Annotated in this window: 170 protein-coding genes, 4 tRNA genes and 1 pseudogene (1 of these 175 cut by a window edge); 73 read left to right on the forward strand and 102 right to left on the reverse strand. The window is 52.0% G+C overall.

Features of this window, described 5'->3' with window-relative positions; translation table 11 throughout:
- Positions 1-219: 219 nt before the first annotated feature.
- Positions 220-2,655: an ABC transporter permease gene (locus CRP01_RS07375; RefSeq protein ID WP_170110269.1), complete on the reverse strand. Its 2,436-nt coding sequence runs from the start codon at positions 2,653-2,655 to the stop codon at positions 220-222.
- 360 nt (positions 2,656-3,015) lie between these two features.
- Here CRP01_RS07375 and CRP01_RS07380 point away from each other — a divergent pair, with 360 nt between their 5' ends.
- Positions 3,016-3,492 (forward strand): Dps family protein, encoded by a 477-nt coding sequence (locus tag CRP01_RS07380; RefSeq protein ID WP_099149385.1) that lies wholly within the window; start codon positions 3,016-3,018, stop codon positions 3,490-3,492.
- 170 nt (positions 3,493-3,662) lie between these two features.
- On the opposite strand, the gene CRP01_RS07385 is transcribed toward CRP01_RS07380, so the two are convergent.
- Complete coding sequence (locus CRP01_RS07385) at positions 3,663-6,134, reverse strand: TonB-dependent receptor domain-containing protein (protein WP_099149386.1); 2,472 nt, start codon at positions 6,132-6,134, stop codon at positions 3,663-3,665.
- 516 nt (positions 6,135-6,650) lie between these two features.
- Here CRP01_RS07385 and CRP01_RS07390 point away from each other — a divergent pair.
- The gene (locus tag CRP01_RS07390) at positions 6,651-7,865 is read left to right on the forward strand and encodes a serine hydrolase domain-containing protein (RefSeq protein ID WP_099149387.1); all 1,215 of its coding nucleotides are present in this window, start codon (positions 6,651-6,653) and stop codon (positions 7,863-7,865) included.
- Between the two features lie 84 nt (positions 7,866-7,949).
- Here the strand turns inward: CRP01_RS07390 and CRP01_RS07395 are convergent, their stop codons facing one another.
- The 3 genes from CRP01_RS07395 to CRP01_RS07405 form a co-directional block, all read right to left on the reverse strand.
- The gene (locus CRP01_RS07395) at positions 7,950-9,326 is read right to left on the reverse strand and encodes an energy transducer TonB (RefSeq protein WP_099149388.1); all 1,377 of its coding nucleotides are present in this window, start codon (positions 9,324-9,326) and stop codon (positions 7,950-7,952) included.
- Positions 9,319-9,909, reverse strand: a complete 591-nt coding sequence (locus CRP01_RS07400; RefSeq protein WP_099149389.1) for an RNA polymerase sigma factor — start codon at positions 9,907-9,909, stop codon at positions 9,319-9,321. The genes CRP01_RS07395 and CRP01_RS07400 overlap by 8 nt, the downstream gene beginning before the upstream one ends.
- A gap of 987 nt (positions 9,910-10,896) precedes the next feature.
- Positions 10,897-11,976 (reverse strand): mannose-1-phosphate guanylyltransferase, encoded by a 1,080-nt coding sequence (locus CRP01_RS07405; protein ID WP_099149390.1) that lies wholly within the window; start codon positions 11,974-11,976, stop codon positions 10,897-10,899.
- 501 nt (positions 11,977-12,477) lie between these two features.
- Here CRP01_RS07405 and CRP01_RS07410 point away from each other — a divergent pair.
- Entirely contained in the window at positions 12,478-14,910 is a 2,433-nt protein-coding gene (locus tag CRP01_RS07410; protein ID WP_099149391.1) for a TonB-dependent receptor, read from the forward strand.
- A 100-nt stretch (positions 14,911-15,010) separates the two neighbouring features.
- Positions 15,011-16,201: an NAD(P)/FAD-dependent oxidoreductase gene (locus tag CRP01_RS07415; RefSeq protein ID WP_099149392.1), complete on the forward strand. Its 1,191-nt coding sequence runs from the start codon at positions 15,011-15,013 to the stop codon at positions 16,199-16,201.
- Between the two features lie 208 nt (positions 16,202-16,409).
- On the opposite strand, the gene CRP01_RS07420 is transcribed toward CRP01_RS07415, so the two are convergent.
- On the reverse strand, positions 16,410-16,985 hold the full coding sequence (locus tag CRP01_RS07420) for a hypothetical protein (protein ID WP_099149393.1): 576 nt from the start codon (positions 16,983-16,985) through the stop codon (positions 16,410-16,412).
- 84 nt (positions 16,986-17,069) lie between these two features.
- Positions 17,070-20,522 (reverse strand): cohesin domain-containing protein, encoded by a 3,453-nt coding sequence (locus CRP01_RS07425; RefSeq protein ID WP_099149394.1) that lies wholly within the window; start codon positions 20,520-20,522, stop codon positions 17,070-17,072.
- A gap of 508 nt (positions 20,523-21,030) precedes the next feature.
- Between CRP01_RS07425 and CRP01_RS07430 the strand changes: the two genes are divergently transcribed.
- Both CRP01_RS07430 and CRP01_RS07435 read left to right on the forward strand, forming a co-directional pair.
- The gene (locus CRP01_RS07430) at positions 21,031-22,461 is read left to right on the forward strand and encodes a hypothetical protein (protein ID WP_143473305.1); all 1,431 of its coding nucleotides are present in this window, start codon (positions 21,031-21,033) and stop codon (positions 22,459-22,461) included.
- A 63-nt stretch (positions 22,462-22,524) separates the two neighbouring features.
- Positions 22,525-23,370, forward strand: a complete 846-nt coding sequence (locus CRP01_RS07435; protein ID WP_099149396.1) for a hypothetical protein — start codon at positions 22,525-22,527, stop codon at positions 23,368-23,370.
- Between the two features lie 166 nt (positions 23,371-23,536).
- Here the strand turns inward: CRP01_RS07435 and CRP01_RS07440 are convergent, their stop codons facing one another.
- Both CRP01_RS07440 and CRP01_RS07445 read right to left on the reverse strand, forming a co-directional pair.
- Positions 23,537-24,112 (reverse strand): hypothetical protein, encoded by a 576-nt coding sequence (locus CRP01_RS07440; RefSeq protein WP_099149397.1) that lies wholly within the window; start codon positions 24,110-24,112, stop codon positions 23,537-23,539.
- 102 nt (positions 24,113-24,214) lie between these two features.
- Positions 24,215-24,796, reverse strand: a complete 582-nt coding sequence (locus CRP01_RS07445) for an RNA polymerase sigma factor (protein WP_099149398.1) — start codon at positions 24,794-24,796, stop codon at positions 24,215-24,217.
- A 233-nt stretch (positions 24,797-25,029) separates the two neighbouring features.
- Here CRP01_RS07445 and CRP01_RS07450 point away from each other — a divergent pair, with 233 nt between their 5' ends.
- The 4 genes from CRP01_RS07450 to CRP01_RS07465 all read left to right on the forward strand — a co-directional run bounded on the left by CRP01_RS07450 (position 25,030) and on the right by CRP01_RS07465 (position 33,113).
- A complete protein-coding gene (locus CRP01_RS07450) occupies positions 25,030-26,019 on the forward strand; it encodes a FecR family protein (RefSeq protein ID WP_170110270.1) in 990 nt (329 codons plus the stop codon).
- A 142-nt stretch (positions 26,020-26,161) separates the two neighbouring features.
- The gene (locus tag CRP01_RS07455) at positions 26,162-29,635 is read left to right on the forward strand and encodes a SusC/RagA family TonB-linked outer membrane protein (protein ID WP_099149400.1); all 3,474 of its coding nucleotides are present in this window, start codon (positions 26,162-26,164) and stop codon (positions 29,633-29,635) included.
- Positions 29,636-29,739: 104 nt separating this feature from the next.
- A complete protein-coding gene (locus CRP01_RS07460) occupies positions 29,740-31,404 on the forward strand; it encodes a RagB/SusD family nutrient uptake outer membrane protein (RefSeq protein WP_099149401.1) in 1,665 nt (554 codons plus the stop codon).
- A gap of 74 nt (positions 31,405-31,478) precedes the next feature.
- The gene (locus CRP01_RS07465; RefSeq protein WP_099149402.1) at positions 31,479-33,113 is read left to right on the forward strand and encodes a metallophosphoesterase family protein; all 1,635 of its coding nucleotides are present in this window, start codon (positions 31,479-31,481) and stop codon (positions 33,111-33,113) included.
- A 91-nt stretch (positions 33,114-33,204) separates the two neighbouring features.
- Here the strand turns inward: CRP01_RS07465 and CRP01_RS07470 are convergent, their stop codons facing one another.
- Together CRP01_RS07470 and CRP01_RS07475 are read right to left on the reverse strand one after the other, a co-directional pair.
- On the reverse strand, positions 33,205-33,951 hold the full coding sequence (locus CRP01_RS07470) for a LytR/AlgR family response regulator transcription factor (protein ID WP_099149403.1): 747 nt from the start codon (positions 33,949-33,951) through the stop codon (positions 33,205-33,207).
- On the reverse strand, positions 33,948-37,172 hold the full coding sequence (locus CRP01_RS07475; RefSeq protein ID WP_099149404.1) for a sensor histidine kinase: 3,225 nt from the start codon (positions 37,170-37,172) through the stop codon (positions 33,948-33,950). The genes CRP01_RS07470 and CRP01_RS07475 overlap by 4 nt, the downstream gene beginning before the upstream one ends.
- 225 nt (positions 37,173-37,397) lie before the next feature.
- Between CRP01_RS07475 and CRP01_RS07480 the strand changes: the two genes are divergently transcribed.
- The 3 genes from CRP01_RS07480 to CRP01_RS07490 all read left to right on the forward strand — a co-directional run bounded on the left by CRP01_RS07480 (position 37,398) and on the right by CRP01_RS07490 (position 39,772).
- The gene (locus CRP01_RS07480) at positions 37,398-37,916 is read left to right on the forward strand and encodes a hypothetical protein (RefSeq protein WP_099149405.1); all 519 of its coding nucleotides are present in this window, start codon (positions 37,398-37,400) and stop codon (positions 37,914-37,916) included.
- Positions 37,917-37,953: 37 nt separating this feature from the next.
- Positions 37,954-38,646, forward strand: coding sequence for a DUF5995 family protein (locus CRP01_RS07485; RefSeq protein WP_099149406.1), 693 nt, complete (start codon positions 37,954-37,956; stop codon positions 38,644-38,646).
- 103 nt (positions 38,647-38,749) lie between these two features.
- Positions 38,750-39,772 carry an alpha/beta hydrolase gene (locus CRP01_RS07490; protein ID WP_099149407.1) on the forward strand — a complete coding sequence of 341 codons (1,023 nt, stop codon included), beginning with the start codon at positions 38,750-38,752 and terminating at the stop codon, positions 39,770-39,772.
- 30 nt (positions 39,773-39,802) lie between these two features.
- Here the strand turns inward: CRP01_RS07490 and CRP01_RS07495 are convergent, their stop codons facing one another.
- Positions 39,803-40,297, reverse strand: a complete 495-nt coding sequence (locus tag CRP01_RS07495; RefSeq protein ID WP_099149408.1) for a DUF427 domain-containing protein — start codon at positions 40,295-40,297, stop codon at positions 39,803-39,805.
- A 247-nt stretch (positions 40,298-40,544) separates the two neighbouring features.
- Here CRP01_RS07495 and msrA point away from each other — a divergent pair, with 247 nt between their 5' ends.
- Positions 40,545-41,240 carry a peptide-methionine (S)-S-oxide reductase MsrA gene (gene msrA / locus CRP01_RS07500; protein ID WP_099149409.1) on the forward strand — a complete coding sequence of 232 codons (696 nt, stop codon included), beginning with the start codon at positions 40,545-40,547 and terminating at the stop codon, positions 41,238-41,240.
- A gap of 193 nt (positions 41,241-41,433) precedes the next feature.
- On the opposite strand, the gene CRP01_RS07505 is transcribed toward msrA, so the two are convergent.
- From CRP01_RS07505 to CRP01_RS07520, 4 genes are all read right to left on the reverse strand, one after another.
- Positions 41,434-43,569, reverse strand: a complete 2,136-nt coding sequence (locus CRP01_RS07505) for an outer membrane protein assembly factor BamB family protein (protein ID WP_099149410.1) — start codon at positions 43,567-43,569, stop codon at positions 41,434-41,436.
- A gap of 105 nt (positions 43,570-43,674) precedes the next feature.
- Positions 43,675-46,842 carry a M36 family metallopeptidase gene (locus tag CRP01_RS07510; RefSeq protein ID WP_143473306.1) on the reverse strand — a complete coding sequence of 1,056 codons (3,168 nt, stop codon included), beginning with the start codon at positions 46,840-46,842 and terminating at the stop codon, positions 43,675-43,677.
- A gap of 307 nt (positions 46,843-47,149) precedes the next feature.
- Complete coding sequence (locus CRP01_RS07515; RefSeq protein ID WP_099149412.1) at positions 47,150-48,022, reverse strand: T9SS type A sorting domain-containing protein; 873 nt, start codon at positions 48,020-48,022, stop codon at positions 47,150-47,152.
- 109 nt (positions 48,023-48,131) lie between these two features.
- Positions 48,132-49,667: a hypothetical protein gene (locus CRP01_RS07520; protein ID WP_099149413.1), complete on the reverse strand. Its 1,536-nt coding sequence runs from the start codon at positions 49,665-49,667 to the stop codon at positions 48,132-48,134.
- Between the two features lie 389 nt (positions 49,668-50,056).
- On the opposite strand from CRP01_RS07520, the gene CRP01_RS07525 reads away from it, so the two are divergent.
- Positions 50,057-53,671, forward strand: a complete 3,615-nt coding sequence (locus CRP01_RS07525) for a M4 family metallopeptidase (RefSeq protein WP_099149414.1) — start codon at positions 50,057-50,059, stop codon at positions 53,669-53,671.
- A 658-nt stretch (positions 53,672-54,329) separates the two neighbouring features.
- Positions 54,330-57,968, forward strand: a complete 3,639-nt coding sequence (locus CRP01_RS07530; RefSeq protein WP_170110271.1) for a M36 family metallopeptidase — start codon at positions 54,330-54,332, stop codon at positions 57,966-57,968.
- Between the two features lie 397 nt (positions 57,969-58,365).
- On the opposite strand, the gene CRP01_RS07535 is transcribed toward CRP01_RS07530, so the two are convergent.
- From CRP01_RS07535 to porU, 15 genes are all read right to left on the reverse strand, one after another.
- The gene (locus CRP01_RS07535) at positions 58,366-59,004 is read right to left on the reverse strand and encodes a bifunctional 4-hydroxy-2-oxoglutarate aldolase/2-dehydro-3-deoxy-phosphogluconate aldolase (RefSeq protein WP_099149416.1); all 639 of its coding nucleotides are present in this window, start codon (positions 59,002-59,004) and stop codon (positions 58,366-58,368) included.
- Between the two features lie 76 nt (positions 59,005-59,080).
- On the reverse strand, positions 59,081-60,034 hold the full coding sequence (locus tag CRP01_RS07540; protein ID WP_099149417.1) for a 2-dehydro-3-deoxygalactonokinase: 954 nt from the start codon (positions 60,032-60,034) through the stop codon (positions 59,081-59,083).
- Complete coding sequence (locus CRP01_RS07545) at positions 60,031-61,449, reverse strand: sugar transferase (protein ID WP_099149418.1); 1,419 nt, start codon at positions 61,447-61,449, stop codon at positions 60,031-60,033. The genes CRP01_RS07540 and CRP01_RS07545 overlap by 4 nt, the downstream gene beginning before the upstream one ends.
- Positions 61,450-61,472: 23 nt before the next feature.
- Positions 61,473-62,315 (reverse strand): hypothetical protein, encoded by an 843-nt coding sequence (locus CRP01_RS07550; RefSeq protein ID WP_143473307.1) that lies wholly within the window; start codon positions 62,313-62,315, stop codon positions 61,473-61,475.
- Positions 62,316-62,414: 99 nt separating this feature from the next.
- Positions 62,415-63,401, reverse strand: a complete 987-nt coding sequence (locus CRP01_RS07555) for a Gfo/Idh/MocA family oxidoreductase (protein ID WP_185154552.1) — start codon at positions 63,399-63,401, stop codon at positions 62,415-62,417.
- Positions 63,402-63,489: 88 nt separating this feature from the next.
- Complete coding sequence (locus CRP01_RS07560; RefSeq protein ID WP_099149421.1) at positions 63,490-63,789, reverse strand: hypothetical protein; 300 nt, start codon at positions 63,787-63,789, stop codon at positions 63,490-63,492.
- A gap of 3 nt (positions 63,790-63,792) precedes the next feature.
- Positions 63,793-64,266, reverse strand: a complete 474-nt coding sequence (locus tag CRP01_RS07565; RefSeq protein WP_099149422.1) for a biotin/lipoyl-containing protein — start codon at positions 64,264-64,266, stop codon at positions 63,793-63,795.
- On the reverse strand, positions 64,263-64,646 hold the full coding sequence (locus CRP01_RS07570) for a hypothetical protein (protein ID WP_099149423.1): 384 nt from the start codon (positions 64,644-64,646) through the stop codon (positions 64,263-64,265). Before CRP01_RS07570 ends, CRP01_RS07565 begins: the two co-directional genes overlap by 4 nt.
- Before the next feature lie 134 nt (positions 64,647-64,780).
- Positions 64,781-65,014: an AtpZ/AtpI family protein gene (locus CRP01_RS07575; protein WP_233752643.1), complete on the reverse strand. Its 234-nt coding sequence runs from the start codon at positions 65,012-65,014 to the stop codon at positions 64,781-64,783.
- An 8-nt stretch (positions 65,015-65,022) separates the two neighbouring features.
- Positions 65,023-65,499 (reverse strand): bactofilin family protein, encoded by a 477-nt coding sequence (locus tag CRP01_RS07580; protein WP_233752644.1) that lies wholly within the window; start codon positions 65,497-65,499, stop codon positions 65,023-65,025.
- A gap of 228 nt (positions 65,500-65,727) precedes the next feature.
- Positions 65,728-66,780 (reverse strand): PorP/SprF family type IX secretion system membrane protein, encoded by a 1,053-nt coding sequence (locus CRP01_RS07585; RefSeq protein ID WP_099149424.1) that lies wholly within the window; start codon positions 66,778-66,780, stop codon positions 65,728-65,730.
- Positions 66,781-67,307: 527 nt separating this feature from the next.
- Positions 67,308-69,710: a TonB-dependent receptor gene (locus CRP01_RS07595; protein ID WP_233752645.1), complete on the reverse strand. Its 2,403-nt coding sequence runs from the start codon at positions 69,708-69,710 to the stop codon at positions 67,308-67,310.
- 70 nt (positions 69,711-69,780) lie between these two features.
- The gene (locus tag CRP01_RS07605; RefSeq protein WP_099149428.1) at positions 69,781-70,215 is read right to left on the reverse strand and encodes a hypothetical protein; all 435 of its coding nucleotides are present in this window, start codon (positions 70,213-70,215) and stop codon (positions 69,781-69,783) included.
- Positions 70,216-70,342: 127 nt separating this feature from the next.
- Positions 70,343-71,281 (reverse strand): sugar phosphate isomerase/epimerase family protein, encoded by a 939-nt coding sequence (locus tag CRP01_RS07610; RefSeq protein ID WP_099149429.1) that lies wholly within the window; start codon positions 71,279-71,281, stop codon positions 70,343-70,345.
- 189 nt (positions 71,282-71,470) lie between these two features.
- A complete protein-coding gene (porU, locus tag CRP01_RS07615; RefSeq protein WP_099149430.1) occupies positions 71,471-75,361 on the reverse strand; it encodes a type IX secretion system sortase PorU in 3,891 nt (1,296 codons plus the stop codon).
- A 365-nt stretch (positions 75,362-75,726) separates the two neighbouring features.
- Between porU and CRP01_RS07620 the strand changes: the two genes are divergently transcribed.
- The 4 genes from CRP01_RS07620 to CRP01_RS07635 all read left to right on the forward strand — a co-directional run bounded on the left by CRP01_RS07620 (position 75,727) and on the right by CRP01_RS07635 (position 81,967).
- On the forward strand, positions 75,727-76,773 hold the full coding sequence (locus CRP01_RS07620) for a PorP/SprF family type IX secretion system membrane protein (protein ID WP_099149431.1): 1,047 nt from the start codon (positions 75,727-75,729) through the stop codon (positions 76,771-76,773).
- 60 nt (positions 76,774-76,833) lie between these two features.
- Positions 76,834-78,339 (forward strand): SUMF1/EgtB/PvdO family nonheme iron enzyme, encoded by a 1,506-nt coding sequence (locus CRP01_RS07625; RefSeq protein WP_099149432.1) that lies wholly within the window; start codon positions 76,834-76,836, stop codon positions 78,337-78,339.
- 776 nt (positions 78,340-79,115) lie between these two features.
- The gene (locus CRP01_RS07630; RefSeq protein WP_143473308.1) at positions 79,116-81,365 is read left to right on the forward strand and encodes a PAS domain-containing sensor histidine kinase; all 2,250 of its coding nucleotides are present in this window, start codon (positions 79,116-79,118) and stop codon (positions 81,363-81,365) included.
- Positions 81,366-81,604: 239 nt separating this feature from the next.
- On the forward strand, positions 81,605-81,967 hold the full coding sequence (locus tag CRP01_RS07635) for a response regulator (RefSeq protein WP_099149434.1): 363 nt from the start codon (positions 81,605-81,607) through the stop codon (positions 81,965-81,967).
- Between the two features lie 21 nt (positions 81,968-81,988).
- On the opposite strand, the gene ade is transcribed toward CRP01_RS07635, so the two are convergent.
- From ade to CRP01_RS07650, 3 genes are all read right to left on the reverse strand, one after another.
- Positions 81,989-83,641 carry an adenine deaminase gene (ade, locus tag CRP01_RS07640; RefSeq protein WP_233752647.1) on the reverse strand — a complete coding sequence of 551 codons (1,653 nt, stop codon included), beginning with the start codon at positions 83,639-83,641 and terminating at the stop codon, positions 81,989-81,991.
- Positions 83,642-84,799: an acyltransferase family protein gene (locus CRP01_RS07645; protein ID WP_099149436.1), complete on the reverse strand. Its 1,158-nt coding sequence runs from the start codon at positions 84,797-84,799 to the stop codon at positions 83,642-83,644.
- A 92-nt stretch (positions 84,800-84,891) separates the two neighbouring features.
- Positions 84,892-86,022, reverse strand: coding sequence for an amidohydrolase family protein (locus CRP01_RS07650; protein ID WP_233752648.1), 1,131 nt, complete (start codon positions 86,020-86,022; stop codon positions 84,892-84,894).
- 410 nt (positions 86,023-86,432) lie between these two features.
- Here CRP01_RS07650 and CRP01_RS07655 point away from each other — a divergent pair, with 410 nt between their 5' ends.
- Positions 86,433-86,690: a DUF4212 domain-containing protein gene (locus CRP01_RS07655; RefSeq protein WP_099149568.1), complete on the forward strand. Its 258-nt coding sequence runs from the start codon at positions 86,433-86,435 to the stop codon at positions 86,688-86,690.
- A gap of 78 nt (positions 86,691-86,768) precedes the next feature.
- On the forward strand, positions 86,769-88,463 hold the full coding sequence (locus CRP01_RS07660) for a sodium:solute symporter family protein (protein ID WP_099149437.1): 1,695 nt from the start codon (positions 86,769-86,771) through the stop codon (positions 88,461-88,463).
- Between the two features lie 83 nt (positions 88,464-88,546).
- Here CRP01_RS07660 and CRP01_RS07665 read toward each other — a convergent pair whose 3' ends face one another.
- Positions 88,547-88,945 (reverse strand): VOC family protein, encoded by a 399-nt coding sequence (locus CRP01_RS07665; protein WP_233752649.1) that lies wholly within the window; start codon positions 88,943-88,945, stop codon positions 88,547-88,549.
- Positions 88,946-89,188: 243 nt separating this feature from the next.
- On the opposite strand from CRP01_RS07665, the gene CRP01_RS07670 reads away from it, so the two are divergent.
- The 6 genes from CRP01_RS07670 (at position 89,189) to CRP01_RS07695 (ending at position 94,857) form a co-directional block, all read left to right on the forward strand.
- Positions 89,189-90,022: a phosphodiester glycosidase family protein gene (locus CRP01_RS07670; protein WP_099149438.1), complete on the forward strand. Its 834-nt coding sequence runs from the start codon at positions 89,189-89,191 to the stop codon at positions 90,020-90,022.
- Positions 90,023-90,455: 433 nt separating this feature from the next.
- Positions 90,456-90,674, forward strand: coding sequence for a hypothetical protein (locus CRP01_RS07675; RefSeq protein ID WP_099149439.1), 219 nt, complete (start codon positions 90,456-90,458; stop codon positions 90,672-90,674).
- 271 nt (positions 90,675-90,945) lie between these two features.
- On the forward strand, positions 90,946-91,752 hold the full coding sequence (locus CRP01_RS07680; protein WP_099149440.1) for a 3-keto-disaccharide hydrolase: 807 nt from the start codon (positions 90,946-90,948) through the stop codon (positions 91,750-91,752).
- A gap of 241 nt (positions 91,753-91,993) precedes the next feature.
- Positions 91,994-92,317, forward strand: coding sequence for a 2Fe-2S iron-sulfur cluster-binding protein (locus tag CRP01_RS07685; protein ID WP_099149441.1), 324 nt, complete (start codon positions 91,994-91,996; stop codon positions 92,315-92,317).
- A 628-nt stretch (positions 92,318-92,945) separates the two neighbouring features.
- Positions 92,946-93,794 carry a KPN_02809 family neutral zinc metallopeptidase gene (gene ypfJ, locus CRP01_RS07690; protein WP_099149442.1) on the forward strand — a complete coding sequence of 283 codons (849 nt, stop codon included), beginning with the start codon at positions 92,946-92,948 and terminating at the stop codon, positions 93,792-93,794.
- A 178-nt stretch (positions 93,795-93,972) separates the two neighbouring features.
- Entirely contained in the window at positions 93,973-94,857 is an 885-nt protein-coding gene (locus CRP01_RS07695; protein ID WP_143473309.1) for a hypothetical protein, read from the forward strand.
- A gap of 270 nt (positions 94,858-95,127) precedes the next feature.
- Here CRP01_RS07695 and CRP01_RS07700 read toward each other — a convergent pair whose 3' ends face one another.
- A complete protein-coding gene (locus CRP01_RS07700) occupies positions 95,128-95,706 on the reverse strand; it encodes a hypothetical protein (protein WP_099149444.1) in 579 nt (192 codons plus the stop codon).
- Positions 95,707-95,724: 18 nt separating this feature from the next.
- Positions 95,725-97,080: a T9SS type A sorting domain-containing protein gene (locus CRP01_RS07705; RefSeq protein WP_099149445.1), complete on the reverse strand. Its 1,356-nt coding sequence runs from the start codon at positions 97,078-97,080 to the stop codon at positions 95,725-95,727.
- Positions 97,081-97,559: 479 nt separating this feature from the next.
- Here CRP01_RS07705 and CRP01_RS42195 point away from each other — a divergent pair, with 479 nt between their 5' ends.
- On the forward strand, positions 97,560-97,736 hold the full coding sequence (locus tag CRP01_RS42195) for a hypothetical protein (protein WP_170110272.1): 177 nt from the start codon (positions 97,560-97,562) through the stop codon (positions 97,734-97,736).
- Between the two features lie 445 nt (positions 97,737-98,181).
- On the opposite strand, the gene CRP01_RS07710 is transcribed toward CRP01_RS42195, so the two are convergent.
- From CRP01_RS07710 to CRP01_RS07730, 5 genes are read right to left on the reverse strand one after another with little or no spacing between them, the layout of a single operon-like run.
- Complete coding sequence (locus tag CRP01_RS07710; protein ID WP_099149446.1) at positions 98,182-99,072, reverse strand: homogentisate phytyltransferase; 891 nt, start codon at positions 99,070-99,072, stop codon at positions 98,182-98,184.
- Between the two features lie 21 nt (positions 99,073-99,093).
- A complete protein-coding gene (locus tag CRP01_RS07715; protein WP_099149447.1) occupies positions 99,094-99,936 on the reverse strand; it encodes a methyltransferase domain-containing protein in 843 nt (280 codons plus the stop codon).
- Between the two features lie 20 nt (positions 99,937-99,956).
- Entirely contained in the window at positions 99,957-100,856 is a 900-nt protein-coding gene (locus CRP01_RS07720; RefSeq protein ID WP_099149448.1) for a methyltransferase domain-containing protein, read from the reverse strand.
- Positions 100,837-101,070 (reverse strand): 4Fe-4S dicluster domain-containing protein, encoded by a 234-nt coding sequence (locus tag CRP01_RS42200; protein ID WP_170110273.1) that lies wholly within the window; start codon positions 101,068-101,070, stop codon positions 100,837-100,839. Before CRP01_RS42200 ends, CRP01_RS07720 begins: the two co-directional genes overlap by 20 nt.
- A gap of 49 nt (positions 101,071-101,119) precedes the next feature.
- On the reverse strand, positions 101,120-102,292 hold the full coding sequence (locus tag CRP01_RS07730; RefSeq protein WP_099149450.1) for a geranylgeranyl reductase family protein: 1,173 nt from the start codon (positions 102,290-102,292) through the stop codon (positions 101,120-101,122).
- A gap of 149 nt (positions 102,293-102,441) precedes the next feature.
- Between CRP01_RS07730 and CRP01_RS07735 the strand changes: the two genes are divergently transcribed.
- Positions 102,442-103,482 carry a TauD/TfdA family dioxygenase gene (locus tag CRP01_RS07735; protein WP_099149451.1) on the forward strand — a complete coding sequence of 347 codons (1,041 nt, stop codon included), beginning with the start codon at positions 102,442-102,444 and terminating at the stop codon, positions 103,480-103,482.
- Between the two features lie 116 nt (positions 103,483-103,598).
- Here CRP01_RS07735 and CRP01_RS07740 read toward each other — a convergent pair whose 3' ends face one another.
- The 7 genes and pseudogenes from CRP01_RS07740 to CRP01_RS07770 all read right to left on the reverse strand — a co-directional run bounded on the left by CRP01_RS07740 (position 103,599) and on the right by CRP01_RS07770 (position 112,217).
- Complete coding sequence (locus CRP01_RS07740; protein WP_099149570.1) at positions 103,599-104,756, reverse strand: alpha/beta hydrolase family protein; 1,158 nt, start codon at positions 104,754-104,756, stop codon at positions 103,599-103,601.
- A gap of 1,714 nt (positions 104,757-106,470) precedes the next feature.
- The gene (locus CRP01_RS07745; protein ID WP_099149452.1) at positions 106,471-106,926 is read right to left on the reverse strand and encodes a hypothetical protein; all 456 of its coding nucleotides are present in this window, start codon (positions 106,924-106,926) and stop codon (positions 106,471-106,473) included.
- Positions 106,927-107,009: 83 nt separating this feature from the next.
- Positions 107,010-108,446 (reverse strand): annotated as a pseudogene (locus tag CRP01_RS07750) (aldehyde dehydrogenase family protein); the annotation flags it as partial.
- Between the two features lie 162 nt (positions 108,447-108,608).
- Positions 108,609-109,175 carry a hypothetical protein gene (locus CRP01_RS07755; protein ID WP_099149454.1) on the reverse strand — a complete coding sequence of 189 codons (567 nt, stop codon included), beginning with the start codon at positions 109,173-109,175 and terminating at the stop codon, positions 108,609-108,611.
- A 347-nt stretch (positions 109,176-109,522) separates the two neighbouring features.
- Positions 109,523-111,070 carry a glycosyltransferase family 39 protein gene (locus CRP01_RS07760; RefSeq protein WP_099149455.1) on the reverse strand — a complete coding sequence of 516 codons (1,548 nt, stop codon included), beginning with the start codon at positions 111,068-111,070 and terminating at the stop codon, positions 109,523-109,525.
- Positions 111,071-111,166: 96 nt separating this feature from the next.
- Positions 111,167-111,688 carry a hypothetical protein gene (locus CRP01_RS07765; RefSeq protein WP_099149456.1) on the reverse strand — a complete coding sequence of 174 codons (522 nt, stop codon included), beginning with the start codon at positions 111,686-111,688 and terminating at the stop codon, positions 111,167-111,169.
- Positions 111,689-111,710: 22 nt separating this feature from the next.
- A complete protein-coding gene (locus tag CRP01_RS07770; protein ID WP_099149457.1) occupies positions 111,711-112,217 on the reverse strand; it encodes a GNAT family N-acetyltransferase in 507 nt (168 codons plus the stop codon).
- Between the two features lie 181 nt (positions 112,218-112,398).
- On the opposite strand from CRP01_RS07770, the gene CRP01_RS07775 reads away from it, so the two are divergent.
- From CRP01_RS07775 to CRP01_RS07795, 5 genes are all read left to right on the forward strand, one after another.
- Positions 112,399-112,866, forward strand: coding sequence for a hypothetical protein (locus tag CRP01_RS07775; protein ID WP_099149458.1), 468 nt, complete (start codon positions 112,399-112,401; stop codon positions 112,864-112,866).
- A 149-nt stretch (positions 112,867-113,015) separates the two neighbouring features.
- Positions 113,016-113,555 (forward strand): peroxiredoxin-like family protein, encoded by a 540-nt coding sequence (locus CRP01_RS07780; protein WP_099149459.1) that lies wholly within the window; start codon positions 113,016-113,018, stop codon positions 113,553-113,555.
- A gap of 123 nt (positions 113,556-113,678) precedes the next feature.
- The gene (locus CRP01_RS07785; RefSeq protein WP_099149460.1) at positions 113,679-114,776 is read left to right on the forward strand and encodes a vWA domain-containing protein; all 1,098 of its coding nucleotides are present in this window, start codon (positions 113,679-113,681) and stop codon (positions 114,774-114,776) included.
- A gap of 78 nt (positions 114,777-114,854) precedes the next feature.
- Positions 114,855-115,796 carry a hypothetical protein gene (locus CRP01_RS07790; RefSeq protein WP_099149461.1) on the forward strand — a complete coding sequence of 314 codons (942 nt, stop codon included), beginning with the start codon at positions 114,855-114,857 and terminating at the stop codon, positions 115,794-115,796.
- 131 nt (positions 115,797-115,927) lie between these two features.
- Positions 115,928-117,511: an ArnT family glycosyltransferase gene (locus CRP01_RS07795; protein ID WP_099149462.1), complete on the forward strand. Its 1,584-nt coding sequence runs from the start codon at positions 115,928-115,930 to the stop codon at positions 117,509-117,511.
- Positions 117,512-117,534: 23 nt separating this feature from the next.
- Here CRP01_RS07795 and CRP01_RS43135 read toward each other — a convergent pair whose 3' ends face one another.
- A complete protein-coding gene (locus tag CRP01_RS43135) occupies positions 117,535-117,669 on the reverse strand; it encodes a hypothetical protein (protein WP_262510313.1) in 135 nt (44 codons plus the stop codon).
- Positions 117,670-117,876: 207 nt separating this feature from the next.
- Positions 117,877-118,851: a D-2-hydroxyacid dehydrogenase gene (locus CRP01_RS07800; RefSeq protein WP_099149463.1), complete on the reverse strand. Its 975-nt coding sequence runs from the start codon at positions 118,849-118,851 to the stop codon at positions 117,877-117,879.
- A 58-nt stretch (positions 118,852-118,909) separates the two neighbouring features.
- On the opposite strand from CRP01_RS07800, the gene CRP01_RS07805 reads away from it, so the two are divergent.
- Complete coding sequence (locus CRP01_RS07805) at positions 118,910-119,143, forward strand: hypothetical protein (protein WP_099149464.1); 234 nt, start codon at positions 118,910-118,912, stop codon at positions 119,141-119,143.
- A gap of 5 nt (positions 119,144-119,148) precedes the next feature.
- Complete coding sequence (locus tag CRP01_RS07810) at positions 119,149-120,474, forward strand: sulfite oxidase (protein ID WP_099149465.1); 1,326 nt, start codon at positions 119,149-119,151, stop codon at positions 120,472-120,474.
- Positions 120,475-120,533: 59 nt separating this feature from the next.
- Here CRP01_RS07810 and CRP01_RS07815 read toward each other — a convergent pair whose 3' ends face one another.
- Complete coding sequence (locus tag CRP01_RS07815; protein WP_099149466.1) at positions 120,534-122,306, reverse strand: hypothetical protein; 1,773 nt, start codon at positions 122,304-122,306, stop codon at positions 120,534-120,536.
- Between the two features lie 117 nt (positions 122,307-122,423).
- Between CRP01_RS07815 and CRP01_RS07820 the strand changes: the two genes are divergently transcribed.
- The 3 genes from CRP01_RS07820 (at position 122,424) to CRP01_RS07830 (ending at position 128,549) form a co-directional block, all read left to right on the forward strand.
- Entirely contained in the window at positions 122,424-124,955 is a 2,532-nt protein-coding gene (locus tag CRP01_RS07820; protein ID WP_099149467.1) for a PSD1 and planctomycete cytochrome C domain-containing protein, read from the forward strand.
- Positions 124,952-126,400 carry a DUF1501 domain-containing protein gene (locus CRP01_RS07825; protein WP_099149468.1) on the forward strand — a complete coding sequence of 483 codons (1,449 nt, stop codon included), beginning with the start codon at positions 124,952-124,954 and terminating at the stop codon, positions 126,398-126,400. Before CRP01_RS07820 ends, CRP01_RS07825 begins: the two co-directional genes overlap by 4 nt.
- 256 nt (positions 126,401-126,656) lie before the next feature.
- Positions 126,657-128,549, forward strand: coding sequence for a PAS domain-containing sensor histidine kinase (locus CRP01_RS07830; protein ID WP_099149469.1), 1,893 nt, complete (start codon positions 126,657-126,659; stop codon positions 128,547-128,549).
- Positions 128,550-128,616: 67 nt separating this feature from the next.
- Here the strand turns inward: CRP01_RS07830 and CRP01_RS07835 are convergent, their stop codons facing one another.
- Positions 128,617-130,005, reverse strand: a complete 1,389-nt coding sequence (locus CRP01_RS07835; protein ID WP_185154553.1) for an MATE family efflux transporter — start codon at positions 130,003-130,005, stop codon at positions 128,617-128,619.
- A gap of 338 nt (positions 130,006-130,343) precedes the next feature.
- Between CRP01_RS07835 and CRP01_RS07840 the strand changes: the two genes are divergently transcribed.
- The 3 genes from CRP01_RS07840 (at position 130,344) to CRP01_RS07850 (ending at position 135,062) form a co-directional block, all read left to right on the forward strand.
- A complete protein-coding gene (locus tag CRP01_RS07840) occupies positions 130,344-133,130 on the forward strand; it encodes a S9 family peptidase (RefSeq protein WP_099149470.1) in 2,787 nt (928 codons plus the stop codon).
- 68 nt (positions 133,131-133,198) lie between these two features.
- Positions 133,199-133,846: a hypothetical protein gene (locus CRP01_RS07845; protein WP_099149471.1), complete on the forward strand. Its 648-nt coding sequence runs from the start codon at positions 133,199-133,201 to the stop codon at positions 133,844-133,846.
- A 403-nt stretch (positions 133,847-134,249) separates the two neighbouring features.
- A complete protein-coding gene (locus CRP01_RS07850) occupies positions 134,250-135,062 on the forward strand; it encodes a DUF4382 domain-containing protein (RefSeq protein ID WP_170110274.1) in 813 nt (270 codons plus the stop codon).
- Positions 135,063-135,581: 519 nt separating this feature from the next.
- On the opposite strand, the gene CRP01_RS07855 is transcribed toward CRP01_RS07850, so the two are convergent.
- From CRP01_RS07855 to CRP01_RS07880, 6 genes are all read right to left on the reverse strand, one after another.
- Entirely contained in the window at positions 135,582-137,900 is a 2,319-nt protein-coding gene (locus CRP01_RS07855; RefSeq protein ID WP_143473310.1) for a glycoside hydrolase family 113, read from the reverse strand.
- Positions 137,901-138,164: 264 nt separating this feature from the next.
- A complete protein-coding gene (locus CRP01_RS07860; protein WP_143473311.1) occupies positions 138,165-138,839 on the reverse strand; it encodes a hypothetical protein in 675 nt (224 codons plus the stop codon).
- 60 nt (positions 138,840-138,899) lie between these two features.
- On the reverse strand, positions 138,900-139,424 hold the full coding sequence (locus CRP01_RS42815) for a helix-turn-helix domain-containing protein (protein ID WP_222845673.1): 525 nt from the start codon (positions 139,422-139,424) through the stop codon (positions 138,900-138,902).
- Positions 139,425-139,427: 3 nt separating this feature from the next.
- Positions 139,428-139,661 (reverse strand): DUF4160 domain-containing protein, encoded by a 234-nt coding sequence (locus CRP01_RS07870; RefSeq protein ID WP_099149475.1) that lies wholly within the window; start codon positions 139,659-139,661, stop codon positions 139,428-139,430.
- 89 nt (positions 139,662-139,750) lie between these two features.
- Positions 139,751-140,140 (reverse strand): hypothetical protein, encoded by a 390-nt coding sequence (locus CRP01_RS07875; RefSeq protein WP_099149476.1) that lies wholly within the window; start codon positions 140,138-140,140, stop codon positions 139,751-139,753.
- A 140-nt stretch (positions 140,141-140,280) separates the two neighbouring features.
- On the reverse strand, positions 140,281-140,784 hold the full coding sequence (locus CRP01_RS07880; protein ID WP_170110275.1) for a hypothetical protein: 504 nt from the start codon (positions 140,782-140,784) through the stop codon (positions 140,281-140,283).
- A 421-nt stretch (positions 140,785-141,205) separates the two neighbouring features.
- On the opposite strand from CRP01_RS07880, the gene CRP01_RS07885 reads away from it, so the two are divergent.
- Positions 141,206-141,871 carry an NAD-dependent epimerase/dehydratase family protein gene (locus CRP01_RS07885; protein WP_099149478.1) on the forward strand — a complete coding sequence of 222 codons (666 nt, stop codon included), beginning with the start codon at positions 141,206-141,208 and terminating at the stop codon, positions 141,869-141,871.
- A gap of 284 nt (positions 141,872-142,155) precedes the next feature.
- Here the strand turns inward: CRP01_RS07885 and CRP01_RS07890 are convergent, their stop codons facing one another.
- A complete protein-coding gene (locus CRP01_RS07890; protein WP_099149479.1) occupies positions 142,156-142,971 on the reverse strand; it encodes an SPFH domain-containing protein in 816 nt (271 codons plus the stop codon).
- A gap of 785 nt (positions 142,972-143,756) precedes the next feature.
- Here CRP01_RS07890 and CRP01_RS07895 point away from each other — a divergent pair.
- A complete protein-coding gene (locus CRP01_RS07895) occupies positions 143,757-144,671 on the forward strand; it encodes a sugar phosphate isomerase/epimerase family protein (RefSeq protein WP_099149573.1) in 915 nt (304 codons plus the stop codon).
- Between the two features lie 286 nt (positions 144,672-144,957).
- Here the strand turns inward: CRP01_RS07895 and CRP01_RS07900 are convergent, their stop codons facing one another.
- Complete coding sequence (locus tag CRP01_RS07900; RefSeq protein WP_099149480.1) at positions 144,958-146,007, reverse strand: MlaD family protein; 1,050 nt, start codon at positions 146,005-146,007, stop codon at positions 144,958-144,960.
- A 271-nt stretch (positions 146,008-146,278) separates the two neighbouring features.
- Positions 146,279-147,820 (reverse strand): N-acetylmuramoyl-L-alanine amidase, encoded by a 1,542-nt coding sequence (locus tag CRP01_RS07905; RefSeq protein WP_099149481.1) that lies wholly within the window; start codon positions 147,818-147,820, stop codon positions 146,279-146,281.
- Positions 147,821-147,888: 68 nt separating this feature from the next.
- Here CRP01_RS07905 and CRP01_RS07910 point away from each other — a divergent pair, with 68 nt between their 5' ends.
- The 8 genes from CRP01_RS07910 (at position 147,889) to CRP01_RS07945 (ending at position 160,764) form a co-directional block, all read left to right on the forward strand.
- Positions 147,889-150,648 (forward strand): putative LPS assembly protein LptD, encoded by a 2,760-nt coding sequence (locus tag CRP01_RS07910; RefSeq protein WP_143473312.1) that lies wholly within the window; start codon positions 147,889-147,891, stop codon positions 150,646-150,648.
- A 362-nt stretch (positions 150,649-151,010) separates the two neighbouring features.
- Positions 151,011-152,543: a WG repeat-containing protein gene (locus CRP01_RS07915; protein ID WP_099149483.1), complete on the forward strand. Its 1,533-nt coding sequence runs from the start codon at positions 151,011-151,013 to the stop codon at positions 152,541-152,543.
- Between the two features lie 299 nt (positions 152,544-152,842).
- Positions 152,843-152,915 (forward strand) — tRNA-Thr (locus CRP01_RS07920).
- 579 nt (positions 152,916-153,494) lie between these two features.
- Positions 153,495-155,768, forward strand: a complete 2,274-nt coding sequence (locus CRP01_RS07925) for a DUF6851 domain-containing protein (protein WP_099149484.1) — start codon at positions 153,495-153,497, stop codon at positions 155,766-155,768.
- A gap of 113 nt (positions 155,769-155,881) precedes the next feature.
- Positions 155,882-157,366, forward strand: coding sequence for an SDR family oxidoreductase (locus CRP01_RS07930; protein WP_099149485.1), 1,485 nt, complete (start codon positions 155,882-155,884; stop codon positions 157,364-157,366).
- A gap of 173 nt (positions 157,367-157,539) precedes the next feature.
- Positions 157,540-158,316, forward strand: coding sequence for an enoyl-CoA hydratase/isomerase family protein (locus CRP01_RS07935; RefSeq protein WP_099149486.1), 777 nt, complete (start codon positions 157,540-157,542; stop codon positions 158,314-158,316).
- A gap of 11 nt (positions 158,317-158,327) precedes the next feature.
- Positions 158,328-158,579, forward strand: a complete 252-nt coding sequence (locus CRP01_RS07940) for a hypothetical protein (protein ID WP_099149487.1) — start codon at positions 158,328-158,330, stop codon at positions 158,577-158,579.
- 112 nt (positions 158,580-158,691) lie between these two features.
- On the forward strand, positions 158,692-160,764 hold the full coding sequence (locus CRP01_RS07945) for an alpha-ketoacid dehydrogenase subunit alpha/beta (protein WP_099149488.1): 2,073 nt from the start codon (positions 158,692-158,694) through the stop codon (positions 160,762-160,764).
- 101 nt (positions 160,765-160,865) lie between these two features.
- On the opposite strand, the gene CRP01_RS07950 is transcribed toward CRP01_RS07945, so the two are convergent.
- Positions 160,866-161,270: a hypothetical protein gene (locus CRP01_RS07950; protein ID WP_233752651.1), complete on the reverse strand. Its 405-nt coding sequence runs from the start codon at positions 161,268-161,270 to the stop codon at positions 160,866-160,868.
- Between the two features lie 281 nt (positions 161,271-161,551).
- Here CRP01_RS07950 and CRP01_RS07955 point away from each other — a divergent pair, with 281 nt between their 5' ends.
- The 5 genes from CRP01_RS07955 (at position 161,552) to CRP01_RS07975 (ending at position 167,177) form a co-directional block, all read left to right on the forward strand.
- Positions 161,552-162,316 (forward strand): prolipoprotein diacylglyceryl transferase, encoded by a 765-nt coding sequence (locus CRP01_RS07955; RefSeq protein WP_099149489.1) that lies wholly within the window; start codon positions 161,552-161,554, stop codon positions 162,314-162,316.
- 42 nt (positions 162,317-162,358) lie between these two features.
- Complete coding sequence (locus CRP01_RS07960) at positions 162,359-163,771, forward strand: radical SAM protein (protein WP_099149490.1); 1,413 nt, start codon at positions 162,359-162,361, stop codon at positions 163,769-163,771.
- 32 nt (positions 163,772-163,803) lie between these two features.
- Positions 163,804-164,109, forward strand: a complete 306-nt coding sequence (locus tag CRP01_RS07965) for a hypothetical protein (RefSeq protein WP_099149491.1) — start codon at positions 163,804-163,806, stop codon at positions 164,107-164,109.
- A gap of 164 nt (positions 164,110-164,273) precedes the next feature.
- Positions 164,274-166,730: an FtsK/SpoIIIE family DNA translocase gene (locus CRP01_RS07970; protein WP_099149492.1), complete on the forward strand. Its 2,457-nt coding sequence runs from the start codon at positions 164,274-164,276 to the stop codon at positions 166,728-166,730.
- A 99-nt stretch (positions 166,731-166,829) separates the two neighbouring features.
- A complete protein-coding gene (locus CRP01_RS07975) occupies positions 166,830-167,177 on the forward strand; it encodes a hypothetical protein (RefSeq protein WP_099149493.1) in 348 nt (115 codons plus the stop codon).
- Between the two features lie 206 nt (positions 167,178-167,383).
- Here CRP01_RS07975 and CRP01_RS07980 read toward each other — a convergent pair whose 3' ends face one another.
- The 3 genes from CRP01_RS07980 to CRP01_RS07990 form a co-directional block, all read right to left on the reverse strand.
- Complete coding sequence (locus CRP01_RS07980) at positions 167,384-168,907, reverse strand: serine hydrolase domain-containing protein (RefSeq protein WP_099149494.1); 1,524 nt, start codon at positions 168,905-168,907, stop codon at positions 167,384-167,386.
- A gap of 349 nt (positions 168,908-169,256) precedes the next feature.
- A complete protein-coding gene (locus CRP01_RS07985; RefSeq protein ID WP_099149495.1) occupies positions 169,257-170,621 on the reverse strand; it encodes a PDZ domain-containing protein in 1,365 nt (454 codons plus the stop codon).
- Between the two features lie 115 nt (positions 170,622-170,736).
- Positions 170,737-171,534: a helix-turn-helix domain-containing protein gene (locus CRP01_RS07990; protein WP_099149496.1), complete on the reverse strand. Its 798-nt coding sequence runs from the start codon at positions 171,532-171,534 to the stop codon at positions 170,737-170,739.
- A gap of 159 nt (positions 171,535-171,693) precedes the next feature.
- On the opposite strand from CRP01_RS07990, the gene CRP01_RS07995 reads away from it, so the two are divergent.
- Positions 171,694-172,065, forward strand: coding sequence for a hypothetical protein (locus tag CRP01_RS07995; RefSeq protein WP_099149497.1), 372 nt, complete (start codon positions 171,694-171,696; stop codon positions 172,063-172,065).
- 15 nt (positions 172,066-172,080) lie between these two features.
- Here the strand turns inward: CRP01_RS07995 and CRP01_RS08000 are convergent, their stop codons facing one another.
- The 6 genes from CRP01_RS08000 to CRP01_RS08025 form a co-directional block, all read right to left on the reverse strand.
- Entirely contained in the window at positions 172,081-173,394 is a 1,314-nt protein-coding gene (locus tag CRP01_RS08000) for an ABC transporter permease (RefSeq protein ID WP_099149498.1), read from the reverse strand.
- Between the two features lie 15 nt (positions 173,395-173,409).
- On the reverse strand, positions 173,410-174,837 hold the full coding sequence (locus CRP01_RS08005) for an ABC transporter permease (RefSeq protein ID WP_099149499.1): 1,428 nt from the start codon (positions 174,835-174,837) through the stop codon (positions 173,410-173,412).
- Between the two features lie 16 nt (positions 174,838-174,853).
- Complete coding sequence (locus tag CRP01_RS08010; RefSeq protein WP_099149500.1) at positions 174,854-176,605, reverse strand: ABC transporter substrate-binding protein; 1,752 nt, start codon at positions 176,603-176,605, stop codon at positions 174,854-174,856.
- 54 nt (positions 176,606-176,659) lie between these two features.
- Entirely contained in the window at positions 176,660-178,441 is a 1,782-nt protein-coding gene (locus tag CRP01_RS08015) for an ABC transporter substrate-binding protein (protein ID WP_099149501.1), read from the reverse strand.
- 89 nt (positions 178,442-178,530) lie between these two features.
- Entirely contained in the window at positions 178,531-178,815 is a 285-nt protein-coding gene (locus CRP01_RS08020; RefSeq protein WP_099149502.1) for a hypothetical protein, read from the reverse strand.
- Between the two features lie 393 nt (positions 178,816-179,208).
- Positions 179,209-179,766 (reverse strand): hypothetical protein, encoded by a 558-nt coding sequence (locus tag CRP01_RS08025; protein ID WP_099149503.1) that lies wholly within the window; start codon positions 179,764-179,766, stop codon positions 179,209-179,211.
- A 164-nt stretch (positions 179,767-179,930) separates the two neighbouring features.
- Here CRP01_RS08025 and CRP01_RS08030 point away from each other — a divergent pair, with 164 nt between their 5' ends.
- Entirely contained in the window at positions 179,931-180,377 is a 447-nt protein-coding gene (locus CRP01_RS08030) for an energy transducer TonB (RefSeq protein WP_099149504.1), read from the forward strand.
- Positions 180,378-180,799: 422 nt separating this feature from the next.
- Positions 180,800-181,369, forward strand: coding sequence for a hypothetical protein (locus CRP01_RS08035; protein ID WP_143473313.1), 570 nt, complete (start codon positions 180,800-180,802; stop codon positions 181,367-181,369).
- A gap of 9 nt (positions 181,370-181,378) precedes the next feature.
- On the opposite strand, the gene CRP01_RS08040 is transcribed toward CRP01_RS08035, so the two are convergent.
- Positions 181,379-182,521, reverse strand: coding sequence for an alkaline phosphatase (locus CRP01_RS08040; RefSeq protein WP_233752652.1), 1,143 nt, complete (start codon positions 182,519-182,521; stop codon positions 181,379-181,381).
- Positions 182,522-182,531: 10 nt separating this feature from the next.
- The gene (gene dprA / locus CRP01_RS08045; protein ID WP_099149506.1) at positions 182,532-183,626 is read right to left on the reverse strand and encodes a DNA-processing protein DprA; all 1,095 of its coding nucleotides are present in this window, start codon (positions 183,624-183,626) and stop codon (positions 182,532-182,534) included.
- 218 nt (positions 183,627-183,844) lie between these two features.
- Between dprA and CRP01_RS08050 the strand changes: the two genes are divergently transcribed.
- Complete coding sequence (locus tag CRP01_RS08050) at positions 183,845-184,372, forward strand: SH3 domain-containing protein (protein WP_099149507.1); 528 nt, start codon at positions 183,845-183,847, stop codon at positions 184,370-184,372.
- An 85-nt stretch (positions 184,373-184,457) separates the two neighbouring features.
- On the opposite strand, the gene CRP01_RS08055 is transcribed toward CRP01_RS08050, so the two are convergent.
- From CRP01_RS08055 to mgrA, 6 genes are all read right to left on the reverse strand, one after another.
- Positions 184,458-185,216, reverse strand: coding sequence for a glucosaminidase domain-containing protein (locus tag CRP01_RS08055; protein ID WP_099149508.1), 759 nt, complete (start codon positions 185,214-185,216; stop codon positions 184,458-184,460).
- 226 nt (positions 185,217-185,442) lie between these two features.
- Positions 185,443-186,000, reverse strand: a complete 558-nt coding sequence (gene def / locus CRP01_RS08060) for a peptide deformylase (protein ID WP_099149509.1) — start codon at positions 185,998-186,000, stop codon at positions 185,443-185,445.
- Positions 186,000-186,419: a Holliday junction resolvase RuvX gene (gene ruvX, locus CRP01_RS08065; protein WP_233752653.1), complete on the reverse strand. Its 420-nt coding sequence runs from the start codon at positions 186,417-186,419 to the stop codon at positions 186,000-186,002. The genes def and ruvX overlap by 1 nt, the downstream gene beginning before the upstream one ends.
- Before the next feature lie 332 nt (positions 186,420-186,751).
- On the reverse strand, positions 186,752-189,733 hold the full coding sequence (locus tag CRP01_RS08070; RefSeq protein WP_099149511.1) for a CHAT domain-containing protein: 2,982 nt from the start codon (positions 189,731-189,733) through the stop codon (positions 186,752-186,754).
- A gap of 60 nt (positions 189,734-189,793) precedes the next feature.
- Positions 189,794-190,750, reverse strand: coding sequence for a hypothetical protein (locus CRP01_RS08075; protein WP_099149512.1), 957 nt, complete (start codon positions 190,748-190,750; stop codon positions 189,794-189,796).
- A gap of 104 nt (positions 190,751-190,854) precedes the next feature.
- Complete coding sequence (mgrA, locus tag CRP01_RS08080; protein WP_099149513.1) at positions 190,855-191,868, reverse strand: L-glyceraldehyde 3-phosphate reductase; 1,014 nt, start codon at positions 191,866-191,868, stop codon at positions 190,855-190,857.
- A 110-nt stretch (positions 191,869-191,978) separates the two neighbouring features.
- Here mgrA and CRP01_RS08085 point away from each other — a divergent pair, with 110 nt between their 5' ends.
- Positions 191,979-193,103 (forward strand): flavin-containing monooxygenase, encoded by a 1,125-nt coding sequence (locus CRP01_RS08085; protein ID WP_099149514.1) that lies wholly within the window; start codon positions 191,979-191,981, stop codon positions 193,101-193,103.
- Between the two features lie 155 nt (positions 193,104-193,258).
- Positions 193,259-194,449, forward strand: coding sequence for a low temperature requirement protein A (locus CRP01_RS08090; RefSeq protein WP_099149515.1), 1,191 nt, complete (start codon positions 193,259-193,261; stop codon positions 194,447-194,449).
- A 112-nt stretch (positions 194,450-194,561) separates the two neighbouring features.
- On the opposite strand, the gene CRP01_RS08095 is transcribed toward CRP01_RS08090, so the two are convergent.
- The 4 genes from CRP01_RS08095 to CRP01_RS08110 all read right to left on the reverse strand — a co-directional run bounded on the left by CRP01_RS08095 (position 194,562) and on the right by CRP01_RS08110 (position 199,095).
- Positions 194,562-195,164 carry a PRC-barrel domain-containing protein gene (locus tag CRP01_RS08095; protein ID WP_099149516.1) on the reverse strand — a complete coding sequence of 201 codons (603 nt, stop codon included), beginning with the start codon at positions 195,162-195,164 and terminating at the stop codon, positions 194,562-194,564.
- Positions 195,165-195,215: 51 nt separating this feature from the next.
- Positions 195,216-195,452, reverse strand: a complete 237-nt coding sequence (locus CRP01_RS08100) for a hypothetical protein (RefSeq protein ID WP_099149517.1) — start codon at positions 195,450-195,452, stop codon at positions 195,216-195,218.
- A gap of 362 nt (positions 195,453-195,814) precedes the next feature.
- Complete coding sequence (locus CRP01_RS08105) at positions 195,815-197,419, reverse strand: TlpA family protein disulfide reductase (RefSeq protein WP_099149518.1); 1,605 nt, start codon at positions 197,417-197,419, stop codon at positions 195,815-195,817.
- A 272-nt stretch (positions 197,420-197,691) separates the two neighbouring features.
- Positions 197,692-199,095 (reverse strand): sulfatase-like hydrolase/transferase, encoded by a 1,404-nt coding sequence (locus CRP01_RS08110; RefSeq protein WP_099149519.1) that lies wholly within the window; start codon positions 199,093-199,095, stop codon positions 197,692-197,694.
- 138 nt (positions 199,096-199,233) lie between these two features.
- On the opposite strand from CRP01_RS08110, the gene CRP01_RS08115 reads away from it, so the two are divergent.
- A complete protein-coding gene (locus tag CRP01_RS08115; protein ID WP_099149520.1) occupies positions 199,234-201,132 on the forward strand; it encodes a heparinase II/III domain-containing protein in 1,899 nt (632 codons plus the stop codon).
- Between the two features lie 118 nt (positions 201,133-201,250).
- Here CRP01_RS08115 and CRP01_RS42205 read toward each other — a convergent pair whose 3' ends face one another.
- The 7 genes from CRP01_RS42205 to CRP01_RS08145 all read right to left on the reverse strand — a co-directional run bounded on the left by CRP01_RS42205 (position 201,251) and on the right by CRP01_RS08145 (position 209,084).
- Complete coding sequence (locus CRP01_RS42205) at positions 201,251-201,418, reverse strand: hypothetical protein (RefSeq protein WP_170110276.1); 168 nt, start codon at positions 201,416-201,418, stop codon at positions 201,251-201,253.
- 161 nt (positions 201,419-201,579) lie between these two features.
- Positions 201,580-203,745 (reverse strand): flotillin family protein, encoded by a 2,166-nt coding sequence (locus tag CRP01_RS08120; protein ID WP_099149521.1) that lies wholly within the window; start codon positions 203,743-203,745, stop codon positions 201,580-201,582.
- A gap of 194 nt (positions 203,746-203,939) precedes the next feature.
- Positions 203,940-204,596, reverse strand: a complete 657-nt coding sequence (locus CRP01_RS08125; RefSeq protein WP_099149522.1) for an OB-fold-containig protein — start codon at positions 204,594-204,596, stop codon at positions 203,940-203,942.
- 237 nt (positions 204,597-204,833) lie between these two features.
- On the reverse strand, positions 204,834-205,295 hold the full coding sequence (locus CRP01_RS08130; RefSeq protein ID WP_099149523.1) for a HEAT repeat domain-containing protein: 462 nt from the start codon (positions 205,293-205,295) through the stop codon (positions 204,834-204,836).
- A gap of 85 nt (positions 205,296-205,380) precedes the next feature.
- Complete coding sequence (locus CRP01_RS08135) at positions 205,381-205,599, reverse strand: PLDc N-terminal domain-containing protein (protein WP_222845674.1); 219 nt, start codon at positions 205,597-205,599, stop codon at positions 205,381-205,383.
- 174 nt (positions 205,600-205,773) lie between these two features.
- Positions 205,774-206,925 (reverse strand): ComEA family DNA-binding protein, encoded by a 1,152-nt coding sequence (locus tag CRP01_RS08140; RefSeq protein ID WP_099149524.1) that lies wholly within the window; start codon positions 206,923-206,925, stop codon positions 205,774-205,776.
- A 56-nt stretch (positions 206,926-206,981) separates the two neighbouring features.
- The gene (locus CRP01_RS08145) at positions 206,982-209,084 is read right to left on the reverse strand and encodes a ComEC/Rec2 family competence protein (RefSeq protein WP_099149525.1); all 2,103 of its coding nucleotides are present in this window, start codon (positions 209,082-209,084) and stop codon (positions 206,982-206,984) included.
- Between the two features lie 197 nt (positions 209,085-209,281).
- Between CRP01_RS08145 and CRP01_RS08150 the strand changes: the two genes are divergently transcribed.
- Positions 209,282-210,007 (forward strand): NUDIX hydrolase, encoded by a 726-nt coding sequence (locus CRP01_RS08150; protein WP_099149526.1) that lies wholly within the window; start codon positions 209,282-209,284, stop codon positions 210,005-210,007.
- A 39-nt stretch (positions 210,008-210,046) separates the two neighbouring features.
- Here CRP01_RS08150 and aroQ read toward each other — a convergent pair whose 3' ends face one another.
- Both aroQ and recQ read right to left on the reverse strand, forming a co-directional pair.
- Positions 210,047-210,460 carry a type II 3-dehydroquinate dehydratase gene (aroQ, locus tag CRP01_RS08155; protein ID WP_099149527.1) on the reverse strand — a complete coding sequence of 138 codons (414 nt, stop codon included), beginning with the start codon at positions 210,458-210,460 and terminating at the stop codon, positions 210,047-210,049.
- Positions 210,461-210,548: 88 nt separating this feature from the next.
- Positions 210,549-212,747, reverse strand: a complete 2,199-nt coding sequence (gene recQ, locus CRP01_RS08160) for a DNA helicase RecQ (RefSeq protein ID WP_099149528.1) — start codon at positions 212,745-212,747, stop codon at positions 210,549-210,551.
- Between the two features lie 291 nt (positions 212,748-213,038).
- Between recQ and CRP01_RS08165 the strand changes: the two genes are divergently transcribed.
- Positions 213,039-214,007 carry a KpsF/GutQ family sugar-phosphate isomerase gene (locus tag CRP01_RS08165; protein WP_099149529.1) on the forward strand — a complete coding sequence of 323 codons (969 nt, stop codon included), beginning with the start codon at positions 213,039-213,041 and terminating at the stop codon, positions 214,005-214,007.
- A gap of 84 nt (positions 214,008-214,091) precedes the next feature.
- Complete coding sequence (locus CRP01_RS08170) at positions 214,092-214,781, forward strand: hypothetical protein (protein ID WP_099149530.1); 690 nt, start codon at positions 214,092-214,094, stop codon at positions 214,779-214,781.
- Between the two features lie 36 nt (positions 214,782-214,817).
- Here the strand turns inward: CRP01_RS08170 and CRP01_RS08175 are convergent.
- The 3 genes from CRP01_RS08175 to CRP01_RS08185 form a co-directional block, all read right to left on the reverse strand.
- A tRNA-Arg gene (locus tag CRP01_RS08175) sits at positions 214,818-214,889 on the reverse strand.
- 72 nt (positions 214,890-214,961) lie between these two features.
- Positions 214,962-215,033, reverse strand: a tRNA-Ile gene (locus CRP01_RS08180).
- 257 nt (positions 215,034-215,290) lie between these two features.
- Positions 215,291-215,365: transfer RNA gene (locus CRP01_RS08185), tRNA-Gly, on the reverse strand.
- Between the two features lie 136 nt (positions 215,366-215,501).
- On the opposite strand from CRP01_RS08185, the gene CRP01_RS08190 reads away from it, so the two are divergent.
- Entirely contained in the window at positions 215,502-216,206 is a 705-nt protein-coding gene (locus CRP01_RS08190) for a hypothetical protein (protein WP_099149531.1), read from the forward strand.
- Positions 216,207-216,217: 11 nt separating this feature from the next.
- Here the strand turns inward: CRP01_RS08190 and CRP01_RS08195 are convergent, their stop codons facing one another.
- The 3 genes from CRP01_RS08195 to CRP01_RS08205 form a co-directional block, all read right to left on the reverse strand.
- A complete protein-coding gene (locus tag CRP01_RS08195) occupies positions 216,218-217,195 on the reverse strand; it encodes a GSCFA domain-containing protein (RefSeq protein ID WP_170110277.1) in 978 nt (325 codons plus the stop codon).
- A gap of 75 nt (positions 217,196-217,270) precedes the next feature.
- On the reverse strand, positions 217,271-218,494 hold the full coding sequence (locus tag CRP01_RS08200; protein ID WP_099149533.1) for an OmpA family protein: 1,224 nt from the start codon (positions 218,492-218,494) through the stop codon (positions 217,271-217,273).
- Between the two features lie 299 nt (positions 218,495-218,793).
- The gene (locus CRP01_RS08205) at positions 218,794-220,014 is read right to left on the reverse strand and encodes an acyl-CoA dehydrogenase family protein (RefSeq protein WP_099149534.1); all 1,221 of its coding nucleotides are present in this window, start codon (positions 220,012-220,014) and stop codon (positions 218,794-218,796) included.
- A 128-nt stretch (positions 220,015-220,142) separates the two neighbouring features.
- On the opposite strand from CRP01_RS08205, the gene folB reads away from it, so the two are divergent.
- From folB to CRP01_RS08220, 3 genes are all read left to right on the forward strand, one after another.
- Positions 220,143-220,544 carry a dihydroneopterin aldolase gene (gene folB / locus CRP01_RS08210; protein WP_099149535.1) on the forward strand — a complete coding sequence of 134 codons (402 nt, stop codon included), beginning with the start codon at positions 220,143-220,145 and terminating at the stop codon, positions 220,542-220,544.
- 219 nt (positions 220,545-220,763) lie between these two features.
- Positions 220,764-221,474 carry a DUF4197 domain-containing protein gene (locus CRP01_RS08215; RefSeq protein WP_099149536.1) on the forward strand — a complete coding sequence of 237 codons (711 nt, stop codon included), beginning with the start codon at positions 220,764-220,766 and terminating at the stop codon, positions 221,472-221,474.
- A gap of 132 nt (positions 221,475-221,606) precedes the next feature.
- Positions 221,607-222,761, forward strand: coding sequence for a 3-hydroxyacyl-CoA dehydrogenase NAD-binding domain-containing protein (locus CRP01_RS08220; RefSeq protein WP_099149537.1), 1,155 nt, complete (start codon positions 221,607-221,609; stop codon positions 222,759-222,761).
- Positions 222,762-222,815: 54 nt separating this feature from the next.
- Here CRP01_RS08220 and CRP01_RS08225 read toward each other — a convergent pair whose 3' ends face one another.
- Positions 222,816-226,400, reverse strand: coding sequence for a M36 family metallopeptidase (locus tag CRP01_RS08225; RefSeq protein WP_099149538.1), 3,585 nt, complete (start codon positions 226,398-226,400; stop codon positions 222,816-222,818).
- A 447-nt stretch (positions 226,401-226,847) separates the two neighbouring features.
- Between CRP01_RS08225 and rlmB the strand changes: the two genes are divergently transcribed.
- Positions 226,848-227,597: a 23S rRNA (guanosine(2251)-2'-O)-methyltransferase RlmB gene (rlmB, locus tag CRP01_RS08230; RefSeq protein ID WP_233752654.1), complete on the forward strand. Its 750-nt coding sequence runs from the start codon at positions 226,848-226,850 to the stop codon at positions 227,595-227,597.
- Between the two features lie 333 nt (positions 227,598-227,930).
- On the opposite strand, the gene CRP01_RS08235 is transcribed toward rlmB, so the two are convergent.
- Together CRP01_RS08235 and CRP01_RS08245 are read right to left on the reverse strand one after the other, a co-directional pair.
- A complete protein-coding gene (locus CRP01_RS08235) occupies positions 227,931-228,665 on the reverse strand; it encodes a S24 family peptidase (protein WP_099149539.1) in 735 nt (244 codons plus the stop codon).
- A gap of 573 nt (positions 228,666-229,238) precedes the next feature.
- Positions 229,239-230,686 carry the 3' portion of a GMC oxidoreductase gene (locus CRP01_RS08245; protein WP_099149541.1) on the reverse strand. The gene runs 253 nt beyond the window's last position, so the window shows 1,448 of its 1,701 coding nt (coding positions 254-1,701); its start codon lies beyond the right edge, outside the window; its stop codon occupies positions 229,239-229,241.

Here is a 230,686-nt window from a genome sequence, read left to right on the forward strand (position 1 = left end):
ACCAGACGTATCCATTCTGGTATAGGGGGTATTTCTCCGAAAGAAATGTATTATCGATTAACTCAACTAAAACAGACAACCTAGCCCAATTCACTGTCCACTATTCTGAGGAGTTCCACCCCACCCCCTGATCACCCCATCTCCCGATCACCCCATCCCCTGGTCTCCCCGTCTTTCCCATCCCGCTTCGGTCAGCTTACCTACATCACCTAACCGGCACTACAAATTTCGCGTCGGATTCTGCCGTACCGCGCGAAGGGTTCCAAAGCCGATGATGGACCCGGTGATCAGGATCGGAATAAGGCCGGAAAGTATGAAGTGCCAGACTTGCAGATCAATCCCGTAGGCAAATTCCTGCAACCACTGGTACATCAGCCACCAGGCAATAGGCGCGACCAGCATAAAGGAAAGCAGGATGATCTTTACATAGTCCCGGGAAAACAGCAACAACATATGACGCCACCTTGCCCCGACGATCCGCCGGATGGCAATCTCTTTTTTCCGGTGGTTGAGCGTATAGGATACCACCGCAAATAGGCCCATGCAGGTTAGGAAAATACTCAAACCGGAAAATAGCGTAAAAATGATGTGGGTACGTCTTTCGGCTTCGTATCTGGCAGCCAGGGTCTCATCCAGAAAACGGTAATTGAAGGGGCGACCCGGTACCAGTGCCTCCCATTTTCGCTCTAAGGTGTTGAGGGTTTCCGATAGGTCGGTACCATCCAATTTGATCAATAGATATTTTATCCGCCCATAGTTATTCTCGTTGCTTTGGATCACCAACGGACGGACCGACTGATGAAGCGATCGAAAATTAAAATCCTTTACTACACCTTTTATGACAAACTCAATTTCCGGGTCATCCGGCTGGGCCTTGTCTACTTTCACCAGTCGCTGCCCAACCGGGTCATTTAGGCCCAACATCTTTACCGCCGACTCATTAAGCAAGATCTGACTGGAATCCTGGCTATTCTCAGAAAAGAAATTTCCGGCGATCAATTCAAAACCAGCCGTTTCTGCAAATTGATCACCAATAATGACGCGATCCATCGGGTAAATCTGCGGATCGGTTTTCTTTCGATATTGATCGCTCCAGGTATCCTGGAATCCATGGACCCAGAGGCTGCCGGCTACCCGTTCTACCTGGGGCAATCGTTCAATCTCTCTCATAAAGGGATGAATAAACGTGGCATCCCGGTGGAAGGCCCCTTCCATAACAATTATCTTTTCCTGATCAAAGCCCAGGTTTTTTTCCGATAGGTAACGTATCTGATCGTAGATCACTAGGGTGCAAATGATCAAACCGATCGAGATCCAGAACTGAAAGCCGATCAGGCCGTTCTGCATCCATCTGCGTTTTAGCGGATTGACCGAAAATCGCCTGAAAAGAGCGTCCAGCTTCAAAGAGCCCAAATGATGGGCCGGATAAGTGCCGGCAATCAGTGTGATGATTATCCACACCGTTAGTATAATCCAAAAGAGCGGACTGTCAAAAGCCAGGCTTAGCTCCTTTCCCGTTAGCCGGTTAAAGGAGGGTAACGATAAGGAGGTGATGAGCATAGCCACAGCGGCAGCCATGCAGACAAGCAATAATGATTCGGTTAAAAACTGCCGGGTTAATTGTCGGGGTAAGGCACCCAGCACCTTGCGCATACTGATCTCCTGGGTTCTTTCCGCAGATTGTGTCGTACTGAGATTAGTAAAATTTATCGCCGCGATCACCAAAATTAGGATGCCCATGACGATCAGCATACGAACCACCAATTTATTTCCGCTCGGTTTCATGCCACCGAAATCCGCCGGGTCCAGATGAATATCCGTGAGTGCACGAAGAAAATACTGATGGCCGTTGCCGGCGGCCTGGTAGTCCTGCCAACTCACCTGTTGCGCCTTTTCGATAGCACCGGCCAGATATTTTTCAATTAACTCCGGTAATCTGGCTTCAAGTTGGCCCGGATCGGTTTCGGAATGTAATTTGACATAGCAGAACGCACGTGCGAGATTAAAGCTGTCCTGGCTGAACCAGGCTACGGAATTGGACGATACCAGCGACTGAAAAGCAAGATGAGAATGCTCCGGTGGATCAGCGCAAACGCCCGTCACTACCGAAGGCCGGCCATTCCCTCCATTGGAAATAGATTTGCCGACGGGATTCTCATCGCCGAAATAACGCCGGGCGGTGCTTTCGGTCAAAACAACGCTGTTCGGGCTGGTCAGGGCTGTTTTCGGATCTCCGTGCAGCATTTCGAAATCAAAAACTGAAAAGAAGGAACTGTCCGCCAGTAAGACACCGTGCTGCAAAAAGCTTTTCTCTTCCCCTTCCTGCTTTTTGACATTCACCAGCTGACTGTTGTAGGGGCCGGAAATGGCCGTAGCCTCGATCACTTCCGGATAATCCCGGACCAGAATACGGGCAAAGGCATAAGGTACTGCTGCGTGCCATTCCTCCTTCGCTGGATTTCGTTCCTGCTCCACCAGTTTGTAGATCCGATCGGCATCGCTGAAAAAAGTATCATAGCTGAATTCATTCCGAACGAACAGGAAGATCAATAGTGCGGCCGAAAGTCCAACGGCCAATCCGAATATATTGATAAGCGCGTGTAGACTTCGCTTTTTTAGGTTGCGTAAGGCTACCAACAGATAATTTCCGATCATGTATCTTGATTTGTACAACATTAATACCTCCGACAAAGATACATCTAAATTGGAGGTATTAAATTTTTTCGCGGAAAATTATCCGGGATCAATCCGAATAATGATTTTCGGGCCGATTTATACCGCACGCGAAGTGGTTTAGTCGGTATAGGTTTTACTCCGATGGATCTGGATTTTTCAAACCAATTTTACGTCAGGATAAAGGCCGGTTTCGGGCAACTATGCCCCTCTCTATTTGTTCTTATTTATGAACTTTTTAAAGAAGCCTTTTGCCTTTAAATTTTGCATTCCGGTATCCGATAGAGCAAGAGTACCGATCAAATTTGCAGGCAGACGGTTTCCAAACCAGAACCAATTAATATGAAACAACTCACTGCTATTGGACTCGATGTAAAGAAATCCAAAAAACTGGCTGAAAAGCTGAATGACCTATTAGCTAATTATTCCATTTTCTACCAAAATACCCGTGGCTACCACTGGAATATCCGGGGTGATAAATTCTTTGAACTGCACCTCAAGTTTGAGGAATTGTACAACGATCTCAAATTGAAGATCGACGAAGTGGCCGAACGGATCCTTACGCTGGGCCAAAATCCGGCTCACAATTTTTCGGATTATCGCAAGTCGGCCCAGGTGAAAGAAAGTGATCAGGTATCGGATGGGAAGAAAGCGGTAAAAAATATCCTGGATTCTTTTTCCATTATTATCGGACTACAGCGGGAACTACTCGAGCTGTCGGCTGATGCCAACGATGAGGGCACGAATGCATTGATGAGTGATTACATCCGCGAGCAGGAAAAACTAGTCTGGATGTATTCGGCTTTCCTGAATAAGTAAAAAAACCTTTTTAGGGCGCCTGCGGGCGATCAGGGAAGAATTTCCGATCAAACTGCAAGTGATCGTTCTTCATAATAGCAACAGGTTGCGGGAAACATCTCCCGCAACCTGTTTGCATTTATGGATTATTAAAACTGCCGGATACCGTTCCGGCCAAAGTGTTTGCTGATTTAGAAATTGTTGTCCTCTCCACCTTTCAGGTCATCGTTGTCGATGGCGCTGCCGCGGCGTCTTTGCTGGTTGAAATTCAGCTTGCCGAAGTTATAGCTGACCGTCAGGCCGAAGGAGCGGAAGGGAATGGTAAATTCACTCTGCTGGTAGAAATTCGGCCCACGCAATTCGGATGGAAATGCTTTCATATCAGAAAATGGCTGGGTGATCTGCACGCCCAGGCTGAAGCGTTTATTAAACTCCTTCCGCGCACCGATGCTGAACAGGGAAAAGGACGGATTGAAGCCCTGCAGGGTCTGGCGCGGTGAGCGGAAAAAGCCGAACATTTCGATCCGGAAGCCTTTTTTCAGCGCAATATTGGAGTTGAGGTTCCCGCTCCAGAGCAGCGCTTCGTTACTCAGTCTTTCGCCGTCGATCACCCCTTCACTGTTGTAGGTATAGACATTCAGGCCCCCGCGGAGCTGCCAGATCTTGAACAGGGTCACGGAAGAAAAGAAATTGGCGCCGATGGAGCGGTTCCGGCCAACGTTCAGGAAAGTGGTGGTCGAAACCTGATCGTCCTGACTGATATCGAGGAATTGCTCGATGATGTCGGAAGTCTGGCGGTAATAGGTGGACAAATTGATGGAAATGCCCTTCACGAAAGTATTGTAGGTCAGTTCCAACTGGTCCACGATCTCCGGAGCCAGTTTGGGATTACCGACCGTAATATTATTGGGATCGCTGTTCTGCGTGTAGGGATTGATATAGAACAGGCTCGGCCGCTGGATCCGCTGGGTATAGCCGAGTTTGATGCTGGAAAAGTTCTTCAGCGTGCGGCTCACGATCAGTGTGGGCAGGATATTGCCGTACTGATTATCGAACCCGGGGAGGTCCTGTCGGTACTCGCCGTTGATCACGGTGCGTTCGTAGCGGGCACCACCGAGCAGGCCGTATTTTTCTCCGATCTTCAGGTTGAACTGCAGGTAACCGGCCAGTACGTCCTGATCGTAGAAGAAATTATTGGTCAGGTCGTTGAGGGATACATATTCGTTCAGGTCCGGATCGTAGCGCTCGAACGTATAATCACTATCGATATCCCGGAGTACCGCCTTGGCCCCGGTTTCCATCTTCAGCGCACTGCTAATGGGCAGTACATAGTCCATTTGCAGGGTATATTCCAGATTAAGTCCGTCGTTATTATTGATCTCGTTGCGCGGATTGTCTCCGTTCTGGACGATGGTGTTTTCCGTGGTACTGTTCGTGCCGCTCACCTGGAAGGCAAAGGTGAATTCCTTTTCGGGTTGTTTGTAGGTGCGTTTGAAGTCGGTGGTCCAGTCGAAACCACTCCGCAGGTTATCGGAATAATTGTCCCGTGTGAACATTTGGTTGATGCCCAGTCGCGGATCGGTAAGACTGCCCGTAATGGTACCGTCGCCCGCCCGGCCGAAGCCATTGAAGCGGAGAGAGGACGTCAGGCTGTTGTACGCATTGAAATCGTAAAACGCGCCGACCTGCCCGTTGTACATCCGGAAAGTGCTGGTATTGGTACCGGATTGTTCCAGTATCCGCAGGGCATCGGCGGTACCGTCCTCCCGGTAGAAGTAAGTGGTGCCGACCCGCGGCCAGCTCCAGCGGGTACCCGCATTGGAATTGAATCCGAACCGGCCTTTGACGATATTGAGACTCAGGTTGCCGCTACTGTTCCGGTTCCCGATGTTTCCCCGGACCGATCCGGTGATCCCCTGGGCGCTTTTTTTCTTGGTGATGATATTGATGATCCCGGCACTGCCTTCACCGTCGTATTTGGCGGAGGGCGTAGTGATCACCTCCACGTTCTTGATCTGATCGGCATTAATGGTTTTGAGTGCATCGCCGATATTGGCGGAGAAGAGGGTAGAGGGGCGGCCGTTGATCAGGATCTGCACGTTGGAAGAGCCCCGCAGACTGACGTTGCCTTCCAGGTCCACCGTTAGCAGCGGCACCCGGCGCAATACGTCCGAAGCATCCCCGCCGGAAGTGGCAATATCTTTTTCCGCATTGTAGACCAGTTTGTCGATCTTGGTTTCCACCAGAGCGGCTTCCCCGGTCACGGTGATCTCATCCAGATCGATACCGGAAGGCAGGAGGAAAATATTACCCAGGTCCAGATCGGGTTTTTCCAGGGTAGTGGTCACCTCCCGGATGGATCGGGTCTCGTAGCCCAGAAACGAGACCTGCAAGGTATAGGTACCGTTTTTAACGTCCTGTAGTTTGAAGCTGCCGTCGCTTTCGCTCAGCGTACCGTTTATTTCCTTTTCGGTTTTGGAATCCACCAGCACGATGGTGGCAAATTCGACCGGGGCTTCGGAAACGGTATCGATCAGGGTACCGGTGATCTTTCCGAGGATAGTGGGCCCCTGGGACCGGCCGCCGGCATTGGGCGGGCGCTGCGCGTGCAGACTGAGTGAGAGCGAGATCATTAAAAGGATAAAGAGTAACGACTTTTGCATGAGATGCGGGTGTTTGAGATTCACGATTTAAATACTAATCCCGGAGGGTCCTGGTGATCCTCCTGCTATATTGCGTACGATAAATTGTATTGGATCCGGAGCTCAATTTCTCTACCGGAAGAAGATGGTTGACAGGTTGAAATGCTGTCCGTAGCCGATTGTTGGGACAATGGAAACTGGCCATAAATAATGCGGCAAACAAATCGGAAATCACAATTTTTAGCAAAATTGATCTGTTACTTATTCCCGGTTTTGCATTATATCCATGTGGCGGTTCCGATGATCGTCACTGATTAAGGGGCAGATAAAGACTTTCGGCGTGTTGTTTACAGAACGGGCGATCCATTTCGGACAAAAAATTGTCGTAGGATCTCATGTCAACAACATTGTTTTTTTCATAAGGTTCTCAAAATTCTTGTAAAGAAAGACGAATTGTCTTTTTTTTATCGTTAAACACTACCTAATCCCCCAGGCAGTATACGAAACCCCAAATAATATTGATAACACGTTTATATCATGCGTATTTCGAGAAGTATTGGCTTCTTCACAGTATTTAGTGTAGTCATTTTATTTGCGTACGATTGGATTGGAAGCGGTAGTATCCTGGCCAAGGACAGTACCAGAATGCCCGTATCTTCTTTTCCCGTTCCCACCACCGAGCCGGCTTTGCAACGCACGCTGGACGGTTTCATTTCGGAATTAAGGCAGGCCATGGCCGTCGAAAGTATCCCCGGCATTTCCCTGGCGGTGGTGTACAACGGCCAGGAAGTGCTGCATACGGGATACGGCATCACCGATCTCGATAATCCGTTCCTGGTAAACGATCAGACGGTTTTCCGGCTGGCCTCCCTTTCCAAGGGATTTGCACCGGTACTGGTCGGCATGCTGGTGGATGAAGGTATCTTGGACTGGGATGATCCCATCGTCAAATACCTACCGGATTTTCGGCTGAAAAGCAGAACGGCTACGAATGCCCTGACCATTCGCAACGTTTTGAGCCACGCCACCGGCCTTCCCCGCCACGCTTATTCCAATTTGCTGAATATGTCAGTGCCGTACCGCGAGATCGTTCCGCGACTGGCGAAAGTGAATCTGCCGCACCGGCCCGGAGAGATCTACAACTATCAGAACGTAGCCTACAGCCTGATCGGCGATGTGGTGGAAAAGGCTACGGGCATTTCCTACGACAGTCTGCTGACCAGCCGTATTTTTCAGCCGCTTGAGATGCAGCATGCTTCGGTCGGATTTGCAAAAATGAGCGCTACCCCGCGGGCCGCCCAACCGCACGCCCGGAAATCTTCCGGTTATTACCGCCTCGATTTTCGGGATAAGTGGTACGATGTGGAGCCGGCCGCCGGCGTTAACGCCTCGTCCAGCGATCTGTCCAAATGGCTGCAGTTAATGATGGGCGAACATCCGGACCTCCTGTCTCCCCAGAGCCTGGAAGAGATCACGAAAAAACAGATCGGCGTTTCTCCCCGGGAAGGCGTGATGCGTTCCTGGAGCCCGATGGAAGATAGCGGTTATGGTCTGGGCTGGCGAAACCTGGTGAAAGACGGACACCGGATCGTTTTCCACGGAGGATTTGTCAACGGTTACCGGGCCGAGATCGGGTTCTGTCCCGAATCGAGGATCGGCATTGTGCTCCTGAGCAATGGTAGCAACCAGTTCCTGCGCGATGCGCTGCCGCGCTTCTTCGAACGCTTCTTCAACCAGCGGATCGCTTCTTAAAGCAAATAAACTGCCCCGAAGCAGATGAGGCCTGTGGATCGTAAATCGATCCACAGGCCTCATGTATTTTTTACGGCTTTGGTCTTACAGGGAAAAATCCAAGCGATAAGTAAAGGTGATACTCTTGTCACCACCGTTGGTGATATCCCATTTCGGGCCTTCCCGGATCAGGCGTATTGCCTCTTCGTACAGTTCGCCGGGGCCGGAAATCGCTTTGATATCCAATACCCGTCCGTCCGGTAGAATGATGAACCGGAGGGTCACCGATCCACTGATCTCCTGGTCGATCGCGGCCTGCGGGTATTGCAGGTTGCGACGTAGGTAACGCTCAAAACGCCGTAAACTAATGGCCGGCTCGGCGATGTTCAGGTTGAGTGAGGAAGGGTTTACGGCCGGTTCGAGTTTGTCCTTTTTACTCTTTTTGGCCTCTTCCTTAGCCGCGATCATTTGATCTACGGTGGTCGCATTTTCGTCCATGGTCACCCGGACAAAATTTTGGGAATCGGGAATGTCAATGCGCTGGGAAGAATAGCCGGTGCGTTGGAATTCCAGTTTCTGTACGTTGGAATCCAGCAGTATTTCGTACTGTCCGTTGAGGTTGGTGATGGTTCCGGTGCGGTCGCCGGGGGTGACTACCAGCACGCCGTTGAGGGGGCTACCCGAACGATCGAGTACCTGACCGGTCACCAGACGGGTACCCTGGGGCGCTTCCAGTTTTACTCCACCGATCGCAAAATCGTTAGCGGGCGGCGGTGCGGGTGGTACGACAATGGGACTCAGTTGCTGGTCTTCATTGACCCGTGACCGCGTTTGGGCCTGCTCTTCGACCGTGCTGCGGCGCAGCGCCAGGGCGCTGTCCTGCGGTTTGGTTAAGACTTCGTTCCGTGCCGGGTTGGCGGTGACGGATTCAAGCAGTTGGGATTCGTCCGCTTCCATTTCCGCCTCCTCCAATATTTCCTGGCTATCGGCGAATGCCTGTACGGCCGGTGCAGGTATGTTTGCCGCGTCGTCTACCGGTCCATTGCCGGCGGCATTCCGGATCTCCGGCACTGTAACTGTATTTTCGGGATTTCGCGGGCTCATTTCGCGGGCAGCGCTTTCACTTTCCGTTTGTTCCGTCGGGGCGGCTTCGGCCAGATCTGCTGACTGGGTGGGATTCAGCCACCAGAATAAGCCAACGGCCAGTACTACTGCGGCGGCCGCTGCAATGCGGTAGGGCAGAGCGATCAGAACGCCTCCGCGTTTTTTTCGTTTTTGGGTATTGGTCTGCAATTGTTCCCGCATGCGCTCCAGGCGTTCCTGGTGCTTGCTGCCGGGAAATTGGCGATAACCCTCGAGCGCTTCCCCCAAAAAGGCATCCTCCCGGGCCTGGCGATCCAGTCGGTTCTCTTCCTTTTGGTCTATATCGCCCTGTATCCAGCGGCGAAGGGAATTGACGATATGTTCATCGCGATTATTCAAGATGCTTGGCTTTGGCTTGTTTTTTCTCCAGACAGATGCGCAGGTTGCGGCGCCCGTTCTGGATGTAAGAACGGATCTTACCGACTTCGTGGCATTTCATGTCTGCGATCTCTTTATAAGTTTTCTCTTCGTAATAGAACAACTTAATACAACTCTTTTGTTGGGGAGACAGCCGGCTGAGGCAATCTTCCAGATGTTTAAGTTGTCCGTTTTCCGAATGTTCATCCATTAGATGCCAGGAATCCTCAAATTGCATAAATTCCGGTTCTAAAGATATTGTTAAATGTGGCTTTTCGCGCCGCAACTGCATCAGGCAGTGGTTGCGCACAAAGGTGTATAACCAGTTTCGGAAATTCTGTATATCGTGTTCGGGAACTTTGACGAGCAGGGATTCAAATACCGTCATCACCGCGTCTTCCGCCAGCCCTTCATCACCGAGGTATTTCAGGCAGAGACCGTAGACGAGTTCCATATAGCGTTCGTAGGCGTGACCCAGCCACTCACTTTCTCCGGTCCGCCGGAAGCGCTCCAGCAGTTCCCGATCGGTAAGTTCGGAAGGTTGGGGACGAAAAAAACGAAGCATATACTGTTGTTAATTCGCGTTGCGGATCGTGAGTTGCGGAACATCTGGGGAGCAGGATCTTTTACAAGTTGTACAGTCGGACCGGAAACTATTTATCCGGCGGTTTTCAGACAGTTCTGTTTGGGTAAGCGCGCAACTCTTTTTAATCGCAACTTATTTTATCAGGCTAGTAATCAAAGTTAGAATTTTTATGCTAATTGATAAAATTTCTTTCTGGGCGGTTTATTTTTATCATTTAAAATGAGCCAAATCCTCCGATTATTGTACCGTTTGTCCGATATTTTCCCCGTTAACTAACCCATCCGCACCACTTACAACAAGCGATACACCACTTCCTAAAACCAGAAAAAACTTAGGCATGCTTAGGCTTATATTTGTGTATAAGTTTTCTCATAGTATGTTTAATTCTTCCTACACCTCTTTTCCCTTCGGGGTGTAGGATTTTTTTTTGCCCCTAAGTGACCTGTCTTTTCTTCTCCCTGTAATCTCTTGTCATTGAGGAAGTTTGTCCGCCGATCCGCCGAAAGTTTTTCGGACGGCTCCATTCTTTTCGTTCTTTTAGGACCCGTTTACCGTGCCGACCGGCTCGAATGCTTCGCCAAACCGATCTTCTGCATAAAATTTCTAATACGTTTCCTAAGTCATATGCACCACAAATGGCCCCGCTTGCACCACTGCATAAAAGAGCCTTTCAGCAGCCGTTTAATTCCCTACTTTTGAAGTGTGTAGTTTTCTCATAGTATGTAATACGCTCCTATACCCGAGAGCCTCCCCTGGTATAGGAGTTTTTTTTTGCCGGCATAGGAGCAAAGATATCCGGCAATAGCGTTCATGCTTTCCCGGGAAGGATACACAACTCCTTAAACACCTAAAGTTCATTTTTTTGAAAAGGGCCCGCTTTCGGTGGGCCGGACTTGATCAAATCATGGGATCATCCCGGTTGTTGGTATTCCCAATACCGGGATGAATTCCTATACTTCTTTTTCACTACAGATATTCCGGTCCGTAATTTTCCCGCACCTTCGCCGTGAGTGCTTTGATCTCCTGTTCCCGGTTCTTGGGATAGATCAGCAATACGTCGCCTTCGTCCACTACGATAAAATCATCGAGCCCGCCGATGACCGCCAGTTTATCCGGTCGGATCCGGATCAGGCTGTTGTGCGTGTCATGGGTAATGATCTTGGCGCCACTGATCCGGTTGCCCTGCTCGTCTTTCTCCGTTTCGCTGTGCAGCGAGGCCCAGGTGCCCAGGTCGCTCCAGCCGAAGGAAGAGGGGATGGTGTAAATGTTATCCGCTTTTTCCATAATAGCGTAATCCACGGAGATGCTGGGTGTGCGGGGATAATTGGTATCGATGAAGTCCTGCTCCTCGTTCGTATTGTATTTCGACTGCCCGGCAGAGAGGATATCGTAGATCTCCCGGGCATTTTTCTGAAAGGCATCCAGCAGGGTCTTTACGCGCCAGACGAAAATGCCGGCGTTCCAGAGGTAGTCGCCCTGGGCCAGAAATTCCCGGGCGCGTTCCAGCACCGGTTTTTCGGTGAACTGCCGGACCTTCTTAACCTCGCTGTCCCCGTTTTGCTCGTACCGGATGTAGCCGTAGCCGGTGTCCGGCCGGGTCGGGCGGATACCCAGGGTGAGCAGGGCGTCGTTTTCGGCGGTGAATTTCAGCCCCTGCTTCAGTGTATCGATAAACTGGATCTCGCTCAGGATCACGTGATCGGAAGGCGCCACGATCAGGTTGGCCTCCGGGTCGAGGGCGTACAGTTTAAGGGCTGTATAGGCAATACAGGGAGCGGTGTTGTTGCGGGAAGGTTCGCAGAGGATCTGGTTATCCGTGAGTTCCGGCAGGTGCTCCCGCACCTGATCGCGGTAGATCTTATTGGTGACGATAAAGATATTTTCCGGTGGGCAAAGGGCCAGAAATCGTTCAAAGGTCAGGCGGATGAGGGATTTCCCGGTATTCATTACATCCAGGAATTGCTTGGGTCGGGCTTCCCGGCTGGCGGGCCAAAAACGGGAGCCGACTCCGCCGGCCATAATGGCCACATAGGTGTGATTGTTCATGAACAGATTATTTTCAATTTTTTTGATCAGCGGACCCCGGGTTTCGGGTTCTTCCTAAGAACAGCCGGAATCGGACTGATGTTTTGGTCAGGATTAATTCGACAAAGATAAAATTTATTGGGTGCTCCCGACCGGTCGTGTTTTGCACCGTGCGGGTAACAAATTGCACTAATAGACCATCGGATTGGAAAGATCTGACAGGACGTGCCAAAACCAAACGATTTCTTCAATCAGTTCGGTTCTTAAAGGCCCATCGCTCTACTGTATGATATATACCCTTGCACCATGCCTGCTTTTGTTTGTCCGGTGAAACTGGGAGTTGGTTGCCGTTTTTATCCGATTGGTATCCTTATTCCGGGTCTGTGTATAATTATTTGTTTCTTTTGGTGAATGTTAAACCATTTTGGTTTAATTTTGCTGCCTGCAACTTTTCGTTGGATGGGAAGTCCTGTTATCGTAAACGGAAGTTTGTAGCCAATAGACTGTATAAATCACCTGACAATGAAACAAACTGTACTCGCGCTGCTGTTTGCAGCCCTTGCCCTGGGTATATCCGCCCAAACCGCCGGTATTTCCGGCAAACTCACCGAAAATTCCGGTTCCGCAGTTCCCTTTGCCAATGTCGTACTCTACCGCCTGGCGGATAGTGCGCTGGTGAAAGTGGAAACAACCGACGAATCCGGGGTATTCCGCTTTCGGCAACTACCGGCCGATCGCTATCGGCTGGAGGCTACCTATGTCGGTTTCGCCAATCTGAACCGCTCGGATATAGAACTGAAAGCCGGACAGGACCTGGAGCTGGGTACACTCACCTTCGCTTCCCAGGCTGTGGAACTGGAAACGGCCACGGTCAGGGCCCAGCGGGTACTGGTGGAGGTGAAACCGGATCGCACCGTTTTCAACGTAGAAGGTACGATCAACAGCGCGGGTGGCGATGGGATGTCTCTGTTGCGCAAAGCACCGGGAGTAACCGTAGACAATAACGATAACATCAATGTGCTGGGACGCTCCGGGGTACTGCTGTACGTCGATGGAAAACGACTGCCGCTCACCGGTCAGGACCTGACCAATTACCTGCAAAACCTGTCGGCCGAACAGATCGACCGGATCGATATCATTACCAATCCCGGTGCTCGCTACGAAGCCGAGGGCAATGCCGGGATCATCGATATCCGGCTGAAGCGGGACAAAAGTATGGGTTCCAACGGTTCGCTAAGCTTGTCTTCCAGCCAGGGCCGTTACCACCGTTCCAGCCTGAACGCGAGCGGTAATTACCGGAATAAAGGGCTGAGTTTGTTCGCTACGGCGGGAGCCACTACCGGAGAGGTATTCAACAATATGAATTTCCGCAGCTTCCAGAATGGCCTGGTGATCGATGAGTCGAACCGTATTGTCAATTCCTGGCAGAACTTCAACGTCAGAATGGGAGCGGACCTCTTCCTGGGTAAGCACCACACCATCGGTGCTTTGTTTACGGCCCAGAACCTGGACGGAGAACGCCGGCTCAACAACCGGATGGGCATTGCGTCCCAGACGAGCCCGGAGGTTACCGACAGTGTGCTGATCGCCAATAATTTTGCGGACAATCGTATGCGGCAGAGTGCCTATAACCTGAATTACCGCTTTGACAACGGCAAGGGGCAAACCTTGAATATCGATGCGGATTACGGCCGCTATCGTACCGAATCGGAAAGGTTGCAGCCCAACCTGTACTACGACGCCAACGAACAGGTGGTACTGACCGAGATCATCAATTTCTTCGATACCCCCACCGAGATCGATATCTCTACTTTGAAACTGGATTACAATACCGGTATCCTGGGCGGAAAGCTGGGACTGGGCGGAAAACTGAGTCAGGTCGTAACCGACAACAATTTCGGATTCTACGATGTCCTGAACAATGTGAACCAGTTCAATGATTTTCGCTCCAACCGCTTCAAATACGACGAGCGGGTCTACGCCGGGTATTTCAGCTTTGACCGCGCACTCGGAAAGAAATGGAACTTTACGCTCGGACTGCGGGCCGAACAAACCGACGCGACGGGTGACCTGCAGGCCTACCGGCCCGAGCTTCAGGAGCCACCGGTAGAACTGAATTATCTCAACTGGTTCCCCAATGCCGGACTTACCTGGAAAGTTGCCGAACAGCACACTCTGGCCCTGGCCTACGGCCGCCGGATCAATCGCCCGGATTACAACGTACTTAATCCGTTCAATAATCAGTTGAGTCAGTTGTCCTACGAAAAAGGGAACCCCTTCCTGCGGCCCGAGATCGTCAATAACCTGGAATTGGGTTATACGCTGGCCTATCGCTATAATTTCAAACTGGCCTACAGCCGTACGACCGATCAGATCACCCGTCTGATCGCTCCGGACGATGTAGACCCCCGGGCAAGTTTCATCACCTGGGAGAACCTGTCCGAACAAAAGATCTACAGCCTGAACATCAGCGCTCCGGTACAGATGACCAAGGGTTGGAACGCTTATTTCAATCTCAGCGGTTCCCACCTGGACAACCAGGCGGATTACGGCAACGGTGCGGTTGTGGACGTACAGGCCTGGACCTATAATATCTTCCAACAGCACACGCTGGACCTGCCGGCGGGTTTCAAAGGAGAAGTTTCCGGATGGTACAGCGGACCCGGTGTCTGGGGCGGCGTTTTCCGCTACGAATCCAGTTGGAGCCTCAACCTGGGTCTACAGAAAAAATTCCTGGGCGACCGGCTCAACGCCAAGCTGTCCGTCAATGACCTGTTCTACGAATCGGGCTGGGACGGCTACAGTGAATTCAATGGCCTGTACTCCGTCGGTTTCGGTCGATTTGACAGCCGCCGGGTTGCCCTGAGCCTAAGCTACAATTTCGGTAACGAAAACGTCAAAAGCCGTCGGCGTCAGACCGGACTGGAAGAAGAGTCCAACCGTCTGGGAGAATAATTTTTCGACTTGCAAATTTTGCCCGAAACCGGGCAAAATTTGCAAGTACTCCGTTTTCGGGTTTCCAACCTGCTGCCCACTTTTCCCTATCTTGCGCCCGATGGAGCGCGAACCCAAATACCTGCAGACAAAAGTGTGTATCGTCGGTGCCGGACCGGCCGGAGCGACCACTTCCCTCTATCTGAGTCGTTTCGGAATTCCACACCTGGTGGTGGATCGGGCCGAATTCCCCCGGGATAAAGTCTGCGGAGAAAGTTTTGACGGTCGGGTCTATCGCATCCTCCGGGACCTTTCTCCGGAATTCCTGAGCCGCCTGCACCGGGATCAATTACTGCTGGAAACCTGGAACTATCGTTTCTGGAGTGATCAGATCGATCTCTCGGTGGCTTATCCGAAATCTAATCTGCCGCGGCTGTCCGCCAACCGGGCCGAGTTGGACGCTTTTTTGTTCCGCCAGGTGCAGGATGCTACATCCGCCCGGGTGATCACTCCCGCAAAAATTGAAGACATCCATAAAAAAGACGGCGGATGGAGACTGACGGCGAAGGACCTGATCATCGATGCCGACCTGGTCGTTATGGCTGCCGGAGCTCAGCCCACACCCACCGAGAATCCTCACCTTTTTGTCTTCAGTCGCCAGTACTACGAAGGGATTGCACCGGCTGGAGAAAAAGGACTGGAAGTCTATTATTTCGAGCAACCGGTGCGGGGATGCCTGTTTATGTGCCCCCTCTCCGGCGGGCGCTACAATGTGGAAGTGGGCGTGCAGCAGTCGCGCTATCGGTCAGCCCCGTTCAACATGCCGGCGTTGCTGACGGCTTACCTGGGATCGGTTCCGGGACTGAAAGGACGTTTTGCCGATGCCCGTGTGCTGGGCAAAAGCAGAGGTACCACCATGGAATTGGCCACGCGGGTTCGGTGGTCGGACTCTAATCTCATCTATGTCGGTGCCGGGGCATTTTGTGTCAACCCGATCACCGGTATGGGCGTCGGCAACGCGATGAGCATGGGGAAGCTGGCGGCGGAACTGATCCGCGATGCTTACGAGGAGGAAGATTTCTCCCAACGAGTGACGAAGAAATACCGGCGAGCCGCCCGGCGTAAATACCGCAACGTACTGCTCATGAACCGGGCCGTCAATCTGATCCAGCGGCATTTCCGTTTCGTGGAACCGATCCTGTCCCTGCTTTTAAACACGGCGCTGGTGAAACGACTTTTGCTACGCAATGACCTCCTCCGGGGATTCACTCCCCGCCGGCTCTACCGGAAACTGATCAATGAAAAATCCTGAGTCCTGCTCTTGTTTTGGAATATTCAAACCAGTTCCATAAAAAAAACTTCCCCGCTACTGAACGAGGAAGCTCTCCTATGTTGAATTTGCGTAATAGTTTTTTGGGATGGTTGATGGTTGATGGTTGATGGTGGAAGGTTGACGGTGGAAAACAAACAAATTACTTCTACCCTTCAGGTCTCAACTTTCGAACCTCCCAACTGCTATCTTAATCAAAGGATGCCGTCCTATTCATATCCCCGATCTTCAAGATCACAAAGTTTTTAAAGACCGTACTGCCGCTGAGGTTAAAGGTGAACGTATTGATCTGGGCCGGATCCGATGGGGTTTGGTCTTCGGCGAGAAACAGCCAGTTGCGTTGCCCCGGAAATTCGTTGATGATCCCGAGGATCATTTCCCGTAAATAGAGCAGGTCCGCGACGGAAATGGAATTGGAACCATCGATATCGGCCGCCAGGAGCAGGTTTTCGGTTGGCAGGGGATTGACGGCGAGCAGGTGCTGGGCAATCATTACAAAATCAAAGGTGGACAAACCGTTCAGCGGATGACCGCTTTTGTCGAGGCGAATGGTATAGTCGTAGCCGGAAGCCAGATTAGTAAAGGTGTACTTACCGTTGACGGTGAGGGTAGTGGTGATCAACTGCCCCTGGTCGTCAAACAGTTTTACTTCCACATCATTCACGAAAGAACCGCTTTCGGTGGATACAAAACCGCTGAGATTGGTATTCTGAGCCGTCAGAGCTACCGGAAAAAGCAAAAGGAGATATAGAGCGATGCGATACATGCTGATAATATTTTTGGTGTAAAAAGGAATGTTGATCATGGGGAGCCGGGCCGCTCCGGTGGAACGTACCCGGCTCCCGATAGACTAATGCAACAATACGACCCGGCGTACCGCTACGCCCTGCGCGGTGATCAAACGGAGCGCATAGGTGCCCTGCGGCAGATCGGTAAGCGGCAAGCGATCCGGCGAGCCGGTCCAGCGCTGCAAACGACGACCCTCGAGATCGTACAGTTCAATGGACTCGATGTGAATTTGGGGCGTCTTCAGAAAGAGCACGTCCCGGGCCGGTACCGGATATACCCGGATCTGCTGATCGAGGGCCGGATCGATCGTACCCGTCGTGGAAACGGTGATCACGGAACTGCGCTCCGCTACGGGTACGGCCTCTTCGGCAGCCGTGATCAGGCGGGCGTTTTCGATGGAGATCGGGATATCGTAGTTATCGGACCGGAAGATCACATCTTCAATGGTCACCAGGAGTTGGGCGATCGCGCCTTTACCGGTAATGTCCACCCCGTCCGTACGGGTCATGGCCACGTGGATACGGTGGGCCTGGGTATCGACCCGGTAAAAGGTCAGCATATCCTGCTCTTCCTGACCGATCCAGGAATTGTCAAACGATAATTGCAGGCTGCCGGGCACGATGGCCAGGGGATCGTAATTGATGCTGAAGGCCAGACCGTATACGGTGCTTTCGCTGCTGGCTTCATCGCCCAGGAGAATGTTGAATACCGGCATATCGCCCTCCTGTACGGCGTAGGTATCGACAAAGATCGGCGTACCGGTAGTACGGGCGGATTCCGGCAGGGTTTCCCGCTGGGTGTAGCCGTCCTCACCGTCCCAGTTCTCGTTGAACAGCCGGTAATTCAGCGCCAGCGCCAGGGTGTCGATGGCGTTGATGGTACCGTTCCCGTCCGTATCGATGTGGCGGTAGTCCGTTTGGGTATTAGGTGTTTGCTGGTTCCAGGGTACTCCGAACTGGGCTTCCCAGTTCAGGTTGCCGTCGGGCCGGGGGTAGCCGTTCTCACCAAAAGCCAGACCAATGTTCAACAGATCGAAATGATCCACCAGGCCGTTGTTATCCGTATCGCCGGGCCAGACATTTTTGGAGATACCGTTTTGTATGCTGATGGTGCCCCCGCTGGTAACGACGGGGATGACCTGCGAGGTGATGGTAGAGGCCTCAATGATCGTGGGGTGGTTACTGAGGATGACTTCCGTCTGGGGGGCGTCACCGATACTGGTGAAACAAACCTCCAACATGGGGCTGTTGTCCGGCAGATCAACGCCCTGGGTATTGACGTCGATCCAGCTGAAGGTGGCCGTACCGGGATAGTTTCCACTGGCGTAATTGCCGAGATTGTAATTGTGGGTACCGAAATTGGGCAGCAGATCGGACGTGATATCATCGATAACCAGTTGGGACGGATCCCAGCTAATGGTGAACTGCAGCCCGGCAATGCCCGTAAAATTCTCTACGGTGATCGGGACACAGACCGATTCACCCGGAGCGTCGACCGTGGCATCGCCAATGTCCATGTGCAGGGGCGTGCCGTCGATCTGACAGACCGGGATGATCTTTTTCGAAATGTGGGTCTGGCCGAACTGATCGGTCACCGTCACGGTGTAGGACTGGATGGCGTCGGCCGGTGCGATGATGGTACTTTGCTGGTCAGCGGTCTCGGTCAATCCGTTACTCCAGGCGAAAGTGTATGGCGGAGTACCTCCGTTCCAAACCCGGTAAGTGATCTCGGCCTGGGATTGCTGGCCGTTCTCATCTTCGATACAGTTGTAAGAAGAGGCGGTGGAAAATGAGGATTCACTGCCGCCGGTGCAATCGGGCGTGACCGGTTCGGCAACCGTTACACAGCCCTTCGAATCGGTAATGGTCACAATTACGGTACCGGGCAGGGAGATGGTGGTGAAGCCGATGAGTTCATCGGTCATACTGTCTCCGTTGCTCCAGTTGAAAGTATAAGGTGGAGTACCACCTCCCCAAACGACCGTATAGACCTTGGCAAAGACCGTTTGTTCGTCAACAACGGTACATTCCCAGTTGCTGCCGGTAAGGAACGCTTCGTCTTTGATGTAGAAATGACGGTAGCCGGTACATCCGCTGGCGGTGTTGGTCACCGTCACCCGGTAAGCTCCGAAGGAAAGTCCACTAAGGTTCTGGGTCTGCTCACCGGTACTCCAGGCGTAGGTAAAGTCCGACGGATCACCCGGCATATTCAGGTTGATGAAGCCGGAACTTTGCTCACAGTCGGTATAGCCGACCTCGCCGGTAAATTCCACCTCATCCGAAACTTCTACTTTCCCGGACCATTCAAAGGTACAGCCGCCGCTATTGGTGACGGTGGCACTGTAATTGCCGGTAGCCAGACCGGTGATCTCCGGGCCGGTTGCTCCAGTATTCCAGCTTACGGTGGTGCCTTCGAATTCTCCGCCAATTACCAGCCGGATCGCTCCGGTATTAGTCGTACCGCAGGATACATCCGTGATGTCGGCGAACTGGAACAACTGGTCATCGTTCTCCGGCACCAGCGTGAAACTGCGGACCACCGAACAGCCCAGCAGCATATCCGTAGCGGTAACGGTATAGATGCCGCCACCCAGACCGCTGCGGTCCCGGGATTCGGAGCCGTCGTTCCAGCTATAGCTGTAGGAGCCGCTGCCATTACGCATGGTAAAGGAAATAGAACCGTCGCTGTTCTCCTGGCAGTCGTTTGGGTGATTCACGAGGACGTCGGAAAAAACCAGTTTGGTGTGGCTCTGATCATTTACATGAAACAGCACGCTGCTGGTGGCCAGGTTGGCGTCCTGTACTTGCAGCAGATAATTGCCGGGGACCAATTCGGAGATCTCGAGCTCACTGGAGGAGAATAAATTAGGTCCGGTCCAGGCGTAGTTGTAGGGTGGGGTACCCATGCTGACGATGGGAGAAAGGCCGGGAGGGGGGACTTCCGAGCAAACATCCGCAACGGGGCACGACTCAATATCGATCTGGGGTACAACCGGAGCGGGGAAGCCCACCGAGACGCTTCCGCTATGCAGTCTGGCGGCTTTGGTGTCAATTTCCCCTCCGATCCTGGCGGCAAATTCAATGTCGGTGGGGGTATCGTCAAACAGAATGGGACTGGAAGTGCCAACTTCCCCGACTACATCAAAACAGACGCTAAAGATGACCGTGTTATCCGGCACATCTACCGAATTGGTAGACTGGTCGAACCAAACCACCCGGAGCCGGTCGGGGTACTGGGGTGCGGTTGCGGGAAAACTGAAATTGGTTTGGCTAAGGTCGGAAAGGTTCATATTGTTAACGCCCGTAACGGAAAGTACCTGGGGATCCCAGCGCATGGAAAATTGCATGCCCAGCATGCTGGTGAAGTTTTCGACCATTACATCGGCACAAACAGTTTCACCGGCGGTAGCGGTCGTGTGCTCAACTTTGAGCGCCAGGCAATCCGATTGGGCCTGGAGCGAAGTGAATCCACTGAGGGTTAGGAGAAAGCATAGGGTAAAATACAGTCTTTTCATTTTTTTCGGTTTATGACCAGGAATTATAATTTGTGATTTGAGAGCAGTTGCTATACCGCACTTTTGCGGGTATGTCGGGTGCCCGTATGGGGTGGGAGTCGTTGGTTTTTCACGTCTGACCTTACACCTTTTTAGAGCTGACCTGCGATTATGGATACAAATTTATCAGGTCAAACGTCCCGGAGAAAGTACATTTAAACGGAATTATAGCTGATAATATGACTTTTTAATTATATATAAAATTGATAATCAAATATTTGTGTTTTGCTGGTATAGCTGTTTTTGTTAGGCGTTTTACTAGGTATATAGCAGTTTTTCAATAACTTTAAGCAGAAAAAAAAGCTCCGCATTTAAAGAAGGCCCGAAAAATGGGGAATATCGATGCCAAAAAGAGATTTATCGGTCTCTGTATGAGCCGGTTGTGTTTTCTCCATTGCTACAGAAGTATTGATCACTCCAATCCGATCAAGCTGGAAGAACTTATGCCTAACCGATTTACGAAGAACTCATGACGGACACCCTACTATTGGAATTACTACGCAAAATGGAAACCCGGGAACGTACCCGTTTCCGGGAACTGGTTGATTCGCCTTTTTTTAATAAGAATACCAAATTGCGAAAGCTTTGCCACCACGTATTACAGTTCGCTCCGGACTTTCAACATCCGGATCTGGAAAAGGCGGTCGTTCACCGGCAGGTTTTCGGCAAACAGCCTTTCCGGGAACTGGCTTTTAACAATCTGGTTTCGGATCTTTTACAACTGGCGTACCAGTACCTGAGTGTAAGTCAGTTCCAGGCCCAGCCCGAGCAGCATCTCGAATACCTTTGTCTGGATCTGCTCGATCGCGATCTTCCCAAACAGGTCAACCGCCAGATCCGCCGCTGGAAGCTCTGGCGCAGCAAACGGGATGATCGCAGCTACGACTATTTCCATCAGGCCTACCAGCTCTACGAAAAAATGGATCAGCTCAGTCTCACTGGCGGCCAGCGGAGAAAAGGGGAGGACCTGCAACGGGAAAACGACGCGCTGGATCGTTACTACTTCATCAATAAGCTCCGGATCGCCTGCGATATGACCAGCCGCAACGCTGTGGTCAATGCCGGATATACCTGCCACTTCCTGGAAGAGATCCGAAGCTATAAGGCCCGTCAGCCGGAACTGGAGGAGATCCCGCTCATTCAGGTTTATTCGCAGGCACTGCGGATGCTGGAATCACCGCGGGAAACGGAGCATTATTTCCAGTTGAAAGAATTGCTGGCGACCTATCGCCCCATCATCCCCCAGCGGGAACTTCGCATTTTGTACAACTACGCCCTCAACGTATGTGTCCGCCAGATCAATATCGGCAAAAGCGCCTTCTACCAGGAGATCTGGGAATTATATAAGCTATTACTCGCCGAAGGCATCCTGCTGAAGAACGGGCAATTGTCCCAGTGGTCCTACAGCAATATCATCACGAGTGCCATGCGACTGCGGGCGTACGATTGGACGGAAGAATTCATCCATACCTACCGGGATTACCTGCCGGAGGAAGTCCGGGAAAACGCCTACAGCTATAACCTGGCATCGCTCTACTTTGAGCAGGGAGATTACACGCGGGCGCTCCATCTGCTGTTTGAAGTGGAATTTACCGACGCTTTTTACCATCTTTCGGCCAAGATCATCCAGCTGAAAGTGTATTTTCACCTGCGGGAAACGGAAGCTTTCTTTTCGCTAATCGAGGCCACGCGGCACTATATCGCCCGCAACCGCCAACTGTCGGAATATCAGAAGAAATCCAATGCGAATTTCCTCAAACTGGCCAGCCGTCTGTTCCAGCATCTCATCCGCACGGAATGGCGGCCGATCAAAGGAAAAGAGCGGGAACGTTTTGTCCAGTCCATCGAACAGACCCAGCCGCTGGCCAATAAAAGCTGGCTGCTGGAACGGATCGGTTGATGGTAACCTTTGGCATCCGGCCGGTATAGTATACCTCAACCTACCATTTAAATCTGCGCTACCATGAAAAGGGATCTATTACTCCATATAATCGTCCTGCTGATCGGCTACCAGAGCGCCCAGGCCCAGTTCGATACGCCACACCGACCCTACGGAACTTTCGAACCGGGTGAGACCGTTCTGCTTTTCGGCGACCGGGTCAATCTGCGCGATGCACCCCATACACAGGGGAAGGTCGTGGCGCAGTTGCCACTGGCCCAATTGCTCCGGGTGCAAAGCATTGGTGCGTCGGCGATGATCAACGGGCTGAACTTCCCCTGGCTGGAAATAGAAACCGAATGGGAAGGCCGTACGCAGCGCGGTTGGTTGTGGAGCGGACTGGTCAGCCACCTGAGCCGGAAGGGAAACCAGGGCGAATGGTTTCTGCTGGGCGCAAGTTCGGCGGAAGGCGATGAGATCACGACTGAACTCCGCGTCGTCAAAGATGGCGCATTGCTTGCACAGCTCGCTTTCCCGGCTATCGGTGAGTTAGGCCATTACCTGGAATTAAAAGTTTCGGGCGGCCATAGTGTTCCCGGGGTGCTTCATCTCATCCAGCCGTCCTTTGCCTACGAGGCCTGTGGTTACACCAACGGAGAAGCCAACATCTTTTGGGATGGCCGCAAACTCCACGATCTGGGCCATACCCGCAACTGGGCGGATGCCGGTTTCGGGTACATGTTTGAGGAGTATCGGATGCCGGATCACGGAGAGGGATTGCCGGACCGAATACTCTGGATAAAGGAAGAAAGCAAAAACGATGAAATGGGCAACGGGGTAATGACCCGCACGACCAAAGCGCTACACTGGAACGGTACCCGGCTGGTGGATTTTACCCACGAAGATCTCCTCAATTCCCGAAAGGACTAGCTGATAGCTGAAATGACATTTTAACTTATACCAAGTGGAGGCCTCAATCTCAATAACAATTGCAAATTAAATTTCAATACCACTCAGCCATTGCAATTGCTATTGAAATTGACGTTGCTATTTTTTTTGCACCCAAGTTCATTTGTCATTACAGATAATGCCCGCCTTACTCATCGGTATAATCGATGCTTTGTACCTGAACGCTGAACCGGCCGTCGGAAAGCCTCACCCAGCCCTCAGCACCCTCGCGTGGCTGAAAGTAGCCCGAAAAACTACCGCTGATCCAGCCGTCTTCCGTCCATTCATCGATCTGAAAGCGGGAAGATCCCTGACTGATCCATTCCAGTACCCGGCCTGGTTCGGGATGATAGGTGTAGGTCATAAACAGGCCCCGGCCTGTACCCTGATGCAATTCCAGGGGGAAATCGGCTTTCCACAGCTCCCGGTCCTGGACAAAGATCCCGAGTTTCAGCGTTCCGTCGGCTGAAGCGGCCGGGATGAACAACACATCCGAATGGGGGCTGGCAGCGTCCGGGTGGCGGTAGGTTTTGTAGAGGATGATATTGTCCTGATCTTCCGTCTCGCAATCGAAGGTATTGGGAAAAGATTCGGTTTCTCCCGCAAGACCGGCCGTTACGTACCATTCGGATTCCAAGGGTAAGTCAACGGTGGCTTCTTTTTCACAGGCAGAAAATAAGCTGGTAAACAGTAATAGCAGGGAAAGAAAATGGTAATGCTTCATTGAGTTTTTCCAGTCCAGACAACGATTAGCTGGCAATGGGTTGCCTGCCGGAACGATTTTTTCGAAATAAGGTAAAAATAGGCGGTCGGGCTACGCAGTTCCCTACCACATCTGGATCAGCAGAATGGAAAAAACGAGATCGGAATGCTCCTGCAGGTAGCCCCGTACAATGCGGGTACCTTTTTGCAGGTGGTTCTGTACGGTATTGGTGGAAATGTGCAATTCTTCGGCGATCTGGCTCAGCGAAAGTCCGTCCAGATAGCGCAGGCGGAAAACCTGCCGGCATTTGGGAGGCAGGGTGTCGATGGCGCGTTTGGCGATGGCCATGCCTTCTTTCAGGTAGATCTGCTCTTCTACCGGATTATTCAGTGCATTGAAGTAACTTTCGATAAAGGCTTTTTTCAGATCCGCGTTTCTGGCCACCTGACGCAGGTAGCTGAGGGCATAATCCCGGGTGATCTTAAAGAGCAATCCGCTGACGGTGATATCATCACGCAGTTCCTCCCGCTTTTGCCAAAGTTTCACAAAAACGTCGGAAGTGATCTCCTCGGCTACCTCCCGGTTGCCGACGAACTTCAGGCAATAGTAATAGACTTTTGACTGGTACCTCTCGTGGAGGTAAACGAAGCTTTTTTTATCGCCCTTAGCAAATTGTTGAAGGTGAAATTGTTCCTTTAAGTCCATCCCAAATTGGTTTCGATGCAAGGAATCTAATAACCACGCGAATAGTTATGAGCACCTTTTTTGTCTACGGTGTAATCGCAGCTTTTCGATGAATTAGAACATATTATTTCGAAATCCCTGTCCAAACTTAGATTTTTTTTTAAAAAAAAACGCAATCCGAATAGTATATTTTATGAATTCTTACGGACTTACTTATGAAACAAAGCGAAAAACGAACGAAACCAAACCACCGCATGACTAGTAAGGAACAGTTATTGGCTAAGTATTACCGAGGGGAATGTACCCGGGAAGAGATGGAATTACTCCTGGACCAACTTCGGGATGCTAAAGACGAAGACTATTCCGACATCATGGCCCGGTTGTGGAGGCAGCTCAATGATTTTCCGGATCTGGAAGACGGAGCTGCCTCCCGGATCATGGAAAAAACCCTCACTAAGATCGGGAACATGGAAGACGAACTGGGTAAAGCCGGTAGCAAACCATCCCGGCACTCCGGTAGTGGGCGCTTTTTTCGACGACTGAGTGCGGCGGCCGCCATTCTGGCTCTGATCGCGGCGGGTACCTGGTGGATCCGCTCCGCTGATTCGGTGGAACTACACACAGCTTACGGCGAACAACGCACGATAAGTCTGCCGGATCAGTCGACCGTGATCCTCAACGCCAATTCTAACATCAGTTTTCACCAGGACTGGTCTGAAGACGAAGTGCGGAAGGTATGGCTCGAAGGTGAGGCTTATTTCAAAGTTCGCAAAGACACGACCGACGGCCGGAAGTTTCAGGTAGTGACGCGTGATCTGACGGTTGAAGTACTGGGTACGGTGTTCAACGTGCATACGCGCGAAGAGGCTACCCAGGTATTTCTGGAGGAAGGAAAGATCAACGTCGACCTGGAAGACCAGGAAGAAGATATCCTGATGGACCCCGGAGAACTGGTCACCTATTCCGTAAAAACGCACATTCCCCAAAAAAGAAAAATAGTCGAGGAAGCACCTTCCTCCTGGAAGGACGGGACCATCATCCTGCAGGAGGTGACATTGAGAGCCATTATTCAAAAAATGGAAGAGATCTACGGGGTTTCCTCCCGGGTGGAAAGCCAGACCTTGCTGGATCGGACCTTTAACTTCCCGATGCCGGTCAATAACCTGGATACAGCCGTACTGCTGTTGATGGAATCCACCGGACTGATCATTGAGCAAGAAGATGATGAGTTGATCGTCAAATGACGGGGCTCCGGCCGGAAGCATCACTCCCGACTCCGCAGGGAAGTTCCGGCGATCCGCCTTCGATCATGCTAAGATAAAAAGACCGGAAAAACCTAAATAGCGGTAATTCCGGTGGTATTAATTTTTGCTAAAACACAAAAATATGAAATTTTGCCAACTATCCGCACGCCCCTGGGCGCTGCTCCTGCTTTGCTTTGCGCTGGGACAACCCCTGTTTGCCGGCGGAGCAGAGTACGAACTTCAACCCCGACTCCTGGTTGAAGTGCTCGAAGAAATGAGCGAACATTATCAGGTCTTTTTCTCCTACGACACCGAACTGGTAAAAAATATTGAAGTGGAATTCCATTTCAAGACCGGAGAAAGTCTGAATACGGCTATTGACCGGCTGCTGGGAAAAGTAGGCCTCATGTATAAAAGCATCGGGAACAAGTACTATGTAATACATCCCGAAACGAAAAAGGGCAAAAAGGGCGCCCGAAAACTGGAGCGCAAGATCCAGCAGATCCGGAAGTTGGAAAATCGTGAAAATCTGAGTCTGCAATCCAGAAAACAGGATAAATTCGACCAGCTGCGGTCCGTTGCCGAAAGCGCTATCCGCATGAAGGCGCTCTATCCGGTGAGCGGTACCGTCACCAGCGACGAAGGCGAACCCCTGATCGGGGTGAACATCCAGGTGAAAGGTACCGCCCGGGGTACGATCACCGATCTGGACGGAAAATATACGATCGAACTGTCCGGCTCCGAAGACGTGCTGGTCTTTTCCTACACCGGTTACCAGCGTCAGGAAGTAGTAGTGGCCAATCGCACGACGATCGACGTGACTATGGCTCCCGACAATACGCTGCTCGACGAAGTAGTGGTTGTCGGCTATGGTTCCCAGAAAAAATCAACGCTCGTAGGGTCGGTGGCCCAGGTGACGGCCGAAGAGATCAACGAACGTCCCGTTACGCAATTGCGGCAGGCCCTCACCGGGCAGATGCCGGGGGTAACTGTGATACAGCGTTCCGGCCAGCCCGGTAACCAGGGTGGTTCCATCCAGGTACGGGGGCTCAACTCGGTGCAGTCCGACAACTCACCGCTGATCCTGGTGGACGGTATTCCCACCCCTAACTTCAACGATATCGATCCGAATGCGATCGAAAGTATTTCCGTACTGAAAGACGCTTCTACCGCGGCGATCTACGGTTCTCGGGCGGCCAACGGGGTTATCCTGATCACCACCAAAACCGCCAAAGCGGATGATATTCAGGTGAGCTATAGCGGCTATTACGGTTTCCAGACGGCTACCGGTTATCCGCAATATGTAGATTCCTGGGAGTACGCCGATTTGCTGAACGAAGCGAATACCAATGACGGACTGTCTCCGGCTTATACCCAGGAAGAAGTCGAACTGTTCCGCAACGGCAGTGATCCGGACAATTATCCGAATAGCAAATTTGCCGATGAAGTGCTCAAAGATCGCTCCAATCAAACCGGTCATAATATCACCGTTGCCAACCGGAGCGGGAAGTCCAGCTACCTGCTTTCTCTGGGTTATATGTACCAGGACGGTATCATCGCCAACAACAACTACGATCGTTACAATGCGCGTTTGAATGTGGTATCGGACATTTCCGATCGCCTGAAACTGACCACCCGCCTGTCGGGCAAAGTCATCAACGACGACCAGCCGTCCGGCCCCGCCACACTGGGTAATGCCGGTAACATGCTCGGGATCATCGGACAGGCCGTACGGTATCCTGCCATTTACCCGATCCGTTTGTCGAACGGAGACTGGGGCGGTGGTTTCGAACAGAGCGGTACGCCGGTATCTTTCCTCGCCAGCGAATCTTTCTACCAGGGAAATAGTACGGACCTGGGCGCGAACTTCCAGTTGGACTGGACGGTGGTGCCCCACCTGAAATTCTCCCTGATCGGAGGTTATACCTATCTGGACGGCCGCAACGAACGCTTCTCGGCTACCCAGTCGATCACGCCGACCAACATCCTCGGCCCGGCTTCTCTGAACGTGACCAATTACAACGAGAAGTACCAAACCCTCCAGCAACTGCTGGAATACAATAAGATCTTCGGAGACCACGAGCTTACGGCTCTGGTGGGACACACCTTTGAAAATTCTTACTACGAAGCAGTTTCGGCTTCCCGCATCGGTTTCCCGGATAACAATATTACGCAGTTAAACGCCGGTTCGGCGGACGGACAGGCCAACTCGGGTACCGCCCGCGAATGGGCCATCGATTCCTATCTCGGTCGTCTGCGGTACAGCTTCAAGAATAAATACCTGCTGGAAGGGGTGGTGCGTTACGATGGTTCCTCCCGTTTCCCGGCAGCGAACAAGTATGCCCTGTTCCCCTCTTTTGCCGCCGGCTGGCGGATCTCGGAAGAACCCTTCCTGCGGGACGCCACCTGGCTGAATGAATTCAAATTAAAGGCATCCTGGGGACAGGTGGGTGCGCAGGCGCTTTCCGGCGCTGCCGGCTACTATCCTTACCAGGATCTGATCTACACCGGTTACAATTATCCGTTTGGCAACAACATTCAGACCGGAGTGGCGGCGACTACGCTCAACGATCCGAACCTCTCCTGGGAAACCACCGAGATCTTCGACCTGGGCTTTGAGGCCAGCCTGTTCAATAATGCTGTGACCGTCAATGCCACTTATTTCAATAAAGAGACTTTCAATCTGTTGCTGTCTCCGGGTAGCAGTATCTCTTCCGTCCTTGGTTTTGGTGTCGGTCCGCAGAACACTGGTACTTCCAGCAACAAAGGTCTGGAACTGGTGGTCGGCTACCGCAAAGGCGGCGAGAACTTCCGCTTCGGCATCACGACCAACGTGACCTTCCTGCAGAACGAAATGCTGGATCTCGGGGTCGCTAATATCCAACAACCCAACGGACTGATCGGTGACGGTAATCGCTTCATCGGTTACCCCATCAACATTTATTACGGGCTGGTAGCCGACGGACTTTTTGTGGACGAAGCGGATATCGAAGCTTCGGTGGATCAATCGGCCGTCAACCCGAGACCCGTTCCCGGTGACATTCGTTACGCGGACATCAGCGGACCGGACGGCGTGCCCGACGGTAAAGTGGACCTGACCTACGATCGGACGATCCTGGGCAGTACGATCCCCGAACTGAGCTACGGTATCAATCTGAGTGTCGGTTACCGGGGGCTGAACCTGAGTGCTCTGCTCCAGGGAGTAGGTGGTGCCAGCGGTCGTCTGGACAATGCTGCCGGTCTGGCATTTGTGAACCAGGGCGGTATCCAGCGCTGGCAGGCCGATGAACGCTGGTCGCCGGCCAATCCCAATCCGAACGCCGAATATCCCCGCCTGGAGATCATCCCCAACGGCGGTACGCCGAATTCCCAACTGTCCTCTTTCTGGGTGCTCGATGCCTCGTACCTCAAATTGCGTAACGTACGCCTGAGCTACGAACTGCCGAAAACCGTGGTGGAAAGTCTGGGACTGGGTCGGGTACAGTTGATGCTCAGCGGAGAGAACCTGCTGGCTTTCCATGGCTACCGCGAAGGCTGGGATCCGGAGATCAATGCCAGTTTGAACTACTATCCCATTCTGGCCAATTATACGTTCGGTGTAAATGTTAATTTTTAACGAAGCGTTCGACCGGTCGATCCTCGTACCAGTGGATCGATCGCGCTGCCGGGGATCGGATACTCCGGCCCGTAAATATCGAACCACCTGAAAATTAAAAAATCATGATCAATAAATTTCAAAACTATATAAAACCGGTACTTTTCGCGGTCTTCGCGATGAGTATCCCCATCTCCTGCTCCGACCGCCTGGATCTGGCTCCTTTGGATTCTTTTTCCAGTGAAGGTTTCTGGGTAAGCGAATCCAATGCGCTGCTGGCACTCGGAGGGGTTTACAAAGGGAATATCGGCACAAGCGTGCGGGGAGCGAACGGAGTAGACTGGTGGAGTTATTCTGCCCTGGTATTCCTGGAATTTGCGACGGATAATGCCTACGACCGGCGCGGGGATAATGCCGGCTGGAACCGCCTGAGTAACGGTACGATGAATTCCAGTAATGTAGCTTCCGTCCGCCTGGCCTGGCAATGGTCTTACGAAAGGATCGCCCGTGCCAATTACTTCATCGAAAATGTAGACCGGGTACCGGGAGATGCGGCCACCATCGCCCGTATGAAAGCGGAAGCCCGCTTTATCCGGGCTACCCAGTACTACTATCTGTCGCAATCCTTCGGATCGGTACCCCTGATCACGAATACCCTGGGATTGGACGAGGCCAATACCGTAGAAAAAGCTCCGGTTGAAACCATCATCCAGTACGTGATCGATGAACTGAGCGACGTGGTCAGCGATCTGCCGCAGGACGGCGACATTCCGGATAGTGAATACGGCCGAGCCAGTAAGCAGGCCGCGCTGGCCTTCCTGGGTAGAATGCAACTGGCCGACCAGCGTTTTGCCGCAGCGGCCACGACCTACAAGCAGATCATCGATTATGGTGACCACGATATCCATCCGGATTACGCCGGCCTTTTCAATGGCATGGCGGAAAATACGGCGGAAAACATCTTCACCAATGTGCACATCGCGGATGTGGCCGGTGGCGCTACCAACGGTATTTTGCAACATACTCTGCCGGCGATCAAAGGGGGCTGGCACATCGTCAACCCGCTGGGCGATCTGGTGGAAAGCTACGATTTTGCCGACGGTACGCCGTTCAGTTTTGATGATCCCCGTTTTGATCCGAGGGATTTTGCGGCCAACCGCGATCCCCGGCTGGATTACAACGTCTACGGGGATAATTCTTCCTTTGCCGGATTGACCATCATTACCCACCCGGACAGCACAAACTCTATCGACCGTCTGACTACCAACCGTCAGGCTACCCGGACAGGTTTTGGAATGCGTAAGTTCATGGATGAGACTTTCTCCGGCGACGTGCGCAATTCCGGTGGCGATATTCCCCTCATTCGCTACGCCGAAGTACTTTTGAGCTACCTGGAAGCCAAACTGGAAGCCGGAGATGCTATTGATCAGCAGTTACTGGACGAAACCATCAATAAGGTACGCGGCCGCGCTTCGGTCAATATGCCGCCGATCACGGAAACCAATCCGGATGCGCTGCGGCCCATCCTGCGCAAGGAAAGACGGATCGAGCTGGCTTTCGAAGGCATTCGCTACTGGGATCTCAAGCGCTGGGGGATCATGGCGGAAGTGCTGAACGGTCGTTTCTTTGGCCATTCTTTCCCGGATGCCGTAAATTTACGCCAGGACGGAAACTACGAAGATCCGTACAGCCGCTGGTTTGTGACCAAAAAGAATTTCCGGGAGGGCGTGGATGAGAATTGGTTCATTCCCCAACAGGAGATCGATATTAATCCTAGATTAGCGGAGTAAGAAATGTTGCGGTGGGCTGCCGGTACCGATCATCGGTAGCCCCCGCTCCTGCAAACCTGGGAAAAACTGAAAATATGTACAAAAACATTTTATTCCTCCTCTTCTTAAGTCTATTCGCAGCCTGTAAATCGGCACCGGAAACTGCTCCCGAAGATATGGAGCCCCTGGTGATCGCGCCTTTTGAGGATGTAGATACCCTGGCCATCAACGACTGGTGGAACCGGGGCGAGAACCCCATTATCAATATGAAAGTCCCGCGGAACGAGGTGGTCGCTTTCGGCATTTACACGCTGTCGAACGATATCCTCAAACTTTCCGCTCAATTGTTCCCCTTATATCCCAACGAGACCAGGGACGTTCGCCTGGAGGTGAAGGAAGGAGACGAATGGAAAGAGATCCAGACCCAACGGGTGAACGACCTGGGTTGGTCGGCATTGTTCCGGGTAGCGAACTGGGACAGTACCAAAGACACGCCCTACCGCCTGCGGCACGGGGAAGAGGCCACTTTCGAAGGGCTGATCCGCAAGGATCCCAAGGATAAGGATGAGATCGTGATCGCAGCCTTTTCCTGCAACAGTAATAAAGATCGCGGTGGACGGCCTAATTACGTGCGAAACGTAAATCACCAGGATCCGGATATCCTCTTCTTTGCCGGAGATCAATCTTATGACCACAAAGAACACACCGCTGCCTGGCTGAAATTCGGTATGCAGTTCCGCGAAACCTTTCGCAGCCGGCCCTGTATTACCATTCCCGACGACCACGATATCGGGCAGGGGAACCTCTGGGGCGAGTACGGAAAAAAGGCGTCTACTCCCGCCGGTTCGGACGGTGGATATTTCTACCATCCCGAATACGTAAAAATGGTGGAGCGCTGCCAGACGGCACACCTGCCCGATCCCTACGACCCCACACCGGTCAATCAGGGGATCGGCGTCTACTACACCAACCTGATCGTGGGTGGCGTCGATTTTGCCGTGATCGAGGACCGGAAATTCAAGTCCGGCCCGGAAGGAAAGATCCCCCAGCAGGGACCGCGTCCGGATCACGTTCGGGATCCGAGTTACGATCCCGCTACGGTTGATGTAGCCGGACTGGAATTGCTGGGGCAGCGCCAGTTGGATTTTCTCGACGCCTGGGGCCAACAGACCGAGGGCGTGGAAATGAAAGCAGTGCTTTCGCAGACCGGTTTTTGCGGTGGCGCTCACCTGCACGGCAAGAAAGACAACCGCCTGCACGCGGATATGGATTCCAACGGCTGGCCGCAAACGGGCCGCAACAAGGCGTTGAAAGCGATCCAGAAAGCAAATGCGGTGCATATCGCCGGAGACCAGCACCTGGCCACGATCATCAAGCACGGTACGGATGAATACGACGATGGCCCCTGGGCTTTCGTAGTTCCCGCATTGGTCAACAATTACTATAGCCGCTGGTGGTGGCCGGCCGATGAAAAGCCGGGGAAGAACAACAACGATCGCCTGCCGTGGACGGGGCAATACCTGGATGGTTTCAACAATAAGATCACCATGCACGCCTACGTGAACCCGGAGGCTCCCTCCAGTGGTGGTGGTTACGGTCTGGTCCGTTTCAATAAACCCGCAAAGGAAGTAACTTTTGAATGCTGGCCGCGGGATGTGGATGTGACCAAGGAAGACGCGGAGCAATTCCAGGGCTGGCCGATGACAGTAACGCCGACCTCCGGTCGGTGATCAACCAAGTAAGAACCGATCTGCCAGATTTCCAAATCTGGCAGATCGGTTCTTACTTAATAATCGGATAAGAATTCATTCCGTAATCGAATCACTTGATCAATGCAGCCAGTACTTTGTCTTTCCGGTGCCGTGACACATTCACCCTGGAATCGTCATTCATCAGCAGATAGCCACCATCAGATTTTACAAAGGAACGCACCTCCGCCATATTGACCAAATGCGACTGGTGACAACGCAGGAAGCTGTATTCGCCGAGCAGGTCCTCGAACTCCCGGAGTGTACGGGAAACCAGAATATGCCGTCCGTCCCGCAGGTAAAAGCCGGTGTAGTTATTTTCTCCCTGACAGCGGATGATCTCCGAAACTTTTACCAGAATGATCTCTTCCTGCGTGGGGAGGGCGATCCGCTTTTCCCGGGGATCCTGCTGACTGATATTGTTCAGCAACTGCCGGAGCAGCCGGTTTTCCTGCTGCTGCCCCTTTTGGCGGATGACCTTTTGTACTGCGGCCTTGAGGTGTTCCACCTTCAGTGGTTTCAGCAAATAATCAATGGCACAAAAGCGGATCGCGTCCAGGGCATAATGGTCGTAGGCAGTGACGAAAATGATCGAAAAGTCTTCGGCGGGCAATTGTTGGAGCAGATCGAATCCGGTACCATCCGGCATCTCCACGTCCAGAAAAAGGAGGTCCGGCTGGTGGGCTTCAATGGCCTTCAATCCGCTGCCAACATCCCGGGCCGCAGCCAGTAGCTGAATATCCGGGCAGTAGCGTTCCAGGAGTTTACCCAGATACTCCCGGTTGTGTTGTTCATCTTCAACGATCACTGCATTGATCATACCTGAGGGATTTGCAATTCTACGATGGTGCCCCGTTCGTTCCGGTTGTGGCCGCCCCGGTCGATCAGATGCACTTTGGCCCGCCCGCCAAAGAGCAGTTTCAGTCGCTCGGCGTTGGTGCTCAAACCGATTTGATTCCCGTTGGAGCCTTTGAGGGCGGCCTCCTGCAGGCCGATACCGTTATCGACGATCCGGATCACTATGCTCCGGCCGTTCGCTTCGATCACGATGTCTATTTTGGCTTCTCCGTTAATGGGCGCCAGCCCGTGTAAGATAGCGTTTTCCACATAAGGCTGCAGAATGAGGGCCGGCAGATCGACGTCGTTGGCGGCATGACCAAGCTCGTTGTAGATATTCAGTTCAAAAGGTTTGCGGAGGTATTCCAGGGCACAGTACTGACGGATCAGGTCCAGTTCTTCGGCCAGGGAAACCATACCGCGCTGGGTATAGCGGAGCACCTTACGCATCAGAGAGGCCAGATCGGCCAGATAATCGTTCGCCAGTTCCGGTCGTTCGGAAGCGATCAGATTCTGAATGGAACTCATCGTATTAAAGATGAAGTGGGGATTTAGCTGAGCCCGCAGGGAGCGGATCTCCAGTTCGATCATTTTGCGACGGCGTTTTTCGCGTTGGGTTTGCCAGTTTTTGAACAGCCACACCAGGAACCCGCCCAGCCCCAGACTGCCGATGATCAGGAGAAATGCCTGAGGGTTCAAACTGGACGGTGGCCGGTAGGCCATGAACTGATCGATCTTACTTTTCAATTCGACGAAGTTGATGCCGGGCGTGCCGTTTGCGGTCAGGTAGTTGTCGAATATTTCACCCTTATCGTCCACGAGATAGGCGCGGTTAAAACTGCCCCGGGGAAAGTTGAAGTTGTACAGGTGGAAATGATCGTGGACCCGGCGACGTTCGGCTTCATCCGGAATGAAATAGATCAGATCGGCGGGCATCTCCTGCTGGTAATTCGGTAACTCCTGCAACTCTGAGGGAGAAAGGAAACTGAGCAGCATTATGCGAAGGTCCGGATGCCACCGGCGCAGCGAGTCGAAGTTGATGCCGGTCAGGTAAATATCTTTTGGTCCAAAGGGGATCAGCAGCGTTTTATCTCGTAGGAAACTAGTTACACTTCCGGATTGGCCGGCGCTGTTTTGCAGCGTAAATTCCGGTAAGTGCCCGCCGGGTTCCAATTTCAGCAAATGGGCATAAGCCCGGTCCAGTTGCCGGTTGACAGTACTATCCGGATTATACTTCCGGAATTCTTCCAGGAATGGATAGGCGATACCGGGAGACACCATATCGTAGTAAAGCTGTTCCGTCAGGATCACGGATAAAGCCTCAAACAGAGGTTCTCCGGTGTAGATGTATTTGGACAGGGCGTATTCTTCGGCCAGACTCCGCGCGGCAGTTCCGCCCCGGAAGAAATTCCGGATGTTATCGGTCTTATAATCAAGATAAGCGTATTCCAGGAAATGGCGGTATTCCGCCAGCCCAACCGCCTGGTCATTGTTGACGGGTAGGTTTTTAAGGATCTCCAGCAGATCGGGCGGTGTTTCCCGTGAGAGACGGAGTACATTCCGGTACCGTGATTTCCAGTAAGCGAGTAAAGAATTGGCCGCTTGGTAACGAATATCTAACTGCGCTTTTTGTTGAAAAGTCGGGTCGGTCAGAAAGGCATTTTGGGCGAGATACAGCGAATCGGGCTGATAGTTACTTTGCACGGCGTATTTAAACTCCGGTAGGCTCAGGGAGTGAACTTTATCATAAACCTTTCGGCTATCCAGCTTGCGGGCCTGTTGTACGGTTATGCTTTGTTCCAGCGCTGCGTCACCGGAAATATCCATCAGATAAAGGTCCCGCTTATAATCCCGCACCAGATGCAGGCTGTCTCCGGGGCGCAAAAATAAAGGCGCGATCTGATTTTCCGGACTATACAGTACCTGGTCCGGGGTACAGCTGAGGCGGAAGTTTCCGTTTTCATCGATCTGAAAATCCACCGGCAGATGGTGCCAGAATTCCAGATAACGTTGGACGTAGTGCTCCATTTCTTCGGTGGATGCCGGTGCATTGATGATGCGGCCGGTGATCACAGCCGGGCGGTATTGTTCACTCCAGCCGGATAGGGTGATCTCCAGTTGGTGGTCGGGGGATTCGGATCGGATCCTCCCGTATTTGATCCAGCCGTTGCGATCGTCCAGTGCTAAGAGCGACTGATCGGGAAATAGGTAGCGGGAAATCCTGCCCCGTTTTTCGGTGTAGGCGTTTTCCTGCCTGGAGAGAAAATTGAAAAATCCGACCTTGTATTTTTCAGAGTCTACAAAGACCGAACCGGACCTGCTACCCTTAACGGAATTATAAAACGCCCGGGGCGAAAGCGTAGACCACAAATAGGCCGGTTGATCCGAAATATTTTCCAACTGGCCTCGGTTGGCGGCATCGTATCGATAGGAAAAGATCATGGGCGTCGCACTGACGCTGGGAGGCAGCCAGGCTCCGGAGGGAGCTTGTTTGCGATAATCCAGGATCTGTCCCTGCCGGTTGATGGTGATCCGGAAGCGCTGGTCCGAAGCCCAGTTCTCGGCTGAGCTGCTTGCCGTCTGATCATCCGGCAACTGGTACTCGCTATCCTTATAGTTGACGAAGCCGCTTTGGAAACGGGTAATGTTCAGCGTGCGTCTGACCTTCATTTCCAGCAAGTAGGTACTGGCGGTGGGCTGACTGAGCACCCGGTACTCATACCAGCATCTTTCAATTAATTCCCGGAGCCGGTTGGAACCCCATTTGCTTTCGTTTTCCGGATCGAGAATGGTTTCCGCCGCTCTGACGTCGAGATAGTAGGTTTCGCCGACCCGTAAATTCAGCGCAAAGGCAGTTGTCGTACGTTGGACTTCCTGGTCCCGGGTAAAAATGCGGGGTGTGTTGGGCAGTAAGGCGATCGCTAACCGCTGCGCGTCAATCCTTACGAAACTCAGGCGAATGCGCTGATTGCGCTCGTTCAGGGTCTCGACTTCGTAGTGATCACCCTGCGGTTCGACGGCCTGGATAGTGAGCAATCCTTCCGGTAGGAAGATCATGGGGGAATCCCCGAGCACTTCCAGACTGGAAAGCGGGTTTTCGGCGTCATACCATTTGCCGCTAAAGTCTTCCGGTAGGGACTGGGCGAACGACAGGCCAGGCAGTAAAAATAGAAAGAGCGCAAATTTTAGGGGCCAACTTTTCATGTTGATGGTAATTGGTACTTTTCAAAAATCCGTAAAATGAGTAGAAATAACAAGGTGGAATGAAGGCCTGGGGGATTTGGATGAGGAATTGGCAACGCTTGCCACCTATTAGGCCATGATCAGTGGTACCCGTGTTGCCAAAAATCATTTCGGAAAGTGCCGAATTTCATTTTTCATCTGATCGGAGCGATGCTTATTGTGACTGAATATTCAAAGCTCACAATTATGAAACGACTCTCGTTATTTGGATTACCTGTCTTTTTCCTGGCGCTTTTTGGAGGCACAGCCTTCGGTCAGAAATTACCGGCAGAAAAAACGTATAAAGCCTGGGTTACCAGTGGGATTGAAATGGAGATTCATCAGGGCTATCTTTACGAACTACAGGAAAATGCTATTCGCCTTTACGCGGAGCGAGGTGGGATGCATCCGGAAAATCCATTTATCGATGTTCCTTTTGAGGACGTAGAGTTGCTCCAGGTGCAGGGAAAAGGAGGTCGATTGATCGGTACTTTGCTGGGAGCCGCCGCCGGATTTGTTGTTGGGGTGGCCGCAAATGCTGCTCTTTGGAAGGGATACGATAGTAAAGGTAGAGCGATAAAAGACCCCGCAGGGAATGTCCGTATCGGTCTGATACTGGCCATTCCCGGTACATTTATTGGCCGGGCGATCGGGGGTAAAAAAACTACGATCCCTCTCAATAGCAATAAGCGGGAAGCGCTGGAGCGATACATCCTTACCCATTAATTGGAACTTTTTTCTTCAATTTCGTATATTCCATTCTATGGTTCAGAGCTCCGACATTATACAACAGATGAAACAACAGACCCGCACCTGGGAAGACGCTCAGGACCGGCGGGCCATTTTTTTGGAATGCTATACGCTCATGACGGGCAATATGCTGCGGGCCATCGACGACCGTCGGTTCAGGGACTGTACCTGGGCGAAGCAGCTGTTGCTGAGATTTGCCGATTACTACTTTGTGGCGCTGGATGCCTACGGTTGTACAGATAAGGAATGTGTGACGGTCTGGACTTTTGCTCACGACTGTAGCTGCGGAAAAGATCTGCATGTGCTGCAGCATCTGCTGCTGGGTATCAATGCCCACATCAACTACGACCTCGTCCTTTCCCTGGTCGACCTCCTCGACCCGGAATGGAACAACCTTTCCGATGCGGAACGGCAGGATCGTTACCACGACCATTGCCTGGTAAATGAGATCATTGCCGCTACCATCGATACCGTTCAGGATGATGTCGTGGAGCGCTACGATCCCCGAATGGATATCATCGATCGCCTCTTCGGTCGGCTGGACGAGCGACTGCTTTCTTCCCTGATCACCCACTGGCGGCAGCAAGTATGGGATAAAGCGATGCGTTTCCTGGAAACCAATTCGGAGCAACGGGAACCCCTGCGTCGGGAGCTGGAAGAGAGCGTCATGAAAAAGGCGCGGTGGATCTTGTTGACACGCAGTTGAAAATGGGGGAGGGGAGATCAGACGGCTGATTTTCAGTAAGTTTTCCGTGCATTTGATTGACGAATATCGTATCTTTTACGGGCCTTAACCAAAGACCGTAAAAATGATATTGCCAACTGTTTACCGGCAGGCCAGACCCATCGGCCTGCTGCTGACCCTGGCGGGTACAACAGTATTGGAACCCGCTGCCTTCGGTCCGCTTACCCTTCAAGTCCTACAGGCCACTCTCGGGATCGGCTTATTTTTACTAGCTATCAGTTGCTTGCGCAGCGGCCATAGACCTAAACTTTCCGGACTACTATTTGGCTCCTTACTACTTTGTTCCTTTACTGTGTTCAGAGGGAATGCTCAATCGGGTGGAGTAGAATCTTCCGCAACCGTCACTCCGGTGCCGGCTTATGCCCAAAAAATGGTGCGGTCACCCCAACCGGGTGCGCTGGCGGAGTTTTTCTCCTACGAAACGATCACCTTTAGATCGAAGGACGGGTTGTCGGTGACCGGTAACCTGTACGAGGTCGGTCCGGCCAATCCGATTATCCTGCTTTGCCATCAGGCGAATTACAACAAGTACGAATACGCCGATATTGCGCCCCGGCTAAACGGATTGGGATACAACGTGCTGGCTATCGATCAGCGTTCGGGAGGGACTTTTGCCGGAAACTCAAACGAAACGCTGCAAACTGCCCGGGCGGCGGGAATACAACACCCCGATTTTCTGGATGCGGAACAGGATATCGTGGCGGCTGTGGAATTTCTGGCCGCGCGTTACCAACGGCAGGTCATCGTCTGGGGGAGCTCCTATTCCTCCGCGCTGGCATTGTTTGTGGCGGTTCATCCCGATGTGAAAGCAGCGCTGGCCTTCAGTCCGGGCAATTATTTCCGCGACCAGAAGCCGGATCTGAAAATTTTTATGCACAAACTTAAAAAGCCGGTCTTCATTACCTCCTCCCGCGAAGAAGCAGAAGAGTTGGAACATACCGTTGGCAGGTCGCTCGACGGGCAGGTGCAGATCCAGTTCATTCCGGAAAGCGGGGGCTACCATGGCTCCAAGGCACTCTGGGAAGGCCAGGAAGGTGCGGAGGAATATTGGGGCGCGGTGTTGAATTTCCTGCTAATGATCCAATAACCCTGGGATCGCAGCATCAGATCATCAACCTCACCAACCCGAGGTTCCTTTGCCGCCCTTAAAAGGGCCCACAATATCCGAGGTGATCCAGCCGCCGTAAAAGTCGCCTTCCTGGGCCTGTACTTTTTCGTCATTGACATAGCAGGCCGTAACCCGACTGGGATAGAAGGCAAAATAATCCCGGATAGGAGCAAAACGGGCGTTGGGTGCCGGATAACTCCAGGCGGCCCGGGGGCTTTCTCCATGGCTGGAGACAACATTCCAGTACACGGCCATGCCTTTCCATTCACAAAAAGTCTGGTGCTTGGGTTCCTGTTCCAGAAATTCCATTTTTACCGCAATAGGCGGTAAATAGAAAACCGGCGGATGGCTGGTTTCAAGCACCCGGTACGCGGCATTGGTCTCGGCGATCAGATCCTCTCCCCAGTATATTTTGATGTGTTTTTTAGAAGGTTCCAGTTTTGGCGGGCGCGGATAATCCCATACACTTTCCTGGCCCGGTCCCGGTTTAATCTTGTCTTTCATGATTTTGTAACAGTGTGTCGGGTAAAGGGTTCTCCTTCCAAAAAGAAATAATGTTAAGTTTTTGTGATACTTGAGGAGATATATTCCGGTACTTTTGCTTACCGTCAAAGGGATAATGGAATGGAAAGATCTCTAAAAACCGGGGTATTTCTTTTCAACATACCGGACGATTTTCGGTTATAAAGGTGAGATCTTACCACTGACCATCAAAGGATCTCTTATTCATTTTAACGAATTAAAACCAATCATGAAAAAGATCATATTTTCTCTGTTCATCGTCTCTCTGTTTTCCATATCGGCCTGCAGCCAGCAGAAATCGATGTCGGGCAGCAAGGAGATGAAAGTAAGTGAAGAAGTCGTACCCGTTTCGGAATACATTGCCGCCAACAACCTGGGTGAGTATCCCGTGGCCACCTTTGCCGGTGGGTGCTTCTGGTGTACGGAGGCCTCTTTCGAACGGATCCAGGGCGTGGTGGACGTTATCTCCGGCTATTCCGGAGGAGAAAAAGCCTATCCCACCTATTACGAAGTAGGCGACGGCAAGACCGGGCACGCGGAAGCCATCGACATCTTTTACGATCCGGAAGTGATCGATTACCAGAAATTGCTCGAGATCTTCTTCGTGGCGCACGATCCGACTACCCTCAACCGCCAGGGCCCGGATGTGGGAGAAGAATACCGTTCGGCGATCTACTACCATAATCAGGAGCAGCAACAACTCACCGAGGCCTACATTAAAAAACTGAACGATTCGGGTAAATTTGCGAATCCCATCGTGACGGAAGTAGCGCCTTACAAGGAATTTTGGGTAGCGGAAGGTTACCACCAGAATTACTACGAGATCCATCCGGACAACAGCTACGTTCGCAGCGTGAGCCGCCCTAAGGTGGAAAAAGTAATGAAAACGTTTAAGGATCTGCTGAAACCAGAGTATCAGCAGTAAGACCCAAAAATGGGCAGCTAGGCCTTGTTCCTGGACAAAATGAGAAAGAGGGAGTGATGGAGTGTCCAGGAGATTCGGAGAAGGGGAGAGGACATTGCTTTTCTCCCCTTTTTCGCGTCTTTTAGTCTCACCCTCTGTCCATTTTGAAAAAAATGTCCAGTAGTGTAGAGGGAGGCCTACCTGCCCATTTTCTTTAGGGTAACGCAAACGCGACGTACTTATCGCCCGAATCCGTTCCCAGCTTTCCTCCACCGCAGGCGATCACCACGTACTGTTTGCCATCCACGGCATAAGTAGCCGGAGTGGCATAGCCCGCTGCCGGCAGATCCGTTTCCCAGAGCAATTTCCCGTCTCTTTTATCGAATACCCGGAATTTTTCATCAGCCGTAGCGGCAATGAAGATCACGTTACCGGCAGTAACCACCGGCCCTCCGTAATTTTCCGCTCCCGTCGGAGGATCATCCGCGGCCCGCGCCTCGGGAAAATCTCCCAGCGTTACCTGCCATTTGATGGAACCTTCGTTCAGGTCTACGGCTGTTAGCTGTCCCCAGGGAGGCGTGATGGCCGGGAACCCATCGGGTGCATAAAAACGGTTGTAGCCGTTAAAGCGGTACGGATACGGCCACAGCCGGATCTTTTTACCCGATTCATCCACCTCATCGGATTCCAGAAGAAATGCCGTTAAAGCGGAGAGTTCCGCATCGCTCAGACTGGCGAAGGAGGGCATAATCCCCCGACCTTCCCGGATCACTTTTACCACGGCATCCCGGTCCAGCCGTTCCTTAAGTCCCACCAGAGAGGGGGCATTTCCGTAAATGGCTCCTCCTTTAAGGTCGGGCCCGTGGCAGGCAATACAGGCTACATCGTACACCTGTTTTCCTTTGGAGGCCAGCAATTGGTTTTCCGGTGCCTCGTAGGGCAGCATTTTCACTACCCAGGGCATTTCACTCGAATTGACGTACAGAATGCCGTCCGGATCAACCGCCGCTCCGCCCCATTCGCCGCCACCGTCGAAACCGGGGAAGAGAAAGGTGCTGGTGGTCGCCGGCGGAGTATAGGCATCTACCGGCTGGAGCTGGGCCTCATCCCAGACGGATTTGGCATAATCGTAGACTTCCTGACTGCGATTGGCGAGATCCGCTTCTGTGATGGTCTGGCGGGAAAAGGGTGGGGGAGCCGTGATGTAGGGCTGGGTAGGGGAGGCCTTCTCTCCCTGAAGCGTGGAGGCGGGTACGGGCCGTTCCTCAATGGGGAAAAGCGGCTCGCCGGTCTCGCGATCGAGCAGGATCACGAAGCCGGCCTTGGTGATCTGAGCTACAGCGTCGATCTTTTTTCCCTCGTGGGTCACGGTCACCAGATTGGGGGGAGCGGGATGGTCCCGGTCCCAGAGATCGTGGTGAACGGACTGAAAATGCCAGATCCGTTCCCCGGTATCGGCATTCAGCGCCAGCACGCAATTGGCGAAAAGATTGTCTCCTTCCCGGTCACCGCCGTAAAAGTCAAAAGAGGCCGAGCCGGTAGGTGCGAATACGATGCCGCGCTCTTCATCAACGGTGAACCCGCTCCAGGCATTGGCCCCTCCGCTGCTCAACCAGGCATTCTCGGGCCAGGTATCGTAACCGTATTCTCCGGGGTGGGGAATAGTATGGAAGATCCATTCGATCTCACCGGTACGTACGTTGAACGCCCGGATATGGCCGGGCACCGGACCGGTATTTTCCGAAACCCGGGAGCCCATGATGAGTTTGTCCTTATAAACGCGACCGGGACTGTTGCTATTGATGAACAGGTTTTCCACCGGGCGTTCCAGGCCGTCGTGCAGATCTACGTAGCCACCCTTACCGAAGGCCGTATCGGGTTTGCCGGTGACGGCATCCAGGGCGTAAAGCAATGGTCCGGATGAATAGAAGACGCGTTTTGCTTCGCCTTCGCTCCAGTAAGCCAGTCCCCGGTTGACTCCCATGCCGGAAGTGGCGCCCTCCGCGGAAGAAGGATCGAACGTCCAGAGCTCTTCCCCGCTGGCGGCGTTCAGGGCGAAGACCTGCAGCCTCGGACTGGTACCGTAGAGAATACCGTCGATCACCAGCGGATTACACTGGATCTGCGTCCGGCCGGAAGTATCGGCTCCGGTAGAGGCGTATTCCCAGACCCGGGTGAGTTGGGCGGCATTGTCGGTATTGATCTCGTTGAGGGTGGAGAATTGGTTGGCGTCAGGTCCTCCCTGGTATCCGGGCCAGTCTACAGTGGGGCCGGAGGGCAGTTCGCCGGATTCCGGCCGGCAGGCAACGAGCAGCAGCCCCAGCAGGAATAAAAGTGGTAAGGATCGCATAGGATTTTCCGTTTTGTCCGGAAAAGATAGGGAATTTTTTCAACGGGTTGGTGCAGGAGGGTAGATGGTCTGCGATCGGTGGTCATCTACCCTCCGCACGATCTTTTACTGGAAAGCGATGCGGTGTACGCTGCGTTGCTCTTTACCCTGAATACTCAGGATGTAAAGTCCGCGCGGCAACTGGCTACCGTCAATTTCCAAACTGTTCTCCCCGTCGGGGATCCGGAAGCTGTCCACAACCTGGCCCTGTCCATTGAGCAGGTCGATCTGCTCGGGTACGTCCTGCGCCCAGACGGGGAGCTGAACGGTCATTTGATTTCTGGCCGGATTGGGAAAGATCAGCGTCTCCTGTTCAGCGCGGGCTACTTCGTAGGCCTGCAGCTGCAGCCGGTTATTCCCGGAGGCCGGATAGAATACCGTTCCGATCGGTCCGATATCGCCGCAGGCGTAGAATACGGATTTTGCACTGCTCGCACAGGCCGTATTCGGCACGTTCTGGAGATCCAGTAACTGTACATCGTCGATGAACCAGCCGTCACAACCCGGAGTGCTGCCGTCGCAAGTGGACGGGTCCGTTTGCAGATTAGATGCAAACCGGAACCGCAGCACGGTTAATCCTTCATAATTACTCAGGTCGATGATGGTCTGGCGGTATCCCTGACTGGAACCGCTGAAAACCCGACGTCGGCTCAAACTGGAAAACTTAACGGGTACGCCGATCGGAGTGGGCAGTTCGTCCAGTACGATGCTGGTATAGCCGTTCTGGATCATGTTCCGGCCCAGGTCCTGCCATTCGCCGCCAACCAGTACTTCCACTACACCGGCGTCGGCTCCCGGCTCGAGGTCATAAGCGTGCCAGAAGGACAGGTGATTGTTTTTCGAACCGTCCAGATTAAGCGTTAGCACCAGAGAACCTTCCAGCGCGGTGGGAGGATCCAGGTGGAACCAGGACATGGTCGAGTTGGAATTCGGATTGGGAAAATCGGAAGAAGCCAACCAGGCGCCGGCCGGCACAAAGCTCAGAATATCAGTAGGCTCAACCGGATATTCGCTGATCACCGTCGTTGGACTGGCGTTGCTGCTCAGGTGTCCGGTGATCGTCCGGGTGATGGTCCGTTTTTTGGGAATGGTCGTCTGCGGCCACTCCACGAGCCCGTCACTATTCTGGCTACCGTTGTCTGAAATGTATGTGACTACAAAATTTTCGGGTAACTGATCACTGATCAAAGTCTGGCGGAGCGGTTCATCCAGGTGATTGGTAATACTGAGTGTATAGGTAACCGGCTCGCCGATCTCCGCTTCGGTCTTATCCACGGTTTTGATCAACTGCATGTAGGGATCGTCAAAGGCAGCCTGGCCGTTGGGGGCAGCGCTGTATCCCAACCCGCGACGGGCGAAAGCCGCCCAGAGGATATCGTCGCCTTCACCGGCATAAATGGCATTGTTGGCCGCGAAAATAGCGTCGCGCATATCGATAAAACTGGGGCTACAGGCCGTCATTTTCAGCGCTTCGATGACGATCTTCAGCGCCCGGATGTTCCCGGCTGTACTGGACGTATTATACAGGTCATCCTCGAAGCCATACTCATCGATCAATCCCCAGGTCATATCCCAGAGCATGGTACACCACAGAAAGCCTACACCGTGGGGCGGAGCGAGCAGTTCGAGGTCCTGGTAAGTAAATTCATTACAGAGCCCATCGGCGCAGTCCATATTGGTGGTATAGTGCCGGGGGCGCAGTCCGGTTTCCGTTTCCTCCTGCGTCAGTACGAAGTGGCCGACGGCGCGTACGCCTTCACCCAGTACGTTTTCACTGATGCGGTTGTCCCCGTTGCGATCGGTCAGGGTCATCATCAAGCCGATAAAATCACTCCAGCCTTCACCGCCCTGTTCAAAATTGCTCAGGCAGGTGGTATTATTGGCTCCTCCCACCAGACGGAAAGAAAGTCCGTGTGCATATTCGTGGGAAATAATCAGGTTGTCGAAAGAACCGTCGCGGGTGGAGTTCGGCAAATCGGTATTCCAGAGGAACATCCGCATCCGGCCACTTTCTCCGTCCGCTGGAGTGAAGAAACTGGCCTGGTTAATACCCAATCCATCCTGAGCCTGGGCGAGCACATGGTCGTTACCCAGGCCCGCGCCACTCTGGTTGGTAGTTTGGAAATTACCGGCAGCTTCGTCAAAACCGTAATTAAAAAGGAGATCGTGCAGGAAGTTGTTCCTGACGAACAGATTGGTGACCGCATCTTCGATGAAGTTGTTGGCCGCCAATTGATCCAGATTACGTCGGTAATTGAAATTCAGGTTGCCTGGACTGGGTACGTTGCCAAACAGGTATGTTCCAGTGAAAGGAGCCCGGGTGATCGGAATAGGCGTTGGATTTTCCGTGCTCAACGGGGCGTAGTAGGCGTAAACGTTGTTGCCCTGCGTATGGGCAAACTCTACTCCATCCCCGGTCCCGTGCCAGCCGTAAGGCGAAGCGACCGGATCGATAATATCGCTGCCGGCCAGCAACTGCCGGTTCCCCTGGAGTGGAGATTCCACCGAAAGCGGGAAAGCGTAATAAGCCGGCGAGCCGGAAACAGTAGTGTTTTGGGTAGAAGTTTCAGAGATTTCCAGAACGTTTTCAGGGGCGGAAGCGGATAGAGGATGATCATCTGGCGCAAAGTGGCAGTACAGGGTGCGGTTGTATCGGCGGATCTCCCGGCCGTTCTCCGCATCTACCCAAAGTACCAGGCGATCATCACTCTCCGGATCAGCGGGAACCTCTACCTGGTAGGAAAGTACCAGTGTTCCCGATTCGTCCTCCACGTAGCGCAGTGCCGGTGGAGGCGTTTGGTGGATATGGTCATGTTTTTCGAACGAGGATTTTCCTTTACGCTCCGCAGCACCGCCGGTATTTCGCAAAGCGATGGCGCGGGCCCGTTCCGAATCAATGGCCGGACGTGTCGTTTTAATTTTCTGGTTTAATGCATCGTAAAATTGGAAATTCCGGTGCCGGATGTTTCCGGACGGATCTAAGTGTATACTGCCGATAGCGTTGTGGATGGGAATACCCTGGTAAGACTGTTGAAAATAAAAATGGGTGATGCCACTTATCTTACTGGTATGCTCACTGCTTAATTTGAGCTCTTCCAGGTCCTGGACCGTTTTCCCGGCAGCTACCCATTCCTGGGTGATCTGCTTACGGGCGAGCTCCGTGGAACTTTGGGCTAAACTGACTCCGGGCGTTCCAATGACCAGAGCCAGGACTATGAGTTTAATTCTTGTCATGGCGAAAAAATAACTGTAAGGAAATACCAAATCCAAAAGTCTTCTGAGACCGACTCTAAGCCTATATACGGTGAGGACCTCCGCTTTGGATTGGAGATTTCAAAAAAAAAATCAGGCGTCTGGAATTGGATGAGAGGTGAAAAAGTGGAAGAAGTGAGTTTACCCCAACTTCTTCCACGTGTCTTCGCTTTTCCGAAAAAATTTTCTGAACCGTTTTATTCTAAATCTGACACTAAATTACAGTGATCAGAGGGGAATATCCGGCTCAACTGATATTCGTCGGAATATGGGAAAAAAAATGAGCTTGCTAATTTTTGACGATCTTTTGCACCTTCGCCGCCGGGCCTTCTCCGACCCGCAGGAAGTAATTTCCGGCGCTCAGATCGCTGAGGTTCAGTTCCAGATAATCCTGGTCCTGAGCCAGCTGCGTGCGCTGGATCAAGCGACCGGCAGCATCGAACAGCGCTACCGGTAAGGTGCTTTGAACCAGCTCAGTGGTAGCCCGCTGCAAGCGTAGATAATTCGTTGCAGGGTTCGGGAATGCACTGATATTAATCTGATTGTCAGATAGTTGTTCGTTATTTGATCCACTTGCCTGGTATCCGAATAATCCACCGACTATGGCTCCGATAACACCACCTTCAAAAGTCTGGTTGGTATTCACGTCACCCGGGGTGAAGGTCAATGGCAGGGACCAGAGGAAGTCCAGTAATTCAACACCGGAACCGGTCATCTGCAGGGATTGATTTGGCAACAACTGGGTACCGGCGTGTTCGGAGGTCATACCGGCCGCAGGTCCTTCCGTAGCGGTAATTCCCGTAAGGGTACCGAGGCCTACACCGATAAATTGGACCACGTCTCCACTTGGGTTGACCAGGGCGATACCCTGTCCACCGGACAATTGTTCCATTTCGTACCATACGGTACCGTATCCGTTCTGTTGACTTGGGATTAATTTATACTCCAGGTCTTCTACCGTAGCCACGGCGCCGTCCAGTTCGTAGAGAACGACGGACCAACCCTGTAGGTTTTCACCTGATTCACCGGCGACTTCCAAACCTCTACCGGTCGGATCACTGGCCATATAGTTAACCTCGTTGATAAACGAAGATTGAGCGCTAAGGGTGCTCAGAGAAAATAAAACTGAGAAAATGAGAAGGAGTGGGTAACTCTTTTTCATGGCGATAACTCTTTTAAGTAGTAATTAATTATTTATTCTAAATACATGGATTTAGAAAAGAGTCGGTCACCAGAAATTTTTGATTTGGAAAAACGTATAAGCAAAAGTATCAAATGTTCTTCATATTTGCAAGAGGAACTGGAATTTTATAATACTCAACGATATCCAAAAGGTTTTTTCTGGTGCGCTCGAGGTTGTGTTTTTCATAAGTTTGTTCGATAATGTCGCGCAATTTCTTGATGTACTGGTTGCGACCGTTCTCCCGCCATTTTGCGGCGTAGTAATAGGCGTGAATGGTGAGGTCGTTTTCCGGATTGACAGTTTTACCTTTTGTGGATTTTTTGTAACGCCGGTAACTTTTTTCCAGTTGTTCATAATCTTCCAGGCAGAAATTGGCCATGATCAGGTTCGTATAGATCGGGTCAATACTGGCGTGGAATGCTACCTGTTGATATACGGAAAGAATACCTTCCTGAACGCGAACGCATTCTTTAATATCTTTTTTGTCGCCAAGCAGCAGCAACCCCCCGTAAATGGTGGAGAGGTTGATGTAGCGAACGACGAATTTTTCTTCCAGCAGGCGATTATCGAGAATGATGCGGCAGCGCCGACGCAGCTGTTCCAGCCGGGTCAGTACTTCCTCCGGGATCAGTTCCAGATGATCCGGACGGTAGCTGGTGAAATAGGTGCTGACAAAGTGGCTCGTCTGGATCGCAATAGAACTCAATTCCGGTAGGTTGATAAAGCTGTTCCAGAACAGGTCGCCTTCACTGTCCTCCATCATGCGGGCGGCCTCGGCCAAAACCTCCTCAAAGCTCAGCTGCTGAATGGAGTAATTGAGCTTCAGGAAAGCCAGTCGCGGGCGCAGGTTGTGCAGAAAAGGAAAAATAATGTAATCGTATTTCTGCAGTTGCTCTTCGATATCCAACAGTTTTTCGTAGGTATTCGGAGCGTAAAAAGCCGGATCCCGGTAGAGGTAGAGCAGATTGTAGGTGTTCAGCAACGCGATCATCCGGATACTGAAGCTCGGGCTGTTGACAAACTGCTCCAGATAAGCCAGTTTTTCCTTCTTATCTTCCTCGGTGGCTTCTTTGCCTTTATTTTTCAGGTCCTTGACCAGAAAGTGGTTCAGGTTGTTCATATCCGACTGGAGCTGGGCCAGATGCTGGATACGGTCAAAATATTGCAGGGATTCCTTGGAAGCCTGTAACAGAAGTTCTTTTTGCGCCAGGATGTTGGATACATTGATCTCCGTACTGATGTCCTCCACTTTTTCGCATACATCCTGCAGGATCTCCGCCAGATGGGTCCCCTTTTCCAATTGGCCTTCGTTGATGTATTGCTGTACCCGGCTGATATTGTTCTGGAGATAATCCGGATAGTTACGGGCCAGTACATTGGTCAGTTTGAAAGTGTAGTGGGCGAGTTGGAAAAACTTCTTCAGATCCTTTTCCCCGTCGGCTTCCTCCCCGTAGACCTTGCGGAAAAGCTCTTCGGAAGACTGCTCCACCAGCACATCCCGGTCGATCACGTCGATCAGGGCCAACGGATAATAGGACCGCAGGCTGATGTTCTTGACATGCTCACGGAAAATCCCGAAATGGAAATCATCTAATAATTTGACTACTTTCTCGATTAACAACATAGCGATACACTTTGGAAAGTGTGCATTTTTCTCCAGTATGATTTAATCCAAAGGGGGAAGAACAAGATCAATCGACCTGTGTTCGAGAGCCAATTATAGTTGACTACCGGTTTTAGACGGGACAGCATAACCGATGATAGCCGCAGGGTATAGTAAAATACAGATGCAAATTTAAGCTGTCAGGCAATCCGGCCGGAACCGGATAGTTCAATAGTTTACGGATTTTAGAGTGGTAAGGATTCAAAATACAATATAAGGTTTTCTGCAAAACTTGCACTTTATTCTTTTGAATTTTCCTCATAATCACGCCAAAATCAGACACCACCGTTTTTTAGACTGAGAGTTTGCAGTTTTGTCACATCAATTTTTAATTACCAAATAGGACTAGTGTGAATTCAAACTCAAAACTCAACTACTTTTTAGGCCTCTGCTTTTTCAGCCTGGCCTTTCTTTCGGCAAACGGACAAACACCGGAAAGACAACAGCTACAACAATTGCAGGAATTGCGGAAAGATCAGCAGATCCGCTTATTCGAACTGGATGAAGATCGGCAGACTCCTGCTTCCATTCAATTCGAGACGACCGCTAAGGCAACCTACACCCAGGCCGACATTCCGGCACTACTGGGACGGGTACTGGCCCTGCGACCGGGGGTGGATGAACTCAAGCTCATCAAAAGGGACCGGCATCTGGAAGACATCCGGATCAACCGCTTCCAGCAGTACTTCCAGCAGGTGAAAGTGGAGCACGGCCAGTACGTCGCTTTGGCTAAGGGCGATCGCCCGGCCAGCCTGAGCGGTGCTTTTTACAGTCTCGACCAGCAACTAAAGACCCAACCTACCCTCGACGAAAAGGCTGCGCTGCGCCTGGCGCTGCAGAGCATCGGTGCCCGTCAGTACATGTGGGAGGCGGTCGATCAGTATCGCAACGGGATCAACGCTCCGCGCATTGCCGCCGAGCTGAACCGGGCCTACAACAGTTATTTTCCGCAGGGCGAACTGGTGATCGTCGATGATTACGATACGCCGGAGCTGGACCTCGACCTGGCTTATAAATTCAACATCTACGCCAGCGAACCGCTCAGCCGCGATTACGTCTACGTCAATGCCCACACCGGAAAGATCATGTTGAAGGACGCTATCATCAAACACGCTCAGGCTGATGTGCAGACCCGCTACAACGGCACCCAGATGATCGGAACCTCCCTGGTTACGGAGCTGAGTCTGGATCCCTTCTCCCTCGGTTCCACCGAACACTACGTACTCTGGGACCAGGAGCGTGGCAGCGGCATTCGCACCTACGATATGAACGCAGTGGGCGGCCTGCCGCTTTCCATTCCGCTTCTTTACGAAGCAGCGGTGGATTTTGTGGATGATGATAACAACTGGACCCTGGCCGAACACCAGCGCGATCCGGCGCCCACCCTGGAAGAAGCCATCAACGACGATATTGCCTGGGATGCTCACTGGGGCGCAGCTATGGTTTACGATTACTGGAAAGAACGGCACAATCGCCTGAGTTACGACGGTGATGATGCCGCTATCGACAGCTACGTACACTACGGTGAAGGTTATGACAACGCCTTCTGGAACGGTAGTGCCATGACCTACGGGGACGGCAGTTACAAAAATACAGGACTGGTGGAAGTACCCGGTTTCAGCCCGCTGACTTCTATGGACGTCTGTGCCCACGAGATCGGCCACGGTGTCTGCGAATTCACGTCCAACCTGGTCTACCAGAGAGAATCGGGTGCCATGAATGAAGGTTTCAGCGATATCTGGGCGGCAGCGGTAGAAGCCTACATCCAGGAGCGCTTCAGCAGCCAGAGCTTTGACTACAACGTCTGGGGCATCGGCGAGCAGATCGACCAGCGGGACGGATTCAATAACCTGGACCAGGCCCTGCGCTGGATGGATGATCCCAAAAGAGAAGGCGATCCGGATACCTACGGCGGTGCCGGCTGGACCAACCCGGAATGTGGAGAACCCACCCTGGCCAACGATTACTGCGGCGTACACACCAACAGCGGAGTGCTGAACAAATGGTTCTACCTGCTGACGGCCGGCTCGGGAACGGCTCCGGATGACGGTGTCAACGACCTGGGCGATGCGTATAGTGTAAACGGTCTGGGCTTCGGAAAATCAGAACTGATCGCGTTCGGTACGGAAGTACAGCTCACGCCCAATGCGACTTTCGCGGAGGCACGGGCGGCTTCCATTGCCTACACGCGCGCCGTATATGGGCCTTGCTCCGACGAAGAAGAGTCGGTTACCAATGCTTGGTATGCAGTTGGAGTGGGGCCCGCTTTTGGCTGCTCCAATGAGGCATCATCCGGCTTCCTGGTCACGCAGGCCAGTGTCAACGAAGCGGTGATGGATGCCGCCGGTTGTGGCGCCGAAAAAACCGTGACGGTTAGCCTGTTCGTCAGTGGTACCGACGGTTTTGATCTGGCCCTGTCCGGTACGGCCACCGAAGGTGCGGATTATTTTGTGGATAATACCACGATCGCCAGCAGCGGCAACGGCTTCAGCACGCAGGTCATCACCATTACGGTGCTCGATGATGCTACCGAAGAGGGAGATGAAACGATCATCCTGAGTATTCCGGCGGGTAGCGGCAGTGCGCCCGGTGCGGATACTTACACCCTCACCATCCGGGATGACGATGTAGCACCGATCATTGGTATCGGCCCGAAAAGCCTGCTGTTCGAGCGTTTCCTGACTACGGAAATGCCGGATTCCTGGGCGGTAGTGGAAAACATCGCCAGTTCCAACCAATGGTACTTCGGAAGTTACCAGGGAAGCGCGTACATCAGTTTGACCGGCGAGTTGCCCAACTACGAAGGCAATACGGCAGCCTGCGATATTATCCTGAGAACACCGCTGATCGATGCCCGCGGACTGACCTCCGTTGACCTGTCATTTGACTGGACTGCCGGTGGAGAAACGGATGTGGCACTGCAGGAAGCGGCCCTCTTTGATTACGCCAACCTGGTCTATTCATTCGACGGAGAACGTTTCTTCGATCTGGAAGATGTTTTTGTAGGGGATAACTTCGGCCTGACGCCGGCTTCCGGCGCTTATAGTGTTGACCTTTCGGAAACACTGGCCAATCAGCAATTCTATATCGGCTGGCGCTGGCGTAATGATGCCCTGCTTTCTTCGGCCTACAGCTTTACCGTGGATAACGTCCGGGTGAATGGCGATACCCGCCAGGTAGAATCCGAATTGCTGCATAGCTCGGAAGCTCCGCTCGGACCTTTTGAAACGGCCTATTTCTACAGCCTCGAAGACAAACAGCTGATCGCCGCGGTGACCAACAATACCGGACACGATTTCGGTTGCACCAGTCTGTCGATTGAACGCAGCGGTTCCGGAGCGGCCTCCTGGATGAACGGCGGCAGCGCTACCGAAAAGGCCATTCGCTTTAACGCAGAAAATACGACCCGGAAAGCGGATCTGGATATCAGCCTGTACTATACGGAGGCAGAAATGAGCGGTTGGGAGCAAGCCAGCGGCCTGAGCCGCGATGCCCTGGTGATGAACAATACCAAGGCGGGAGCGATCGGAGATGCGACCAAGGGGAATACGAGCTCCGGCGCAACGACTTATACGCCGATCTACAAATCAGGTAATACCCTGATCGCGGGAAGCTTTAGTGCATCGATCCAGGGGAGTATCGGCAGCCTGGTACTGGCCGCCGAAGATAGCGGCAGCAGCCTGATCCGCCCGGATGCCTTCACTACTGCACATGGAAATAATGAATTTAAGGTGTATCCGAATCCAAGTCGCGGACAGTCAACGGTAGAACTGCCCGAATGGACGGGCACGGAAACCGCCGAACTGAAACTGATGGATCTGCAGGGACGTATTCTGCAACGGCAGGCCATTCCGGCGGGAACCTATTCGATCCAGCTTAATGCTAACAATGTGCCTGCGGGCATGTATTGGATTAGTTTGCAAACCGGTGATGAGACCTACACCCGCAAATGGATCAAAGAATAAAACTATTGCATTGAAGAAAAACCGATAGGTACTTAAACCCGGTTGCAGGTATGCCGCCGGTGGGTGCTGTAGAAGATCAATACCGGAGATCAGGATAAAATATTTGCGTTTGGACTACTCATCCTGATCCCGGTTTATTTCAGCATTTTATTACCGGCAACATCGAACCCGCAAGCTGGGTTTTCAGGAAGGAGGCGACTTTCACGTTCTGTGGAAGCCGCCTTTTTTTTACCAATGATCGGCCCATATCATATGGCGAAAGTATAAGTTTAATGAATTGTAGATCAGTAAATTGAATGGATGAGGCAGGGGCAAAAAAAAAGAGGTAGAAGCCACTTTCTTGGAAAGCAACTCTACCTCATCGCCATGTTGTATTTAGAATAATTCTTTACTGACGCATGGCTATAAATGGGCGACAGAAAAAGCTTGTTGTGTTTATTTATTGGAAACGTCTGCAAGATAGTTGAGAATGGCCCGTTAGAGACGCTTATCTGATATCATTCGAAACATGCGGAAATTTACCCATTCGAATCATCATATCAGACTAGCCGCTATTCGCCATAGATAGTTCTCACCTTTGTATGGTCAGAAGAATTTTTTTTCAAGCAGCTTCTAAATGTCAAATAAACCAATAACTAGTATGAAGAATTTCGCCACTATGAGATCATCACTCGGACTGGAGAGGGTGAGCCTTTTTTTAATCCTTGTTTTTCTTTTTTCAGCAAACCTGAATGCACAGGAGAAAGTCAGCCCGGAAAAGGCACGTACCCTGTTGGAGGAGCAACGTGCGGACCTGGAGTTGACGCCCGATGATTTCGCAGATTTTGTGATAACCGATCAGTATACTGACGCTCACAATAACATTACCCACATTTATTTACAGCAACGCTACCGCGGCATCGATATCGAAGGAGCCGTGATCAGCATGCACCTGAAAAACGGAACGGACGTCGTGCATGTAGCCGACCGTTTCGAAAAGCGGATCGTCGGCCGGATCGGCGGCAGCCGCAGCCAGCTATCGGCCGTAGACGCCGTGCAGGCAGCTTCCCGTGACCTGGGACTGAAACCCGGTAAACCACTGAGCGTGCTTCAGGAAGCAAATTCCGCTGCCCGCGAAAGCGTGATCCGCAAAGATGGTATCGCGCAACGGGATATTCCGGCCAAACTGGTCTACCAGCGGCACCGCAGCGGACAACTGCGCCTGGTGTGGCAGGTAGAGATCTATACCAACGACGGAGAACACTACTGGCAGATGAAAGTCGATGCAGCCAGCGGTGAGATCCTGGAAAAACGCGATCTGGTCCTGCACTGTAGCTTTGGGCATCCCACGCTGGGCCCCGGCGTTTGCAGTGACGGTCACGGAGCCGTTAGCCCGGGGAAGGAGGGAACCGCCATTGAAGTCCCTTTTACGACAGCCGCCGAAAGCTCATCCGCAGCAAACTTCGTCGGCAACGCGTACCGAATTTATGATGCTCCTTTTGAGACGCCCAACCACGGTAATCGTAGCCTGGTATATACCAACGGTGACCCCGTTGCCTCTCCTTTCGGATGGCACAATGACGGTCTGGTTGGCTATACCATTACCAAGGGGAATAATGTATATGCCTACGAAGATCAGCTGGGAGCCAACGCGGGGCTGCCGGCAGTGGGTGGACTGCTACCTACCCAGCCGCTCAACTTTGATTTCCCGCTGGATCTGAATCAGGAGCCGGGTACCTATAAAGATGCCGCCGTCACGAACCTGTTTTACTGGAACAACCTGGTACACGACGTATTCTACCACTACGGTTTTACCGAAGCATCCGGTAACTTCCAGAATAACAACCTGGGCAAAGGCGGTCTGGGCAACGATGCCGTAATGGCGGAAGCACAGGACGGTGGCGGAACAAATAATGCCAACTTCCTGACCTTGCCCGACGGTATCCCGGGACGGATGCAGATGTATCTGTGGTCCAGCAACCAACCGGCAGAGCTGGTACATATTGACGGTTCCACGACTTATCCAAGCGGTGGCCCGAGCTTTACGGCGATCCAGGCGGCCTTCGGCGCGTCGGTTGATCAGACCGGAATTGCTGGCGAGCTGGTACTTATCGAAGCGAATGCCAATTCTTCCTCTACCTGCAACAGCTGCGGCTGTGGAACCGGCCAGGGTGTCGGCCTGCCGCCGAATAATGATGTAACCGGAAAAGTAGTACTGATCGATCGGGGTGATTGCTCCTTCATCGAGAAGATCATGGGCGCCCAACTCGGTGGCGCGGCCGGTGCTATCGTCGTAAACAACATTCCGGGCGACGGTCCGATTGCCATGGGTGGCGATGAAACGGGCGCTACCATTCTGATCCCTTCCGTTATGGTCAGCTACGCTGATGGACTGGAACTGAAAGACGAGATCGCACTGGGAAGCGTGCAGATCGGATTGCGCCGTCTGACGCCGGCTCCTCCGATGAAAGATGGTGACCTGGATAACGGCATCATTACCCACGAATACGGACACGGCATCTCTACCCGTCTGACGGGCGGCCCGAGCCAGACCTGCCTGAGCGGTGACGAACAGGCCGGAGAAGGCTGGAGTGATTTCTTTGCCCTGATGATGACCATGGATCAGGCGACCCTGGCGGATGCCGGATTCTCCGGTAGAGGCATCGGTACCTATGTATTCGATCAGGCGATCGACGGCAACGGTATCCGTCCGGCCCGCTACGCCCGTGACCTGAATGTAAACGATTATACTTACGCCAACATCAATAACGGAGAAATTACGGTGCCGCACGGTGTCGGTTTCATCTTCTGTACGGCACTCTGGGATATGACCTGGAACCTGATCGATGAATACGGCTACAATCCGGATCTGGTGAACGGAACCATTGCCAATGGTAACATCCTGGCGCTCCAGTTGGTGATCGACGGGCTGAAAATGCAGCCCTGCGGTCCTACTTTCCTAGACAGCCGCGACGCCATCTTGGCGGCCGATGTGGCCCTTACCGGCGGTGCCAACCAGTGTCTGATCTGGGAAGCGTTCGCCAAAAGAGGGATGGGCTTCAGTGCTCAGGCCGGTTCCAACAGCCGGGGAGACGAGGTAGAAGCATTCGATATGCCGCCCACCTGCCAGGCTGCCGTCAGCATTGAGCAACTGGCTACACCCCGGGTAAACAACGGTGGTGTGATCGACTACACGATCCGTCTGACCAACAGCGGCAACTTCCGCTCCAAAAAGATCACGGTTACCAGCCCGATCCCCGCTTTCACCAGTTACGTGAACGGATCGGCCAGCACCGGCGGCAAAGTTAAATCCGGCGTACTGACCTTCTCCAATATTCGCGTGGAAGGTGGAGAGACCAAAGACCTCACCTTCAGTGTGCGGGTAGATGCACCGGTAGCCGGTGAATTATTCTTCGACGACGACATGGAAGACGGTGTCAATAAGTGGAATCCAAGTATCGGCCTGAACGGCTGGGCCCTGGCCGATGATCAGGTGTACAGCGGTAATTTCTCCTGGTTTGCGGCTGATCCGGATCTGCTCAGCAACCAGCGGTTGAAACTGGCCCAGAGCATCACGCTGCCGGCCGGCGCAGAACTGCGTTTCCGCCATAAGTTTGAGACGGAAGCCGACTTTGACGGTGGAGTAGTGGAATTGTCTACCAACGGTGGCCTGACCTGGATCGACCTCGGCGGTCAGATGACCCGCAACGGATATAACAATTTCGTACCGGGTGCCAACAACCCGCTGATTAACGGATTCGCCTTCGGTGGCAGCAGTAACGGCTGGATAGAAACGGTGGTGAATCTCGGACTGTTCGCCAACCAGAGTGTGCAATTGCGTTACCGCCTCTCTTCCGATGCCGCAACTGCCGGCCAGGGATGGTGGGTAGACGATGTGATCATCGGTAAAGACCTGACTTACGTAGAGAATACGGTTAGCTACAGCATTCCCGGTGAGGATGCCGGATCTTCTACCGTAAGCACGCTGGTGTTGGAAGGCGCTGCCTCCGCTCAAAATATACAAGCAAGTTACCCCTCGCTCGATATTGACACTAACACCTCAAACAAATTTACGATGAAGGCATTTCCAAATCCTACGCGCGATCGGGTACAAATCAGATTTGACAACCTGGACTTCGGTGACATCCACATCGAAATAGCCAATCTGCAGGGCCAGCGCCTGATTGAGAGAGACTATTTCGCAAACGGAGCATCCGAAACCCTGGAAATGGACGTTTCCGAACTGCCGAGCGGCCTCTACATTATGATGGCCAGACAAAACGGTCTGCGGGAGATCTCCAGACTGATCATTGAGTAAACCAGTCGGGCCATCCCCGCGGGGAAACCACCCGGGCTCAATGTAATCTTTCCCTTCCGGTCAGTTCCGGGTACCGCTGGAGGTACCCGGAACTCCGGACCGGGAGGCGGAGATCACGGAGTCGTTTGCCGGAACCAGCTGATGTGTACCATTTTAGATTGTATTGACCGGGCGGGCGGGGGCAATTGCCGCTCCTTGCTGCGCTGAGTTACCGTCGAGTATACTACTCTCTACTTAATAACTGCCGGGGAATAGATTCAGAATCCCAAACGGATACGTAATATCCTCTCCGGCTTTGAGCAGAATTGGAGAAGAGTTGATGGGGCCGAAAGCGGCAGGAAGTCCCCTCTAACCTGTCGGTGAATCCCTTATCGCTTTATCTCCGTTCTGCTCATTTTTATGGTTGCAGATCCCGGTAGCAATTCGCTACTCCTTCCATTTTGGTCTGCAGGGCATCCCACGCCTTATTTTGGATCATTTCTTTATCAAACAACAGACTACCCAACCCAAACCCGCAGGCACCGGCCCGGTAATAATCCGCCATATTTTCCAGGCTGATCCCCCCGGTGGGCATCAGTTGGATCTCATCCAGCGGCGCCAGTACTTCCCTGATGTAGCCCGGGCCGAAAGCACTGGCCGGAAATACTTTCACCAGGGTTGCGCCCCAGGACCAGGCTTTGTAGATCTCACTGGGGGTAAGCGCTCCGGGAAAAACCGGCACCTTTGCTTCCACGCATTTGCGGATAACCTTTTCGTCCAGTACGGGGGTGACGATAAACTGGGCACCGGCGGCGAGCGCCGCATCCAGGTCCTCTTCGGTACACACCGTTCCGGCACCGATATTGAGCTGTTCACCGAAGGCCTCACTGGTATGCCGCAGGATGTGCAGAATATCCGGAGTGTTCATGGTGATCTCAATGGTCGTCAGGCCCGCCTCCAGGTAGCGGGGAATGATCTCGAGCAGGTCATCCAGGTGTACACCACGCAGAATGCCTACCAGGGGCATGGCCGAAAAGCTTTGCTGGGAAAAACTCATTTAAAGCAGGTTTTATACGGAATTACAGCGCAATAGAGGCCGCTGCAGATCACAAATAAACTGCTTTTTGCGGAAGCTACAAATTGCGCCAGAATAAAGCATGGGCTCTAGCTACCGCTCCTTCCACCTCATCCGCCCCGATCACCTCTACCTGCCGGATGCCCAGTATTTCCAGGGCCCGCTCGTAAGGAACCCTCAGCCGGCCGCCGCCGCAGAGGTATACGGGTACCCCAGTGGGCAGTTCCCGCAGCTCGCTGCCGATAAGCAGACCGCTGAGGTAATGGAAATTCTGCTCCGGGCCCAGTTGGTGCAGCAACTCGTTGGTGCGTACGTGGAAGCTGGTCGTCAGCAGGCTAAGTTCTTTGGCTGCCCGCACGCCTTTGGCAAAATAAACGGGATCGGCGGGAGGGACTTTGCCTTCCGGCAGTGAGTTTTTTAAAATACTGTGACTGCTGAGCAGGGCGAAGAACTCACCGGTCATATAGGTATGAAAATCCACGATGGTTTCCCCTTCCAGGAAAATATGTTTGGAGTGGGTGCCGGGAAGGATCGCCACCCCGGCACGGGAGGCAAAGCGGTCCGACAGGCCGATGATCTGACTTTCTTCTCCCCGCATGACATCGTGCTCGCTGCACAGGCCGGACCACAGGTAGATGGGTGGCCGTTGGGTTGCATCCGGCTCGATGATCGTGTATTCCAGCTTTCGACCGGAAAGAGGGAAAGGCAGTTGACTGTAGGGGAGTTCGAGCATACCGATGGACGAAGAGGCCATCCCGGAGATCAGCACCGGAATGCCGTCCAGTTTTCTCCCGGCCTTTTTGGATAGCAGGTAGATCCGAAAATCCAGATATTCCAGGAAGTATTCCAGGCGTGCGGGATTGCCGGGTTTACTCCAGTTGGTATACATTTCTTTTATGCCCAGGCCGTTATCCACCAGGTGAAGGATCTTTCCATCACTTACCCGCACCAGGTACAGCCGGAAACTACTGGTTCCCCAATCACAGGAAATGAGATAATCGGTTGCGATCATTTGCCTTTACCTTGAAGGAGTACGAAAAGCGTATAGAACATGATCTTGAAATCGAGCGCCAGGGACATATTCTCGATGTACAGGATATCGAATTTCAGGCGCTGGATCATCTGTTCCACATTGGAAGCATAGCCGTATTTGACCTGTCCCCAGGAAGTGATCCCCGGCCGTACCTTCAGCAGGTAGCGGTAGTGGGGCGCCCGTTCGGTGATCTGATCAATGTAAAACTGGCGCTCCGGACGGGGCCCGACCAGCGACATCTCTCCCTTCAGTACGTTCCAGAACTGCGGTAATTCATCCAGTCTCCACTTGCGCATGGTCGCTCCCCAGGGGGTACAGCGATCGTCGTCGTCGTGGGACAATTGCGGTCCGGCTTCTTCGGCATCCGTGTGCATGGACCGGAATTTATGGATCCTGAAAGGCTGGCCGTTCAGGCCGATCCGCTCCTGTTCGAATAAGATCGGGCCGGGGGAGGACAAACGTACCCGTAGCGCGATGTAGAGGTAAAGCGGCGACAGCAGTATCAGGCAACAGGCGGACACGTAGATGTCGATCAGCCGTTTGACCAGGCGTTGCCATTTGGGCATCAGGTCCTGGCGGATCTCGATGAGAACGGCGCCGTATACATGGTTCATCTTGACCGTACCCAGCATAATGTCGTACATATCGGGGATGATCTTGACCAGCAACTGATCACCAAAATCGAACAGGAGATTCAGGATCTCCCGGAGCCGGTTGTGCTCGGAAGTCTCAATGGCGATGATTACTTCTTCGATCTCGTTTTCCTCGATCACTTCCGAGATATTCTCGATCCGACCCAGGCGGGGCAGGTGAACGGCCAGTTTGTTGGCTTTTTTGCCGTTGGCATCGATGAAGCCGATGAAATCATAACCCAATTTTTTCTCCCGGCTGCTGATCTCCTTAAAGAGGTCCAGAGCATTCTGGTTGCCGCCGATGATCAGGGTACTGAAGGCGACCTCGCCGGATTTGAGCCGACGGCTGGCCCGGGTGAGCAGGATCATCCGCACGGTAGCGGTCAGGAAAAAGTGGAAGAGGAAAAGGGCCAGGAAAGAATTGTAGTAGGTAATGTAGTTGGTGACGAAGTCATCCAGGATCAGGGTGAAAAACAGGAAGGTGACACCGAAAAAACTCAGAAAAATGGTGCGCGCCAGCGTAGCCAGCCGGGAAAGCCGGTAAATATCCTTGTATTGGTCGAAGATGGCGTAGAACAGTACCCAGCCGGTGGGGATGAGTAAGATCCCGTACCAGAAATTGGGGTCATTCACCATCGACCAGTCTAATACGCTGCCTTCCAGCTTTTTGCGATATACAAAAAAACAAGCCCACGAAAGCATCGCACTCATAAAGTCCGCTACCTTATATACAAAAGTATCCGACTGACGCTTCCGGCTCATGCTGCTTCGGTAATAGTTGCTATTTAAAAATGGACAAGTTTAATATTATCTAGGCAAACCGTAGCATTATTTAATGTTAATTGCCCATCTTCTGTTGGTATGAATGCCCGCAATGCCAGTTTGTGGCTGTCGTAGGGACTGGTGGCCAGCAGTGCGCTCAGGTTGAAATAGATCTTATTCCAGCTGGCTTTCGGATTGAAACCCGGATCGAAAACGATATTGGGGTTACTGGTACCGGCCCCGCCCGCCAGGCCGAAGATCACCGGCGCATCGGACTGATAATTGACTTCCAGGTATACGAACGGACTGCGATCCGTCAGCTCGGTAAATGCACCGATCGTAGCGAGTTCGACCACCGGATCATCCGCCGAAAGCCGGATCTTGCCGCTGTAACTGCCTTCAAAGGGATCGGTACTGCTCACCTGCAGGCCTGAATTGCCGAGCAGGGTATCCCGGAATACGGAAGTCCCCGATTCGAAATTCTCGATCAGGGCAAAACGCGTATCTCGGCTGTAGGAGGTAGTGGGGGAGATGGTTGTCGTCTGGTCAGGCATCAACGTAACCGTGGTTTCGTACGGCTGGTAAAAGGGGTAGATCTCCGGGGTGGAACCGATGCCGTTGTCCTTTATTCCGGCCTCCAGAAAAATTTCCGCCTCCCCGCTCATCAGCACGGGAACGGTAGCCGGCAACTGGTAGGCTCCGAGGAACTCGTCGTTGACGGTCACCCATACTTCGGTGATCTTTTCACTGGCACTGCCCTGGACCAGTTCATCGGTCTGCAGGCTAAACGGTTCGATATAAAGAAAGGCCGGAACGGTTTCTTCCGGGTTGATGATATCGCACTGGAGGCAAAATGTTGCCGTCAAAATCAATATACAATAGGTAATATACCTCATATCTGTCCGATAAGTTTCGCGGGGATCTGGTTTGGGGCTGATCTTACTCCGGCCGGGCCGGAAGCAGGTTTAGATCAATACCGACCGTCTTTCGATCTCCCCGATAATTTCGTAGGCCAGCTTCAGCGCGTGGTATCCGTCCTGGATGCTGACCGGTGGCCGGCTGTCCTGCACGATACTGGTCGCCAGGCTTTCCAGCTCCATTTTGATGGAGTTGACCGGTTCGATATCCGGAGCCTGCATGTGCAGGAGTTTCTTGCCGCGCGGTGTATCGAGTTCCATCAGGTCGGTATCCGGCAGGTCCGTGGCCGACTGGTCGAACAGGCGAATGATCTGGGCCTGCTTATCCAGAAAATCCAGGCTGATATAGGCATCCTGCTGGAACAAGCGCACTTTGCGCATTTGTTTGATCGATATCCGGCTGGCGGTCAGATTGGCCACACAACCATTCGCAAATTCAATGCGGGCGTTGGCAATATCCGGCGTGTCACTCACCACGGCTACTCCGCTGGCGCTGATGTGGCTCACCTCGGAGGGGACCATGCTCAGCAGAATGTCCAGATCGTGGATCATCAGGTCCAGTACCACAGAGACATCCGTACCCCGTGGATTGAAGATCGCCAGGCGGTGGGCTTCGATAAACATGGGGTTAAGCGGCATATTTTCCAGGGCCAGCAGCGCCGGATTGAATCGCTCTACGTGTCCTACCTGTACTTTGACGCCGGTTTCCTCGCTCAGTTTAACGAGCGCTTCGGCTTCCTGAATAGTGTGGGTGAGTGGTTTTTCGATGAAGATGTGTTTCCCCTTTTCCATGGCTTTCCGGGCCAGTTCGAAGTGGGTGGTGGTTGGGGTGACGATATCGACTACTTCTACGGCTTCCATCAGGCTGTCCATATCGGGGAAGGAACGAATACCGTACGCTGCGGCCACTTTTTGGGCATTGGCCGGATCGGCATCATAGAAACCGACCAGTTCGTACGTTTCACTAGCCATCAGAATGCACTTGATGTGGATCTTGCCCAAGTGCCCGGCTCCCAACACACCTATTTTTAACATGGATATCGATTTGAAAATCCGGCTGCGGCCGGATCGGTTATTGTCTTGTTACGGATTGACCAGAACGGCCCGCGCCGATCAGCCATTGCTAGCGGTAGTACATCAGTATGGCGCCGAAAAGGGTGATCAGAGTGATCAGTACCGTGGCCATCTTAATGGAATAGCGCATGTGGTTAACAAAGGTCTCGATCTCTTCCCGGAACTGAGGATAACGCGGATAGATCTCTTCCTCCATCTTCTTGCGATTGAAGATATGTGACGCCCCGAATTCCACTTCGTTCTGAACCAGTATTTTGTAAGTTTTCAGAACGCGAACCCGAAAGTACACATTCACAAATAGCATGGCTATAAACAGACCGATCACTATGGTAATCAACAATACAAACATGAGTTATTCCATTTCGATCAACAATTGACCCTTTTCCACCGCATTTCCTTCCTCCGTATGAATACTCTTGATCTTACCGTCCGCCACCGCCTTGATCACGTTTTCCATTTTCATGGCTTCGAGTACTACCAGCAGATCGCCGGTCTGGACTTCCTGCCCCTCCGCCACTTCGATCTTCAACACCAGGCCCGGCATGGGAGCCTTGATGTCCTTCATCTGGTGCTGATTGGTCACCTGGAGGCCGAGCTGATCGATCAGTTGATCGTATTCGTCTTCCAGTCTGACGGTAAAGAGTTTTCCGTTGAGCTGCAGTTTGAGTACCCGTTTGTCCCAGTCGACAGCGTGTAAAACCGCTTCGTAGGCTTTCCGCCCGGCTAAAACGTGAAATCGCCCTTCACCGGTAGGGATCAGATCGATACCTTCGGAGGAAAGATCTGCAAACTCAAATTGTTCGTCAACGATAGCTTTGTACTTCATACCTTGGATTTGCCGAGTTTCATCATGAAGAACGTTTCGAAAGCGGTAAAGATCAGATATATACCGAAGAAAGGCAGAATGAAGGCTTTGCCTTCGGGTTTGGCCAGCTGCAGGTAGGCGTAGATCACCATGATGGCCATGAACATCTTACCGATGGTAAATCCCAGAACGACATTGGTGAAATCATTTTTATTCTCACTCCGGGCGCCGCGTTTTCCGGCGTAATACATCAAAACACTCAGCCCGATGAAACCCACCAGACTGATCCAGGACAGTGACGCGTGTGCCTGTAGCTGGGGCAGTTGATTCAGAAAATACAGCCCGGCGGCTACCGCTACGGACAGGATCAACAGCTGAATAAAAAAATGTTTAGCCTCCATATTTTTGCCGTCAGTTAGATAATACCGGCACAAAGCTAAACCGCCGGGGTTATAAATACAAACAGCCGGATAAAAATTACCCGGCTGTTGGTGGTGTGCATGCAGCTTTCAGAAGGAAATGATCACTGCATTGATTACTTATTAGTAAAGAGGTCCTTCAGGGAAACGTACAGGGCCGCAAAAATGGATAGCAACGCCAGCCCTACGGTAAACCAGGGTGTGTTGGTCTGGAATTTTTCATCCAGCCACATACCGGAGTAGGTACCGATGAGTATGATCACCCCCATTTGGATGGCCATACCGGAGTACTTCATATAATTCTGCGTACCCTTGCGGATCTTGTCCTTTTCGTCTTCCTGATTTTCCACGTCGGAACTTAGACTTTGCTGGGCTGCCCAACTTTGGACGCCGAAGGATTCATCGCTTTCTGGTCATTAGAATTCACTCTTTTTTCGCCAACCAGATTCAGGTTACCGCTGACCAGAGCGCCAGACTGTACAATGAGTTTATTGTAAGTGACATCACCACTTACTTTCGCGCTTTCGCGAATATTAAGTACTTCGCTCACGTTCAGGATACCTTCGAATTTACCCTCGATCATTGCATTCTTGCAACGGATCTCACCTTCTACCAGGCCGGTGGGACCAATGATCACTTTGGCATCACAGAACAATTTACCCTTGATGGTGCCGTCTACCCGGAAGTCGTTCTTGGAATTAACCGAACCGTCTACAACGGTGCCTTGCACCAGGCTGTTCAGGGAGTGGCTACCGCCACTGGATGAGGATGAAGAACTGGATTTGCTTTTTGTAGCCTCCTTGTCGTTACTGCTGCTGTTTCCAAACATCGCCATGTTTTCGATTTTTCTAGGTTAAGAATCGTGTTTACTCATAGAATAGAGGGGAAAATCCCCAGCAATATAGAAAAATTGGTCGGCAAAAATATACATTATCGCCCAATTTTCAGGTAGTGGGGTAGATGCAATTATCCTGCTTCCATTACGAATGGAAGCAGGATAGGCAATTAGATGAACCCGCCGGGCGGGTGCGATTGGGGTTGATAAGAAGAGCGAAAGAATTGATTACCAGGGGCAGTATACACCTCTGTTCTGAGGACCGCAGATCTTGTACTGCAGTGCGAATTCAAATCCGCCAACGCCTTTACTGGCCGGGCGCAGCGGTGAAACGTTTACGTCGTAGCTGAAGCCTAGTGTGAAATTATCGTAATCGAAGCGGGTAGACAGAATAACTGCATCCGTCAGGATCCCTTGCGGTACTTTATTGGCAATACGCGCCCAAACCCCCAACTGGAAGGACTGGACACTCTGTGCGGTACGGCCCATCCGGAAACGGAAACTGGTACCGGCGTTCACCTGAAAGGAAGGTCCCTGGCTCATTACAATTACTCCCGGCAGTACACCGATGTTGCCCCGGCGACCGGAGAACTCACCACCGGCATGTACAGTAAAGCGGCTGTAGATCAGGTCTTCCGCTTCCGTGCTGAAGGACTGGTTGGCGCGATTCAGGTGATGGAAAGCACCACCGAAATACAGGCTGTTGTGCTCATCAAAAACGCTGAACCACAACAAACCGGCAGCCAGATCGGCAAAGATAAAGTTGTCGCGATCGAAGCTGTTTTCCTGAGAAGGCAAATTGGGATCGAAGCCGCCCTCACCGTCGTGCTGGGTTCCCCAGCGTAGGTTGATGAAGTCGATACTGCGCTGGGCAACACCCCCTTCACCGCCGACCACCAGATAGTGGCTGCTCTTGCGATCACCTCCCATCCGCTTGGCGTAGGCCAGGGACAGTTTACCCGTCAGGGTGGAGAAATTGGATTCACCGGCACGGTCTCCCCAGAAAGTACCACCCACTCCGAAGTTGTCGTAGCGACCGACGGGGATCTTCTGATCGTAGGATACAGAATAAGTACTGTAAGCATTGGACCGCATTACGCTGGCCCATTGATTGCGGTAGTTGGCCGCTAATCGTATGTTACAGTTCATCACCCCGGTCATGGCTGGGTTCAGGTTCAAAGGTGATAGGTAGAACTGAGAAAAGTGGATATCCTGACCACTTAGTGACGTGATTCCAAAGGTCACTAAAGCCACCATCAGTAGGGACTTCAAATGATTCATACAAGTTTGGTTTGTATATCTTCTGCTCAAATGCTCCGATTTTGCCGGTTCGAGCTACAATAATAAGCAAAGCAAGGGAATTCCTCGCAAAAAATATGTTAAATACCCCTGCAATCTAGCAAGAGGTAGGTTTCCTAAAAGGACAGGTCTATTTCAGTAAGAATGTCAATCTCCTGACCCCATTATATTATTGTGTGCTTAAGGGCAGTTGTTGAAAAAATGAATATTTATGAGAGTAGTAGTTGGAGTTGCAAGATAAAGAACAATCCTCAAACGATAGGGGGCAAAAAATTATTTTCACAAAGATACAAAAGATATATTGATAGAGGAAGGCCGAAAGTGGAAGGAGTTGCAGATGAGGGGGGAATTGTGACAAGGAGACCTCGTGAGTGGGAGAGTTGGAGACAGGGAGATCGGGAGATTGGGAGACTGGGAGAGGGGGTGACTTGGTGACAGGGTGAGTATACCTGCGCCCCAGGTCGCCCACTCACCCAGTCACCCAGTCTCCCCGTCACCAAGTCACCGTGTCAAAACCGAAAGCTCACCTTTCCCCGCAAAAAGAAAGGCGTACCGGGGGTATAGTGCAGTTCCTCGATGGGAGCGTCCTCATTGCGCAGTCTGGATTCGGTGGCAAACTGGGCCTCATTCCACTCCGTATCGAAGAGGTTGTCGATGATCAGGCTGAAAGTGGTTTTATTCCAGGTATAATTGGCGTTGAGATCGGTAATGAAATACCCGATCGCCGTGATACTGCCGTCTTCGTTGGCCGGGCGGTCTTTGATGTACCGGTAGCGGAGGCCGCCGGAGAAGCCGCCTTTGGATTGGTAGACGATACCGCCCACGGCGGTCAGGTCCGGAGCCAGGGGAATGTAGTTGGCTCCTTCCGGCTCCTCGATGGCCCGCGCGAAGGTATAGTTGATATCCGAATCCAGGAAAAAGCGATCACTGATCTGGTACCGCAGCCCGAAATCGATACCCGTCCGGCGGGTTTTGCCACTGGGTTCCACGATGCCTGCATCGCCTACATATACGAATTCCTGCTGCAGGTAGAGATACCACAGGGCCGTATTGAACCACAGGCGGGGCAGGGGTTTCCAGACGGTACCCAGGTCTACGCCGTAAGCCGCCGGCAGGATCTGTTCGCCGCTGCGGGCCACTACCACGCGCGTATCATTGGAGTGGAAGCCCATCCCGGATTTCAGGAAGATCTGCCAGAAGGGACTTGGATTGTACATGAAGTTCAACTTGGGACTAACGATGGCTTTCCCTTCGGAAAGGGTGCGGTAGGCCGTTGTGAGATTATCGACGTAATCAAACTTGAGGTAATCCAGCCGAACTCCCGGATTGATCAGAAAATTTCCGATCTCGAACTCGGAATTGACGAAACCGTAGAGGTTGGATTCGTTGATGTCACCCCGGGCGATCTCTTCGAGTGTCGTTTTCCGGTTGGCAGTCCGGGCCAGTTGATTGTCGTTGATCTGATCGTAGCGCAGACCCAGTCCGGCCTGCAGATCGATATCCATATCACCGGGTTCGAACTGGCGGTGGTACACACTTTGTAAACCAAAAATATTACGGTCCTCTACCTGGCGGATCTGATCACCGTTTACCGGGTCTTCGAGGAAAAAGGTGAAATTGGAGAACAGCTCGAAGTCGTAATGGCTGTAGAAGGCATTACTTTTAATGAAGCTGTTGCCGTCGATATTGCGCGTGTGGTTTATGGCGATATTGGACCGGCTGGTGAAGCCCCCTTCCGTGTCGTCAATAGCACCGAACCGGGTGATGATCCCGGCATCCACGGCCCGCTGGGGGATCTGTCCGGAAGCATCCCATTTGCTGTCGAAATGTGAGGCCTGAATGGATAGTTTATCATTACCCGGCAGATTGACGGTGTATTTACCCATCAGGTTGATGCGGTTGAAGTGCTGGGAAGATTCAAAAGGACCGTCCGTAAGGATATATTCCCCGGCAATGTAGGCCTGGTGATCGCTGCCGGCGGGCAGGAGATCAAACATACCGACGGTCCGGGTGGAATTGAACTGGCCGTATTCTACACTGGCCATACTGCTGCCCAGTCTTTCTTTGGTCTGAAATTCGATGTAACCGGCAGTGGTGAAATTCCCCTTGTCCGCATAATAAGGCCCTTTGCTGAAATCCACCCGTTCGACGGTTTCCGGGATCAGGAAATGCAGATCGGAATATCCCTGTCCGTGCGCGTGTGACACCATATTAACGGGCATGCCGTCCACACTGATGTTGATATCTGTACCGTGATCGATGTCAAAACCGCGCAAAAAGATCTGCTCGGCCTTGCCGCCACCCGCGTGTTGGGCAATGAACAGACCAGGTATTTTCCGCAGGATCTCCTGGGAAGAATTAACGGGATTATTGCGCAGGTCGATCTGCGAGATCTGGTTCAGGGAATTGTTCTGGTTGGAAATGACCACCTGATCCAGATTGATGGGCGCCTCCCGCAGGGTGATGACCATCGGCTCGGAAAAATCCTTGGATTCCAGTACCAGCGATTGGGTGCTAAAGCCGATAAAACTGATCTTCAGGGTATCTCCGGGCTGGAAGCCGTCGTGCTTGAACGCACCCAGTTCATTGGTGTGGGTATGTTGGGAAACATCGTTGGAAAGAATGTAGGCATCCTGGACAGGTATGCCGTTCTTATCTACCACCTTACCTTGCAGGATCTGGGCATGGAGCGAACTAAAGGCCAATAAACTTAAGCATACTAAGAGTAGGTATTTATACATAATGATCACAATTATTCGGTACGCTTTCAATCGGCCGATAGTCAGCTCGGGAGCGTACACGGAAATAGAGGGGAGAAAACCGGCTGCGGCTTTTTCAATCCCCGGGAAAAGAAATAATGCCTGGATAATAGATAGCGCCGGGCGAACCGCCGCCGCGTTTATCCACAGCAAAATGAAAAATTGAAGGAAAAATGAGGCCCGTACCGGATGAGCTAAGGGTCAGGTCCGACCGGCTGAATGGTTAGGCCAGGGCCGAAAACTTTGGAGGCGGAGTAGGAATGGTGGAAAATACCTTAGAGACCGGATAAACCGGGTTTACCGGATTAGCCGGCCCCGAAGAGATGAAAAAGGCAATTGGATCGATAATGGATCTATGTTCAGGATTTTTTTTCTTGAGATGCTGTTGCTGGTCCTCCTGGGCCGGGGGGGCATCCTGTGCAGGATCTCCCAGCGAATCTTCAATAGTTTCCAGTACGACGTGCCGGTGGGTGTGTACCTCACCGTCCTCGTGTGCATGTTGGTAGTAGGAATGTTGAAATTCGGTACTAAACTCTTTCGCCAGGTGGACAACAGCGTGCAGGCCCTCCAACAGTAATCCCTGTACCGAACCGGCCAGGTATGCGGTAAGCAGACCGGTCAGAATAAGGATCTTATATTTTCGGATAGAGGTTACCATTGCATATCGCCGTTTGTAACATATACGATGCAAAGTTGTTTTTGGATCTTCGGATTAATTAAAATCCGTAATTCGCGATCGCAGTGTCATCTGCTCTTGCCGGCGTGCACCCGGGCACCGTGCCGGTTTACTTCCCAAAATCCGCAAATATTTTTTGGGTGTAGGCCAGACCGAGTTGGTGGGCTTCCAGCCCCGTCATCGTTTTCGGGCTGCCCTTTTCAATCGCCTGTTCCAGTACCAGATGCGGTTTTTGTTCGTTGGCAGCGAGTATCCCGGCCAGCTTTTCGTAGTCGATATCACCGGGCCCGAAAGCTTCGGTCCAGATGCCGTTCTTGGACTGGCGGAGGTGCAATTCCACAATGCGATCCTGGTAGAGCTTGACAATATCGAACAGTGCGACCTGGGAATTGCCCGACCCGCGGTAGATCCAGTGGGCATCGAGACACAGTCCGACATTTTCCGGATCGGTACCAAGCATCATATGGTGAAATTCCCGGGCGCTGTTGCGCATCTCGGCGTCGTGATTGTGGTAGGCGAGGCGGAGTCCGGCTGCGCGGAGCCCGGCACCCAGTTCGTTGAGCGCTTTGGCCTGTACCTGCAACTGGGCATCCGTTTTGTCTTCGTCTCCTCCCCAGCGGATGGGATCGGGGTTGGTGACGATGATCTCTACCCCCAGGGCTTTGGCCGTCTGGGCCAGCCGTACGATCGTATCTACATTCTTCTTGGATTCTTCGGGATCGTGCAGGGTCGAGTTCACGTAAATGGAAGGCGACTGCAGTTTGTTTTTACTGAGGAACGGCTGGATCATCCCGATGTCCACGATCGAATTAATAGAAGGTTCAAATCCCGTAAAGCCCGATGCGGCGACCTGCTCCATGGAAGCAGCCAGGTTCTTTTTCCATTCCTTCCCTTCCCGTTCCAGGAAAGTCTGCCAGGGATACTGCTGGCAGGAGATCGGAAGATCGGATAAAGGTTCCGTTTGTTTTTTCGGGAGATCAAAAGAGAGGCCAATAGCGCTCCCCACTACCGCGACATTGCGGAGAAAATAGCGTCGGTTCAACATCATGACGATTATAGGTTTAAGTAATTCCGGAAGATACGATTTTCTGCGATGATCAGGGCAAAGGTCTCCCGATCAGTGTGTATCCCAATTGCACCGGGCACTACGTGATGTGTGGTGCAGTTTAGGATGTATACTCCCGTTCATCCTGATCAATTGAGATACCGGAAACAGTCTCTCAGAGCTTAGGCGGTTTTACTTCAGGATAACCAGTTTTTCAAAATCACTCTCTCCCTTGAGTTTAACTTCTCCGAGGTCCGAGGTCCGCACTTTTATCCGGTAGAGATAAACGCCGCGGGCCAGTCGGTCGCCAAACTCGTCGCGACCATCCCAGGAAATGCAGTTGTCGAGCCGGATAGCACCGTCCGAAATGATCGTCTCCTCCAGGGTTTTGACCAAACGGCCGGATACCGTGTAGATCTGGACCAGAACTTCCAATTGCTGCCCGGACAGGTTGTGGTCAAACTGAAAGCAGGTATTGTCGGTAAACGGGTTGGGATAGTTGAGTACGTGCTCCAGCGCGATCTCGGCCGAGTTGGCTACCACGAATTCAGTATATCCTTCCGAGGAATTGTTGGCAATATCCCAGGCTTTAACCCGGATCTGATGCCGTCCGTTAGGCAGGTCATAGAGCGGGTAGCGCACAATACCCTTCCGGTAATCATCCTCCGCGGCTTCGTAGAAGTCGTTGAGCACATAGGTGTTTTCGGTATCCTCATTGAGGACGCCTTCCAGGTCGTGACCAATACTGTTGCCCACCACATTGATACCATTATCATCGGTAAGCCGGACCAGTAGGGTAGGGTCTTCCCCGGTGATCCCTCCGAAAGCAAAATCTTCGGTATTCATGAATACTTCCACCAGTGGCCCCTGGTCGTCATTGATGCCGTCCGGACTGGTACCACCGATGATGATGCGTTCGTAAGCGCCGTTGGCGTCGAGCATGTTATCCGGATCGGAAGCGTAGTAGCTGATCTTTCCCGGACCGAAGGAGAAGTTGATATCTTTCGGCACCACGAAGGTGAACCGGAATTTACCGTTGGTGACCGACGCTTTACCTTTGAAGATCACGTTTTTGCGTACGCCGAAGTCGTATATGCGGCTGCCGGCATCCTGGCCCAGTGTACGGATATTTAAGCGTTTGTCGAAGATGGTGGTAAAGACCGACCCGTTAAAAGATTCCAGCGGCTGGCCGTTTTGGTCGGCAACGATGCCCTCGATATTCACTTTCTGGAAAGCCCGCAGCGTATCGACGCTCTCCGTAGTGATGGCCTCCCCGTTGATGTTGGTGGTCATGACCTGGTATTCCGGGAGCGGGATCTGGATCGCCGGATCGCCGATCAGGGTAAATTTCCGGGAGTTATTAACGAAAAAACTACTGTTCAGGTCGCTGTTCTTGGCCTGCCGCATGGCCTGCCCCAAAGTCAGGGACCGGCCGTTTTGTTTCTGAAACAGATTGACCATCGTACTGTCGGTGAGCTCGGCATTGGCACTCGCATAAACCGGCCGCGTAGTGGTCATAAGGGCGATTGCACCACCGTCGGGGTTGAGAAAGGCCTCCTCACCGGCGCTGGTAAAAGCCGGATCGTCATAACCAGTGAAGGAGCAGGTAGCCGTTACCAGCAGGATCAGGTTGTCGTAATTCCGCCAGGAACGGATATCCGGAATATCCAGTACTCTTTCCTGTGCCCAACCTTTGGGGCCGCCGTGCCCGAGGTAGGTCATGGCCAGGGTACCTTTAAATATTGCGTTATTCAGCGCTTCGTTGGCCGCCGGGAAACGGTCGCCACCGGAAGAAGAGACCTGCGGATAAGCATCCAGAAAGATCTTATCCACATTGAAATCCGGATGTTGGTTCTGGACACCGTCGGCAATCCGGTTGGCATCGACCGTGTGGCGATTGTTGTCCTCATCATCACCGACGAAGACCAGGCGGTTGCGCCAGTCGCCCAGCACCTGGGGAGAAGTATCGTAATGAATGATCTTATCGACGGCAATCTGAGCGTCGTCCGCTGAGCCTACCGGCAACCGGCCGACGGCTACATTCAGGCGCCCGGCCAGCGGATTATTCGTTTCGTTGGTCAGGATCCCGTAGAAATCATCCGCCGGAAATGCCTGAATGGAGTTGAAAGAGTCTTGTTGGTAAGTGGGAATAAAATTGGTTCCCACGATATCTTCGATGATTCCCCGCGCATCGAACGAGCCGTCGCCGAAGAGCAGGAGATAATCAAATTCCGGGGAGCGTTCGAAAAGCATCAGCGTAAGATCGCGGATCGCGGTCGGATCCTGCCTCCCGGAAGAGAATTCATTGTAAACCTGCTCCGTAGAGGCGATGGCGACCTTCAGGCCGCTGAAGCTTTCCCGATGATCAGCCAGCATTCGCGCCGAAGCCTCGAACTCGGCCGGGTAAACGATCAGCATATTGATATCGGTGCCGAGCGCGTGCAGGTTCTGGTTGGCTACCGGACCTATCGCCTCCGGCGTATGCAGGGCAGCTTCCGGCCGAAAGGCGATGTACTGGTGCAGGGCCGCACCGTTTACGCCAAAGCTGGTTCGGCCGTTGGCGTTACTCACTTCCTGCAATCCGGGTTGCAGCGGATCACTGATGTTCCAGATGGCCAGGTTATTCAGGTTACTGCCATTCAGTTGGTAGGTGGTAGCGGGGTAGTCCAGACTGTTGATGTCCCGGAAATCCATCTGGTCCCCGCTCATGGTCAACTGTCGCCGGGCGTTGACCTCGATGTAATCCAGCCAGCCTTCGCTGGGAGCTCCGCCCGGATGAGGGTATTCCAGCAGAAAATCCAGCTCATCGGAATCGGCCAGGAATTCCTGCTCCAGAATGGCATTGTTGGCGTAATTGGCCAGGTAATCGTTGGCACTGCCGATACTGGTGTTGGTGGCCAGACCACTGTTTTTCTTTTGATTGTTGAGGGTCAGGCTAAAACGGGAAGACTGAGAGGCCCGCAAAGCCATAGCGGCCCGTACCCGTAGTGGTTCACTGGTCACCAGATTGGGGAAGGAGAACAGGTTGTTATAGTTTTTGGTTCGGGCCTCTTTGAAGTAGTCCCCAAACCAGCGTTGCCCCGCACCCGTACGGGTTACGTTCCACTGGTAGAGCAGATTGACCCGCTCTTCCTCGTAGCGATCGTAGTCGTCAAAGGTAGTGGTCGTGTAGGCGCCGCCGGACTCATTCGGTACCGTGGCCAGACGGCGTCCGTTGCTGCCGCCCACCTTTATAAAGTAGTAGTTCTTGGTGTCGTAGACATTTTGTTGCCGGATGAAGATGCGATCTTCTTCGTCAAACCGCCAGGAGTTGGGTCCTTCTCCGTAAAAGAGGAGATAATCGCCGCCGTCAAAGCGTCCGTCCGCTTCTCCCTGGATGTAAATGGCAAGTTCTTCGAGATCGTCCACCCGCTCTTTTTCGATACTGACCGGCACCATACCCCCTCCCTGACCCAATACCTGGATCGTTTTGGGATCGATGTTGTCGAGATTAATACCCAGCTGATCTTTTAAAAAACCGTAGGTGAGTTTGTGGATGCCGGTTTCGGTAACGGCGATCTTGTAAATACTGCCGTCGCGCAGCGCCGAACTGGTTTTAAATTCCGGCCCCCGGGATACCCCCCGGGCATTGGGTCGCCAGCTGACGGATAATTCAACATCGGTAAGCTTCCGGTAGCGGTCTCCCGTACGCACGATAGGCACGAATTCGACAACGGCGAAGAATCCGTTGCGGTCCCGGTCGATCCGGGTGAAAAAGCGGAGTTCGGAATCGATCAGTTCATCACCGGGGCCGGCCTCGCGGTCCAGATCGGCATAACTGGCCCGCACGACGTTGACGTCCAGTTGGCCGGGGCCGGGTACCTGCTGACTGTGGAGGAAGATGGCAACATCGGGATACTGTTCGCCGGTAATGCCTCCTTTGAATTTCCACAACTCCTGGCGGGCCGAACCCGACTGGATCACCTCCGGTTGCGCGGCCCATTCCAGTTGCCGGCTGATCGTATAGGAAGTCTGGGCGGAGAGGCCGACGGACCCCACCAACAGAGTTATTGCGCAAAGAAAGAGTAGTACTGATTGCCTCATGAACGCCTGAATATTTATACTGAGTTGGGAGAACCGATGACGTGCCGGCACTTACTTCCGGCCACTATCCCATCCGCGAAGATGCCCGCTGATCCACTGCTTTTGTCACCCGAAAAACCTCAACTCCTAATTTTAATTTTTTCTGCAATTTGAACCCCAATCAGAACGTTAGGATAAAACTCCTATTGCTTCTGGTAAAAGCCGTCCTGGCAAAAAGTCTTGTATTTAACAGTTTTTGATTGGGGGGATATACGCATAAAATAATACTTTTGATCTCGACTTCTATACAAAAGTACGGGATTGAGGGATACCATGGACATTAAATTTAAAGCTGTTGCAACAGCTTCTCAGCTACATATCCAAATATGAAGAGCAGTGTAAAAATTTTTACTTTATTGATATTCCTGGTGGGGACACAGTTGACTACAATGGCTCAGGACCCGGTCTTTAGCCAGTTTTTCGCCGCTCCCCTTCAATTGAATCCGGCTTTTACCGGTACCAGTTTTGCACCCCGGATCACCTTTAATTACCGCAATCAATACGCCAACTGGCTGGGTGGTGCGGCGTATTCGACCTACGCCGTGGCCTACGAGCAGCCGGTGGAAGCACTGAACAGCGGTTTCGGTCTGATGCTGATCGGCGATAGCGCCGGTCAGGGGATCTATAAGACCAACCGGGCGAGTGCCTTTTACAGCTACCAGGTACGCATGAACGACGACTTTGCCGTCAAGTTCGGGGTACAGGCCGGGCTGATCCAGACCCGCATCAACTGGGAGCGGCTGCTTTTCGGCGATCAGATCGACCCCATCAACGGGCCGGTCGGGCCGGACGGATCGGTGGATCCCTCGGCGGAGCAACGCCCCGATCAACTGACCAAAACCAGCTTTGATGTATCGGCGGGAATGCTGGTTTACAAGGGGGCTTTTTACGGCGGTGTGTCCCTCAAACACCTCAGCACACCGGATGAAAGTATCCTCGGTTTGAACCAAAATCTGAGTGCCGGATTGCCCATGCGAATGACTGTACACGCCGGTGCAGAAATTCCACTCTTAAGAGGCAATAATCTATCGGCACCCACGTTTATATCCCCGAATCTCATGTTTGTCAAACAGGGAGAATTCGGTCAGATCGATGCGGGTGCGTATGCAGGATTTGGAAAAATTTTTGCAGGTTCCTGGTATCGCCACACTTTTTCTAATCCGGATGCCGTTATTGTAATGATCGGCTACCGGGAAGGCGTACTTCGAATCGGCTATTCCTACGATCAGACAATATCGCGCCTGGCAGCAGCGCCGGGTGGTACGGGTGGAACCCACGAGATCTCGATCACGATCAACTTTGAAGACAGTTACGATCTGAAACGCAAGAGACGCTCCGCCCGCTACAACGATTGTTTCAATATGTTTAGGTAAAACAGTGTGGTATTTGACTATATTTGCTGGTCATTCTCAAAATCAAATTGAAGAAAAGTAATGAAAAATCTGTTGAAGCTCAGTGCCATTCTAGTGGTATCGACCCTAGTGATGACCTCCTGCGCCAAGAAAGAGCGTTCAGACGTCACGGGTTGGAAATTGAACGATACCAAATGGGGTGGTTTTGAAAAATTAGATTACGAAGGTCAGATCACGGGCCCTAATCTGGTTTTGATCGAAGGTGGTACATTCACCATGGGTCTTACCGGTCAGGATGTGACCTACGAATGGAACAACAACCCGCGCCGGGTAACCGTATCGTCTTTCTACATGGACGAAACGGAGGTTTCCAACCACAACTACCGGGAATACCTGTACTGGTTGGACCGCGTATTTGGTGAAACCTATCCTGAGGTCTTCCTCGATGCCCTTCCCGATACGCTGGTATGGCGCGAAGAATTGGGCTTCAACGAACCTTTAGTAGAAACATACTTCCGTCACCCCGCTTACGATGATTATCCCGTAGTTGGGGTTTCCTGGGTACAATCCAATGATTTCGCTCGCTGGCGTACCGACCGGGTGAACGAAATGTTGCTGATCGAAAAGGGTATCCTTAACCCGAACCCGGAGCAAAAAGACGAAGACAACTTTAATACGGAATCCTATCTGGTAGGTCAGTACGAAGGTAACGTACGGAAAAACCTGAAAGACTTCAAGACCGGTGGCGAGCGCCGCGTACGTTTTGAAGACGGTATCATGCTGCCGGAATACCGACTGCCGACGGAGGCAGAGTGGGAATACGCCGCACTGGCCCTGCAGGGTAACCAGGCTTCCGAAAAAGACGAATTGATCACAGACCGCCGGATCTATCCCTGGAATGGTAACACCGTTCGCTACCAGCGCCGGGATAAGAACCAAGGTAACATCCTGGCCAACTTCAAACGGTCACGTGGTGACTATATGGGTATGGCCGGTAAGCTGAACGATAATGCTTGCCCCACCGCACCGGTAAGAGCCTACCTGCCTAACGATTTCGGTCTGTACAACATGGCCGGTAACGTGAACGAATGGGTACTGGACCTTTACCGCCCACTGACCAGCCAAACACTGAGCGATTCTGAGAACCACGACTGGAACCCATACCGGGGTAACCGCTTCCGCCAAAAGGTACTGGATGAGAATGGAGTACCGGTAGAAAAGGACAGCCTTGGTCGTCTGCGCTACCGCTACGTAGAGGATGATGAAGCTGCCAACCGCGATAACTACAAAGTGGGTCAGCCGTTCAACTACCTGGATGGTGACAAGCAATCTCAGGCTTACTACGACTACGGTGTGCACACCCTGATCAGTGACAAAGCCCGCGTTTACAAGGGTGGCTCCTGGGCAGACCGTGCCTACTGGCTGTCGCCGGGTACCCGCCGCTTCCTGGATGAAGACAAATCTTCCAGAACGATCGGTTTCCGCTGCGCAATGATCCGTGTGGGTGCTCCTTCCGGTAACGACGAAGTGAGTGGTCACAACTACAAAACGAAAAGAAAGAGAAGAGACGATAGAAGATTCAAATAAGTCGTTTCTGATATCAATAGCAAAAAGCCCGCTGCATTCAGTTGCAGCGGGCTTTTTGTTTTAGCCCTGCGTCCGTTGGGAGCCGGTTTGGCATACAGGCACCGGCAGGACGGCAACTGCCGTTTTTTCTCTACATTGGTAAGCAAGTGCGAAGGGCCTGGTGATCATTTTGTGCCCTTGGATCAAGGATCCTGCTGCTGTGTTTTTTGGTACAGGATCACCAAAATACAGGAGGAATAAACTCTTTCCATGTGCCGGTGTTTTAGCCTTTTGGGCTGTAGGTGTTTATAATTTCGGTTTTATGTCCGATATTTCGGTGACGGAAGGAAAGCCCCAGATTGTGGTGATTCGGAGAGGAGCACTGGATTTTACTTCGTTTAGTCAGCAATCGTTCGACCGGAAGTGTGAATCATCAATCGTCTTTAGATAGAGCGGATAACGATCTCAAACTAAAGTTTGTAGAGTAAAAGAAAATTGGTTTTTAGAAAGTTGAATTGCACATAAATGCCTCAATTCATAGCTACTTAAGCACTCCCTGGTCTTAAAAAACTGCGCGACCAACTTAATCAGGTATAGTCACATTAGTAAATTAGTAAAAACCGGTAGCGGTCATAAATTCGCCCGGACCGGATGATGCCATGCAATGACGGGAGATGGAGCAAAGCAGCGTTATGTTGCCGGCCGACGATCTCTTAGTCCATGACTACCGTATTTTCCCCTTGCAAGACAATTTGCTGTTTGTAATTTTTAGATGAGACTTGATAAATTTTGATTTCTTGAATAAGGCAATTGATCATTTAGAAGGGTTATACCGCGATTTTTTCGCAAAAATGGAGCAGGGTTTCTGTATCCTGGATCTGATATTTGATCGGGATGGAAAGCCGGTAGACTATCGATTTTTGGCGGCTAATCCGGCCTTCAAGGACCAAAGCGGTCTGTCCTATCCCGTGGGAAAAACGATCAAGGAACTGGTCCCGAATATTGAAGAGAAATGGGTAGAGCGTTACGGTCATATTGCGCTCTCGGGGGAGTCCATGCAGTTTATTGAGGGATCCGAAGCCCTGGGGCGCTGGTTTGAAGTATCCGCTTACCGCCTGGGAGATGAGGATAGCCGTAAAGTCGCGCTGATCTTTACCGATATTACCATGCGAAAAAAGCAGGAATCGGAGTTGTGGCAACTGAAAGATCAATTGTCAAATATTGTAGATAATGCCGGTAGCGGATTAATGCTATTCGATTCAAAAGGCCACGTACTACAAGCCAATCATCTGGCCGCAATGTACCAGGGATACCAGTCCAGAGAAGAGTTGCTGAATATCTCCATGATCCAGAATAGCCGGCGTTTCTACGAAAAATTCGATGTGCTCGATGAGAACGGAGAACCCTTTAATCCCGACGACTCCCCGGTAAAGCGTGCCTTCTTTGGAGAAGAAAATCCACAGGTGACGATCATCCAGATCGACCGGACCACCGGAAAAAAACGCTGGTTTCTGGCCCGAAGCCGTCGGATCGAGGTGACGCCGGATGATATCCAGATCCTTTTCATCATCAACGATATCAGTCTACAGAAGAAACACCAGCAGGTGGAAGCCAGTCTGTTGGCCACCGAGAACCGGTTCCGGCACATGGCCGATAATATTTCCCAGCTGGCCTGGATGACGGATGAAAAGGGATCGATCTTCTGGTATAATGAGCGCTGGTTCAGCTATACCGGCACCACGCTGGACGAAATGAAAGGCTGGGGCTGGACCAAAGTGCATCATCCGGATCACGTCAATCGGGTAGTTAAAAAGATCAATCGGTGCTTTGCGGAGGGACGAAATTGGGAGGATACCTTCCCCCTGCGCAGCCGGAACGGCGAATACCGCTGGTTCCTTTCCCGGGCAGTGGTCATCCGCAATGTACGCGGCGAGATCACCAATTGGTTCGGTACGAATACGGATATTACCGATCAGTTGCAGGCCAGCGAAAAGCTTAGCTACCAGAAAGGTTTGCTGGAAGCGCAGCACAAAACCTCCCCGATGGGTATCCTGGTGGTGGATCCGGATCAGCGGATCCTGATGTACAACCAGCGGTTCGAAGAGATCCACCGGCTGGACGGGACGGTAGATCTGGTGGGCAAACACGAGAGCCTGTTGCGGGAGCTTACCCGCAGATTGTTCAAGGACAGATCCCGCCCCGAATCTACTCTGGAAAAGATCTATTCCACCCGAGCCCAAAGTCACGATAAAATGTACTTTAAAGACGGCCGGATCATTGAGTGGTTCGGTGCACCCGTCCTGGGAGAAAAGGGGGAATACTTCGGGTATGCCTTTTCCTACATTGACGTGACCGAACAGGAGAACCTACTGCGCCAGAAAGATGAATTCCTGGCCGTGGCCAGTCATGAGCTCAAGACGCCGGTTACCAGTATTCTGGCTTATACGCAGTTGTTGCAGCGGCAGTTCGAAAACTCGGACGATCTGCTGACCTACCAGATGCTGACGAAGATCAATCAACAGATCAACCGCCTGACCGTACTCATCAACGACCTGCTGGACGCTACCAAGATCGAACAGGGGAAACTCAGTTTGCGCAAGGAAGAGTTTGATTTTAATGAAATGGTCCAGGAAATGGTTGAGGAGGTGCAACGGATTTCTTCCAGTCATAAGATTTCGATCCGGTCGGAGGAAAACCGTTCCGTTTTTGCGGACCGGGATCGCCTTGGGCAGGTCGTTATCAACTTTCTTACCAACGCCATAAAGTATTCCCCGCAGGCCGACCGGGTGGATGTCGCCATCGAATACATGCCGGACAAAGTCCGCCTGTCGGTTACGGATTACGGTATGGGCCTCAGTGAAAAGGACGCCCAGATGGTTTTTGAGCGTTTCTTCCGCGTAGAAGGAAAAGATCGGGAGACCTTTTCCGGGCTGGGGCTGGGCCTCTTCATCTCTTCGGAGATCGTACAGCGGCACGGTGGTAAAATAGGGGTAGATAGTACTTTTGGCGAGGGCTCCTGCTTCTACTTTTTGTTGCCTCTTGGCTAAATTGACAAAAAATACACTACATTATATATGTACACACCCGGACCTTGTGATATTTTCCAATAAACAAATAGCCGGTAGGCCGGGTTACATTGATCATTGTGATCGCCGACCACAATGGCCTCCGTTCCGGGATTATTTTTCTCCACTGTACAGGTCGATCGCTCCGTCTGCAGGAGATCACAGCAGTATGGATGGCTATTCGAAACACTATTGAACAATCGGTTTAACGCTCTTAATCTATGGCTGCTAAAAAGAAAATTATAATTGCTGATGATGATGCGGATATACTGGAGGTAACCAAGATCATACTGGAAGGATACGGTGGCTACGAGGTCGTGGTGATCGACCGGGGAGACGAATTGCTGAAACTGCAAGCCCCCATGCCGGACCTGATCCTGCTGGATCTCTGGATGTCCGGCTCCAACGGGGAAGAGATCTGCCGCCAGTTAAAAAATAATGAATCGACCAGTTCTATTCCCATAATTATTTTTTCCGCCAATCGAGAACTGAAAGGCATTGCGGATGCCTGCGGGGCGAATGATTACCTGGCGAAACCCTACCAGATGGATGGTCTACTGGAGAAAATTGCCAGCTGGATCTAGGGAATTATCCACGGCCGAAACTCAGTCGGCCTCCACTGCTACCGTTGTAAAATCAAACTTGCTCACATCGAACAGACCAAGATCTGTGATCTTCAGATCGGGGATCACCGGCAGCGCGAGAAAAGACAGCACCATAAAAGGAGCCTGCAGACCACCCGATAGTTCGGATTTTACCCATTCGTCAATCGCGCTGTACTGCCGGGCCAGGGTATATCCATCTTCCGGGCTCATCAGCCCGGCAATCGGCAGCGGCAATACCCGAACCTCCGACTCGTCATCTACGGCACTGACTCCGCCCTGCGCTTCGATCACGGCATTTACCGCCCGACAGAGGGCAATATCATTCGTACCTACGGCTACGATATTGTGAGAATCATGCGCTACGCTGGAGGCAATGGCACCGGTTTGTAAACCGAAACCGTGGACCAGGCCGAGGGCTACCGGAGCCCGTTCGGTATAGCGGTTTACTACGGCTATCTTTAGAATATCCCGGCTGGTATCGGGTTCCAGCCGGCCGTTTATGGTCTGTAAGGTCTCTTCCCGGCTTTCGGTTACGATCTGTCCGTCCAGGGCTCCAATGATCCGGCACCGGGCGGTGGGCTGGTCGCAGGGTAGTGCAAAATCCTCCGGGCGACGTACCCGGGCTTTAAAGTGATTCAGGACCTTCCCGGTCTTCCTTGGAATAAGCGTTTTGCCATCTTTTGCTACGCATTGTCCGTCCAGCCAGGTTTCCCGCACGTGGAAGTCCTGGAGGTCCTGAACGATGATAAAATCGGCCGGATCGCCGACTTTGAGTTGGCCGACGGGCAAGCTGTAGTGGGCTACCGGATGGACACAGGCCGCCCGCAGTACGTCGAACAGATCACATCCTCGGCCGACTGCCCGGGCAACCAGTTGGTTGATGTGTCCCCGGATGAGATCGTCCGGATGTTTGTCATCACTGCAGAACATGATCTGTTCCGGGAATTCGTTGATGAGTGGCCACAGGGCTGCAAAATTGCGGGCCGCACTGCCTTCCCGGATCAGGATCTTCACCCCCAGCCTGGCCTTTTCCAGTCCTTCTTCGTAGGTGAAACATTCGTGGTCCGTCGTAATGCCGGCCCCGAAGTATTGTACGGCACCTTCACCCCTCAGACCCGGTGCGTGCCCGTCGATCGGTTTGTGCAGACGTTTGGCGGTAGCGATCTTGGCCATCACTTCCGGATCCTGCTGCAGGACCCCCGGAAAGTTCATCATTTCCGACAGGTACGCGATCTCCGGATGTTGTAATAATTCAGCTACCGCCCGGGCATCGATGGTGGCACCGGCAGTTTCAAAACCGGTAGCCGGCACACAGGAAGGAGCGCCGATGCAAAATTTGAACGGTACCTTACGTGCCTCCTCCAGCATATAGTGGACCCCTTCTACGCCCAGGACGTTGGCAATCTCGTGGGGATCCGAGACCGTAGCGACCGTTCCGTGGACGACCGCCAGGCGGGCAAATTCCGCGGGCGGCAACATGCTGCTTTCGATATGCACATGAGCGTCGACAAAACCGGGCAGCAGGTATCCGGCACCTTCTACCGGCCTTTCCAGCCTTTCGATGCTACTGATCCGGTCGCCCTCTACACGCACGCGGGCGGGATAGATCGTTCTTTGTTCCAGGTCGACGAGCTGTATTTGTAATTGCATCATTTAAATTCGGATAAAGATCTTCTTCTTATACAGGAAATAGCACAGATACCACATCACACCCAAGGCCAGAAAGCTATTGAAAATAGCTATCCAGGCTTCACTGAATCCGATCGGCGCCAGAAAGCCATTGGCGAAGATCATGGTCTTTTTGGTCAGCCACTGGTGTCCGATCGTCTCGGCGAAGAGATAGATGAAAATGGGATTCATACCCACTATAATGAACGTCCGGGCCCAGTCCTTATGGCCCTTGATATCGACAAACCAGTAAAAAAAGGCCAGTACGAGCAGACACCAGCCCCCGGATGCAAATACGAAGGAAGTGGTGGCGATGCGCTTAATGATCGGCGTTACTGCGGAAAAGTGCATGCCGTAACCGATGAACAGACCGATCGCTCCGGCGATAAGCAATGGTTTGACCGGATCCATTGAAGGGGCGGCCGGTGCCGATTGCTCCTTTCCTTCTATTTTGTTTTTACCTGACGGCGAAATATCGGAAAGTAAAAGTTTACCACAGATCGCGCCCCAGATCGTATGGGCCGCAGTTGGCAGGCAGTTGATCGTCACCCAGCCGCCTCCGGGATTGATCTTACCCATCAGGATCATATCCATATACGAACCGAAATTCTCATCCTTCACGAAAGGAGCGGCCGGGTCGTAGGTGCGGTACAATAATTCAGTGAGCAGGAGCAGTCCGATCGATACCGCCAATTGGGTTTGCCATTTGAGCCGCATCAGCAGGAAGGTCACCAGAATGGTAAAGGATAACTGGGTGAGTACATTCCAGAGTTCCCAGACGATCCGGTCGCGGTAGATGCAGTGCAGACCCACACCGAACAGCAGCAGCAGAAAACAACGGATCAGAATATGCCGGAAGGCTTCCGACCAGGTATCACCGCGTTTGAGCCGCGCGCGCAGGGAAAACGGCATCGCCACCCCTACGATGAACATGAAAAACGGCTGGATGAGATCCCAGAACCGCAGACCGGCCCAGGGATGGTGGTGGAACTGACGAATGATATGTCCGCCGAGGCTCTCTTCCGAAAAGTAGCCGCTGAAGGCCGCGTAAACGCCGGCCGCTTCGGCAACGAGTAAAAACATAGTGATGCCCCGGTAGGTGTCCAGCGAAGTGAGGCGGTTGCTTGGTAATGGTTGGCTCATGTTGTTTTGATGTTTAGTAGTATTGAGGTTCCGGTGTCTGCGGAGAAGACGCTAAACCGGCCGGGAATACTTAAAATGCCCGGAATTTGTCCTTACTTCGGTGGCGATAAGATCCTCAGGGCGTTATCCCGGTACACTTTTTCCAGTACTTCGGGCGGCAATCCGTAACCATTCATAGACCAGTGATAACTGGAAATATTGTGGTCGTAAAAGTGCTCATCCTCCGATTCCAGAATGCGGAAGGTCGTGCGGTACATTTCGGGGTCGGTACCCATATCCGTTCCGTAGACCAGCCGGTCTTGGTATTGTTGAAAAAAGCGGTTGACCGTACGCGGGATGGCTGCCGTTTCCGCGTAGCGGGCACCAATATCGGCGTAGAGGTTGGGATACCGGTCAAACATGCCCCCGAGGATGGAAAGGTCGTAGGAGCAATTCGCGTAGTGGCAGGCGATGAAGGTAGTATTGGGATTGGCTTTTACGGCATTATCGAGCGTTTGTACCGTCTCGCCGTGCCCGAGGATCCCCTCCTGGTTATCCAGGCGCCATTTGAAGGCATTCATCAATCCGTCATTTTGGGCGTTCATATCATCGTACATCCAGATCGGTTCGGCTACGTGGATACTGATGGGGATCCCCAATTCGCCGCATTTCTCGATAAGCGGCTTCATGCGCGGATCATCGATGTGCATGCCGTAGGCCGGAGTGGGTTTGGAGTAGAATAACCCCTTCCCTTTATCTCCCAGTTCACCCACGCCGCGGGCACCCGCCTGCACGCAACGCTCCAGTTCGGCGACGGCCGCCGGGCCGAAACCGGGATCTTCAAAACCGGTATAGTCAAAGCCGCAGAATAGAATGAAGCGATCGGGATATTTGGAAAAGAGCCGGGCCAGGGTATCGAAACGGGCACCGGTGGCATAGGTCATCACCACGCTTTTGTCGAGCCCGACCTCATCCATGATCTGTACCCACTCGTCCAGTTCCGCTTCATTGTCCACATAGGGATGAGCGTGCAGATCGATGGCCGGGAAGCGGGCTTTTTCCACCCGGGTGGCCGGCATCTGGTAGCGGGATACGGGTTTAAAATCACTGAGTTTAAGGGTCTCCACCGGATGGCTCTCTTCGGACGATCCGGCGGTTTCCGGTGGGGCCGGATCTCCGGCACAGGAAGTACCCATCCACAATACCAGGAGGATGAGCAGGGAGGTTGTTGGTATTTTTCGCATGTTAAAGGGCTTGAGGCATTTGGAGCTATACGTGGAGCGCTGCACGGGATAAGGGGATGGATGAGAGGGGGAATGTTACGATAACATTTGTTCCGGTAGTCGTAGTGGCCGGTTGCTGATCGTGTTATCTCCCTGGCATCCAGTCTCCTCCTTATTGGCCCCGGCCTAACCATAGCTGACGCGAATTGATCTAGCGCTGAGGTGTTTTGCACCGTCAGAATTATTAAATCGTTTCGGTCAATGTAGGCTGTACTCAAATTGGTTTGGCCCTGACTGGGTTTGACACGTCAGGACCCGAACCAGTTTTACGCCAGTATACAATGTATTGAAAAAATTGAAAAAGTAAGCGACTATTGCTTAAATTAAGCGCGGAAAACAAAGATCAACTAACAAGAATTGCAACACCTAACATGACCAACGAAAAGCGCCAAGCCTACTGGCGAAGGAACCTTCGCTATCTTTTTATTCTCTTATTTATTTGGTTTCTAGTTTCTTATGTTTTTGGGATCTTTCTGGTAGAACCACTCAACCAGATCCGGTTGGGAGGCTTCAAGTTGGGCTTCTGGTTCGCCCAACAAGGGTCGATCTACGTATTTGTCGTCCTGATCTTCGTGTACGTCCGCTGGATGAACAAGCTGGACAAGGAGTTCGATGTAGACGAAATCTAGCATTAGGTACCGGAAGGCGACCGCCGGCCTTATTGCACTAATCGAAAGCCCGGTTCCCGAAACCTTAAAAACAAAATTATGAGCGTCCTCACGTGGACTATTATACTAGTCAGTATCACCTTTGCCCTGTATATCGGAATTGCCATTTGGTCCAGGGCGGGATCTACCAAAGATTTTTATGTGGCCGGCGGCGGCGTTTCCCCGCTGGCTAACGGAATGGCTACGGCGGCCGACTGGATGTCGGCGGCCTCTTTTATTTCTATGGCCGGCCTGATCTCTTTTATGGGATACGATGGCGGCGTTTACCTGATGGGCTGGACGGGTGGCTATGTGCTGCTGGCCCTGCTCCTGGCACCCTATCTGCGCAAGTTTGGGAAGTTTACGGTACCGGATTTTATCGGGGACCGCTACTATTCGAATGTGGCGCGAACGGTGGCCGTCATTTGCGCGGTGATCGTTTCCTTTACCTACGTAGCCGGTCAGATGCGCGGGGTAGGGGTGGTCTTTTCGCGCTTTTTGGAGGTGGATATCAATACGGGGGTTTACATCGGTATGGCGCTGGTGTTTGTTTACGCCGTGCTGGGTGGCATGAAAGGTATTACCTACACCCAGGTGGCGCAGTACTGCGTGCTGATCTTCGCCTACATGGTCCCGGCGTTTTTCATTTCGATGATCATGACCGGGAATATCATTCCGCAGTTCGGTTTCGGAGATACGATAAACGACGGCTCCGGAATGTACCTGCTGGACAAACTGGATCAACTGCATACCGATCTAGGATTCGCCGAATATACGAGTGGTTCTAAATCCATGATCGATGTGTTTGCCATCACCTTTGCCCTGATGGTTGGTACGGCCGGACTGCCGCACGTGATCGTACGGTTCTTCACCGTACCCAAAGTGAGTGATGCCCGGAAATCGGCCGGTTACGCGCTCCTGTTTATTGCCGTGCTGTACACGATGGCCCCGGCGATTGCCGCTTTTGCCCGGACCAACCTGATCAATACGGTCAGCGAGCAACCCTACGCGGAAATGCCGCAATGGTTTACCAGTTGGGAAGAAACGGAACTCATCAAATTCAACGATAAAAACGGGGACGGTATCATTCAATATGTCGCTAATCCCGAAGCGAACGAACTTACCATCGATGCGGACATCATGGTACTGGCCAATCCCGAAATCGCCAACCTGCCCAACTGGGTGATCGCCCTTGTAGCGGCGGGTGGCCTGGCCGCAGCTTTGTCCACGGCAGCCGGTCTGCTCCTGGTAATCTCGGCGGCTATTTCCCACGATCTTATCAAGAAACAGATCAACCCGGATATCTCCGATAAAGCGGAGTTGTGGTGGGCCCGGGGCGGCGCCGTTTTTGCGGTGATCGTGGCCGGTTATTTCGGCATCAACCCGCCCGGGTTTGTGGCGGCAACGGTCGCGTTGGCCTTCGGTCTGGCCGCTTCGTCTTTCTTCCCCGCCATTATTCTGGGCATTTTTGACAAACGGATGAACCGGGAGGGCGCCGTGGCCGGTATGGTGGTCGGTATCCTGCTGATGCTCTTCTATATGGTCAAATACAAACTCCAGGGCTTCGGAGGCGGTACGCCTGACGACTGGTGGCTGGGTATCTCACCGGAAGGTTTCGGTACCGTGGCCATGGTTTTCAACCTGGTGGTTGCCGTAGTGGTGTCCCGCATGACCGCTGCTCCGCCGGAAGATGTACAGGAACTCGTGGAGGACATCCGGATCCCACAGGGTGCGGGTGATGCTTCGGCGCATTAAATGGTGGAAAGTTGAATTATGGACCGGGACCGGGAGTGGAACAGGCGGCTCGTACGCCATTTCACTCCCGATCTTTTGGGACATTATACAGAATAAAATTCCCAGGAAATTCGATCCGGGTCCTTAAAGGCTACGTAATCCTTTTGGAGCGTCGGATCCTTTTTGATGCCGGTATTTTCAATGGCGTGGTCCTTTAGGGCCTGCGCCACCCGTTGGAGTTCGGCCGGATCGTCACAACCCAGGGCTATATGATCGAGCCCGACCCGAAAAGGATTGAACTGATCGCCACTGGCCACCTTTCCTTCCGGTCCTTTCAGGGCAATGGCGGTATTGCCGGCAAAAAAGATCACCAGTTCCGGCTGATCCAGGATGATTTTAAAACCCAGTTTATCGATGTAAAATGCTTTGGAATTAGCCATATCACTGACGCGGATGGCTACATGGTGGACTCCGGGAGTCTTGATCTGGATGGGCATATCCATAATTGAACGGATTTGAGGGTTAGTTAATCAAGGTGTTTCGGTTGTACTGACAGCTCATAGGGTTTGCGTCAATATTCCTTCAATATCAACATTTTAGAGGGAAGTTGCAAGCGCTGCGGATTCCCCGGCAGAAGACGGGAGGAGTACGAATATTTTTTGGAGGCAGGACCGCTAAAGCGCAATAATGACCATTCTGCCCCGGGCCAGCTTACGCATGCCCCCTTCATCTGATAATTGAATCTTATGACAAATTGGAAACACCTCGGCTACCTGGCCATCCTGACGATCCTGCTTGCTTCCTGCGGGCGATCCTTACGGCCGGCGGCAACTTCTGATTTATACCGGCAGATCACTTACCGGAATCTCCAAACCACTTCCTTTTTCGACAGTCCCCAAAAGATCTCCATCGCCGAAATCCCCGAAGTGCTTCCCGGCAATGAGCAGTGGGGAGTGGCCTACGCCACGGATACCCTGATCCGGACCAGTGATTTCGCACAGAACGAGCGCGCACTCGTGGCCATCAACGGCGGCTTTTTCAATATGCAGGAGGGCGGCAGTGTAACTTACCTGGAAGTGGACGGTCAGGTGATCAATTTTACGGTAAATGAAGCCGAACGCTGGGCCAAGGACAGCCCGGTAGTAAAAGGAGCACTCATCGTTACGGGTGAAAATGAGCTCAGGATCGAGCCCAACCGGAGAGCGGACTACTACCAGCGATCTCCCAATGAGCGGGCCGTATTGATCACCGGACCGCTGCTTTTGCAAAAGGGCCGTCGCGTTGCCCTGGGGACTAGTGATTTTATCAACAAAAGACATCCCCGCAGTTGTGTTTGTACTACTACCGATCAACGTATCCTGCTGGTAGCCGTAGATGGCCGGAATGCGGATGCGGCCGGGATGAGCCTGCCCGAACTGCAGGAGTTCCTGCTGCTGCAAAATTGCCGCGAGGCCATCAATTTGGACGGGGGCGGCTCAACCGCACTGTGGATGGCCGGCCGTGGGATCATCAATTCCCCGAGTGATAAAACGGGGGAACGGCCGGTGGCTAATATTTTATACCTGAACCGGGAAAAGTAAGGTTACCAGGTAGCTTCGGGAGGAGATCAGGGACCTATTCAAGGATTACAAAAGAGCGCAGATAGAGCTGGCGCAGGCCTGCCGTAGCGGATCGTACAGATCTGTCGGATAAATTCCAAAACACTTGTTTTATTCCCAAAACTGGCAGTTTTAGGTCTGAAATCAGCGAAAAACCACCTAAATCTTTGGTTTTCAGTCATTTTTTTCGTATCATAGCAACTTTCGTAAAAGTGCCCTAAAGGGCGGTATTAGACTGATTGCATAATTGGAGGCTTTATCCGACACTTTTTGTTTAATTAACTGCACCTGGCATGCCTGGAACCCCGGGCCTGCGTTTCCAAAAATTAAACCAGATTTTGATCTTCAATCATTTCTATCCGGAGTATGAGCCGGTAGAAAGGGCTTTGATATTTGTTCACTAAACTATATACTAATGCGAGTAAAAAGGAATTTTGAGTGGGGAAAAGGCAAGTATTACTTCACCATTAAATCGTTCCCGACCAACATCACCATTTACCGTAAATCTAAAGACGCGGCTGCTTTGGCTTTCATGCGCTACAAGCAGGTGGGAAAAGACGTTGAATGGCACGGCAAATGGGATGGTAAGGAATTCGTAGAAACCAGCCTGGCTGATCAAGCAGCTACGGCCTAACGTTTAGATATTACCATTTTAAGGTACAGAAAGTAAAATGATATACGGCGTACCGTCCGACAGGGCGGTACGCCGTAGTCATTTGCGGCGGGTGGTCCAAAAAAGATTTTGAATTTTTTGGGCGAATCGGTCAAATACGGTAAGTTTCGTGCCGGCTTGCGGCCGATCGTAGAAGTACACCGGATACCGCCGGACTGAAATTGGCAGAACGGGGATCCGGATGATAACGGAATAAGCTACGATACCATCAGATTCTTAAAACAAAACAACAATGAACAGATCTATTTTTCTTTTCGCCTTATGCCTGGCCATGGTGAGCTGCGTCAGTGCGCAGAAGATCACCGATCCCAAGGTAACGGAAGTCTGGGAACCGGTACCGGAGAAGGTAACGCCGGCTATCTATCCCAATATGCCGCCTTCGGATGCCATTATCCTTTTTGACGGAACGGATCTCTCCCAATGGAGAAAATCAGCGCTCGGATATGGCGGTAAAATGGAAGATGTGGAAGCCATCGCTGCCAAATACGGCACCGTCACCGATTACGAAGAAGCGGGTTGGGAGATCGTAGACGGCGCACTGGTCGTAAAACCGGGAGCCGGACCCATTGAAACCAAGCAGGGCTTCGGCAACGTACAGCTGCATATCGAGTGGCTGGCTCCGGTGGATCCCGGCAAAGAAGGCCAGGGTTACAGCAACAGCGGAGTATTCCTGATGAGTAATTACGAGATCCAGGTGCTCAATTCTTACGATACCGAGACCTATCCCAACGGGCAGGCCGGTGCCATGTACAAGCAGTCTATTCCCATGGTGAACGCCAGCCGTCCTCCGGGAGAATGGCAGACGTACGATATCGTATTCATGGCTCCCGAATTCGATAAAAACGGGAAAGTGACCAAGCCGGCCTCGATTACGGCTTTCCACAATGGGGTACTGATCCAGAACCACTTCGAACTCAAAGGTCCCTGTATTTACATCGGTGAACCGTATTACGTTGCCCACCCGGATAAACTGCCGCTCATTCTGCAGGATCACGGGAATAAGGTGCGTTTCCGCAATATCTGGGTTCGGGAATTATAGACCGGTTTTCGGCCGGATTAGCGAGGTGTGGCCGAAATAATAAAACGATTAAAGAACAGGACCGCAAAGTTGTTTCCATGACTTTGCGGTCTTTTTTTGGGTGAATACTCATTGGAAATGGCTTCCGGGCTGGAATCTCTCTTTCCTTCAAACCGGATAGCTTTCGAATAATCACCATCCTTCCTTACGATCTTTCCTTTTTTCTGCTATTTTTGCCGCCTAATCAGTAGTTTAAAGTGATATGATCAACATAACGGTAATCGATCGGGAAGGAGAAGAGCACCAACTGGAGGCCCCCACCGATATGAATATGAACATGATGGAATTGTGCAAAGCCTATGAGTTGCCTGTGAAGGGTACCTGTGGCGGCATGGCCCTGTGTTCTACCTGCCATATGTATATCGAAAGTGATCACGATCTTCCGGAAATGAGTGAAGATGAAGAGGATATGTTGGATCAGGCTTTCTTCGTGGAAGACAACAGCCGTCTGGGCTGCCAGTTAAAACTGGCGGATGAGATGGAAGGCCTGGTCGTAAGACTGGCTCCGGAAGACACCGAGGAGTAAAGAACCGGGCGGTAGCGAAAAAGATTCGGTCTCAGCCTCTGCCCGGGACCGGAAGATTGTTGCCCCTCAGCAGTCTGAAAGGCCCGGATAACGGGAGACAATTGCTGTACTACCTCTGCGGACACCTATCGCATTTCCTAAAAAGTCATTACATTTAATTCTCCGCTTAGCCAAAAGAGGGAAACTGCTTCCTCTTCTGGCGAATGTATTTTACAAACGCAAAAATTATTTTCTGGGATACAGGCCGATCGTAGGTCGCTTCGAGGCGAACCGCGACTGGCCAATTCTTGTTTTTGAGTTACTTAGCGCGAGTTGCGCTGGAGGGCACAGAAAGAAAATTACCGTGAGACCCGCCTAACTCTACCGGAGCGGGCCGCTCGACGAAAGAGCCGATAAGCAGGTTCTTCCGCTTACTTTCCTCACCCTGTCCGGCAGGCAACGTCGCAATTTGAAACTTTATAAAACAACAAGCACGGCAGAGCCTCAATGGTAGTACCAGGAGTTATTCACCCGGACCGTCTGAAATGCAGTTGGTTTTGGTCCCCTTTCCCAACTCTGAGCCTTACCGGAAATCCTCTGTCAAATTCCGTCGCAAGTTGTATTACTTCTTCACTAAAACCTTAAAAATATGCGTTGGCAAGGCCGGGAAAAAAGCTCAAATGTAGACGATCGTCGCCGGCAGGCGACCAAAGTAGGAGGTGGCATCGGTATCGGTGCGATCATTATTTATCTGATCATGACCCTGCTCGGTCAGGACCCCAGTGGTATCCTGGATCAGGTGCAGGCACCCAGCAGTTCTACTACCCAGACCGAAACCGGACCGCGTCCGGATGACGAGTTGGCGGAATTTGTAAGCGTCGTACTGAACGATACCGAAGATGTGTGGAACCGTCTGTTCCCCGCACAACTGAACCGCCAGTACCAGGAACCTACGCTCGTCCTGTTTGATGGCCAGACCCGCTCGGCCTGTGGCTTCGCGAGTGCAGCTACGGGGCCGTTCTACTGCCCGGCCGATCAGGATGTATACATTGACCTGAGTTTTTATAAAGAATTACAGACCCGTTTCCGGGCGCCCGGTGATTTCGCCATGGCGTATATCGTAGCCCACGAGGTGGGGCACCACATTCAGTATCTGCTCGGTATTACCCAGCAAATGGAGCAACAGCGCCGTCGCCTGAGTAAAACGGAATTCAACAAATTATCCGTGCGCCTGGAACTGCAGGCCGATTTTCTGGCCGGCGCCTGGGCCCACCACGCCCAAAAAATGAAAAACATCCTCGAACAGGGAGATATTGACGAAGCGCTTAAAGCAGCAGCGGCCGTCGGTGATGACCGCATTCAGCGTCAGGCCCGCGGTTACGTGGTGCCGGAATCCTTTACCCACGGTACTTCCGAACAGCGGATGCGCTGGTTCCGGAAGGGGCTGGAAACCGGAGATCTTTCGCAGGGAGATACCTTCGGTGCGTCCTCGCTGTAGACCGGATCTTCATATTTCCGGACTTGGCTAAGCCAAAATAGCGCTGGAAAACGTCCTTGTTTACCGAATAGTTCAAGACCCGAAGGTACATCTATAGATCGACGGGTTTTGAGCTATCCCAAGCGGCAATATTGCCTAACCTCATTGTAAGCAAGAACGTATGCTCAATTTCCGACTGATGGCACCACAGCTCTGGTGCATTCTGACCATTTCCGCCTGCCAGGCGCAGCCCGAAGCGGCATCCTCCCACTTTACCTTAGCAAATTTTGACCAGAAGATCCTGACCTACGAGCCGGCACAACGTCCGGCGGTGACGGATAAAAACTACCGGAGAGCCGTATTTTACCTTTCCGAGACCCGCTCCGCTACCAAAAATGATCCGGCCAATCTCAATGCCGGTGACTACTGGAACATTACCATGGCTTTCCTGAAACTGCAGGAACCGCAGGAGCATATCGCCCTTGCCTTCCAAAAAGCTATTACCGATGATCCGGAGGCCATTTGCAGTTATATCGCTCATCTGGGCAAAGCGAGTCTGGACGAAGCCATCCCGGAACTCTTTCTGCCTTTCTACGGGCGCTGCGCGGAGCGTACTACCAGCCGGGAAGACTTCGATCTGACCGAATATCTGGCCGGAGGGAATTTCGATCCCCAACTTATCAACATCCTCTACCGGATCCAAAAAAAGGATCAACGCTACCGGAAGGGAGAGCAGGAGATGTCCAGACAGGGCCCGCTGGATCGGGAAAATCAGGCAACGATCGATTCTCTGTACAACATCCACGGCGCTTACATCGGGACATCAAGTGTGGGGCCCGAACTGGAATACGTCATGTGGGCCGTTATCCAGCATTCCAATCGGACAATGATGGAACGTTACCTGCCGGTCGTCGCCGAGGCGGTACGCACGGGAGAATTATCCAACAACGCTCCCCTGAAAATGCTGCTCGATCGCATCCACTGGCTAAAGAACGGTACACAGCTATTTGGCAGTCAGGTAGACGTTGATCTGGCGAGTGATGAAGAGATCCGGCGTATAAAAGAGAAGTATGGCCTGAATTAGAGTGCTGCTTACCAACCGAAAGATCCATGATTCACACCGAATTTTATAAAATGCGGTGTATGCCCTCAGAGAGGTCGAATATTCGTAGAATTTAGCCTGGATAAGCGTTTTCAGACCTCAGCGAGATCGCACATTTACCACATCGCTCCATGTAGTGCGACTTCGCTGAGGTCGAAACCAGCATTTCGACTATTTTTCTACGAATATTTAACCTTTACGAGGTCATTTTTGAGTCCTGAAAAAAACAGGACTCATGCTTATTTTTAGACCCTACAGGGTAATCTCCAGATCCCGCAACTGCACCGACATCAGGGTCTCAAAAGTGAGCACCTCACCTCCGGCCAAATTGACACCGGTGATCTGCCCGGTGAGATAGAGTGGGAAATACGGATCATTCTGCCCCAGGCCAACTTCCTGGCTCGGAGAGGGGCAGAACAGCACGTCCTGGGGAAAAGCTACCGTCGCTTCGCCCCGCATGCCCCGGGAAGGGGTGACGGTGTCCGGTACATCCCGGGGATCGAAGCGAAAAACGGCCTGTCCCTGAAATCGCAGGGAGGATGGGTCGGCGGAAGAAAAACTGGCCAGCACGATCGCATCGCCACTCTGCGTGGTACCCAGCCGGATGGCTTGCCAAAATATTTTTTCCATCTGAAAATAGTAGCCGGAATCCCGCCAGGTCTTGGCCTTGGGCGTTTCACTGAGCTCGCGGATAAGGGCTTCGTTTACCCGGAAAGGGACGGTATCCAGCGTAGTCAGCAGATCGTTAGCGACTTGTGGGCTATGATTGGTCCGTTCGCTAAAGTTATAGAACAGGACTACGGTAAATAGAAGTATGATGAGTCTGGTCATGGTAGTGTTGATTACGGTTTACTGGTTAATGATGATGCGCTGCAGGTGATGCAATTTTTGTCCGTCGTGGATGCGCAGCACGTACATGCCGGCAGCCGGTCGTTCGTTGATGGACAGGGCCTCACCGCTCTGAAAATCCAGTTGATAAACCGGGCGCCCCAGCATATCGTAAAGCTCCATTCGATAATTCCTCTGGGAAGGCGGTAGATCGCAGAAAAAGTACTGCCCTACCGGGTAGGGGTTGGGCACCGTACAGGAAAAGATCTCTTCCGCATCCGTCACGCTATTGACGATGGCTTCGGACCAGAAATAGGTATAGCGCTGGGTGTAATTGCGATTTTCCCACAGCATGGCCTCACCGTTCCAGGATTGCATACCCATTCGGGATTTGAGCAGGTTGAGCTCATCCAGTTCTACCTGGTAGCGCAGGAAATTATTCCAGTCGGATTCCACCTGATTCCAGACCTCGATCTCGGAAAGGAACTGCTTATTTTTAAAAGTAAAACTTACCTGTCCGCGGTTCTCCCACGCGCCGTCCCAGCTTTGGAGGGCTTGCCCGGCCGGTCGGCCGTTTTCATCGTAAGCGTAGAGCATCCGGTCGGTATTCACCCATTCCTGGGTATCGGCCTGCCAGGACTCAAAACGGGAACTGATCCACTGGCCGTCATCATTGTACTGGAATATCTTCCGGAGTTGATCCACCCAGTCACTGCTTTCCGGCGACCATACCCGTACGGTGGTCACTTTCACCCGGGAACGGGGACCGGCCGTTTCGTAATTCCACACCCGCGAGCGGACATTGCGCCAGCTACCATCGAACCAGACCTGCAGGACCTGGCTTTCCAGGTCACCGGCCTCGTTGTAGGTCACTACCTTTCGGCTCAGGTCTTCCCAGTCTGCGCCGTTCCATTGTTGTAATAACACACCGGTTTCCGCACCTTCTTCGGTATAGCTGTACTGCCAGCGTCGTTCGTTCTCCAGTTGTCCCTGGGGCGCTTTCTGCCGGATAAATTCCGTTTTCAAATCGTTCTCGTAGCGGTAAAGGTCTCGGCGCTGATCCAGCCACATCTGGTTGTTGATACTCCACAACTGGATGTGCATTTCCACCAGGTGATCGCCATCGTAGGTGAACATGCGCCGGCTTTGCGGTCTCCAAACACCATCCTCGCCCAGATGTTCCCGGACCTGCTGGAGCACCCGGCCCCGATCGTCGTAGCTGGGAAAATAGATCCGGGTTTCCTGCGCAAAATCAGTGGTGCCGCTAATGCCCCGATCCACATAAATGGAATCCCGGAGAAAGAAGCTGTTCTCCTGGCTGATCCCCGGTAGGGCCGTTGCGAAAAGCAAAAAAATAAGGTAAAAAGTGTACTTCATATTTGGGTTTTTTATCAGGATGAAATTTTTGCAAACTATGGTTCAGGCCTCAATGGTGCGGTTTTTCCCACAATGGATCCGGAAAATTTTCACGGTCGAGAGGGCCGATTCGTAAAGCGTTGCGTAAGGGTGGTTGCCGGGGCATTTTAGGACCGGCGGGCAGCAGCTGATCTTGACGCCTGTACGGAAATGCCCGAAGCATTCCGGGAAAGGCCTGGTTTTTTAGTAGTTGGTTGAATATCAGGTTGTTAATGCTGGTGCTACTCGCCGGTCACGGGGTATCCGTAACCAAATACCACTGATTAGACGATCAAAGCGTAAGATCGTTTAATTCACCGGTCTGGAATAGGGACGAAAAATAATCGAATTTCCATAAAATCCGGAAGCTTGAATTCAGATTTCAGGTTTGAGCGAACGAACATCAGCCCGAAAAAACTAATTTATCTAGTTGAACACTTTTTTTTAATAAACACGTAACTATGAAAAAGGGAATGGCAGTAGGGCTTTCCATCGTAGGTATGCTGATGATTATATTCGGCGTCATGGGAGCCTTCGGAAAAATGGACATGGGATCCTACACCTGGATCCTGCTGATTTTAGGTATCATCTTTTTCCCCACGGGAATTGGTTTGATGAAAACGACCCGAAGCAGCTAAACCGAACGGGCTAATTGAAACGCCTGATTTCAGGAAAGAATTTTAGCCCTCGCGCTCAACCAGGCGCTGTAACGCGCAGTCCCTTAACTAACCTAAGGACAAAAAGCAGCCTGTTGGGGCAAATAATAGTACACTTTCAATCTTACTATACATGATGCGAAGTGGTTTGGTCCTGACGTGCTAGTCACAGGCGGGATTCCCAGACCACTTCGGTCAGTATACAATCTAGTGCCCATTTACTCCCCGGTTCGGGAATCGGCTCCGCGTAAAACACCGGAACGAACTAACCTGATCCGAAGCAGCTGGTAAACCCATAGGCCGGGGAGTAAACAATACCTTCCTGAATTTTCCCCTCCACGATCCGTGAGGCATTATCATTTACTACACTGTCGCTGCGGCGAGATCACCGTGTTGGCTCCGGCGATATCCGAAGTCGACCAGCTTATCATCCGCCCACCAGTCCGGCTGAGGCAAAAGCCGCATATTCCAGAAAGAACAACACCCAGATGAATTGGTAATACTGGAAGACCGCTTCCCGTTGGAACAGGTCCACTTTTTGTCCGGCCCAAACCAGCAGCCCGCTAAAAGCAAGGTGACTGATCACCAATACCGGTGCTGATAAACCCAGATCAAATTGAATGGCAAAGATTATGACCAGCAGATAAGCGGTCAGGATCAGTCCGTTGCCGATCCGGAAAACCTTTTTCGGCCCTAAGCGCAAACTCAGAGTATTGATCTGATACTGCCGGTCTCCCTCCATATCGGGAATATCCTTAAACCAGGCAATTACGATACTGTAAATAAAAATGGTGCCGGTGAGCAGCCAGATAGCTGCCGGTAAAGCGGTCGAACCGTTAATGGTATACTGAAAATGTAGGAATAGGAGCAGGTTGACGATCAGCCCTCTGACCGCAATAATGCAAAAGGCTGCCCAGAAATGAAAACGTTTCAGCCGAAATGGAGGCAGGGAATAAGCGGTACCCAACAGCAGACTCAGGACTACGGTCAGCAAAAGATACCGGCCGAGATAGAGGGCAATACCCAACGAAAGCAATACGGAGATGCCGATGATCCAGTAGCCGGTACGCATGCTGTAAGCGCCGGAAGCCAGGGGCAGATAAGGTTTATTGATCCGGTCGATGGCTACATCCGTGATCTGATTGAGCCCCACAATATAGATGTTGGCCCCCAGGCAACTGATCAGACTTAGGCCGAAAATACCCAGATACCAGTCGGTACTGTCCGTGATACCCAGTGCCAGCAGATAGAGCGTACTGATGCTCAGAGTGGTACCGATAACGGTATGCGGCCGGGAAAAACGGATAAAGTTGATCATGGTGCACTGGATTTCAAATTATCATTTTACGGCTTTTAAGACCGCAAAGCGGATCAATCCGCGTCGGTATCCCTGATTCATGTAGCGCATGGCCCAGGCTCCCTTGATGGTAGCCCAGCCCGTTTGCATCAGCAGGCTAAAGTTGCGCACTTCCAGCGCAGAACGGATCACCGCTCCCCAGAAGGGGGCAACCGCCTGGCTCCAGTCATCGGTAGTGACTTGTTGGAAACCGGCTTTTCCCGCCAGCTCACCCAGTTGGGCCGGTGCGACCATAGGCGGCAGATTGTAGATCCGGTAAAGTTTATTCAGCAATTTTTCTTCGGAGGTACTCAGGGGCGGCGGCAGGTCCCGGTGGCACCAGGTAACCATCAGTAAGCGACCGCCCGGACGCAACATACGGTGGAAATTTTCCATTAAGCCCGCCTTGTCGGCAATATGCTCGGCACTTTCCATCGACCAGATCAGATCAAAAGGCCCGTCTTCCGGGCCCAGGGTCATCATATCCCGTACTTCGATGCGTACCTGATCTTCCAATCCCGCTTCCCGGTTGAAGCGCGCGGCGGCTTCACCCTGCACCGGACTGAGCGTTACGCCCAGGGCCTGGGCATCAAAACGTTTGGCCAAATAGCGGGCACTGCCGCCGACCCCGCAGCCGGCGTCCAGTATCCGCTCGGCCGATTCGACACCGCCCCAACGGAGGAGTTCTTCGATCAGGTCGATCTGGGCCTGTCTCCGGTCCTTTTTCGCCAGACCATCCGACCCATAGTGTCCGTGGTGCATGTGCTCCCCCCAGGTATCCAGCCAGAGGTTGGTAGATTCGTCGTAGAATTTTCGGATGCGGTCATTGAGAGATCCGGTTGGCATATTTTTTTGGCTTAAAACGATTAAGATAACCAGATGATCAGCACGATAATGGCCACGATTACCAATAGCGCAATGATCTGGTGTCGGTTCAGGCTTTTCTTAGCCGGATTGCCACTGAGGGCGCTATACAGGTAACCAAGCAACGCAATAGGAATAAAAATGAATCCACCGATCGATCCGATGATCACCCGGCCGATCATTTTGAGGCGGCGACCCCAGGTCATTTCTTCCTGTTTTACGACGGCCGGTTCCCGGGCCGCCGAAGCGGGGTTCGCGGTCGATTCCGGTTTGATGCCGGCAATCGCAATCCCGTATTGATTCGTTCTACTGCGGTGCCAGTGCGGTTTTACGTAAACCGATTCGATCTGTTGAAATCCGGCCCGCTCGAACCACTCGCGGTATTCCACTTCCTTGGGGAACAGCATCCAGAGCTCCGCGAAAAAGCGGGAGAACCAGTTGCCGGGTTCCAGTGGCCCGATCAACAGGGCGCGGCCACCCGGTTTAATGACGCGGTAGGCCTCTTCGATGCCTTTTTCCGGATTTGGCCAGTATTCAATGCTGCCCGCAGATACGTAGCGGTCAAAGCTATCGCTGGGAACGGGTAGATCTTCGGCATCTCCCAGTCGGAAGGTGCAGCCCTGCAGATCGGACTTGGCTTTTGCCTTGGCCATCTGGTGGGGGCTTTGATCAACACAGGTGATCCGGTCGGCCGGTACGGACCGCACAATACCCTGGGTGGTAAATCCGGTACCTGAACCGACATCGATCACGCTCAGACCCGGTTCGTCCAGTTGGGCAAGTTCCAGCGACTGATCGCGCATTTCTTCGGTCCAGAAAAGCGGATTGACGTAATTATCGTAAAAGATGGACAGGAAGCGGTAAAACCAGTAAGCTTCCCGTTTATGCTGCATTAATCTCATCGATCTGGAACTTTTGTACCTCGCGGTGGGTGATGGTGGTAACGGGGCAGATATCTTCACAAAGCATGCAGGCGATATCGCAGGGCCGGCCAACGGCGATGGTGTCAAAATCGCTGATAAACCCCGCCTCCTGCGGGCAGATCGCTACGCAGGCCCCGCAGTTGATACAGGCGTTCCAACCGATCTGAAAAATGACGGGATCTCTATGGCTCATGCTTTTAATTTTTATGTTTAAAACGAATACGCGGACCTTCACACCTGTGTTAGATCTTTTTGTATTCCGACTCCGGATGAAAATAAGAAGACATGGTCCGGTACAATTGCCGGTCCCGTTCTTCCAGGTCATTGGTCCGGAAGATCTGGGTTTTTTCTTCGTACAGCTGCCACATCTTATCACCCAGTTTTTCCAGCCAGGCATCCTGGTAGCTTTTCAGGTTGCCGGCGGTTGCCGGTTGGCCGGTGGTCAGGAATTTGGCCAGAAATCGCCCGGCGATCAGTCCACCGCTCAGGGCCGTATGGATACCGCCACCGGTGATCGGATTAACGTGCCGCGCGGCGTCCCCAACGAGGATCAAATGATCCGCATACTGGGTGCGCAGCGGTGCGGCCAGTGGTACCCCACCGCCCTGGATCTCCAGGATGCGCGAATCCGCGAACCGTTCCTTGAAAAATGATCGCTGCAGAAAATGATCGAGATGCCACTGGGCGTTTTTATCGGTCATGGTACAGATAACCCCCAGGCCCACTTCCGCGTATCCGTGGCCTTTGGGGAATACCCAGGCGTATCCGCCCGGTGCCCACTCGTGGCCGGTAATGATCTCCAGCAGGCCGCTGGTCTCTACCCGGTCTACCACGAATTGCAGGCAACTGGCCAGTTCCGTGATCTTGATGTGAGTACGAAGGCCGGCCCATTTACCCACCTGCGACTGGAGCCCGTCGGCACCTACCAATACCTTAGCCTTCACCGTGATATCCTCATTGAAGCGGCGCAACCGGATCTCGCAACTGTCCGATCCGTTGGGCGTGTATCCGAGTCCCTCGGTTTTCAGCCAGGTCTCTACCCCGGCCCGTTCGGCGAGCGTCATCAGGTAGCGGTCAAACCGTCGCCGGTCCACGACATAACCCAGTGGCTTTTTCCCGTCGCCGGTGCCGTATTCGTCCGGTTTCATCTGCCGGTAATCAATGATGGATGCCGATCCCTGGTGATCGTAAATACCAAATCCGTAAATAGGTTCCTGAATGAATTCTTCGGTGATGGGAACGCCTACCTCTTCGAGGGCGTGGCGGCTGACCGCTCCGGAGCACTGTATGGGAGCGCCGAGTTCCTGCCGTTTATCCACCAGCAGTACCCGGAGGCCATTTTCGGCGGCTACCCGGGCGGTGGTGGCACCGGCCGGTCCGGAACCGATCACGACGATATCGTAGGTGGAGGGCATGGGCGTTGCATTGTATTTGTCATTCAAACAGTGGGTAGGGGGCAATGTTCAGGTAAATCGAGGAATATTACGATCCGGATCGTCCAGGGCAGTTTCGCGAAAATTGACTTTTGGAGGCTGGTTACAAAAATTTAAATTTGAGCAAAAACATGAATATAGATCTTGCATCCTTACCGCCCCGTCGTACCGGTCCCACCACCTGGTCCGGTCCGGATATGGCCGCCCGCCGGCAGGAATGGATCTGGCGCTTAAGTCCCGCAGAGATCGGGGAACTGGAAGCTGCGGCCGAAGCCGTGCTGGATTCCGGCGCGGACCTGACCTCCATCCGCGCCGCCGACTTTGTACTGCCGGAACTTGCACCCCGTTTACTGGAACTGCGGCTGGAACTGATCAACGGTCGTGGTTTTGCTTTACTGCGCGGCTTGCCGGTGGCCGATTATTCCTACGAGAAGACCGCTGCGATCTTTTACGGACTGGGAACCCACCTCGGAAATACCCGGGCACAAAACGCCCAGGGTGACATTCTGGGCCACGTCCGGAATCTGGGGATGGACAGCCGGGACCCCAACGTCCGCATCTATCAGACTAAAGAACGACAGACTTTCCATACGGATTCCTGTGATGTGGTGGGCCTGCTTTGCCTGCAACCGGCGCTCAGCGGTGGTCGCTCCCTGCTGGTCAGTGCCGATACGGTATTCAACGAGATCCGGGACCGGCGACCGGATCTGCTCAAACTGTTGCTGGAACCCATCGCTACCGATCGCAGGGGAGAAGTGCCGGCGGGCATGTTGCCGTATTTGCTGATCCCGGTCTTCAGTTATTACGAAGGTCGCATTACGCCTTTCTACCAGCGGCAGTATATAGATTCCGCCCAGCGGTTCCCGGACGCTCCGCGTCTGACCGACCGGCACGTGGAGGCGCTGGATCTCTTTGACGCCTATTGCAACGATCCGGCGCTACATTTTTCGATGATGTTGGAAAAGGGAGATATGCAATTTGTCTATAACCACGCCATGCTGCACGACCGCACCGGTTTTGAAGATGCTGCCGAGCCGGAAAAAAGGCGGCATTTACTGCGGCTCTGGTTGTCTACACCGGGAGACCGGCCGCTGCCGCCGGAGTTTGCCACCCGCTACGGATCCGTGGAGATCGGTAACCGGGGTGGGGTAGGGCCGGTTGTCGCCCGCTAGTGTTTCCCGGAAAAGTGGTGCGTCCGGTAAAGGAAAGGGTGATCAGAAATCCGATCACCCTTTCCCGTGCAATTAGCGATGTATTGGTTAGCGCCCGGTGTAAATATGGAAGTAGATCACTTGATCCCCAGAAAAGCGATAACCGCATCGTCCCCCTGGAGCGAATTTCTCGGACGGGGATGCTTATCGTTGAAAACACTCAGTTCCTCCCGGGAAAGTACCCGGACAAAATCCTCCTGATAACCTTCGCTGTAGGGAATAGCGCCACTGTTTAGCTTAAGATGGTGTGCCAGGAAATTATAGGCTGCCGTTCTTTTGGAATAACCGTAATCGTGTCGCTCCATAGGAAGGTGGACATTCTCTACTTTGTGTTCGGCATTGTAGAGGGCATATACGCTCTGGATGTACGGATATTCGATCCGGGGCGTATTGCGGGTCCAGTCGTTCCCGTTGGAGATCATGAGCATCGGGCGCGGAGCGGCCAGGGCGGCTACTTCCACATTGTTGGTCTGATGGTCCGCACTTTTGTGGATCGGCATGCCGCTTTCGCAGACGCAACCACCGAAGAAGTGGGCCGAAACTTGCACCACCGGTACGGAAACTTTTACCCGGTCGTCGATAGCCGTGAGTACAAATGTCTGGGTGCCGCCACCGGATCCTCCCGTCATGCCGATACGTTCGGGATCGACATCCGGACGGGAAAGCAGGTAATCCAGCACCCGCTTGCTGTTCCAGGTCTGGAGGAGCAGCGCAATCGGCATCTTGTGGTTGATCTGGGTACTTTCCGCGTAGCCGACCATATCGTAGGCAAAAACGATGGCGCCCATGCGCGCCAGGGCTGCCGCCCGGATCTGGATGTAGTCCGTAAAGCGTTTATCGGTAAGGTGGCCGTGCGGGGACAGCACCGCTGCGTATTTATCCCGCTTGTCGGCAGGGCGGTAAAGGTTGCCGGTCACAAAGAACCCGGGAAAACTTTCAATGGCAATATTTTCCACAATATATCCGTCCATTTCCCGACTGCTGTGGATGATCGGGTTGAGGTCGGCCTTTTCGTATTTAGCCATTTTGTCCCACTGCATGCCCTCCCGGATCCCGGTTTTCAGCATCTTGGCCCGGTCCTCCCAGGAAGCCAGATCGTCCCATTCCGCAGCCATCTTTTTCATCATTAGGTTGGCTTCGTCTTCGGTCCAGTAACGGCCGACGCAGAGCATATCGTCCTGGGCTTGCAGGGCAAAACTTAGGCAGATGAACAGGAATGGAATCATTGGTCTCATGATCGTGGTTTGAAGGTTTTGGATTTTTTTGGTGCCAAAGTAATTGGCTTTCCTTCCAATGACGATGAGCGGTAAATTTTGTATTACAAGGAATATGGAGTTTTCCGCCGGTCGGGCTGGTTTCCTGCTATTTATAACACGCCCCGAATCCTCATCGGGACCCAACGCTGGCCGAAGTTTGCAACCCCCGTACGCTAGCCTCGTACGCTGGTCGAAGTTTGTAACTTCGGCTGAATATATTGATTGATATACTTTAAATTTTCTCAAAGCCTACTTCATATCCCTGACTATAGTTTAGCTTGTTGGATGGTACTTTTTCGATTGGATATGGTGTCGGCGTTACAAACGCCGACGAGCGGTCCTATTTTTTGATTTGATGCAGCTTTTGGTTGAAAGACAAACTGCCTCTTTCCCCAAACGCTGGCCGAAGTTTGCAACTTCGGCTGAATATATTGATAAACGAATAGATTTTACATTTCCTCAAATCTTACTTCATATTCAGACTCTAGTTTAGCTTGTTGAATGGCACTTTTTCGATTGGATATGGTGTCGGCGTTGCAAACGCCGACGAGTGGTCCTAATTTTAGTTTTGATGCAGCTATTGGTTGAAAGACAAACTGCCCGCTTTCCATATTATCAAGATCAACTTCCCATCCGTAGGATGTACTAAATCACTCTAACACTGGCCGAAGTTTGCAACTTCGGCTGAATATCCTGATAAACAAATAGATTTTACATTTCCTCAAATCTTACTTCATATTCAGACTCTAGTTTAGCTTGTTGAATGATACTTTTTCGATTGGATATGGTGTCGACGTTACAAACGCCGACGAGCGATCAAAATTTTAGTTTTGATGCAGCTGTTGGTTGAAAGACAAACTGCCTCTTTCCATATTATCAAAATTAACTCCCTATCCGTAGGATGTCCTAAATCACCCAAACGCTGGCCGAAGTTTGCAACTTCGGCTGAATATTCTGATAAACGAATAGATTTTACATTTCCTCAAATCTTACTTCATGTTCAGACTCTAGTTTAGCTTGTTGGATGGTACTTTTTCGATTGGATATGGTGTCGGCCTTACAAACGCCGACGAGCGGTCCTAATTTTAGTTTTGATGCAGCTGTTGGTTGAAAGACAAACTGCCCGCTTTCCATATTATCAAGATCAACTTCCCATCCGTAGTATGTCCTAAATCACTCAAACGCTGGCCGAAGTTTGCAACTTCGGCTGAATATTCTGATAAACGAATAGATTTTACATTTCCTCAAATCCTACTTCATATTCAGACTCTAGTTTAGCTTGTTGGATGGTACTATTTCGATTGGATATGGTGTCGGCGTTACAAACGCCGACGAGCGGTCTTATTTTTAGTTTTGATGCAGCTGTTGGTTGAAAGACAAACTGCCCGCTTTCCATATTATCAAGATCAACTTCCCATCCGTAGTATGTCCTAAATCACTCAAACGCTGGCCGAAGTTTGCAACTTCGGCTGAATATTCTGATAAACGAATAGATTTTACATTTCCTCAAATCTTACTTCATATTCAGACTCTAGTTTAGCTTGTTGAATGGTACTTTTTCGATTGGATATTGTGTCGGCGTTGCAAACGCCGACTAGCGGTCATGGTGTTGGTTTTGATGCGGCAATTCGTAGAAACCAAACTACGTAAGGGTAAGCAATTCGGTAAAACAAAAAAGCAAATACCGGTTGACTCAATCCCGTTTTTTCTGCACCTGAACGGGCATATTATCGGGATCCGGAACATCTAGCTCTTGGATGCGAAATTCATTATAAAAGCGGATGATGGACGGAATATTCTCGTAGCGAAATCCCGGTTTGCCCAGTCGGCGGTGGAGCGCCGGCGCGTTTGGCAGACATCTCCTCAGTATCCTTTTGTAATTGTAGGGTGATAATTTTTCGATCTGATCGCGAAACTTGAGAAAATACCGTTTGACGTAAACGATCTTCTGGTGCCGGTAGCGGGGACCGAATACTTTTTTCTTTTCGTATTGATTGCTGACGAATAAATTCAGGTTCCCTTTGACGAGTTGTCTGGCCAGGAAATCGGAACCTTTATAGTGGATCTTGACGAGATCGTCGTTGGCGAAAAGCAGGGGTTCAGGACAGGCTATGGCAAGGAATGCCATTACAAAAGTGAGTACTTTCATAGCAAAGATATTTGGTTAGGTCCTGACAATATAATGATTGCCCGAAAACTCCCGAAATACCTTCCCGGATTTCGTACCGAATTTTATAGATAACGGATGGTGAATTCCACCACCTTTTCTTTCCATTTCTGGTAGGGAGGCGCCAGCAGATCCAGGGGCGTAGGCCATACCTGGCGATAATAGGCGCGGGAGTTGGAAAAGGCCTCGAAGGTATAAAAACCGTGGGCTTTGCCGATGCCACTGTTGTTGGAACCACCGAAGGGCAACTCCGGATGAAAGTAGTGAATGCCGTTGTGGTTGATGCAAGTAGTACCGGCCCGGGTTTGCCGGCGAATGTACCGGATGTTGCGGCTACTTTTACTGAAGATATAGAGCGCCAGTGGTTTTTCCCCCGCGTTGATCTGTTTCAGTAACGTGTCCAGATCCCGGAAGGGGATAACGGGAAGTACCGGACCGAAGATCTCTTTTTGCATGAGGGCGGAATCGGGCGTGACGTTCGTCACTACCGTTGGCGCCATTCGGTTATTCTCCCGGTTGATCTGACCGCCGTAGACGATGCTTGCCCCTTTAGCCAGGCTATCATCGAGGTAGGATTTGACCCGCTCCAGATGTTCCCGATTGACCATTTCCGTGTAATCGGCGGACCGGGTGGCATCACCGCCGAAAAAATTATCCAGGTGGCGACTGAGGGCAGCGTTAAAATCATCGATCCGGGATTCGTGGACAAACACATGATCCGGCGCGATACAGATCTGGCCTGCATTGATCCATTTACCGGAAGCGGTCCGGCGGGCAGCGGTGTCGATATCCGCCGTTTCGTCCACAATGGTTGGGGATTTGCCGCCGAGTTCCAGGGTTATGGAGGTCAGGTTCCGGGCGGCAGCGGCCATCACGACTTTGCCCACTTTTGGAGAACCGGTGAAAAAAATATGGTCAAAGGGCAATTCCAGCAGTCTGGTAGAAGTTTCCACCGCCCCCTGCACCAGCGTTATTTCCTTTTCTGGAAACAGATCGGCAATGATCTTCGCCATCAGGCGCGAGCAGTGCGGCGTAAATTCCGAAGGTTTAACGATCACGGTATTCCCGGCGGCAATGGCTCCGACCAGAGGGCCAAAGGTCAGATTGATCGGGAAATTCCAGGGAGAGATCAGCAGGCATACGCCTTTAGGCTCGTATTCGACGTAAGATCGGGAACCGAGAAATGCGAGCGGGGTGGACACAAAGTGTTTTCCCGTCCAGCGCCCCAAATTGCTCAGGGCGTGTTTAATCTCCTTGATCACCGGAAAGATCTCGATGAGGTCCGCTTCGATCTGCGACTTGCCCATGTCGGCCTGCAGTGCATCGCGGATCTCCTGTCGGTAGGTGACCATTATCGCCTGTTTTAAAGCTTTGAGTTTGGCCTTGCGTTCGCGAATAGAGGCATCCGCTACTTGGAACTGGTGAGCGCGCTGAGCTTCGAATAGGCGTTGCAGTTCTTCCCGGCTGGCTTTATCCTGGATGGTGGTTACGGTCATGGCGAGGGCTGGTTTGGATGAAGGGAGGAGTTAAGAAGGGTAGGCGGTCTGTGAAATCTAAAGCTATAGGGAAATTGAAATGCCGCTTACGGATACTATAGATGGAGTTAGTTTCCGAATACTGTACACTTCAATTTCCCGTGATTTTTTAATAGCTGTCGAAACGAACTATTTTCCCTTCACCGATTCAATCGGTACCCGCACCCCGTCCTTGTAGGTAACGATCCAGGCATCCTTCAGGCCAATGCTTTTGAGGTGGTCCTGCAGTTTTTTGGCGTCATCGTAATTGCGGAAGCGACCCAGCGCGGTTTTTTGCAGATCATTTTGGGTCTCCAGACTCAGTTTATCGGTGGTTTCCAGGCTGTTATCAACCCGGCGTTGTTCAAAAGCACCGATCTGTACGCGGTACCAGGTACCGTAGCTGTCGGAAGAAGCCTGCATTTGCTGGGTCACCGTTGCCAGCTGGGCCTGGGTTTGGGTAAGCTGGTCGCGCAGGGCGCGATTCTCGTTCTGGATCTGGGTCATTTGATCGCCACGTCCGCCGAGCATATTTTTGGCCTGATCCAGTTCCTGGGTAGCGGCACTGAGATTCATCTGGGCGGTAGCGAGTTCGTCCTGACACTGCTGGAGAGAGGATCGGGTAGATTCGACCTCTGCGGTCAATTCTTTCGAAGATCCACAGGAGGAAAACACCAAAGTCACAATAGCGAACATAACCGGTGCAAAGTATTTCATTTCAGTATGTTTTAGATGATGGAATGTATGTTGTAAAATTTGTTTTCGAATAGGTTCTAAACCCAAATTAAAGACTTTTGTTAAAGTCGGCCTAAAGGAAGACGTAGAATCCGGTATAAATACCGTAATTAATTCCGTATGCTTCGGATAGAGGACCGCAATTCAAGGCCGCCGGATCTTGCCGCGTTCGGGCGCATCTGCCAGTAATTTTTCATTTTCCCACCATGCGATCCGGTTAATCATGAAACAATCGGGCAATGCGAACTGTTGGCCGCCATGCAATAAGTATCCGGAAATATTTGGGTGCTGCGATGTTTTATTTTTGAATATTCTCTATGAGGCGCCGCTCAATACCCGGCTTCCTCCCGGCGGTTCTCCACCAGCGTCTTCCAGCCGGCGCTGACATCGATCTTCGGCCGGGTCTCATAGTAGATCAGTCCGGGGTCCCGGGCGTAGGGACTTTCGATACTATCGATCAGTTGGATGGATTCGAAGTAGGGAGATGCCGATTGGGGCACATCGTCGATCTGGATGATCCGGTCAAATTCCACCCGTTCCGGCGCCCACATGATGAAGCTGGAATTGAGGCTGTAGGTTTCCGGCAAGTCGTATTTTTGGCGGTAGAAGTTCATCACCCCGGCCTGACCGTAATGCCCCGCGACGATCATCAGGCCGGCCTGTTCTTCCGGCGGCAGACTGTGGTAGAAGCGCGCCACCTTTTCCGGAATCTCCTCCCAGCCGTGCATATCCGCGTAGTCCTGCGGGAGCTCGCGAATACTACCGTCTTCCCAGCGCAGCGGTGCTTCCAGTCCGTATTGATCTTTCATGTGGGTAACGTAGGATTTCATCTTTTCAATGGATAGAACGGGTAGGGCGTAGGGAATGACCGGCATATTCAACAATATGATTATGGGTATCAGTAGAGCCGATCTCCAGCCCAGCCAGCGCTCCCAGGCGATCCCGCCGGCAGCAAAAAGCATACTGTAGGCACCGATGGAATAATAGTCTTTTCCGCTTAGCAGCAGCAGGATGGTGATCAGCGCGATAAAGGTCCAGCCGAGCAGGCGGTAGGGGCGGAGGGCTTCGGATCGCAGGAGGAAAGCCAAACCCGCTATCCAGACAAGGCTGCCGGCCGCATGGAACAGTAATTGTGGGACGAGAAAATTTAGCGGCGAAACATTCTTCAGCTGGGTGGAGGACAATTCCTGCATGTGGCGGACGACTGGGAAATCCAGGTCGTACTGCCAGTACAGATTGGGCAGGGCGATCAACAGCGCAACCCCGAGGCTGATCCAGGGGTATCTCGTCCGGAAAACCTGGCGGTGCGGACTGATCAAAAAACCGATGATAAGCGCCAGAAAGAAAAAGGCAATGGAATATTTGGTGAGAAAGCCCACCCCGGCTGCAATGCCCAGAAAGTACCAGTACTTCGGATCTCCGTAGCGAATGATCCGGACCGTGAAGAAAGCCGCCAGCAACCAGCAGAACTGGTTGAAGCTCACCGGCTGGAAAAGGGTATTGCTACCCAGATAGGCCGGTGAAAACAGGAAAGCGGTACCGGCCAGCAATTGCGCCCATTTTTTGCCGCCCATATCCCGGACCATAAACCCGATCAGGAGGATGGATACGGCTCCGATCAGGGCCGGAAAAAAGCGGGCTCCAAAGACCGTTTCGCCGAAAAGCAGACGGGAAAGCTTCCCGATCACCGCGATCATCGGCGGGACTTCCATGTAGCCCCAGCTCAGGTGTTCGGCCTGGGTGAGATAGAGGTATTCGTCCCGGTGGAGTCCGTAGTTGGTATTGGTGCTGAAATGGATAAGCAGTTTGGCAATACTCAGACCGGCCAGGATGGGCCAGTGGATCTTATTGGTGCGGATAGTAGGTGCTTCGGACATCTTGCAGTTGAATTAAAAGTCGGCGAAAAATAAAGTGCCGGGCGGATATTACGCCTATAAATTCGATGACCGGCAAGCGCCGGCGGATGGACCGGCCTATTGCAGCCGTTTGCCGGTGATAAACTCGTAGCCCAATAATCCGGTCTTTACGACCAGTTCCACCCGGACGGCCTGTTCAACGGCTTCGGTGGAATCGTGCGGGTAGACCAGCTCTTTTTCCAGGCCATTATAACGGATATAAACGGTGGGATGGGTTTCGTTTCTGCGTCCCTTGGGGCCACGCCGGCTGTCCTTGCGGATGATATTTCTGGATTGAGACCTTGCCGGAGGATCACCGAGATAGGTATTGGCTGCGAGGAAGAGCCCGGTGAACAGACTGCCGATCCCGACCGTAGCTACCAGGAAGGACAGGAGCAGGTCGGTTTTGCGGAAATATTTGGATCGAAGGATAAAGAAGGTAGCCACCAGGCCGATCCCTAACATCATCAGGATAAGGTCCTGGACGGCAATGAACGTTCTGCGATACAGGATAACGGTCAGATAGGCCATGCTGCCGGTGACCAGAATGCCAAGCACGGTCAGAAGAGATTGCAGATTCCTGCGGAGAGATTTACGCATCGGTTGGTGCCTTTGACTCCGCTCAATGGAGCGCTTCGGATTCGATCTCCTTGACAAAATAGGTATCACAGCTACAGTGGCCGGTATCGCCCAGGCGGCCGCAAAGGGCTTCGAAGCCCATCTTCCGGTACAGGAGGTTGGCGGTTTCCATACGCTCCACAGTTTCGAGATAACATTTTCGGTATTGCAGATCCCGGGCGGCTTCCAGGCACTGACTTACCATTTTGCGGCCCCAGCCCTGCCCCCGGGCTTCGGGCAGAAAATACATCTTACGTAATTCGCAGACGGCGGATTCTCCGTTGGCCAGCGGTCCGATGCCACCGCCGCCGACTACCTTACCGTCAATTTCCAATACGTAATAGCGGGAGGTGGCGGGGTCCCGATAGGCTTCGTACATGTGGTCCACTTCCGGGTCGTTGATGGAGTAGCCGGGCCCCACCGTATTGAATTCGGTCATCACCTCGCGGATGATCCGGGCCAGTGCCGGGTTGTCTTCCGGCCGGATCGGGCGCAATTGAGCATTTTTCATAAGCGTCAGGTTATTTTTCAGGATCTGGATCCGGTGGGTAAGTTAATCGAATACCGGAAAAAATGCTAGTGGCCCGCCGCTAAAATCCGGCTGCCGATCAATATTAGGGTCCGGTAAATTTCAGGAGTTCGGAAAAAAAAGGGAAATTAGAGGAAACCTCCTTTTAAAACCTAAAACGCTGATGGAAGAACAAATTATCGACGACGCCTCTTACGATCTGACCCTGAGCGATCAGATGCGCAACTACATCAAAGAAACTGCCAAATGGGCCCAGTTCATTGCCATAATGGCATTTATCGGATTGGGATTCATGGCGCTGGGTGCTTTTTTTATCGGAGCGGTATTCAGTATGATGACCATGCAGATGGGATACGGGATGAGCGGCGGCCTGGTCACGGTCATTTACCTCGCTCTCCTGTTGTTAATTTTTTTCCCGGTATTTTACCTCTATCGCTTTTCCAGCAAGACCCAGATCGCACTGCGCATCGGAAGTGACGCCCAGTTGACGGATGCTTTTCAAAATCTGAAATCCCACTACAAGTTCGTAGGCATCCTGATCATCGCCTCTTTTGCGCTGAACATTTTGATGTTCATTATCAGTCTGTTCTTTCCCTATATGTTCATGGGGGAGAACATGGGGGGATTTTAACTTCCCCGAGGGGCCTGACGGATTGCCCGGTTTTCGGGCACTTCAGGGGCATTTCAGTTCGGGCAGCAGGACTGCCGGTCCAATTTGTTGCCGTTTATGAGAACTAAACGCCCACCGTGTTGTTCTCACAGAAGTAAAAAACGATACAAATGGAGGAGCCAAGGATTCGCAAGGATATAATGGCCCAGATGTTGACCAACAGCGGGACTAATCTGCTGGCAGAATCGCAGGAAAGACCGGTAATGCTGGTTTTCCTTCGGCATTTTGGCTGTATGTTCTGTCGGGAAGCTTTGAGCGATATCTCCAAAAGAAAAGGGACGATTGAGGAGATGGGAACGAAGATCGTTTTCGTTCATATGTCCGATAACGAAACCGCCGAGAAATTTTTCAAAAAGTATAAACTTTCCAACTCGACCCATATCAGTGATCCGGACTGCAAATATTATGCAGAATTCGGGCTCACCAAGGGCAACTTTACCCAGCTCTTTGGCCTGAGGTCCTGGATGCGGGGTTTTCAGACCGCCATTGTGAAACAGCACGGTATGGCGCCCCCGATCGGAGACGGCTTTCAGATGCCGGGCGTTTTTGTCATTCAGGACGGTGAGATCCAGGAAGCCTTTATTCACAAGTTGTCTTCCGACCGGCCGGACTACGAAAAGCTGGTGCGCAACTGTTGCACCATTCCCTAATTTTTCAACACTAGACATTCTGCAAGCGGTTCTCGGATTTTCTGCGTAATTTAGTATCCCTGACCTCCGGGAATATACACCGGAAAACCAGCACCGAACACCAAGTACCGAATACCACGATTTATGATTGGATGGAGATATTCCGAGTTCGTCCCAGGTGACGAAACCGGATCAACTTTTGATAAATTACTTAAGATATTTCAGGAATTACTGGTCTACACCTCCGGTGATGTAAGCGAGGCATTGTCCTGGCTGACCCAACTGGATAAGGAATACGACCTGACGAACGATGAGTATGGGATGGCCGATTTTATCCAGGACCTCATCGATAAGGGGTATATCCAGCAGAAGGATTCGCGCGACCCGAATTTCGTGCCGTCGGCCAAGATGGAGATCGCGCTGCGCAAAAAAGCACTGGAGGATATCTTCGGTGACATCAAGAAGACCAAACGCGGCAATCACAATACACGCCACGGCGGCAAGGGGGATGAATTCACTTCGGACCTCCGTCCCTATGAATTTGGGGATCCGCTCGATAATCTGGCCATCTCCGAGACGCTGCGCAACGCGCAGATCAACCACGGGATCGACAATTTCCAACTGAGCCAGGACGATCTGGAGGTTTACGAGACCTACTATCAGAGTCAGACGAGCACCGTGCTGATGATCGATATTTCTCACTCCATGATCCTCTACGGGGAAGACCGGATCACACCGGCCAAAAAAGTGGCGATGGCCCTTTCGGAATTTATTACCACCCGCTATCCCAAGGACACCCTGGATATTCTCGTATTCGGTAACGACGCCTGGACGATCGATATCAAGGACCTTCCCTATCTGCAGGTCGGTCCCTACCACACCAACACGGTAGCCGGACTGGAACTGGCGATGGACCTGCTGCGCCGTCGGAAAAATCCGAACAAGCAGATCTTTATGATCACGGACGGGAAACCAACCTGTATCAAAAAAGGCAAGCGCTATTACAAGAACAGCTTTGGACTGGACCGCAAGATCCTGAACCGGACGCTGGCCCTGGCCGGTAGTTGCCGCAAGTTGCAGATCCCCATTACCACCTTTATGATCGCCCGCGATCCCTATCTGGTACAATTCGTGGATCAGTTCACCCGGGTGAACAACGGTAAAGCCTTCTACAGTAGCCTGCAGGGCCTCGGGGAGTTTATTTTCCGGGATTATAAAAATAATAAGAAGCGGGGACGCTAATCCACCGTCTTCCTGCCGCTGAACTACAATACAAAGCCCGGTATCAGCGTTTATAGCCCAGGAAAACAGTGTGATAAAATGAATTTAAAAAAGCTCCTTTTATATAGCTTCCTGCTGCTCGCCGCCCTGCCGGTATGTGCTCAGGAAGAAGCCGCTCTTCAGCCCCTCACGGAGAAGAGCGAGATGCAGTTGTTCGAAGACACTTTGGCCGTTTTGGGCTATGCTGTGGTCAATGATTCTTTGCCGGACAACCGTTTTCTGGCCTGCCGCGAGATGATCGTACGGCTCAAACAGGCGCTCAAAACGCCCGGCTCTTTTGATTATCCTTTCGAACGGCTGAAAAGCATTTCCATTCAATATCCGCAGGACAGCTCCTTCCGGATCTTTAGCTGGCAATTGTACGTCGACAAGGAAGAGTACCGCTATTTCGGTGCCATCCAGCTCAATACGCCGGAATTGAACCTGATCCCCCTGCAGGATCGTTCTTTCCAGATATCGGAAGATCCGGAAAAAGCGGTGCTGAAACCCGAAGAATGGTACGGGGCCGTCTACTACAACGTCAAACAGGTCGATACCCCGCAGGGCCCTTACTATCTGTTATTTGGGTTCGACGGCTATTCGTTTTACTACAAAAGGAAAGTGATCGATGTGCTGCGCATCCAGAACGGCCAGGCGACCTTCGGCGCTCCCGTTTTTTACCATCCCGCTACGCAGGATTCCCCCGAATTTGCCAAGGCCCGCATCGTTCGCGAATACTCCGCCGCGGCCACCGTTAAGGTGAATTACGATCCGACTTATGAGATCATTATGTTCGACCATCTGGTGCCCGGTGGCGGCCAGTACGGAGAGGGGATCACATATTATCCCGACGGTTCCTACGAAGGTTACAATCTGCAGAACGGACGCTGGCTCTACATCGAAAAAGTGTTTGACCAGATGTCGGCCGAAGCGCCGCGGGATTATCCGATCCTCGACCAGCGGGAAAAGAATATTTTCGGGAAGAAGGGAAAGAACCGCTAGGAAAAACCTTTCCGGTAACGATATCGCCTATCCGGGTGGGAAGAAGACCGGCCCGGAACCCCCCATTTATTTAAATTTGCTAATTTCGCCCTCGAATTGAACTGTTCTTCAGGAACGCCATTTAAACTGACATGGCTAAGAGAAAAAAGAAGGCGAAAGCGGGCGATGGTACGCGTCCCGGCGGGCAGCAGGCCGGTACCGAATCAGCAATCAAAAAAGACATTACCCAACTGGACAGCTCGAGTTTTCGGGTGTTCAGTGGATTAGTCGTTCTGTTCTTCCTGGCCGGCTTGCTGGCCATGAACGACACGACGAGCATCTGGCACGGTGCGGAAGCCTGGACGCTCTGGCAGTCCGTATCGGATCAGCCGAATAGCTGGCTGACGGCTTTCCTGCACGCGGCTTACGACGACGGACCCATCTCCGTATTTTATCTCCGTTTTTTCGGCATCTTCTTTTTCCTGCTTACCCTTGCGGGTACCTTCTTTATTGGTAAAAAACTTTTTGGAAAGAACACGATCTGGCTGGCCCTGCTGCTGGTGGGTGCTTCTCTGCTGGTGCCGAATATAGCCAAGCGGGCCACGGCGGATATTTACCTGTTCAGTGCCCAGGTACTGTTTGGTATGAGTACGCTGATCTATCTGAAAACTCCTTCCGATCCCTGGAAATTCCTGTGGTGGGCGGCACTCTGGGTATCCTTCATAATAGAACCGCTGGGCAGTTTGCTTTTTGCCATTCCTTTTCTCCTGGTGCTGATGCGCAGCCATTCGCAGGGTAAGATATTGCTCAACTGGCAGGTATGGCTGCCCGCTCTGGCTGGAGTATTGGTACTCACGGCGCTGCAACCGAGCCCCTGGTTCGATCCCGCCCTGTCGTTCGGCTGGTTGCGGTCCGGTTATCTGAAATACCTGAGCTGGCAGTTGATCGCTGTTTTACCTTTCATCGGATTCGCAATTGGAGGCATCCGGGATCTGTTCTATAAAGTAAAGCGGGGAGAGGAGTTTTCGCTGTTGCTCACCGCCTGGATCCTTTCGGCGCTCCTGTCCCAGTCACTGACCCTGAGTTGGGTGCTGGCGCTTCTGGCCGCCAAACAGATGCAACTGTTCTTCAATCCCAAATATCCCTTTGCGGCCTGGGTACGCGGCCCGGCCATTCTCCAACTGGTATTTGCTTTTTTCGTGATAGCGATGGGTATGATCTACGGCTTTTGGTCGTTCCGGGGCATCGGGTTCCGGTCCCTGCTGGCCGCCAGTGGTCTCTACTGGGGCATGTGCTTTTTGGGCGTGATCGGTCTGTACGGTTTTAATCACCGCTTGTTGATCGGCGGCCCGATCCTGGCCGGTGTACTGCTCACCATGCTGTCCTGGTTTCAGATCGGACCGATCCTGGAAAGTCAGCGGCACTGGTCGCCGGAAATAGTCAATATGGCGGAAAGCCGGCAGAGCGAAGACCAACCGGAAAGTTTGCAGTTGTATTACCGGCCCGGATTGGATCCCTTCCCGGGGATGGCGGTATACGGACAGGATCAGATGAGAAAGGTAGAGTTGCTGTCGACGGAAGCGGCCCTGCAATCCGCAATAAGCAGCCCGGCGGGAATTTTAGTACTGGAGCAAACTACCGCCGGGCAAATGAACATCCCCGCCAGCGCGGATACCTTATCCGGCTGGAATGATCAGTTGGAAGCAGTGCGTTATCAGCTTATTGTTCCTCAATAGTTTGTAGGCTTGTGCCGTATGCACTATGCATTTTGGTAGATAATATAGAGTAGCACCAATAAGACCGCGGTGGAAATAGCCACTACGGTGAAGAACTTTTTATTATCCCGCTTATCGAGTTGTTCTCTGCGCCGTCTTTTTTTAGACTTCCTTGCCATGTTTTTATTATTTAGAATTTAATACGGGGAAAGTACGATATTTCAAAATAAAAACATTGTAGCCCGCCGGAAAATTAGCGCAAAACTTCCTATAACGCTGGCTTTGAAGCAGTTCGTTTTTTGAGGAAGAGAGTTTTTTCGCGAATCCTGACCGGCAGATGATCCTCCGGTTTCCGGTGCACGGCCGGCAACTTCCGGATGCCGCTTCTAGCGATTGCCTTCCACCACCACATTCACCGGCTCTCCGGCCAGAAACGAGCGAATATTATTGGCCGATTCGTTCATCAGCCGTTGCCGTGCTTCGCGGCTGGCCCAGGCATTGTGGGGCGTGATCACGCAGTTTTTAACGCCGAATAAAAGATGGTCGGCCGGTGGTGGCTCCTGGGATAATACGTCCAACCCGGCTCCGGCGATGACCCGGTCTTCCAGAGCGGCTTTCAGATCGGGTTCGTTGATCAGACCGCCGCGACCGGTATTGATCAGGTAGGCGGTAGCTTTCATTTGTTGCAGGCGTTCCCGGTTGATCAGGCCGGCATTGTCTTCCGTCAGGGGGGCGTGCAAGGTCAAGAAATCACTCTCCTCAAAGAGTTCATCCAGATCGACGAAGCGCACCCAGGGCCGGGCATCCCGTTTGGGATGTTTGTGCTTGGAAATGACCTTCATCCCAAACGCATGACCGAGCTTACCCACATGCTGGCCGATCTGACCGAAACCGTAAATACCCAGCGTTTTGCCGGCCAGTTCGGTGATGGGGGAGAGGGTATAGGCGAAGTCCTCCTTAGCGGACCAGCCACCGGCGAGTACGTCTTCGTGGTGGGCCGCTACCTGATTGAGAAAGTGCAGCATCAGGGCAAAAACGTGTTGGGCAACTGCCGTCGTACCGTAACCGCTAACGTTGCAAACGGTGATCCCCAGTTCTTTGGCGGCTTCGGTGTCGATATTATTGTAACCCGTGGCGGTCACACTGATGCAGCGCAGCTCGGGTAAACCGGACAAGGTTTCGCGGGACAATTTCTGCTTATTGGCGAGCAGGATCTGTGCGTTTTTGGCACGGGGGATCACTTCTTCGGGTTTTGACCGGTCATAGACCGTGAGCCGTCCCAGGGCTTCCAGCTTTTCCCAGCTCAGGTCTCCGGGATTAAGGGTGTAACCATCTAAAACAACTATATTGGGCTTTTCCATTTTTTAGCTTTGGTGTTGGCAAGGCTGGAAATATAGAGACTTGATTTAAAATAAAAAAATGCAAAACCTGCTTAACGATTGGAAAATTATCCTGCTCGCTTGCTTAACTTTGGGATTGGCCCCCTTTACTCCCGAACCCCACCTATGGGGCAAACTGCGGTGGTTGTGGGGCGGAGCAGTAGGGATGCAGCCCATGGATTGGTTCGATCTGTTGCTGCACGGACTCCCCTGGCTGCTGCTGATCCGGTTGTTGATCGTAAAAATTGTGAATAAAAAACCAGCTAAACGATAAGCAAGATGGCAAAAAAGTACATTGGATTACACGAGTTATACGCCAAAGATCCCGAACTGGCCGACCGCTTACTGTGGGGCCGCCAATCCCATTCCAATTCCCGGCGTGGCTTCCTGCAAAGATCGGCACTTTTGGCCATGGGGGCTGTTTTAGGGGGCAATATGGTCTACGGTCGCAATTTCCCGGCCGGTATGATCCCCGCCGGTCTGGCCAATAGCTCCGAGGCATTTGCCCTGCCGGGCAAACATCCGGATCTGGTGGTGTTGAACGATCGCCCGGTCAATGCCGAGACGCCGGCCCATCTGCTGGACGATAAGGTGACGCCCGCTGATCTCCTGTTCGTACGCAATAACGGTTTGCCGCCCCAGGTGGAAGGCATTGATCCTAATACCTGGACCCTGACTATCGAAGGCGAATCCGCCCGTACATCCAAATCTTATACCCTGGCCGATCTGAAGTCCCGTTTCCGGGAATACACCTACCATCTTACCCTGGAATGCGGCGGCAACGGTCGCAGCGAATTCAACCCACCGGCCAAAGGCAACCAGTGGACGGTCGGTGCGGTAGGCTGTGCCGCCTGGACGGGCGTACGCCTCCGCGATGTGCTCGAAGATGTAGGCGTGGGGTCCGATGCGGTGTACATCGGTTATTACGGCAAAGACAGCCACCTCAGCGGTGATCCGGAAAAGGACCCGATCTCTCGTGGCGTGCCGATCTCCAAGGCCATGCAGAATGAATCTCTGATCGCCTGGGCGATCAACGGGGAAGCTATACCGGTACTTAATGGTTATCCCTTGCGACTGGTATTCGGAGGCTGGCCGGCTTCTACTTCCGGAAAATGGCTCAGCCGGATCGTCATCCGCAATAAGGTACACGATGGTGAAAAAATGACCGGGCAATCCTACCGCGTTCCCTGCAAACCGGTTGCCCCGGGTGTCTCGGTTGCCGACGAGGATATGTGCATTATCGAGAACATGCCGGTTAAATCCCTGATCACCTTCCCCCAGAGCGGGGCCACCATCCGTAAGGGACAGGCACTGCCCCTTCGCGGACACGCCTGGGCGGGTGAATTATCGATACAGAAAGTGGAATATTCCATTGATTTCGGCTCTACCTGGCGCACCTGCAAACTGGAAGGCCCCGTTAATAAAATGGCCTGGCAACACTGGAGCGCTACGGTGAGTGATTTTCCGGAAACGGGCTATTACGAGGTCTGGGCTCGCGCTACGGACAGTAACGGGATCGCCCAGCCGATGGTGCTGCCCGGCTGGAATCCGCGCGGTTATCTAAACAATGCCTGCCACCGGATCGCTGTGAAAGTGGTGAAATGATTCCTGATCATTGGGAAGGAACCGGTCCCAGGATCCTTCCCAATTTTCAAACCTCCTTCCTAAAAATCCATCCGCATCCGATCCAGATTAATCCGGATACCGCCACCCAGGTATTGGGTACGGAGATCCAGCGGATCCTGTTCGCTATTCTTATTGCGGTAGAAATAATTCAGGTCCAGATAGATATTGTGGGCCAGACGGTAACTGATATCCAGGCCAAATATTAGCGTTTGGGTGCTGATCCCCTGGCCGATCTCATTGCCGTATTCCGCAGTAGTCCGGGTGTTACTGGGCAGCAACAGATTACTGCCAAAATTAGAGTTCTCATCGTCCTCGCCGTAATTGGCGCTGATCAGCCGGGCTTCCCATTCAAAACGTTTCAGGAACTGATGCCGGAGCAGCAGTACCCATTCGCGGAAATTGGCGCCGAGCGGATGGGCGAGCTGCTGATTGTAATGTACGTAGTTGGCTAAAGCTTCGTTGTGCGTGTAGGTGAACGGCAAAACGCTGTTGTATTCGATCTGGGCATCCAGATGGTCGATCCCCAGAGCATTGATGTATTTCAGACCGAGTTGCGTGCCGACCTTATTTCCCCACCAACCCTGATTGTCGAGGACGAGTTCTTCGAATTTAAATTCATCAAATACCAGTTGGCCGTAGAGTTGGAAGCGTTTCCAGAGATTCAGTTTGGAGGTCAGGCCGATCATTACGTTGTCCGGACTGCCCAGTCCCTGTTCGAGCGTGCGGTAGAACATAACGGGGAGCAGGTAATGAAATTCAAAGCGATTCTCCCGGCTAAAAGTGACGGCTTCGAACAGACCGACATTGAAATTGCGGGTAATATTGTAACTCAGAAAGTGTGCCGCCATGTATTTCTTGGGTAACAGCCGGTCGCCCGCCACCGTTCGGGGCGTACCCTGGGTCAGCTCGGTAAACAGGTTCTGGTAGTGAAAGCGGCCCACCTGCCAGTTCAGTTTCAGGTACAGATAGTTATTGGCAAAATCAGAAAGCAGGAGCGAACGGTAGCCATCTCCGATGAAGTTGCGTCCGTAGCCGAATTGCAGTCCGACGTGGGGCGTAAAATTGAACCCGACGTAGCCCTGGCCGTTCAGGAAATCATATCCGCGGTCGATATCGAATACGACGGATCGATAGCTTTTCAGGAAACCCTGTCCGGGCAGCGCCCGGTATTTGTCGACATAATTATTGACGTAATTGGGGAATCGCGCCTGGGTTTCCAGGATGTCGAAACTGAAATAGATGCGGTCATCCACACCACCGCGCACGGCTACTCCCCGGCGGTTCAAAAAGATCGGCTGGGGATCATTCTGGGCATTGGCCAGACTGAAGTGGAACAGGGGATTGACCCGGAGATGAAAGTACTTTTCGTTGACCTCAAAGAGATTCGCCGGGCTGCGATAAAAATACTTGAGGATGGGTTTTCTGCTGAGGGTATAGTGGCTGTCTTCGTAGCTGGCCTCCACCTGAGTGAGTCCCTCCTGGTTGCTGATGGGTTCCCGTTGTCCGCCGATGCGGGTGGGGAAGGGAGCGGCGGCCAGCCATTCGTTATTATCCCGGAAAATATAGAACAGGTCGTAGCGATTGCTGAGTCCCAGCGCGATCTGGGCGGTATCCACGGCATTGGCGTAAGCGGTTACCTGACGCCGGGTGTAGGGCTTGAGAGTAGAGTGGAAGCTGGATTCTACCCCGGTGGTGATCTCCAGACGGTCGAGGATGTGGTAAGCGCGGTTTCCCAGGGGGAGAATACTGCTCTGTCCTGTAATGGTAAAGCACAGCGAAAACGCCAATAAAGAAAGGATAATATGTTTCATAAGGATTGTTTGGGCAAAGGTACAAATTAGGTTTGAACCAGTTTTTGGAAAACATTATCTTACAGAGCAGCTTTTTGTCCTTCGGAATTCCAAAAGGCCACTACCAAATAACTTACCATGAAACCTGGCCGCTTACTTCATTTGTTCGCTTGTATGCTGATCACCGCCTGCACTCCCGGACTGCCGGAAGCAGTGGAGGAGGCCTACGGTCAATTGCCGGAAAAGATAGATTTTAACTTTCACGTGCGGCCGATTCTATCCGACAATTGCTACGCCTGCCACGGTCCGGATGCAAAAGCACGAAAAGCGGATCTGCGACTCGATCTGGAAGAAACGGCTTTTGCCGCCCTGAAAAACGGACCGGGTTACGCCCTGGTTGCCGGGCATCCGCTGCAGAGCGATGCCATTCGCCGGATCCTGACCGACGATCCGGAAACCGTCATGCCGCCGCCGGAATCCAATATGCAGCTTACCCCGCTTCAGCAGGCTACTCTTGTCAAATGGCTGGAGCAGGGTGGCGAATGGAAACCGCACTGGTCGTTCATCCCACCCGAAAAGGCGCCGCTTCCGTCAGTAGAGCATGCGGACCGGGTGCAAAACCCGATCGATCATTTCGTGTTGGCGGAACTGGAGCGCGCCGGCCGTTCTTTTTCGGAAAGAGCATCCCGGGAGTCGCTCATCCGGCGGGTTAGTCTGGACCTTACCGGCCTGCCGCCCCGCCCGTCCGAAGTCGACGCTTTCCTGCAGGACAATGCTCCCGGTGCTTTCGAAAGGGTGGTTGACCGTTTGCTGGCCTCGTCCAAGTTCGGCGAACGCTGGGCCTGGGACTGGATGGATGCCGCCCGCTACGCCGATACCAACGGCTTTCAGGGCGATCCCGAGCGGAAGATGTGGCCCTGGCGCGATTGGGTGATCCGGGCTTTCAACGAAAATATGCCCTACGATCAGTTTACCGTTGAGCAACTGGCCGGCGACCTGCTGCCCGATGCCACTACGGAGCAGATCCTGGCTACGGCCTTTAACCGCAATCACATGTACAACGGCGAGGGCGGACGCATACCGGAAGAGACCCGGGTGGAAAACGTATTTGACCGGGTGGAGACCACGGGAGCCGTCTGGCTCGGACTTACCCTCAACTGTTCGCGTTGTCATGATCACAAATTTGATCCGATCACTCAGAAAGAATACTACCAGTTTTTTGATTATTTCAATCAGACTTCCGAAGAAGGCCTGAACGGCGGCGGACGGATACCTCCGGTTCTGGACCTGAGCCCCCCGGCGGATCGCGCTAAAGTGGAAGCCTTACAGGCCTTTGTAGAGCAGCTTGGCGATGAGGTCACTACCTACGAATCGGAAATATTCCCCCGGGAAACGGGGCCGGCCTCGGAATCTCCGGCGGCGGCCGATCTCAACGGGGATAATGTATACGCCCTGAGCTATCCGCCGGTGAAACGCAGCACCTACTACCTGGGCCTATTGATCGGCCACTACCGGGATCGGGATCCGAAATACACCGAAATGCTAACGGAACTCCGGACGGCGATGAACGATAAAAACCGGCAGTCGGCTCAGAACCTTCAGGTAATGGTCATGGACGAGCTACCGGAAGCACGGCCTACCTTTGTGCTCCAACGCGGCAGCTACGATCAACCCCTGGAAGCGGTCCGGCGCGATGTGCCGGAAGTATTGCCGGCTCTGCCCGACGAGCGTACTTTTGACCGTCTGGAACTGGCCCGCTGGCTGGTGGATGATAAAAACCCACTGACGGCCCGGGTGACCGTCAATCGGTTCTGGCAGACCTTTTTCGGTCAGGGTTTGGTAAAAACGCCCGAAGATTTCGGTGCCCAGGGTGCGAAACCTTCCCACCCGGCTTTGCTCGACTGGCTGGCCGTTCAATTCCGCGAAAGCGGCTGGGATATCAAAGCGCTGTGTAAGCTCATGGTGATGAGCGCTACCTACCAGCAGACCTCCAAAGTAGATCCGGAGTTGCTGGAATTTGATCCGAATAATGAGTTGCTGGGCCGCGGGCCACGATACCGCTTGCCGTCCTGGATGCTGCGCGATCAGGCGCTTTTCCTGAGTGGCCTCCTGCGGGATTCTATCGGCGGGCCTCCGGTAAAACCCTATCAGCCGGAGGGGATCTGGGCCGAAGCGACTTTTGGGCAGAAGCGTTACCAGCGGGATAGTGGCGCGGACCTCTACCGGCGGACGCTTTATACCTTCTGGCGCCGGATCGTTGGTCCGACCATGCTGTTTGATAATTCCGCCCGACAGGTTTGTGCGGTAAAACCGTTGCTGACCAACTCCCCGCAGCACGCCCTGACCACGCTTAACGAAGTAGCTTATGTGGAAGCCGCCCGGGTAATGGCGGAGCGTGTGCTGGCTGAACAGGAACGAGGCGCAGACCCGCTTGAATACGCTTTCCGACTGGCCACTTCCCGCTACCCGCGAGCGGCGGAAAAAAAGATCCTGCTGGACCGTCTCCACCAATTCCGGCAGGCTTTTATCGATGATCCGGAAGCCGCCGGTGAATTAATGACTGTGGGCGAATATCGTTCCGAGACCCCACCGGCTTCAGTGGACCAGGCAGCCTTCGCGGCCCTTTGTTTAATGATCCTGAACCTGGACGAAACCCTCAACAAACAATGAACCCATTTTTCGAACACCGGGCCGGACTTACCCGGCGTCATTTTTTTCGCAGATCCGCACTGGGTATCGGCAGTTTTGCGCTCGGTTCCCTCCTGAACCCTTCGCTGTTTGCGCGCAACGGCATGGTCGATCCCGAACTCCCGCACTTTGCACCCCGCGCCAAACGGGTCATTTATCTTTTTCAGAACGGTGCCCCTTCCCACGTGGATCTGTTCGATTATAAACCGAAACTGCGGGCCTGGCACGGCCGTCAGATCCCGGACGAATTGATCAACGGCAAAAGGTTCAGTACCATGACGGGCAAGCAGGTGAACCGGCCCGTGCTTTCCGAGATCACCCAATTTGCGCAGCACGGCCAGAGCGGGGCCTGGGTATCGGATTTTCTGCCCCATATCGCGTCCATTTCGGATGAGCTTTGCTTTGTGAAGTCGATGTATACCGAGCAGGTCAACCACGCGCCGGCCATCACCTATTTTCTGACCGGTTCGGAAATGCCGGGCCGTCCCAGTATGGGAGCCTGGCTGACCTACGGCCTGGGCAGTAGTTCGGACAATCTGCCGGCTTTCGTGGTGATGACTTCCCGGGATAAGGAACGCAGCTGTGGGCAGATTTTCTACGACTATTACTGGGGCAGTGGTTTTTTGCCTACTAAATTTCAGGGCGTCAAATTCCGGGGTGGAGGGGATCCGATCTTGTACCTGAGTAATCCTCCGGGCATGAGCCGGAAAATGCGGCGGGATCTGCTCGATGGACTGGAGCAAATGAACGAGATCAACCTGCAGGAGTACGGAGACCCGGAGATCAATACCCGGATCGCTCAGTACGAAATGGCCTATAAGATGCAGATGAGTGTACCCGAGCTGACCGATTTTTCGGGTGAGCCGCAGTACATTTTGGATATGTACGGGCCGGATGTATTGAAAAAGGGAAGCTATGCCTACAATTGCCTGATGGCCCGTCGACTGGTTGAGCGGGGTGTCCGTTTCGTTCAATGCATGCACGCCGGCTGGGATCAGCACAAAAACCTGAACCATCAGCTGAAGATCCAGTGCCAGGATACCGATGCCCCTACCGCCGCACTGATCAAAGACCTGAAACAAAGAGGATTGCTGGAAGATACCCTGGTCATCTGGGGCGGGGAATTCGGCCGCACGCCTTTCCTCCAGGGGCGTATCGAGGAGTTTGACGTATGGGGCCGGGATCACCATCCCTACGTGTTTACGATCTTTATGGCGGGAGCCGGGGTGAAACCGGGCATGAGTTACGGTTCCTCTGATGAATTCGGCTTCAATCCGGCCGAAAATAAAGTACACGTTCACGATTTTCAGGCAACGGTCATGCATCTGCTCGGTATTGACCACGAACGCTTTACCTTCAAACACCAGGGGCGTCACTATCGCCTGACCGACGTACACGGTCATCTGGTAAAGGGAATCCTGGCGTAAAATATTTTTCGGTACTACCACGGGCAATACGGCCGCCAGCAATACTTTTGAGCTTCCCATAGCGGGGAATAGACATTTCCTAAAGGGAAAAATTAGTCCGCTTGTGTGCTTTTTTTGGCAAAAAGTGCAGAGAATTGGTAAATTTAGTGTTCAAAGAACCTTCCGATCCGAATCTGAACCTGTACAACCTCCCTCTCTTATTGTCTTATGGTTACCCCGTTAACCAAAACAAATTTATAAATATGAAGGTCCGTTTATGGGTAAACTTATCGATTCATTTAACTTAAATTCTCTGGATTCCATCATCTTTGATCATGCTCCCGGGCCAATCCTGGTTTTGGATAAACACCAGCGTATCGTAAAGGCCAACCGATATACGGTGGAAGAATTGGGGTATACCCAAGAAGAGCTGATGTGTATGCGCTTACCCGATATTGAGGGTTTTTCGGAAACGTGGCTGCACGAAACACCGGATGCCCGTATTGAGAGACCCCTGGAGCTGCAACCCGAAGTGCTGTGTAAAAGGAAAGATGAAAGCAGGCTCTGGCTTTCTATCAGTAAAAATGTTGTACAAAGAGGCAACAGTCACTTTTACATATTATACTGCCGGAATATCAGCCGGCAAAAGCAGGATGAAAAGATCATCCGGGAAAATGAAGCCCAGTTGCAGGTCGCTACGAAGATCGCCAAACTGGGATATTGGGAATACGATAACTCCAGTGATACCCTGCGGCTTAACGATCAGTTCTTTAGGATATTTAAAACATCAATTGAAGAAGTCGGTAGTTATGAAATGAACCTGGAGCGGTATACCGAATTGTTCCTTCCGCCCGAAGAACTCGAGCTGATATCCCGGGAAACGGAACGGGGGTACCGGGATCCATCAACCAAATATCACCGCTATCTGGAGCACCAGGCTAATTATTGGGATGGAACACCAGCCTGGATGGGCGTGCACTTCATTATGGTGAAGGACGAGGAAGGTACGGACTTTAAGACCATTGGCGTTACTCAGGACATTACGGAGCGTAAAAAAACGGAACGTATGCTCCGTCAGAATGAGATTAGCCTAGACAAGGCATTCAAGATAGCTGCGATCGGGCCATGTAGTTACGATTTTGTAAATGATCGGATATTGTGGACATCCCGGGCCTTGCATGTAATCGGGCTTTCGGAGGATGAAGCTCCAACCGATCGGAAAAGTTTTCTGGAAATGGTTCATTCGGATGACCTGTCCGGGGCTCTGAAAGCTTACGAAAAGATCGCAGAATCTCCGAGGATCGATATCGAACTCCGAACGGTCATTAAAGGCCAGGTTAAATACTTTAGATTCAAATCCAATCTGGAGTTTGACGAGGAGGGAAGGCCAGTTCAGGCCATCGGGATTATCCAGGACATTACCGAGCGTAAACTGGCAGAAGCAGAACTGGAAAAGTACCGGGATCACCTGGAGCAACTGGTGCAGGAACGGACCCGGCAACTGGAATCGATCAACAAAGACCTGGAGGCATTCGCTTATTCCATCTCCCATGACCTGAGAGCCCCCATTCGGCATATCAACGGATTTACGAACCTATTGAACAGGCAGATCCAAACGGACAATGTCGACACCAGAAACTATCTGGAACTCATTATCGCCGCTTCCCGGAGAATGGGCGATATGATCGATGCGCTACTCAACTTTTCCAGGCTGGGCCGGCAGGAATTGATCAAATCCGAGATTGACCTCAATACGCTCGTCCGGGAAGTGATCCGGAACTTTGAGCCGGATTTCAAACATCGTTCCATTGAGTGGAAGTTGAGTACACTGCCGACAGTATCCGGCGATCAGGGGCTCCTGAAGATCGCTTTTGAGAATCTCATCTCCAATGCGATCAAATATACCCAGCCCCGGCGGGAAGCGGTCATTGAGATCGGACAACCCACCGATCATTGCAATGGCATTTTTGTCAGAGACAATGGCGTGGGATTTGACGGCGGGTACGACAACAAGCTTTTTGGCGTCTTCCAGCGCCTGCACAGAGACGAGGATTTTGATGGCACCGGCATCGGCCTGGCCAACGTCCAGCAGATCATCAAAAAACACGGATGGTCCATTCGGGCCGAAGGAGAGGTCGGCCGCGGGGCTACTTTCTACATCAAAATGTGAAAAGCGGGAAACCCGCGGAATTGCTGTTCGCTTCGGCTTCCCGCTTTTCGGGTTAGAGGGCGTATCCTTATACCTCAACGAGTTTCCACCGGCCCCGTTTGAACAGGATCAGACAGAGTACAGACATAATGGTCTCGGCCATCACCACGGCCCAGCAGACGCCGGCCAGTCCCCAGTCAAACTGTACCGCCAGGATATAACCCAGGGGGATCTCGATCAGCCAGAAACAAATGAAATTGATCAGGGTAGGGGTGCGGGTATCTCCGGCGCCATTAAATGCCTGACTGAAGATCATACCGTATCCAAAAAAGATATAGCCCAGACCGAAGATCTGCAAACTCGTCACGCCCGGTTCGAGAACGGCCGGGTTGCTATCGAAAGCCATGATCAGTTGTTCGCTGAAAAAGAAGTACAGGAGTCCGAAAAAAGCGAGGAGCGCGGCGGTAAAGTGAGCCGATCGCCAGACCGAAGTCTCGGCCCGTTCCGGCTTTTTGGCGCCCAGGTTTTGTCCCACCAGGGTGGCCGCGGCATTGCTCAGTCCCCAGGCCGGAAGCAGGGTGAAAATGACGAGTCGGATGGCAATTGTATATCCGGCTACTGCTTCACTGCCGAATTTGGCAATGATCCGCATCAGGAAGATCCAACTGGCGGAAGCAATGATGTACTGCCCCGCACCCGTAGCGGCGATCCGGCCCAGTCGGCGGATCATATTCCAGTCGAGCCCCCATTCGTTGAACAACAGCCGGACCCGGCTTCGCCCTCCAAACAGAATAAATAGCTGGTAACTGACACCAATACTCCGGCCGATGGTCGTGGCCACTGCCGCCCCCTGTACCCCCATTTCGGGGAAAGGACCGATACCGAAAATAAACAGCGGATCGAGCACGATGTTGATTAGGTTGGCGATCCAGAGGGCCCGCATCGCATGGGCCGCATCACCGGCCCCGCGGAAGATCCCGTTCAGCAGGAACAGCAGCATGATTACTACGTTGCTACCGAACATGATCCGGGTATAGCCCACTCCGGTAGCGATCAGTTCTTCGCTGCCGCCCATCATGCGGAGAATGTCATCGGCAAAGATCAGTCCGGGAATGCCCAGCGCCATTGAGACGAAAATGGCCAGATAAATGGCCTGCTTGGCCGCCCGGGATGCACTGGCGTCGTCCTTTTCGCCTACAAAACGGGCGATCATAGCCATCGGGGCCGTACTGATACCGATGGCCACGGCGTAGACCAGCGTGATCACCGATTCGGTTAGTCCAACGGTTGCCATGGCGTCGGCGCTGACCTGGGCCACAAAAAAAGCGTCGACCAGGGCAAACAGCGATTCCATAGCCATTTCCAGTATCATGGGAATGGAAAGCAGGACGATCGCTTTGTTGATACTGCCGGAAGTGTACTCTTGTTCATCCCCCCGGAGGGCGATCAGTATGGTTTTCCAAATTTTTTTTAACACGGTCTTATTTTTAAGTCAGGTGACAATGATCCCCTTCAGGATGGAACCTGGTGTAGCGGAGATCATTTTACAGGGGCATTGGATCGAAAGGATCGAAATGCAGCAAAACTGTGTTCAATTACCAAGTGGATCCCGGAAAAGTTCCGCAAGTGAAAAATTTTGTGGTCCTTTTGGTAAGAATGGTACGAAATTAATTGCTCCGGGAAAAGGACGTTATTAACAGGCTTTACTATTTTCGGCCTAAGAACACCTTATTGCCCCGGAAATGCGATCCTGAAGCAGGGTATTTAGAGCTAATTGTTCATTAACCTATCTCATTAATTCTGGAAAAAACGCTTATGTCTCACTACTTACGCCTCTGCACCTTTTTGGTCCCTTTCTTCTTTTCCGGTTTGCTTATTACCCCGGCTTTTGCCCAGCCGGCGGCCAAAAAGCAATTGGAGATCGAAGACCTGACCCAATGGAATAACATTACTTCCAACCGCATCTCGGCCGACGGCCGCTGGGTGGTGTATACCCTCGATTCGGAGGACGGCGATCCCACGACCATTGTTTACGACGGGCAGAAAAACGAGGACCATACCTTCGAAAGAGCGGATGATTTTCAGATCAGTTACGATGGCCAGTTCGTGGCTTTCCTGATCCACCCGGCGGAAGATACCGTCAAAGATATGCGACGCCGGAAGGTAGATAAAAATGCCTTGCCGGGGGATACCCTGGCTATCCTCAGTCTTACCGATCAGCAACTGACCAGGATACCGGAGGTAAAGAACTTCAAAATGCCCGAAAAGTGGGACGGCTGGATCGCCTATCTGACCGTGGAGAGTATGCCGGCGGATACCAGCGAGGCCAAACGTCCAAAAAAAGCTAAAAAGAAAAATTACGAACGCCTGGTGATCCGCAACCTGAAAAGCGGCCGGGAAACTATTGTCGATAAAGTAGAATCCTACGAGCTGGCCGAGAAGGGCAGCGCCATTGCCTGGGTTACGGAAGGGCAGGACTCCACTGTAGCGCCGGGCGTATACCGGCTGGATCCGAATGCCGGTAAAATTCAGCCCGTTTACAATGGCAAGGGAAAGTTTAAAAACCTGACCTTTGATGAAATGGGGAGCCAACTGGCCTTCGTCGGCGACCTGGATACCACCAAAGTCCGGGTACGGCCCTTCGGTCTTTTCCACTACGGCCCCGGTAAAACTACGGCTGATCTGGTACTGGAATCCGGAACCGGGATCATGGAATCCGGCTGGACGGTGAGTGAACACGCCCGACTGCGTTTTTCCGAAAATGGTGGAAAGCTGTTCTTCGGGCTGGCTCCGCCGCCTATTCTGCCGGATACCTCCCTGCTGGAAGAAGAGATCCCGCAGGTTGAGGTATGGTCTACCGGTGATGGAAGGCTGTACACCCAACAGGAGGTGCAGTTGAATCGGGATAAGCGGCAGGCCTATACCGCCGTGCTGGATACCCGCAGCGGCCAGCTGGCGAAACTGGGAAGCCTGGAAATACCCGATGTGGATGTCGGAGATGAAGGCAATGCCGCCGTCGCCCTGGGTAGCTCCGACCTGCCTTACGAGAAAATGGTTTCCTGGGTAGGCGATACCTACTACGACCTCTACCGCATCGATGTCAATACCGGCCGGCAGCGCAAACTGGACCTGGTGGCCAAGGGGAATCCCAATGTATCGCCCCGGGCAAAATATTTTTACTGGTACAGTGATCCCGATTCAGTCTGGATGGCCTATTCGCTGGCGGATGATCGCCTGCGGCAGATCACTTCCTCCGAGGTATCCATCTTTTACGATGAGCTCAACGACCGGCCGATGCACCCCTCTTCTTACCGACTGGCCGGGTGGCTGGCCGACGATGCGGCCGTTCTGCTTTACGATCGTTACGATATCTGGCAAATCGATCCGAGCGGCAGCCGGGCGCCCAAACGACTGACGCGTGGCCGGGAAAACGGGATCAGTTACCGCTACGTGCGCCTGGATCCGGAGCAACGGTTCATCGAACCGAATGCGAAGATCCTGCTTTACCAGTTTGACGATGCGACCAAAGAGTCCGGTTACGCCTGGATGGATCTGGCGAGTGGCAAACTGGACGTCATCCAGCAGGGTGCCTATTCTCTGGACCGCCGTCCGCTAAAGGCGGAAAAGGCCGAAAAATACGTTTACACCAAGGAAGATTTCCGAACCTTTCCGGATCTGATCTACGGTTCCGGATTGAAAGACGGCCGTACCATCAGCAACGCCAATCCGCAACAGTCCGAATTCAGCTGGGGTAATGTAGAACTGTACGAATGGACTTCATTGGATGGAGAAGTGCTGCAGGGACTGCTGGTTAAACCCGATAACTTCGATCCGAATAAAGAGTACCCGCTCATCGTCAATTTTTACGAACGAAGCAGCGACGGTCTGTACAGTCACCGGGCTCCGCAGGCGCATCGCTCCACCATCAATTACAGTTACTACGTCAGTCGGGGTTATGTGATCTTCAATCCGGATATTCCCTACCGGATCGGCTATCCCGGCGAAAGCTGTTACAACGCCGTGATCCCGGGCGTGACCAGCCTGATCGATGAAGGTTTTATCGACCGGGACCGCATTGGGGTGCAGGGCCACAGCTGGGGCGGTTATCAGATCGCTTATCTGGTGACCAAAACGGATCTGTTCCGCTGCGCAGAAGCCGGCGCGCCGGTGGTGAACATGATCTCGGCTTACGGCGGTATTCGCTGGGGAAGCGGCATGAGCCGGATGTTCCAGTACGAACACACCCAGAGCCGGATCGGTGGAACGCTCTGGGAATATCCGCTGCGCTACCTGGAGAATTCTCCCATCTTTTCGGTAGATAAGATCAATACGCCGGTCCTGATCATGCACAACGATGAAGACGGCGCGGTGCCCTGGTACCAGGGAATCGAGTTCTTTACCGCAATGCGCCGGCTGGATAAAAAAGCCTGGATGCTGAACTATAACGGTGAGCCGCACTGGCCGCTGAAACTGGCAAATCGCAAAGATTTTCAAAAGCGCATGTCCCAGTATTTTGATTACTATCTCCTGGACGGACCGTTGCCGAGCTGGATGGAGCGCGGGGTTCCGGCCATTGAGAAAGGGATCTTACAGGGATACTAATGATATTTCCGGGCTCGGAGAACAGCTGAACGGCGGTTCTCCGGTCCCGTACCCTTTAAAACCACACTATGGATTATCTTTTTTTTGTGTTAATGGGAGTGGTGGCCCTGCCCATTGTGTTTACCTTTCTCTTCATCTGGCTCTACAACCGGAACCGGGCCAGGAAATCGGCGGAAACCCAGAACCTGATCCAGGACCGGGAAATACTGAGATTTATCGGTAGCCAGCCCGATGGATTGATCTCCATTGATCAACTGGTGGAGCACTCGAAAATGACCCGCTCCCAGGCCCGGGTGCGACTCAATCTGCTGCGGGAATTCGGTGTGCTGGAGCCGCACTACGCTGCCGGGTTTCGGGCCTACTATTCGCTGGCGGGACCGCTGGACGAGCGGCCGGCGCCCAAATTGTCGCCCGAGCCTTTTCTCACCGTGGAAGATATGCTCACCTTGTTCAAACATTTCGATTTTCGGATCACACCGCAGCAACTGATCATGTCCACCGGGCTGCCGGTAACGATCCTCAGAAGAGAGATGAAGTATTTTCAAAAGCAGGGGATCCTGCAATCCCTTACGCCGTACGGGCAGATCGGAACTGCCGAAAGCCGGAGTTATGTATTGATGGAGCCCTATCGCTCTAATCCTGAGCGGTTTCTGGATCAGCGACTGGATCTGGACAGACAGATGGAAAGCATATTAAGGAAAGAAGATCTGGTTTGATAACTGTAAATTTTAACAGCAAGCGCCCCGCGTGCTTAGGCCCTGATTTTCAACTGATAAAAAGTCACTTGGCGAATTTTAACATATCTTCCGGCAATAATAAGAACCCTTCCGGGCGTTATTAGTGCACATTCACATCTACATTTTTGTTATAGGACCGATACAGTTATTTAGATACAAAGAAGGATTTTTTTCGGTTTATACTCTTCCCACAAAGATCTGATTACCCCTGATTATTTTTTTTCGTAAACACGAGTTGATAACACGCTACGCCTCAATTTAACGGTATTGATCACAGTTACAGGACCGGTTTGGGTAGAACCCGAACGCGGTTAGATGTTCCGTCATGCCCACCGGTGTAGCATTATCAGCAGCAAAAGCATTTTATCCAAAAACTATCATTATGATGCGTTATTTCAAATTGTTTAGCCTGGTTTTCGGGCTAATGTCCCTTATGGTTTTTAGTAGTTGTGATGAATCCAGCCTGGACGATCCTTCGAATGGCCGGGCTCAACTAGAGGTTCGGCTTATTGACGGGCCGGCCGACTACGATGCGGTTCTCGTTGATATCATCGATGTGCAGATCAAGTACGCCGATGGCGAATGGACGAGTCTGGATATGGTGAATCCCGATACCTACGATCTGCTGAAACTCACCGCCGGTGTGGATGCCCTGCTGGGCGAAACGGAGCTGCCTGCCGGTGAACTGCAGGAGATCCGCCTGATCCTGGGCGACGGCAACTTCCTGGAGATCGACGGCGAGATGATCGATCTGGACACGCCCAGTGCCCAACAGAGTGGCCTGAAAGTGAAAGTGGAAGAACCCCTGGAAGAAGGGGTGAGTTACACCCTGGTACTGGATTGGGAAGCCGGTCCGAGTATCGTGGAGGCCGGTGCCTCCGGCAAGTATATCCTCAAACCCGTGATCCGGGCCAGTCTGATGGAAACGGATGTACAGGAAGGTGCTGAGATCGCCGGTATTCTGACTCCGGCCGAAGCATTCTACCTCGAACTGATCCCGGAAATGGGAGACCCGCTGACCACCTACGCTAACGAAGAGACCGGTGCATTCCTGTTCACGGGCCTCGAACCGGGTACTTATAGCCTGGAGATCAACGGACCGAGCATGACTTCCTACGAGCAGAAGATTATTACCGATATCGTAGTGGAAGAAGGAGGAATGGTCGATCTCGGAGAGATTGAAATGAATCCGTAAGGTTTTCCGGACCAGGAGTTCGGGAAAACGGCCGAAGTTACCTGCTTTCGACGTCGTTTTCGGGACTCCTGGTTTTAAATACTGTAATCCTCAACACCATAATTGCCTTTCCTCAATCAAGTAAATTGATAGAGTATTGTCTTCTTTGCAGGCATGCAGTTTTGAGAAACGACCGCTTGTATACTTTCCGGGGGGATGTAAACAACCGCCGATGATCGATTGACTATTCGGGGCCGGATCAGTTCTGCTTTTTCAGCCTCGCAGCAATCAACTATCTTCCGCATAACTACAACGGTCTACGCGGTTACCACGCAACGGTCGTTTTGAAATACAAATGCACTGTTTGTCCACTACCGGCAATTTATGTTGAATTGACCAGTAGGCGGGGAGAAAGGGAGAAAGGTGTAAACCCGGTACAAAAACATATTGGTTTACACTGGGATCCCGGTCTTCCCGCTAACCATTTTAGAAGTACCTAGCCGGCTTCTTTGAGCGAAGCGGTGCACAAGAAATAAGAGCCTACCGCCCGAGCTTATTTTCAAACCACTGCTGCACGACCAGTTCCGCCGGCTTGCCGCTCGGCGTAAAACTCACCGGATTGCGTTCCTGATAATCTAGATAGCTGGGCCACTTCCAGATGAACAGCCCGTTCACCCATTTTTTATCCTCAATTCCTTCAAACAGTACCTCGTAACACACCCGCTGACATTCCGGATCGTAGGGGCGTCCGTCCGCTTCGGCGTGGGGATTTTTCCAGGTATGCGCCACGCTGCGAAAGCCAACTTCCGTAAAGACCAGCGGTTTGTTGAATTTCCGACTCACCTTTTCGGCTTTTTCCAGTATATCGGAGAAGTTGCGTCTGAGCTCGTTCTTACTCGGCTGATCGTCCTTACTGAGCGGATAATAGCAATTGAGGCCGATAAAATCCAGCTCATTCCAGAAGGCGAGTTGTTCAAACTCTTCACCCCAGTTGGCGGCGTAGGTGAGGGGCCCGGAGTAGAGTCCGCGAATTTTTCGGATCAATTCCCGCCAGGCTTCCGGATGGCTCAGGGTAGCTTTCGAAAACTCCACGCCGAGGCAGAACGCATCGAATTTCCGCATTTCGGCCATCAGGGCATAGTGCCGGATCCAGCGGTGGTAGTAATCAAAAAATGCGGTCCATTCGGCTTCGCTTTGCATGTTGACGTCGCCGGGCCAGCTACCGGATACCCAGAGCTGGGGTTTGAGCAAGGTGTACATGCCCAGGGCCTGCGCCTGCGCGTGGGAATAAATAACGGACTCATCGTTCTCGCCACCGGCGCCGTGGTGCACCCCCAGAAAAGCGGCCCGTTGGGGATCTCGCTGAAATCCATAGGGCACGATGGCGATGGCGTTGGTACCCAGTTGACTGAGTTTTTCCAGAGATTGCTGGGCCAGTGCGGAACCGTAGCCATTGTAGATCTGGTAACCTTCGTGCGCAAAATTGAAACCCCGGTAATAGGGGAGTCCGGATGCGGTGGAAGCAGCGGCCGGGGCCGGCATTGCCGCCAGGTACTGGTGCCATTTTTTTGCCAGTTCCCGGACCTGTTCGGTAGCTAATTCATCCCATTGACCATATTGTTCCAGGACCTTTTCCCGTCCCCAGTCTTTCACCAGGAAGCTAATTAGTGAGCCGGCCGTAGCGGTCATGACCAGCGGAGACTCCCGTTCAAATCGCTCGTCGTTGAGCAGTTCTTCCAGGTCCGGCAGGTTATCGGAATGATACAGGCGGGCGGCCCAGTGATCGGCCCCTTTCTCCTGCCAGTGCTCATTGAAAAAAGCCGCGAGCCCTTCTCTTAAAAAGGGTTTGGATGCCGGCCCCAGCAGATCGTGCAGAATCAGTTTGATGTCCTGATGCGTATGCTGACCCAAAAAGGTTTCATTGATAACCACGTGGATCTCCCGGTGCTCCTGCACCAGATGTCCTTCCTCGGTATTCATCAGCCTCAGCCCTTTCTCTTCGATGGTCGGGTAGATGTAATAATCGATCACCGGTACTTTTCGGCTACTGCCGGTAAAGGCGCGGAGTTCTTCCAGTTGCGCTTCACAGGCGGCAGCCAGATTTTCGATATAGGTTTTGCCCAGCCCGGAGAGGTCGTGAAAGCGAAAGTGCTCGGAATTGAAATTGACCACTTCCCGGCGGGTAAAATCAAAGTGGTTATCCGGTTCGAAAGTCCAGTCGCGATCCCGAAAATTACCCCGGACCAGGACATCGGTGCCGTCGTAGATCTCATACCCCCAGCTGCGCCAGAATATGTTGCTCCAGTCCTCGCCTTCCTGCGTAGAAAGCTGGGCGAGGATCGCATCCGAACTGTTGCCACCGATCAGAAAAACGGGCGTGCGGCTATTGGGGTTGGGATAGAGAAAAAGCCGGTAGGAATCGGTGTCCTGATCGTAAGTCTCCTCGTGAAAACGAAAATGATCCGCGGCTTCTTCAAAGGGCAACTGCTCCAGTAATTGCAGAATGTCCGATTGTTGAAATTCACGCCCCAGCAGTACCAGGGGGCTGTTCCGGAGGTCTTCGGCGGAAATGGCGTCCTCCGATTGGGTGGTTACCTTCCAGTCTTTAGGAAAGGCACCCGCCAGCTTTTCCGCTATCTCCCGGTAGGGATTCGGTTGGCCGGTTTGGAAAGTAGGGAATACGATATGGAGTTCTTTCGATTGCCGCATACTCCAGGCGAGGTCTCTGCGGCTGACGCGATCGTCAGTTTCTCCGGTAGTTTGCAAAGAAGTGTCCGGGGCATCAGATTCATATTGGCACACAAAAGCGCCAAATAATGCCCACATACACAGTACAGTCAGGTAGCGGTAGGTCATCATGCTTCAATTTGGGTGTTGGTAGGTACCAAAGTTAAGCTTTTTTATTTCCGGATCTGACTGGTCTGCCGGTTACCATCTGAAATTACGTATTCAGCATCGGTTTTATCTTTCCCGACAATTGTACCAACGAATTTCTGGTCAGTTATCCAATATTTTTGCCTTGACTAAACTTCTTTATGATGCTCTGTTTAGTTGCGTGTTGCGGAGGGTTAAATGACACCCAACGGCCCTGTAAACTGCCGCTTTTATGCCGATTATTTCTGCTTAGCGTTTTTTGAATTTCTTTCTGGTTTTATCATATTCCAGTTCAATTGACACGAAGTTGTTCGCGATGATTGACCAATCATCAGGGGGTATGTTGACTTCGTTGGTAGGAATATAATCGCAAACCCTCAGTGTGCTTATCAAATCAGTACCTCTTTGTGGGAGTAAGTAGACTATATCGTAAATTTCCGATAACACTTCATCAATTGTAGCACTTGGGCCCAGATAGCTCTTCTGAAGAGCTGGCAAATATTTGTTCAGGACAGAAAGCACACTGGTATCTTTTAAAAACGCTCTGATACTTAAATCAGGAAGGATATCTTCGGACATGAGCATCCGCATACTATCCCTTGATTTCGGTATTTCATAGAAATGAGTTTCATAATTATAGCAGACGAAATCATAGCTGGTTATGGAAATTCCAAGCGTTCTGGAACCGTCCTGATTATGGAATATCGCAGCTTGTCTGAGAATGGTTTTGTCGCCTGCTCCTAAAGATGCATATGCTTCATAATACCCGTTCCTGAGGTCAATGATGGTATCCGTAGATGTGGCCTCTCCTTCCACGTATTCGCCAAACAACTCATCTTTTAATGTTAGTGCTTCGAGTATGTTTTGAGAAAAACCTGGCGTATGGATCGAAAACAGAAGGATCAAAAAGATTGAAGTTTTCATATGCTGGGTGATAATGGTGGTGCATACGACGGCCTGACCGGATGCATTTAGTTCATGCAGTTAATTTATTTGTACTCGAAGCTTCCTCCCCAAGCCAGCTTCCACAATTTTTTTCAACGTCAGCATCTCTATATCTGACTTATTGTTTTCGATCCTTGAGATGTAATGCTTACTGGTTCCACTTCTTTCGGCTAATTCCTGTTGGGTCAAACCCTCCTCTTTCCTGGCTTGTTTGATCATCAGTCCAATTATAAGGCTCCTCTCTTTATCTAGCTTGCTATTTTGGTATAGTACGATTGGATCAAGATCATAGTGATAAAAAACTTGTTCTCCGTTTTCATCCTCGGAATAGAAGCCAATATTAGGCCAGCCTACTGTGTTTTCAATTATTTCAATCTGCTTAAATGTATTATAGTCTTCCAGCAACTCCAATGCAGGATCATTTCCCTTTATTTTAAATACATTCTCAAAGAGGTCTTTGAAATCAATAATTCTCGATTCCCCATTATTGAATAGACACGAGACCAGGTAGCCATCAATATTATTGATCTTCAATATTCTTGGTATACTTCTTAAACCTTTCATCTTTTACGAATTTGGGTTGAATTCAGTCCATTTCTTCATTAAGAATTCTTGATTGGAACCTGCCCAGTCCAATACTTTCTTCATTTGGCTTTTGGGCAGTTTTCCTGCATATACTTTAAGACTCCTAATTTCAATCAGCACTTCATATTCATTATAAATAGCATGAAAGTGTGGGGGAAGATGGTCATTAAAGTACATCAAGATCTTAATTGAGTCTATTATCTTAATTGTTGGCATTTTGGGGTGTTTTGATAACGCTCAAAAATAAGAAAAGTTGACTATTTAGTCAACTTTTCTTATTCCCATTAAGCATAAGAACGGTGTGCTCAGTAAGACCTTTTCTCTATGGTAATTGTTGGCAGCCGTAATTTTTTTAATGTTTCGATTGCCGCTTGATTTATAAATTTCCATTCACTTGTTTTTACAAAATTTTCTATATCTGGTAAATTCTTCAGAGTATTGTCACTTATATAGTTGAATTTTTTGTCAAAGTCAGTAAGTATTGCTCTTTCCTTTTCACTAAATGCCATTTTAAATTGAGTGGATTCAGGATGATATAAGTCGTCCGCCCATTGACAGAAAAGTTCAGCCGATACTTGAGCAATCGGTACACTCTCCTGATATTTTAACTGGTGATCTTTAGAAGCCCACAAGTCCAAAATATCCAAGACGTTTTGTCTGATTCTTTTAGCTAATCCTGTATCGTCAATTTCCATCTTCTTTCTTATGGCGCGGCAACGGACTGCGCATGTCGTATATTCGCAATGTTGTGAGCAGTTTTTTACAATAATTCGATTAATTCCTTATCAATCCAAATCTAATACCATCAGACTGTTTCCCTTTTTCAGGCACCACTCTAAAGTACCCAGGATTTCCACCCTCCATCCAACCATGAATAAATGATACTCATAATATGGTCATAGGTAATCGTTTGAATTGCTGGCACTTCATACCCATTAAAGAACTTTACACGTTCTTTGGTAGGTGGTTCATCATAATAAATTTCCGGAAGACCCAATTCGGGAAAATGGTGCTCACAATGTTTATTCAATTTAGCCTTACAGATATCGTCTTTTACCCATAAATGAAAATTTCCCCAGTCTATATTTTCTGCAATAATTATAATACAGATATAGTATTCCCGTTCGGAAATACTTTCTAGGAACTTTTTCAATTCAATAACATTCGGAAAATATCGGTCTTTAAAATTATTATCTCCGTTCTTAGACTCATAGTCCAAATAGAGTTCAGGAGAGGATGTCACCTCTTTACCTTTTTTCTTTTTAAATAATTGGTTAAAAATCCACATATTCTGACAATTTAAAACTTTTGAATCTGGATGATTTTGGCTAACTCTCACTAATCATCAAAATTTTGACCTTTTCGCTGAAATATTGACGCTTATGTCTTGTCAGGGAATTGCCCCGCAACATCTTTGCAACCAAAGATAGGTCGCGTTATTTCTTATAATCCGCCGTAAATTTCACAGTAAGTGGAAAGCCAATACCACGCTACAACAATTGAGAGAAGCGCATCAGTTCCCATCTCCGCATCTAACTGACCACTTAACTTCATGAAAATGCATTTAGCACCAAAATCTCGACAATCCTTCTATCCTGTTCCCATAAGCCGTCATTAGCATTCACAACCGTCCACCCTTAACCTTCGACCGTCAACCGTCGACCTTCGACCATCCACCATCCACCAATTTCTCCCTATCTTAGTAACCACATAAATCACCGGCCCAAAGCAACCGCCGGACAGCACCAGAAATCGAACTTATGAAGAAAGTAATCATTACCGGATCTACCGGCATGGTCGGCCAGGGTGTCCTGCTGGAATGCCTGGATCATCCGCAAATAGAAAAAGTATTGGTCGTCAACCGGAGTACGCTCGGCATGGAACATCCCAAACTGGCGGAAGTCCTGTTGGCAGATTTCATGGATGTTGCTTCCGTAAAGGAACAGTTGCGGGGTTACGACGGCTGTTTTTACTGTATGGGCGTATCTGCGGTAGGGATGGACGAACAGACCTACACCCACATTACTTACGATACTACCCGGGCTTTTGTGGAGGTGCTCTATGAACTCAATCCGGACATGGTATTCAACTACGTTTCCGGTACCGGCACGGATAGCTCCGAAAAAGGAAGACTCATGTGGGCGCGGGTGAAAGGCCGCACGGAGAACCTGGTGCTGCAACGGGGATTCAAGGATGCTTATGCCTTTCGTCCGGGTGTCATCTTACCGGAGAAAGGCATCCAATCCAAGACCGGTTGGTACAATACCATGTATTCTCTTACCCGGCCCATATTTCCCTGGCTGAAAAAACTAAGTGCCGTTACCACCACGACCAAGGTCGGATTGGCCATGATCCATACCCTTTTCACCCCTTCCGATCAAAAGATCCTGGAGAATGTAGACATCAACCGGCTGGCGGAGTCCTGATTCGGTAAGATGAGATCAAAAAATGCTTGGGGGAGTTTTTAATCGCAATGTCAATTGCAATTACAATAGCAAGGAGGAGGCAGTATCCTGGTCTATCACTGACCTGTTCGTCTGATCTGGAGGGATTGAAATTGCTATTGAATTTGAAATTGCCATCTTTCTATTCTACAATCTGAGAACTGTATCCCCCTGCGCTGTACAGTGGCACCCCAAAAGAAAAACCCCACAGATCAACGATCCGTGGGGCCCTGTGTTTGGGAATGGTGTATGTCTCCGCGCGGGGCTTAATCCAGCGTCACTTCGTGAAAGTGGGTCGGCGGCATACCGATCACGAATTTACCGTTCTTATTGGCCGCCAGCTCGCGCAGTACTTCCAGTTGTTTGAGTTTGATCAGTTCGGGATGCTCCGCCACGGCCCGGGCCGTTTCCAGTTCGCTTTCCAGCTCGGCGCGCAGCTTTTCCCGCTCGGTTTCGGCCCGCAGGCGTACTTCCTCCTTTTCGGCTTCCAGCCGGCGCAGCCGGTCCTCGGCCTCGGCGATAGAGCGCACCTTGGCCGCTTCCGCCTCCTTGCGGGCTTCGATCAGCCGGGCTTCACTGCGGCGTTCCGTTTCCAGAACCTGGTTCATGATGGCCCGGAGATTACCCGGGAAAACGAGGTCTTTCACATCGGCACGCAGGATCTCCACCCCGTAGCCGGCGGCGGATCCGCTGACATCCTGCTTTACGGCGTCAGAAATATCATTCCGGTCCCGCAGGATCAGTTCCAGTTTACGGGAGGCCAGGAAGCGGCGGGCGGATAGCTGCACATCTTCGTAGATCCGGTCTTCGTAATTGGCCACGCGGTGCACAGCGGCGGTTGGGTCGAATACCCGGAAGTAGACCAGCACGCTGACGCGGATGGCCACCTTATCCGCCGTCAGGATCTCCTGCCCCTTGATCGTCAGGGAGCGCTCCCGCATGTCCACCAGACGAACGTTGCGTTCTATCTGGCCGAACCAGGGATTGTGAAAGCGGTGGCGTCCGGGTTCCAGTATCTCGACGAAGGCTCCGTTCTCGTACAGCAGGCCGACATAAGATTCGTTTACGGTGAAAGTTTTCATGGTCTGAAAGGTTTAATTTTTGGGATGTAGCGTCTGTCCGAAATCCGTTTAAACGGATTTCGGACAGACTAAAAAAATGGGAGCCGACATCTTTGCAATGTGAAGTACGGCAACCGGAGGATAGCGCTTCAGATCTCTTGGATGAAGGAGACGAAACCGGTCCCGCTCCGGCAAAGCGGACTCCCTCCCCGGTAACCTCCGGGGATCTCTTTATAAATGGTACAGTTTAATTTTTCTGTATATCGTTATTGCGTTGGAAGAAAGGCCGCCGATCCGGAGCCTTCCTGAGGAAGGCGGTCAGGCGTAAATTTCTTCGGGGCCGGCAGCACTTTTATTCGCGGAAAGTCCGGAATGTAAACAGGCGATGCCAGCTGTAGTAATTGCTGATGTCAATAGCATAAGCAGGTAATTATACTGGACAACATTTGGTTTTGTGAATTTGGATCGGACACCTTTTTAATAATCAGGGCAATCCACACTGGTCATCCACAAAATCAGATGCATCCTGGTATGCGTTGTTTGCTCCAATAAACTCAGTGATCCGCGAAAGAGTTCCGGTGCCGGGAAAAAATTGTGCATCGGCTCCATTTCCGGGATCGGACCCCGACATGATTTACGATAGCCAAAATGCGGTTTAATTCCGCCCAATAGCCCGAACTCAAAGGGTTCCGGGGCCAATTAGATGGAGAAAATCGGGGATTGATGTAGATTTGTGACCGTTTTGGCCAAAAAAAGATTGGCCTGTCCCTTTAGTTCATTAATTATAAAAATTGCATGCCATGAAAATGGATAAGTTATTTGCTGGTTTACTGATCCTGTTATTCGCCGGCCTGATCGCCTGCGATAATGCACCTCAGAGTACCGAAGAAACGGAGGACGAGACCGCCGAAGAAATGGACGCATCGAGCGCACAGTTTGGTGGTTTAGCCTTGTATACGCTCCGGGATACGCTGGGGAAAGACCCGAAAGCGGTGCTGCGCGAAGTAGCCGAAGTAGGGTACAAGTACATCGAAGCTGCCGGTTATTCGGATGGTAAGTTCTACGGAATGGCACCGGCCGAATTCAAGAGCTTTTTGGATGAGATCGGCATCACGCCACTCAGCTCCCACCACGGAGACGTGACCCTCGACAATGCCGACGCCATGATCGCGGCGGTAAAGGAAGCGGGTTTCAAATATTTTGTAATCCCCGTTCCGCCCATGGGTCATTTCAAATTTGATCCCGAGACCCGTTCACTCAGCATGAGTGAAGATCTGGAAGAGGTCATGGGCATCATCAATACGATCGCCGAAAAGTGTACGGCGGCCGGACTGGAGTGCCTCTACCACAACCACAACTTCGAGTTTGAAGAAAATGCCAAAGGTATTGTTCCGATCGATTACTTCATCGAGAACTCCGATCCCGAGCACCTCAATTTCCAGATGGACCTGTACTGGGTGACCAAGGCCGGAGCGGATCCCATCGCCTATTTCAACAAAGCACCGGGCCGCTTCAAGTCCTGGCACGTAAAAGATATGGATGCCGAGGGGCGTTTCGCACCGGTCGGTACCGGTTCGATCGATTTCGGAAAGATCCTGGCCCAGAAGGACAAGGCTGGCATGGAGTATTACTTCGTGGAGCAGGATATGACCTTCAATGAGACGCCGATGGAGGCGATCGAGATCAGCCACGAAGCGCTGAAAGAGATCGGCTTTAAATAAACGGTCAAAAAACACGCCGGATAAGGCTAAAGGCTGTCCGGTGTCAGGAACTAAACCTCAGTTATAAACTTTCCCTTTCTGCGGTCACTGTCCGGAAAAATTAACCCGAATGCAACGGGAGGATCGGCAGGACCTTCGGTATGCCCGGCATTTCGGGAACCCACCATTAGCTCATTACCAGCAATCCACCGTATACAGTCGGATAGCCGAGCCGCTATGCTTATCGTGTTATTGGTCCGAAAACCAGCAAGGGAAATACGGAAAGGAGATCCTGCAGCCGGGTTGTTTAGTTACTGCCCCCGGCTGATTCCAGTGCTTCGTCTTTACGGTCGTAGCGCTTCACGCGATTCCGTCCTTTAAAGGGAATGTAGCGGTAGGGACGTTCCTGAATATCCTCCATCAGCGAATCCGTACTGGTGCTGAGTTCCCTCAGATCGTAGTACAGCTGTTCGTCCTGGAGCAGTTTACCCAGGGTGCCTTCACCCGAGCTGAGCTTTTCCATGGTCATCGAAATGCCGCTCAGCGCCCGATCGGCGGTGGCCAGCGTGGCCTGCAGCCCGGCAATGGTGGCGTTCACTTCGGCCATAGTTTTGCGCAGGTCCGCTTCTACCAGTTGCCCGGACAGAGAATCCGCATTGGCGATAAAACTGGCCAGGGCTTCTTTCTGACTGTTCAGTTCACTGGTGAGCGAGTTGATATTGGCCATCGTACCTTCGATGGCTCCGGAGGAGCGACGCAGCAGGCCATCCACCTGGCGGGTGGAGGATTGCAGATTGGCTGTAGTCGCTTCGAGATTACGTAAACTTTTGGCGATCGGGGAGTTGCTGTTCTCGTCGAGCAGGGTCTGGTTCAGGGTATCAACCAGGGCGCCCATAACGTCTTTCAACTGTTCCATATAGGCTCCGAGATCATCGGTACCGATCATGGAGGCAAGCACACCGCGTATTTCTCCGTTCAGAAAAGCGCCGGATTCGGCGCAGTCATCACCCGAACAGGGGCGCTCGTACTCCAGGTATACTTTTTTGCCGCCCATGACACCGTCCGCCACGATCACTACATCCGTCTGTTTCGGGATCTTGTAATCAGCGCTCAGGGTCAGTTCGACCAATACCTGTTGATCATCATTGTCCAAAAGGGTAATACCGGTAACACTACCGACGGTTACACCATTGATCTGCACCGCAGTACCTTCCTGCAGGCCTGCGATATCATCGTATAATACCTGGAAGGTGTTGGATTTCTCCAAGATGTTATTGCCCAGGATAAATTTATAGCCCCAAAAAGCTAACAATAAGGCTGCGATAGCCAGCAGGGCCACTTTAAGTTCATTAGACATGCCTGATTCGGGTTTTTTCGACCTGCAAAAGTAATCTTTCTACCTTTGCCTGCAGCATAATACTTAGGATTTGTTCACAAAAGCTTACTTACAAACATTATAATGGTAAGATGAGTTGTGTCCGGAGTAAGTATTTGTTAGATCACCGGTTCGGATTGAGGCATTACGGAGGTATCCGCTTTCCTTTCGAACCGGTGATTATTCGGTAGGGTGTTGGTCGATTTTTCGTTCAGGCAGACTGGTAAGTGCTAAAAAACGGCGGCAGGAAACCCTACCGCAGTCCTTCGATCATCCGCTTACTGGCATCCGGTGACAACCGCTCTCCGTTGCGGTAGATCACGATAAAGGCATCCAGAAAGCCCTGATGCTGCAGGCGCATCCGCGCCTTATCGGCTTCTTCCAGATTCATGAAACTTCTCGCCTGGTATTTAAAGTAGTTGCCTTCCCGCACTACTTCTATCCGGTAATCGATATCCGCCCAGCGGGGGTGTTGGGTGTTGAGCGGTTTCGGAGAGGCCGCCAGCTGAACACAGAACAACAGGTCTTCGTCCGCATTCTGAGCGGCCGGCGTGACCGGTGGCGGCGGTAGATCTTCCACTGATTTCCGGGTGATCTGCGTGGTTCTGGCCGTATTTTGGTTCACGGGTACCGGGCTGGCACTGGGTGGCGCCGCCTGGGTTGGTGTGACATCCGTTTCATCCCCGTAGGGCGAGCGGATCATTACTCTTTTATCCGATGCTTCCGTTTTGTTCACCACCTTTTGGGCTACCGGCTTGTTGGCCGGCGGTGCCGGGGCAGCCGGGGCCGGATAGCGGACCGGGGCCTGATTGACCTGCCGGGGCACATCTTTGTTCAGGGGCTGATCGATGGCGATCACCGGTTGGCGGTTGCCGGCGGACGGGTCGCTGTTCACCGTTCGGCCGTCCAGCAGCGCGGCGGCGATCACATCGCTGTTGCCCACCGTGAAGGCTTCGTTCTCGATGATCTGTTTGTATTCGGCAAAGGCCAGTACCAGTGCATTGACAATAGCGCCCTGGCCTTCGTCGGATTTCAGGAAAGTCTCTTCCCGGTAGCTGCTCAGGAAACCGATCTCGGCCAGGATACTGGGCATGGTCGTTTCCTTCAGCACCACGAAGCCGGCCTGCTTGACCCCGCGGCTGCGGCGGCCGGCGGTATTGGCGGCGTGGGCTTCAAATTTTTCGGCCAGTAAAATGCTTTGTTCCAGATAAGCGTTCTGAAACATACTCAGCATAATGTGCCCCTCCGGAGAGTTCGGATCGTAATCGTAATTTTTTTCGTAATCTTCCTCCAGTAAGATGGAGGAGTTCTCCCGTTTCGCTACATTCAGGTTGTGATCGGCGGTATGGAGCCCCATGACGTAGGTCTCGGTGCCCCGGGTGGCCGAGCTGCCCGGCATATAGTTACAGTGGATGGAAATGAAAAGATCGGCATCCGCCCGGTTGGCAATCGCCGCCCGTTCGTAGAGGGGGATAAAAACATCTTTATCCCGTGTGAGGATCACCCGGATATCGGGAAATTTAGCCCGGATCTCTTCGGCCAGTTGCAGGCTTACGGACAGGGCAATATGCTTCTCCCGGGAGTTGGAACCGGAGCATCCGGGGTCCTTCCCACCGTGCCCTGCATCAATAACAATTGTTTTTATACGGTAAGGTACTTCGGGAAGTGCCAGCTCTTGGTTAACTTTGCCGCCCGAATGAACAAGATCAAATGATAACGAACTGTTAAACCCCTTAACGAACAGAGGCAAAAGGCAGATAAGTATCGTTTGGATGAAAACTGTGTACTTAATCATAGTTTGTTTTCCTGGGTTATTAAACGCAGTTCCGCCCCGAATGGGCACAAAATAAAGTAATTAATTACTTGAAAGCAAAAGTATTATATACAATTTTGTTCTTCCTGCTTGGGGGCTTTCATTTGATCGGCCAGCAACCGGATACTTTGGTTTTGCCCAAAACGGATCTGCTGTCGAATCCAGATACCCTGCCGCCCGGTGCTGATTCTCTGCTATTGAGCGCGGACTCCATTCCTCCGAGGTTTTCCGGCATACGTTTATCCAAGGATTCTCTGGATGCACCGGTGGAGTATTCTAGTGAAGACTCTATGATATACGATATTGCCGGACAAAAGATACATCTCTACGGCCAGGCGGAGGTCGCATATCAGACCATAACGCTGAAAGCGGCCCATATCGTTTTTGACTGGAGTACAAATATCGTCACGGCTGCCGGAATGCCCGATAGTTTGGGGCGCCGGTCGGGAATTCCCGAATTTGCCGACGGCGATCAGCAGTTTACCGCCGATAGCATGCGTTATAACTTCGATACCCGCAAAGGTATTGTGTACGATGTACGAACAGAATATACTGATATCGTGGTACACGGTTCGAAAGCGAAGTTCGTCAGCGGTACGCCCACTTCGGATACTACCAGTACCGATGATATCATTTACAATCAGGATGCCATATTCACTACCTGCACCGATCCGGACCCTCACTTCGGCATTCGCAGTAAAAAACAAAAGGTAGTACCCGATAAGTTGGTCGTGGTGGGGCCTTCCAATCTGGAGATCATGGGCGTGCCGACGCCGCTGTGGCTGCCCTTCGGGTTTTTCCCGATCTCGAAGGGGCGCAGTACGGGTCTGCTTTTCCCCAGGGATTACGAATATTCCCCGCAGTGGGGATTCGGATTGCGGGATATCGGCTGGTATTTCCCACTGGGCGAACATTTCAATGTTTCTCTGAAGGGGAATATCTACGTGAAAGGGACCTGGGGACTCGGCGCCGAAACCCAGTACGCCAAGCGCTATAAATACAGCGGTAGTGCCAGTATCGCCTTTGATAAAAGACGGGTGGAGAACGCCGAAGGGCTGATCGATAAGCAGAAATCCTTCTCCCTGCGCTGGACACACAACCAGGCGGCTACCGCCCATCCTACCAGTCGCTTCGGTGGATCGATCAATTTCCAGACCAACGATTACCAGAGTCGGGTGTACAACGATGCGGACAACGTACTGCAGAGTCAGTTGAGCTCAAACTTCAGTTATTCCAAGAACTGGGCGGATAAACCCATCAGCCTCAGTGTAGCCTTCAACCACTCGCAGAACACCCAGTCCAGAGAGGTAACGGTCAACTTCCCGACCATCGACTTTCAAACCCGGACCATCTATCCCTTCCGGAGCAAGAACAGCGTGGGCGGCAAACGGCCCTGGTATCAGGATATCACCATGCGGTATAAGATGCAGGCGAAAAGTACTTTCCGCGGCATCGATACGACCTTCTTTGAGCAGGAAACCTGGGATCAGGCCCAATTTGGTGTGCAGCAGGATGTATCGACGGGGACGTCGTTCAAGATCCTGCGGTATTTCAACCTGAACCCCAACGTATCCTACAAGGAAGTTTCCTATTTCCGCTCGCTGCGCAAGGATTACCTGGACGGCGTAGATGTGGAAGCCGATACCACTTTCAACCCCATCACCGGCGAACAGGAGATCGATATCTCCAAATACGGAACGGTGCTGGATACCATCGTCACCGGCTACGAAAGTTACCGGACCTTATCGGCCGGGGTGAGCCTGACCACGCAGGTATTCGGTACCATGCGCTTTAAAAAAGGCTGGCTGCGGGGCGTACGCCACGTGATCAAACCGACTTTTACCCTGGGATACCAACCGGATTACCTCAATAATCCGAATTATTACCGCTTTGTCCGGGATCCGTATTCATCGCCGGATGATCCCGAATTCGACCAGTACAGTATCTTCGAGAACGGGATCTACGGTCGCCCGCCGGCCAGCGAACAGCAGATGGCGCTGAGCTATTCCTTCACCAATATTTTTGAGGGGAAATATTTTTCCAGAAGGGATTCGACGGAAAAGAAATTCAAATTCTTCGATAACATCTACATCAACGGGCAGTACAACTTCGCCGCGGATACCCTCAAGTGGAGCCGGGTGAATATGAGCGGTACCACCCGTTTTTTCAAAGGCATTACCACCCTGAGTGCCCGGGCGATCTTTGATCCCTACATCCAGGAGCGCAACGAAAATGACGTTTTTGTCCGTGTGAATAAATCGGCCTGGCGGCAACGCGGCAAACTGCTGGACTTCGTCAATGCCTCCGCCAGCCTGAACACGCGCCTGACCGTGAGCAAGATCCGTGCCCTGTTCCAGGGGCAGGAAGAGGAAGTGGTGGAGAACGTGCAGGAGGAGGAAGAGCGACAGCGCAGCCGGCGACGGGAGGAAACGGATTTTCTCAGTCTGTTCGAAAATTTCAGCATCAGCCACAATATCGTCTTTAACCTGGATCGTGTCTACAAGGACGACAATGTGTTTAAAGATACCTTCAATATCCGGACCCACTCCATCGACCTGCGTGGCAATATCGATCTGACCGAAAAATGGCGGATCAACATCTCGCGGATCGGTTACGATTTTGTCCGGAAACAACTCACCTATCCTTCTCTCGGGTTCAGCCGGGACCTGCACTGCTGGGAAATGACGATGAACTGGGCACCCACGCGGGGTACTTACAGCTTTTCCATTCGCGTGAAACCGGGTACGCTGGATTTCATCAAACTACCGTACGAACGGAACAATGCTGATGCGATAAGGGCATTCCAGTAAGCTGGGCGGGATCCGAAGCTTGATCCCGCAGCCACCGCTATGTCCCGTCCGGATCGCCGGATAGCATATCTGATACCAATCAGGGGTTAAAACTGGAAGGAATGTGCCTTTGGGCACAAAACGTAAGTAGCAAAATGACCATTTCCCGGCTTAGCGTGTTGTAGGTACGCTATGTAAACCTACGGCACGCTGAACTTACACCTACAGGACTTTTGGCCCCTGATTAGCATATCTACTACCCATCAAGGAAGTGAAAATAGCCGGCGGATCTACAAATAAGATTGATCATATTCATGAATATTTTATTTTTACGGGAAACCCGCCGGAAGCGTTCTCTCTGATCCGGCTAAACCTGTTATACCATGAAATCTGCGTGCTCCGCTCTTAAAACTTTCAGCCTGCTCCTGCTTTTAGCTGGCCCGGGCGACCTCTACGGGCAAACCATAGAATGGCTCATCGAGCCGACTTATCCCTACGGAGAAATGCTGAACTATCAGTATCCCGTTCTCGGCAACCGGGAAGAAGCCTATACTTACCAAAATGGGGAGGTAGTGCCATTCAAAGGGGCGTTTTTCAGGCCACTGGATGTGCACGATAATGAAAAATACGACTACTATGTCCTGGGCGGTGACTCTTTGTACCTGAAAGAAAGAGGCACCCTGAACCTGAGCAAGGGGATCTACTGGTCCGATGCCGCTTATTCGCACCAGACGGATATCAGCGCTTATAACGATCACGTGCTTTACCAGCGCAACGATAGTGTATTTTACAACAATGTAGGGCAAATAGCAGAGCGTTACATCGGCCCTTCGTTTTATATTGGGCCCATCAATTCCCGCTACATTACCAAGATCGTTCACGGAGAGAAAAACAAGACCATTTTATTGGATTTTACTGGCCGGATCATCGCTGAGGAAGGCGAAGGAGAACAGTATTTAGACAATTATCCCCACCTGATCATCGTAAAAACGGGAGAGCGTTTCAGAATACTCAATCTGGAGGGAGAGGAAGTCATGCCCACTCGGGGCTTCAGTAGCTACGCTCCCCGTTGCGTGTACAATGATTCGGTACTGATCGTCCAGGAAGGTATCGCGAGTGTTTTTTTTAAATGGGATAAAGTCGTTGATCCCGGCACCGTATTTACCCAGGTAGATCATTTCCCGATCGCGGTCTCCGGCGTTTCGCACAGTTTGTTCAAGGTCCGTAAAGGATCGAAATACGGGATCATGGATTCCAATTTCGAACTGATCGTGCCGCTGAAGTTCAAGTCCATCAGTGCTGCCCTGAGCGAGGACGGCTATATTTACGGTAATGCACCGGGGCAGAGCACCCTTTTTAATCGTCTGGGAGAAGAGATCATTACGCTGCCGTATGATGGAATTAGATTTGTTTGTGAAGACCGTTACGCCGTCATGAAAAACAATAGATGGGGCGTAGTAAATGGTCAGAACGAGGTGATTATTGATCTTGATCTTTACTTTGAAACCAGTTACCCGAATATTCAGAGTATGGAGGTGAACGGCCATCCGCTGATATTCGTGTCCGTAGATAGAACGAAGGTCCGGAAAATATACGATCGGGATGGAAACCTGCTGGGACAATTCGTTTACACCGATGAAACCGGGGAACCCCGCCTGTTTTACGATTTCGTCTGGCACGCCAGAGCCCTGACCCCGTCTGTTATAGAAGGTGCCGTTGCGCAGGGATTGGATCTGAATGCCTACTGGATAAGATCAGTTCAGTTTGGGGAAAATGATCGTTGGTGGGGGATTGTTGACCGTGCGGGCAATGAAGTGCTGCCCGCCAAATACGATAAGATACATCGAATCCCCGGCACCCAGGTTTTTATCTGCCGGAATAGCAGCAAACAGTACGGACTTTTCCGTATCCGCTAGCTATACCCATCAGGCCGCAGGGCTGTTCAGTTCTATAAAAACGCAATGGGAATTTTTCAATTACAATGTCAAGCACAATAGCAATAGCAAGCAAAAGGCAGCTTTCTGCTCCGATTTTGACCTTTTCGCCTGATTTTGAGTTATTGAAATTGCTATTGCCATTGAAATTGCCATTTTTTATATTCAATAATTTGAGAACTGAACAGCCCTACCCATCAGGTCGGGATCCCGGTAGAGAAAAAAATCCAGGGCCCGGTTGCCCGATATCGCAAAACCTTATATATTTGCGCAACTATTTTGCCACCCTAGCTCAGTTGGTAGAGCAACGCATTCGTAATGCGTGGGTCGGCGGTTCGAGTCCGCTGGGTGGCTCCGGAAAGCCCGTTCCCTTTTTGGGATAACGGGCTTTTAATTTTCCCAGGCTTCTCGAAAAGAACGATCTGAACTAATGAACTTCGACTAAGAGGAAGACCTGTTTTGGGAAGCATCCCGGGCACCGGATCATTTATGAATATTTGATCGAATATTAATATGGAAAGGATTGGGTAAGGAAAGAGGCATAAATTGAGGAAAAATGTAAAATGCTTTTCAATTATATACTTATTTGGTTCTTACGATCCCTCAGGAATTCCTTACTTTTACTAAATCATAAGTATAATAGAATAATCGCCTTTTTAATCCTTCTGATCGAACCCTTAACTTAAGTCCAAGAGCCGCTTAATTTTTTGATCACTATCAAAATTAAGTCTCTTCTTTGATGGTAAACTGTACAACTTCTTAGGTATACTGACGTAAAATTGGTTTGAGCCTGACCGGTCACGGATCGTCGGGATCAAACGGATTGGAGTAAAGTATATAGTAACCGAAATGGTTGGAGAAGATCTTAACCCACTTCGCGTTGCGTACAAAAGATTTGATTAGTTTCCTATATACAAAACAAAAAACATTGTAATGAAAGCAGATCTACTTGGACACCCCCTAAAGACCGGAAAACCCATATTCCGAAAATTACTAACCAGCCTGATTGCAGTACTTTTCCTGGCTACTTCTTTTTCGCTTTCCGCACAGGAGCACTCCGTTGCCCGCGAATGGAATGAAGTGTTGCTGGAAGGTATCCGCAATGACCTGGCGCGACCAACGGTACACGCCCGTAACCTCTTTCATGTTTCGACGGCGATGTACGATTTGTGGGCGGTTTATGACGACGAGGCTATCCCCTTTTTCCTGGGGCAGGAGATCGACGGGTTTAATTTCGATTTTGATCCGGAAACACTGCCCGTTCCCGAAGATATCGAGGCGGCACGCGAAATGGCCATCAGTTATGCCAGTTACCGGATGATCAAACACCGCTTTCAGCGGAGCCCCGGCCGCAATTATATTTTTGGACTGGCTGATGATAAGATGATTGAACTGGGCTACGACCTCAATTTCATCTCCACGGATTACGCCACTGGCGGCGCGGCGGCCCTCGGAAATTACCTGGCGGAGAAGATCATCGCCTTTGGCCTGCAGGACGGGTCCAACGAGCAGATCAATTACGCCAACCGCTTTTACCAGCCGGTGAACGATCCGCTGGTCACCAAATTCCCGGGTAATCCGAATATCGAAGATCCCAACCGCTGGCAACCGCTCACCCTCGATCTGGTGATCGATCAGAGCGGTAACGTAATCCCCGTGAATACTCCGCCCTTTCTGAGTCCGGAATGGGGTCAGGTGGTACCCTTCGCCCTCAAGGCGGAAGATCTGACGGTGCACAATCGCGGTGGATTTGATTACTGGGTCTACCACGATCCGGGCCAGCCGCCGCAGATTGACCTGGAAAACTCTACCGGTATTACCGACTACCACTGGACCTTCTCGCTGGTGGGGCTCTGGTCCAGTCATCTCGACCATAATGATGGTATAATGTGGGATATTTCTCCCGGTGGACTCGGCAACTTCAATATTGATGACATACCCCGCACCTTCGAAGATTATCCTACTTTTTACAATCAACTGGACGGTGGGGATCCCGGTATTGGCCGGGAGGTGAATCCCTACACCGGCCAAGCCTACGAACCTCAGCTCGTTCCGCGGGGTGACTATACGCGGGTACTGGCTGAATTCTGGGCTGACGGACCCGATTCCGAAACGCCTCCGGGGCACTGGTTTACGATCCTGAATTACGTACACGATCATCCTGAGTTCGAACCGCGGTTCGAAGGAAAAGGAGAACTGCTGGACCTGCTGGAATGGGATGTGAAAGCTTATTTCACACTGGGTGGTGCCGTACACGATGCGGCCGTAACCGCCTGGGGGATCAAAGGCTATTACGATTATCTGCGTCCGATCTCCGCGATCCGCCTGATGGCCGATCAGGGGCAGTGTACCGATCCGGGCCGCACCAACTTCCATCCGGGAGGACTTCCGTTGGTAGACAATTATATCGAATTGGTGGAAGCCGGTGATGCACTGGCCGGAGCGAGCGGCGAAAATGTAGGTAAAATAAAGATCAAGGCCTGGCGCGGACCGGATTACGTACAGAATCCCAAGACGGATTACGCCGGAGTGGGCTGGATACTGGCCGAGAACTGGTGGCCCTACCAGCGGCCAACTTTCGTGTCGCCTCCTTTTGCCGGGTTCATTTCCGGGCACTCTACCTTTTCCCGGGCGGCGGCGGAAGTGCTGACCTACCTGACCGGAGATGAGTATTTTCCCGGTGGAATGGGCGAATTTGTCGCTAAGAAAAACGAATTTCTCGTATTTGAAATAGGCCCGAGCGTAGACGTTACGCTACAGTGGGCGACCTACCGGGATGCATCCGATCAGACGAGCCTCTCCCGCATCTGGGGGGGCATTCACCCGCCGGCCGACGATCTGCCGGGACGGATCATCGGGGTGGAGATCGGACAGGATGCTTTCGAACTGGCCAGTCAGTATTTCCGGGGAGGACCGACCGGTATTTTTGAAAAACGTCCGGCCCGCGAACAGGTAGCCGCCCAGGTCTATCCGAATCCCGCACCGGTGGATCAGCAGATCACGGTGAAGATCGACCGCCCGGATGCCGAAGTGACCTTTGAACTGATGAATCTTCAGGGACAGCTACTGCAGGCGCAAAAGATCTCCGCCGCACAATTGCAGAACGGTTTCAATCTGCAGGCCGGTAAAGATCTGCCCGCGGGTACCTACCTGTTGCGGATCAGCGGCCGCAACTGGGAATCCAGTCAGCAGATCGTACTGCATTAAATAGATAGGCTGCGATTATGATCACGGTGATGCCGTGGTGCACAGGTAGCACCACGGCATCGCCGTTTTAAAACATTCTGTCCGTCTTCGGGTTACAATAGAAAAGCCTCTACATGCGCATTTTATTGACCGGAGCGAACGGATATATTGGAAAACGGCTGCTGCCGGTATTGGTGGAAGCCGGTCACGAGGTAATTGCCTGTGTACGAACCCCTTCCAGTTTTGAATGGAAGAAAGGATGGAAGGACCAGGTGACGCTCTTCCAGGTAGATTTTCTGGAAGAGATTGACCTCGATACAGCGCCGCTCGATTTCGATATTGCTTATTATCTGATCCACTCCATGTCCAGCTCCGTGGACGATTTTGCCGCTCTCGAAGAAAAAGCGGCCCGAAATTTCCTGCAACTTACCGATGCCAGTCAGGCCCGCCAGATCATTTACCTGACGGGCATGGTGAACGACGATCATCTTTCCCGTCACCTTGCTTCCCGTCACCAGGTAGAACAGCTCCTGAATGAGGGTAAAGTGCCCCTGACCGCCCTGCGGGCCGGGATCGTGATCGGGTCCGGTAGTGCCTCCTTTGAGATCATTCGGGATCTGGTGGAGAAACTACCGGTTATGGTGGCTCCCCGCTGGATCAATACCCGGTGCCAGCCTATCGCTATTCGCGATGTGATCCGTTTTCTCGTCGAAGTGCAGTTGCGGGAGGATACCTACCACGAGAACTTTGATATCGGTTGTACGGAGATCCTTACCTACCGGGAAATGCTGCTGGGCTACGCCGAGGTGCGCGACCTGCAGCGCTGGATCGTCAGTGTACCGGTGATGACGCCCCGCTTGTCTTCCTACTGGTTGTACTTTGTGACTTCCACTACCTATTCGTTGGCGGTCAATCTGGTCAACAGTATGAAGATAGATGTGATCTGCCGGGACAATCGCCTGGCCAAAATGCTGGGCATTGAAACCATCGGTTACCGGGAAGCGGTGCAACTGGCTTTTGATAAGATCGAACAGAATCTGGTGGTTTCTTCCTGGAAGGATGCACTGGTTACCACTTCCCGCCTGGGGTCACTGGAGCAATATATCAAAGTCCCCAAATTTGGCTGCTTTGAGGATTACAAAGAGCTAAGCGTTCCCGGAGACCAAAGTTCGGAGATCTGGAAAAATATTCTTTCCATCGGCGGGGACCGTGGCTGGTATTACGGCAACTGGCTCTGGAAGGTGCGCGGCTATATGGATAAGATGGTCGGCGGCATCGGATTGCGCCGCGGGCGTACACATCCCTACCGGGTATATCCGGGAGATGCCCTGGATTTCTGGCGGGTACTGGTTGCCGACCACGAGGAAAAACGCCTGCTGCTGTACGCCGAAATGAAACTACCGGGAGAAGCCTGGCTGGAGTTTTGCGTGGAGGAGCAGGCCGATGAAACGGTGATCCGCCAAAAAGCGATTTTCCGACCCCACGGTATTTTCGGCCGACTGTACTGGTACGCCGTGTTGCCGTTTCACTACTTTATCTTCAACGGGATGATCCGGAATATCGCCAGCTACCGGTCCGACAGCAAGGCCGGACTGGAATGGAAGGAGGTTGAAGGATAAATGGGATATCCAGCATTTGTATCTTGCGAATTTAAGACCGGAATAAGCGGTGATCTTTACACCATGATCAGTGCTGTAGCTCGGATCGTATACCCGCTTCCGGCAAACTATCAATCATCAGACTTTTTACTCTCCAAGTAAGGATGTATCTTTGCTAACGAACATTCATTCGTATGACAACATCAATAAAAGAAGGAACAGTAGAGACGGAAATTAAGGACGGCATTGCCAGCATCACTTTTGCTCATCCATCGAGCAATGCGATGCCGGGGCAGCAGCTCAAAGCACTGGCCGAAGCCATCCATGCGGCCGGCCGGGATACTGCGGTCAAAGTCGTGATCATCAGGAGTGGCGGTGAGCGTGCATTTTGTGCCGGCGCCAGTTTCGATGAACTACTGGCCATCAGGGATCTGGAAGGCGGCAAGGCTTTCTTCAGGGGATTTGCCGGGGTGATCAATGCTATGCGGAGCTGTCCGAAATTCATCATCGTACGCCTGCAGGGCAAAGCGGTAGGCGGCGGTGTGGGGATTGCAGCGGCCGCGGACTACTGCATTGCTAGCGAGTATGCATCCGTTAAACTGAGTGAACTCGCCATCGGCATCGGTCCGTTTGTGATCGGGCCCGCCGTGGAAAGAAAGATCGGGAAAGCCGCATTTACCCAACTGGCCATTGCCGCTACCGAGTGGCAGACTGCGGCCTGGGCGAAAGACAAAGGGCTGTACCAGGATGTTTTCCCGACCATTGAACGTACGGATGCCTACGTGGAATACCTGGCCAAACAACTGGCGGCTTACAGCCCGGAAGCCATGGCCAAAATGAAGGCTATGTTCTGGGAAGGAACGGATCACTGGCCGGAACTGCTGGAAGAACGGGCAAAAATTAGCGGACAATTGGTACTTTCGGATTTTACTTCCGCGGCAATCGCGGCATTTAAGAACAAAAAGAAATAACCAAATCTGCTATGGATCCGAAAAAAATACTGCGGCAACAGTTCATGGAAACCGTAGGCAAGCAGCTACGGGACGGCGATCCGCCGGAAACGGCCGTTACGCTCAAACGCCTGCAGGAAGAGGGGTACAGTGAGCAGCAGGCCCGGGAACTGATCAGCGCCTGTGTAGCCGCAGAAATGTTCACCGTGATGGAAACCAACGCTCCTTTTAACCGGCAAAGCTTTGTCGCCCGGCTCAAAAAACTGCCCCAGTTACCGGAATAGACCAAACGGAAAGAAGTAGAATTTGTTTTAATTATACGCAAATCGCGTACCCTACAACCCCAAAGTCGGACTAACCAACCGATTCAACCAAATTAAAAATTTTGCCTAACCAATGATTCACATCAAACACAACATAGCTCGTTCGGTCCTGAAACGTGGGTTTCGGCTCATGGCTACCGCTAAGGCTATGACCAGGTGTTACGAACAGCATTTCCAGACTGTTTCCAAATACGTACATGCGACCAGCCGCGGGCACGAAGCGGTGCAGATCGGACTGGGGCTCCACCTCGGGCCGGAGGATTGGGTATCTCCCTACTACCGCGATGACGCTCTGTTGCTGTCGATCGGCATGAGTCCGTACGATCTGATGCTGCAACTGCTGGCGAAAAAAGACGATCCCTTTTCGGGCGGTCGTACCTATTACGCCCATCCCAGCCTGAACGATCCGGACAAACCGAAGATCATCCACCAGTCTTCCGCTACGGGTATGCAGGCCATCCCCACCACGGGTGTGGCCATGGGCCTGCAGTACCGGGAAAAAGAGCAGCTGCCGCTTACGGAAAGCAAGGTGCCGCCGGTTGTGGTCTGTTCGCTGGGAGATGCCTCCGTCACGGAAGGCGAGGTGGCCGAAGCCTTTCAGATGGCCGCGCTCTGGCAACTACCGATCCTTTTTCTGGTGCAGGACAACGAATGGGATATCTCGGCCCACGCCGCCGAGATCCGCGCCCAGAATGCCCGGGAATACGCCCGGGGATTCCACGGTCTGGAAAGTCTCAGTATTGACGGCAGTGATTTTGTCGAGTGCTACTCCAAGCTGGGAGAAGTGATCCATACCATCCGGGATGAACGACGCCCTTTTTTGGTCCACGCCTCCGTACCGCTCCTGAACCACCATACTTCCGGTGTGCGGAAAGAGTGGTACCGGGATGATCTCGAAGAACAATCCTTACGGGACCCCTATCCATTGCTGCGGACCTATCTGGAAGAGGAAGGATTCTCCGATGCCGTACTCGATAAAATTGAAAATGAAGTACAGGAAGAAGTGGACCGGGCCTACGAGATCGCACTGACGGCGGAGGATCCGGAACCGGAAGACCTGTTTACCCACGATTTTGCCTCAACCCCGGTAACGGAGGAAAAGGGCCGGCGTACCGGTGATCAGCAATCGGCCATTGTGATGGTGGATTGCGCCCTGCACGCCATGGAAGAGATCCTGCGCGAGCACCCGGAAGCCCTGTTTTACGGGCAGGACGTCGGAGCCCGATTGGGCGGAGTGTTCCGCGAAGCGGCTAATCTGGCCAAAAAATTCGGGGATAATCGCGTCTTCAATACCGCGATCCAGGAAGCCTTTATCATCGGGAGTACGGTCGGCATGTCGGCCGTGGGGCTCAAACCGATCGTAGAAGTCCAATTTGCCGATTATCTGTGGCCGGGGCTCAATCAGTTGTTCTCCGAAGTGAGCCGGTCCTGTTATCTGTCCAATGGGAAATGGCCGGTCAGCATGGTGCTGCGGGTGCCGGTTGGCGCTTACGGTGGGGGAGGACCCTACCACTCCTCCAGTATGGAATCCGTATTGACCAATATCCAGGGCATCAAGATCGCCTATCCCAGCAACGGAGCGGACCTGAAAGGATTGCTGAAGGCAGCCTTTTACGATCCAAATCCCGTCGTGGTATTTGAACACAAAGGCCTGTACTGGTCCAAAGTGCCCGGTACGGAAACGGCCCGCTGTGTAGAACCGGATGCGGATTATATCCTGCCGCTCGGAAAGGGCAGGATGGTGCAGACCGCCGATACCGACCGGATCGAAACGGGAGAAAGTGCGCTGATCGTCACTTACGGTATGGGTGTGCATTGGGCGCTGGGTGCTTCTAAGCAGTTGCCCGGCCAGTTGAGTATTCTGGATCTGCGCAGTTTATATCCACTGGATGAGGACCTGATCTACGAGCAGGCCCGCCGGCACGGTCGCATCCTGGTCGTTACGGAAGAATCGGTCGATCAGAGTTTTGCCCGTAGCCTGGCCGCCCGCATCCAGGAAAATTGTTTTGAATCGCTGGACGCTCCGGTGCGTACGGTGGGTTCGGAAAACGTTCCGGCTATCCCACTGAACGAAAAGCTGGAAAAGGCCATGTTGCTCTCTTCCGGGAAAGTAGCGGAGGCCGCGCAGCAGTTGTTGGCCTATTAAGCGTTTCGATGCTATTCCTCAGCCGCCACGCATACGACCGAAAAATCATTTTTCAAGCGTATGCGTGGCCAACCCGTTTCGTACCGGTACTGCCCTCCTGTTTACCCGCCGTGGTAGGCTACCAATTCCGTGATATACGCTCCCCGGTAGCCGAGTTTCTCCATTTCAGCCTGTAATTTTTTGGCGTCATTTTTATCGGTAAAACTTTCTCTGGATTCCACTACCCATACCTCTTCGCAGGGGCGGTAGCGGGCAACCAGTTTGGGGTGGAACGGGAAATCCTTGGGATCGGTAAATCGCAGGATGGCTACCTGCACTTTGTATTCCGTGGTGGGAGCCGTGGCAAAGCGGGGAAGCGCCTGCCGGGAGCTACCGCCCCGGGGAAAGGCGACCTTTTCGTAGGTGACGGGCAGTTCGTCACAGTAATTAGGCCTTTCTTCATTTTGGTCCTGAGTGAAACAGAGTAAGGGAACGAATAATAAAGTAAGGATAATGGTGACCCTCATGATGGCTGTAAAGTTTTAATCATTTACACGAAAAATACGGTCCCGGGTTGCAGGAGCTTCGGTTTATTCCTAAGCCTGCTGCGGGAGGTCCCGGGAGGTGGGGTTCGACTTGGTTTTTAATCGCCCGGGAAGAACAAGAAGCTGTTAAATGTTTAATTTCAAAGTTGCTGTAAAGCAGTAGTTTGGGCCGGATAGTATCCGGCAAGTTATAAATTTTGGTCCAATAAAAGCGAACCCCAAGCTTATTATTTTATAGCTTACACCGACAAGCAAATACGACTGTGGAATTTCCTTTGATTTTCAAGTTTGGAGCGATTACGGTATCCGCACACCTGCTCTTTGAGTTACTGGCATTTAGTGCGGGATTTCAGTATTTCCTGCGGTTGAGACGCCAGCAGGAAGACCGTATTTCCGATATGAACCGATTGTGGGTACTGGTGGGCGCTACTGCGGGCGCGCTGATCGGTTCCCGTTTGCTGGGAGCACTGGAAGATCCGGAATTATTCTTCAGCGGTCGGGCCGGATGGCTGTACTACTACCAGAGTAAAACCATCGTCGGTGGATTACTGGGAGGACTGATTGGAGTGGAAATGACCAAAAAGATGATCGGGGAAAAACATTCTTCCGGTGACCTGTTCACCTTTCCGCTGATCCTGGCGATGATCATCGGTCGGATCGGATGTTTAAGCTCCGGTATAGCCGAACCGACTTATGGCCTGCCCAGCGGGCTGCCCTGGGCGCTGGATCTGGGGGACGGCATTCCGCGGCATCCAACCGCTTTATACGAGATCGTATTCCTGCTTTTGCTTTGGGCCAGCCTGCGGTATCTCCAACGGCATTACCGGCTCGTTCCCGGGGCGTATTTCCAACTCTTTATGACCGCTTATCTGTTTTATCGGCTCCTGGTAGAATTCATCCGACCGGGAACGGAGGTGCTCTGGGGACTCAATGTATTGCAACTGGCCTGTATCGGTGGACTGATCTATTACCGGCGGGTCTGGCTCCGGCCGCGGAGTCTGTTACTCCCGGGAATAATTACCGGATAAGCTCTGGAATTTTTGTACCTTGATCAACCAAAAACCACCTAAATGCCCGTCAGTAAATACGTCTATTACGACTTCACGCTCAGCCTTTGCCCCGAATGCCTGCGACGGATCGAAGCCAAGATCATTTTTGAGGACGAAAAGGTCTACATGGTCAAACGCTGCCCCGAGCACGGCCGGCAGAAGGTACTCATTGCCACCGACGTGGCGTATTATAAGAACATCCGCAATTACAATAAAGCTTCCGAATATCCGCTTCGGTTCAATACCAAAACTCACTACGGCTGCCCATACGACTGTGGCCTTTGCCCGGATCACGAGCAGCACAGTTGCCTGAGCCTGATCGAAGTAACCGATCGCTGCAACCTGACGTGCCCGACCTGCTACGCGGAATCCTCTCCGACCCACGGACATCATCGCAGTCTGGAGGAGATCGAGCGGATGCTCGACGTTATTGTGCGAAACGAAGGCGAGCCCGATGTGGTGCAGATCAGTGGGGGAGAGCCGACCGTTCATCCTCATTTCTTCGAGATCCTGGACCTCGCCAAGGCCCGGCCCATCCGCCACCTGATGGTCAATACCAATGGGATCCGCATTGCCAAAGACCGGGAATTTACCCGTCGGCTAGCTTCCTATATGCCGGATTTTGAGATCTATCTGCAGTTTGACTCCTTCCGGCCGGAGGTACTGGAATCCATGCGGGGCAAAGATCTGCTGGAGACCCGCCTGCAGGCCCTGGCTCATCTAAATGAGTTTAACCTGTCGACGACCCTGGTGGTCACCCTGCAAAAGGGCATGAACGACGATGAGATCGGTACCATCATTGATTTTGCACTCAAACAGCCCTGCGTGCGGGGCATTACTTTCCAGCCAACCCAGGTGGCCGGGCGTACGGAAAATTTTGATCCGGCTACGGACCGGCTGACGCCCACGGAAGTCCGGCAGGCCATTTTGGATCAGAGCGATATCTTTCAGGAAAATGACCTGATCCCGGTTCCCTGCAACCCGGATGCCCTCACGATGGCTTACGCTCTGAAGGTGGACGGCCAGGTGCAGCCCCTGACCCGCTTTATCGATCCGGCCCGTTTGCTGGATAACAGCCGTAATACCATTGTGTACGAACAGGATCCGCATCTGCACGAACAGGTGCTGAAGATCTTCAGTACCGCTCACTCCGTGGATGCCATTGAAGGGGATATGCACGAACTGCTGTGTTGCCTGCCGCAGATCCAGGCGCCCGGGCTGGGGTACGACAACCTGTTCCGGATCATTATCATGAATTTTATGGACGCTTATGATTTTGATGTACGGGCCATCCGGAAAAGCTGCGTTCACATCGTGCATCCGGACGGTCGGATCATCCCGTTTGAGACGATGAACCTGTTCTACCGGGATGCTTTCAAGGAAGCGCATCTGAATTATCTGCGTTCCGAATTGCCGGTTGTAAATCCCTTATAATGCTGGTCTGAAAACGCCTAAAAACTCAAATTATGAAATACCTCGGTAAAGTATTGCGTATTCACCTCCTGGTCCTCCTGGCTTATTCCATTCTGATCATGCTCTTCAGCTACCTTACGGCGCGGGGCGGCAGTGGTTATGACACTCCGGCCCTCTACTACGCATTCATCATGCTGTACGCCGTAGGTGCCCATGCGGTGATTACACTGATCATTATGATCATAAAATTTGTTAAAGGGGAGAAAGAGTTGGGAGTCTCTCATCTCATAAGTCTTTTTATCGTGGGAGTCATCGGATTTTCCTCTTGTCTGGGTGGAGGCGCCTTGTTGGGAGGTTGATAAAAACAGCTTCAAATTCCGGTAGATAATCCCTACTTTTGTACTCTGCAACGACATTGGGCGCCACCTGTTTATGGAGTTTGCTGCATATCTGATCCAAAAAAATTGGATTAGCTGCACTTTTCTCCTTAATCTTGCGCGGTAGTCTTTCACCAGGATTTGTTATGGCAAAAAAGAAAAAAGGGCAATTACAGCTTAAGTTGGGGTTAAATGATGAGCGGGTTCCAAAGTTGTTGGGCGTGTTGTCGCTTTTCTTTGCGCTATACTTATTCATTGCTTTTACTTCCTATCTCTTTACCTGGAAAATTGACCAGGATAAGGTTTTTGACTTTTCCTGGGAACTGCTGCGCACCGATCTGGAAATGGCCAACTGGCTGGGCCGGCTCGGGGCCATCATATCTGATAAGTTCTTTTACTGGGGATTTGGACTGGCTTCTTTCGGCTTCGTTTACGTGCTGGTTCGCCTGGGTATCCATCTGATCCACCGGCGGCCGATGGCCCGCTTTGTACCGCTTTTATCCAGAGCGGTCCTGCTGATCCTGCTGGCGGCGATCTTTCTGGACTTCGTTCTCGGACAAAGAGAATTTCCCTGGGGCGGCGCTTTCGGGGAAGGAGTAGCCGGCTGGCTGGAAAATTTTGTCGGTACGATCGGGCTGATCTTCCTCTTCCTGCTGCTCATCAGCATGGTGCTGATCTGGAAACTCAATCCGAACTTCAGCGAACTTACCTTCGATCAGGCCGTGGAAGAATTGAAAAATTACCTGACCGGACTGATCTCCCGCAAACCGGCCCGCAGTACCAGCCGAGCGGAAAATACCGCTACTAACAATCCGCCTACATTGCGACCGGGTAACAATAATACGCCCTCATCCTTACCCGAACCCAAACCCATGACGGCCCGCGGCGAACAACTCGCCTTTGAACTGGAAGAGAAAAAGGAAGCAGCCCGGAAAAAAGCGGAAGCGCTCCGCACGGGAGACGCAGAACTCGAGATCCAGGAAGCGGAGGAAGCTACGCCCCAACTGGAAGAGCAGAACGGTCCGGCACCGCAGCCGGGAGCGGCCAATATTGCCGCGTCTATGGAAAATAAGGATCATTCCGAACCCTACGATCCAACGCTGGAACTGTCTTCCTACGAGTACCCGGTATTGCCGCTGCTGAAGGATTATTCCGACCAGAAAGTGGAGATTGACCGGGCGGAACTCGAGCAGAATAAGGACCAGATCATTGAAACCCTGCTGAACTACAAGATCGAGATCACCAAGATCCGGGCAACCATCGGGCCCACCGTTACCCTCTACGAGATCGTACCGGCACCGGGCGTGCGTATTTCCCGGATCAAGAACCTCGAAGACGATATCGCTCTGAGTCTGGCCGCTCTGGGCATCCGGATCATTGCGCCCATTCCCGGTAAGGGTACCATCGGTATTGAAGTACCGAATAAGAAAAAACAGATGGTGTCCATGCGCGAGGTGCTGGCCCACGATAAGTTCAAGCGGGCCAAAATGGACCTCCCCATCGGTCTGGGAAAAACCATTTCGAACGAGGTGTTCGTCGTGGATCTGGCGAAAATGCCCCACTTGCTGGTAGCGGGTGCTACCGGTCAGGGTAAGTCCGTTGGTATCAACGCCATTCTGGTGTCCCTGCTGTACAAAAAGCACCCCTCGCAGGTGAAACTGGTCCTGATCGATCCGAAGAAGGTGGAATTGTTCCCCTACAGCCGGCTGGAACACCATTTTCTGGCCTTCCTGCCCGGTCAGGACGAACCGATCACCACGGAGACCAATCGGGTGATCCATACCCTGAACTCGCTCTGTATCGAGATGGACACCCGCTACGATCTGTTGAAAAAAGGCGGGGCCCGGAACATCAAGGAATACAACGAGAAATTTGTCAAACGACAACTCAATCCGCATAAGGGACACCGCTTCCTGCCGTTCATCGTACTGGTGATCGACGAATTTGCGGACCTTATTATGACCGCCGGTAAGGAAGTGGAATTACCGATCGGCCGTTTGGCACAGTTGGCCCGGGCCGTTGGTATTCACCTGATCATCGCTACCCAGCGTCCGTCGGTGAACATCATCACCGGGGTGATCAAAGCCAACTTCCCGGCCCGTATCGCCTACAAGGTGACGGCCAAGGTGGATTCCCGGACTATTCTGGACAGCGGTGGTGCGGACCAGTTGATCGGTCAGGGGGATATGCTCCTGTCCGTCGGCGGCGAAATGGTACGTCTGCAGGGCGCTTTTGTGGATACCCCGGAAGTAGAACAGGTGATCGACTTTATCGCTGAGCAAAAAGGCTATCCGGAGCCGTTCTTCCTGCCGGAATACCACGGTGACGATGAGGAAATACCGGGTGCCGGTAGCCTTACTTATGCCGATCTGGACGAAGAATTTGAAAATGCCGCCCGCCTGATCGTCTCCAATCAGCACGGATCTACCTCGATGATCCAGCGTCGTCTGAAACTGGGGTACAACCGGGCCGGCCGGATCATGGATCAACTGGAAGCAATGGGTATCGTAGGTCCTTCCGAAGGCAGTAAAGCCCGGGAAGTACTGGTCTACGATGAGATCGAACTGGAAAGGTTCCTGAAAGACCTGCGGGAGCGGAAATAATACCGCAAACCGATCATCTGCTACCTCTACGATAAACCTGGCCGGTACCGCCATACCGGCGTATACAAATAGACTTTCTCAAATTTCTACATCGCAAGTATGACGCTGACCAACCGACAATTCGATGAAATCCAGTACCTGGCCGAAGAGATCGAGCAGGGTGATAACTTCGATGCCGACGTGCGCCTGTTTGCGCGCCTGAGCAAAGCGCTCGAGCAGGATATTTACGATCAGGTCTTCGATGTGCAGGTACTGCGTGTACTGAGCAAGTTGAAACCGATCAAGGCGGAGGAAGAAAAGCGAACCATCTGGAATACGGTCTTGCCGAAATCTTCTTTTGGCATGTACGACCGCTACCAGCGCAAAGAACATTTTCGCGAGCAGGTCAGGGACTCTGCGGCTATTTTTGCCCGTATTCAGGATCTGTTGTCGGAAGATCTGGTTTGAATATTGAATGGGCTGCCTTCACAGTCGTCAAGAACGCTAAGTTTTTATGATTTTGCAGAAGGCAAAATCATAAAAACTTAGCGTCTCAGCACCTTCGCGGTGAATCCTTTGTTACTTATTGCGCTAAACACACACTTGCCAACGGCAAATCCAACACTGATTTAGGGTAAATTATGTCAGCACCGCCACGGCGGTGAATTCAGACCTTAATCCACCTTTTCGAAAAAGGCCTCCGTGTATTCCAGACCACTCAGTTTCCCCGCTTCGTCATAAACGAACTTGATCACTTCGCCACGGTAGGGGATCAGTTCCACCCGGGCGGTTTCTTCCTGGGTGAAGGGCGTTGCTTCGCAGTGCAGATTACCCAGACTTGCCTTGAGCGTTTTAGCTTTCCCGTCAATCTTTAAAGTGCCGTAAAGGTCATTTTGGTAAACGCCGCTGTAAAATGTAAATGGATTAGCCAATTGCCAGCTTCTTTCCTTGCGCTTCTCGAGTCCGGCTTTGAAATCCGCCCGTCTTTTTTCCAGGGATCCGGCCAGCTCCGTGATCTTTTCCCGGTAAGCCGGTACAATGCTTTCTCCTTTCTCCAGGAAATCGTAGGCGAAATTGGCGAATATGTTCATCAACTGGTAGCCGGATGCCGCATCGTTGATGAAAACCGCCACTCCGGTATTGGTTTCCGGAATAAAGGAAATGTGGGTCAATGCGCCGGGAAAACCACCGTAATGCCAGACCACGGCCTTATCCTCATAAGTACCCCGGTGCCAACCCAGACCGTAACCTTCGGAAGGGAAGGGTTCCCGGTCTTCTTCGTTGCTGACCAGGGCCTGCTGACTGTGTTTGATCATACTTTCGGGAAAAACCTGCTTCCCGTCCAGCTGGCCGGCACTCAATTGCATGATCAGCCACCGGCCGAGATCCGATGCATTGGTGATCAGACCTCCGGCGGACTGCATAGTATTGTCCTCTTTGCGCAAATAGACCCGCTGGGCTTCGTCCGGACTCATCGCCACGTAGGGGGCGGCCAGCGGCCACTGGTGTTTGTCCGCCCTGGACATATAGGCTGTCGTCCGGTCCATACCCAGGGGATCGAATACTTTTTCTTCGAGCACTGCCTGCCAGGGGCGACCCGTTACTTTTTCCACGACCAGGGTGTAAATATTGTAGCCGATGTTGGTATAGCGGAAGTTGCCGTACCCTTCCCGGTTCGGTTCACTTACCCGCAGCAGATCGATCAGCTTTTCCAGATCGTGTTCTCCGGAATAGGCTACCCGGAAGCCGATCGGATCGTTGGCCAGCCCCGAGCTGTGGGTCAGCAGGTCCTTAAGCCGGATCTTATCCATCGGCAGATCGGGGTGGAAGTCGATTTCGGGGAAATGGTCGGCGAGTTTGTCATCGAGACTTAGGATGCCTTCGTGGTCCAGTTGGGCCGCCATCAGTCCGGTAAAGGCCTTGGTACAGGAGGCGATGTAGAAATTGGTTTCGTGGGTAAAGGGAAGCTGATCTTCCACGTCGGCGTAGCCAAATCCTTTTTGATAACGGATCGCTCCGTCCTGAACGACGACTACGGATGCTCCGGGAACCCCTTTGAGCAGGGCCATGGATTCGGCGTAAAATTGATCAGCGTTGGTCACAAAAGTATCTTTTTCCAGATGGTCGGGTTTAACCAGGCGGGCTGCCGACAAAAGCAGCGTAACCAATACTAAACCCCAAAGTTTTGAACGGTGCATAGTTTTTTTGAGCGCAAGATAGAGGCATTCGGCACCGGAGTCTTGAACAAATGAAACCTCCGCCCCGCTAAAGTTAATCCCATGCGAATAAAAAAAAGCCCCGCCGTAGGACGTTCCTCATACTACCGGATATTTTGTCAAAATGGGCAGAGCGGGAGACCAGAAGATTCAGAGAAAGAGAGAGAAGCAATGCGCTCCCACCTTCTCCCGATCTCTGGATCACCCGGTCTTTCTCATTTTGTCCAGTAGTATGGGCGTTTCTACGGCAGGGCCGGATACTTAATGTCTACCAATATGTTTTGGCAGTAAGCAGCGACTAATAGTTCGTTTCCTGGCTGCGACCTGTATTCTAGGCGCGAGGTACCACTACGATCTTTTCGGTAACAAATTGATCACCCTGGCGAATTTGCAGGTAATAGCTACCCGGAGCAATATCGGTCAGATCGATCTGTTGGTTGTAGTAGCCGTCAAACTGGTTCATGTTTTCCCGGTAAACGGCCCGGCCTCTGGCGTCGATCAGCCTTACCGTGGTGGGTACCGCTTCGGCCTGGAATTGAACATTCAGCGTACCGAAGGCCGGGTTGGGATAGGCTTTCCACTGTTCCACCTTCAGGGAATTATCAATGATAATATCCTGCGGCGCTTCGATCTCTTCCTCTACCTCTTCTTCGGGATTTTCCGGACTGGGTTCTTCTTTCGCACAGGTCTTAAAACGGGCATCGATGTCGATCGTTACTCCTTCGCGCAGTACGGTCAGGGTAAAGAAGTCATCGGGCTGATGTTTGTTACGTTCGTGGAGCAATTCATTGAAGGTATTGACGAAAACATCGTCCATGGCGAGGATCGCATCTCCGCTTTTCACGCCGGATTCTTTTGCCGGCGTATCATCGATAATGTTGCTGACCTGTACGCCGCGGCCGTCGGGACCGTTACCGCTCAGGGAAACGCCGATGAAGACGGCACAGGGATCGCGGTCGCGGGACCAGCTGGTGTTGCGGTTTTCCGTGCGTTTTTTCAGGCTTACCTGGGTTTGCCGGGCCTGTCCGTCGCGCAGGTATTCCACATTTACTTCATCGCCGCCTTCGTATTTGGAAAGCTCGGCTTTCAGGTCGGTCAGGCTGTTGATCGCATTGTTGTTGATCTTGGTGATCACATCTCCGGACCGGATACCGGCGCTCACGGCCCCACCTTCAGCGGAAATATCGTCTACCCGCACACCCTGGCCTTCGTTATCTTCCGGATAGATACCGATCAACGGCCGGTCGGCGCGGATGTTGGGTTTGGCTTTCAGCGTTACGTTCGCCTGCCGGGCCTGTCCGTTTCGCTGGTAAGTAACGGCGATCTGCTGGCCACCCTGGTATTTGGAAAGTTCCACCTGCAGGTCGCGTACATTGCGCAATTCCTGGCCGTTGATCGCGGTGATCACATCTCCGGCTTCCAGGCCGGCCGCCGCCGCGCCACCACCGCCGACAGTACTGCTGATCTCCACGCCCTGATCCGAATGACCGGTGTAAATACCGATCAGGGGGCGATCGGCGCGAACATCACTGTGGTGCATCTGCTCCATCATCGCGTGATGTTTCATCTCCTTGATCTCTTTTATTTTTTTGAGTTCGCGGATCTCGACTTGTTGTTTTTCCTGGGCAAAGAGGCCGTTCGTTCCGAGTAGGCATAGGAATAGCAGCCCCAAACAGAGTCGGGTAAAAATTTTCATAGAATCCTGATTTTGTGTGAAAAAATGTTCTGAGGATACAATGCTAAAGACCACTACTTTTAGCTGATGTTGCACGAAGCAACAAAAATTTTAATTCGAGTGCGTCGTCGGTAACTCACGATTGCTGTATCCTGAACACTAATTTCCGGAAGCTGCCCGGGCTCATTCCTATACTGGATTTGAACAGCCGGGTAAAATGGCTTTGGTCGGCAAACCCATTGTCCAGCGCTACGTGGACCAGGGGTTTTTGCTGGGTCAAATGATCGAGCGCCCGGCGCAGGCGAAAGTGGGACTGGTACTGTTTGGGATTACAATGAAAATACCGGCGGAAGATGCGGGCCAGGTAGACCGGATGCACATCGGAAGCTGCGGCCAGTTGGCGGATCTGGATCGTTTCATCGTATTGGTCTTCGAGCTGTTCGGCCACCCGTTGCAACCAGGAAGGCGGATCTTTATGCGGACTTTGTTCTTCGGACAAGCCGGCCACCAGCTGGATCAGGGCGGTTTCCAACTGGGATTCGTTTTTCAGATCGACAAGTTCCTGCAGAAAATCACTGGCTGCACTGATGGTTGGCCGGCCGTGGAACCAGGCATACTGGTTCAGGAAATGTTCCGCCAGATAATCTGGCCAGCCATTCGGGGCAATAATGGAAATGATCCGGGCACCGCCGGGACCAAATTGATTGGCGTGCAATGCATCGGCCGGTTTAATGACCACACTCATCGGACTGGCCCAGGCTTCCTGGGTTTGGAGGCGCTCCTGCAGTTGTCCCCGCAGCAAAATACTGATCCGGGGGATCCGGTCTTTGTGAAAGTCAGTGCGTTCTCCAGGATCGTATTCGTAATCCAACAGTCGCAGTTGTGAAAAGCGACGATAGGACCTTAAACCGGCGGGCGGAGTATGTTTTTTCATGTCGGGTCTTTTGCAATGTACAGGGAGCTGGAGGCGTAATTGGCCATTGGGTTTACTCTATCTTTTATACAAGGACGCGGGCCAAACAAAAAAGTCTATTATAAAAGAAAAAATCCCAACCTTTTTCGGCAGAAGACCGGTCTTTTTAGAAAAAATACCATGAAAAAAATTAGCCTGATAGTCGCCCTGTTGATGGTAGTCCTGGCTTTAGGCCTGGGAAGCTGCAAAAAAGATAAGATGGTGCTGATCCGGATCGAGAACGGGACCGGCCACGATATGACCGCCATTACGGTGGGCGGCCCGGAGGATACTCACGAGTACGAAGACCTGAAAGAAGGGGACAAGTCGGACTACAAGGTTTACCAGAAGGCGTACCGTTACGCTTATCTCTCCTTCAAGATCGGTGACTCGGATTTCGTAGTCCAGCCGATTGATTACGTAGGAGAAAGTTTGCTGGAACCCGGCAAGTACACCTACCTGGTTACGATAAGTGATCTGGATACGCCCTGGGCGAATATTGATCTGAAGTAATGAATCACGGTCCTTTTACCGGCGGGCGTGGATCGCTTCGGTAAGTCCTTCGCCGATCAGGTTGAATGACAACACCGTGATGAAGATGAAAAAGCCCGGGAAGATGGCCAGCCACCAGGCGTAGGGGGCAAAACGGGCCGCAAACAGCATGGTCCCCCAGGTGACCTGGTCGGGTGGCATGCCGATACCGATGAAGGAAAGGGACGCTTCGGTCAGGATGGCTCCGGCGATACCGAACGCGATCGTGACCAATACCGGAGTAAGACCGTTGGGAATGGCGTGGCGGAACAGGATCCGGCGATTGGAATATCCCAAAGCCCGGGTGGCCTCCATGTAATCCAGAGCGCGAATACGCAACATCTCGGCCCGCATGAAACGGGCAATGCTGGTCCACCCGAGGAGACCGATGATCGCCATGACGTAAAAGATATTCGGACGGGAGATTAGCGCCAATATGGCCAGCAATAGCAACAGCGTTGGTATGGACCGTTTGATCTCAATGGCACGCATTACCAGCAGGTCCACCGGTACGCGAAGTTTTTTGCCCGCCACGGACCACCGCTCCAGTAGCCAGGCCAGACCGTTGAACAGCACCAGGATCGCACCGAAGATGCCCAGACTGATCAGCAGGTCGACAAACAGATGTTCACTTTCCTGCAGGGCATAGGTCCGAACGGTGAATCCGTAAAATATCCCGAGTACCACCCCGAGCACATTCAGCATCACTCTCGCCCGGGACCAGCGTAGCCGGTCATCGCCGAAATATCCGGCGATCGCTCCCAGACTGATACCGATCAGTGCCGCTATGCCCATCGCGATGATCCCTACGAGCATGGCCGTACGCGTACCGTTGACGAGGCCGGCAGCAACATCCCGGCCCAGGTTATCGGTGCCCAGCCAGTGGCGATAACGCCAGGAGCTGACCTCCTGTTCTTCCAGCGGACCTTTATAATTGCGGTTGTCGGGATCCTGGGTATCGAAGGAGTAGGGGATGAGCGGGAGCAGTACGGCTTCGTACTCCTTTTTTACATCGAGCCAGGACCGCGTCAGAAAACGCGGATAAGGTTTGGCAAGGTCGAGATCTACCAGGAATTCCCGGAAAACGGGAAAATAGGTGGTGCCTTCCACTTTGCAGTAGATGGGGCGCTCATTGGCGATGAAGTCACCGAAAATGGCAATAAATCCGAGGACGTATAAGGTGCGCAACGCCCATACTGCCGGACGGTTTTTCCGGAATCGCTGTTTGACCAGGGCCCAATACCGCTGATCGCCGGAAGTTTGTTCCAGTTCTTCAGCTAATTGGTCGGTATGTTTCTTTCCGAATATCATCTGGTGATCTGCACCTTATTTTTTTTGTTTACCAAATTTCACCCGGGGATCCACGACTGCGTAGAGAACATCGGCGATCAGGATCCCGAGGATCGTAACCACCGCGGCCATCATTAAAATGGCGTAGACCACCTGCCAGTCTTTGGAGTTGATGGAATTAATGAGTAACAGCCCCATTCCGGGTATATTAAAGATCCGTTCGATGACCACCGAACCGGCGATCAGCAGGGGGAAAACCGATGCAAATAGGGTGATCAGCGGGAAGAGCGCATTCCGGAAGGCATGCTTCCAGATGATCTTGTTTTCGGGAAGCCCCTTGGCCCGAGCGGTCCGGATATAATCGGAACTGATCACTTCCAGTACGCTGGCCCGCATCTGCCGACTGATGAACGCCAGAGCGCCGTAGGCCAGGCTAAATACGGGCAGCACAATGTGCCAGGCCGTATCCCAGAAGCGATCCCAGAAGGAAGCCATTGACCCCATATTACCCAAGCCGGTTGCCGGGAACCAGTCCATACCGTAGGTTGGATTGGTCAAAAAGATCACCAGCATGGTGGCTACCCAGAAACTGGGCAGGGAGTACAACAGAAATAATACCATCGTAGTGATCCGGTCAAAGCGGGAATCCCGGTAAAATGCCGCGTACACGCCAATGGGGATCGAAAGCAGATAGGCGATCAGGATCGCCAGTCCGTTGATGATCAGCGTCCACTGTAGGTGGTCCGTGATCTTATCGAATATAGGACGTCCGTCCTTGCAGGAGCGCCCCAGGTCGCCGGAAACGAAATTGCCCAACCAGTCGTGGTATTGATTATCAAAACCGTACCAGTGAAAACCGGGAAGATACAGCAAGTGCGGAGTGGCCGTCGCCTTAATGTTATCGTAGCGCTGAACGAGTTCCTGCACGGAAGGGCCGATATTACGGTTGACCCGAGCGTCCTGAGCGGTATAGTACTGAAGAGTGTCCAGTAGGCTGGTAATGGCCCGATCGTTGTGCCGCAGGTGCAGCTGACCGGGAAGATTCCGGATCCGGATCAATGCATCCGAATTCAGGGAATCCGGCAGTTGACTGATCTCCTGGTGGGTTTTTATCAATTGCCGCGAATAGGCCTGGATCTGGGGCCAGTTGCCGTACTGGGCGATCAGGTTTTCCAGATTTTTTCGCTGCCCCCGGATCAGTATGCGGTAGAGCGTATCGGGATAGGCGGCCGGACCGAGCCGAAAATAAAAGGCGGGTTTGTCCCACCCAAGTTTTTTCGCTTCCCGGGAATAGGCCCGTTCGTACTGGGCCGGACTCATGGCGAATTGCCCGTCAATATTGTCCGGAAGGTAGCACTGGATCGGATCGCCGGGGGTGCAGCGACTCAGGCCAAAGGCCAAAAGGCTGATCACCAGTAAGGTGGGTAAGAACAGGAACAGCCTTTTGATCAGATACCGCAGCATAAATCAGTTTTACAATCTACTTCAGCTTTACCAGGTTTGGTAAAAATCCCGGTGCTATCGGGATCAACGGCGTTTCAAAACGTTTATGGATGGCGATCCGGGCCCGGGGGGCAAAAAGGAAGATTTCCGGTTGTTCCTCGTAAATGATCCCCTGCAGTTCGCGATACAGATCATAGCGTTCACGCTCGTCGAATGTAGTGAGTATACGGTCGATCAGCGCATCGGTTTCAGCATTTCCGAAACCGGTGCGATTATCGCCCTGAGAGTGGTAATTCTGCCGGGGGTTCCACACGGTAGGAGAGGGGAAGGTGCGCCCCATGGGAACGATCTCAAAATCTCCGCTGCGATGGCGACCCATGATCTCGTTCCAGTCGCCGGGTTCGATCTCCAGGCCGATACCTGCTGCCTGCATTTGTTCTTTAAGCAATAGGCCGAGTTGCTGGGTAGATTCTCGTCCGGCCGGTATTTCGAAGCTCAGTTCCATTTCGGTAAGGGTGCCGTTGATCGTTTTATCGACGGTACCGTTGCCGTTGGTGTCTTCCCAGCCGGCTTCCGTCAGTAGATTTTTGGCTTGTTCCGGATCATAATCCAGCAGGGCCAGTTTCTTGTTGGCGAATGCAACGGAGGGCGGTACCGGCCCGTTAATCCGGTCGCCGAAACCCTGATAGAGGTCTCTGATCACTTCTTCTACATCGATGGACAGAGCGATGGCCCGTCGTACCCGCTTATCCGCCAGTTTGGGAGAGCGGGTATTCAGGCTGAGAAACGAACGGACCAGTTGCGGGAAGGATTCCATGTTGTAACAGGCCTGGACCAGACTGTCGTTTTCCAGGCGGACAAAACTTTCCACATCCAGTTCGGGCACCATATCTATCTCTTCACCCTGTACAACGGCTACGGCCGTAGCACCGTCGGCCACCAGCTGAAAAGAGATGCGGTCGGGATAGGCGTCCAGAGCCGGGTAATCGTCTACCAGATCTTCCCCCCACCAGTTGTCTTTTTTTACCAGATTCACGCGTTGGCCCGTTTCCCAGCTTTCCAGCCGATAAGGACCACCGCCGATCACCCCATCTGCTTCCCGCGAAAGCCGCTGGTCCGAGAACTGCGCCGCAAAATCTTCCAGAGCAGTGGTATGGGCTTTCAATTGCGCCTCATCGGCGAAGGCTTCCAGTGGGATATCGCGGAGCAAACCATTGGGATCGTAATGATATTCCGGCATGATCATCAGTACATTACTGACGAACTCTTCCCCAAGTTGATCCTGATCACGGGTGGTGACCGTAAAGTGTTTGGGATTGTCCGGATCAATATCTATGGAGGAAATGATGCCGATATAGGGCCGATAACGATCGGCATTCAAGCCCGGATGTAAAGAGGTCTTCACGGTAAATACATAATCGTGCGCCGTAATCGGACTGCCGTCATCCCAACTGGCTTCTTCGAGGATATCAAAGGTAAAACGCATACCGCCGGATTCGGTCGTTTCTACTGCCGGCCGCTGCTTTATCAGCATAGGCGCCAGTTCCAGATTCTCCGGGTCCAGGGTTTCCAACGTTAGAAAAATGAGCTGATTGATCTGGTTGGCGTAACCGGAGGAGGTCAGCAACGGATTGAGACGGTCGGGCTCCACCTGCTGGCGGATGATCAGTTCATTACCGGTACGCTGGCAGGAATCATCAGCTACAGTCGAGTCATTATTACAGGAAACCAGCGCAAGTAAAAGGCCGAAAGTCAGCAACAACCGGCCGTACGGGGTATCGGATCTCATATAGAAAGGGCTGTTAAATTGGATTGCAAAAGGTTTAAGTCGATACGGGATAAGTTAGTCTTTTTTTAGCTGAAAATCATTAACAAAGAAACCGGGGCGCAGCGGGGTAGCTTCGCCGTCGAATTTTTTGTGGATAACGATACGCTCCTGCGGGGCAAAAAGGAAGATACCGGGCTGAGCATCAAAAATGATCTCCTGGAGTCTCCGCATCATTTGATTGCGCAGATCGGGGTCCAGGGTGGAGCGGATCTCTGCGATCAACTCATCGGTTTCGGCATTGCCGAATCCCATGCGGTTACTGCCTCCGGGAGCAGCATTTTCCGTATGCCAGAGCTGTTTGGGATCATCGGGGATGGGTTCCAGGGCCCAGGCACCGGCGAATACCTCGAAATCGAGGCGGCGGAAATCATCCCGCACTGCGCCGAATTCCTTGGCGTCGATCACCAGTTCCACACCGATATTCTTCAGGGCTTCCTGGTAGAACAGGGCCATATCCCGTCCGAACTGACTGCTGGTAGAGGTCAGAAAACTCAGGCTCAGTTCCGTCAGTTGTCCGTCGATGACTTTGTCGACGGTACCATTGCCGTTGGTATCTTCCCAACCGGCTTCGGCCAGTAATTCCTTGGAAGTGTCGAAGTTGAAATCGATCAGCGGCAGATCGCTGTGGTAGTAGGGCTGGGAGGGGTGGAACGGAGCCACGATCCTCTCGGCCAGACCGCCAAATAGATTCTCGATCACATTATCCACATCCAAAGCGTGGGCCAGGGCCTTACGTACTTTGGGATCCGCCAGTTTCGGGAGGCGGGTATTGAAACCGATGTAATAGATCTGAAAGGCCAGGGGCGTGAACAGATTGAACCGGTTGGTGAAGGAAGTATCTTCCTGTAAACGGACGAAAGAACGGCTGTCCACCTGGGCGGCTACCTCTACTTCCTCGGCCTGCAGGGCATTCACCGCGGTCGTCTGATCGGTGATGATCTTAAAGATCAGTTCTGTTGGATAAGCCGTGATGGTCAGATTTTTGTCCTTGGCGTCGTCGGCCCACCAGTCCTGCTTACGCTCCAGGCGAATGAACTGACCGGATTCCCACTCCGCCAGCCGGTAAGGACCGGAACCGTTGATCAGTGCCGGATCGTGACTCCGCTCGGTGGAGGTAAATGATGCGGCGAAATCCGACAGAGCGGAATTAGATCCCAGCAATTCGGTGGCTTTGGCTTCGTCGGACATGTCCGAAAGCGGAATATCCTTCAACACTCCGGCTTCGTCGTATATGTGGGCCGGCATTACCGCTATCCCTCCCAAGGCAGCTTCGCCCAGCATGTAGGTCTGGTTGGAATAGATCGTAAACTTTTTGGGGTTGTCCGGATCGATCTCTATATGTTTAAAAGCATCAAAATAGGAACGAATGGCCGGAGGGGTGATCTCCGGATGGAATAATGCTTTGAGGCTAAACGCTACGTCCTCTGCGGTGACCGGCTGGCCGTCGTCCCAACGGGCTTCGGGGCGGATCTCAAAAGTATAGGCAACACCGCCGACGTAGGGGCCTTCGGTATTCTCACTCACTTCGGCCCGGCTGGTTGCTAATTGGGGCACCATTTGCAGGGTTTCCGGGTCAAATTGCAGCAGATATTGGAAAAGCTGTTCGTTGACTACGCGGCTGTACGCCTGGAAGGTGATCAGTGGATTTAACTTGTCCGGTTCGGCGGGGATCCGGGCGGTCACACTGAACGGCTGATCGTCGGGAACACTGGTTTCATCTTTACAGGCCGTAAAGATCAGGATAGTTAGAAGCGCTATGAAAAATGACCTTAGAGGGGATTGGATCATGGTGTTCATGGTTTTACGATAAAGGCACTAAATTAATAGTTTTCCCGACTAAAGTATAATTCCGCTGGGCCGAATTTTGAATAGATGCAGGGCCCTTCTCAGATCAGGAAATATAGGCATACTTCCTGCAGGACTTCCTCCACCCCGAAAACCAGACTGGATAAGCCGGCCTTTTTGATAGCGGCTGCGAAGGAGAAGCGAAAAGTCCAGGCGGCACGGGCGATCCGCAGCAGTCCCTCACCCTGGAAAACATTTTGAAAGAAATCTTCCTCGGTAGGCAACATATAGATGATCAGGACGGGCAGCAACAAGCGCAACGCAAATCCCGCCGGAGTGGTCAGGCGTGATAGATTTACCGTCGAATAAAAGGATTTGCTGAACATTTGCGCTTGAATTTTAATCTTTTTACTAATAGATTAGTCAAACGCTGTGCCATTATTTTAATTGACTGTTATTCAGTTAATTACAAAAGCGGGTGGTGAAGGTAGTGTCTCATTTCCTGTGCGAACGCGAACGAAAAGTGTTCGATATCGAACACCTGGAAGCGCGGCCCGGCGGGGAAATGTGAAGAAGTGTTAAGAAGAAGAAATTGCGAAAAATTGCGGGAGCTGACCAAACGATCAGGAGCTGTATCCCACCGGATTGGCAGCGGCCTGGCCGGGATGATATTCCCGGAAAAACCAACTATCGATCAGATAAGTGGAATACAGCTCCTGTGTGATTTTGCAATGCGGTTTCCAATAGAGCCGCTGGATAGATGTGGGTCCGGCTGGTAATTATTCTTCGGAAACGACCCCGCGGATGTTCCAGTTGATCCGGTCACCGGTGCGGTTAGCGAAGGTCTCCCACTGTCCAACGGTAGGCTGGAACAGCCAGTCTCCTTCACCGGTATAGTTTTGCCCGGCATCGCAGCCCAGTGATTGTTGCAGGCCGGCGTGGGTGACGCCAATGGTGATCCAGAGGTCTTCTTCCGCAATATCCACCGGGGTGCTTAGCGTATGTTCACTCCAGCGCAGGGTACGGATCTCATCGGTAATATCGGCTGAGTAGAGTAGGGTGCCGGGGAAGTTCGGCGCATTTTCACCGTAGATACGGATCTCCGCCGCTTGGGGCTTCAAACCCATAAAATACTGAACGCTGATCAGTTGACGACCGGCGAACGGCCCCGTCATATCGGGGGTGAAGCGGGCTCCCAGCTCGTGGTATCCGGCGGACAGTTCCGGACCGGTAACATTATCTCCGTCGTAGTTCAGGATGTTATCGATCTCATCTTTTTTACAACCGGCGGCCAGGATCAGCAGCCCGGCCAGACATAAGTAGAAAAGTTGTTTCATTGGTAGTTGATTGAAATTTAGGATCGAAAATAGGGAAAAAGGCCGTGCGCCGGGGTTAAAGCCGGATTAAAGCGTGTTAAAAGATTGCTAAAACCAGGTAACCATCACCGGTCCGACCAAATACACTTCCTGAGTACAATAATCAAACCCTAAATGTTCATGCTATGAAAACGTTGATCATCCTTTATGCGCTGAGTATTTCGCTTTCCTTTAATGCCTTTGACCCGGTAGACTCCCCATCCGCTCAGGATCTCTCCGAAACTACGGCGATTCCCTCCGATACTGCCGAATACATTCCCTTTTTTCTCTTTGCGGATCAATTGCCAAAGTACCCCGGTGGTGAAAAAGAAATGGTGCGCTTCATCCAGGAAAGCATCGAGTATCCGGAATTGGCCTACAGCCATGGTCACGAAGGTACGGTGGTGGTAGAGTTCGTGGTGGAAAATGACGGCCGGATCACCCAGATGAAAATCCTGAGAAGTGTCGGATTAGGCTGTGATGAAGCAGCTTTGGCCGTGTTCCGGAAAATGCCGCGTTGGCAGCCGGCTTTACAGGGCGGTCGCAACATTGCCGTTCGCTACGTTACCCCGGTAAAATTCAGCTTGTTTTGAATAGACCTGATGCACAGTGGTTTTGGTGCTGAGGTGCTTTTGATAGCCAGGATGCCTAAACCCATGTTACGTCAGTGTAGCTGTTCTTCCGCGTGGTTCCGTCTCCCAAAGGCGGAACCACGCGGGCTTTTGATCCGCTGGATAAATATCCAAGCCCCGTATGCGTCGGAACTGTTGGGACAAGCCACCATTCGGAAAAATCACTTTTCAGCCCTCCAGATCTTACCCTTCCTTTTTTGAAAACTCCTCCAAATTAAGATCAATTCTCATTTCTGTATTGTAATTGGCTGACAGTCAAATATATTAGTTGATCTGGGTTTAATTGGTTACTTTAAGAGCTATAAGCACCATCCTGGAGTCTCCAGGTAGGTTGCACAACCTTCGGGCCCCACCTTTGGATCACTTGATAATCTTGCCTGTCGATGAAAAAATTATGCTTGCTGCTGACCGCTACGCTATTCTTGCTGACCGCAAAAGCCCAGGAAGAAGCGGTATTGGTCGTGAACGAGATCTATTGCCTCGGTACGCGGGCCTGTACCCCGCACACCAGTGTCGCTTTTGAACTGCCGCCGAATACTACCCGGTGGTTCTACACCCTGAGCACGACCCAAAAGTTGAAAAAAGCCAAACGCATCAGGAAGAATCCCCAACTGCTCGCTATGGTCTCCGCGCCAGGCGTAGAGAGAGAAAAAATGGATGAATACGAGGAGCCGGTTTTCGGTGGGGATGCAAATTGCTCCGTTTACTTGCTGAAACACTACACGGATCAGGAAAACTTCGGTAAGCCCGGAGGGGTCTACTTTTACTATCCGGAATATTCTCAAAAAGAAACCCCCTCACTGGGGATGGTGATCGATGAGTCCGTCATTTGCCACGGTAAGCAGTATATCGGACTGGAGAACCCGAATGCCTATACGGACCTCGTGAATATCTACGCCGTGCTGACGGTGGTAGCAATTACCCAGAAGAAGGAAAAGCAGAATGATCAATAAACAGATTCGCTACTGATCCGTAAAACCAAACGCAGTCTTCATTTTCTGATAGATCGCCGTGTTTTCGTAAATCCCACTGAAAAGACTGGAACCCGGGCCGTAGGCAAACACCGGGATGAGGGTGCCCGTATGGTAATCGGTGGTAAAACCGGGTTTGATCTTTTCCATCGTCGATCCCGGGTTGATCGCAAAGCCCCCAGTCTCGTGATCGGCGGTTACAATGATGAGTGTTTCCCCGTCTTCTTTGGCGAAATCCAGTACGGCTCCGATCGTCTCGTCAAAATCGATCATCTCACTGATAATGTAATTGGAGCTGTTGGCGTGGCCGCCCCAGTCGATCTGAGCGCCTTCGATCATCAGGAAAAACCCTTTGTCCGGACTCCGGTTATCGAGGAAATAAGTAGCGGCCATTGCGGCCGGCCGGAGGAAATCCCGGCCTTTACTCTGCGGTTTGGGATCGGTGCGATCCGTCAGATAAGCCAGATTTTTGCTGTAATCCATCACCAGTTCGGTAACGCCCTCCTCGGAATAGTCCGAAACGTAATAGCCTTTTTGTTTCAATTCCTCCAGCAGGTTCCGTCCGTCCTTGCGTTCGGTAAAGTATTTCTTGCCGCCTCCGATAAAAAGATCGATCTCCGTTTCCAGGAATGATTTGGCAATGTCTTCCATGTTGTTGCGGGAACTCGTATGGGCGATGAAGGCGGCCGGCGTAGCGTGTACGATGGTGGAAGTAGCCAGCAGACCGGTAGCCAGCCCCTGTTCCTCGGCTTCTTCCAAAATGGTTCTGGCCGCGCTGGTATCCGGGCTCACCCCGATTGCGCCGTTATAGGTTTTTACTCCGGAGGCAAAAGCGGTAGCGCCCGCCGCGGAATCGGTGATCAGGTTGCTGGAGGAGTAGGGTTTGTGGAGACCTACTATGGGGAATTCTTCCAGGTACAGCCGGTTACCGTTGCTGTACATACCCGCTGTGATCTGGGTGATACCCATCCCGTCCCCGATCATGAGGATTATATTTTTCGGATGCTTCTCCAGTTTGACCTCCGAGGTGGCGGGAGCCGGTTCGGCAACGGCTGCTGTATTCAGGGCGGGTTGCCGTGATGTACAGGACCACACCAGGAATACCAGTAAAAAAGACAATAGCCTATGGATCATGCCAAGCATTTTAGATGAGGGTGTAGCGTTTACCGGGAAGGGTTTTAATCATGCCTTTAAATTCGAGGTTTAGCAACAGGCCGGCCAGGGTACTGCCTTTCAATTGGGACGCGAATGTTAAATGGTCAATGTCAATACCCTCGTGCTCCTGTAGCAAATTTACAATTAATTTTTCTTCCTCCGTCAATTCTACAAATAACTGTGTTTGTTTGGGCTGCGACTGATCCGGTTCTTCCCAGCGCATCACGTAGGCAATATCGGCGGCCTGTTCGATGAGGGCGGCGCGGTGACTTTTGATCAACAGATTACAACCCTGCACGTTGTGGTCCCGGGCCCGTCCGGGAAAAGCAAAAACGTCGCGATGGTAATCATTGGCCATATAGGCGGTGATCATAGAGCCTCCCTTGCGGGCGGTTTCTACCACGACCAGGGCGTCGCACAAGCCGGCTACGATCCGGTTACGCATGGGAAAATGTTCGCGTTCCGGGGCGGTACCGCTGGTAAATTCCGTAAGCAATCCGCCCTCCATGCTCATTTTTTCGGCAATTTGCCGGTGTTGGGCCGGATAGATCCGTCCCAGGCCGTGCCCCAGAACGCCGATGGTTGGTATACCCACCTCCAGACACTGCCGGTGGGCACAGATATCGATCCCGTAGGCCAGGCCGCTGATGATCTGTACGCCGTATCCCCGGAGTTCTTCCACCAATTGCTCACAGGATCTGATACCCTGCGGACTGGGTTGACGGGTACCCACGATCGCAACCGTACGGGGATGGTTCAGATCGGCATTACCCCGGTAGTACAACAATATGGGCGCATCGCTTAGGTGCTTCAGTCGGGTGGGAAATGCAGGATCCAGATAAAAAAGCGGTCGGATGTCGAATTGCTCAACAAAGCGACATTCCCGCTCTGCAGCCAGCAGGGCTTCTTTGTTCAGTACCCCGGCGGCGGTTTGGACCCCAATGCCGGGGATTTGCAGTAATTCCTTGCGGCGGGCTTCGAAAACGGCCTGCGGGCTGCCGCAGTAGGCCACCAGTTGGCGGGCCAGTACCGGACCGACATTGGGGATCTGGGTCAGCCCGATCTTGTACAGTAGATCACTCATCAGAAAAGTTCGCGTTTGCTATGTCCAACCGGGACATAGTTAGAGTTTGAAAATGAAAAAGACCGGGAAATGATGATGTTAAAATCTACGATGAAATGGAGTACTACAAAAACAACTTCGATGGGTAGGATTAAGCCGCTGATCGGTCCCGAATACGGGAACTAAGTTAGTTTTATTTCAGAAAAATAGCAATCTTTGTTAAAAAAAACGGCTCTGTTATGGCAAAGGAATCTTCATTGCTTCCCAAGATGGAGGTGCTTATCATCATTATATTTTTTATCGGGATCGTCATCTGGGCGTTCGATAAATGCGGTGATACGAAGCGGTCTTACAGTGAACAGGCCAATTCTGATACCGATGTGGTTGAGGATCTGATCAACCGCAATGTCGATGCGGTAGAACTCCCTCCGGAAGATTCCCTGGGCGATCTGCTGCCTCCCGCTGCTACTCCTTCGCCGGCGAGACCGGCAAGTCCGGCGGGCACGGGCTATGCTCCACTTTACGTGACCATCGACGGTCTTAATCTGCGGGATGAGCCCAAACTCAGCGGCAAAGTCTTGACCAGCCTGAAACTTTTCGAAGAAGTCGCCTTTATGGGCGAAGTGACGGATTCCACCGAGCAGATCAACCTCGGACGGATCACCCCGGACGAACCCTGGATCAAAGTGCGCGGGCGCGGGCACGTCGGCTGGGTCTACGGTGCGGGAGTGGAGTATTATAAAAAGAAACTGGAGGGCGCGTATTAGATTAGAGTATTCAGCAATGGTTATAGGAGCGTACTTTCGGAATACGGTGATGCCCGATGCAGCCAGACATCACCGTATTCGGAGATTAATCGATCTCGTAAAGCCGCCACTTCTCGATCACCTCGATTAACTGATCGGCCAGATCATCACTTTTCGTGTATTCTTTTTTCTCCATGGCTTTGGCCCAGCCTTTGTAATCTTTGGAGTCCAGCCGGCGCAGATCAGCAAAGGTACCGGTGGTCAGGAAAAAGCTGTGGTCCCGGAAACTGGTCCAGGCATTTTCGTATACCCGGTAACAATCGCCATCCTTCTCCCATTTTTCCCCGATCCAGTCGTCTGTACACGCGAGGCCAAAATGATTGTTGGTCCGGCTGGAAGATTCATTTTTACCGGCCTGACTGTGAAGCAGCGCATTGGCCAGAATGATGGATGCGGGAATACCGAATTTTTTCTGTTCGGATCGGGCCACACGACCGAAGCGCTCGATATAGGCCACGACCGTTTCGGAGTCGATCCGGTACAGCTCGTCTTTCAACTGTTCGTTGGAACCACCGAGGATAGAGGAAAAGTCAAAGCGGTCCAATACACCCTGTTCCGGCGGCGGGGTCATACTTTGTTGTTTGGCCTGTTCGGTGAAGGTCTCCCGTTTGGGCGGCGGCTCCTGCTGTACCGGTTGACGGGACGGCGGCATGGTAGTTTCCGTAGGAGCCGGAGCGTTCAGATTGATCGTAAAACTGAAGTCTTTTTTGAAGATTAAAAACAACAAAAAAGCAACCAGTGAGATCTTGAACCAGTGCATTTTTACAAATCGGGCCAGGTGAGAAGTAGTATCTTTTCCGCTCATAACACAATGTTTTTCAAACAAAAATAGTGATATGAACAAAAATAAAACTTTTTGTATCTAAATAAAACTTTTTGTGTCCGGATTTAAAAATTTTCACCAAATCCTACCTACAGGCCCGCCGCCGTGGGAATTTTGGTCCCGAATTTCAAACAAAAATGTTGGATTTGGGCGGCTGATGGGAACCGCCCCTTAGGTAAGATTACGATAATACTGCAGCAAAAACTGACTATTTACCGATAAATTTCATCCGGTAATCGGCCTTCACCTTACCCTTCCGGATATTTTCCAGTTTTCTTTTGATCAGCCGCTTTTTGATCGGCTTCAGATGCTCAGTGAAAAGGATACCGTCAATGTGGTCGTATTCATGCTGGATGACCCGGGCATTGATACCGGTGAATACCTCTTCGTGTTCTTCGAAATTTTCGTCCTGATAACGGATGCGCAACTGGGGCAGACGTTCCACATCACCGCGCACGTCCGGAATGCTGAGGCAGCCTTCCTCGTAAGCCCAGGGCTCACCAACTTCTTCGATCTTCTGCGCGTTGATCAGTACTTTTTTAATCCCCATTTCCTTTTGTCCTTCTTCCATTATCTGTACCGTATCCACCAGGAACAGGCGGATCGGCAGACCGATCTGTGGGGCCGCCAGGCCAACGCCGGAGGCTTTGTACATAGTTTCCCACATATTCTCGATCAATTGCTCCAGTTCGGGATAATCTTTGCTGATGGGTTCTGCTTCTTTCTTCAATACCGGATAACCGTATCCGTAGATAGGTAAGATCATTACCAAAGTCTTTTACTTTCCAAATAATCACTTAATATCAGGGCCGCACTCACTTTGTCTACCAGGCTTTTGTCCCGGCGTTTTTTCTTTCTGGTACCACTCTGCAGGATCACTTTTTTAGCATCTTCCGACGTAAAACTCTCATCGTGTAATTCTACGGTGATCTCCGGATAGGTCTTGCGAAGTTTGCGAACCAGCCCCACTACGAGGTGGTGGATCTGGGTCGGATTGCCGTCCGCATGCAGCGGTTCACCAACAACGATCGCCTCCACACTTTCGTCCGTTAGATACGCTCCGAGAAAATCCAGCAGGGTCGCGGTCGACACTGTTTCCAGCGGACTAGCGATCAACTTCAGCGGATCCGTAACAGCGATCCCCGTTCGTTTGGTACCATAATCAATAGCGAGTACTCTTGCCACGCCGCAAAGATAGACTTTATACCGGAAATAAGGTGGTGAATTGAATTCGGACAGGCGCAAAAAAATGTTGCCGGTCATAAATCATTATGCCGGCAACTATCCTCCGCAGTCGTTGAAAACTAAACGTATTCAAAAGAATGCGTTTTCGTCTTCAAACTGTCCACAATTTAAAAGGTGCTTTTGGAAGTACCCAATCAAAGGTGATCAAGGGAGCAGAAAAGGTGATTAATGGAGCTTTCTTCATGTGTTTTTAGTTGGGAATGGCCGGATTCATTGAGAATTGTTCAAAAAAGCAGCCCGAAAATTGGAAGGAAAGAAAAACAGAAGCGAAATTACTTTCGCCAGCTCAGGCCATAAAAGAGGGCCAGAATGAGGGATACCCCCAGGAACGGAAGCAGGAACCAGTGCCAGGTGGCCCGCTGTGCATCGAGTTCGATCTTTTCCTGGTTGCCGATCAGGATAAAATTAGCCCAGAAAGAAGGCGCGGCACTCAGGCTACGGAGATTGGGTGCGTTCAGGAAGTCCAGTTTAGCCCGCTGGAGAGCGCGGTCTTTGGGCAGGCCTTCTTTGAGGTAACGGTTGAATTGTACCATCAGGGTCTGGGTGGCATAATCATCGGCGGGCCAGAGGCTGGTCACGATATTGGCGCTCCCGGCGTAGTAAAAACCCCGGGACAAGCTCATGATCCCTTCGCCCTCCAGCAGGTCACCGTTGCCGGTCTCGCAGGCACTGAGGATGATCAGATCCGCCCGCATGGGAATATCGAAGATCTCGTAGGTCGCCAGCGTGGTATCGTGGAAATAGATCACGTTAAAAAGCGCATCCTGCTCGTCGACGCAGGCGTGGGTAGCGAGCTGAAGGATCCGGTATTTATCGGCGGATGCCTTAAAGTTCTGCAAACTCGCCTGCTCGTTAAGATATGCGGTTCCTTCCAGTATTTCCTGGGTTTCCTGTACACTTTTTTCGCTGTACGGCAGATACATCAGACTGCCCGTTGTGCAGTCGCGACTTATCGCCCGTCCAACGTCGCCCTCCCTGAATACCGGCGCAAAGCCCCCGTAATCACTGCGCTCATCCGGACCGTCCGTCCGGTGAATACTTTCCAGCAATAAAGTGGCCGAATAACCGTAAGCCAGCGCGTGGTGCTCGATCAGGTAATCCTGCTGAGCGGGCGCATAACTGATCTGATCCCCGCTGGGAGGAGAGACCAGTAAGGACTCGAAAGCGAGGAATCCGAGAATATCATCCGGTATCAGGTACAAACGCAGTTCGTCCGCTGCGTCTTCTGGCAGGAGTTGGCGGAGCAGAACGTCGTACAGCCGGGAAGCCGAATGCACATAAGACTCGTAAGTAGCGGGCTCCAGCAGGGCCTTGCCCTGGGTGCGGAGGGCTTTTTGGTAGGACTTGAAATCGTTTTCCCAGCGGGCCAGCTCCGGAAGCTGTTGAAAAACGGCTCCCTCCGGCCTAATGAGCATCGCAAAACTCTGGTCCCCGAAAATGAAATAGGAAACCAGCCGTGTGCCCTTATCCCGGAGCAATTCTTCCCGGATCTGGCCAATGCCCGCCAGGGCATCACCGTAGCTCGCCCGGTAGTACTGAGGAAAGCTGTCGGAAAGCGCCGATTTGATGGTCTGGTACTGGCCGTAGACCTTTTGCAGTTCCCGTTCAAGATTATCCAGCTTTTCACCGGACTGTTCTCCGGCGTTCTTTTGCAGATCCTCGATCGTTCTTTGCAGGAGGATCAGGTCCAGTTTGGCGTTTTTTTCTTCTTCCAGCAATTCGGTGAAGCGGTCGCCACGATCCTTCGGAGCGGATCGCTGCAGCCGGATATTCCGCCATTTTCGGATATTTTCCAGCAAGAGCAGCGCCTTGCTTTTTTCCATGTATTGGAAGGCTTCCTCCAGCAATGCCGGATCCTGCTGCTGCTGGTACTGCCGGTAGAGCAATTCCAGTGCCGACGCAAAAACCGATTTGGCCTCTTTGCTGAGCAGCAGTTTGGAGGCGTCGGATTCATACAATAAGCGCAAACTATCAATGGCCCGGATTGCCGTTCGGAAAGTAGGCAGAATACGTTCCGACGCTTCGGGGTACAGACGCTTCAGGGTAGATCCGCGATGGTTCAGCAATTGGATCAGGAGGTAGTAATCACTGATCTTTTCCAGCCGGGGGACGGCGTAGTAGTCGGTCGAATCCAGCTGCCGGTCAAAGATCTGCAGGCCTCGCTGAAAAGCGCGCAGTGCCGCCCGCTCGTCCTGCATTTGGTGGGAAAGCTGCCCGATCGCCAGCTGGACTTTCGCCACACTGGGATGGTCTGCTCCCCGGGCCTCTTTTCTCGCCTCGAACGACGCCCGGTAGTTGCTTAGGGCCTCCGGTAAACGCGACTGTTGCTCCTGCAACTGAGCCATAAGGGAATACCAGTGGTGAAGGTCCTGCGGATGATCCCGAAGGATCTCCCGGGCCAGGTTCAGATATTTTTGAGCCGCAGGCAGTTGTTTCCGGAGCAGGTAAGCACGGATCAGGTTAAAATAGGTCTGGAGAAAATCTTCGTATTCTTTACGGGGATCCAGGTCCGGTAAAATGTCGAGGCTTTTCTGTAGGTAATCCATCCCCTGACTGAGTTGCCCCATTTCGATCATGGCCAGCCCGAGATTGTTGTAGATGCCGACCTGTTTTTCCGGATCCGGCCGGGTGACCGGAAAAATGGCCAACGCGGCCTGGTAGTGATTGATCGCCATTTCAAAATCCCGGCGTTCGTAATAAATGGAACCCGAAGCGGATTTGTGGGAGGACAGATAAGCGGAATCCAGCGCGATGAGCTTTTCGAGCCGGGTAAGAATGGAGGTTGCCCGGTCCAGCATTTTGGAAGCGGCCTGGTACTGGGCGGTCTTTTCGAGATACAGTGCTCGGAAGTAATAGATCCGTTCCTGTTTGAAATTTTCTTCCGAAAGGGTTTCGCGATCGATGATCCGCTGGGCTTCTTCCAGGATCACCCGCATGCTGTCCAGCCGGTCCAGGTCGTAATTGATCTGACTGCGGTAAATGGCGGAGGAAACGATGATGCTCCAATCCGCCAGTTGCCGGTAATATTGCTGGGCCTGGGAGAAATGCCGGTCGGCCGCTTCCAGTTGGCCATCCAGCCGCAACTCCCGGGCCAGATTGAAATGATTGCGGGCCACTTCCCGGATCTCTTCCGGGTCATTCTGGTATACTCCCAGCGCCGAAAGCCCGTGGTGGTAACCCACAGAGAGCAGCAAGGTGAGTAAAACGGCGTACAGCTCCCGGGGGAGCTTCGGAGAAATTGCGGGAGTAAGCAAGTGACCTTGTATTAATTCAAATTGCTTCTCAAAGGTAGCCTTCTTTCTCCACAAATGAAATCAATCCAATCCTAATTCGCTCCTTTTGTCCATATCCGCCAGACTGTTGTGGCTCCAGTAAGCATCCATTACGGAATGTGTACGTTTGGCAATGGTAGACCGTGGCTGTTTGTCGAACATGCTCGGATAGGTATCTTTCCAGCCGGCGATCCGGTAGGGTGCTGCTGCTTCAAAAACGATCTCCAGTGTGCGGTTCAGTTCCGGGTAGCGGATGGTATATACCTGAAGGTTCTCGCCCGTAAATTCTTCACCCTGGTAGTCGGCCAGGCTGAAGGTGGCCGGAGTGGGAGCATAGGGCCGGTGGGTGAGACGGGTAAATTCGGCGGACGGCAGTATATCCAGGTCTTCGGCGGGCAGGGATGCCGGGTTGATCCGGATGCGATTGAAAAGTTCTTCCTCCATAACGGTGGCCGTTACGTTCCCGGTTTTATCCGCTTCGTTCTCAAAATAGGAATGCAGCAGGTAGTCGTAGCGGTCTTTCCGCTCGTTGTAATTGATCTGCATGTAGGTCTGGCCACACCATTCCTGAGAAGAGTTGCTCACTTTCAGCGTCATGGGATGCGCGTCCGGCTGCACCGGAGTGAATACGGAGGTCATGATATTATAGGTATAGATTCCGGTCGGAAAGGTCTTAACGATATTGTTTTTCAGGATGGGAATAGAGTTCGAGTTGGTATAATTATCATTCTTAACCTGCTTATCGGTCAGAAAATCCTCGGTAACGAAGATCATCACTACTTCACCGGGATGGTTATCCTTGTACCGGTTTTGGGACAATTCGTACCGGCTGATCTCAGCCTTACCCTGGTACCAGTAATCATCCAGCCGGTCCGGTGCCGTTCCGTTCAGGGAAACTTTGAGTGCATTAGTGGGCTCGTCTTCACCGGGAGCGGCTGCATGGTTGCAGGCACTAAAAAAAATGAAGAGGGCCAGTAGAGATAGAAGATGAGTTTTCATTGCAAGCTTTTTTCTTTTAACAAAAAAAGACCGGCAATTGGTTTACCCGTTGGAGGAATGACCTGGAAAGTTTCAAAAACTTTCCAGGTCTTTTGTCCGCATCGCTACTGCAAAATGCTTTCGATCATTTGCAGTTCCTCATCGGAAAATGCCTGCTGCTCCAGGGATGCCACATTTTCGGCCAGTTGCTCCGGCGAACTGGCACCGATCAGCACGGAGGTGACCCGTGGATCGCGCAGTAACCAGACCAGCGCCATTTGCGCCAGTTCCTGACCGCGCTTTTGGGCCAGATCGTTCAGGGCTTTGATCTTGGGCTGTTTGGCTTCAACCTGCTCCTTTGCAAGATAGGTCATGTTCTTGCCGGCCCGGGAATCTTCGGGAATACCGTCCACGTACTTTTTGGTAAGCATCCCCTGGGCGAGCGGGGAAAAAGTAATACAGCCGATCCCGTTCTCTTCCAGGGTATCGAGCAGTTTGTCTTCCGGTTCCCGGTCGAACATGGAGTACTTAACCTGGTGGATCAGACAGGGCGTACCCAGGTCCTTCAGAATAGCGGCCGCATTGGCGGTCTCATCGGCCGGATAGTTGGAGATGCCGACATACAGCGCCTTGCCCTGGCGCACAATCTGGTCCAGTGCTCCCATGGTTTCTTCCAGAGGCGTATCCGGATCCGGCCGGTGGTGGTAGAAGAGGTCCACATAGTCCAGTCCCATCCGCTGCAAACTCTGATCCAGACTGGCGATCAGATATTTGCGGGAACCGAAATTGCCGTAAGGCCCGGGCCACATATCGTAGCCGGCCTTGGAAGAAATGAACAATTCATCCCGGTAGGGGAGAAAGTCCCTTTTCATAATGGTACCGAAATTCTCTTCGGCCGAACCGAAGGGCGGGCCGTAATTATTAGCCAGGTCAAAATGGGTGATGCCCAGATCAAAGGCTTTTTTTAGGATATTTCGTCCGTTTTCGATCCGGTCGATATGGCCGAAGTTGTGCCAAAGGCCAATAGATATTGCCGGTAGCAGAATGCCGCTTTTACCACTGCGGCGGTAGGTCATGTCGTCGTACCGGTCCTCTGCGGGGCGGTAATCAATGGGATTGGTCTTGTCTCCAATACGCATAGGTGCTTTATTTTTAGAATGTCGAAAGTTGGTGATTAGCTCTTTGCCGTGTTGCAAATGTAGTAAATTGCCAATGATCCAGAAGTTTACAGCTATAACCGAAAATAAGTATGCATACTCCCATCCTGATCATCGGAGCCGGTCCGGCCGGACTGGCGGTAGCGGGCCGTCTGCGGAAGATGGGCCTCGATTTTGAGATCCTGGAGAAGACGGATCAGATCGCCTCCTCCTGGCACGGTCATTACGATCGCCTGCATCTGCACACCGTCAAGCAGTTATCGCATCTGCCCCATCAGCCCTTTCCGGAACAGTACGAACTGTACGTTGCCCGTCGGGATCTGGTGCAGTACTACGAAGATTACGCCCGGAATTTTAATATCCAACCGCATTTTAATGAGACCGTCTCGAAGGTGAAAAAAGTAGACGTCACCTGGACGGTCGCCTGCAAAAGCGGTAAAACCTTCACCGCCGATCGGGTAGTGATCGCCTCCGGTGCGAACCATGTGCCCAATCGGCCCCATTGGGATGGCGAAGATGTGTATACCGGACGGATCGTCCACAGTCGGGACTATAAGAATACGGAACCCTACCGGGGCCAAAAAGTGCTGATCGTCGGCATGGGCAATACCGGTGCGGAAATCGCCCTGGACCTGGCCGAGCACGATATCGACACGACCATTTCCGTACGCAGCCCGGTGACCATCGTCCCCCGTGATGTTTTTGGGCGGCCGGTACAACTGACGGCCAAAAAACTGGAAAAGATTCCCTTTGGGATTGGCGACTGGCTGGGCACCATGGTACGGAAAGTCGTGATCGGCGACCTGAGCAAATACGGCGTGCCGATGTCCAAGGTGCACCCGGCCGTTCAATTAAAGGAGACGGGCAAAACCCCGCTGATCGATCTGGGCACGGTGGACTATATTAAATCGGGTCAAATAAAGATCATCGGCGATTTCACCCGCTTCACTACTACCGGCGTACAAATGCCGGACGGTAAAGCGCTGGATTTCGACGCCGTGATCCTGGCGACCGGATACCGACCCCAACTGGAAAATTTTGTGGAGCAGGTAGCCCCGGAACTGGATCGCTTCGGTTTTCCACGCGGTCCGCTGGCCGGCGCTGCCGAAAACGAAGGCCTCTATTTTGTCGGATTTGATAATTATAAACTCGGGGGTATTCTGGGCACGATCTATAAGGATTCGGAAGTGGTGGCTAAGGCGATCGCGGAAGGGTAGGGAAGAGGTCCGGAACGTGCCCAATAAGACCTGGAAAGTTTTTAAAACTTTCCAGGTCTCCGCTCTTGCTGGCCATCCGTCCGTTATATCTACGCCCGAAAAGACAAAATTTATGCATTACCTTAACCTGAAGCAAGCACAAAACACTTAGAATTATGGCATTTAGCAAAGTTTCATCCGCCTGGTGGGGCCCGCCCAAAAAATTCGATGCGCCCGAAGAAGATCGCCGGGTGAGTTGGCTGGAACTTTTTTATGATCTGGTATACGTGATCGCTATTGCCCGGATCACGCACCATCTGTCCCAACACCTTAGCCTGGAAAGTTTTTTCGAATACGCCGCTTTGTTTATGCTGATCTTCTGGGGCTGGCTCAACGGTAGCCTCTACCACGATCTGCACGGCAATGAAGGCCTGCGGACCCGCCTGATGACGCTCTGGCAAATGATGATCATTGCGGCCTTGTCGATTACGCTGGATCACCTGTCGCCCGAGGACTACGCCAGTATTACGGTCGTTTTTATGATCATGCAATTCTACATCACTTATCTGTGGTGGAGTGTCGGTTTTTACGATCCTTCGCACCGGAAGTACAATTTACCTTACACGGTGCTTTATTTGATCTCTCTGGCCCTTATGGGTTTGAGCCTTGTTCTGTCACCGGCCTGGCTGAAGGTGCTCGTTCCCCTGATCATCATCTGCAATTATGCCCCTCCGTTTATTTCCCAGTTTTTACTTCGCCGCACGAATACGGATCTCAACCTTTCTTCCAGTATGTTTGAGCGACTGGGTCTGTTCACGATCATCGTTTTTGGAGAATTGGTTATCGGTGTGGTGAACGGGATCGGGGAAAAAGAAGTGCTGGACTTTTCCGCCTGGGTGGATTTTGGGCTGGCCCTGGCCGTGGTATTTGCTCTGTGGTGGATATTTTTCACCCTGGTTTCCCAGCGTGAACCTAAAAACGGCTTTTTGAACGCTTCGCTGTTGGAGCTGCTGTATGTGCCGGCACTGATCTCTTTGGGACTGATCGCCGTTAGTTTCACGTCCTTATTTGTCGATAACCACGAGGCCTATGTATCCGAAAATATTTTTGGGTACGCCGTAACGATCTTTTTGATCTCCGTGAGTCTGATGATCGGGCTACTGGAATTTCCGGGAGCGTTTCAAAAGATCAAACGCCCCATAAGGGTATCCTTGCTGCTGACGGCATTGTTATTCCTGATCGCTACTTTTTTCCATATCGAATGGAATGTCCGGACCTACCTGCTGGGCGTGCTGATCCTGCTGCTGGCCGAAATAACTTATCTCAATACGCAGTATTACGGCATTAGAGCGAAGCTGGAGGAATAATGATCTTTCCGAAAAAATAAAGCCGGAGTAGATGCCTCCACTTACTTTAGTGGCAACACCTACTCCGGCCAGGACGTCCGGCTCAATATCCGGACCTGTACTGGGATAAACCTTATCGTTCGGCCAGTTCCCGATCGTGGAAATATTCGCAATCGTAGAAATGGTCGTCCATGTAATCCGAGTCGCGATGCCGGTCGGGATGGTAACCCATCCGGTCGTATTTACCGCTGCGTTCCAGATAGTTGCGGTCGTAATAGGTGACCACATCGGCCTCGTAAGCCGGAGTGATCAGCGTTCCGTGCCGGTGGCGCGGCAGCAGGTAATACGTACTGATACTCAGGCCCGGCACCCATACCTTATGTTGTTCTTCATCGATCTGGGCCAGGCCGATCGGGATCAATACATTTTTATCGTCTTCGTTAAAGGTAGCGGGGGCGTCGCGCTCATCCACGCCTCTAAGCCTTCGCATCATGTCCCGGAAGGCATTGGTAACTTCGTGATCCAGTTCCACATCCAGATAGCGAACCCGGAGTTGGGCCGGAGCGACGACCATGCGTTTGATCTTACCGACTATCTCTCCGTTGGCGGTGTAAACCATCCAACCTCGCACGTCGGTGTCGTCCTGGCTTACCTGCCATTCTTCGAGATCGTCCAGGTAGGCCAGTTGATTTCTTTCGTAACTCGTAGTTTGCTCATTAACATTATTCGGTTCCATGACTTTAGTTGGGTTTTTTGAGAAATTTTATAAAAGGGTTATTCCGGATGCTTAGCTCACTTTCTGGTAAGTAAATGAGGGCGTGTAGGTGTCGAGCTGTGCCTTTAGCTCCTGATGGGGCTGGATGACCATTCCGGTTTCTTCCAGTTCCAGGTTATCGTCGTCACGATCGGAATCATCGAGAATGAACCAAACCAATGCTGCAATCAGCAAGATTACGAATATGAGAATGAAGGGCATGTACGACCTGGTGGCCGAATTTTTCTTTTCAATTTTAATTTCTGCCATGACTTTTGGTTTTAGAGGTTCGGGAAAATAGCAATAGACGACGGGGCGGCTCGTAAAGCCGGAGTACGCAGCTATTGTATTTAATATAAACAGCAACCAATAAGTCCGTGTTTGGTAAGGAAGTGTAGGGGTAAGTAGGGAAAAGACGATACCGTTCGTTTGGCTAACCTTTTAAAAGTCAGCCTATTTTGCTGCGATTTGGCGGGAATGCTCAGGATCTATCCGGCTGCCGCCGCGGTGTCCGGGTAGGTGAAGGCAGCCGAATGTTAACCTATAGACTCCAGGCTAGCAGGTGGTGTATATCTAGGGCATTCCGGAGGATAATTACCGGAAAGTAACCAACTTATTGGGCACCATATCCATCAAAGCAACTCCCGAATACGGTCGTAAAGGGCTTTGGTCGAGCTCGGCCGCAACGCGTCGTAATTGACCACCGCTCCCGATTTGTCGATCAGAACGTAAGTCGGAAAGGCATCCACCTGGTAGGTAGCGGAAAGCAGATAGAATTCTTCATTGGTCAGGAAGTAATTTTCCCCTTCCAGCGCATATTGTTTTTTCATATTCTCCCAGTCCTGCTCTTTGGATTGGGCGCAAAGGTTTAGAAAAACCACCGCTTCGTCCTTAAATTCCTGATGGAGGCGTTTGGCGTGCGGGATCTCCTGGCGGCAGGGCCCGCACCAGGTCGCGTAAAAATCGATATAGATGACTTTGCCTTTGTATTTATCGATGTATTTCTCCCGGACAGCTTCCAGATTGACCTCCACAGCCTCCCCGCCGGCGTCCGCCACGGTCTCCGGATCCTTAATCTCCATTTGTTCCGGACTTTGCGCTTTCAGGTGTTCCAGAATAGAAGGGTAGTGGATGTGCCCGGCAATTTGCGCCCACTCTTCATCAGTCGGAACGAGGCTGTTCTCATAATAGTGCTCGGCAATGCCCTGACCGATGACCAGATCCCTGGCCAGTGCCGTCGGTACTTGCTGAACGTTCTGCAAAAGCGCGTGCAGCCGGTATTTTATATCCAGTTCCCGGAGGGCATCATTGTGTTCCCGGGCCAAGTCTTTAAATTCCTGCTTGTTGGTGACGCTTCGATCTCCCTCAAAAAGCCGGCGTATCAATTCTAATTCTTCCGGGGAAAGGTTAGTATTGTTCTTGAAATAGAGCACCTTATCATCCGGATCAATAGATTCGCGGGACAATACGGACATGATATTCGCCAGATAATCGATACAGACGCGGGTTTGAATATCTTCGAGATTGGATACCGGATAAGCTGTGAATAGATCGGAGTAGAAGTTTTCGGGCAAAGATTTACGTGGTCGGGGCGCACCACTCTCATAAGTATACCGATAATTGATCCAGGCGTGGGCCGTTTTGAATCTAATCTCACTGCGTAAAGCGGCCAGAACAGCTTCGGATAGTTGGTGTTCTTCCCGGTAATTCTCCAAAAAAGCCATCTTTTCGGCTTCCAGTTCCTTTTGATCATCTATATAATCGGAAATGGAAAGGCCCGCATTGTGAAGGGTGTCAGCCCGCTCCAGTTTTTCTCCCATGGCAGCGTGTAAGGCTTCTTTAAAATCGCTCATTTCCCGGTTATCCGCCCCGGATGCTCCGTTGAACACCAACTCCTGGCCCCGGAAAGTGAGGCTGTAATCGGTATTCGGCCGCACCAGGAAATCATTGTAATAACCACCTTCCAGATCGAAATAAATACTGTTGATGACGGGATGGGTCAACGGAAATGAGATCGCAAAATTTCCCAGGCTGTCAATCGGAAAGATCTCGTCCTTTATAGTTCGGGTAACCGCATCGAAATAGGTCATTTTACCGGTATTGTAAATACCCTGGTAGTTTTCGATCTTACCGCTGATATTGACGGGTTGAGCCTGGATCTCCACCGGATCTTCGGTGGAACGACAGGTAAACAATAGGGTGGATAATAACAGGAGAAAAACGCATTTGTAGTTCAAGATCAATACTTTTTAAATGAGCGCAATCAATTGTAATGACAAGATTACCAAGTTCTGAGCAAATACTCTTGCCGGGTTAAAACCATTCTGCCCGAATTACCCGGATAGTCTGAAAAACGGATACAGGAGCACTTTTACACCGTACGGAGCGCATGCTGTAAGTTCGCCATACTTTACCGGACCTGCCACAATTTGCGGACAGAAATCATAATTTTTCATGAGGTATAAAGCTATGTAAGCTGTTGACGAAGGAATTATGGCCTTGCTGATAGTTATTGCTCACGGTCTTCCAATGTGGGCATAGACTGGTACCATTGGGTTACCTGTTGGGTCAGATCCTGCACCCTTTCCGCATGCATGGCCGCGAGGTTGTGCTGCTCTCCCGGATCATTTTCGATATTGTACAGTTCCGGCCGCCCGCCGTCGTAATCGCACAGCAATTTCCACACGCCCTCCCGTACCGCCAGATCGGGAAGGTTTTCAAATCCGTAAAAATTCTTTCGGTCCGGAGGCCGGCTGTAAAAGATCGGGGCGCTGCGGGACGATTCGGATCCCCCTAACAGCACTTGCAGCAGGTTCTCCCCGTCGGATACCCCATTTTCGGGCGCTTCCGTCGAGGTGAAATCCAACAGGGATGGCCTCAGATCAATGGCGGAAAACACGGATGTATTGTTCCGCGTACCCCGCACTTTTTCGTCCATAAATCCCGGCCCCCAAACAATTAGAGAAGAGCGGATCCCTCCTTCGTAGAGGTGGGTTTTATAACCCTTGAGGGCACCGGCCCTGCCGGCCCCCAGTTCCGGACCATTATCCGAACAGAATAGGATCAGGGTATTGTCGCGTAGCTTTTCGTTGGACTGGACGAAATCAAATAGTTTTCCGAACTGCTGATCCATGGCTTCCAGTACGGCCAGATACAATCCGCGCTTTCCCGCCTCCTTGGCCAACCCGTACTCTTCGAAAGGGGGCCAGTAGGGGCTATGTACATCGTCCGGCCAGATATTGACGTAGAACGGATCTTCGGCTTTACTCATAAAATCGATCGCCGCATCGATAAAGCCGGTCGTGATCTCCGATCGCTGCATCCAGGTAAAGGGGCCGCCCAGGATCTCGGCTTTTTCCCAGATCCGGCCGACTTCCCCGGTCTCATCCTTAGTGAGAGGAAGCAATTTGGCGCCCATGCCTTCAAAATTGGTCAGCGACTCATCAAAACCGTATTCGGTGATGGGAGGCGCATCCGCAACGTCGCGCTGGCCGCCCATGTGCCATTTCCCGAAATGCCCGGTAGCGTAGCCGGCCTTTTTCAGGTCGCGGGCCAGCATTGGGGCCGCGGGGTCCAGCCAGTTGGCGATACCCCGTTCTTCGTTTCGCTCCCGGCGATCCAGGTAAGAAGTGATGTTCCACCGTTGGGGATAGGTTCCGGTGGATATCGCTACCCGGGAGGGAGAACAAATGGGCGAATTGACGTAGAACTGATCAAAACAGATGCCTTCCGCCGCCAGCCGGTCAATATTCGGGGTCTGAGCGTCGGTATTGCCGAAGCAGGACAGGTCGGCCCAACCCATATCATCAATGAAGATCAAAATGACGTTGGGTTGGCGATCGGCATCATTGCGGGAGCAGCCCCAGCAAATAAGGAAGAGAAAGGGCAGGTATAGATAGCGTGCTTTTTTCATAAGGGTATTTTATCTGACGGTAAAAAAGGGTAGATCATCCGGGCTGCGTCCTTGACAGGGAGAGCATTCCGATACGCGGCAACATCGCCTGAATGGCTCGGTTCACTTTTCCTATGGCCCTTACCAAAAACAATGATCATGAAATTATCGGGAAAGATAACATTCCTATTGCTGCTGGCTGGCTTTTCGCTCCTGACGGTAAAAACTTCAGTCATGGCCCAAACGACACCCCAAAAATTACAAAATCCGATATCAGCCGCATTTCTCCAAAATAATTTGCGAAATGAGCTGCCGCGCCTGGTCCTGAACCGGGAGATCGAGGCCGGGCTGAAAGAAAAAGTACGGACAGATCCGGTCATCCAGAATGTCTATGAAGCTATCCGGCTAAATGCGGAAAAGGTCTTTGCGCTGCCGATCATCAATCTGGATATTCCGCTGGAAGAAAGATCACAGAACAATCAGTTGGATATATCGCGGGACATGCTCTACCGGATGAATATGCTGGCGATGGTGTACCGGATGGAGAAGGAGCCCCGGATATTGCAGCGGATCAACGAAGAGGTCATCGCTGCCTGCAACTTCCCGAGTTGGAACCCCAAGCATTTTCTCGACGTGGGAGAGATGTCCCTGGCTATTGCCCTGGCTCTCGACTGGACGGCCGGCGACCTGCCTTCGTCCACCATTGAGCTGGCCAAAAGATCCTTGATCGAAAAGGGTATCAAACCCAGCTGGCCGGAAGGCGGGAACCAGAACCACTGGGTCTACCGGGAAAACAACTGGAACCAGGTTTGTAACGGCGGTATGGTTGCGGCGGCCCTGGCCGTCGCCGAAATGGCCCCGGAACTGGCGGCCAGAACTATTCGCAGGGCGATTGACGGAATGGTCTACGCTTTGCACGCGTACGGCCCCGACGGGGTCTATCCGGAAGGAGCCACCTATTGGAACTACGGCACTTCCTTTTCCGTGGTGACCGCCGCCATGTTCGAAAGCGCTTTCGGAACGGATTTTGGCATCGCTGATTATCCGGCATTTCGGGAGAGTGCTATTTTCCGGGTGCTGTCCAATGCGCCGACGGGCCTGGTCTACAATTTTGGCGATTGCGGAGAAAGCCGGAGCGAGAATGGCGATCTTACGTTGGCCTGGTTTGCGGCAAAAACGGGTAATAAGACGTTTTTCGAAAAAGAGCGTTTTTTAAAACCGCCCGATGAGATGGGCCTATTGAACCGACTGGCCGGAATTTCCCTGGTCTGGATGTCGCAGTACGAGGAGCGGGGAGCGGAACGGGTGCCTCTTTCCTGGAAAGGCGACGGCATCAATCCGGTGGTGTTCTTTACCGGTGGTGCAGAGGATTCCCGGCAGTACTACTTCGGGGGCAAGGGCGGGCGCGGAGGTATGAGCCACGGCAATATGGATGCGGGTTCTTTTGTGTTTGAACTGGACGGCGTACGCTGGAGCCTGGATCTCGGAAAGTTCAAAAATTATGGAGTGGTGGAACGTACCGGATTCAACCTGTGGGCCCGCTGCCAGGAATGCGACCGCTGGAAATTATTGAACACCAATAACTTCGGGCACAGTACGTTTACGGTCAACGATCAGCTTCACGTCGTGGAAGGTAAAGCGACTATTGTTGATTTTAGGGAGGGAGCCCAACCGGAAGCTACCATCGATCTGACGCCCGCTTTTGCGGGGCAGTTGAAAAGCGCCAGTCGGCGGTTTGTCAAAGATAGCGCCACCAGCCTGCTGATCGAAGATGAGATTGAGTGTACCGCGGCGACCGAACTCATCACCTGGCAACTTATGACCCAGGCGGAGGTGGAAATGGTGAAAGGAGGTGCCGTACTCCGGCAAGACGGCAAAAGTTTAAAACTGGAGATCCTTTCTCACCCCGAACTCCAGGTATCGGTAGTATCGCTGGATCCCCCGCCCCTGTATCTCGATCTCACCAAAGCTAAGCTGAAACGTCTGGAGATCAGGATACCGGCCTGGACGCTCCGGGACGGGACTACGAAGATCCGGGTGCGCCTGTCCGGTGAATGAGAGCGATCGCTTAGTTAATTCTAAGTGTCCTTTTGCTGTGCTTAAACTGGTTTGATCCCAACGTGAATATCACGCCAGGATCAAACCAATTTTACTTCAGTAGGTAGGTAAATTTTAGCTATGTTTCTTCATCCTTTTCCTTTTGATTGCGCATGTTGCCGATGGCGAATCCCATCACTACGCCTAAACTGAGCCATAAACCGAAATTATCCGTGGCGACACCAATCGCCGTACCGATGGCCAGGCCGATGGCCATTCCTGAGCCGGTGTTATTTTTCTTATTCATATCTTTTACTTAAAAGTTATTTGTCTCTTGATCTCCCTAAAGCAAAGAAATTGCCCCGGTACCTGATCCCAATATCTGGTTGCAGGAAGCCGGGGCAGACCAAAACTATATCCAGGATATTTTAACCCGACAATTCGTCCAGTCCTGATCCGGCCGGAGGCTTAGAGCAGACCGGAGATCTGCTGCTCACCCAGGCCGTACTGTTTAACCGCGTCCATCAGTTTGCTGATGGCTCCTTTATCCTCGCTGCCGGACTGATTGTACAGTTTCAGCAGCAGGGCGGCCAGGGACAGGTTCTTGACGTCTTCACTTTTGAATCCGGCGGATTTTACCATGCCGTGGATCTGGTTGAGCAGTCCGGGGGTGCCGTTGCCGTTACCCAGCAGGGTGGTTTTGAGGTCACCCAGGGTATCGCTGCTGCTCACCAGGCGGTCAACCGTTTTACCACGGTTGATGGCGTTCATGATGTTGTCCACAAAGGTGGATTCACCACCGACGATGTCGATCTTGGCATTTTTGAAGGCCTCGCTGAGGGCCATGGCCTGAGCCTCGGCTACATAGCGCTGTACTTCAATATTGGCCAGTTCTACATCACGCTCTTTTTCCAGGCGCAGTTTGAACTCCTCGTGCTCTTTGCCTACACCATCCAGTTTCTGCATGGCTTTGGCTTTCTCCTCTACACCTTTGGCTTCGGCCAGTAGTTTTTCCTGCAGGACTTTGGCTTCGGCCATTCCCTGCTCGGAAGCGCCTTTGGCGGTGGCCAGACTCTTCAGTTCGATCACTTTAGCCTCGCTGGTACCTTTTTCGGCCAGTACTTCGGCTTCCAGGATACCCTGCTTGTGGGTAGCGGATGCTCTGGCTTCGATGCCTTTAGCTTCCGCAATGGCTTTCTTCTCGAGTACGGCGGCCTCGATCAGGCCTTCCTGCTCTTTCGCCCGGGCTTTGGCTTCGATCACCTGTGCTTCGGACAAACCGATGGTCGCTTCTTCCGCCGCTTTGGCTTCGGCCTGGATCTTGCGGGCTTCGGCTTCTTTCTCGGCTGCGTTTTTCTCCGCTTCGGCGTCGATCAGCAGCTTCTGGGCGTTGATCTCGGCGGCCAGGCGCTCGGCTTCTGCCGTTTTCGTTTGCTGAATGATGGCGGATTCTCCGCTCTCTTCGGCTTTGATAATGGCTACGTCCTTGGCCCGGCGGGCGGTTGCCAGTTCGCGGGTATCTTTGATCTTCTCTTCTTCTTCCACCGTCTTTTTCTCCACCATCACGCGCTCGCGGATCACATCCTGGATGTTCTTCTGCTCCTGCTCGATGGCCCGCTGCTTTTCGATCTCGGCGAGGGTAACGATGCGCTCGCGCTCGGTCAGTTCCAGCAAACGGTCTTTCTCCACTCTTTCGGTTTCCACCGCTTCGGTGCGTTCGCGGTTTTTGGCCGCTACCACCACCTGGCGGGCTTTGTTCTCCTCGGCGATAGCGATCTCCTCTTCGGTGCGAATGCGGACCATTTCGGAGCGCAGTCTTTCCTCTTCGTTGATCTTGGCGATCTCGGCGTTTTCACGGGCGCGGATGTTCGCGATCTCCCGCTTCTGACGCTCTTCCTTTTCGGTCAGCTGGCGCTCGTATTCCAGAATGGCTTCCTGCGCTTCCACGTCCTGCTCTTTGATCGTTTTTTCTTCCTCGCGGCGGATGAAGTTCGCCTTGATCTTCTGGGTAGCCGTCAGCTCGGTAATCTTTTTGATACCTTCTGAATCCAGGATATTATCCACTTTCAGAAATTCGATCGGGGTTTGTTCCAGGTAGTCGATGGCACAGTCGTCCAGCACGTACCCGTTGAGGTCCAGACCGATGATATTGATGATCTCCTGCTTGAACTTTTCGCGGTTGTCGTACAACTCCACAAATTCAAAGCGCTTGCCCACCGTTTTCAGGGCTTCGGAAAATTTTGCCTCAAATAACTGCCGGAGGATCTCCGGATCGGAGGCACGCTTACAACCGATGGTCTGCGCCACCCGGCTGATGTCTTTGGTCTCCTGATTGACCCGTACGAAGAAAACCACTTTGATGTCGGCCCGGAGGTTGTCCTTACAGAGTAGTCCATCCTCTTTCAGACGGCCGATCTCTATGGTTTTTACCGAAAGATCCATGGATTCCACCATGTGCAGTACCGGCACGACCAGCATACCGCGGTCGAAGGCGACCTTGGTGCCGCCGCTACCGGTGCGGACCAGTGCCTGGCCCTGCGGGATCTTTTTGTACCAGCTGGCCAACATGGCCACTACCAGCAGGATGATAACGCCACCTGCTATGGCGACGAATAACATGACATTTGAGAGCATAGTGTATAAGTTTTGTGTGTTAATTTTTTAATCAGTGCTAAGCTGCATTGCAGCTTTTTTCGGACTTTTTGTAATTCCCGGCTATTCGAGACATAGTTCTTCCGGGCCGATCCGGGGCGCTTCGCGCGCCAATCGGTAATTATTTGCTGCTATCGATTACCATTTTTGTTGGGACAATTCCAACAGAACCCGGTCTATTCCCCGGCTAATGCTTTGACGATGTAATACCGTCCGTCGGCAGATTCATTGACTACCAGAGCTTTGGAGCCCCGTTCCAGCAGGGCTTCTCCGTCCAGTTTGACATTGATCAGCAGGGGCGTATCGTCTATCAAAACTTCGGCCTGCCCCATGGCGCTGCCGGATGCCGGCAGGGTCAGTGTACATTCCTGACCGATATATTCCACCGGTAAGGCGCTGCCGTCAAAGTGGCGAAACACGGGGATCAGCGGGGTTGTAATGATCTTGGTGATCAACAGACTGATCGCCAGGTTGGGCAGGAAAAGGACCGTTGCCGTTCCCCAACTGCCGTGACCGAAGTAGTGGTTTGCCAGCAGGCTCAGGGCCCACATACACAGTGTTAGGAAAGAAAAAACCACCATGAAGGGCACCCGCCCGAAGTTGAAGAACTGCAGGCTGCTACTGAACCAGCCGCTGCTGCCGCTCTCCATTTCGGTATCAGAGTCGATATCGAGCTCAGTGTCAACCTCCGCTTCAACCTCCAGGTCAATATCCATTGCGCTGATATCGATCAGGCCCAGGATCACCGTCAGCCAATACAGCATGACGAAGGCCAACAGGATCGTAAAAACCATATTAACGGGCAATAATGCCTCCTGAAGTAATGCTTGCATGACTGAGATCTTTTTGTCGAATACTCGACGGTTATGTGGTCCGGTAGCCGGATGCCCGGCAGCTAAGGCCTGGTCAGATCCGGCTTCGTGCCGGCAGGGATATTATCCAACTGCTCACTATTTCCCAGGGGAGTAATGCTCCCCTGAACCGGAAACCGGCCGGGCAATAAACTCCCGGGCCACTGATTGTGGCCAAAGTGATTAAGCGAAAAAATTAAAGCATGAAAGCGATTAGGATTAAAAGCGGATTGGCTTTTGTAATTGTACTTTGATCTTAGCCAATAAATGCATCTTTGATCTGTCGATCATTGGAGCCTGCGGTTGCAGGGGATTATTGGTGTCAAACCAGATCGCTTTGCGTTTTAGGGACCGCTGTTCCTCTCTGTGTGTCCAGAAAGTCTCAGCACTTCTTAATTGTCTTTCTACCTGGGTGTCAGGTAAGTAAACCTGAAGACTTTGTCTGGCCGCCCTTGCGACGCTTTCAAAATCATCCCAGAGCAAACGGATCAATTCCGGCACGGTACTTTTGTCGCGAACCTTCCCCAGACCGAGGACGGCCGCTTTGCGTACCCGATACGAGCCGAAGCGGATGATCAGTTTCAATAAACTGATGTCTTTTTCCCGGATGCCCTGGGCTACATCTTGTTGGCTGATCCGCTTTAAACCGATGCGGATCAGCAGGTTTTGCAGAATGGTCATGGTACTGGGGTTTAGTTGGTCAATTGAATGCGCTGATAACCCAATGCTGGATCATATAGTCCCGTACCGGCGATGGCTTACCTGCTTACAGAATATCGCCGCCGCCTTCGAGGCGTTGTTTCCGGCCGATCGCGAAGTAAAGTATGGTTCCGATGAAAGGGACCAGGATCACCAGCAGCAACCAGACCAGACGTTCATTTTTATCTTGAAATTCACTGCGCACGATCTCGATCAAAGCTAATACCCAGATCAGGGTGAGACCCAGACCGATCAACATGCTGAAAAAACCGAATATAATTCCCATTGTAGTAAATTGTTTTAATTTTTGTTAGGTGATCAATTGTTGTATTGTATTGATCGAATACTACAATATTGCCGGTTTTACCGACGAAATTCCACTTTCCTCGGCTAACCTAGGGCAAATCTCGACTAACCTAGGAGGAAATGAACGAAAGCCACCAACCGCAATATCCGCCGCTCAGTCAAACTGAATGTAGGGCGCGATCCTTTGAATAAATTCCTTGTTTAGTGCGAGGACCTTCTCCAGATCGGCTACCGTGGCAAAAGGTCCGTGGTTGCTCCGGTAGGCTACGATCACATTCGCCTGTTTCCACTGAATATAGGGATGAGCTTGCAGTTCCCGCGCATCCGCCCGGTTGATGGCGATCCGCTCCCGAATGGGCGAGAAGCGGAGTTGATCCTGAATGGATTGAAAGGTACTGTCCGGTAGGCCATAAGTTTCTGCGACCTGTTCGATCCGGACAAAACCGCCCAGTTTATCCCGGAACCGGACAATCCGCTGCGAAAGCACCGGGCCGATACCGTACAGTAGTTGCCATTCTTCCGCAGTAGCCTGGTTAATATCAATACTGACCGGGGCGGGAGCGGCGTAACTGGCCGGAACTGCTCTGGCAGGTTGCTCTGGTTGCAGATCGTCAGCGAACCGATCTGACCGGATCGCAGCATCGGCCAGGGGAAGCGTAATAAAAGCCTCCAGACGCTGGTAATCCTGCTCCCGCAGACCGTATATCTTTTTCATATCTTCTTTTTTCCGAAAAGTTCCGCCCTTTTCCCGGTAGCGGATCAGGGTAGCGGCGGTTTTTTCCGGCAGACCCAGTCGGACCAACTCCCGGTAAGTAGCGGCATTGGGATCAAAGGGAAATTCTTCCGGTTGAACAGTTGCCCGTGGAGTGGCCTGAGGAGCTGCCTTCTTCGGAGCGGCCGCTATTTTTATATAAGGTGCCAGTCGCTGAAAATCCTCCTCACGGAGATTGTAGATCTTTTGGAGATCCTCGACGGAATGAAACCTACCGACTTTCTCGCGGTATTTGATGATCGTTCGGGCGGTAGCCGCCGGCAGGCCAAGCTGTTCCAACGTTTCCAGATCAGCTGCATTGGGATCAAAGTAAAACGCAGCCGCTACCCGTAGGGGCGCTGCTTTTTCCTGCATTTGTTCCAATTCCTCGATCGCCTGTAAAAAATCTCGGCGGTCGACGGAAGTTTCTCCGGCCGGTCGAAATTGATAAACAGCGGGAAACAGGAAGACCAAAATAGCCAAGATCAGCAGGGCCAGCGTAGCCTGCCTTTCGCGACGGGTGTAATACCAAAAATCAGTTTTTTTGTCGGACATGATCCATTGTTTTGAGTGTGTGAAAAAAGCGGATCATTTATCCAATACTCAAGTGTTCAGATCTCTTCTGCGGGAATTTCCGAAAGCCAGGCTCCCTGGCGACCGATATCCCGGCAGGGGATTCCCAATTGCCGGCTTTCCTCCAGCCACCGATCCACGCGTTGCCGGTAGTTTGATGCGTCCAGCAGGATCAGATCGGGCGAAAAAAAACGGATCAGCTCGTGTAGATCCAGCCGGGCATTGTTGCGGAGGATCAGCAGGTCGATCTCGATGGGAGCCGGAGGTAGACGTTCGGGCAGCGCCTCCACGATCAGTCCGCTAAACCGGCCAAACCGAAAATAGCGGTCTTGGTAATAAAAGTGCTGCTTCTGAATAGTCGTATCCTGAATCGGGATGCTTGCCACCGAACGGGCCTGGTAATAAGCCCGGTTGTTGGCAGCAGCCATGGTGAGCTTGGGATCGTCAGCGGGGAGATCGCTGAGGCAATAGACCTGCCGGCCTTCGAAAATATCAATAGCAGTATGGCCGTACAGATGATAAACAGTGATCACTTGCTGCGTCTGGGCCCGCCAGATGCGGACATTCCACCAGATGCCCACTACGATCATTCCTAGTAGGGCTGCCTGTACCGGGCGCAGCCGGCGATCGTGCAGGCCCCGCATCAGGTTCAGGATCACGACGTAGAGTAGCAGAATGATGCCGCTACCGAGCCAGATACCATTAAGTAGAGCCAGTGGCAGTTGCTGAATGGCGAAGATGAGTTCATTCATGGTATTGATCACCACTTCCAGTACCTCACCCAACAAATCCGGGATCCAGGGGAAGTGGTGCAACAGCAACAATCCCAAACCCAGACTGAGAATAACGAGGGCCGCCGGGACAACTACCCAACCCGACAGCCAGAAATAAAGGGGGAACTGGTGAAAGTAGAACAGGCTGATGGGTAATGTGGTCAATTGAGCCGCCAGAGAAACCGAGGCGAGTTTCCAGAAAAAATCTCCGACCCGGTTGGGAATATACCAAAGCCGGTAGATCCGCCCCTGAAAAAAGACGATGCCGATCACCGCGAGGTAAGACAATTGAAAACCGACGTCGAATAAAAGGTACGGCTGCATACACAAAAGCAAAAAGGCAGAGGCGGCCAGCGTATTGTAGATATTGTGACGGCGGTAAAGTGCTTCCCCGATGATCAGCAGCGAGAACATGCTGGCGGCTCTAAGCACCGAAGCGGATCCACCCGTGAAGAGTGCATAAAACCAAATGGCCACGATCAGTAATACCGCTCTCGGCCAGCGCCGTGATCGTCCCTTCAATCCCACTAAAGTCAGCAGCCAACCAAACCCCAGGTAAATGATCCCGACGTGCAGACCGGAAACGGCCAGTACGTGGATCGATCCCGTATCCGTGTAGGCCTTTCGTACTTCTTCACTGATCAGTTCGCGTTCCCCCATGATCAGCGCCGCGCCAATGGCAACGGCTGCTTCTCCCTTGATGTATTTGCGGAGTTGACCGAGGCAATATTGCTGCAGGCGATAGAGGTGTGCCTGCCCCCCGTTGGTGTTCGCTTCCGTCCGGACCCAATCTTTCCCGGAAGCGAAAGCCCGGTGGTATACGCCCTTTTTGGCCATATAGGCTGCAAAGTCGAAAGCGTGGGGATTTATGGCCGGACTAAGTTGTTCTACCGGAGCGCGAAACCACAATCGGTCGCCGGGAACCAGCGATCGGGCCAGGCTATCCGGATCGAGGTAAAGGAGCACTTGACCACTAGCCGGGAATACGGATCGGCCGGAATCAGCTGCCGCCAGTACGGTCCCCAGAGCACGGATGCTCTTATCCACGTTTCTGATCTGATCTACCCGGAAATCCCAGTAGGATGCCTGGTCGGTAAGGTGCATCAGATGATCCGGATGGTAACGGGGCGTATGGTATCGAAGTAATCCGAACCCGAAGACGGTGAGGCTACAGAAAAGCAATCCACCAAACCAGCGTCGATAGCGGTACGTAAGCCTGGAACGGGAAAGGTAGAACAGTAAAAAGAGGAAAGATCCAAGACCAATAAGCAAAATATGCCCGGGAACGGGAAATGAAGCAGTACCCAATAGGATACCCAGACCCATAGGCAGGATCAACCGCACGAAAGGTAGTGCAGGCCAGTTCATCAGAGCGCGTTTTAGAGTAACATATAATAAAAACACTACATGTTATAATTTTTTTTTGATAAATCCTAGAAAAACAAAAAGTAATATGGCGTGTTTAGATGTTGTACTTTTTACACTAATTATCCTAATCCGTTGGAAAAAGCTGTCAAAATGAGTAACTTGCCGAACCAAATCATATTACTGAGCTGCTGTGTGTTATGACGGAATTGAACAATTTCTTTAAGTCGGCATTCACGGTCGACAACGTCATTTTTGGATTTGATGAAGGAGACCTCAAGGTATTATTGATCAAAAGGGGAGAAGAACCCTTTAAGAACAGATGGGCTTTACCCGGATATTTTGTGTATCCCAACGAAGATCTGGATACGGCTGCCAAGCGTGTTCTGGAAGAAATGACGGGAATTCGCAACGTTTTCCTCGAACAGGTAAAGACTTTCGGTGCGGTGAACCGGCACCCTTTCGGGCGGGTGATCACCGTTGCTTATTTTTCCCTCATCCGTATTGATAATTACGAAGTACAGACCAGCTCTGCCGTAGCCCGCAAGGCCGAATGGCATTCCGTTTCCAAGTTAAAGAATCTGCCTTTTGACCACCAGGAGATCCTCGATGCCTGCTTTCAGCGACTGAAATGGATGGTTCGTTATCGCCCGGTCGGATTCGAGCTCCTGCCGAATAAATTTACCCTGACCGAGCTACAGCACCTCTACGAAGCCATACTCGAAACAGAACTGGAAAAACGGAATTTCCGCAAAAAGATCCTCTCCATGAATCTGCTCATCGATCTGGATGAGACCCAGGAGGGCGTGGCGCACCGTCCGGCGCGCCTGTATAAATTCGATAAGGATAAATACGAGCAATTGCTCGCCGATGGCTTCAACTTCGAGTTGAAGGAAGGTAAAAAGAAAATGGAAGGCGTATCGTAGATCACCTCCCGTTCGGAGCCCATCTCGCTCCGAACGATCTTACAAAAAATACTGTACTGCTAATTCATACCCGCGCAGGCCGAATCCGATAATACAACCTTCGCAGTTCCGGGATAAATAGGACTTGTGCCGGAAAGGTTCCCGGGCGTAGACATTGGAGATATGTACTTCGATCACCGGCGTTTCAATGGCCGCAATCGCGTCACCCATCGCTACGGAAGTATGGGTATAACCTCCCGCATTGAGAATGATCCCGTCGTAATCGAAACCTACCTCGTGCAGTTTGTCAATGATCTCTCCCTCGTGGTTACTTTGGAAATAATGAAGATCTACGGAAGGAAATAATCCCTGCAGGTGTAGCAGAAAATCTTCAAAGGTATCTTCCCCGTAGATGCCCGGCTCCCTTCTCCCCAGGAGATTGAGATTGGGACCGTTGATGATGATAATTTCCATAGAAATATGGGGACTAAGAGGGCCGGCGTCGGCACGGAGATCGAAACGAACTTCCTAAGCACAGACTCCCGCCCCCTCAGCGCCTCTTTTAATTAGCGTAATCAGATAGGAATTTAATCCGCATGATCTCGATCTCCTCACGGGTAATGTCATCCTCGTTCAGTTCGGCGTAAGCCTCTTCGACGGAATCGGTCTTGGCCTCTCTGAAATAATCTAAGATATCTTCCCGGGAGTATTCGTCGACATTTTCGTCGATGTAATAATCGATGTTCACTTTCGTGCCCGAATTGACGATCGCGTAGAGTTCTTCCAGCAATTCCTCCATGCTGAGGCTATTGGAACCGGCCAGGTCTTCCAAGGGCATCTTGCGGTCAATACCCTGAATGATATTCACTTTTACCTTGGATTTATTGGCGACCTGCTTTACGACAAACTCCGTCGGACGGATAATTTCGTTCTCCTCAACGTAGTTCGCGATCAGTTCGATAAAAGGACGGCCGTAGCGTTTGGCCTTACCCTTGCTCACGCCCTGCACCTGGATCATATCATCCAGTGTGATGGGATACTGCGTGGCCATATCCTCCAGCGAAGGATCCTGGAAGATCACGAAGGGCGGCACATCCCGGCGTTTAGCCTCCTTGCGACGCAGGTCCTTGAGCATCCCCATCAGATTTTCGTCCAGCACGGCGGTACGAACGGGAGCATCGTTACTCTCGGCCAGTTCCGCTTCAAAATCGTGGTTGATCGGGATCATGAAGGAATGCGGATGCTTAATGAACTCGTGGCCTTTATCGGTCATCTTCAGGAGGCCGTAGGTCTCGATGTCCTTGTAGACGAGGTCTTCGAGAATGCCCTGACGGAATACGGAACTCCAGAAAGTATCATCTTTTCCTTTCCCTTTTCCGAATAGGGGGCGTTTATTGAAGCGGAAATCCTTGATCTGCTTGGTCTCATTGCCCGTCACGAAATCGATCAGGGTCTTGATGCCGTAGTTCTCATCGAGATCCAGAATGGTTTCGAGCGCCAATTTCATTTCGTCCTTCACCTCAACTTTTTCCTTGGGGTGGCGGCAATTGTCGCACATTTTCCCACAGTCCTCATCGTTGAAGTCTTCACCGAAATAGTGTAGCAGGAACCGGCGGCGGCAGGCGGTAGTTTCGGCGTAGGCCATCACCTCCTGCATGAGTTGGGCGCCCATTTCACGCTCTGCAACCGGTTTGTCCCGGAGGAACTTCTCCAGTTTCAGGATATCCTTATAGGCATAGAAAGCAATACAGCGGCCTTCGAGTCCGTCCCGGCCGGCGCGACCGGTTTCCTGGTAGTAGTTCTCGATACTTTTGGGAATATCGTAGTGGATCACAAAACGCACATCCGGTTTGTCGATCCCCATCCCGAAAGCGATGGTAGCGACGATCACATCAATATCCTCCATCAGGAAACCGTCCTGGGTCTGGCTGCGGGTTTTGGCATCCAGACCGGCGTGGTAAGGCGCGGCCTTGATATCGTTGACCACCAGCATTTGGGCAATCTCTTCCGCAGATTTGCGGCTTTGCACGTAGATGATGCCGGATTGGTTGGGAATGGTCTTGATGATCTGAATAATCTGCTTGATCGTCTGTTCCTTCTTTCCTTTGGGCCGGACTTCGTAGTAAAGATTTTCCCGGTTGAAGGACGACACAAAGGTATTGTGATCATCCATATTCAGGTTCTTTACGATGTCGGACTGGACTTTCGGCGTGGCCGTTGCCGTGAGGGCGATCACCGGAATGTCTTCTCCGATCGCATCGAGCATGGAGCGGATGCGGCGGTATTCCGGGCGAAAATCGTGGCCCCATTCGGAAATACAGTGGGCTTCATCCACTGCAACGAAGGAAATATTAACCTGTTTGAAAAATTCTATATTTTCTTCCTTGGTCAGGGTCTCCGGAGCGATGAACAGCAATTTGGTTTTGCCGTCCATAATATCCTGCTTGACCTGCTTCATTTGCGCTTTGGTCAGGGAAGAGTTCAGGAAGTGAGCAACTTCGTCGTCCTGGCTGTACCCCCGGATGGAGTCAACCTGGTTTTTCATAAGCGCAATGAGTGGAGAAATAATAAGTGCGGTGCCATCCAGCATCAGGGCCGGAAGTTGATAACAGAGGGATTTTCCTCCGCCGGTAGGCATGATAACAAAAGTATCGTTACCGTTCAAGACACTTTTTATAATAGCCTCTTGATTCCCCTTAAACTTATCAAATCCAAAATAACGATCTAAGGCTACATGCAAGTTTTCTTTGGACACGGTCATGGTTGGAATTCTTTGTACTGATTTTTAACGATTACCCAGAAATTGGCATTCATTACAATTTGTGGCAAACGTAATTGGTCATAAAACTATAGTCGGTGTTTGTACCTTTTATACGGTTTTTTCTTTGGGAATGGCTGTAGTTTGCAAAAGCAGAGAAAAATGATGCGGATGGACTTCCTTAAATTTAAAGAAATTTCCGCTTTTTTCGCTTTTCTGCTGCATTTTTTTTGAATTTTGCCTTTTTACAGCCACCCTAGGCATAAAAAGCCGTCAAAGATAAAAAAACTTGCTGTGGATTCCGAAAATATTATAGTTAAAACGGCCCTCCAAACCATTGATATAGAAGCCAGGACATTGCGTCGTCTCAAAAAGAGTATTGACGATTCTTTCGTGCAATGTGTGGAGGCAATTTATACCTCTCCCGGCCGGCTGGTAGTCACCGGTGTGGGCAAAAGTGCCCTGATCGCTCAGAAAATTGTAGCCACTTTGAATTCCACCGGAACCCCGGCCGTATTCATGCACGCAGCGGATGCCATCCACGGCGATCTGGGTATGATCCGGTCGGCAGATCTGGTCATGTGTCTATCCAAAAGCGGGGAAACCGCCGAGATTAAAGTGCTGGTGCCGCTGGTCAAATATCTGGGGAGCAAACTCATCGCGATGGTCGGCAAAAAGAAGTCCTATCTCGGTACGCAGGCCGATTATCTGCTGCATACCCCGGTCGCCCAGGAAGCGGATCCCAATAACCTGGCGCCTACGGCCAGTACCACGGCCCAGGCGGCTATGGGGGATGCCCTGGCTACCGCACTGCTGGCCCTGCGGGGATTTTCTCCGGAGGATTTTGCCCAGTTCCATCCCGGAGGTTCCCTGGGCAAGCAGATGTATCTGCGGGTAGGGGACCTCTATCCCCGCAATGAAGTGCCGGCTGTACGGGAAACGGCCAGTCTACAGGAGGTAATCCTGGAAATGACGGCCAAATGCCTCGGTGGAACGGCCGTCACCGGAGTCAACGGGCAACTGCTGGGCATCATCACGGACGGCGACCTGCGGCGTATGCTGGAAAAAAGCCCGCGACTGGACCATCTGCAGGCGAAAGATATTATGACCGCCAAACCCAAGACTATCGAGCACGATGCGCTCGCGGTGAAAGCCATGGAGATCCTCCGCCGCCACAGCATTACCCAATTGATCGTTTTGAAGGACCAACAGTACGTCGGCATGATCCATCTACACGATCTGGTCAAAGAAGGGCTCGTCTGACGATGCTTTCCGCTGCGGATATCCACCGAAACCCGGGCGTAGGTGCATCTCTTGGGTATTGGATAGCTCAAAACGGTGGATCAAATGAAATGGGTACAAAGGTTTTTTATCATCCTATCGGTTGCTCTTGGGATACTGCTTACGCTTGATCTCCGATATACGCGGGGATATTTTTTGGGAAGGCTCGTTCCACTGACCCAGATGTATGCTTCGGCCGGAACAATGTCTTCCGTAAGTTACCGGGTGGAGCGGGTTCGGCCGGGTGTACTCCGCTTTCAACTTACCAACCGTTCTTTCTTTCCTAAATTTTTCTGGATCTACCGGGACAATGACCTGCAGTTCAAGCTGACGGATTCCACGCTCTTTGAATACGCGGGAAGAATTGTATTTGACTCCCCCTACAAAAAGAGTGTGGAAAGCTATGGATTCGATTGTGGTACCGGATTGGGACTGGCGAGCATTAATCCGTGGGAAAATTTCAGTCTGGAAAAAACGGAGCGGTCTATTTATCATCGCTTTCAATTCGACAGGATGCTTAGCGTTCGCCGGGATTCGATCTTTTACGATCCGATCCACCTCGAACCCCTGATGACTATCAAAAAGGGAGCAGGATGGGTCTGGCACCCAGCGGCTTCGCTGGATCCACAGGATTCGGTGAGTGTTCGCTTTTATTTGCCCGTCCATGCTCCCTTTTCCGGTAAGCGCTACGATGTAGTGTCCAATCCGGTAAAATTCTCTTACCTGGATCTGATAGACGGCTGGAGAGAGCAGTAAAGCCGCCTTTCCAGTCGGATTTATCGAAAGATAGTGTAGCCGGTACAGGAATCGAACCTATATCTCCTGATTCGTACTCAGGTGTCCTTCCAGTTGAACGAACCGGCCGTATTGCCGACTTCCCAGTCGGCCGTTGCAACCGACCGGAGGTCGGATTTACGAATGGAGGTCGGTGTTACGTTGTGTCGCCAGGATTCGAACCTGGAACCGCTGCCATATCAGAGCAGTGCTCTACCGTTGAGCTACGACACAATTTGTACGGATATCCGATAAAATGAGGGAATCCGACCTGGAGGTCGGATTTACGAAAAAGCCCCCATAAGAAAATTCCTATGAGGGCTTTTAGCATTGCAGTTGCTTTTTGGTTGACCGTCATCTACGGCACCGTCCCCCATAGTCGGCGCTACGGATAATAATGGATCGGCGAATCGTACGGTAAACAGTATTTTTCATCATTTTTTTGATGGTGGAGGCGGACGGGCTTTTATTTACCCGCCTGCCGCCGGTTCTGGAGCAAGTGAACGGAATCGAACCGTCATCGCCTGAGTGGAAGTCAGGCATAATTGCCGTTATACTACACTTGCATGGAGATAAACTGAAGGAGCGGAAAAGAAGTTCCCAAGGGGGCGTTTTTGTATAAATTCTCCCTGGCTTAGGCGAACTAAGGGGAAGGGTGGTGAAGAATTGAAGAAATTATACGATCACCAAAACAGACAAGTTATGCAGGTAGTAGAATCGACCGATTTCTACCTTCGGGTGATCAAACTGGATTTCAGCAGCCGGGATCCTGAACTGCGTCTGCAATTCCGGATCCTTCCGATGTTCCACATTGGAACAGAGCAGTATTACCGGCAGGTTTTTGACCAGCTCCGTAGTTGTCACGAAATCATTTACGAAGGAGTAGCATCTAAAAAGAGTAATGATGTAACCAGGCATTACCGGCGGTTTGCCGGCAATCTAGGTCTCGTCACCCAAAATGAGGTCCTGAAAATGAATGAGCTGCCCGGTAAACTCATCCATGCCGATTTTACGCATGAGACCGGCGCGGAGGAATGGCGCAAATTGAGGTTTTACGATAAATTGAAAATGCGAGTATTACACCCGCTCAAAATGTACTATTACAGCCGAAACATGGATCGCCGTAAACTGGTCAAAGAATTTATGCCTTCCGCGGAGGAGAACTGGATGGCTTACGGCCCCTTGGAAGATGAAGCCGGCAGCATGTGGAATTACATCATCACTGCCCGGGATAATATCCTGCGGAATACGGTACGGCAAAAGCTGGAGCAGGAAGGCAGAGCGGAAAAGCTCATCGGCGTAGTTTACGGAGCTGCCCATATGAAGGTCGTGATCCGGCTGCTGATCGATCAATATCGCTACGTACCGGAAAAGCCCGAATTTCTGGAGGTCTTTCAGGTACGTTAGAAAGCTCCCGTTCAGCCATTCAGAAAATGTTGCTTTTCTTTAGAAAGATCGATAAAGGGGAATTGAGCTTCCAGTTCGGCAATTTTTTCCAACTGCTGCGTACAGAATTTACGAAAAGCTGCCGTATCCGTATGAAAAGGACGGTGCCGGGCGGCCCGAAGCACCGGATCGATGCGAGCGTCAATCGCCTGAGCTTCCGGACTGAAGCAGGCCCGCCGGAAATAATCCCACACATAATCCACCGCCACGCTATTCGGATGCGCCAGATCGCGGTCGTAGAACCGGTAATCCCGCAGATCGTCCAGAACCAGTTCGTAGGCGGGGAAATAGTGGACGAAATCGAGTTCCTGGGAAAGAGTTTCTGCGGCCAGCAGGAGAACGGCCTTACTACGTTGGTTGTCCACCAGTCCATCCCGCAGGTGACGAACCGGACTAACACTGATCAGGACCTGTAATCCCGGTTTGTCCTTTTTCAGGCGGGATAAAAATTCTGTATACGTCTCTACAATAGATTCACCCTTCAGGCGGAAACGCTCAAAGGTCTCTCCCGGTAATTTGTGGCAATTGGCAACGATCTCGTCTTGGCCTAGATGGCGATAAGCGTAGGCAGTGCCCCAGGTAAGGATCAGTCGGTCGATCGCTTCCCAGTTGCGGTGTACTTCTGTGATGGATGCATTCATCTGCTCCAGGGCAGTCGGAGCATCGGGATGAGAAAAGCGACTGTGAAAGCTGAAATGATGCCAGAGGTCCTGATGTTGGAACAACTCCCCGCGTTCTACCGGCCGGCCGGCTTCCAGCAGGCGGAGCGATCCCAGAATAGAGGCCGGATTGTAAAGTATACCGAAGGGATTAAGCGTCAGCCCGAATTTGCGATCGATCAGCCGCTGGCCGATATGCTCGGCAAAACAGGAACCCAGGGCCAGGACCGATTGCCGGTGATGGAGCTGAAATGGACTTTGCGAAAAGGGTAGGGTAGTGCGAAAATCCAAAGTAGTAGAGTAGGATAAATAGTAGTCCCGGATCCGGATCAAGCGATCCGGATCCGGGACTTATCGATAAGGAGATTAATTTTTCTTAAAGCCAACGATCTTGATCTCTACACGCTGGTTCTGCTGGCGTCCCTGGAGAGATTCGTTGCTGGCAATGGGTTGGGTCTTACCGTAGCCCCGGGAATACAAGCGATCCCGGCTCACGCCCTTTTCGGCGAGATAATCCGCTACCGCCCTCGCCCTGTCGGTCGACAGCTTATTGGCAAAACTGGTACCGGCCAGACCGTTCGAGTGTCCTCCGATCTCCACAATCACTTCGGGCAGACTCTGCAGGAAGTCGTAGACCTCATCGAGCGTTTCGTAAGATTCGGTCTTGATGATGGCCTTATTGGATTCGAAAAACAACTTGTCGATCCGGATGGTAGCCCCTTCCCGGACTTCCCCGACTTCTTTACCACCCAGTACGATCTTTTTGCGATCGGGCTGCGGTGTAGCCGGTTCCGTTTCCTGGGGAGGATCTTTCGGCGGCGTAGTCACTACCCGGGGTTCCTTTACTACCGGTGGATCCGGGCGGGTATCCGGGGTGGCCGGTGTTTGCGGAACGTTTTCTTTTACGATCTCCTGCGGTTCGGCCGGAGTTTCCTCGTTGCAGGGGATCTCCCGGACGCCGGAAGCATTATCCAGCAACACGTTACCGTTGTAGGGGAACAGGGTCGGTGTCTGGTAAAATACTTCGAAGATCAGGTAAGTATAGTCAGCGGGTGGTTCGAAACGGAAGTTGTACTGCAACCAGCGGTGGTTGATGATCAGTTTACTTTCCGCCAGTAAAAATTGCTTGTCACAATAGCCGTAACCTCCGTAGATCCGTAGCTTCGCGGGAGTGGCGTAGTTGGCGGTCTCCTCGCTTACCCGGCTGACGCTGATGTACAGCTCCGAACGGGCGAGGTCCATACTGAATTCGTAACATTTACCTTTTTTCAGCGGGCGCTCCAGTCGCTGGGAAACGGATTCCCAGGTGTCATTGTCCCTGACCACCATTCCCATATAGCTATCGCCGTGGGAAGCTGGTTTCGAAACGGAAAAGGTGGCATCGGGTTGGACATCCGGAGGTGTTTCTCCGGGAAAACCACAGTCATACCAGCCAGTTGGCGGTTTGCCGGGTCTAGGGTAATCTTCAAACGAGGGATTAGTCAGGTAGATCGTATCTTTTGCCTGCATGGCTGCCTGCGAGGCTTGTCCCTTCATAGTATGTTGCATGCCTAGTACGGCTAACACGCAAAAGGTTATGGATTTCCACATCTTTCTGCTTTTTGCTTTTTTCGGATAAGTTGCTGGTGAAAGGCTTGAAGCGGGTGATTGGTTGTTCCATGCTTTGATACTTTCTGCCCAACAACAATACTACTAACGATTTTTCGGGGGGCATTTGTTTTATCTTCCGTTAAATTAACCGATAAACCCGGCTATTGAGGAGATAAACTGCGAAATTTTATATAAATGTTTGGTTGACGGTTGACGGTTGACGGTTGACGGTTGACGGTTGATGGTTGATGGCCTGACCGTCCACCATCGACCATCGACCGTCTACCGTCTACCACCAATCACTTAAACGCATTCAGGCCCGTCACATCCATACCGGTGATCAGGAGATGAATGTCGTGAGTACCTTCGTAGGTCAGCACCGTTTCCAGGTTCATCATATGGCGCATCACCGGATATTCGTTGGTGATACCCATACCGCCGTGGATCTGCCGGGCTTCCCGGGCCACTTCCAGGGCCATGTGAACGTTGTTGCGTTTGGCCATGGATATCTGGGCCGGACTGGCTTTCCCTTCGTTTGCCAGTGTGCCCAGCCGCCAGGCCAGTAATTGGGCTTTGGTGATCTCCGTGATCATCTCCGCCAGTTTCTTTTGGGTCAGCTGGAACCCTCCGATCGGCCGGTCGAACTGGATGCGTTCCTGAGAATACCGCAGGGCCGAATCGTAGCAGTCCAGTGCCGCACCGATCGCTCCCCAGGCGATCCCGTAACGTGCCTTGGACAAGCAGCTCAGCGGACCTTTCAGTCCCTGTACATTCGGCAGCACCTGGGATTTCGGCACCCGCACATCTTCAAAGACCAGTTCACCGGTAATGGAAGCCCGTAGCGACCATTTTCCGTGGATCTCCGGTGCGGAGAATCCCTTCATATCTTTCTCGACGATCAGGCCGCGCACGATCCCTTCTTCGTCCTTGGCCCACACCACGGCAATGTCGGCCATCGGTGAATTGGTGATCCACATTTTGGCCCCGTTCAGGATATAGGCATCGCCGTCATCCTTAATGTTGGTAACCATGCCGCTGGGATTCGATCCGTGATCCGGCTCGGTAAGACCGAAACAACCAATGAGGTCGCCGGTTGCCAGTTTGGGCAAATATTTTCTTTTTTGTTCCTCAGAGCCGAAGCGGTAAATGGGATACATCACCAGTGAACCCTGAACGGAAGCCATGGAACGGATCCCGGAATCCCCGCGCTCCAGCTCCTGCATGATGATCCCGTAGGCGATCTCATCCATACCGCCGCCGCCGTAGGTTTCCGGCAGGCTCGGGCCGTAAGCTCCGATCTCCCCCAGTTGCTTGAACAGGTGGGTCGGGCACTGGGCTTTATCGGCGTATTCTTCAATGATCGGGCTGACTTCCTGTTTTACCCAGGCGCGCACCGCCTCGCGGGCCAGCAGGTGATCTTCCTGCAGGAGGTCGTCGATCTGATAGTAGTCGTGATACTGAAAGCGATCTTCTTTCGCTTTTTTCTTTATTTCGGCTTGCTTGGCGCCATTAGCGTGCATATACTCCTTTGATTTTGGTTTTGGTTAGGAATTTGGTAAAGCAAAGTTAAGTATATTTCAGAAAGCATTGTTCATGCTTTGGGAGGATTAATCACTAGACACAAAATACCTATCTTACCGGCAAAAAAATGGCGATCATAGCACTGGAAGGGATCCGTTTATATGGATACCACGGGTTTTATCCGGAGGAGGAGACCCTGGGGCGGGAATTCATTGTGGATGTTCAGGTAGTGGCCGATATCGAAGATGCTGCGGAGGAGGACGAGCTGTCCAGCTCCGTAAATTACGAAACCCTGTACCACATTTGCCACGCGGAGTTTCGTGAGCCGGCCCGACTGCTGGAGACCGTAGCCCAACGCATACTGGACCGGATCGACCGGCAATTCGACAACGTGCAGGGGGCGAAGGTGAAAGTACGCAAAATGAACCCACCCCTGGCGGGCCCGGTCGATGAAGCTTCGGTGGAGGTATCCAGTGGTTCGCTCGGCTTTTCCGTCGGCGATCTGGTCCGGATCCTGACCGGAGGTTAAAAGGGGGCGTGCAGGCAGCGAACAATAATATTACCATAACGTTTTTCTAACGTTATTTCACCCTTTGATTTCGTCTTTACTATAGCAGCGAAGTGACCGGACTTATTGCCCCGGGTCCTAATCAGGAATAAGTTGGGATCTCTCCTGCGATTTACACATATTCTTGACGATGACCGGCCATGACTGTCGGCATCGCTTTCTACCTTTAAAATGAATGCAATGAAAAACTTTAGATTTCTGGTGTTGCTGACTTTTTTGGCCGCCTGTACCCCCCAGGAAATACAAAATGCCCTCGGCACCATTACCGGAAGCGGAGCCCTCACTTCCGCCGAGATCGGAGCCGGACTGAAACAGGCCCTGGAATTCGGGATTAGTGAAGGCGCCCAGCGACTGTCCGCCAAGGATGGTTATTTCAAGAGTCAATACAAGATCCTGCTGCCGGCCGAGGCGCGTAAGGTCACCGATAAACTGCAAAATATTCCCGGCTTCAGCGATGTGGAGAACGTCATTCTGGAAAAGATCAACCGCGGAGCCGAAGATGCCGCCAAAAAGGCTGCACCTATTTTCGTGGATGCCATTAAAGCCATGACCTTTCAGGACGCTCTGGGTATCCTGATGGGGGAGAAAAATGCCGCCACCACCTATCTGAACAATGCGACTTACAACAAACTCTACGCAGAATTCAGTCCGGTGATCGTCGAATCGCTGGATAAATTCAATGCCCGCCAGTACTGGGGCGATGCGGTGAATTCCTACAACAAACTGCCCTTCGTGGAAAAGGTGAATCCGGACCTGGGTGACTACGTTACCAGCCAGGCGCTGGACGGCCTGTTCTCCATGGTCGCCAAAAAGGAACTGTCGATCCGCAACGACGTGAGCGCGCGTACAACCGATCTGTTGAAAAAAGTATTTGCCAAGCAGGATAGTTAAGAGAACGGGATGTTGGGAGGTTTGGATTTTGTGACTTTTTAGCATAATCGTCCAGGTCCTAACCACCCAATAGCCTACCTACCAAAAGCCCTGACCCACCAATCATCTACCCTCAAGCCCCCAATCAGAAATATGAATATAGATACCCGAATAGGAATTGTCGGCAGTGGCGCCATGGGCAGCGGAATTGCCCAGGTAGCGGCTCTGGCCGGTCATGAAGTCTGTCTATACGACAACAACCCCAAAGCCCTGCGACGGGCAAAAGAAAAACTGGAATATTTCCTGCAGCGACTGGTGGAAAAGGGCAGCCTGACGGAAGCCGAGGCCAATAATGCCAACGGGCGCATCCACTACGAGGATAGTCGGTATGCGCTCCAGAAGTGTGGTCTGCTGATCGAGGCTGTAATTGAAGAGCTGGATGTGAAAAAGCGACTCTTCGAAGAGTTTGAAGATATCGTGGACGACCATTGTGTATTGGCCACCAATACGTCTTCGCTGTCCATTGCCGGAATTGCGGCCGCCTGCAAGAAGCCGGAACGGGTGCTGGGAATGCACTTCTTCAATCCGGCCCCCCTGATGAAACTGGTGGAAGTGATCCCGGCCGTGCAGACGGAAAGCGGCCTGGCCGAACAACTCTGTGATCTCATCCGAAGCTGGGGAAAAACCCCGGTGATCGCCAAAGATACGCCGGGTTTCATCGTCAACCGGGTAGCCCGGCCTTTTTATGGAGAAGCCATTCGTATCCTGGAAGAAGGAATTGCTGATGCGGCGACCATCGACTGGGCGATGACGGAGCTGGGCGGTTTTAAAATGGGACCGTTCGCGCTGATGGATTATATCGGGCACGATGTGAACTACGCCGTTACCGAATCTGTCTTTCAGGCCTTCTTTTACGATCCGAGATACCGTCCTTCCTTTACGCAGAAACGACTGGTGGAAGCCGGCTTTCTGGGACGGAAAACGGGGCGCGGCTTTTATCGCTACGATGAAAATGCCCAACTACCCGAGCCGGTGAAGGATACGGAACTGGGTGAGAAAATACTCTGGCGGATCGTGCTGATGCTGATCAACGAAGCGGCGGATGCTCTGTATCTGAATATTGCCAGTCGGGAAGATCTGGAACTGGCGATGACCCAGGGCGTCAACTATCCCAAAGGGCTTTTTGCCTGGGCGGAAGAGAAGGGGTATGCTCACTGCGTCGATTCCATGGACGCCTTGTACGATATGTACCGGGAGGATCGCTATCGCTGCAGCCCGTGGTTGAGAAAGCAGAAAGGAAATGCTTAATTACAGAAAGGAAGTACGTTGGGAATAATCATCCCAACGTACTTCATCCCGTCTTTAATCCACAATGATCTTCTGAGTGGCCACCTCACCGGCGGTGCTCAATCGCAGAATATACATGCCGGTCGGCAGATCACTGACGTTCATCCGGGTGCGGTTGAAGCCGGTATGGATCATCTGCTCCTGACTTTGCAGCAACTTGCCCTCCAGACTCAGCAGGCTCAGAGACAACTGACCGCTGCGCTGGGCTTCAATCGCTACCTGTAGCTCATCTTTGACCGGATTCGGGAATACCCGGACTTCGGCCCCCAATGCCTCGATCTCACTTACTGCCGTAGTCGAACGGGAGTCCACAACCGTACCGCGTTCGTCGGGACGGTCGCAGGCCATACCACCGTTTTCCGAACTGATACAGGCTTCGGTTTCGTAGTTCAACATATCGAGGATCTCAAAATCATCGACGTACCAGCCCTCGTACGGATGCACGGCATTCGGATCTTCACCGTCCGATCCGAAGCGGAAACGCACCTGGATATTCTCCCCCTGGTACGCGCTCAGATCGATATAGGACGGCGTGAATTCCTGAAGGCTACCCCAGAAACCACCGATACCCGGTATGGCGAAAGCGCTGTAGTCGATCTTCCGGCGGTATTTGTGTTTGAAAAATTTATCGTCGAGGAAATCCCAATTCAATCCGCCATCAGTGGAGATCTGCACGATACCGCCATCTTCTACCGGTTCGGTTTCGTATTTGTGGTAAAAACGCAGGACGGGCTGACTGCCGGTAACGGGCAACGGATCGAACAACATGAGGCCCTGGTCATTATCGTTTTTGGAGTCGCGAACAAACCAGGATTGCTCGCCGCTGTTGGCTGCATCCTGGCTGAGGTCCCAGATCTCGGTACCTTCCAGGTTTTGCTGGATCCAGTTGTCTCCAAAACTTTCCATATTGTCGTAAAACAGCTGTTCGGAAGCAAGCTCCGTGCTGGTCGTGATGCTATATTTCAGAGAGAATTCCTGACCGGAAGGAATGTCTCCGGCTTCCCACACAATGGTATTATCCGTGATCGTGAAAGGAAACAGGTCGGAAACAGATGCGGCGTTTACCACGGCGCCGTCGGGAATGATATCGCTGATCATCACACCGGTAGCTACAGCGTCGGTATGATTGGCAATACGCAGGGTATATTCCAGATCTTCTCCGGGATTGATCAGGTCTTTATCTACGGTCTTTACGATCTTCAGTTCCTTGACGCATTGCGGCATTTTCAGGAAGCTTTCGTAATTATCATTCTGGTTGGTAGTGAGTCCCTGCACGGCATCCCAGCCGATACCCCGGCGGGCGAATACCTCCCAGATCATACATTCGTGAGCTCCGTCAAATAAGATGGCGTCCGCAGCAATGATCGCATCGCGGCCATCCACGAAACCCGGATTACAGGCCTGCAGTTTGAGGCCATCCATCATCAGCTGGATCGCTTTATTATTACCACCGGTACCGAAGTACAGGTCATCGTCAAATCCGTAGAGGTCCACCATCTCCCAGTAGAGATCCCAGAGGGTAAGGGTCCAGACTTCGCCCAGACTGTGGGTACCCTGACCGATCACATCGTCGTAAGCAAAGTTGTTGATCTCCATATCCGTAGAGTAGGGAAGGCGGCGGAAACCGACCCCATCGGCGCGACGGTTCCAAACGTAACTGCCCATACCAACGGGAGTTGATCCCTGATCACCTTCCTTGGCAACCAGCACCAGACTGAAGAAATCACTCCAGCCTTCGGCCATGGCTTCATCGTTGAACAGACAATCGACCTGAGAACCGCCTCCCGTCAGACGGGTCGTGATTCCGTGGCCGTATTCGTGGGCGATCAGACCGTTGTCGAGACCGCCGTCCAGATAGGTCGGCCCGGAATTATCGGGCAGTACCAGCCGGATATCCACTCCGGCATTCAGGAACTGGCGGATCAGGCGGCAGTCCGAGCTTTTCAGCATCACCGTGGGAATATTCACGTCCGGCACATCATCCGTATCGCCCATACCGACGACTGATTCTTCGAAGTTGCAGATCACCAGGGCAATCGCGCCGGCCTCTTCCACATTGTAAGTCTTTTCCTTGAAAAAGCAGCTACCGCGGTCTACCAGTGCAATACTACCGGTAACTTCCTCAATATTCACGATGGTGTTACAAGCCAGATTGGGTTGAGTGGAGTTGTCGTATGCTTCCACCACCCGGCCTTCCAGCGGTTCGTTATCAATCGACGGGCCGAAACTGGCCGTGCTGGATTCGTATCCGCCCTCGATGGCATCGGGTGCCAGTACGGTCAGCAGATTGTTGGTGGTTGTGTTCCAGAGGTAAACCTGCATACGTCCGGAAAAACCATCGGGAGGCGTAAAGAAGTTGGCGTTATTGATGTGATCATCGTCTTTGATGTTCCCACCGTCCTGGGCCTGCCCCTCTACCATATCGTCATTTTCACCGCTGCGTCCGTAGGTATTCACCTGAAAATTACCGGATGCTTCATCAAAGCCGTAGTGATAGGCAAAGTCGTGCATGACGTTGAGCATGTAGAACAATTGCGTATTGGCGGCGTCCTGATATTCTTCCGGTTCCAGGCTGAGATCCAGTGGGAAATCGAATACCATGTCCTCACCACCGTCGGTCTCATCCCCTTCGGTTTCGTCTTTATCATCGAGGTCGAGGAATACGTGGGCGTTATTGCCACGAGTAATGGAATACTCCGGTCCTTCCTGGCCATCCGTATCGTGCCAGCCGTACGGGGAAGCGATCGGATCGTGCGGATCCACCAGCAATACCCGCTCTCCTTCCAGCGGATTTTCCAGCGGTAGCGGGAATACATTGTAGGAAGCCGTGCCGGAAGTGGTATTACTTTTCTCCAGCAGCGCCCGTTGCAGCGGCTGGAATTTCGCCGGACCGGCGGCAGGGGTGTAGCTACAGTTCTGGCCGTGCTGGTGTTCTTTTTTACGGGCGGAACAATAAACCGTCCGGTTATTTTTTTCCAGGATCTTGCCCGTCAGCGCGTCTACCCGAATACTCCAGTTATCGGGAGAGTCGATCTGATCGACCAGCAAATTCCAGACGAGGCGAACCTCATCCGTGCCGGCGATCGGCTGAAAAAATAATTTTACCGGAATATCCGAAGCGGAAACGGAGCCGCCGTGGAAGGTGATCTCCCGACTTCCGTTGCGCTCTACTACCCGCAGCGGTTCGGTAATGGCCAGGCTTAGATCGGAAGCGACGCGCCGAACGGCATCGTAGGGCGTCAGGGCCGGTTGTACGGTGTTGATCTTATCGGCCAGGTTCGGTACGAAACGACTGGTAGCGAAACCCAGTTTCCCCGTCGCGGTGACGTGGATACCCAAAATGGCATTGTGGACTTCGATCCCCTGGTAGCGCTGGATAAAATAGAAGTGATTCACTCCATTGTGCTGGGAAACAAACTGGTCGCTGACTACCATATCGCCGATATCCTCACGGCTGAGTTCCCATTGTTCCCTCTTCTGCTCCACAAACCGCATCGCTGCATCCAGGTAAGACTGGCGCTGTGCGTGGAGGGAAGATGCCGTCAAAATGCTGAACAATACCAGAAGCGGAAAAAAACGCAGACTAGAATTAAAATTCATGTTTAAGTTTTTGATTTAGGATGACCTGGATCGGGGCATCACGGAAAATGATAAAGACGCTGAAGGGTGGTTTTTTTTAGGTTGCTTAGGCGATGTTGCATCCGGGATAGCAAATTTATAGAAAAAATTATTTCCAATTTGTCTGTTCGCTACCTTTTGATGAGATTGGAAGCCGGCTCGTGTGGGGGCAGTGATGGGGTATTGTATTATCTTTGCCCGGCAAGTGTAAGATTTTGGGGGCTTGCAGATTTGATGGGCCGAAGGTTAAATGCTTATTTATTTTGCTGGTTTTTGATGGCTAATATGAATGAGACCCGGCGAAAGCAGGAAACAACAGGACCATTGATCCATCAGCAATGGAAAGGACCGTCTCCTTCTTTGGGAATAATCCCTCCAAATTCAAGCTCTCTGAAAACGACTTTCAGTTTATATTCTAAAAAATAAATAGTGGCGAAAACGGCATCCAATAATGTGATCTTCGGTCGGCATCCCGTGGTGGAAGCAGTCCGGTCCGGCGTGAATTTTGACAAACTGATCTTGCAGAAGGGCGTACGCGGCGACTTTGAGAAGGAGATCCGGCAATTGAGCCGTGAGTTTGATATCCCGCTACAGGTGGCCCCAAAGGAGCGTTTGCGGAAATGGACCAGCGCCAATCACCAGGGGATCATCGGTTTACAATCCCTGATCCCTTACCATCGCCTGGAAAATATCCTTCCTTTGGTCTACGAACGTTCCGAAATGCCCCTACTGGTCATTCTGGACGGAGTAACGGATGTGCGCAATCTCGGCGCGATCGCCCGATCGGCGGAATGTGTCGGCGCCCATGCGCTGATCATCCCCCAGAAGGGGAGTGCCCTGATCAACGGGGAAGCGATCAAGACCAGTGCCGGAGCACTCAACCGCATACCGGTTTGCCGGGAATCCAGTCTGGTCAATGTGATCGAGCTGTTACAGCAATCCGGTGTACAGGTGCTGGTCAGTGATCTGCAGGCCGAAAAATATATTTACGATCTGGATATGCGCGGTCCGGTTGCGCTGGTAGTTGGTTCGGAAGATACGGGCATTAGTCAGGGCGTGGCCGACCGGGCGGATGAACGTTTCATCATTCCCCAGGCGGGCAGCACCGATTCTTTCAATGTTTCCGTCGCCGCGGGTATAATGTTGTACGAAGCGCTGCGACAGCGCCTACAGGGGTGAGAGCATGGTTGATTTTCTGGGCTTTTAATTAATATTTTTTCGCTCCAACTTCGCCGGGCACTTCTGAAATCTTACTCCTCGTGTTGTTAAGGAGCTCGAAATGCCATCGTCAGAACCTAATATCCAGCCATTTCCGCCATCAAAAAAAAACTCCCATGGACTGATCTCTCAGCCTGGGAGCCCAACAAAAAACAGCAGGATAAAATTTTTTTAAGGGTTAAGTTCTTACATAGGTCGAACCGGGGCACCCGGAGTCTACCGGTGCCAATACCGAATTACCTACTTGATCTTGAAAACTAATTACCGAAAGCCGCTCCGATACGATGGGTGGCCCTACAGGGCACTGATCCGCCGGATTACCTGAAACAGCCGGGTATATTCATTAACCTCCTCCAGGAACGGATCGTATTCCAGGTGGTTGGCGGAGATCATCTTCAGATGGGTCGTACGCCCTTTGTTGTTGATCACCCGTTGTACGTACTTCACCCAGAGAGAACCATTACTTTTTACGGCATAGATCTTGTTATCCCGTAATTCTCCGACACCGTCGATCTCCCGGCAGATAACGATATCACTATCCTGGATCACGGGTTCCATACTATTCCCTTTGATCGGGAAGGCAACCAAACCGTTGCCGCTCAGGCCGGGAATATTGAAGAAATCGAGATCCTCCCGGGCGAAACTGCCCACATCAACGGCGCTACCGGCAAAAGCCTCGGTAGTGGTGAAAAGAATGTTGGGAGCGGGCATATCGCTTTCTTCGATAATGGGAGGCTCGGGGAGTTCCATTCCGAAAGGTGTGCCTTCTCCGTCGATCAGATAGGATTCATTGACGCCGTATTCCCGACAGATGATGCGGGCCTGACGGTAATCGATACAGCGTTTATCATCTTCATTCAGATAAGCCCGAACGATATGACCATAAGCGCGGTTGCCCAGGATCTTTTTGGCAAAATCTCCGAGGCCCTTGCCGTTGCGATCGTTTTTGATAATGTCGCCGCGATCCTCCAGCAGTTTGAATACCTTTATAAAGCGCCTATTGAGCTGAATCCGGTCCTCTCTGATCATTGTTGTAATTTTATCTTATTTAAACAAAATTCAATCATTTGTTTCGCAATTTAAAACAAATTTATGGGGCAAACAAAATATTTTAAACTTTTTTTTAAATAGTTTTTTAATTCCATCAGGTTTGTTGGAATAGCAGGTTGGGCGTGAAGGATTTAGATCCTGTGATCCCATTTTCGGGAAGGCTCGGTTTGACGAGACGACGCGTTCAGCACTCCAAAACGACTGCCAGCGAGGACCAGAAAAACACCAACGGTAGTGCCGAACATTGAAAATTAATAAAGCTTGTTTTCACCGCGAAGGCCGCGAAGCCGCGAAGTTTTACAATGACTTCTTTCGAGAAAATTTGCTGAAGCAAATTTTTCGATCTTTTGCGACATTAACGGTTACGTACGCAAAGGTTAGTGGATTTGCCGTCGGCAAATTCACTAAAAAGCTTAGCGTCTTTCCGCCTCGCGGTAAATTTCAGTCATTTCTGGTTTTCGACTTTTAACAATCAATGTTACTCACCAGAGTTGGTATATTTTTAAAGCAAAACGTAATTCGGTTTTGCCTTTCAACTACCGTTCCGCAGTGTTATAAACGGCCGGCTTTCAGTTCCTTTACCGCATAATTTGCCGCTCTGGCCGTCAGGGCCATGTACGTCAGGGAAGGATTCTGGGTACCGGTGGAGGTCATGCAGGCGCCGTCCGTCACAAACACATTGGGGCAGGCGTGCAACTGGTTCCAGCGGTTGAGCATGGAGGTAGCGGGATCGTGCCCCATCCGGACCCCGCCCATCTCGTGGATATCGAGCCCCGGCGCCTGCCCGCTATCGCCGGCGTGGATGTCCCGGCATCCCGATTTTTCGAGCATCTGCGTACTTTGTTCCAGAAAATCCTGCAGTAGTTTTTCATCGTTTTCCTGGTAGCCGACCGAAGTGATCAGCCGGGGAACACCCCATTCGTCGGTCTGGTCTTCGCTCAACCGAACGTGATTTTCCGCAATGGGGATCGTTTCGCCCTGCATCATCATGTAGATGCTCCATTCGCCCGGTTCGGAGATCTTCTTTTTGAAATCGGCCCCGATGCGGTGTTCTTTTTCGGGGCGACTCCAGGTTTTGCGGGTGGCCGTGTAGAAACACATATAGCCCCGCATGAAATCCATTTCCTGTCGCTGCACATTGCGGAAATTGGGCATCATGATGGCGGTGGGCCTGCGGCCGTAGTAATAGGAATCCGGCAGACCGTCCCAACTAGCCGTAACGGAACCCCGATAATTGTGGAAGGCTATGTATTTGCCCAGGATTCCGTGATCATTCCCCAGTCCCTGCGGGAAGCGATCGGAAGTGGAATTGAGCAGGATCAGATTGGTATTCAGACAGGAGGCATTGACGAAGATGACGCGGGCGAAATACTCCGTCGTTTCGTGGGTCAGACGGTGTACGACCCGCACCCCGTTTGCCCGTCCTGAGTCTTCATCGTAAATGATGGAATGGACCACCGAGTCGGGCTGCACGGTTAAATTACCCGTTTTTTGAGCCCAGGGCAGGGTAGAGGAATTGGAACTGAAATAAGCTCCGAACGGACAACCCCGGTAGCAAAGATTCCGGGCCTGGCACTGGCCGCGACCCTGCTGACTGTGGATTTCCCGGGGCTGCGTCAGGTGGGCGCAGCGGCCGATGACCGCCCGCCTATCCGGATAGTGCTCCTGGATGCGCTGCTGCAATTCTTTTTCCACATCATTCATTTCCCAGGCCGGCAGGAACTCGCCGTCCGGCAGGGCATCCAGCCCGTCTTTATTACCGCTGATGCCGACAAAATTTTCCACATGGCTGTACCAGGGAGCGATGTCAGGGTAGCGGATCGGCCAGTCTACGGCATAACCGTCCCGGGCGGGTCCGGCAAAATCGTATTCACTCCAGCGCTGGGTTTGCCGCGCCCAGATCAGGGACTTTCCGCCTACCTGATAGCCACGGATCCAGTCAAAGGGTTTTTCCTGAATGTAGGGATGTTCCTGATCCCTGACGAAAAAATGCTCGGTAT

Origin of the sequence: Flavilitoribacter nigricans DSM 23189 = NBRC 102662, from assembly GCF_002646595.1 — a bacterium.
GTDB lineage: Bacteria > Bacteroidota > Bacteroidia > Chitinophagales > Saprospiraceae > Flavilitoribacter > Flavilitoribacter nigricans.

What these genes read in the sequence shown, in the direction of transcription:
- CRP01_RS07735 (WP_099149451.1), top strand. Translation starts at nt 102,442, where the DNA reads ATGAATATAGATCTTGCATCCTTACCGCCCCGTCGTACCGGTCCCACC.
- CRP01_RS07945 (WP_099149488.1), top strand. Translation starts at nt 158,692, where the DNA reads ATGATTCACATCAAACACAACATAGCTCGTTCGGTCCTGAAACGTGGG.
- CRP01_RS07755 (WP_099149454.1), bottom strand. Translation starts at nt 109,175, where the DNA reads ATGAAATACTTTGCACCGGTTATGTTCGCTATTGTGACTTTGGTGTTT.
- CRP01_RS08050 (WP_099149507.1), top strand. Translation starts at nt 183,845, where the DNA reads ATGGCAAAGGAATCTTCATTGCTTCCCAAGATGGAGGTGCTTATCATC.
- CRP01_RS07850 (WP_170110274.1), top strand. Translation starts at nt 134,250, where the DNA reads ATGATGCGTTATTTCAAATTGTTTAGCCTGGTTTTCGGGCTAATGTCC.
- CRP01_RS07830 (WP_099149469.1), top strand. Translation starts at nt 126,657, where the DNA reads ATGGGTAAACTTATCGATTCATTTAACTTAAATTCTCTGGATTCCATC.
- CRP01_RS07685 (WP_099149441.1), top strand. Translation starts at nt 91,994, where the DNA reads ATGATCAACATAACGGTAATCGATCGGGAAGGAGAAGAGCACCAACTG.
- CRP01_RS07445 (WP_099149398.1), bottom strand. Translation starts at nt 24,796, where the DNA reads ATGGACTTAAAGGAACAATTTCACCTTCAACAATTTGCTAAGGGCGAT.
- CRP01_RS07535 (WP_099149416.1), bottom strand. Translation starts at nt 59,004, where the DNA reads ATGAGTTTTTCCCAGCAAAGCTTTTCGGCCATGCCCCTGGTAGGCATT.
- CRP01_RS07580 (WP_233752644.1), bottom strand. Translation starts at nt 65,499, where the DNA reads ATGGCGATGTTTGGAAACAGCAGCAGTAACGACAAGGAGGCTACAAAA.
- CRP01_RS07670 (WP_099149438.1), top strand. Translation starts at nt 89,189, where the DNA reads ATGACAAATTGGAAACACCTCGGCTACCTGGCCATCCTGACGATCCTG.
- CRP01_RS07620 (WP_099149431.1), top strand. Translation starts at nt 75,727, where the DNA reads ATGAAGAGCAGTGTAAAAATTTTTACTTTATTGATATTCCTGGTGGGG.
- CRP01_RS07495 (WP_099149408.1), bottom strand. Translation starts at nt 40,297, where the DNA reads ATGAAAGACAAGATTAAACCGGGACCGGGCCAGGAAAGTGTATGGGAT.
- CRP01_RS07545 (WP_099149418.1), bottom strand. Translation starts at nt 61,449, where the DNA reads ATGAGCCGGAAGCGTCAGTCGGATACTTTTGTATATAAGGTAGCGGAC.
- CRP01_RS42205 (WP_170110276.1), bottom strand. Translation starts at nt 201,418, where the DNA reads ATGAATAAGAAAAATAACACCGGCTCAGGAATGGCCATCGGCCTGGCC.
- CRP01_RS07885 (WP_099149478.1), top strand. Translation starts at nt 141,206, where the DNA reads ATGAAGAAAGTAATCATTACCGGATCTACCGGCATGGTCGGCCAGGGT.
- CRP01_RS07470 (WP_099149403.1), bottom strand. Translation starts at nt 33,951, where the DNA reads ATGATCAATGCAGTGATCGTTGAAGATGAACAACACAACCGGGAGTAT.
- CRP01_RS07400 (WP_099149389.1), bottom strand. Translation starts at nt 9,909, where the DNA reads ATGCTTCGTTTTTTTCGTCCCCAACCTTCCGAACTTACCGATCGGGAA.
- dprA (WP_099149506.1), bottom strand. Translation starts at nt 183,626, where the DNA reads ATGAGTGATCTACTGTACAAGATCGGGCTGACCCAGATCCCCAATGTC.
- CRP01_RS07655 (WP_099149568.1), top strand. Translation starts at nt 86,433, where the DNA reads ATGACCAACGAAAAGCGCCAAGCCTACTGGCGAAGGAACCTTCGCTAT.
- CRP01_RS07505 (WP_099149410.1), bottom strand. Translation starts at nt 43,569, where the DNA reads ATGCGATCCTTACCACTTTTATTCCTGCTGGGGCTGCTGCTCGTTGCC.
- CRP01_RS07385 (WP_099149386.1), bottom strand. Translation starts at nt 6,134, where the DNA reads ATGCAAAAGTCGTTACTCTTTATCCTTTTAATGATCTCGCTCTCACTC.
- CRP01_RS07785 (WP_099149460.1), top strand. Translation starts at nt 113,679, where the DNA reads ATGATTGGATGGAGATATTCCGAGTTCGTCCCAGGTGACGAAACCGGA.
- CRP01_RS07560 (WP_099149421.1), bottom strand. Translation starts at nt 63,789, where the DNA reads ATGTTTGTATTGTTGATTACCATAGTGATCGGTCTGTTTATAGCCATG.
- CRP01_RS08150 (WP_099149526.1), top strand. Translation starts at nt 209,282, where the DNA reads ATGACGGAATTGAACAATTTCTTTAAGTCGGCATTCACGGTCGACAAC.
- CRP01_RS07800 (WP_099149463.1), bottom strand. Translation starts at nt 118,851, where the DNA reads ATGGAAAAGCCCAATATAGTTGTTTTAGATGGTTACACCCTTAATCCC.
- CRP01_RS07820 (WP_099149467.1), top strand. Translation starts at nt 122,424, where the DNA reads ATGAAACCTGGCCGCTTACTTCATTTGTTCGCTTGTATGCTGATCACC.
- CRP01_RS07875 (WP_099149476.1), bottom strand. Translation starts at nt 140,140, where the DNA reads ATGGAAATTGACGATACAGGATTAGCTAAAAGAATCAGACAAAACGTC.
- CRP01_RS07415 (WP_099149392.1), top strand. Translation starts at nt 15,011, where the DNA reads ATGGAGCGCGAACCCAAATACCTGCAGACAAAAGTGTGTATCGTCGGT.
- CRP01_RS07745 (WP_099149452.1), bottom strand. Translation starts at nt 106,926, where the DNA reads ATGAAAGTACTCACTTTTGTAATGGCATTCCTTGCCATAGCCTGTCCT.
- CRP01_RS08075 (WP_099149512.1), bottom strand. Translation starts at nt 190,750, where the DNA reads ATGAAAACTCATCTTCTATCTCTACTGGCCCTCTTCATTTTTTTTAGT.
- CRP01_RS07425 (WP_099149394.1), bottom strand. Translation starts at nt 20,522, where the DNA reads ATGAAAAGACTGTATTTTACCCTATGCTTTCTCCTAACCCTCAGTGGA.
- CRP01_RS08020 (WP_099149502.1), bottom strand. Translation starts at nt 178,815, where the DNA reads ATGTTCAGCAAATCCTTTTATTCGACGGTAAATCTATCACGCCTGACC.
- CRP01_RS08125 (WP_099149522.1), bottom strand. Translation starts at nt 204,596, where the DNA reads ATGCAAGCATTACTTCAGGAGGCATTATTGCCCGTTAATATGGTTTTT.
- CRP01_RS08110 (WP_099149519.1), bottom strand. Translation starts at nt 199,095, where the DNA reads ATGAAAAAAGCACGCTATCTATACCTGCCCTTTCTCTTCCTTATTTGC.
- def (WP_099149509.1), bottom strand. Translation starts at nt 186,000, where the DNA reads ATGATCTTACCTATCTACGGATACGGTTATCCGGTATTGAAGAAAGAA.
- CRP01_RS08170 (WP_099149530.1), top strand. Translation starts at nt 214,092, where the DNA reads ATGAAATGGGTACAAAGGTTTTTTATCATCCTATCGGTTGCTCTTGGG.
- CRP01_RS07890 (WP_099149479.1), bottom strand. Translation starts at nt 142,971, where the DNA reads ATGAAAACTTTCACCGTAAACGAATCTTATGTCGGCCTGCTGTACGAG.
- CRP01_RS07610 (WP_099149429.1), bottom strand. Translation starts at nt 71,281, where the DNA reads ATGATGTTGAACCGACGCTATTTTCTCCGCAATGTCGCGGTAGTGGGG.
- CRP01_RS08015 (WP_099149501.1), bottom strand. Translation starts at nt 178,441, where the DNA reads ATGAACACCATGATCCAATCCCCTCTAAGGTCATTTTTCATAGCGCTT.
- CRP01_RS08035 (WP_143473313.1), top strand. Translation starts at nt 180,800, where the DNA reads ATGAAAAAATTATGCTTGCTGCTGACCGCTACGCTATTCTTGCTGACC.
- CRP01_RS07565 (WP_099149422.1), bottom strand. Translation starts at nt 64,266, where the DNA reads ATGAAGTACAAAGCTATCGTTGACGAACAATTTGAGTTTGCAGATCTT.
- CRP01_RS08140 (WP_099149524.1), bottom strand. Translation starts at nt 206,925, where the DNA reads ATGTCCGACAAAAAAACTGATTTTTGGTATTACACCCGTCGCGAAAGG.
- CRP01_RS07950 (WP_233752651.1), bottom strand. Translation starts at nt 161,270, where the DNA reads ATGAGGGTCACCATTATCCTTACTTTATTATTCGTTCCCTTACTCTGT.
- CRP01_RS07915 (WP_099149483.1), top strand. Translation starts at nt 151,011, where the DNA reads ATGAAATCTGCGTGCTCCGCTCTTAAAACTTTCAGCCTGCTCCTGCTT.
- CRP01_RS07775 (WP_099149458.1), top strand. Translation starts at nt 112,399, where the DNA reads ATGGAAGAACAAATTATCGACGACGCCTCTTACGATCTGACCCTGAGC.
- CRP01_RS08200 (WP_099149533.1), bottom strand. Translation starts at nt 218,494, where the DNA reads ATGTGGAAATCCATAACCTTTTGCGTGTTAGCCGTACTAGGCATGCAA.
- CRP01_RS07825 (WP_099149468.1), top strand. Translation starts at nt 124,952, where the DNA reads ATGAACCCATTTTTCGAACACCGGGCCGGACTTACCCGGCGTCATTTT.
- porU (WP_099149430.1), bottom strand. Translation starts at nt 75,361, where the DNA reads ATGAGGCAATCAGTACTACTCTTTCTTTGCGCAATAACTCTGTTGGTG.
- mgrA (WP_099149513.1), bottom strand. Translation starts at nt 191,868, where the DNA reads ATGCGTATTGGAGACAAGACCAATCCCATTGATTACCGCCCCGCAGAG.
- CRP01_RS07715 (WP_099149447.1), bottom strand. Translation starts at nt 99,936, where the DNA reads ATGCCAACCGGATCTCTCAATGACCGCATCCGAAAATTCTACGACGAA.
- CRP01_RS07700 (WP_099149444.1), bottom strand. Translation starts at nt 95,706, where the DNA reads ATGACCAGACTCATCATACTTCTATTTACCGTAGTCCTGTTCTATAAC.
- CRP01_RS07405 (WP_099149390.1), bottom strand. Translation starts at nt 11,976, where the DNA reads ATGAACAATCACACCTATGTGGCCATTATGGCCGGCGGAGTCGGCTCC.
- CRP01_RS07420 (WP_099149393.1), bottom strand. Translation starts at nt 16,985, where the DNA reads ATGTATCGCATCGCTCTATATCTCCTTTTGCTTTTTCCGGTAGCTCTG.
- CRP01_RS07805 (WP_099149464.1), top strand. Translation starts at nt 118,910, where the DNA reads ATGCAAAACCTGCTTAACGATTGGAAAATTATCCTGCTCGCTTGCTTA.
- CRP01_RS07680 (WP_099149440.1), top strand. Translation starts at nt 90,946, where the DNA reads ATGAACAGATCTATTTTTCTTTTCGCCTTATGCCTGGCCATGGTGAGC.
- CRP01_RS07870 (WP_099149475.1), bottom strand. Translation starts at nt 139,661, where the DNA reads ATGCCAACAATTAAGATAATAGACTCAATTAAGATCTTGATGTACTTT.
- CRP01_RS07530 (WP_170110271.1), top strand. Translation starts at nt 54,330, where the DNA reads ATGAGATCATCACTCGGACTGGAGAGGGTGAGCCTTTTTTTAATCCTT.
- CRP01_RS07390 (WP_099149387.1), top strand. Translation starts at nt 6,651, where the DNA reads ATGCGTATTTCGAGAAGTATTGGCTTCTTCACAGTATTTAGTGTAGTC.
- CRP01_RS08205 (WP_099149534.1), bottom strand. Translation starts at nt 220,014, where the DNA reads ATGCACGCTAATGGCGCCAAGCAAGCCGAAATAAAGAAAAAAGCGAAA.
- CRP01_RS07410 (WP_099149391.1), top strand. Translation starts at nt 12,478, where the DNA reads ATGAAACAAACTGTACTCGCGCTGCTGTTTGCAGCCCTTGCCCTGGGT.
- CRP01_RS08040 (WP_233752652.1), bottom strand. Translation starts at nt 182,521, where the DNA reads ATGATCCATAGGCTATTGTCTTTTTTACTGGTATTCCTGGTGTGGTCC.
- CRP01_RS07585 (WP_099149424.1), bottom strand. Translation starts at nt 66,780, where the DNA reads ATGAATCATTTGAAGTCCCTACTGATGGTGGCTTTAGTGACCTTTGGA.
- msrA (WP_099149409.1), top strand. Translation starts at nt 40,545, where the DNA reads ATGAAAAAGATCATATTTTCTCTGTTCATCGTCTCTCTGTTTTCCATA.
- CRP01_RS08215 (WP_099149536.1), top strand. Translation starts at nt 220,764, where the DNA reads ATGAAAAACTTTAGATTTCTGGTGTTGCTGACTTTTTTGGCCGCCTGT.
- CRP01_RS07520 (WP_099149413.1), bottom strand. Translation starts at nt 49,667, where the DNA reads ATGTTGTTAATCGAGAAAGTAGTCAAATTATTAGATGATTTCCATTTC.
- CRP01_RS07960 (WP_099149490.1), top strand. Translation starts at nt 162,359, where the DNA reads ATGCCCGTCAGTAAATACGTCTATTACGACTTCACGCTCAGCCTTTGC.
- CRP01_RS08115 (WP_099149520.1), top strand. Translation starts at nt 199,234, where the DNA reads ATGAAATTATCGGGAAAGATAACATTCCTATTGCTGCTGGCTGGCTTT.
- recQ (WP_099149528.1), bottom strand. Translation starts at nt 212,747, where the DNA reads ATGACCGTGTCCAAAGAAAACTTGCATGTAGCCTTAGATCGTTATTTT.
- CRP01_RS07465 (WP_099149402.1), top strand. Translation starts at nt 31,479, where the DNA reads ATGTACAAAAACATTTTATTCCTCCTCTTCTTAAGTCTATTCGCAGCC.
- CRP01_RS07990 (WP_099149496.1), bottom strand. Translation starts at nt 171,534, where the DNA reads ATGAAAAAACATACTCCGCCCGCCGGTTTAAGGTCCTATCGTCGCTTT.
- CRP01_RS07695 (WP_143473309.1), top strand. Translation starts at nt 93,973, where the DNA reads ATGGCACCACAGCTCTGGTGCATTCTGACCATTTCCGCCTGCCAGGCG.
- CRP01_RS07740 (WP_099149570.1), bottom strand. Translation starts at nt 104,756, where the DNA reads ATGAGACCAATGATTCCATTCCTGTTCATCTGCCTAAGTTTTGCCCTG.
- CRP01_RS08030 (WP_099149504.1), top strand. Translation starts at nt 179,931, where the DNA reads ATGAAAACGTTGATCATCCTTTATGCGCTGAGTATTTCGCTTTCCTTT.
- CRP01_RS08090 (WP_099149515.1), top strand. Translation starts at nt 193,259, where the DNA reads ATGGCATTTAGCAAAGTTTCATCCGCCTGGTGGGGCCCGCCCAAAAAA.
- aroQ (WP_099149527.1), bottom strand. Translation starts at nt 210,460, where the DNA reads ATGGAAATTATCATCATCAACGGTCCCAATCTCAATCTCCTGGGGAGA.
- CRP01_RS08190 (WP_099149531.1), top strand. Translation starts at nt 215,502, where the DNA reads ATGCAGGTAGTAGAATCGACCGATTTCTACCTTCGGGTGATCAAACTG.
- CRP01_RS42195 (WP_170110272.1), top strand. Translation starts at nt 97,560, where the DNA reads ATGAAAAAGGGAATGGCAGTAGGGCTTTCCATCGTAGGTATGCTGATG.
- CRP01_RS07650 (WP_233752648.1), bottom strand. Translation starts at nt 86,022, where the DNA reads ATGCGAAAAATACCAACAACCTCCCTGCTCATCCTCCTGGTATTGTGG.
- CRP01_RS07760 (WP_099149455.1), bottom strand. Translation starts at nt 111,070, where the DNA reads ATGTCCGAAGCACCTACTATCCGCACCAATAAGATCCACTGGCCCATC.
- CRP01_RS07380 (WP_099149385.1), top strand. Translation starts at nt 3,016, where the DNA reads ATGAAACAACTCACTGCTATTGGACTCGATGTAAAGAAATCCAAAAAA.
- CRP01_RS07455 (WP_099149400.1), top strand. Translation starts at nt 26,162, where the DNA reads ATGAAATTTTGCCAACTATCCGCACGCCCCTGGGCGCTGCTCCTGCTT.
- CRP01_RS07635 (WP_099149434.1), top strand. Translation starts at nt 81,605, where the DNA reads ATGGCTGCTAAAAAGAAAATTATAATTGCTGATGATGATGCGGATATA.
- CRP01_RS08145 (WP_099149525.1), bottom strand. Translation starts at nt 209,084, where the DNA reads ATGAACTGGCCTGCACTACCTTTCGTGCGGTTGATCCTGCCTATGGGT.
- CRP01_RS08005 (WP_099149499.1), bottom strand. Translation starts at nt 174,837, where the DNA reads ATGCTGCGGTATCTGATCAAAAGGCTGTTCCTGTTCTTACCCACCTTA.
- CRP01_RS07485 (WP_099149406.1), top strand. Translation starts at nt 37,954, where the DNA reads ATGGTTCAGAGCTCCGACATTATACAACAGATGAAACAACAGACCCGC.
- CRP01_RS07555 (WP_185154552.1), bottom strand. Translation starts at nt 63,401, where the DNA reads ATGTTAAAAATAGGTGTGTTGGGAGCCGGGCACTTGGGCAAGATCCAC.
- CRP01_RS08000 (WP_099149498.1), bottom strand. Translation starts at nt 173,394, where the DNA reads ATGATATTCGGAAAGAAACATACCGACCAATTAGCTGAAGAACTGGAA.
- CRP01_RS07790 (WP_099149461.1), top strand. Translation starts at nt 114,855, where the DNA reads ATGAATTTAAAAAAGCTCCTTTTATATAGCTTCCTGCTGCTCGCCGCC.
- CRP01_RS07675 (WP_099149439.1), top strand. Translation starts at nt 90,456, where the DNA reads ATGCGAGTAAAAAGGAATTTTGAGTGGGGAAAAGGCAAGTATTACTTC.
- CRP01_RS08010 (WP_099149500.1), bottom strand. Translation starts at nt 176,605, where the DNA reads ATGAGATCCGATACCCCGTACGGCCGGTTGTTGCTGACTTTCGGCCTT.
- CRP01_RS42815 (WP_222845673.1), bottom strand. Translation starts at nt 139,424, where the DNA reads ATGAAAGGTTTAAGAAGTATACCAAGAATATTGAAGATCAATAATATT.
- CRP01_RS07605 (WP_099149428.1), bottom strand. Translation starts at nt 70,215, where the DNA reads ATGGTAACCTCTATCCGAAAATATAAGATCCTTATTCTGACCGGTCTG.
- CRP01_RS07860 (WP_143473311.1), bottom strand. Translation starts at nt 138,839, where the DNA reads ATGAAAACTTCAATCTTTTTGATCCTTCTGTTTTCGATCCATACGCCA.
- CRP01_RS07490 (WP_099149407.1), top strand. Translation starts at nt 38,750, where the DNA reads ATGATATTGCCAACTGTTTACCGGCAGGCCAGACCCATCGGCCTGCTG.
- CRP01_RS07895 (WP_099149573.1), top strand. Translation starts at nt 143,757, where the DNA reads ATGGATAAGTTATTTGCTGGTTTACTGATCCTGTTATTCGCCGGCCTG.
- CRP01_RS07815 (WP_099149466.1), bottom strand. Translation starts at nt 122,306, where the DNA reads ATGAAACATATTATCCTTTCTTTATTGGCGTTTTCGCTGTGCTTTACC.
- CRP01_RS08220 (WP_099149537.1), top strand. Translation starts at nt 221,607, where the DNA reads ATGAATATAGATACCCGAATAGGAATTGTCGGCAGTGGCGCCATGGGC.
- ypfJ (WP_099149442.1), top strand. Translation starts at nt 92,946, where the DNA reads ATGCGTTGGCAAGGCCGGGAAAAAAGCTCAAATGTAGACGATCGTCGC.
- CRP01_RS07935 (WP_099149486.1), top strand. Translation starts at nt 157,540, where the DNA reads ATGACAACATCAATAAAAGAAGGAACAGTAGAGACGGAAATTAAGGAC.
- CRP01_RS07625 (WP_099149432.1), top strand. Translation starts at nt 76,834, where the DNA reads ATGAAAAATCTGTTGAAGCTCAGTGCCATTCTAGTGGTATCGACCCTA.
- CRP01_RS07480 (WP_099149405.1), top strand. Translation starts at nt 37,398, where the DNA reads ATGAAACGACTCTCGTTATTTGGATTACCTGTCTTTTTCCTGGCGCTT.
- CRP01_RS07905 (WP_099149481.1), bottom strand. Translation starts at nt 147,820, where the DNA reads ATGATTAAGTACACAGTTTTCATCCAAACGATACTTATCTGCCTTTTG.
- CRP01_RS07900 (WP_099149480.1), bottom strand. Translation starts at nt 146,007, where the DNA reads ATGTCTAATGAACTTAAAGTGGCCCTGCTGGCTATCGCAGCCTTATTG.
- CRP01_RS43135 (WP_262510313.1), bottom strand. Translation starts at nt 117,669, where the DNA reads ATGGCAAGGAAGTCTAAAAAAAGACGGCGCAGAGAACAACTCGATAAG.
- CRP01_RS08055 (WP_099149508.1), bottom strand. Translation starts at nt 185,216, where the DNA reads ATGAGCGGAAAAGATACTACTTCTCACCTGGCCCGATTTGTAAAAATG.
- CRP01_RS07940 (WP_099149487.1), top strand. Translation starts at nt 158,328, where the DNA reads ATGGATCCGAAAAAAATACTGCGGCAACAGTTCATGGAAACCGTAGGC.
- CRP01_RS07645 (WP_099149436.1), bottom strand. Translation starts at nt 84,799, where the DNA reads ATGAGCCAACCATTACCAAGCAACCGCCTCACTTCGCTGGACACCTAC.
- CRP01_RS07855 (WP_143473310.1), bottom strand. Translation starts at nt 137,900, where the DNA reads ATGATGACCTACCGCTACCTGACTGTACTGTGTATGTGGGCATTATTT.
- CRP01_RS07845 (WP_099149471.1), top strand. Translation starts at nt 133,199, where the DNA reads ATGGATTATCTTTTTTTTGTGTTAATGGGAGTGGTGGCCCTGCCCATT.
- CRP01_RS07375 (WP_170110269.1), bottom strand. Translation starts at nt 2,655, where the DNA reads ATGATCGGAAATTATCTGTTGGTAGCCTTACGCAACCTAAAAAAGCGA.
- CRP01_RS07665 (WP_233752649.1), bottom strand. Translation starts at nt 88,945, where the DNA reads ATGGATATGCCCATCCAGATCAAGACTCCCGGAGTCCACCATGTAGCC.
- CRP01_RS07435 (WP_099149396.1), top strand. Translation starts at nt 22,525, where the DNA reads ATGAAAAGGGATCTATTACTCCATATAATCGTCCTGCTGATCGGCTAC.
- CRP01_RS07795 (WP_099149462.1), top strand. Translation starts at nt 115,928, where the DNA reads ATGGCTAAGAGAAAAAAGAAGGCGAAAGCGGGCGATGGTACGCGTCCC.
- CRP01_RS07780 (WP_099149459.1), top strand. Translation starts at nt 113,016, where the DNA reads ATGGAGGAGCCAAGGATTCGCAAGGATATAATGGCCCAGATGTTGACC.
- CRP01_RS07975 (WP_099149493.1), top strand. Translation starts at nt 166,830, where the DNA reads ATGACGCTGACCAACCGACAATTCGATGAAATCCAGTACCTGGCCGAA.
- folB (WP_099149535.1), top strand. Translation starts at nt 220,143, where the DNA reads ATGGCGATCATAGCACTGGAAGGGATCCGTTTATATGGATACCACGGG.
- CRP01_RS08130 (WP_099149523.1), bottom strand. Translation starts at nt 205,295, where the DNA reads ATGACCATTCTGCAAAACCTGCTGATCCGCATCGGTTTAAAGCGGATC.
- CRP01_RS08085 (WP_099149514.1), top strand. Translation starts at nt 191,979, where the DNA reads ATGCATACTCCCATCCTGATCATCGGAGCCGGTCCGGCCGGACTGGCG.
- CRP01_RS07970 (WP_099149492.1), top strand. Translation starts at nt 164,274, where the DNA reads ATGGCAAAAAAGAAAAAAGGGCAATTACAGCTTAAGTTGGGGTTAAAT.
- CRP01_RS08235 (WP_099149539.1), bottom strand. Translation starts at nt 228,665, where the DNA reads ATGATCAGAGAGGACCGGATTCAGCTCAATAGGCGCTTTATAAAGGTA.
- CRP01_RS07570 (WP_099149423.1), bottom strand. Translation starts at nt 64,646, where the DNA reads ATGGAGGCTAAACATTTTTTTATTCAGCTGTTGATCCTGTCCGTAGCG.
- CRP01_RS07440 (WP_099149397.1), bottom strand. Translation starts at nt 24,112, where the DNA reads ATGAAGCATTACCATTTTCTTTCCCTGCTATTACTGTTTACCAGCTTA.
- CRP01_RS07765 (WP_099149456.1), bottom strand. Translation starts at nt 111,688, where the DNA reads ATGCGTAAATCTCTCCGCAGGAATCTGCAATCTCTTCTGACCGTGCTT.
- CRP01_RS08100 (WP_099149517.1), bottom strand. Translation starts at nt 195,452, where the DNA reads ATGGCAGAAATTAAAATTGAAAAGAAAAATTCGGCCACCAGGTCGTAC.
- CRP01_RS07925 (WP_099149484.1), top strand. Translation starts at nt 153,495, where the DNA reads ATGAAAGCAGATCTACTTGGACACCCCCTAAAGACCGGAAAACCCATA.
- CRP01_RS07710 (WP_099149446.1), bottom strand. Translation starts at nt 99,072, where the DNA reads ATGATCAACTTTATCCGTTTTTCCCGGCCGCATACCGTTATCGGTACC.
- CRP01_RS07810 (WP_099149465.1), top strand. Translation starts at nt 119,149, where the DNA reads ATGGCAAAAAAGTACATTGGATTACACGAGTTATACGCCAAAGATCCC.
- CRP01_RS07985 (WP_099149495.1), bottom strand. Translation starts at nt 170,621, where the DNA reads ATGAAAATTTTTACCCGACTCTGTTTGGGGCTGCTATTCCTATGCCTA.
- CRP01_RS07720 (WP_099149448.1), bottom strand. Translation starts at nt 100,856, where the DNA reads ATGAGATTAATGCAGCATAAACGGGAAGCTTACTGGTTTTACCGCTTC.
- CRP01_RS08025 (WP_099149503.1), bottom strand. Translation starts at nt 179,766, where the DNA reads ATGAAACAACTTTTCTACTTATGTCTGGCCGGGCTGCTGATCCTGGCC.
- CRP01_RS07770 (WP_099149457.1), bottom strand. Translation starts at nt 112,217, where the DNA reads ATGAAAAATGCTCAATTGCGCCCGATCCGGCCGGAAGACAACCCGGCA.
- CRP01_RS07430 (WP_143473305.1), top strand. Translation starts at nt 21,031, where the DNA reads ATGACGGACACCCTACTATTGGAATTACTACGCAAAATGGAAACCCGG.
- CRP01_RS07705 (WP_099149445.1), bottom strand. Translation starts at nt 97,080, where the DNA reads ATGAAGTACACTTTTTACCTTATTTTTTTGCTTTTCGCAACGGCCCTA.
- CRP01_RS07515 (WP_099149412.1), bottom strand. Translation starts at nt 48,022, where the DNA reads ATGAAAAAGAGTTACCCACTCCTTCTCATTTTCTCAGTTTTATTTTCT.
- CRP01_RS07540 (WP_099149417.1), bottom strand. Translation starts at nt 60,034, where the DNA reads ATGATCGCAACCGATTATCTCATTTCCTGTGATTGGGGAACCAGTAGT.
- CRP01_RS07450 (WP_170110270.1), top strand. Translation starts at nt 25,030, where the DNA reads ATGACTAGTAAGGAACAGTTATTGGCTAAGTATTACCGAGGGGAATGT.
- CRP01_RS08095 (WP_099149516.1), bottom strand. Translation starts at nt 195,164, where the DNA reads ATGGAACCGAATAATGTTAATGAGCAAACTACGAGTTACGAAAGAAAT.
- CRP01_RS07660 (WP_099149437.1), top strand. Translation starts at nt 86,769, where the DNA reads ATGAGCGTCCTCACGTGGACTATTATACTAGTCAGTATCACCTTTGCC.
- CRP01_RS08120 (WP_099149521.1), bottom strand. Translation starts at nt 203,745, where the DNA reads ATGCTCTCAAATGTCATGTTATTCGTCGCCATAGCAGGTGGCGTTATC.
- CRP01_RS07730 (WP_099149450.1), bottom strand. Translation starts at nt 102,292, where the DNA reads ATGCCCTCCACCTACGATATCGTCGTGATCGGTTCCGGACCGGCCGGT.
- CRP01_RS07980 (WP_099149494.1), bottom strand. Translation starts at nt 168,907, where the DNA reads ATGCACCGTTCAAAACTTTGGGGTTTAGTATTGGTTACGCTGCTTTTG.
- CRP01_RS07965 (WP_099149491.1), top strand. Translation starts at nt 163,804, where the DNA reads ATGAAATACCTCGGTAAAGTATTGCGTATTCACCTCCTGGTCCTCCTG.
- CRP01_RS42200 (WP_170110273.1), bottom strand. Translation starts at nt 101,070, where the DNA reads ATGAGCCATAGAGATCCCGTCATTTTTCAGATCGGTTGGAACGCCTGT.
- CRP01_RS08225 (WP_099149538.1), bottom strand. Translation starts at nt 226,400, where the DNA reads ATGAATTTTAATTCTAGTCTGCGTTTTTTTCCGCTTCTGGTATTGTTC.
- CRP01_RS07995 (WP_099149497.1), top strand. Translation starts at nt 171,694, where the DNA reads ATGAAAAAAATTAGCCTGATAGTCGCCCTGTTGATGGTAGTCCTGGCT.
- CRP01_RS07510 (WP_143473306.1), bottom strand. Translation starts at nt 46,842, where the DNA reads ATGACAAGAATTAAACTCATAGTCCTGGCTCTGGTCATTGGAACGCCC.
- CRP01_RS07475 (WP_099149404.1), bottom strand. Translation starts at nt 37,172, where the DNA reads ATGAAAAGTTGGCCCCTAAAATTTGCGCTCTTTCTATTTTTACTGCCT.
- CRP01_RS07930 (WP_099149485.1), top strand. Translation starts at nt 155,882, where the DNA reads ATGCGCATTTTATTGACCGGAGCGAACGGATATATTGGAAAACGGCTG.
- ade (WP_233752647.1), bottom strand. Translation starts at nt 83,641, where the DNA reads ATGATGCAATTACAAATACAGCTCGTCGACCTGGAACAAAGAACGATC.
- CRP01_RS07840 (WP_099149470.1), top strand. Translation starts at nt 130,344, where the DNA reads ATGTCTCACTACTTACGCCTCTGCACCTTTTTGGTCCCTTTCTTCTTT.
- CRP01_RS07460 (WP_099149401.1), top strand. Translation starts at nt 29,740, where the DNA reads ATGATCAATAAATTTCAAAACTATATAAAACCGGTACTTTTCGCGGTC.
- CRP01_RS08135 (WP_222845674.1), bottom strand. Translation starts at nt 205,599, where the DNA reads ATGGGAATTATATTCGGTTTTTTCAGCATGTTGATCGGTCTGGGTCTC.